Source organism: Anaerobacillus alkaliphilus (assembly GCF_004116265.1).
In the GTDB taxonomy this organism is placed as follows: domain Bacteria; phylum Bacillota; class Bacilli; order Bacillales; family Anaerobacillaceae; genus Anaerobacillus; species Anaerobacillus alkaliphilus.
The window spans coordinates 230,686-461,371 of record NZ_QOUX01000001.1 but is presented as its reverse complement, the minus strand read 5'-3'; the positions used below and the strand labels follow the sequence as shown (position 1 = coordinate 461,371).

Sequence of the window (230,686 nt, the reverse complement as noted above, 5' to 3'; positions counted from 1 at the left end):
GCAATTCATAATTATTGTAACTTCATTTCTAGCACTTTTTGCGTCACTTATCATGTACCTTTTTGTTACCGACGCCCCTACTATAGTGAAGCCCACTGTTTTTTCTTTTCACTTACTTAAGAAAGTTATTGCTAATAGACCAGTCATGCTAGCCAATTACGGATACTTCGGACATATGTGGGAGCTATATGCGATGTGGACGTGGTTACCTGCATTTCTAACCGCTAGCTTTCTTGCTTATTCGCCAGAAGCTACTCTTTGGTTCAGTGCCTTAGCTTCATTTCTAACAATCGGGGTGGCTGGAGCCATCGGTTCGGTGGTTGGAGGTTATGTTGCTGATAAAATAGGTCGCGCGCGACTTACAATCATATCATTAGCTGGCAGTAGTTTATGCGCTATTCTAATTGGTCTTACATTTGGAAAAATGATTTGGTTAACGTTTGGGGTTGCTTTTATTTGGGGAATGTTTGTCATCGCTGACTCTGCTCAGTTTTCCGCAGCTGTATCAGAGTTTGCCAATGTCGATTATGTAGGAACAGCATTAACCTTTCAAATGTGTATTGGTTTTGCGATTACGATTATTACCATCCAAGCACTGCCTTTTGTCCAGTCAATCGTTGGCTGGGAATGGGTATTTGCGTTTCTAAGCATTGGACCGATCTTAGGACTACTATCTATGGTCCAATTACGCCGTATTGAGATTAACTCAAATTTGAGTTAGTCTTATTTTCAACTTCGAATAAGAAAAACATAGGGAGTATCTTCCTATGTTTTCATTCCTATTATTTATCTGTTTGTTCTTGTTTCTTTTTCAAATACTCCGCACGTAATTTTTCAAGTTGCTGCTTTTTATCAATTTTGGCAGGCTTCTGTTTTTCATGAAACTTTCTCACAGCTACCTTACCTTTTGCATCCAATTGATATTTTCCCACTTTGTTCACCTACTTTTCTTGTCTTTAAAGAAAATCTATTCAACAAATATAATATACCTTATTTTACTGAAGTAAACCTAATTTCTTTATTAGTGTACTGCCTAAGTTTGCATATAACTCTTTTATCCTTAATTCCCAAAGATCTAATTTCACTAGCTTTAATACGTAAAACTCCTTATGAAAAGTATGCTGTTTTTTTAGACTTTTATAATAAAAGCAACACCAAAATTAAAGGTAAGGTCATGATGAGCTTTAAAAGAATACTGCCCCAAAAATGATCTACAAAAGAATACCTTGAAACAAAGCTATCAAAATTAACGTCTATGTTGAATTTAAGTAGTGAGTAATACATGATTCCATAAAAACTGATAACAATACCAAAGAGTTGGTATTATATTTCTAAAAGTTCTTCTAAGAAGGAAGCATATCTAAAAGTATAAGGAGAGTAGATAATGAAAAACATTGCTGACGTTGTTCATATAGGTGAGTTAATAGCTGTCTCTAAGGTTTTTCAGCTAAACCCATTTCAAATGATAACATTAATAGAACAAGGGCAAATGGAAGTATTCGAAACCAAGGAAGCTTTTTTAGAAAAATACGGTGAAAAGGAAACGTATGACGAATTAGAAGATTGGTGTGAGTTAAATGACGGGAAAATTTTTACGAAACCTAAGTAGAAATTCCCTTTACAACATCCCCCCGCCTAAAAGTATAAGAGAGGTCACGAAGACCTCCCTCTAACTATTGCTTTTTCTTAATAGGAACCCAAATTTCCGTTAATGTATCGGTAATTCCTTTTACAAATTCCGGAGCTTCTGCTAATTCATAACCAGATGTTGGGAACCACTCGGTATATACTCGCTCCCATGTAGTTAATAAAGCGTCTGGCATTTCTCCTGTTGCTTGAAAAACTGCCCATGTTTGAGAAGGAATTTCCAAAATTTCAAGTTCTTTCGGACATGGCTTAGTAGTAGCCGTAGCAATATAGTAATAAATGTCTCCATTCTCTTTTGTCACTGAAACATTTAGGATACCTGAAAATGAAGTATTATCGTATGGCTTAACAGCTTCTTCTATTTCTTCGATATGCTCCCACATCTTTGGATTAAAATCTTCTCCACTAGAAGCTACTGTTTCTTTTTTTCCAATTACGGTAAAAGCCTCTTTCTCAACGAATTTGTAATTCATTTCAACATCTCCTTTAATCGAAATATGGAAGGTCATCCGAGGATACGCTTTTAAAGGAACGTCTGAATTTTTCACTATACTAGGATTTACTCCATGTAATGCTTGAAATGCTCTTGAAAATGAATCTGGTGAATTGTAACCATACTTCATAGCTACATCAATCACTCTCATATCACTGTCTTTTAAATCAAAGGCAGCTAAGGTCAATCTTCTTCTACGCACATAGTCTGACAAGGTTATCCCCGCTATAAACGAAAACATTCGTTTAAAATGATGGTCAGAAAAATGTGTAATCTTTGCAACTTCTTTGTAATTAATATCTTCATCCAAATGATTTTCGATATAGTTTACTACTGCGTTCATATTTTCAAGCAAATCCATTAAAATAACCTCCCTTCGCTTTTAAGGATAACAAGATGAACATTTAACGTCCCGATATAATCCGTTCAGGTTTGTAGGATGTATATGAAAACTATTGCACTCCGTTATATTAAGTGAACATATTCACAAGAGATATATTTTAGTACCGTTTGAAAACCAAAAAGGACTGCTTATCGCAGCCCATTAATACAAGTATAATTACTACTTTATTAATTGTTCTATTTTAGTTCTCACACTATTCAATACGTTAGTACTACTTTGCCAAATCTTTTTCTGATAATTCCTTTTGAAAGTGTATAAACTTTGTTTGCTCTCACTGCTGATGTAACTTTAAGGGCACCTTCGTCTAAGTCTCTTTGTTCAATTACGACAGAATAATCAAGGTCCTTTAATTGTGATGTAATAGCAACAACAAGAATATCATCAGTCATCTGATATAATCATCGTTTGAAATGATGAGAACAGGACGCATATCCTCATGAATCATCTTAGCTTGCAACTTTAATTCTACGGAACGTTCCCCTTTTTCCATCATAAGTAAGTCATCAGATACTGTTTTATAATAATGGAAAAAAATCGGGACAATTCACTAAATCCTGAGGTTGATGTAGAAGCTAATCCAACTTCATAATACTTTGTTGCAATTCTATTATATAACAACTCACTAGATAATAAAATTTGTTGTGATAATAACTTCGCAGAATCCTGAATGTTTTCAGCGTCCCATACACGAAGTAATTCTTCCGAGCGTAAAGCCACAAGGCTAAACTCCCTCTCTACTGAAAGGAAATCCACATACTGTTGCTGGTTTAATAATGTTTTTGTTACATATAACTGATGTCCCAAAAACAACAAAGCAATTGTTAATAACAAGCAAATTCGTTTCCACATAAAATATCTATTCTCGCTAATCTGTTAGTGACCCAATTATATCACTAGTTAAAAGGGAGCATCGTTTCCAATTATAGGTATTTACTTTAACCAATAAAGTTGAATTTTTATGTATTTTGCCTCGTGAGCCCAGCACAGTAGCAATACTTTTTTAAACTATTGCGTTAGTTGAAGAAGAAATATTTACTTAATTACTATTTCCATTCGATGATGTATTCACTTGTATCTGATAATCCTTATCAAGGCTAATTTTTTTGTACAAAACCCCAAGACATACTCCTCCTATAAACCCCCCAAGATGCCCAAAGGTTGTAACTAACTGCTGAGTTACTAAAGAAAAAATAAATGTTAATATCCAGCTAGATAAAGTAAATTGAATAATTAATTTTTTATTGAATGTATTCTCTATTTTTCGGAAAATAACTTGGACTATATAAAATCCCAAAAGTCCAAATACAAAACCTGAAGCACCTACTCCTGAATTATTAGTAAAGAATAGTATAAACATGCCACCTAAGAGAATTGTTACAAGATAAAATGCAAAAAATTTTAGCGTACCTAGTGTTTTTTCAATAGTTGGAGAGAATACACCAATAAATAAAAGATTGATGAGGAAATGATATATTCCTAAATGCAAAAATGAATAGGAAATAAGCCGCCAATGTTCTCCAATGTAAAACTTAGATTGGCTAATACCACCCAAATCATATACTATGAACTGGTTACTCCACCCATCGAGAAAAATCCATACATATAGCATTACAATTGTATTTAACAGAATAATAGTTGTAGTTACAGGATAAAAAATTATAAACTCTTTAAGACTTTCTTTACGAATAAACATGATTTCCCTCTCTTTAATATAATTGTAAAAATTATAAAAGGAATTATATAGGTTTACTTTATAATTAAAGTATTCTGCTTCGTTAGCACCACAATGGAAGCAACAGTTTCTTGCACTATTGCTCATCGTTAATGCAATAAGAACCGAGCCTCTATTAGTGGTTTAACTAAACCTTATATTTATTTTCTGTAAACTAACTCAACTTGTCTATTCACTCTTTCTAAATCTCCGTATATTGCTTTTACTGACAATTCAGAGGATATTCCTTCATTACCTATCCCTTGCGAAAATAAATTATTAATATTTTGATTTGCAGATTTTAAAGAGGATATTAAGGCATTTATATCATTTTTATGAAAGGTTTGTCCTTCAACTATGTCACAAAGCAATTTTGAAATATTTAATAGGTAGTTTTCATAATATATTGAGAAGTTCATGTTATTAAAGGGCATTGCAGCTGCTATATTTGAACGTGCGTCAAGAATATTTATTCTTTCTGTTTCAATAGCCTGATTGAATAATAGCAACTCGTTTTCTGTGAGTAGTTCCCCATAAAGCTCTAATGTAGAAGAGATTGATTTAAGATTATTATTAAGATTACTAATGCTGTTGTAAAAGTAAATTTGACCAAATAGTTCTGAGCTTTCCAAATTACTTTTATTAAGAATTAATTGGTACATTAGGATTGCGTTAAGTAGTATTGAAATTACTAATAATATTTTAATTTGTTTTGTCATTTCTACCTCCTAAATTATTAAAGTATTCTGCTTCTTTACTTTAATTACACCATTTTACAAACTCTAATTGATTACAAATTTTTTAAGACTCCAACTTTCTTACCAAACACAATTTGTCTTTTTTCCGTCCCAATCAAAATCAAAACGGTCTAATTTACTATCCTAAGTACTACTTAAATATAGTAAAAGCATCGACAAACCCAAAAAAACGCATGTGATCTCATCCGAAAACTCATGCGTTTCAATGTAGTTCATGCTCTTTCAGACTTCACCGTAACCTTCTAATATTCAAAACGATCTTCAATCGGCGTAGTCGTTCCGTTCTTCCAGTCGTCTTTAATTATTGCATACCCAACAGAATCATACTCACGTCCGTTCTGCGGCCAGGCCTTTCGATGGTAAGCTTCCTTTACATAGCCACAGTGATAGAAAGTTTTCCTCATCGCATAATTATCTTGTCTCGTATGCCCTTCAATTCGCGTGATCTCTGGATAGTTCGTAAACACATAATTTGTTAGCCAGTTTACAGCCTCAGCTCCTAGGCCATGCCCACGATTTGCCTCTTTCAAACGAAGATCAAACAAACAAGTAGGATCCTCTAAATCAAATAAACGAATTAGGCCAATTTTTTTATCATCGAGTGTTATCCAAAACGTCTTACTTCCTCTTTCTGTGTAAACACCCTTTAGAAACCTCTCCCGTATTGATTCCTCAGTCGGGTTTTCATCCCCATGGAAGGGCCATCTCTCTTTCGTCAAAAATTCAACTAATTCATCTTGCATTTCATGACTAACTTCTAAAAACGATAACATAATAAACCATCCTTTAGGGTCTAATAATTACTTCAATTTCTCCTGCATCTTGTCCAGCTTGCATTACCGTTAAAATTTGCTCGGCAACAGTTTCAACGGCTAACCCAGTCGTTTTATTCGCTGCTGGCACACCACCAAAGTCGGTTTGTACTAACCCCGGCGAAACTGTACAGACTCGAATACCATACTTTTTGCCTTCTTTATTCATCGTTTTGGAAAGTCCTAGTAAACCCCATTTACTCGCACAATAGGCAGATGCTCTTTCTGTTGTGTTATAAGCTAGGTCAGAAGCGATATTGATGATTTGACCACCCTCATTTTCTTTCATAAGCTTATAAACCGATTGACTACAAAGAAATGCGCCTTTTAAGTTTGTATTCATTTGTAAATCCCAATCAGCTTCGGTCATTTCCTCTACAGGCTTCCAAACGCCAACTCCTGCATTATTGACCAAACAATCAATACGTCCGAATTTTTCAAAGACTGATTGAATAACATTAGACACTTGCTCACTAATGGATATATCACATTGATATGTAAATAAATCCCCAACTCCCGCAAAATCCGCTTCGAGGCTAGCAATCGATTGTTCACTCTTTGCTAGAACAATCGTTTTAGCGCCTTCATGTAATAAGAGTTTTACGAGGCCTTTTCCAATTCCTCGCGTTCCACCAGTGACAATGACTATTTGATTATTCATTTTCTATTCACTTCTCCCTTCACATGTAAGAGTACTTTTCCTTTGCTTAAGCGATTTTCAATTAAATCATGGGCCATTGCCGCTTCTTCAAGCGAAAAATGGTGTCCGATTTTTACATCTAATCTTCCTTCTGCTAGGTAAGTAAGTACTCGCTTCGCTACCTCGCCCAATAACTCAGGACGCTCCTTCCTAGTCGTACCAAAGCTAAATCCCATTACTGATCTGCAGCTTGAATGTAAATCACTTGTTTTAACCGTCCCCACTTCACCGCTAGAATTTCCAAAGTGAACTAAGCGTCCATAAGGAGCTAAACATTCCATGCTTTTTTCAGAAATACGTCCAGAGATCGAATCCAAAATAATATTCGCTCCACGTCCGCCAGTTATCTCGTTCACCACTACTGCAAAGTCTTCTTTTTCGTAACAGATCACGTGATCAGCACCAGCTCCTATTGCGAATGGAATTTTCTCCTCACTACCAACAGTCCCAATTACAGTTCCTGCACCTAATAATTTTGCAAGTTGGATTGCAGTTGTTCCTACTCCACCTGCTGCCGAATGAACCACGACAGTTTCGCCTTCTTCAATTCTAGCAACCTTAGCTAGCAATTGATATGACAAAAACGAGACAATTGGGCTAGCTGCAGCTATATCAAACGAAAGCTGATCTGGTATCACAAATGTTAGATTTTCGTTAGCAACTGTATATTCACAATATGATCCTGTTGCAGGAAAAGCTATTACACGCTGGCCAACCTTCAGCCCTTCTACTTCAGAACCAACTTCCTTTATCACACCAGCAACATCGATCCCTGGTACGAACGGAAACTTACCACCACCTTTTTTTCCGTAACGAGACTTAATATCAGCAAAGTTCACACTTGTCGTATGAACTTCAATTAACACTTGCTTTGGACCATAACCCGGAACTTCCATATTCACATATTTCATAACGTCAGTTGAGCCAAATTCTGTTACAACGATTGCTTTCACCGTTATCTCCTCCAATCTTTACCAAATACTATTCTACGCCTCCTTTTCTTTTCCCTCTAAAAAAGAAGCAACCACCTTTTAAGTAGTTGCTGTTGAAATTTATTTAGCTTTTTTCAAATAAGCAATTTCACATTTTAACTGTTCGTACTCTACAGGGCTTCCCGGAACCTTCCTTTGCTCCAATACAACCCATTGATTTTCTTCAAGCTTTAATTCAACCATTACATTTGTATTAGAAGTTTCTTTATAGAGAAAGTAAGCATGGTGAGGTCTAACAAATAATCTTGGAGTCCCCCTTGTACTCACATCCAAATTTTGAAATAGCTTGGCTAGTGACTGGTAGTGCGTATCGTCTTCACGACCACCATAAAGGAGGTGGGAAGCTTCCAAATCTCTAAATGTAAACCTATCGTAGGAAGTATCAATATCCAAGTTAAAACTAGAAATAATGTCTTCCATAATTCTTTGGTTAAATAATTCATCTCTGATTTTGCCTTGCTCAATACATTCAGAAGACAGTTCAAGACTTGTTTGTTCATTACTAAAAAACGTTGTTGCAGAAATCCCCATAAAAAACATCGAAATCACAATAACAAAAATCCTCAAAGCTTTCTTCACCCTCAAGTCTAATTTCTATTAGCTTCTACATTTTCTGGAAAATTATTCTTGGTTTTCTTCAACTCTTCTTATGTTTCAAAAATTCTTTAAATGGGTAAAGTTCTATCTTGTGATTGAAAAAGTAGGAATACCCGGAGAGAAAATTGTAAACAATGCTTTCTTAACTAACAATTAAAACCATTTTTCCCGCACCAAACCCCTATTGTTGTATAATAAAAATAGAACCATGCAAAAGGAGGTAAGATATGAATTTAGACCACCTAACACAAAGCATACTTGAATTAGCAAATAGATTAATCGGAACTAGGACATTTTTTGTCAGCATGATAGATAATGACAAATATACAATTTTAAAAGTAGTAAATAATAATGGCAGTAACATTGTTGAAGGACTAGAAACACCGTTTCATCAAACCCTTTGAAATGAACTTACCCGATTTAGTGGTCGTGAACCGCTAATTATCTATAATACTAAGTTAGATGAAAGAGTTAATACATTACCAGTCATTAAAGAGCTAAACATTGGATCACATATGGCCGTTCCCATCGTTTTATCCGATACAACAGTAATTGGAACACTTTGTGCAGCTGATCCAAAACCCTATACGTTTAGTGATACAGAGTTAGAAAGTTTAAAAATGCTTGCCAACATTTATACATTCATCGTTACTCAAACGAACGACTCACACTCAATACAAGAAGATACAATAAGGCAGCAATCAAAACTTATTATCAATGAACTAGCTGCTGACTTAGCCGACCAAGTTCGAAATCCTATGCAAACGGTCAAAGGCTTTATGCAATTTCTACTTGATGAACCAAAGTTTCATCAATATAAACAAGTAATCCTAACAGAATTCGAAAAGATGGAAGATAGTTTACATTCATTTTTACTAACGACAAAGCCTGCATACCCTCGAAAAGAAAAGCTATCATTAGCTAATCTATTAGTAGAAACGACTACTTCTCTAAAAGAGGATGCTGACAAAAATAAGGTTACTATTTCCTTAATAATAGATGCCTTACCTGAACTTAAAGCGGACAAGATCCAGATGAAGCGGGTATTTTCTAACTTTATCATGAATGGGATAGATGCATCTAAAGATGTGAATGGACAAGTGAAAGTCCACTGTTATACCGCTTCAGTAAACAAGATTTGTATTGCCATCTCAGATAATGGCAAAGGTATACCTTTAAACGAATTAAACAAAGTCGGAAAGCCATTATATACGTCAAAAGATGAAGGTTACGGCCTAGGGATTTCAATTGCCTCAGATATGATCAAGGCACATCAAGGCGAACTCTTCATTGAAACACATTCTTCAGGTACAACGATTTTTATTTATTTACCACTGGAACACAAGTAAAAAGCAAGACAACCAATGCCTTTAGTAGCAATGGTTGTCTTGCTTTTACTTTCTTATATTGTTGTATTCATGACGTAATACACTCATCATGTAATTATCATAGTATGTCCCATTAAATAATAACTCGCTACGCAAAACGCCTTCTTTGACAAATCCTAACTTTTCGTAGGATTTGATCGCGCGTGCGTTATATTCGTAGACATTGAGACCAATTCGGTATAAATTGAGAACCTCAAATCCATATTCTAGTACTAAATTAAGTGCTTCGGGACCAAGACCTTTCCCATAATGCTCTTCCTTATAAAGAGCAATTCGAACATTACCATTATTGTTTAGATGATCTAGTTCATTTAGAGCTAAGTCACCAATTGCTTCATCTGTCTCTTTTAAAGCGATCACAAAATCCAAGCGGGAACGATCATTTTTAAAACTTTCATACGCATTTTCGATTTTTTCCATCGATAAATACGTTTGCGTTCCTGTCAACTTACGAAACTCTGGATTAAGTAAGGCATCATGAATAGTTTGAAAATCTTCTTTCTTAAATGGGCGTAAGTAGATTCGTTCACTTTCTAAATATTTCTTTGTCATCAATCTCGTCTCCTTAAATCCATTCTAAAATCTCAATTCGGTTTCCAAACGGATCTGCTATGTATATTCGATTTGCACCTGGTAAGTTGTCATCCACAATAACTTCAACACCAGAAGCATCTAAATGTGCCTTAAGTGCTTCAATATTCTCTACTTGAAACGCAGGATGTGCTTTTTTCGCCGCTATAAACGGTTCTTCAATTCCGATATGAACTTGAGTATTACCAAAAGCAAACCAAACTCCACCACGCTTTTTAAGTTCTTCTGGTTTTTCTACTTCTACCATCCCAAGAATATCTCTAAAGAACCTTCTCGCTTGGTCTTCCGATCCCTTTGGTGCTGCCAATTGGATGTGATCAATTGTTTTCAGTGTAAAATTCATTGAAAAACCTCCTTTTCGGTCATCTTAACACGGATTGGTAGATTTTAATGCAGAAAGGCAGTTCAAAATATAGTTGCTTCAGCATTAACGTCCAACTGCTAATCCTCCTAAAAAAATGCATACAACCCTTCTTCAAAATAGGTGTACTCTGCATCGTTTATCATCTTTTTGCCGTACCCATCAAAGAATATTGCAATTTCTTTCTCGTCTTCAAATATCGAAGGCTTTGGACGTATGGCTAACGCAAGATCATATCTTGGATCTCCAAATGCACCACCACTCCAATCGATAATTCCGGCAATTACACCATCTTTTACAAGAACATTATCAATCGTGAAATCGCCATGAATAAGCGATTGTTCTATTTGCTTTGGTTTATTTTCCATTAAGAATTGTAATTGCTTCATCGTACCCTCTACTTGATAGTTTTCTAGATTGTACTGTGCTTGCCTTAACATCTCGTCAAGCCAATCGCCCTTTTGCAAAGGTTTTGGGCATGGTGTTGCGTGTAGGTTAGCAAGGGCTTGTCCAAACTGAGAAATGACTGAGTATTTATTCTTTAAGTTCTCTTCTCTAGCAAAATAACTTCTTAATGTTTCACCTTCAAGGAGTTCAAGCAATGCCCATACTTCTTCTCCCTCATCTTTCAGCATGTAAACCTTCGGAACAAAAAGATCTGTTTGCGCTAAAATTTCTAAAACCTCTACTTCCTTTCGTAACCATTCACAAAACTGTTTACCCTTTGTTCGCTTTAAAACAGCATGACGATCTTCGGATTTTAGGATGCAAACATCCGATGTATGTCCCTGTCTAGGATACTGAACGCTGTTAATCGTTCCAAGGAAGTTTTGGATCTCTGTTGGTATCTCATCAATGAGAATTGGTTTTATCGTCCTCACCTACTTTTTTAATTTTTTCATAGATAGGAAGACTGCTATCAACCCAGCTACTAGAATAAGGCCTCCAATATTTTCAGCTACCATCATTCTTAGTTCATTCACTGTTGCTCCCCCTTTGGCGTATAAACAATACAACCAATTTTTTCAGGGTGATCTTGAACGTATTCTTCTCCTGAGTACTTTCGAGTGATCCAATAAATCAGGACATCACCTAAAGCACCTAAAATCATAAAAATTCCAATAGCAGCCCAGTAACCACTTCCAGTCATAAATGCATAGATCGTTGGAAAAACCCCTAAAACGATTAACGGTAGCAAAACAGCTATCCGGTATCCCTTCAATTTCATCGGAACTTTACAATGTGCGTAAGGCATGAGTTGACTCCAAATAACCCCGAATTTAATATCTTTCCTTGAAGCATTTCCGAACAACATGTACCCAAAGGCATGGAGCAATTCATGAACAAAAATAAATCCGACACTCGATAACCCAACCTTGATAAAAAATAGGGAGCTAATATTACCAAACCCCCAGATTAACCAGTAGGCAAAGGCCAAAACAACCAACACTAAAAGCGACCATACAGTAACAATTGAATTTACTCTATCAGGCTCCATCGTTTCATCGATCTGCTGATACGTTTCTTCTAACAAGTTCGTATTCATCGTTCTTTCCTTTCGAATTACAAGAATTTCACCATATGCACTTCATCCAGATAGGTATTGCCAATTTTCATAGCATGACGATCATTCGCAAACACTTCAAATCCTAGAGACTGATATAGATGTCTTGCCGAGGTATTTTCCGTAACGACGGCTAAGTACAACTGTTCGACATCTTCTAATTCTTCTGCTTTTGTGATTGCTTGAGTCAATAATTGCTTACCTACTCCCTGCCCTCGCACAGACGGTGATACATACATGGCATAGATATTTGCCCGATGTTTAAACTTAAGCTTTGTTTCCTGAACTAGGGAGACAACACCAACAAGCTCACCGTTTATAAAAGCCCCATAATGAAATGAATATTCAGAACGAAATCTTTCTTCGTATAGTTCCACAGGGTTGTCTACTTCTTCTTCATATGTGGCTGCGAAAGCTTCTTGGTCTGTTTGAAGTGCCTCTAGCCTTAACCTTTTATACGCTTCTGCGTCCTTTTGAACTAATAATCTAATATCCATAAATACCTCCAGTTCTGTATACTAGCATATTATTCCAAATACAAACAAAAACACAAGAATTTTCACTTTTGGAAAATTCTTGTGCCATACTTTTTATTTCCAATCTTTAAAGGACTGAAGGAACTTTTCTTTCTTTTCCTGTAATAACGTTTTTCCTTCTTTTTTCGGTCGTTGCTTTTGCCACTCATAAAACGAAGCAAAACCAATCAGAGTCGCGCCGCCAATAATCAAATACATCCACCAAGGGAGGTTCCCCCAGAATGGTTTCGTCTGTAAAAAGACATTTATCAATAAGACGGCAATTCCTACAAAGAAATAAGATTTAATTCGGTAATGCATTCCTGCAATAATTGAAACTAATGCTAACCCACCAACGATAATGGCGTCATATATCGTATTACTTTCAAGCGCATCACCCAGAATAAATAATGTCACCAATACAAGAACAACGGCTTGAATGGTGTTCATTGTTTTCCCATGCCCAGCCCAAGCCTTTTTACTTAAAAAGATGGTTAGTGCAATAAATGGTAAAGCGATTAGTTCCGCCTCAATAATTGAAGGAACATCAAAATGATCAACAATCAGGTAATAAGGTATTAATCCTGAAAAAGCTGTAATCGTAATGACAACATTTCTTCCAACACTTCCTGGTACTCGACGAATTTGCATAAACAGTAGGTACACTAGGATAACTGGAGCAATGAGCTTCAACCATAGTGGATCGTTATAAAAAATATCAAGAGTTAACTGAAACAGAAACAATGGAGTCATAAACGTAAACCAATCAATTTGATACTTGTTTTCGGCAACTTTTTTGAACAACGACTTGTAAAGTACCGTTCCCAGTCCATGTAGGAGCAGAATTGACACTACCACTGCCATCATTCGCATAGGCTTCTCTAATAACCAGAAATACTCTATCACATAAACACTCGTTAAGAGTAGTGGAACAATAGACCCAATATCCCACTTTCGTTTAAAGAGTAAATAGATCATAAATGCTGATGTAAGCACTGTAGCCGTTAGGTTTACTAGATCATAACGATCAACAGCGACCAAGCTTAACAATGTGATAAAGCCGAGTGCAAAGAGGAATATATCCACTCGCTCTTTCCAATCATTACGACACATCGCCCAGATTACCGCCACTAACACTAGTGAAATGGTAAGACTCTGTTCAATTCCAATGTTCAACTGATAATAACTGATCCAAATGAGTACATTCAAAGAAAGTGAGCTTAGCGCAGCATATAAAAATGCGTTACTCATCCACTCTCTCTTAGACTGGTGCTGAAAAATACTATATCCATAGGCAAGGATCGGCAGTAGCATTCCTACCGGATGAAAGTCCGTAAGCAATACCAAACCTAATGATAAAACTCCGAAAACAACTAACAAGCCATGTGCCGTCCAAAAGAAATAAGGTTTTAAATCAGCTATTTTTCTTCCAACAAACTCATAAATTACTAAAAGCACAACCGGAATGAACAATAACCAAACAACGAAACTAGTATAATTCTGAAATAATTTAAATGGTTCAATTAACGTTAGCAAAAATGCAGCTATTCCTATGGCAACAAATGTCCAAAATTGTTTATTTTTCGACTGAGTAACGACTACTACATATAAGGCTATCCCGATCAAATAAAAAGCTGAACGGAGTAAAGGCATCATATCTGCTGCAATTGACCCCAATAACGCCAAGGTATATCCAATAACCGCTATCGTAAAGGTAGGCATAAATAATATCTTCTTCATTATAAAACCAATACCCAAGAGTAAGAGTGAAGCGAGGGCAAGGTGACCCATCACACCAACTTCATAGAAGTAGAAATGATCTCCAATACCAAAAACATGATAGAAAACATGTATTCCAAACAACCAGGAAATCGGCACTCCCCAAGCTGCTAGCTCCTTAAAATCTTTATTCGAGTGGGTCGTGTTAACGACTAGTAACACAAAGCCAAATACCACTAACAAGACAGCTAATTGTAAATAGTCTTCTTTGCCTGCTGAGAGTAGCAAAGTGACAAGCATAGTCGCTAGTGCAACATATAAACTAGAATGTTGAATGGATTGCAAGTACGCAAATCGATTTTTCACATAAAGAAACAGAAATAATGCAACAGCAACAACAAACATATAGGTTTCAAACAAATCAACGTTTAGTAACGGCGATAATACATTCCAAGATTGATAGCCTGTTGCAACTAAAAATATAGGAGCTAAATACTGAAATATTCTACGGTTCGTAATATGTGCCAAATAAATATAATTTACTGATATGACAAGGTAAGCGATCAATAATACAATTGATTTTTCATCAGCCCGAAGCACAAGTCCTTCAAAGCTAATATAAAGAAACGCTAATCCTGAGACAATCCCACTAGTAAATCTAAATACTTTCTTTAAAAACCCGTCAGGCACTCGGTCTTCTAATACAAGATAGACAATCCCAATCAAGGCAAATCCAAGATAATTTAGTGGTTGTAAGAATGAATGCTCTAACAACTGGTACATTCCATAGACAAACAATAGTGTAAACACATAATGAAACTCTTTTTTGTTATAAACAAAGACAATCGCCATGTACATAACGGCCGTAAGAAGAATGTTAACACTATAAAGTAAGTAGCTTTGGAAAAATGCCAGCATTAATAAAGTGCTAATAATTAAATTCAGCTGTGAAAATACTGGTAATTCACGAACAAACACATCATATTTTCTACTAGTCTTCAGATAATGATAGCCTACAAGTAATAACCCATTATAAATAATGATTCCTAGGTAAAATAAATCAATCGGAACTTGAACTGCTGCTAGGAAAAACCCTGTAAATACTGTTAATGTTGCAAAGGATAGCCAAACAAACAAGCGATTTTTGTTTTGGTTTGCAATCCATGTATACAACGGTAAACAAACAGCAGTAGCTAACAAGCCTAAAATGTACTTTCCTTCACCATAAAGTGAGAGCCATTCCCCAAACAGTTGGAAATATCCGATTCCCACAAAGGTCACTGGAATTAATAAACTAGCCAAAGTTAAAAAGGCAAACGAAGTTTTCTCGATTTTTAAGTACCTGTTTGAAACATAACTAATTCCAAAAAATAATAAAGAAACGCCACCAATAGATAATACTTTCATCAAATGGTTCATTTTTTCCCAACTACTTGTTGCGAGAACCATTCCACCAAGTAAAAGCAGAATTACCCCAGCTATTAACGACAAGCTAATGTTTCGTTCACGTACTTGCTCAGGCGATAGTTTCTTCGCTTCTTTTTTCAGTCTTAGCTGTTCTCTTCGCTCTTCTTCAATTCTTTTAGCTTCTTCTTGTCGCTTTTGACGAAGCTCAGCTAACCTAACTTCCTCCGCTTCTTCTTGCTCTACTAATGAAGCAAAATATTGATCATATGCCCCTGCAACTTTTTCATAATCGGTTTGATCAAGATACTGATGCTCATGAAGCTTTTCGAGCTCTTCTTTAAAAATCGTTTTTCGATTTTCATGTCTCATAAAAAATCTCCTTTAAAGGATGTGAAATAGAAAAAAAGTTATGATTTTAGTACCTGATCATAACTTTTTTCTTATTCTCTATATTAATGCTTTTTTCAAAAATTTCCAATGGTAAATTTTATGCTATTTTGCTAATGCTTACACGTCCAGAGAAAAACGTTGCACCGCCACCCATATCTGCGACTCGGTCTGGGGTTAAGGCATTAACCAGATTTTTTGTTCCTGGTAAGTCTGCCCATAAACCTTGAGAAACGAGCACTCCTTGAAGCACATTGTCTCCAACAGAAGCAACTAACTCACACTCACCTCGTTCATTCCAAACCTTCACCTTTTCGCCGTCCTCAATTCCCAATTCAAGGGCATCGGATTGGTTAATATGGATACGAGCTACTTTTTCTAACGAAATATGCTTTTCATTATTAGAGAAGGTAGAATTTAAGAAATTATGGTTTGGTGCCGGAATAAATAAAAATGGATGATCATTGTCTTTTACTAATGGGGTATACGTTGGAAGCCCTGGTAGACCTATTTTCTCTAACGCTTGTGAATAAAGCTCAATTTTTCCACTTGGTGTCTTCAACTTCTCTTCCATCAGTGATTTCCTATTTGCCTTCACATATTTGTTCTCTTTCAGAGAGTCGTAGGTGATTCCCTCTAACCAAGTACTTTCAGGAAAATCGAGTGCTTGTTTCACTAACTCTTCGTCACTATCAAATAAGCATTCTTCTTCAAATCCGAATTCTCTGGCAAGCATACGAAATACGTCTGTATTACTTTTACTTTCCCCATAAGCCTCAATCACAGGCTCTTGAATTTGCATGTAATGATGCCAGTAGGACGCAAAGAAATCGAGATTTTCAAAAGACGACGTTGCAGGTAAAACAATGTCAGCGTACATCGCTGTTTCCGTTAAAAATAGATCATGTACGACAAGAAATAAATCTTCACGTAGTAATCCTTCTCGTACTTTATTAGCCTCTGGTGTCACAAGCGCTGGATTGCAATTATAGACAAACATTGAACGAACCGGCTTTTCTAATTCTAGCAATGCTTTTCCAATTAAGTTCATGTTAATGACACGTGTTTGCTTATTTTCTAATAAATCAGGTCTCTCTAGTTGACTACTGTTATGAGCCAAAAATCCACCATTCCCCTTAATCGCTCCTCCCCCATGAACAAGCCATTGACCTGTTAAAGCTGGTAAGCAAGCAACAGTACGGACAATCATTCCCCCGTTGTCATGGTGCTGCATGCCGTTACCGATACGAATAAAAGCTGGTGACGTCGTCCCATACATTCTTGCTAACTCGTAAATATCCTCAACTGGAACACCAGTAATAGTAGAAACCGTGTCAGGATCATACTGTTTTACGTGCTCTCGCAGTTCAGCGTGACCAACTGTATACGTTTCTAGGAAACTTTCATTGACCAGGTTTTCAGCAAATAAGACATGCATAAGACCTAAAGCCAATGCACTATCAGTCCCAGGTAAAATTGGAATAAACCAATCAGCTAACCGGCCTGTTTGATTTTTGTGCACATCAATCACAACAATCTTTGCGCCTTTTTTTCTCGCTTTCTGAGCAATCGCCACTTGATGCATATTCGTACTAACTGCATTAACGCCCCAGAAAATAAATAGTTTTGTATCAATTGTTTCCTCTGGGTCTGTTCCAAAGCTACCGCCCATCGTATAACGATACCCCGTTGATCCCGCAGCTGAACAAATTGCGCGATCGAGTAAGCTAGCTCCTAAGCGATGAAAGAAGCGACGATCCAAACCTTCCGAATTTAATTTCCCCATGTTTCCATAAAAGCTGTACGGGAGGATCGACTCCGGACCTTCTGTCGCAATCAAGTCTGTCCAACGAGCATGGATCGTCTTAATTGCTTCTTCCCAGCTAATACGTTCAAACTTCCCTTCGCCTTTTGCGCCCACTCTTTTCATAGGAAACTCAAGTCGCTTCGGATCATAAAGACGATGCGTCATATGACGAACTTTATTACAAATATTCCCTTGTGTGACAGGGTGGTTTGGATCGCCTTCAATTTTCACAATTTTCCCGTCTTCTTTGTGGACTAGTAAGCCACATTGATCTGGACAGTCTAATGAGCATACCGATGGAAATACGCCACTTTTCTCATTTCGATAATCAATCATTGTACATCACCTAACCTGTTTTCTTATATTTCAACTTATCTTTCGTTTTCATTTCTAAATAACCTGTTCCGAGAAACACACCTATGACAATTAAAATAAATCCAATTACTTGAGCTAAAAGAATGGCCTCTTTCAAAAACAGAAACGCTCCTACTAATGTAAAAAACGGAACTAAATTATTAAATATCGCCGTTTCACCAGCTCCAATTTGTTGGATGGCTAAATTATAGAAGATATGCCCGAGTCCAGTCGCAATAATTGCTGAAAAGAAAAACACAACCCAAACCATACTTGGCTTTCCAACAATCGCGCTAACAACATTTCCTTCAAAAATAAAACTTGCGCTTGTCGTCATCAGAGATCCAATTAACAAAAGGATGGCAGTCAATTGGCGTGGTGATAATGTCACAGTGATTTTTCTGATAAGGATAAAGCTAAATGCCTGGGATACCATTGAGATGAAAATAAACAAATCACCTCTAGAAACTGCTCCGATACCCTCACCAATTTGTAATACAACCATTGCTACTCCCAAGAAGCCAAGGAAAATCCCGAAGAACCTCAACCATGTTGGACGTTCTCTTAAGAAGATCATCGTCATTATCACTGTAGTCAAAGGTATCAAACCAAGAATTAACCCACCATTTGTGGCTGTTGTACCAGCTAATCCTAGTGCTAAGAACGTATGGTGACCGAGCTGACCAAAAACCGCTGCCATAAGAGCTAATTTCCATTCACTTCTGGTCAATTTCCGGAGATCTCTCAAAAAATAAAGGACAATTAATGCAGCCAAGCCTGCGACAAAAATTCGTATTCCCTGCATCGCGATCGGAGGTAAATAGGTAACCATATATTTAATGGCGACAATATTTAATCCCCACGTAAACATGACAAACACTAGTAAACTATAAGTAAATAATTTAGACAGAAAAAAACCTTCTTTCTCGTAATTCAGAAAAAACAGAACCTAACCTAAAGAATAGAATAGCATAAAATAAAAGAACTCAAAATAGAAACAGCTTGGAAATATCCAAGCTGTTTTCCGTTCTTTATTTCACCTCAACTGTCCAATTGTATGGATCAGTCACTTTTCCTGTTTGGATCCCGGTTAAAGTATCGTATAGTTTCTGGGTTACTTCGCCGATTTGATGATCATTAATATGAAGCTTGCGTCCTTGCCATTCTAGTTCACCAATTGGTGAAATGACCGCAGCCGTTCCAGTACCAAAAACTTCTTCAAGTAATCCTTCATCATCATAACGAAAAATTTCTTCAATCGAAACCTTTCTTTCGACGACTGGTATCCCCCAAGAGCGGAGCATCTCGATCACTGACAATCTTGTAATTCCAGGCAAAATACTACCATTTAACTCTGGCGTAATGACCTCTCCGTTGATCTTAAAGAACACGTTACTAGAGCCAACCTCTTCTACATATTTTTTCTCATTGGCATCTAACCATAATACCTGAGAGTAACCTTCTTGTGCAGCCTTTGTTTGGGCATTAAATGTCGCACAATAGTTTCCGGCAGTTTTCGCCGCTCCTGTTCCACCACGAGCTGCTCGGGTATAGTGCTCTTCAACTTTAATACTGATTGGCTGTATTCCATTCTGGTAATATGAGCCTACTGGTGATAAAATGACAACCAATTTATATTCTTTAGAAGCAGCCAAGCCTAAGAATGCTTCTGTTGCAATAATAAACGGGCGAATATAGAGCGATGTACCAGGTGATGATGGTACCCAGTCTTGTTCCACAATCAGAAGTTGCTTTAAGTACTCTAGAACTTCAGCTTCATCAACAGCTGGCATACTAAGTCTTTCACAAGAAGCATTTAGCCTCTGAAAGTTTTTCTCTGGTCTAAATAATAAAATACGGTTGTCGTCTGTTCGATAAGCCTTCATTCCTTCAAACGCAGTTTGACCGTAATGAAATATGACTGCAGCTGGATCAAGTGTAATTGGTTCATACGGTGTAATTCGCGGATGAGTCCAACCAGTCGCTACCGAATAATCCATAACAAGCATATGATCAGTAAATGTCCTTCCAAAACCAAGGGTCTCGTCATTTGGTTTTGTTTTTAAGTATGATGCTTTTACAATTTCAACTACAGTCGCACTCATAAAAATAATCCCCTTTTTTAAGTTATCATAATCGCAAAAATTTTCTGTTAATTCATTGTAAGACTACTTCAGTTTTGACACAAGGGAAACTTTTGTATAATTTTAAAAATTTTCTGATATTTTTCCACTTTAAACCGTTACATAACTAAAATATTTTTCTGTCTATTATAAACGAAAAACCTTGAAGAAAATAGTACTTCTTCAAGGTTTTTTAAATATTTTTTTATGGACAAGCTTACATATTTAGTTCAAGGACAATTGGACAGTGATCGCTACCTAAGATTTCACAATGAATATCGGCATTGACTAAATGTTTTTTTAGGAGGTTTGAAACAACAAAGTAGTCAATTCTCCACCCAATATTCCGCTCTCTCACCTTACTCATATACGACCACCACGTGTAAACATCATCACGGTCTGGGTAAAAGTGACGAAACGAGTCAACAAAGCCTGTCTCAAGTAGCTGAGTCATCTTCCCTCGCTCTTCGTCTGTAAACCCTGAATTCCCTTGGTTTGACTTGGCATTTTTCAAATCGATTTCCATATGAGCTACATTTAAGTCACCACAGACAACGATTGGTTTCGTTTTCTCCAATCCTACTAGGTAATCACGGAAATCATCTTCCCATTGAAGGCGGTATGGTAACCTCGTTAAATCTCGTTTCGCATTTGGCGTATATACATTAATTAAGTAGAATTTTTCAAATTCTAACGTAATTACTCGTCCCTCTTGGTCATGTTCTTCTATCCCAATTCCATAACTAACACTCATTGGTTCTACTTTGGTAAAAATTGCGGTTCCTGAATACCCTTTTTTCTCTGCGTAATTCCAATATTGAAAATAGCCAGGTAAATCTAGCTCTATCTGACCCTCTTGTAATTTTGTTTCTTGTACAGAAAACATGTCTGGATCCATTTCATGAAAATAGTCTAAAAAACCCTTTTTCACACACGCCCTAAGGCCATTAACATTCCAAGAAATAAGTTTCATAGTTTTTGAGAAAGCTCCTTACTAAATAGATTTCACATTTTTTGATTATACTCTAAAGATGAGCTTTTCTAAAGTAAAAGCTGTTTTCGCAAAGTTTGTTGCTTTCGTAAAAATCCCAAAAGCCGGATTTTTACACAAAACACAAAGAATTCACCACTAATTTAGTAAGTATTGCTCTTTTCTAACATAATTTATTGGCTGATATCTTCATCTAGGGTATTTTTCCGAGTATTTAGGATAAAAAAGCACACTGTTTACGAAAAGAGCCAAAGTAAAAGCATTTAAAAGCAAACTCAGAACTATCTATGTTATCATGATAAGAAAAACAGAAAGGATGATGAACATGAGTCAAACATTTGAAGTTGGACAACTTGTGACAGGCATTTACAAAACAGGAAAATACATAGGCGAGATTACGATGATCAAAGAACCAAACTATGTGATGAGAGTACTTGCTGTCATTAATCACCCTACCCAAGGCGATTTACATAACCCAAAACAAGTCGAAGGTGTATTCTTCCATGAACGAAGAGCACTCGCTCACCGTGAACAAGTAAACATCCCAGCCGTCTACGTAAAGCCATTCGAAGGTGAAGTACCTACCTACGATGAGTCCTTACGAGCAGCATTAGATAAAGAATTTGCCGAACTAGAAGCCGATGGCTCCCCATTCGCCCTAAAATCAATTGAGACGCTAAGAGGATTAGAGAAAGACTACTTCAAGTAAGGTGCCTGGCACCCAAAATAGACATTAAAGATTAAAAGTCCACTTCAGGTGGACTTTTTTATTTAGCTGGGGTTATTTTCTACACACCTTGTAATTCTCATTATCATGTGGAACAATAATTGATGGATGAATTTAACATAGGAGCTGAAAAACATGAAAAAATGGGCGTTTGTATCTGATTTTGACGGAACAATTTCAAAAAAGGACTTTTACTGGTTAGTGATTGAAAAATATTTCCCTGAAGGTCAGGAATTATATCATAAATGGAAGCGTGCGGAGATGTTAGATATTGATTTCTTAAGTGAGGTTTTTGCTTCCATTCATCAAGAAGAAGAACAGATTATTGCTGATATCCTTTCTATCCCAATTGACGAACATGTCCCAAGTTTTATTAAGAAAGTCCAAGAAAATAACGGTGACTTTTATGTATTAAGCGCAGGTACTGATTATTATATTTACCACATCCTAAAAAAATACGGCATCGACAACGTTAAGGTATTTTCAAACGAAGGTCAGTACCGTGAAAAAAATGTCTACATGAACATTGATGAAACGCACCGTCATTTCTCAAAACGGTATGGAATTGATAAATCAAAGGTGATCCTAGAATTAAAAGAACAATACGAGCATGTCTATTTTGCCGGTGATAGTGAGCCTGATAGTCACCCGGCCGCTTATGCTGATATAACGTTTGCTAAGGATGCATTGCAGGACATTCTTAAGGAAAAAGCGATCCCGTGTGTAGCCGTCGAGACGTTTGAGGAAATTGAAGCTTACTTACGTTCTAAGGGAGTGCTTTTGTAAATGCTAACTCCTGTTACCTCAGTACCGATTCCAGCTATATTAGAAATTAACAAAGGGGTTCTCACTCACCTAGGTGATATCTTACAGAAATACAACTTTCAGAACGTTGTTATTTTATTTGACGACTTTACATTCGACACTTTTAAGGATGATGCTGAAAAATCTTTAGAAACCATTGAAGCTGATATGGTGATGTTGCCCACAAATCTTGATATTCAAGATTTGATTAAACTAGCATTCACCATGCCACGTTATGATGTTGTCATTGCCATGGGTGGAGGTTCCGTTATTGATTACGGGAAGTACATTGCCTACTCTAGAAGAAGTCCCTTCATAAGTATCCCTACATCCGCATCGAATGACGGCTTTGCAAGTTCTAACTGCTCGATCCATGTGGACGGTAAAAAAACAACGGTTCCTGCAAAAGTACCTTTTGGTATTATCGCTGATTTAGAAATTATTCAACATGCACCTACGCATTTGTTATTAGCTGGAATTGGCGATTTAATGAGCAACATCACCGCTCTATACGACTGGGAATTTGAAGAGAAGAATGGTGTAAGTCATGTGAATGCTTTTGCTGCCATGTTAAGTAAAAAGGCAGTCAATAGCTTTATCCGAACACCAATGGAAGATATTAAAAACCCGATTTTTCTAAAAGAACTAATAAGTTCAGCAACAATGGGTGGAATTGCTACTGCCATTAGCGGGAATAGTTCCCCGATTAGTGGCTCTGAACATCTGATTTCACATGCCCTAGATAAAACTGCGGCTAAACCAGTCATGCACGGTATTCAAGTCGGAGTAGCTACCTACATTATGGCTAATGTTCAAAACCACCGAGCGGATCGAATGAAGAAGGTCTTTGAGCGCACTGGATTTTTTGAATATGTCAAAAATCTTGGTTTACAAAAAAATGAGTACATCGAGGCAATTAAACTAGCACCAAGCATCAAACCAAATCGTTTTACATTTCTTCATGATCCCACTTACCAAGAAAAAGCAATCCAATTTGTTAAGGAAGATCAGCTACTACAGTCGATCTTACAATAGGCTAATTGCTTAACTTGCCGTTTATCGGGATAGCCGCCCACCCGAAAAAGCACTTGATACATAGTAATATATTGTACCAACCAAAAAGGGGGGTTACTTCATGTATCACTACGGCGCACCACAAGCTATGCCAATGCAAATGCCAACAGCAGGTCGTGGCACAGGCGGCTTTACGTTAATCGTTGTATTGTTTATCCTACTAGTTGTTGTAGGATCAGCTTATATTAAGTAACGAAACTTAAACCGCTAGGGGTTTCCCTAGCGGTTCTTTAATTTAGATTGCCGGCGAGCGTCTTCCCTCTAATTCTTCATGCCTTCTCGCTACCATTCTTGTAAACGTAAAATATTCGCCATCGTCAGCCGTTAGTAACTCAATGTCGCCATTTCTTTGCCAACGACCCGAGGCTTTTGCCGTCGTTTCCCATTTCAGCCACAATTCCCAACCTTCTGGCATTGTATCAGCAACTTCGATATCAACAACACCAGATCTTCTCCAAAGCTTTGACCACCATTTTGGCGAGTGGAACGTATACCATTCATTATCCCAATACGGTTCTAGCCTTTCAGGAATATCCTCTTCAAATTCTTTCTTTACACCCGGAACAACAATACCGATTTGCCCATTAGGTTTTACTAGTTTGGAAAATTTCAGCAAAAATGTCTCGTCTGTTCCATAATAGTGATATGAGTCAACACTAATAATTGCATCAAAAAACTCCTGGGCATATGGCAAGGCATGGGCTTCGGCGCGAATTGGAAAAACTAAATCATCTACTCCAGCTTCCTTAATTCGCTTCAAATTGTCAGTGGCACTAATCCAAAGGTCATTGGCCCACACTTGCACCCCAAACTCTTTGGCTAAAAAAATCGAGCTCATCGCTTTGCCACAGCCCATATCCAATACTTTCATACCTGGCTTTAAATCCATTTTTTCAACTAAAAATTCTGTTAGCCAGACTGAACTAGGTCCCATTTCATTTTCAATCATCCACTCAGGATCATAGTTAGCTGAGCGAGGAAACTGTTCCACCGTTAAGGCGGCTTTCAACTGGTCTTTTGTCATCATTATGATAACTCCCCCTAACCTACTATTTATATTAAAATTTTACCAGTTACTTCCTTAGCTAGCGATACATTCTTCAAACATTCATGATAATGCCACAAAAAACAAAAAACTAAGTGTAACCGGTTCTGCTTCCTATTACAAAACATCAACTTGCAAAGGAATATGCAAAACAAAACGTAATCCTTAAAGCAATTTATTAGGCTAGAGGGTTTAAAAAACATTAGAGATAGCAAGGGTATCTCCCCTTGCTATTTTGTTTATTCTTCGGATCGAAATATGCAAACCAACTTTGCTATCTCGCATCAATTTTTGTGTAGGTATTAGAATTCATATGCGGAGAATTTCCTCCTATTTTAATAAGGGGAGGTTAAAAAGCATATATAAGCGGAAATAGTCCTTTAACGGCTTCAAATAAGATTAAATCTAAAGATTTGGATAATATAGGAGAAAAAACTCCCCTTATTAATAATCATATATGGAATGCGGTACACTGGCTATTGTATCCCCGCATTTTAACTTCTAAATTGCATGACGAATCCCTCATATATAATGATCAAAACCCTTTATATCAACAAAAATAGACCTTCAAATTTCCATACAATTTGAAGGTCATTTTGCTTTACATTTTTAATGTTTGCGATAGTTAAAGGAACCCGTTACACTAACTGTAAGGCCTTTTTCAAAACTACTCACGATTAAACTCATCTGGATTTGGACCAACACGGCGATCCTCGTTCAATCCATCGATTAACGACATTTCCTCTGCGGTTAACTCAAAATCAAAAATATCTGCGTTTTCTTTTAAACGAACAGGATTTACTGACTTAGGAATTGTTACAACTTCATTTTGAAGGTCCCAACGCAAGATCACCTGCGCAACTGACTTCCCATATTTTTGACCAAGCTCGGCCAACACTGGCTCATCAAGTAACTGCCCCTGCATTAATGGCGACCATGCCTCAAGTTGAATTTGATTTTCTTTACAGAACTCATGCAACTCTTTTTGCGTAAGTCGCGGGTGATACTCGACCTGATTAACCATCGGCTTAATTTCACAATCGGCCATTAAATCTTTCAGATGAGGAACGTGAAAGTTACTTACTCCAATCGCACGCACTCTACCGTCTTTATAAAGCTTCTCAAGCGCTCTCCAAGTATCTTTGTATTTCCCTACTGCAGGCAATGGCCAGTGAACTAAATAAAGATCTAAATAATTCAACCCTAATTTTTTCATACTCTCATCAAATGCAGCTAATGTAGACTCATATCCTTGCTCTGAATTCCAAACTTTTGTCGTAATAAACAACTCTTCCCGAGCTACACCTGATTCTCTAACCGCTCGACCTACTCCTTCTTCATTTCCATAAATAGCAGCTGTATCAATACTGCGGTACCCTAATTCGATGGCTGCCTTAACAGAGCTAACAACCTCTTCCCCTTCTTTTGCTTTAAATACACCAAGGCCAAACCATGGCATTTCAACACCGTTATGTAATTTCGTTGTACTTTGTAAATTATTCAACACCGAACACTCTCCTCTATACTAGATTGCACCCATATTATAACAGAGCCCGATCCTGAAAAAAATTATTTCGCTTATCTAAAAATTATTGTAAAATGAGCAATAACAAATTTAATGGAGGGTACATAAATGAAAGAGCAAATTAATCTTGAAATTGAACAATTACGCGAAACATTTTATAAAATTAGTCAGTTTATTGGTGAAAATCCAGAGTTAGGACACGAGGAATTTAAGGCAGCAAAAATCCTTTCTGAGGAGCTTGTAAACCACGGTTTTCAAGTTAATATGGGCACATCAAACCTACCTACAGCATTTGATGCCCTATATGATAGTGGTTTGCCTGGTCCATCGATCGGCTTTATGGCAGAGTATGATGCTCTCCCTGAAATTGGACATGCTTGTGGGCACAACATAATTGGTACAATGGCAATCGCTGCTGGTATAGGCTTAAGTAAGGTTATCAAACATTGTGGTGGAAAAGTTTATGTCTACGGTACTCCTGCTGAAGAAACGCGCGGCGGAAAAGTAACGATGGCTGAGGAAGGGGTATTTAATCATTTAGACGTTGCCATGATGGTTCACCCTCTTTACCGCCATGAAAAAAGTGGCTCATCCCTTGCTATGGATGCGATTCAATTTGAATTTTTCGGGAAGCCTGCCCATGCAGCATCATCGCCTCACGAAGGAATTAATGCCTTAGATGCAGTGATCCAAACGTTTAACGGTATTAATGCTCTGAGACAGCATATTACTCCTGACGCTCGAATTCATGGGATTATTACAGAGGGCGGGAAAGCAGCAAATGTGGTGCCAGATTATGCAGTAGCTCAATTCTATGTACGGGCGCAGCACCGTAACTACCTTGATGAACTACTTGAAAAAGTAAAAAACTGTGCGAAAGCAGCAGCACTAGCAACAGGGGCTAAATTAGAAACGTCCTTCTATGAACTATCGTACGACGATTTAAACACCAATGAAGCTCTTTCCAATAACTTTACTGAAAACTTACTTGAACTTGGAATTTCTCTTGAAGAAATCCACGAAAAAGGAAGTGGTGGTTCGCTTGATATGGGGAATGTCAGTCATGTTGTTCCTTCCATCCATCCATATGTGCAAATTTGTAACGAGCCTTACGCTTGTCATACAAAGGAATTTAGAGAAGCTGCCATGAGTGATCAAGGCTTTGAGGGTCTAATGCTTGGCGCAAAATCAATGGCGTACACTGCCTATGATGTCATCACAAAACCTGGTCTTTTAGCCCAAATTAAACAAGAGTTTGAAGCAAATAGACGCTAATGTAAAAAACCTGCGCTCAACGCGAGCACAGGTTTTTTACTTCTTTTCTGGTATAAAAATTGTCGCTAACGATCTCTTGCGGCGTTCCCCATTCGGTTCGTTTCCTACATGTTTTTTAAATACATTCACGAGATCTTCTCGAAACTCTTGAAATTCTTCTGCATTTAGAAACAAATCAACTTTCCGATAACCAAACCCATCCTGAGCCATATCGATATCGTCACCTTCTAAATACTCTTCCACTCCTTGCAAAAGGTTTGCAAAATAAGTGATAAAGTATTTCATATGGTCATCCTTAGTAAGCTTGTTTGCCTCTTCGGCCGAAACATGTGCTACCTCATTGTTCAATGCGTAGGTTCTCTCTACAGTCCCTCTTACTTTTCGTTCCTCTTTGACGTAAATTACTTTACTTTCTGTTAGGATTTTTAACTGCCGATATAAGGTCGCCTGCGGAACTTCTGGAAGCCATTCCATTAGCTCTTGGACGATTAAGGGTCTTTTAATTAATGACTGGATAATCTTCATTCTAACTGGATGTAATATTACATCCGCTTTTGACATGGTCATTTATCAACCTCCAATTAGCACTCTCCTTATTGTACACTTTTTTTAACCAATTCGTAATGGTTAGCATAAGTTCAGGGTGAAGGGGTTCATTGCTTTGTGATTTGTAAAAACCTTTTATTTTTTGGATAGAGACCGTTTCCTTTTGCTCTCGCAAGATATGATTCATACCTTCAATCGCATGGACTTCAGACGGCCCTTTCACAAGCTTAGGCACCTCATAAACATTTTCTAATCTAGTTTGAACGTCTTTCGTACCATTAATCGCTAGTACAGGACAAGTAGTGTTTTTTAACACACCAAACAAATCGAAGTTATGGTGCTCACGAAACCATTTAGCCGGCATTTTCGCAATCAACTGAATACGGATCATGTCTTTATCGGTTTCTACCATTCGATTAAAGATCTTTTGAGCATTCTTCTCAGATTTCTCAACTACATTTAGCTTTTTTAGTAACCATCCTTTAAACCCTTTTTCCAGGTTAAATTCCTCGTACATCAATTCTCTCTGGTATTTCGTTGCGTTCTCAAGCGTATCAGCTGCTCCGCATAGTAGGATTAAGCCTGCAACTTGAGTTCTCTCATTCAAGGCCGTTGCTAACATGGTTCCCTCACTGTGACCTAATACATAAATATGTTCTTTATCTACATTTGGGTGACTGCGTAAGTACTCCAGTGCAGTTTGGGCATCATCAACCAAGTCCCACATCCCCGATTTATTCAAATCCCCTTCAGTCTCGCCAACCCCTCGTTTATCATAGCGAATAGTAATGACACCAGCTTTCGTTAATTCTTCGGCTATCATTTTATAGATGTTTAATTTAAATTTACCAACATTTCCATCTCGGTCACCAGGGCCTGTTCCCGCAATAAATAACACGGCAGGAGCTTGATCTTCGGTTGTTTCTGGAAATGAAATTGTTGCTCCTATCGTAACTTTCCCGCTAAGTTTAATATTTTCATCTTTTCTCTTCATCATAAATTACCTCCGGTTGGCAATTAGTTAATTATTATCATTCTCAATAATGATAATATTATACTTGCATGAATTTAGCAACTACGAGATTATGTAAAAAAAAGTAAGGCTCTCACCTAACATAGGTGAAAGCCCTGTCTACCACTTTAGCACTTACGGTCTCTGGATCCGATATTTACTTGTTGCTCTTGTAAAACCTTAATTTTAACTTCTACAACCATTTTTTCTTCTATTTTCGTAAATGTTCCCTCTTCAAAAGGTGCGTCAATACACTCGTGATTTTCATCATATACTCGACCCATTTTACGATCTAATGACTCATCATATTGAATGAAGCGACTTGAAAGGATTTCACAGTATGGCAATTGATTGTACTCTTCCCCACTATACTGATCATATTGTGATAAGTCAGCAGATAACAAGTGTTCTTTCGAAGAAAAGCCATCCGGTAAATCTGACTTCGTAAAGAACGTAAATTCACGGCTTTCTGGACCAAATTCAAACTTAGGCTTTCGAATATAATCTATTTCTGTTACGGCCTTAAATGGAACATCGATTGTTAAGGAACGGATATTTGAAACAACTGCATCCTTGGATCCATGTGTTGGTGTAGCATATTGAATATTCTTTCGAACAAAACCTGCAATAAATAGTTTGTTAGTTGGAAGTAAAAGACGACATTGAGTGATTTTTAAATTTTTCTTAATGTTCTTAATCTCTAGTACTGGTTCTGGAAAATCAATTTTTGGATTTAAATCTAGTTGTACTACTGTCTCAGCTAGAACGACCGGAACCTTTACTGTTGCTCTTGAGATTGCCTCAGGCTTCACTCCTCGATTTCCAACCTTCGGCGATAAAGCGTTTTTCCCTTTCATAGGTTTGTAACTTTCATAATTACTATCAGACATAAAAAAATGCACCTCCTTGGTATTTGTTATAGTTTATGTTACTACCTGCAATAGCGTATAGATGATAGTAATAGTTTTTAAGACTATTAATTAAAAAGGCTATCACCTTATGGAAGGTAATAGCCTTAATTGTTACCATTTTTTCTTTGAATCAACGTTTACCTGTTGTTTTTGTAAAACTTTTAGTTTCACTTCTACAACCATTTTTTCTTCTATTTTCGTAAATGTCCCTTCTTCAAACGGTGCATCAATACACTTACCATGTTGGTCGTACACTCGACCCATTTTACGATCTAGAGCCTCGTCGTACTGAATAAAGCGGCTAGAAAGTAATTCACACCATGGTAGTTCATTGAATTCTTCACCACTGTATTGATCAAATTGTGATAAATCAGCAGATAGTAAGTGCTCTTTAGAAGAGAAACCATCTGGTAACTCCGACTTCGTAAAGAACGTAAACTCACGGCTCTCTGGACCAAATTCGAATTTAGGCTTTCGAATATAATCGATCTCTGTTACTGCATTAAATGGAACGTCGATTGTTAATGAACGAATATCTGAAACGACTGAGTCTTTTGTTCCGTATTTCGGAGTTGCGTATTGAATATTTTTACGGACAAAACCTGCGATAAATAGTTTGTTAGTTGGTAATAATAGACGGCATTGCGTAATCTTTAAATTCTTTTTAATATTTTTAATTTCTAGAACTGGTTCTGGAAACTCAATCTTTGGATTTAAATCTAGTTGGACAACTGTTTCTGCTAATACTACGGGAACCTTAACTGTGGCTTTTCCTGAGATTGTATCAGGTTTAACTGGACGATTTCCTACTTTAGGTGAAAGAGCATTTTTAGTTTTCATAGGTTTATAGTTGAAATATGGCGGTGCTGGTTGCTCAGTGCCTTTATTACTTTGCTTTTTATCAGACATCTAACATGTCACCTCCTTAGTATTTGTTATATCCTATGTCACAAATACCAAGTCGTATAGATGAATTTAGTAGTTTATAAGTCTATTTATGAAAAACCTAGCATTTTCATCAGGAACAGTTGTCCATAATTCTATTAATACATAGGTAGTCCCCTATTATATTAGTACACCCAGCTAATGATATATTCCATATGTTCATTTGGTACTCGGACACCTGGGTTTGCTATGTTCCATTGACCTTGATTCCCAACTTCCGTGCAACTAAGTTCAAAATGACTCATAGCTATACCGATATCAATTAACTGCATGTCAAAGCCGAGCTTATTATAGTTTGGGGTATGATTTAGGTAAAAATGAAATTGCTTCGTTGTTTTACAAAACACAATCCTCCAAGGTTGCTTATTTGAAGCAGAAGGTCCAAGTCGAACCATCTCTAAGGGGATTTCAAACTCCGGTGCCTGCTGTGTCAAAAAGGGAGTCTCAAAGTCTTCATAAAAGAATAACTCCTCCCAACTCTTCTTATTATCTGCTTTTGTCACATAACGAAGTGTTTTATCAAATAGTCGTTGCTTTTCCTTAGCATAGCCAATCGGCGTAATACAAGGAATAAATTCATTATCACTTACGCCAATTTCTTTCGAAAAAGAATTTCGATTAAAGGTTCCTCCAATCCAGCAGGTCCCAATTCCGATCTCCGTTGCAAATAAGATTACTTTTTCAAATATGTATCCAAACTCCACTAAGTCCATTTTTGTATTCTCAATAATCCCCACTAAATAACCTTGATGGTTTTTAATAAACCCATATGTACCAAGCTTAATTCCTTTGTCAGAGACATTGTTTTTAATTTGAATTAATTCAACTCTACACTTTCTCCCTAATGGACCAACAAGATTTTCTTCATCGTCTATGTAGTCTTGCAACTGTAATAGGTGTTCATTAGAGATTTTATTTGTTTCAAATGTCCGAATCGATTTACGCTGCTTTATTGTATCTATGATCGTTGTCATAACCAAGCCCCCCTCAGTATGTATTATAACGGAAATCTAACACCATGCAGTTTCCTTATACTAAAAATTTATTTGGGTAGTGGTGACAAGCCGGAAATGGATTAACCTTTCTTTTTGAACAATAACATTCCAATTACTTACAACTTTATGCTCCATTACCTTTGTTGGAACGTCATTTTTTCCATTTACTTACAGTTTTGTGTTCCAATAATCCATATTGGAACACATTTTTTCAACTTGCTTACAGTTTTGTATTCAATTCAGCTCTAACCGAGCACCGATTTACCAGTTACTTCCATATCTGTATTCGATTCAGCTCTAACCGAGCACCGATTTACCAGTTACTTACATATCCGTATTCAATTCAGCTCAAACCGAGCACCAATTTACCAGTTACTTACATATCTGTGATCGATTCAGCTCTAACCGAGCACCGATTTACCAGTTACTTACATATTTGTATTCAATTCAGCTCAAACCGAGCACCAATTTACCAGTTACTTACATATTTGTATTCAATTCAGCTCAAACCGAGCACCGATTTACCAGTTACTTACATATTCGTATTCAATTCAACTCAAACCGAGCACAACCTTTCCAGTTACTTACATATCCGTGATCGATTCAGCTCGATTAGAAGTTTATTTTTCGTACGTCCTCCGTTCTACCCATTAGATCACGGATCTCCCAATCCACGCCCTAGCACCTAATCTGTTCAATAACCTCAAACGCCGCTCTTTCCCCTGACTGTACTGCACCTTCCATAAACAAGCGCCACTCTGTCGCTGTTTCGGTTCCTGCCCAATGGATGCAAGCTACCGGGTCTATTAAAGCTTTGCCATAGCTAGTTAGGACACCTGGTGCAAAATGAACACCATAGCCTCCCCGAGTCCATTCTTGCTCTGACCAGTTATGTAAATATACCTCTAACGGCTCCAGAGCTTCATTCCCTAAAAACGGTACTAATTCAGCTAAAATCTCATTAGCGTTGACCTCTGCCCTAGCACTATCTCCTGTAATTAGCACCGTTAACACCCCACGCCTTCCGTCTTTCGGGGAACTATCCGCGGTTTCATTTATAGGTCCTGTATCTGAATTAATAATGCCACTTAATCCTTTTTCGCGCCAAAAAGGTTTTTTGTAGATAATCACTGCTTTTATTACTGAAGGAAGACCCGATCGCTCGAGCAATTGTGCCCTTACGAATGGTAATGGAGGTTGATAATGAATTTTCGCTTGTAAATTAGGGGGAATAGCCACAATCACCCGTTTTCCCTTCCAACAACCACCGTTCATAGTTTTGACACTTGCTCCCCCTTCCTCATAGGTAATCCTAGTAACTGGCTGTCGATAGTAAATACGATCCTCAATTCGCTTAGCAATTTTATTCACAAGCATACCAACGCCATCTTTAATCCAAATGTCCTCAGAATTTCGAAACTTGTTAACTGAGCCGGCAGTTTTCACACACCACAGTAAATCTAGTGCTGAAACCTCATGAAGATTACAGCAAATCATTTCTTCAAGCAAATATTTATAAACACTTCCCGCACTAGCTGTATACGTATGATCTAGAAGAAATTGTTCCATCGTTATTTTATCAAGATCCTTGGCATGCTCACTTTCCCAAGGTTCCAAAGAATCCAAAGCCTTACTAACTTTATTTAACTTCACTGTAAACTGCAAAAAATCTAGGTAGCCGCTTGCTGATAAAGGAGGCAACTTCCCTTTCGTTACTCGGTCTCTAAACTTATAGATAGAATTGCCTTCCTTGTACGTTGAAACTGTTTTCAAACCAAACTGAGACAGCAGTTTCTTCATCCGAACATGCTCTTTTTCAATCCACTGAGCACCTAGATCAATCGTAATTCTGTCTTTTGTCTGTAAGCTATACACTCTTCCTCCAGGACGTTCGCTCGCCTCTAAGACTACAAAGGAGATGTTCCGCTTTTGTAATTCTAAAGCTGCCGCTAAGCCAGCGAGACCAGCCCCAATAATGACTACATCAACTTCATGAGCACTAGACAAAAGATCTCCCACTTTCATTAAAATGTACCTACCTATTATTAGTAAAACAGGGACTCTACATTCATTTTTCATAGGAAAAGGCACCTGCCTAATAGCAAGTGCCTCCTAAATTAAATTGTCCATTCATCATGGATTACCCCGACCAAGTACCAGGCACCGTCTAGTTCCTCAAACACTAAACGAAGACTTCTCCAATCCATTCCTGCAAATTCCGGATCGAATCCTGTAAAATGATATTCAACAACCGTTGCATCTGGATAGATTTCAGACGTGTTATCTAGTGTGTTCCCAGCTCCGAGCCTCTCATTCACAGCTTTTTCCTCGGCGTTCGCGTAATCCTCATCATATACAAATCGGTAAAAGTACTCTTGAAACGTCATTTCAATAGGGTAACCTGATCCATCAAATACGCCCCACTCGTAAACGGTGTCGTCTTCCATTAAAACTAAAATTTCATCAGCAGAAAATACTTGATCCGTATCAACATGAACATAGGCATAAGGTGAAAAACGAACACCTTTAGCAGGATGAACAAGGTTAGCAATCGTTTCCATATCTTGACTATCCATGGCAGCTACTAGTTCGTCTGCAACATGCTCAGGATCTGCAAAAGCTTGTTCAGCATCCGTATTTGTCTCCTCATTGCTGTCTGTTTCTGTACTTTCATCAGTCGTTTCAGTTTCATCTGGGGCTTCTTGCCCTATTTCTGAATTTGTATCATTCTCCTGCCCACCATTTGTTTCTTCTCCACAACCCACAAGTAAAACAATTGTGGCCATTAGTAAGAAAAATCGATACCATTTCATCCAATGAACCTCCTCTACTTAATGATTTAATTATTTATACCACATAAGAGGAAGACTTACTCGTTTAATTATTACCATTTAAAATCACTTTTACACGACCTACTTGTCCGTCCTGAAGTCGAACTTTAATGCCATGAGGGTGATTGGCAGAGTTTGTTAATATATCTTTGACAATTCCTCGCGTCGTTTTTCCACTCCGTTGGTCCTGCTTTAAGACGACCTCTACTTCAACACCTGGTTGGATATTGCTACGTATTTGTCCGTTCATACATTGTTCTCCTTATAGTATTTCGAAAGCTCCACAATCATTGCTCCCATTCGCTCAAGTTCTGGCGCTAAATACTTCTCAATTTTCTCTTCACGTAGTGCTTCTGCAGTTACCTTCCCTACAGCAACAGCCAGCACATTTTTTTTAAATGCTTCAACGATATCCTCTAGATACCCATGTTCTTTAGCATAATAAAAGAGCGAGCGAACTTGTATCGCAGTTGTAAAACATACAGCATCAACTTCTTTATCTACTAATTCCTGACAGAGTTTTTCAACTGTTTCAGCTTCAGGTGAAATATGCTGATAAGGGAGAATTTGCAAGACGCTGGCACCCTGATCTTCTAGAAATGTTATTAACCGTGGTGCTGGATCACCATGAAGCTGTACAGCTACTCTTTTCCCTTCAAAACTATACCCTTTAAGTGCTTTTATTAATCCATCTGTTGTCCCATCTTCATCTACAGCCATTGGCTTGATACCGATTTTCTTTAAGGCCCCAAATGTTTTATATCCCCTTGAAGCTACGTCTGCTTGGTTAATGATTTCTATGAACTGCTCCTGTATCCCAAGTTTTGCTGTAATCTCAAGCAATGTCTCAAGTCCGATCCCAGTTGTAAAAATCAACATATCAGCTTTTTCTGACACTAGCTCTTTCAGCACTGGCTCAACTTCCTTTTCCGCTAGAAAAACAGTTCCTTGTAATGAACGGATGACCGGAGTACCGCCCTGCTTTTCGATCAGAACACTCATTTCCTCTAATTTTCTTGACGCAGCTAATACTACCTTTTTACCTATAAGACTCATCTTCTAATCCCACCTTATCTTTTAAACCTTTGTAACTGATCTAACTTATTTTCACTAGACATGATTTCAACTTGCCTTTCCCCTAATAAATCAAAATGAGGAAAATCATAGCGATTATCTATGTATTTTGCTGGTATGTTATATTGTTTCCCCCAAGCGATTAGCTTTTCAAGATCTGCACAACCAACTTTTGTGACTGTCTTAACCTCAGGAAATCTGGGATCATACCAATAATGGGTGAGAAACGCTATCTCGCCTTCTTTTACTTTGTTCTTCCAGGTTACTAACTCATCCCGTTTTATTCCAAACGCCATACCCTTTTTCACCTCATACTGTATCGTACCATTTGAAAAATTCCAATTCCAGATTTATGTACCTAAAAAATACGCAAGAGCCTCTAAGCCCTTGCGTCTGCACACTTATTCAAACGTACCTTTCACGATGACTTCACCGTTTTTCACCATCTGTTTCCCTTTAGCAAACACGTGCCTGATTGCTAATTGATCTTTATCTAAAAGAAGTAAGTCAGCATCGTTCCCTTTTACTAATCGTCCTTTATGCTTTAATTGCAGTGCTGTTGCTGTATTCGAGGTGACAACTGGTATTACCTCTTCTAAAGGACATCCTTGATCACGAACGGTCGCCACAAACGTCTCATATAAGGTATACGTACTTGCAACACCTATCCCCATAAGCTTTCCATTTTGATCAAACACAGGTAAACTTCCATTTCCATCTGAAGAGAACGTCAGTTGGTTAAGATCACCACCGTTTTCCTTGTAGTAGCTAAACCATTCTCCTGTATCGTTATCAGCAGTCATATCAACAAAAGAGCCTTTGTTAGCAAGCGTAATTGCGTCATCGACCAGTTCTTTACTTCTTGTGATATGTGTACAATAAATCTTTGAAGCTGGGATCTCATAGTCTTCCATAATTTGATGCAAGAACTGCAAGCGTTGTTTCCCAGGTCCAATATGAAAATGAGTGACACCTGCTTTTCCACTTAGTAATCCACCAATTCTCGCTTCTGCTACCAGCTTCGCAATTTCGTGGACAGAAGGTTGAGCAGATCTTGAATCAGATATAGCAATTTCTCCTGCACCAATGATTTTATCGACGATGATAATATCATCTTTCACACAACAAGTGATTGTTGGAGTTGGTACATGGTAGTTACCAGTGTAAATAAACGTTGTGATCCCTTCTTCTTCTAGGCCACGAGCCTTTGCCAGTAGAGACGTCATATGTCTAGTGGTACCATCCGTTCCTAAACAACCCACGACTGTCGTAATACCAGATCGCACGATATCTGAGAGTTGAATTTCAGGAGTCCGTGTGGCAAATCCACCTTCCCCACCGCCCCCAATTAGGTGTACATGGGGATCAATCATTCCCGGCATCACGATACATCCTTCCGCGTCAATCACTTCTACATCTAAGTCTGTATTTAAAATGGCTTCATTCACTTCTCCAATTTTCGCAATCTTGTGATCGACGACTAGTACTGTCTGTTTTCCTAAATATTCAGGAGCGTAAACCTCTCCGTTTTTTATAAGTTTTATCATGTCCATTCACCATCCAATATAAGAAGTTCTCTACCTTCTGGGGTTATCTTTGTTCCAGCTCGACCTTTTCTTTTGCTAATAAACCCAAGCTCTTCAAGATACTGAAGTCGGTAGCGAATTTGTTGTTCTGTTAAAGAATAATTCAAGTGGGCTTCCGCTAGCTGAGATAGCTTTTTTCTTCCCACTAATTCTTTTTGTTGATTTAGTTCATAAATTTCATTCAATAAAAACAAATATTCTGTACGCTCACCATTTGTATCCCAATCTAACAAAATCTCTTTTAGCTTCTCTTGTTTCGTTTGACCATATTCCCTTTGACTATCCTGGACTGGAGCTACGATATCTACTTCAAAGAAATGATGGTTCGGTACATCAGTTAAGCGGATTTTCGTTCCATCGCAAACGGTGAGCATGTAATCAATTGTATTTTTCAATTCTCGGATATTTCCATTCCAAGAATACGATTGCAGTTGAAGCAACACTTCGTCTTCAATATAAATATGTTCTTTTCCGTTCATAATCATAAAATGACGGATGAGATAGGGCAAATCCTCAAGACGTTCTCGCAATGGTGGCAACCGCAAATACAAGGCTTTTAAGCGATGATAGAGATCCACTCTGAATTTACCGTTATGGATCATCTCTACAAAGTTACAATTGGTTGCAGCAATAATTCGCACGTCGATTGGAATAATTTTATTTCCACCAATTCTCATAATCTCTTTTTCTTGTAAAACACGAAGTAATCTCGCTTGAATTTTGGGAGAGATATCCCCTATTTCATCTAGAAAAATCGTTCCACCATTTGCTTGCTCAAACAAGCCTACTTTTCCACCTTTTTTTGCTCCAGTAAACGAGCCTTCCTCATAACCAAACAACTCTGCCTCTACTAAATCTTCTGGCAATGCGCTGAAATTGACTGCTAAGTAAGGTCCAACTCTTCGCTCGGATAACGAATGAATTGCACTTGCAAAAAGTTCTTTTCCGGTGCCTGACTCACCTTCTATTAACACCGTTAAGTTTGTTTTAGCTAATTTATTGGCAATTTGCTTTGCCTCTTGAATTTTTGTACTCTCACCAATAATATCATTCAACTTATATTTGGCAACATAACCTTGACTTACCATTTTTTGTTTTAATTTTTTCTCAATCTCAATTGTTTTTTTCGTATCTTTAAACGTACAAACAATCGAGTGATCCGTGATAATTTTAAAACGATTGACGACAACTTCGTAGTGCGTTGTTGATACCAACATATTATCCTCTATGTCACCATTAATAATAAAATATAGTAAATTCGTATCAGAAATAATATCATCTATTTTTCTACCAATGGCTGTTTCCCTAGAGATCGATAAAATTGACTCTAGATTTTCATTAAAAGCTGTAATCACACCTTGAGCATTGATCGCTAATATTCCATCATGAACACCATCAATGACTTTCTTAAGATGTGTGTTTAATAGCAGTGTTTCCTGGTTTGTTTTGATTAATTCTCTAGATAACTGGATGATTTTTTTCATATACTTCTCTGATAGACTTACCTCATGATCAAGCTCAAAAAAACGAAGTGCTTCTAATATCGTCGATAAATCTAGTAACCTAGGTCCAATATCAATGACCCTTTCTACCCATTCTGGTACGTACGCAATTTCTCCTGGAGTGATCGCAATAGTTACAGGACGTATTGGTGTTTCACCTGGCAGATGAGGAATGTAGTTTAAATGGTCGACCCCTAATTTTTCTAGAGAACTTATTGATTCATAAACCGTTGACTTCACATCGTTTACTAGTAATACATCCGTTCCTTCTGGAATTGATAAAAGTCTATCAATAAAGTTATAGTTAATAATTCGTTTGGCAACAATAATCGGCACGTCCCGAGAGACAACTTTAAATCCCGGTTCTTCTACTAATACCTCCGATGAAACGATAAGAACATCAGCCGTGATCAGGCCGCCAGTCCACTCATCAAGAGCATAACTATCAACTTGAACAATATCACCAATCGTTTCCTCTAATTGCTTACTTAAAGCTACTCTCGTCATTTCTGTTCCTGTAATCACTCCAACCCGTTTTCTGCTATACATGAACTGTCACTCTCTCATCTTTATATAAATGACAGGCTACTTGAACTCCTGAACAATTCTGTAACTCAGGTTTTATCTTATGGCACATGTCCATCACTTCAGGACAACGAGGAGCAAACGCACATCCTGGTGGAGGTGAGGCTGGATTCGGAACGTCTCCTTTTAGAATAATCCGTTCTTTTTTATGCAAAGGATCAGGGACCGGTACGGCAGAGAGCAAACTTTTCGTATAAGGATGACGTGGATTTTCATATAAGAGATCGACATCGCCCATTTCAACAATTTTCCCCAAGTACATCACACAGATCTTATCACAGAGCTGATAGACAACACTTAAATCATGGGAAATAAACAGATACGTTAAGCCAAACTCCTCCTGCAAGTCTTGAAGTAAATTGATAATTTGCGATTGAATCGAAACATCTAACGCCGAAACTGGTTCATCTAGGACAATGAGTTTTGGCTGTAAGATTAACGCTCTAGCAATCCCAATTCGTTGACGTTGCCCCCCAGAAAATTCATGGGGATAACGGTACATTTGGGTTTCGTTCAAACCGACTACATGCAAGATTTCCGATATCAATTTCTTACGTTTTTGTTTATCACGAACACCATGAGTCGTTAACGGTTCACTTAAGATTTCAAACACATTTAAGCGAGGATTAAGAGACGAATAAGGGTCTTGAAAAACCATTTGCATATCTTTGCGCATTTCCCGTAATTCTTTTGGACTTACTCCGATTAAGTTTTTGCCTTGAAAAATTACTTCTCCCTCTGTCGGGGTAGTTAGTTGCAACAGCGTCCGGCCCATTGTTGATTTCCCGCACCCTGATTCACCAACAATACCTACCGTCTCTCCTTCTGTAACTGAAAACGTAATTCCATCAACAGCTTTGACGTACTTTGTCTGGCGATTTAAAAGACCAGAGCGAATTGGAAAATGTTTCTTTAAGTTTCGGATCTCAAGTAATGGAGTATTCAAATTCTTTCGCCTCCTTTTCATAAAGCCAACAGCGACTCGTATGACCTTCTGTTATTTGTAGTAAAGGTGGGTCAGCTTCCCGACAAACCCCCATAACATATGGACAGCGATCAGCAAACTTACACCCAACTTTTATCGAACCAGGGGCTGGCACCTGACCTGGAATAGGTTTTAACCGTTTCTTTCTGTCCCCTAATTTAGGAATTGACTCTAGTAACCCTTTCGTATAAGGATGCTTCGGGTCTTTAAAAAGAGTTAATACATCCGCTTCTTCGACAATTTCACCAGAGTACATCACAATGACTCGATCACACATCTCTGCCACAACACCTAAGTCGTGCGTAATAAACATAATTGCTGTATTTGTTCGTTCCTTTAAATCTCTCATTAAATCTAAGATTTGCGCCTGAATGGTTACATCTAATGCTGTTGTAGGTTCATCTGCAATTAAGAGCCTCGGCTGGCAGGCAAGACCTATCGCAATCATCACTCTTTGCCTCATCCCGCCAGAAAGCTCATAAGCATAGCTATTGTAAATCTCCTCTGGCCTTGGGATCCCTACTAGTTTTAACATATTAATAGACTTTTCTTGGGCTTGTGCTTTTGAAATTTTATTATGAAGAAGAAGAACTTCATCAATTTGATCCCCAACTGTAATAACTGGATTTAGGGATGTCATAGGCTCTTGGAAAATCATCGATATTTCATTTCCTCGTAACCTTCGCATCTCCCTTTCTTTTTTAACTAAAATATTTTCACCCAAGTAAGTAATTTCTCCTCCAGCATAAATTCCCGGCGGAGTAGCGAGCAGCTTCATGATTGATAGAGCTGTTACACTTTTTCCACAACCTGACTCCCCTACAACGCCTAAGGTTTCGCCAGCTTTTATAAAAAAGGAGATGTTATTGACAACGGTGAATTCCTTGCCGTCCGTTCGGAAATTGATTTTTAAATTTTCTACGTTTAAGATCTTCTCTTCCATCCCTAACACTCCTATTCTTTTAGTTTTGGATCTAACGCGTCTCTAAGTCCATCACCAAGCAAGTTAAAGCTAAGGACTGTAATCACAATGGCTAAGCCTGGGAAAAACGTTGGATGGAATAAGTTACGACTATTATCTTTTGCTGAGCTAAGCATTGCCCCCCATTCAGGTGCTGTGATGTCACCACCGAGACCTAAAAAGCTTAGTGCTGCACCAATAAGAATGGCAGTTCCGACACGCATTGTTAAGTACACCATAACGACAGATAATGTCCCTGGAAAAATGTGACGCAAAATGATCGTATGATCTTTCACACCAATCGACTTGGCTGCCTCAACATACGTTTTTTCTTTTAATGCTAGCGTACTTGCTCGAACAATTCGTATAAAGATTGGTATCGTAAAGACGGCAACAGCAACAATGATATTTACTAATCCTGCACCAAGTAACGCGATGACGGCAATCGCTAGTAAAATTCCAGGAAACGCTAGTAAAATATCGGTAAATCTCGTTAACAAGGAGTCAACCCAGCGCCCGTAATAACCGGCTAGAAGACCGAGAATGGTTCCTACAAATGCACCAATTGCCACTGACACAAAGCCAATTAACAATGTTTGCTTTGTACCGTACATAATCCTACTAAGAATATCTCGGTTTTGATGGTCAGTTCCAAAAAGGTGTAAGCTAGATGGGGCTTGATGTTTGTAGATATCTGTTAGGGCAATGACAGAATCGCTAGGGATAATTGCCGTTACCACTGGTTGTGAGGATGTAAACTGTCCAACTGGAATGACTGCCGTCACGCCTGCCACAGAAATCTTGATCAACCCCTCACCCTCACTGAGAATGGTGACAAAACCATGCTCATCTACACTGGCAACATCCTCATGTAGTGACTGAAATTGAAGTACGCTATCTGGTTCAGTCGCAGGTCGACCAAATCCATCGTCCTTCGTCTCTGCCTCGCCTCCATACTCCTCTAGGAAACTATCGATCTGTTCCTTTGTTTCTAATGTTTTTCCATCACTAATGATAAGCTTTGGTTGTAATTGAATTCGTGCTCCAACGTTCATTTCCTCTTTTATAGGCTCTACAAAAATATAGGAAGGGAAAGGATCGTCTACTTCGTTTGACGAAACATCTGCTTTTACGATCGAACTTACTTCCCCACTCTTGATTGTGATGATTGTACTTCCTTGACGGTATGCACTAACCATCATTCCTGCTTCTGAAACCCTCGCAGCGGCAACCCGTTGATTTTCACTTTCAAACGAGAGTCGCTCAAGCTGGCTACCGTCAATGATTGTTCCATCGCTTAACAGGCCTTGTAGCCCGACACTCGAACTAGTTACACTTTCAATTTCAATCCCCTTTGCAGCATATTGCTCGGTTACAGGTCGTTGCGGATCATAAGGAGCAAACATAGGCCCTAAAAACCCGAATAAGAGAATAAGAATCACAACCCCCATTGAGACAACTGCTACTCGCTGCTTTAAAAATTTGGTTATAAACGCGCGAAAAGGAGAGTAATGGTTTTGCTGATGAGGAAACATGCTAACTCTCCTTTCTATTCATACCTTATTTGTGGATTTAAATAAGCATAGCTAATATCGACTAGTAAATTAACAATTAAAAATTGAACAGAGAATAATAGTATTAGTGCTTGTATGACTGGGTAATCACGACTCAGGATTGAGTCAATTAAGTAGGCACCAAGGCCAGGCCATGAAAACACCTGCTCAACTACAACTGCACCACCAATTAAAAAACCAAACTGGAGACCAGTCATCGTAACAACAGGAATTAACGCATTTTTTAAAACATGCCGTAACAAAATCGTTGTTTCTTTTTGCCCTTTTGCCCTCGCTGTTCGGACATAATCTTCTCGTAAAACTTCTAACACACTCGAACGAGTAAACCTGGCAATGATCGCCGCCACACCTAGTCCTAAGGTTAAAGAAGGTAAGATTAAATGTTTCAAAGTCCCGCTTCCACTTGTAGGTAACCATCCTAACTGCACAGCAAATAATTGCATGAGCATCAAGCCAAACCAAAATTCAGGGACACTTAACGCTGTAATTGAGGAAACCATTCCTAGACGGTCCCACACAGAGTTTCTTTTAACTGCGGATACGATTCCAATGAACATACCAATCACGATCGCCCAAAACATACTTAACAAGGTCAAAGTTAATGTATAACCGAACCTGCGCACAATCTCACTTGAAACATCCGATCTAGTACGATAAGAAGTACCGAAATCTGCTTTGGTCAATATATTGGACATATAGCGAAAATACTGCACTGGTAAAGGATCATTAAATCCTTCCCGTTCACGAAACTGTTCATAGGTTTGTTGGTCTATTTCCGCACCGTACATAATTCGAATTGGATCACCAGGTGTTAAATGAACAAATAGAAAGGCAATAATAGAAACGATTAGCAAAATTGGAAGCATGCCTACTAGCCTTCTCAGAATATATGAAAACATGAACTTCACCTCATTTCTTTATGAGAAGGTGACTACACCGGATTACTGTAGCCACCTATATTGTTTTACTCTTTCCAAGCACCCGTTAATACGACTGCACCAGTTGCTCTAACCGTAATGCCTTTTAACTCGTTTCTCTTAGCGATAATTGTGTCTGGTACATATAAGAACACCCAAGGAGCATCATCATAAATCACCTTTTGAGCCTCTGCATAAATTCGTAACGTCTCGTCAGGGTCTGGTGATTGTAATGCTTGGTTGAATAATTGATCTAAATCTTCATTAATATAGTAGCCAGCATTGTTATAGTTAGGTGGAATACGGTCAGACGCAAAGTTTGGTCGTAAGCCCCAATCCGCTTCTCCAGTTCCCGGAGACCATCTACCAATAAATAAATCGGTTCCATCACCGGCATCTAACATATCGAATAGAGTTCCAGTTTCATAAGCTTGAACATCTACGTTAATCCCAATCGCCCCTAACTGGATCGCTACATTTTCAGCAACAGTTAAGAATTCTGTCGAGTTACGTGTCCATAACACTGCATCAAAACCGCCTTCTTGACCAGCTTCAGCTAATAACTCCTTCGCTTTACCCTGATCATATTCATAGATCGGTTGCTGAGCATAACCATAGACAGCTGGAGCAATTGCAGAATCTAACACTTGCCCATACCCATCTAAAACTAAGGCAATTAACGAATCCTTATTAACCGCATGGTTCATCGCTTTTCTTACACGAACATCTTTGTATTTATCCAAACTTACATTCATACCGATGTAAAATGTCTCAGTAGACGAACCAGTAAAGACATCAATATTTGCATCTGCTTCTAACTCATCAGCGCTTAACGTTGGTAACGGGAAGACAATGTCAACCTCTCCTGTTTTAAGCATATTTACTCGTGTACTTGCCTCTACTACTGGCTTAAAAGTAATATTTTCAACTTTTGCTTTTCCATCCTCGTTCCAGTAGTTGTCAAATGGAACGACTTTTACATGAGCACTATCTCTCCACTCTAAAAATTTGAATGGACCAGTTCCAATTGGATTACGATCTGCATTATATTCCGGGTTATCAATTTTCTTATTAATTTCATCTACTGATTTAAATGCAGCAGCACTATGAGCTAGATAAGAAGCCATTGCAGAGTTTGCTTCTTTCGAACGAACAGTGACACTGTAATCATTATTTACAACAACCTCATCAATAAATGAGAAAAAGCTCGCACGTGCCATTCCATTATCGCGATTACGAACAAAGTCTAAATTTACTTTTACTACTTCGGCGTTAAAAGCTGTACCATCATGGAATGTTACCCCTTCTCTTAGCTGGAACGTTATTTCTGTCGCCTCTTCATTAAAAGAATACTCAGTAGCTAATACTTTCACTAAGTTCATATTCTCATCAAAAGCTAATAGTCCTTCTAACAAAACACTTTGAACGGTTGCTGAATTCGTATCAGTGGCGTTATGCGGATCCAATGAAGTCGGTTCTGCCTCAATCGCTACGACTAACGGTTTTAGCGTTGGCTCTTGTTGAACTGGTTCCTTGTTTTCTGTTACAGGTTCTTTCGTTTCCGTTGGTTCTTCTGTAGTTGCAGGCTTATCACTACTACATGCTCCTACGATAAGCAACAACACAAACATAATTGCGAAGCTAAATAAACGAACTGATTTCATTGTAATCTCCCCTTTTTAAAAAATGTATGACTTCACTTTTATATAAGCAAAAATCATGCCAATTTTAAATTTTCTGAAAAATGTTGTGATAGTGAGTTCTTTTCAATAAGGAGATTACCCAAATAAAAATAATGGTTATAAATGGGTGTAACTAAACACCCATTTATAACCATTATACATATAATTAGGAAATTGGATTAGCCATTTAATGTTTCGGACAAAACTGACCTTTATTTACACTTCTCAAAAAAATATGAATAATATACCAATAAGTCCACATACTAAGACGACTAATTTATGGAGTGGTGCAAATGAAACTTCTCGACCATTTTTTTGATTGGCATAAAGCAAATTACGATAAGAAAGTAGAAAAGATGAAGGAACAAGGTATTTGTCCAGATTGTCGTGGCAAAGGATATCACGCCACAGTAGCCAATGCCTACATTTATATGCCATCTTTTGACTATAAGTGTTATAATTGTAATGGGACCGGTTCGTACTCCGAATGGGAAAACCCTTCTCTATAAACTTTCATTGAAAATCTAAAAGAAGGGTGTTGAAAAAATGGCTAAAAAAACGTACGCAAACCAGTTACTGAAAATCGTTAGAAACGCAGAAAAAGCAATTTCCTTTGAAGACGCTGCTAAAAGCTTAAAAGCAGCTAATCCACAACTACATGATACTTCTAAGAATACTCTTGGTATTAAAAAAATTCTCGAACGTTTTGTTGAAAATGGTTTAGTAAGCAAAACAAAAGCTGGAACTTACAAATAAGACAGTAAAAACGCTCAGATTTGAGCGTTTTTTGTCTTTGTTGTCGAGTTTTTTCTATTAAATAGTAGTTTTGAATTTCCGATCACGGAAATGAAAAATGCCACAACTAACGTACTCGCAAGTTTGTTCATAACAAACAAAAAAGTAAATTCACTATAATTACCAAATAACAATACAAATACAAAGGTAGCCCCAAACCACTTGGATGAAAATAAATGCACCCATAGTTTTGTATCTCTGCCATCTTCAAGATGCACTTCTTTACGGAAGAGAAAAGGAGAAAAAATAATTGTCAATATGGCTACTGAAAAAACAATCGATAACACATCTACTTGCACTTTTCTTTTCCTCCCCCTTCCTTGTATAATTTACATATAATATACCATAATTCTCCACAAAATAAGATCTATATAATTGAGGTGTTTCCATGAACATTACCGAACCAGGTGCATTATTTCTAAAACAACTCATCCTAAAAAGAAAAAAGCCTGGATTTAGGATTGGCTACAATGAAAAAAGCACTTGAGGTTGTTCAAAATTTAAAATTACTCTGGATGAGTATCAAAATTGTGATAACTTAATTATAAAAGATGATATACAATTCTATTTTTACGACGATGTCCTACCCCATATTCAACGGTTGAAAATAGACTACCAAAACGGCCGCATACTGTTAATTGATCAACATTAAAAAACTGTCGACTTAAAGGATAAATTTGGAGAATGCGGAAGATCACTTGAAGATATTGTGTCGAGTTCGGTTGAGCAGAGGTCTCGGACTTACTCATGCGGACTCAAATGACCTTATTTCGCCTTTTTCTTCGCTTTTTGAAATTTCGCGGACTGAGAGGACGTTATTTGACCAGAAATCCCCGTTTTTTCGCTGTTATCTTGCAAATAGGGGCCCCTGTGACCGCGAAACTCTCATTTTGCCCTTTTTTTGCAAAATAACGTCCTCTCGGTCCGCTTCACTGCTTACAAAGGGCAGCCTAGACAGATGAACATGTTTTCTGTACCACAACACCCTGACCACACACAAAGAAAACACAAGCGACCTAGGAAAAAGGGAGCGCGCTTTTTCTTAGATTAGCCCCGACAAGCGACTTCCTGAGTAACCATCCTTGCAGCTTTGCGACGAGTAATCGCAGGAGAATGCGGAAGATCACGTGGAGATATTGTGTCGAGTTCGGTTGTGCAGAGGTCTCGGACTTACTCATGCGGACTCAAATGACCTTATTTCGCCTTTTTCTTCGCTTTTTGAAATTTCGCGGACTGAGAGGACGTTATTTGACCAGAAATCCCCGTTTTTCCGCTGTTATCTTGCAAATAGGAGCCCCTGTGACCGCGAAACTCTCATTTTGCCCTTTTTTTGCAAAATAACGTCCTCTCAGTCCGCTTCACTGCTTACAAAGGGCAGCCTAGATCAAGGAGTGCGGGTTTTCCCTTTTTCTCTGGTCAGGTTATTTGTCTCGAGGGGCTGGGTGTTGGATCTAAACAATTATTATGTTGAAATTATATGCTTTTCTATAATGTGAAAAAGGACGAAATCCTACGATTTTGTCCTTTTTCTTCTCTTTATGGTTTTAAAACGACCTTTAAACAATCATCTGTCCGGTTATTGAATTTCTCGTAACCTTCACTTGCTTTTTCTAACGGTAATGTATGAGTAATGATAGCGCTCGAATCAATATCACCTTTTACAATTAGGTCATAGATATGAGGCATAAAATGTCTTGCTGGAGCTTGTCCCATCTTGATATTAATATTTCTCGAAAAAAATGGCCCAAGTGGAAACATATTGTATAACCCACCATAAACACCAGTAATTTGTAATGTTCCGCATTTTTTAATTGCTTTTGTTGCAATTTGGATTGGTCCTAACGTACCACCTTGAAGCTTTAACTTCTGTTCAATAAATTCCAGAGGTGATTTTTTTCCGTCCATACCAACACAGTCAATGACCACTTCTGCCCCGCCATTTGTAACTTCTTTTAGTACTTCACCCATATCCTCGTGCTCTGTGAAGTCAAATACTTCAACATTATTAATTCTTTTCGCCTGCTCAAGTCGAAACGGTATATAATCAACAGCAATGACTCTTTTTGCCCCTTTTAGCCAAGCAAATTTTTGGGCATATATACCAACTGGACCGCACCCTAATACAATCACGGTATCGCCTTTCTTTACCCCTGCGTTCACAACGCTCCAATAGGCCGTTGGTAATACATCAGACAAAAATAGTAACTTCTCGTCTTCTAGTTCACAATTTTCAGGAACAACAAATGGGGTAAAGTTTCCAAAAGGTACTCGAAGATATTCAGCTTGACCTCCAGGATGATTTCCGAATTTTTCAGAATACCCAAAATACCCACCAGAGTCATAGTGCGGATTTGAATTATCGCACTGACTTTCAAGCTCATGTTCACAAAAGAAACATCTTCCACAACCTACGGTAAAAGGAATGACAACTCTGTCACCTTTTTTAACTGCTGTAACATTTGGACCAACCTCTTCAACAATCCCCATCGGTTCATGACCAATAACATAACCAATAGGTAATGGGAAGTTCCCTTGATATAAGTGTAAATCTGATCCACAAATAGCAGTGGAAGTAATTTTTACAATCACGTCTTCTTTATCTTGAAGCTTCGCATCTTCGACTTCTTTCACAGCAACTGAGTACTTTCCTTGATAAGTAACTGCCTTCATGTTGTCTCACCCTTTGCCAAATTAGATATTCATTTTAGTATTTCGCTTTTAAAAAGATATCATCCTTGGCTAATTTTCTTAAATTTCCCCATAAAAAAAGACTTAGGGATCCCTAAATCTTTTTATTGCTTTAATTTTCCAATCGCATTATTGGCCAAAAGGACAATTGTAGCGTCATCCATTGGTGGATTGTGTAAACCAGCCCGAACATCACGATAGTAGCGTTGCAACGGATTTTTCTCAGATAAACTCCGAGCACCAGTTACTCTCATCGCTAGGTCTACAACCTTTATGGCGTGATTAACCACCGATAGTTTTACTGCACCTAACTCTCCACCCATTGTTTGTCTTGTCTCATCATCGCTTTCATCCCATTTAGTTGCAACAGAATAAAGAAAGTGTTGACTTTGCTGGATATACAGTTCCATTTCCCCAATTTTTTGTTTCACATAAGGTAGATCTACAATCGTCCCCTCAATACTATTTGGGGAATAGCTGCTAGCAAACGTAATTGCTTCTTCTTGAGCGGCCCGAGCAATTCCTAAATAACAAGCTGGAATATGCAATAACCATCCAGCAACTTGCTTTTTCCCTGGAACAACGTATTCGACTAGATTTTCAAGCGGTGCTTCTGCTTCTTCAAGAACTAAATCATGACTCCCTGTGCCACGCATCGCAACAGAGTCCCATGTCTCGTTAATCGATAATCCTCTCGTTCCTTTTGGAAGTAAAAAGTTGCCGATCTCCTCAGTACCTTGGATCGAAGCACTCACCACAAAATAATCCAGTACAGGAGACATCGTCGTAAATGTTTTCGTACCTGATATGACCCATTTATCGTTTTCTTTTCTAGCTTTTGTTTCCGGTCTTCCACCTCTAGTTGGGCTTCCTGTACCACTTTCTGAAGCAGCATTATTTAATAAAGCTTCGTTTTGAAGAACATCTTCACAAAATGTTTGAAACATCTTAGCATCCCATGTTCGTTTTTCCCCTAGATGTTTCACAATTCCCATATGCCAGCCAATAGATAAGGCGGTTGAACCATCTGCTTTTGCTATCTCTTCCTGGAGTTGAACAAATTCTAGAAGTGATATATCAAGACCACCAAACTGAGCTGGTACTGTAAGAGTATGGTAGCCGATTGCTTTCAAGTCTTGAATATTTTCTACCGGAAATGTTACTTCTTTATCATGCTCCCAAGCTCGGTCAGCAAAAGGCTTTACCTTTTCTTTTAACAGATTAAGTCGCTCTGTTTTTGTCTTTAATTTAAATAATTTCAAGAACTCATCCCCTTCAAGAGAAATCCAAAGAGGACAACTAATAAGTTATCCTCATTTACTTATATTTTATATCCTAACTTATCGGTTACTCAAGAGATAACAATTTATTTCGTAAAAGTACATTTTCCTAAGCATACTATTCTTAAAACAATTCCAAGAGGTCAGAAAAACGATGGATCACGTAATCAAATTCATCCACTTCTCCAAAGCCATAACTTGCATAGACAAAAGGAATACCCGCAAACCTTGCTCCAGTTAAATCCCCTTTTGTGTCACCAACATAGATCGGTTGTTTTAACTGATTTCTTTCGATGATCAATTTAATGTTCTCACCTTTTGTTAGACCAGTTCTTCCTGGATGTTCATAATCAATAAAATATTTTTCTAATTGATGTGATTTATAGAAAGCTTCTATATAGCCATTTTGACAGTTACTTACGATAAATAGCTTGTATTTTTGGGCTAGTACGGTTAAAACTCTCTCAACATCTGGATATACAACAGCTCCATGATCGCCTAAATATGGACACTCTACTTCATGACATTCCGTTAGAATTTCGTCCTGTTGTTCCTCCGATAATTGCGGAAACAACTTCTGGCCAATCTCTTTACTTTGCAAGCCCATACAACTAGCTAATTGTTCTTTCGTAATTTCAGGCAAATCCCCGTGTTTTTTTAAGACTTCGTTCCATATCGTTAAAACTTGTTCACTTGAGTCCCATAATGTTCCGTCTAAATCAAAAATGATACTATCCACAACTAACACCTCTTACTTATTTTTATACCATTTTGGAATGGTTTGCTTAAAATCGTCATGGTCTGCTAACACATCTAGCGAGTATCCCAATAACGTTTCAAACTGCTCTTGGCTCATTCTTAGTCCCCAAACAATAGCTGAAACAATATGCATCGCACTATATAACGAATATAGTTCCCAAAAAACTTCGCTTATTCCTTCTTCTGAATGATATCCCTCTAAAACACCTCTTGAAAATTCAACACTTATTCGTTTCGAGAAAAAGCCTATTTTTGTTAAATCATGAAGCGGGTCACCCCAGTCCATTCTTTGAAAATCAATAATTCCTGAAAAAACCTTGTTATGTATGAGTAAGTTAGATGGGTGAAAATCATCATGCTGAAATGTATTGGGGCGATTTCTCATTAAATGCTCATGTTGTTTTATGTATGTAGCCAACAATTCTTTCAAACGATCATCTACAGGTACAGTCTGTAGCTCCTCCAAATAGTTATCACTTTTCTTCTTTTTTTGTGTAAACCAATCAATCGTACTTTCAGGAGCATGTAGTTGATGTAACTTCTTTAGTTCTTTCCCTGCGAGAAAGCCAGCCTCGTACTGTTCGTCACCACTCAATTGTGGCAAAACACTTTCGGCATCGTCACCTGGTAGAAACTCTAGGATCATATAACTGAACTCGTTGTCTGCTAAATGGCCAAACTCGTATGTCTTAGGTACAAATTGAGAATAGTTACTTAATGTTTGAATACAGTTGAATTCTTCTTTCCTTTTTTCTTCTTCACCTTGAGGAAATATTCTTACTAAATACTGTCCGTTTACTACATATTTTTTATCATGAGAGAAGCCTTTCGTAATCTCATTAATTTCAGTACTAGATGTAATAATGTCACTTGAAATTTTCGTATACAATCAGGATACCTCCGTTTCTCTTAATCTCATTTTCATAGTATCTATGCTTAATTTTACAGATGCTAAGAAAAAAATGATCGCCAGTGCGCACATCATAATCGAAGTACCTACACCAACATTTTCCAGACCACGGACATCGTACCACCAATCTACTAGAAATATACTTGCCGAGAAATACAAAATAATCGCTGGTAGCTTATATTTTGTAAAAGCATGAAAAAAATCAGCAGCACAAATAATTCCTACTAAAATCATTCCTTTCAATGCCATTTCTTTATTAAATGCAAAAATTATCTCAAGTTCCTCAAAACCAAAGGAATTAAAGTCCCGTTGATATGTAAGATAAAAAGAAAAAAATGTTATTCCATATCCAAGAAACCTCGACCATTTCGCTAAATTATCCTTCATACTTCGCCCACCTTTCATCCACATTTTAACAATAACACAAAAAAGTCTCACTTCCCATGATTTTGAAAGTGAGACTTCGATCCTATTTTGCGGCTAACACCTTGATAAATTCCCTCATATAGTCTGGAAGATCTGGTGGACGGCGACTTGAGACTAAGTGACCATCTACAACAACTGCTTCATTTAGCCAAGTTGCACCCGCATTCATCATATCATCCTTTATTCCAGGCGTGCTTGTAACCGTCTTCCCTTTTAAGATACCTGCAGAGATTAATACCCAACCAGCATGACAAATTTGTCCAATGGGCTTTTTCTCATGGTCCATTTCCCTTGTCATATGAAGAACTTCTTCATAGCGACGTAACTTATCTGGAGACCATCCTCCTGGAACTAATAAAGCATCATAATCATCAGGGTTAATGTCACGGAAAGCTAAATCGCTTTCAATAGGAACTCCATACTTTCCTACATACTTTACATTAGCCTCTTCACCGACGATATGTACTTCGGCCCCTTCTTCCCGTAGGCGTAAAACTGGGTACCATAACTCTAAATCTTCAAAATCATCACTAACAATTTGTATAACCTTTTTCCCTTGTAAAAGCACATTGCTCACCTCTTCTTTTTTGTCTATTTATTATTACCCAGAAAATTTTATCATTAAGCGTAAAAAAGTGGAACACTAACAAATGGAGGTGAAGTCATGAAACCATTCATTTTTCATCCAGGCGAACATATTGACAGAAATCTTTTTCTATCTTTTGAACATTTAATGGCCCTATATATATTTGGCGGCTTTGTTATCTTGCTATTCCTTTTTCGTCATCATCCTTTCATGAGACAAGTTCGCTGGATTTTGTTTGCGACACTAGTTATTTCCGAAATCGGTATCGTTACTTGGAGCATCTTAACGGGACTTTGGGATATACAATACAATCTACCATTACATTTATGTACGATAAGCTTGGTTACAAGCTCGTTTATGCTTGCAACTAATTCATATAAAGTATTTGAAATTATTTATTTCTTTGGAGTCGGAGGAGCATTTCAAGCCATAATTACCCCTGAACTTTTTTACACGTTTCCGCACTTCCGTTTTTTCCATTACTTTATTGCTCATTTTGCAATTATCTTAGCAATTTTTTATATGATATGGGTTTGTAACTATACGGTCAAATTCCGCTCGGCATTCAAAGCCTTTTTAGTCCTAAACTGTATAGCTGCAGTGGCAATCACTGTTAATCACCTCACAGGTGCCAATTATATGTTTTTAGCGAGAAAACCTGTGACACCTAGCATTCTTGATTGGCTTGGACCCTATCCCTGGTATATCTTATCTCTAGAGCTCCTTGCAATCATTCTGTTTTTGTTACTTTGTGTCCCATTTTATTTAAGACAAAGACAGTGAACCCAGTTTAGACCCTTACGATTTTACTATGTAAGCAGCGTAATGGTCTCTTCTCATTAGGTCATTCACTTCACTTTCTTCTGACTTATAATTTCTTTTCAAAAAATGTAAGAGATAGTTGTTCATTTATTTTGACTTCTTTAATACTATCAAAGCCATTTTTTCTATAAAAATTAACTGCAGGAGTATTTTTAGAGCCTGTCGCTACTTTTATTATTTTTCTTGCAAAGTTATTGATTACAAAATCCAATAGTGACTGTGCAAATCCTTTTCTAAAGTGTTTTGGATGTACGATTAACCTATGTATATCAACTTCATCATTTTCTACTTTTATAGATATTGCTCCACAAAGTTCATGATCTTCATAATACCCAAAGAAAGTTTCTCCGCAATCTTGCAAAGAATGAACTGTGTCTTTTAAAGGTGGTATATCATCTGAACCAATTATTTCTGCCTCTACCCTATACGATGGTATTTGAATGTTTAATACAGCTTCAGCGTTATTTTTATTACTAATGTCGATTTTCTTAATCAACGGAGCCCTCCATTCATAGCTAATCAGCGATATAGATTTGATTTTTTATTCAAGTATTGCACCTTAGTTGAAAAAATCTTTTAGATAGATTCCCAAGTCATGCCCCGCTGAATACATAGTTTTACAAAACTGAACAGCCACGTCTATAAAAATGTTTATTCCGAAGATTACTGCATAGGCTGTCGCTATTATTAGTAGTAGTCTCAAATGAACACCTCCATTATCTAAACATCAAAAGTTGCAATATTCACTTGTTTACCTATCCTGCCTTGTTTAGATAATAAGTGACTGTTCCTATTTAGCATTTTTTATTCACAGTTCACTAAACTGCCTCAAACACCGTAACAGAAACGAGGATTATTAAACTATTGCAGATTTCAATTAAAATCATAGGATGTTATATACGGTTTTTTAAATATGTTCATTGGTATTTTGTATTCAACGGTAACTTTATCGTTGATATTGAAATTCTCATGATCTTTTCCAAAATACCTAATTTCAACTTCTTTATTATTAATTAAGAATACATAACGGTAATGTTCTGGAATAATAATTGAGCTGTTCATTGAGGTTTTTCTTGTATTTGTTTCTACATAATATTTATCTATAATTCCCATTTGCTCAATTTTAGTTCTTTCTCCTACCCCTGTCACGTCAATGACTATTAAAATAACAAGCAGAACTAATTTTCCGTAGAACTTTTTCTTATTGTATCTTTGTTTATCTAAATTCACCTTCCACCTACCTACCATGTCTGGAACTAATGGATTCCTTGCTTCACTTTATTATTCAATATGAAAAGGTATTAATGTTGCTGTCCCTTTACTTTCCTTCAACAAGTACAAGACTAAAACCTTAAACCTGTTATCGCTCTCTTTAAAAAGTCAATTAACAATTTTTTCTAAAACTTTTTCTGTACCTATATTAACATGCAAAAACAACAAGGCGGATATTATCCCTAATATTAGATAAGGGACAGGTTCTAAAGATGCAATAGAATTCCCTGGCAGGACTAAAACGCCCATAATTACTAAACCTCCCGTTGCATAGCAAACAAGTTTTAAAAGGTAATTAATGATTTGGTTTGCGATAGATAGTTTGTTATATATGAAATCTACGAACATAGAAAATGTAACTCCACCAAACAGAAATACAGGTAAAGAGTAAAGTAAATACACTTGAAGCAATCCAGAAAATGACCAATAACCAATTCCTTCTTGCTGTTGAGGTAATGGGGTATAGTTCATGTATGATAGAATTAGTGATAGTATTATGGCAGAAATAAATGCTGTTATTAGCTTTGAAAATATGTCCATTTCAACACCCTTTCATTATTAAGTCATTTAACTCTGCAAAATTAACCTTCATCAAGTTTTCCACTATGATAATACAACTCTAATTTTAACATATATTCCCACTTATTAAATAAAAAAAGCAGAAGGGTAATCAGTACCTCTGCTTTTCTGATGCAAATTTTATTCGATATATTTTTGCATTTTTATAAATTTATCATTCTGTATTCTTTTTATTCAGTGCCATCCTTATTTGAACGAAGGTGAAGATTTCTTCTAATTCACTTTCGGAAAACGCGTGATCACGTTGCGCGTAGACATTTTGCTCTTGAACTTTGGAAGAAAAAATTGCTTTTATTCCTGCAATATTAATTTTTTGATCAATGTAGGATTTTATTTCTAGTAATCGTTCAATATCATTGAGAGAAAAGATCCGTTGATTGCCTTTATTTCTTAGAGGTTGAATTAAATCCTGGTCCTCATAGTAACGGATTTGTCGAGCCGATAAGTTGGTCATTTCCACTACATTACTAATCGGGAAAATTGCTAAATGCTGAGGAATTTTATTTACCAAGCCACCTCCACCCCTTAATTAGAAAATTATTTTTGTGAGGCTAAATACGTGTAAACATCCCTTAGATGATGAAAGCCCTTCTCTTGAACAAGTTGAGCACTTTCAACCCAAAGCTTTGCCGTAGCAATGGCATCATGTAAGGCATGATGCCTATGTTCAATGGTAATTCCAAGGTAATGGCACCATTCATCTAAAGTAACCATACTTGTCATCGGTTCAACAATTTTCGTTAAAAACGATGTATCAATGACTCGATGCTCAAAGCGAGTCTTTAATACAGACCATGTCACGTGTTGCATAAAGTTTCGTTCATGATTGGCATGATGGGCTATCAGTGGGTCACTTTTAACATATTGAAAGAAATCAGTGAGAACCTTAGACATACTTGGAGCCAGTTCAAGATCTTTTTTTGTAATACCTGTCAATGCTGTGATTTCTTCTGATGGTCCTATTTCACTATAAACCAATGAATAAAAGAACTCTTCCTCGATAACCCGACCTTCGCGTATTTTCACTGCACCTATTGAAAGAATTTGGTCACCTTTATGTGGGTAGAAACCCGTTGTTTCGATATCAAAAACAACTAAATTTAATTTTGCGAATGGTAACTCAAGGACATCCTGTTTTTTTATTTCCCGTTGCAACTGTCTAAGGAAGGCTACATTACTTGGGTCATTTTGATTTGCTATTGATGAATATGAGTTTCCTCCTAATTTCCCTGGTATTTGCCTTAAGAATTGCATCATTTGGTTCATGTTCACGGTGAACACCTACGGTCAATGATTTCTTTCGTTTCCTTAAATAACTGACGTCCTTTTTTCATGATTTCTTTGAGTCCATCTTTTTCTCTTGCTGACATTGCGTTGACAGGTAATAAATGAACCTTTTTATAACTAACCGCATCTTTTTGAAAATACAAACGATAATTAAGCAACTTTAAGAAATATGACTGGTAGACTTTAATTGTTTCATAGCCCTCAGGTAGTTTTTGAAACCGCTCGAGAGTCGATGCCTCAGGAATTTTTTCAATTAAAGCTAAAAGGCGAAGTGAATTTACATAAGGAAAGAAGATTGTCTGTTTTAAATTAATTGTTCCAGCCTCTTCTCCTTTCTCCTCACTAAGGATTTGTCCGAATATCCCTATCCCTTTCTTTACAAAACCTACATTTTCATACAAGCGTTTGTAAAGAACAGGGTTTTCATCTAGTTTAGAGAAAGCAAATGTTTTTAAAGCTAATAATAGCTTATCCTCACCCGCTAACACGCGCGAATCAAAAAATGTAGAAAAGTACCTTAAAGACTCCCAATCTGCTTCATCAAACCATTGCGCGATTTGTGTTGTCCAGTCTGCACTTGACTTACACCAATAAGGATTCGAGGCCATGACATTCCCATCACAAGGTTCGTACCCAGCTAAGGCAAAACCTCTTGTAATTTCTTTACCCATTCTTATGAAGTAAGAGTGGAAGTGATCAGGGCCATCATAGATAATTCCATGATCCTGATCACTCCAAACTGATTGCTCATGTCTAGCTGCACTTCCCATGACAAAGAAAGCAAAGTGAGTAGGGGGTTTCCCCAACTCACTTTCTACTTTTGTAAGAGCAATTTGTATAATTTCTTTCATGATGATTTCGTGGAATTCGTTTAATTTTTGATGGTCCCATGATACTGATGGTAACTTCTTCTCAAGAAATTCCTTCACTTGTTCATAAGTTTTCAAGGAAATCATTCCCCTCAAAGGTTGCTAGCTTCTAAGCACCTTGCTTTTTGTCTGGCATGCTTTCAGGATAACCGTAGCTTCCATGTTCACTTAAGTCAAGACCAATGATCTCTTCTTCCTCAGTAACACGGATACCACCCATTGTTTTATCCATTACTTTTAAGATAATAAAGGAAACAACGAAAGCGAATAATCCACAAGCAACTACACCCATCGTTTGAACCCCTAATTGACCAAGTCCACCACCGTAGAACAATCCAGCTGCCCCACCGTTTAATTCTGCTAATTCAGGTGTTGCGAAAAAACCAGTTGAAAGTGTTCCCCATACCCCTGCAACACCGTGAACAGAAAGAGCAAAGATTGGATCATCAATACGAGCTTTATCAAATAACTTCATGCTAAAGTAAACGATTAGACCACCAATAATACCAATTAGTACGGCTGCCCACGGAGCAACAAACGCACATGATGCCGTAATTGCTACTAGCCCTGCTAAAGCACCATTTAAAGTTGTAGGAATATCTGCTTTACCAGAAACAGCCCAAACAATGAACATCGCAGCAATCGCACCAGCCGCAGCTGCAAGCTGTGTATTTAAAGCAACGTAACCGAAGAATGCATCATCGACGCCTAATGTACTACCAGCGTTAAATCCAAACCAACCTACCCAAAGAACTAAGACACCTAATGCTGTATAAACTTGGTTATGACCTGCTAAATCATTTGCTGAACCATCTTTATTGAATTTCCCAATACGAGGCTTTAAGATGATCGTTGCAGCCAATGCTGCCATCGCACCAGTTAAATGAACGACTGTTGAACCTGCAAAATCTTGTTTGCCGTGATCAGCTAACCAACCACCGCCCCAAATCCAATGAGCTACAACTGGATAAACAATTGCGGAAAAAAGTACTGCAAACACTACGTAAGCAGATAACTTTCCGCGTTCTGCAAATCCACCAAACGCTATTGTTAAAGCAATCGCAGCAAACGCTAATTGGAACATGAAGTCAACTGAACCGGCTAAGCCATCTACAACACTTGTAAAGTCTCCATAGAAAAAGTCCGACAAACCGATAAATGCGTTTCCTTCACCGTAAATAAAACCATACCCTACTGCCCAGAAAACAAGAGAAGCAACACCAACTGTAAAAATTGTTTTGCCGGCAATGTGACCCGCATTTTTCATTCTTGTTGACCCTGCTTCTAATAAGATAAATCCACCTTGCATTAGTAAAACCAACGTAAAACAAATAATAATCCACACGTTATTCATTAAATAAATCGGATCCATTCCCAACACTCCTTTTGTTTTTTCGAGTTAACTTTTGGCTAACATCGGTTGTTAAGTATGATTATACTTTTCTGAATTTTCACAACAACATATTTGGGAACTTATCTAACATAGTACTTTTTTAATATAATTTTGTAAGCGTTTTAGCTGTTGTGTTGTCAATGTTTTGAAAAAATCAAATATTCTTCCCTTATTGGAGTGTTGGAAATAGTACCATCGTTTACCTAATGATTGTCCTCTACTAATCTGTTAGTCTAGTATACGAGCTAGCAAAAAAAATAATAGATTTTAAGCGGAGGTATACAATGCGTAAACTAATTATGACTTTGACACTAGCGACAACTTTATTTTTTGTCGGTAACACCCAAACTGAGGCTTCAACCGTCCACTCAGTTAAAAGTGGAGACACTTTATGGTTAATTGCTAATCATTATGGAGTTCCTGTTAACTCTATTAAAACAGCAAACAACAAAGCGGGAGATATGATCTTCGTCGGTGAACGTTTAACTATTCCTTCTTCTGTTACAGCTGCAGAAAAGCGACTAATGGCTCAATTAGTGACAGCAGAAGCAAAAGGTGAACCATATGCAGGCCAAGTAGCCGTTGCAACAGTAATCTTAAACCGCGTAGATAGCTCGCTGTTTCCAAACACGATCTCGAGTGTTATCTATCAAACTGGTCAATTCACTCCTGTTCGTACAGGCACGATAAACCAAACTCCTACAGCTTCAGCGATCCGTGCTGTAGACGAAGCGATTGCTTTCCGTGGGCAAGGTAGAGGTTCACTATTCTTCTATAACCCAGCCATTGCTACTAACCATTGGAATGCAACAAGACAACACACTGTAACAATTGGGAATCATGTATTTGCTAAATAACAAATTAAGGCTGGGTAGCAATGACGCTACTCCAGCCTTTTTATTTTGGATGAATTTTCACTCCATGGAACTTCCCACCTCTTGTTCCGACGACGAGCATGTCGTTAAAAACAGCAGGAGAAGATTCAATATTTGAACCAAGATTTATCTGATGGATGATTGCTCCTGAGATAGCGTCAATAAAGTGTAAATTCCCGACCGAGTCAGCTTGGATAATATAAGTATACCCTTCTTCAGTCTTTACATTCACGGGAGAAGACCAAGCGTAATGAGGCATTTCCCAACGCCAAACCTCTTCACCCGTATCCTTATTTAGTGCTACCATTAATCCTGAGTACCTTTGTTTATATCTAGCAACTGCATAGATCACCAATTGATCAATAATGACCGGTGTTGCCAATACACCACCATTCACACCATCATAGAAAAATGCAGGATACTCTACATCCCAAACTACATCACCAGTTAAACCATTAATTTTGCGAATATGAGCATTGCCATCTTTTCCAACAATATCTACTTCCGTCGAAGTATAAATAAATGGCTGTTTACCTTCCAGATCTATTACTATCGTCGAGTCTGTATCATCTATTGGGGCTAAAGCAAAATAGGGCTCCATTGTCATTAGGTCTAATGCCTGAACGCTACCACCATTATCCGAAAAAAAAGCTAGGTTACGATACACTGCTACTGAGTTTTCAATCCCTTGATAATAGTTTTCTTGAATTTTGTACCGATATTTCATTGGACGAGGGTCTACAGATATTGTACGTTTATCTATATCAAATTTTGTATGTAATTTTGTCTTATAAAAAATTCCGTTTTCTCCACCACTAACTAATGTATCTGTTAACCGATTAATTAAAGGCGAACCATCAAAAGCACCCCAATCACGGTAGGCAAAGGGGTCTTCTCCTTTTTGAAAATACAGCTCCGTACTATCAATTAAACTAAATATTCTTTGGCCAAATGGAGATTTTTGCGGAATCCCATCGCCAACATAAAGAAGTGGGTAGCCCCTAGGATCAATTGCAACACTTCCCTTTATTGGATTTCCAATGCGGATAGGGTCTCTTGTTTTTTCCCCTGTTTCTAGTTCAAAAAAATACACGCTCCCATCTAATGATCCATATATAACCTCCACAAACTCTTCTTTTTCCTTAAACTTCTCAAAAACATTCATGATCTTTTTCACTTCTGGTTCCCACTTCACAATACTTGGTTGCCCTGTCCATCCCGACCCTCCGCCCCACCTTGGACTTGTTTGAGTTTGAAAATTCCAGACTGACTCTAATTCATATGAGACACCAGACCCAATCGTTCCATAGGAAGGCGACGTTCGGTAATGGTTTCCGCGAAAAGTTAAAACTCCCTCAATTTCTGTATATATCTCTGGAAAAGATTGAGCTTCTTCGTCTGTATACTCAAGATCCCGTTCTCCAACGACTTCTAATTCAAAATCGATGATAGAGAGATCACCCTTTACTACTTCGATGATAGAACGATTATCGCCAAACATTTTACTTTTATGAATAAGCTGTTGTTCCCTCGCAATTGTTGCTACATCAGTAGGGTTATAGATGGTTACGGATGAACACCCTTGGATAAGTAACGTCAAACATACCCCATATTTTATATATCTTTTCAACAAACACACCGCCCAATTATTTTCTAAGCCACAGATTATATGTATGGTGGCCAAGACAGAAAAATAATTGGGTAAGAAAAATTTATTAGGACCCTATATATGGTTGTTGACATAGCAATTAACTTTATGTTATTATAAATAATTTTACAATTACAACAACATATGTTATAATTAAATGATAATGTTCAGGAGGTGACCTTATGTTTTCAATAGGTGACAAGATTTTCTACCCAATGCATGGCGCTGGTATCATTGAAGCCATAGAGGAAAAGGAAGTCTTAGGAGAAAAACGGCTTTACTATATTATGAGTTTATCTGTTGGAAAAATGCAGGTAATGATACCTACTGAAAAAACATCTAAACTAGGAATTAGAGAAGTTGTTAACTCAAGTGTCTTAGAAAAAGTATTTCATCTTCTTTCAAGTGATGTCGATTCTAATCAACCAGTTCATCCTAACCAGAGGTATCGCCATAATATGGATAAAATGAAAACTGGAGATATTTATGAAGGTGCACAAGTTATTCGCGACCTAAGTCGTAGTAGCAAAAAGAAACCACTTGGAACAAGCGATAAAATGATGTTAAACAACGCTAGAAATATCCTTATCAGTGAACTTGTTCTCGTTCAGAACATGGAAGAAAACCAAGCAACTGATTATATAAATACCGTCATTAATCAATAACTGCCTATACAACAAATTCGAGCATGGGGTAAAGACCCTATGCTCTTTTACTTAGGCTATTTTCGCATAGTTTGTTGCTTTCGGAAAAATCCCAAAAGCCGGATTTTTACACAAAATACTAAGAATTCACAACTAAGTTAGTTAGTATTGCTCTTTTCTTACATAATTTGTTGGCTGATATCTTCATCTAGGCGATTATTTTAGGGTAAAAAAGCCACAGTTTTTTTGTGCGACGAGTAACCGCAGGAGCAAGGTTTACGAAAAGAGCCTTTATTTATTAAAACCACCAAGCATTGCAAAAAAGTTTCTTAGAAAGTTATAAAATAGCTTTTCTGTTGGTAATAGCTCTCGTTCTTTAGGAATAATGACTCCTACAGATCTAGTCACCTCAGGTTCGGTCACCCGTACCTTGACTGTTGAACGTGGGTGGTTATCAATAAGGGTAATTTCAGGTACTAATGTTACTCCCAATCCTGCTGATACTAAGCCCTTTATTGCATCAATATCATGCCCTTCAAAAGATATGGTTGGCTGAAACCCATTTTGTTTACAAGCACTGATAACAATTTCACGTAAAATAAATCCAGTTGGAAAAAGGACAAACTGATCTTCTCTAAGATCGCTAAGTGAAATCGACCGATTTTCTGCTAGTGGGTGATTCGAAGGCAGTAACGCTACAAGCTTTTCTTGAAACAAGACCTCACTCTTCAGCTTTTTCGATTCCTTTGGAACTGGTCCAAGTACCGCTATATCAATTTCCCCATTGATTACTGCATCTGTTAAATAATGATATGTGCCCTGGATTAGTTTGAATTTCACCAATGGGAACTCTTCACGAAAAGCCGAAATAACTGTTGGTAACGTATAATTCGCTAGACTGCTAGGAAAACCAATTCTAATTGTCCCACATTTTGGATCTAAGAATTCCTCTACCTCCCGTTTGGCATTTTCAATCACTTGCATTGCTTCCTTCATATGTTCTAAGAAAACTCTTCCTATTGGAGTTAACTTTACATTTCGTCCTTCACGGATAAATAGTTCCACTCCCAACTCTTGTTCTAAATTATATATTTGCCGACTTACTGCAGATTGAGCGATATGCATGTTATTCGCAGCATCTGTCACATGCTCTCTTTTGGCAACTTCAATAAAATATTGTATCTGTCTTAATTCCATTATTGTTAATCCCCCTACATCCAATCTCATTCCGGCATTAATTATATCTAATTTACGTATTGGTTTAGATTATTTTATCCATGTATGATTATACATAACGGAATGTCAGATAATCTATCAATGACCTTGTTAATTATCGGAATTTTTTTATAAATCTATCATACCAAATTTGGTTAATAAAAAGGGGAGTTAATTTATGCCTACAGTTCAAGAGATTCAAAAAGAACACTTAAACAATGCAGCACAGTATGTAAATGACGTCTTTGAAAAAGTAAAGCTTAGAAATCAAGGAGAGTCAGAATTTCACCAAGCTGTAAAAGAAGTATTTGATTCCTTAATTCCGATACTTGCTCAAGACCCTAAATATATTCAACAAAATATCCTCGAGCGTCTCGTAGAGCCTGAGCGTGTCATTTCTTTTCGAGTTCCGTGGGTGGACGATAAGGGGATCGTTCAAGTAAATCGTGGATTCCGAGTACAGTACAATAGTGCAATAGGACCTTACAAAGGTGGTTTACGGTTTCATCCTTCTGTAAATGCTAGCATCATTAAATTTCTAGGCTTTGAGCAAATCTTCAAAAACTCCCTTACTGGTCAACCAATTGGTGGCGGTAAAGGTGGAGCTGATTTTGACCCTAAAGGGAAATCCGATCAAGAAATTATGCGTTTTTGCCAAAGCTTTATGACTGAACTTGCCAAATATATCGATCCCGATACGGATGTTCCTGCTGGTGATATTGGTGTTGGGGCAAGGGAAATTGGCTACCTGTTTGGACAATACAAACGGATTCGAGGCGGCTACCCTGCTGGTGTGTTAACAGGTAAAGGGTTAGGATACGGAGGTAGTTTAGCTAGAACAGAAGCAACTGGATACGGTACTGTCTACTTTGTACAGGAGATGTTAAAAGACAAAGGTGATAGCTTTGAAGGAAAAAAAGTTATTATCTCTGGTTCTGGTAACGTATCAATCTATGCGATTGAAAAAGCACAAGAGCTTGGAGCAACGGTAGTCGCTTGTAGTGATTCCAACGGATATATCTATGATGAACGAGGAATTAACCTTGCGACAGTTAAACAGATCAAAGAAATCGACCGAAAACGAATTAGTGAGTATCTAACCTATCATCCTGAAGCTGAATACCATGAAGGTTGCTCGAACATTTGGTTAATCCCTTGTGACATTGCCCTACCATGTGCGACTCAAAATGAAATTGACGAAACCTCTGCCAAGTTATTAGTGGCCAATGGAGTAAAAGCAATTGGGGAAGGGGCAAATATGCCTTCTACTCTTGAAGCGATGGATATTTTTCTTGCAAACGGGGTACTATTTGGACCTGCTAAAGCAGCAAATGCAGGCGGGGTAGCTGTGTCAGCATTAGAAATGTCACAAAATAGCATGAGACTTTCTTGGACGTTTGAAGAAGTTGATGCAAAACTACATGAAATCATGAAAAACATTTATCGAAGCAGTGTTGCTGCTGCCGAACAGTATGGTAAATCCGGAAACTTAGTTGTCGGTTCAAATATTGCAGGCTTCAAAAAAGTTGCCGACGCGATGATTGCTCATGGGGTAATTTAGTTACAACACATGAACAGTGAGTAAAAATAGATAACTATACAAGCATCTACTGTACAATTAACCATAAAAGGGAAACTAATTAGCAAAATTAGTTTCCCCTTTTCTATGAGTTATTTAATTCAGATTTCCATTTCATTAACGATGAATAATGATCATCAACAATCTTTCCAATTACGGAAGATCATTTTCTTGAATAGTATCGTTGTACTGTGTAGTAAATGGATCTGTTGTTTTTCGTTCAACTTGATTTAGTTTGAGTGTAATAATTCACAATCACACGTAAAGAAAAACAGATAATAATTAAATCTTATCTGTTTTACCTGTTTTTTATCCCGTTTACTCTTTGGAGAAATCAATTATCCTTATTGGGTTACTAGAATTATCTTCATAGATGGCATATCTTCCTGGAGGTATATCAATTGGTTCCTTAACAAAATGAAGCTTTTTTTTATTTTCTTCAAAAAATTCATCTACACTATCTACTAAAAAAACTCCACCTGCTGATAAACCATCTTCATCATCTTCAATCATAAGTTGAATGTCTGTATTCGGTAACTTTAAAGCCACAGTATGATTACCTTCTCTCCAAGCCTCTTCAAATCCAAGGTTTTCCCGATAAAAAGTAACAGATTCCTTTATGTTATTAACAGGGTGATACAGAAAAACTAACTTCATAATTATTCCTCCTTCGATTAAGCATAATTTATTTATGTAATACGTAATTAAGTTATGTTAAGCGTAATCTATTTACGTATGGTTGTCAATATGATAAAATAACCTTTATGAAAGAATGGATACCAATACCAGGAACTGTTAAAGAAAAGTTGATTAAAGTAGCATTAGAAGAGTTCAGTCTTAATGGGTTTAAGAGTGTTAATATTACAAAATTAGCTGAGAAAGCTAATACAACTACTGGTGCAGTTTATCATCACTTTGGCTCCAAATATAGCCTGTATGAAGTTATTAGAACTGATATGGAGCAAAGAATTATTGATAGAATGGAGGGAGCAGCATCTTTGTTTGACCAGCCAAATAAAAGGTTGGAGGCTGCGCTGATAACCGCATTAGATTTTGCTGTAAAATCGAAAATTTGCAGATTATTGAGTGAAGATATAGCTGATTATAAAAATGACCAAGTTAAAAAATTTATTTACGAGTTTGGTAAAGACATCCCTTTACCTTTAGAAATCGTAATTTACTCATCATGGCGTTACATACTTAAAGCAATATCTGAAGATGAAATAACTTATGAACAAGGAAAAGATTTACTTAAATGGCTATTAAAAAGGGAACTCAATTGAGTTCCCAATTCATTCTAAAGAAATAAATGTTTTCTCTCCCATTTGTTGAAAAAAGACTACCGCAATTATTCAGCATATGTACTCTCGTTAAAAAGTACTTTTACTCATAACTTCAGTAAAGTTTTCCTCATATATATCAATCTTGCCATCCATTAGTATAATAATCTATAATGATTTACTAATTTCCCATAATCGTTTTAATACGTTCTCTTTCTTCGTTCTTATTTAAATATTCAAAGAAACCAAGACGATTTCCCCAAGGGTCTGTAAATGTAGCCCATTTTACAGGAACCTCTTCTCTCGAAAAGATTTCAAACCTATCAATGTTTAATTCTTCAATAAGGCGTTCCCTTTCACCTTCTATGTCTGTTACCCCAAAACGTATAGGACCACTTGCTTCAGAAGAGGTCCCCTCGGCAACTTGCAGCCAACAACCAGGTATTACTTCCCATTCAGCAAAACCTTCGTGTGGGATAAAATCTGGTTGTCTATTAAATAAAGTTTGATACCACATTTGTCCTTCTTGAATGTTCTTAACACGAACTTGATTTGTCATTTCAAATATCACACAAATCCCCCCAATGTGAGCTACTCATTATGATTTTTAATTTGGATAGTTAACTTTCCTTATTATGCTCGTTAGTGTAAGTGAAAAAAATTCACAAAATAACTAACTTCCTCACTTAGATAATACCAGAAAATAACAAATAAGGTGTAGAAGAGTTGTCCAACTATTCTCCTCTATGCTAAGATAGTTTGTTGCGCAGTATCTAGTCTACTACGAATTATTAGAGTTAATCTGGTCTTTTTGCAGAAGTCCGATCTTATATAGAATTAATCATTTTTTTAAACCTTTCAGAAAGATTGCAGTGGCAAACAGTCTGTCATTCACTCGAACTCTTTTCTCGTTTGGTGGTAAAAGCTCTGTCAGAATTGTTATATTGCAATGGCTTAATCAACTTTCCAAAATTCTTACTTCTAGTAGTCTAGTAAGATAAAAATTATCCACTTGAATAGTTGATAGCTAGATTTCTAACTAATCTTTAACCAAACGACATGCACCCAGCTTCTTTATTTACTGTCCCAATCCTTCGACAATAAGCTAAAGGTAACCAAGTCTTCGTAATGGCCATAAAGCCATTGACCTTCCCTCTTGATCCCCTCTCTAACAAACCCTAGTCTATCGGGAATAGCCATACTCTTGTGATTATTTCTAGCACACTGAATTTTTACTCTATTGAGATTTAATGTTCTGAAAAGGTAGGTCAACAATGACGCCAAAGATCTTGTAATAACACCGTTCCCTTGAGCTTCTTCAGATAGAAAGTAGCCAATACTCGTGGAACTATTCTTCCAATCAATATAATGAAGTCCTATCATACCAACTAATTTACCATTATACCTAATTCCTGCATCAAAACCGTTGTTATCCGCGTAGTTTTTAATCCAAATGGGGATGATAGGTTCAAAATCTTCCGCAGACTTTCTCTTATCAACCCATAACAACCATTTTCTAAGATGTTCTCGATTTGTATCAATGAGTTCAAATAATTCATTCTTATGATGTTGCTGTAGAAGTTCAATTGATATTTCATTATCTACTTTAAATGAAAACAATCATTTTCACCCTCTCATTTAATCTTCAAAATTATACCATAATTTGTATATTCTCTACTATCTAAATCCATAGGAAAAGACCAAATCTTAAAAATTTGGTCTTCAAGTAATTATTATTAACGAGCTTTTATAAACATCTGTACCCATGCGCCGTGATAAAATCCAACACCAATGGAATCGTATTGAGCGTTTAAAATATTGGCACGGTGCCCCTGTGAATTCATCCAAGAATTCATAACTGCCTCTGGAGTTTTTTGTCCCTTAGCAATGTTCTCTCCTGCTGTTTGATAGCTAATTCCAAAAGTTCTTAGCATATCAAAAGGAGAACCGTAGTTAGGACTGTTATGTGAGAAATAATTAGATTTAATCATATCCTCAGCTTTCTTATGTGCAACATTCTTTAAGTCTGCTCTATGTGTAAGTGGACTCAAACCGCGGTTTCTTCTTTCCTGATTAACCAATCGCACAACTTGATCTTCAAATGTACTTGAATGCTCGGCCGATGGTTTTAATCGGATGACTTCACCAACATGCATATTTGTAGGCACAATCTCAGGGTTTAATCTCATTAACTCACGGTAATCAAGTCCATACCTTTGCGCAATGAACCAAAATGTATCTCCACGTGATACTTTGTAATGCTCAAAAGGTGGTTCTTTAAAAAATTGAATGTTTTGAGCATGAGATACTACAGGAAGACAGAACGTAAATAGTAACACAGCAATAAAAATTCGTTTTATCATTGGAAATCCCTCCTTCATTTTTTTGAAGAAAAAAGTTTTTCTTCCAATAATAGTTTGACTCGTTTATACATAACTATGCTAGAAATATTTTGCAACTATTTCTTTCCAAGTCTAAACATGGCGACTACCGGAAAATGATCTGATGCATCACTCTTATGAACATTGACATTAGTTACCGTAAAATGATGACTGTGGAAAATATAATCGATTTGCCAGTCTTTTTTATAAAATGTCTGTAGTGGAATACCTTCATTACTTTTTTGTAGATAATTAGTCCAAATTTCATACTCCATCATACTAGGTGTTGAGTTTAAGTCACCAGTTAAAAAAACGGGTTTATTAACTCCTTCGATGAACTGATGGATACGGTGAATAGCTTTTAGACGTTCAGCTTTATCCAAGCCTAAATGTGTATTGATCACATAAATCTCTTCCGAATTTGGTAAAAGTATTTTCCCAATAATCGCAGACCGATTTTCACGGCTAGTGATAAACGGGATGATTTCCGAATCGATAATAGGAAACCGAGATAAAATGACATTCCCATAATAAAAGCCTGGATACGCAAGTGAAGGAAAATAAAGTACGTTCATATCTAGGTCCCTGGCAATCTGTCGTACTTGATCATAAAAATTAGAACGAATGCTATACCGCTCAACTTCTTGTAACGAAATAATATCAGCATTTACATCTTTCAGAGTGGCAATTACTCGGTTCAGATTTACTTGCCCATCAAGTCCCTTGCCATATCGGATATTATACGTAACAACAGTTAACTCACCATTAAAGTGATGCTCACCTAGAGTTTGCCAAGTATAAATTGCTTTCAATTTTTCATGAAAATATGTACTTGCACTAATAACCAAGATAACGACAATAATGATCCCCAAGAACCGTTTCCCCATGTAAAATTCCCCTATTCAAATTATTCTCTATTTTCATTATACTAGAATAGTCCGAATAATCAGTATGTAATTCTTTCCAGTTTTTATTTTGAATAGCTTCTAATTCTTGATACACTAAAATAAAACGATAAGGGGATGTATGCCCTTGATGATCCTAGCAATCATTACTTGTCTATTTTGGCTAATCGTTCTGATTGATGCTTTCCTTGGAATGCGTAAACTTGAAAGCCTAACAAATGTATCAGAAGACCTAGGAGGTAACACCCCACTGGTTTCCATTATTATTGCGGCAAAAAACGAAGCAAAGGATATTAAAAAAAGTGTTCAATCTCAACTCAAGCAAACGTATCAAAATATTGAATGGATTATCGTAAATGATCGTTCCAGTGATGGTACCGGGAAACTGATAGAAGAATTGGTCCAAGAAGACCATCGAGTACGTTCCATCCACATTCATGAGCTCCCTAGTGGTTGGCTCGGAAAAAACCATGCATTATATCAAGGCTACCTAGTTTCAAAAGGAGATATACTCCTTTTTACAGACGGTGATGTCTATTTTGAAAAGGATACTGTAGTAAAATCATTGTCCTACTTAACCAAAAATAACATTGACCATTTAACACTAACCCCAGATATGGACGTAAAACCATTTTGGGCAAAAGCGTTTGTTACCTTTTTTCTATTTGGATTTTCCTATTTTAAGAGACCTTGGCGAGCAAATGATGATCAGAGCCCTGTTGCGATAGGAATAGGTGCTTATAATATGGTAACAAAAGAAGCCTACGAGGCTGTTGGTACACATAAGAGCATTTCAATGCGTCCTGATGATGATTTAATGCTTGGAGTAAGTATTAAAAAGATTGGCAGAAAACAACGAATTGTCAGAGGTCAATCGCATCTACAAGTTGAATGGTATTCTTCCTTAAAAGAAGCAATCATCGGGTTAGAAAAAAATACATTCGCTGGTCTTTACTATAACTACTTTATGGTCATCTTTGCACTCAGTGGTATTTTCATTTCCCAGGTTTGGCCGTACCTCGCGCTCTTTTATACAGAAGGAGTAACTCGTACTCTGTATGGAATTTCAATTTTACTATTGTTCTTAGTTTACCGAGAGACGGCTAACGTCATGGCAAAAGGAGCGGTACGTTATTTTCTCGTTTTTCCAATCTCTGCGGTTATCTTCATGTATTGTATAGCTAGAGCAACAATCCTAACTAGCTTCCGTGGGGGTATTCAGTGGCGAGGAACGTTTTATTCAATGAAAGAGCTTAAGAAAAAACCATAGGGCCTCCTATGGTTTTCTACTAAATTCTCCGTCATTAGTTAACAATTCCTCTAATAGCTCTCTTCTCTCTTCCACTGACTGACTTCTTGTCAGTTCATAAAAAATAGGTTCTAAAAGGTTTCTCTGTATCCTATAACGGGTTTTCGGTTCTGTAATCCTCTCTTGGATGATCGACCTAGCATCGGCTAAAAAGTCAAGATACCATTCATACGAGTCATCAAATTGTGTATAAAGTTGTTCTACTATTTTTTTTGAAAGGCCGGGACTCGCTCCACTAGTTGAAACTGAAATCTCTAACTTTCCCCTTCGAAAAGTTGACGGTACGAAGAAATTACTTAAAGCTGGGTTATCTACTACATTTATTAGTTGAGTTTGATTGCAAGCCTCATATACCTGTTGGTTAACCTCTCTAGAATTCGTCGCTGCAATAATTATGAATGCGTTTGTCAGATCATCTTTAGAAAAGTTCTTATTCTTCCAAGTTAGCTTTCCTTCTGAAACAAAGGTGGATATCAAGTCAGTAATTTCTGGGCTTATTAATGTAATAATTGCACCAGTTTCTAAGAGTTTTCTCAGTTTTCTCTCGGCAATAACACCTCCGCCGACTATAACGATTTTCTGACTTCTTAATTTAAGGGTAATCGGATAGCTTTTCAGATTTTACACCCCTTCGTTATTTCGTTGGTAATCTTTACACTTAGAAATCCAATTTTCAACCAAACGTAGCGAGGATGCGAAGTGAATGTGGGTGTAACCTGCAACTAGATTGCTTGTCATAAACCCTTCCTGCACTGATCCACCTAGGCCTCTCGTTTGATAGGCAGACGAGACTGGCTTATTTGAGTGGTACGTAGAATAATGAAATTCGTGTCCTCTCGCTTCATTTTCTTCTAAAAATAAGAAATTTCCGCTTTCTCCTTTAATCTCTCGATAGCCTATTGCCACTAAATGCTTTTGCATTCGAACATAGCCTGGTATGACTCCGACCATTTCATATGAAATTCCATCTGTCGTTTCAATACCTTCAGTTAAGTACATAAAGCCCCCACATTCTGCCACTGTCGGTAACCCATTGTTTATTGCCTCTAGCAACGATTGTTTTACCTCAACTTGTGCTGACAGCTCGTCTGCAAATTCTTCTGGAAATCCTCCACCTATGTATAGTCCGTCGACTCCTTCAGGCAACCGTTCTCCTTGTAATGGAGAAAAGTACAACAACTTCGCACCTTTTTCTTCAAGTATTTCTAAATTTTCAGGATAGTAAAAGTTAAACGCTTGATCTTTCGCAACGGCTATTTGAACAGTTTGTTCTTCCTTTTTTGTAAAAATTGAAGGGAACGCCTCAAGCTGTTCAGCTTTTGATAGATCAATTAGCACTTCTAAATCAATCGTTTCCGAAACTAAGTTTGCTAAGCTACGAAAAAATTCCGTAAGCTCCCCACGTTCAATTGAAGGGATCAACCCTAAATGTCGTTCTGGCAACTCAATATTTAGTTCTTTCTTCAAGTAACCTACCACTGGTATCTCACACTCTTGTTCAATCGCTGTCTTAATAAGCTGATAATGCCCCTCGCTTCCAACTTGGTTGGCAATCACCCCAACAATTGTTGCACCCCCACTAAGAGTCTGAAACCCTTTGACGATAGCTGCTGCACTCCGAGCCATACTATAGCAGTCGACAACAAGGATAACAGGACTTTTTGTCATCATGCTAATTTCAGCAGTGCTCCCAACATTCGAACGTGGATCTTTACCGTCAAGGAACCCCATAACTCCTTCTATTATACTAATATCAGCTTCTTCGCTTCCTCGCAGAAAAATTTCTTTCACTTTTTCCTCATCTAACATCCAACTATCCAAATTCCGGGATGGTCTTCCTGTAACAGCTGTGTGATAGGAAGGATCAATGTAATCTGGCCCACATTTAAAGCCTTGTACAACCAATCCTTTACTCTTTAAGGCTGCCATTAGCCCAATCGTTAACGTTGTCTTCCCTACACCACTTCCAGTACCGGCAATAACTAATCTATTCTGACTCAACAGTGACACCACTCTTCTCTAAAAAGTTATATGGGAGCTCATTTACGAGCCGTCCTTTTCTACCCGTTGTCGTTGTTGCCTTAGTTAAGGAGTTTAAAATCGCTTCTTCTGTCACTTCTGTAACAGCTTGGAAAAGTTCGTTCATAACCGTTGTTTCTTCCCGAATTTGTTGAATGACTTCCTGTTGCTGATCTGAAAAATGGCTAACAGTTTTTGCCGTTGAAAAGGCAATCACGATATCACCACTGCCATGACTTGCGTGACTTCCCGTTCTTCCTAAGCCAATCGTGGCACGCTTCGCTAGTCTCTTTAATTGTCGTTCACCTAATGGTGCATCGGTAGCCAAGACTATCATGATCGAACCGTCCGTAAGGTAGTCCGGCTCTTCAGTTCGATCTGAGTATTGCCAATAACGAAAATCCTCTCGTTTGCCAAAGTTACTTAGAACAAGGCAACCAACCGTATACGAAGCACCTTCATTCGTTACTACCCTTGATGAAGCACCAATTCCACCTTTGTAACCAAAGCATACCATTCCGGTTCCTGCCCCTACAGCACCTTCTTTTGCCTGATCTTCACTAGCACTCTCAATAGCTTTAACCGCATCTTCTGGTGTTACAGGGAATAATCGAATTGAATTTAAGTAGCTATCATTGCATTCTCCAACCACAATATTGATTGTTCCTGTGGTGTCACCAATCTCTGGATTGTTCTTAAGCATATACTGCAATGTACCTTGAGTAACAGCTGGTACCCCAAATGTATTTGTGAGCATAATTGGCGATTCGAGTAGGCCTAATTCTTCGACTTGAACTAACCCCGTCGTTTTACCGAACCCATTAATGACATAACTTGTAGCGATTACCTTTTCACGAAATAAATTACCACCGTGAGGCAAAACTGCGGTGACGCCAGTACGAACTACTTCTCCGTCCAAGAGCTCTTTCATTAGCGTCAGATGACCTACTCGAACACCCTTTACATCGGTAATACAATTTTTCTCTCCTGGTGGAAGCTTTCCAATCTGAATACCTAAATCTCGTAGTTTCTTTCGGTCCATTATAAACCTCCTACTATCATATCAACATGGGGAATCCCATCTTCTAAATAGGTTTCCGAAATAGGCGAGAAACCAAATGAGCCATAGAACTCTCGTAAATGATCTTGTGCCTGAATTTTAATTTGTTGTTCTTGAAGCTCTTCTTCGACAAATGTAATCGCATTTCTCATTAATTCTGATGCCAACCCTTGACGACGATATTCCTCTTTTACAATTACTCGTCCTATCGACACTTGTTGATACTTTAAGCCCTTAGGTAAAATTCTACAATATGCTCTGATCTCACCTTCTTTTTCATAAAACAGGTGAAAAGAGCCTTGGTCTAAATCATCAAGTTCAGGGTAAGGACAGTTTTGTTCCACAACAAATATATTAATTCGTTCTCTTACAATGTTGTATAGTTGCTCTTTTGTTAATTCTTCATATGTTTTGATCTTCCAGGTCATATTCCTTCTCCTTTAATGGCGTAAAAACAGCCTCCAGCGGGAGGCTGTTTACATCGCATCATTTTTTAAGTGTCCATGATAAAGTTCATAGTAAAAGTTTTTCTCTTTAAGTAGCGATTGGTGTGTCCCTTTTTCGATCATTTTCCCTTCATGTAGAACAATTATTTGATCAGCTTGCTGGATCGTATTTAAACGATGAGCAATGACAAAACTAGTCCGCCCTTCCATTAATCTTGCAAGGGCTTCTTGAATTTTAATTTCGGTAATGGTGTCAATGCTACTCGTTGCTTCGTCTAAAATTAATATTTTCGGACGTGAAAGAATTGCTCTAGCAATTGAAAGCAATTGTTTCTGTCCTTGGCTGATACCGCCACCATCCTGAGATAATACTGTATCATAGCCTTTTGGAAGTTTCATAATAAAGGAATGAGCATTGGCCTGTTTTGCCGCCTCCATCACAGCTTCATCACTTGCATGTAAATCTCCATAGCGGATGTTTTCGAGAATGCTGCCTTCGAATAAAAATGGATCCTGGAGCACAAATCCTAAGTGTTGTCTCAGACTTTTACGACTAACCGTTGATATATCCTGTCCGTCGATAGTAATTGACCCTGCTACAGGATCATAAAAACGACTTAGCAAATTGATGACTGTCGTCTTCCCTGCTCCAGTTGGCCCAACAAGAGCAACAGTTTCACCAGCCTTAGCTTGAAACGAGATATCGGTAATTGTTTGACCTTCGTGATTGTAAGAGAACGACACATGATCGAATTCTACATTTCCCGTTACATCTTCAAGCTCGGCTAAATCTGTTTTAACCTCTTCTTTTTCTTCGTCCATGACCTCGAAAACACGTTCTGCACCTGCAACTGCCGAAAGAAGTGTGTTGTATTGATTGGCGAGGTCATTTAATGGCCGAGTAAATTGCCTTGAATATTGGGTAAACGTAACGATAATACCAATTGAGACTAAGTCATTAAGAGCAAGTATTCCACCTGCTAAGGCGATAATTGCAAAGCTTAAATTGTTTAGTACGTTCATTAGCTTTGGAATAAAGCCTGAATAGGCTTGTGCCCAGTAGCCCGATTTCCTCAGCTGCTCGTTCCGTTCTAGAAATTGTTCAGTCATTCTTTCTTCCTGGGAGAATGTTTTTACAACACTCTGACCAGAAATCGTTTCTTCAATAAATCCATTCATTGAACCTAAATTACGTTGTTGTTCACGAAAATATTTTTTCGTCCTCGCAGTAATCCATTTCATTCCATAATAAAGTAACGGTATGATCGTTAGGGTTATTAAGGTTAAAAGCGGACTAAGATAAATCATAAAAGCGACTGTCCCAATAAGCGTCAGAAGACTAGAAAAAATCTGTATAACCGAACTATTTAAGGTACGGCTGACATTTTCCATATCATTTGTTAATCTACTCATTAGCTCACCGTGTTGCTTTCGATCAAAGTAACTAATTGGCAAACGGTGTAAATGGCTAAACAAATGTTCCCGCATTTTGTAAACGGTCGTTTGAGCGATACTAATCATGTAGTAGTTATGTAACCAAATGGCTACAGAATTCACCAGATAAACAATCGCTAAAAACACTAAGAGCCTAAAAAATCCGTCACTATTTCTTGGGATGATATATTCATCAATCGCATAACCAATCAAATATGGTCCAAGTAAAGATAGAGCAACACTAATAAAAACCAACACCAAAACGAAAGTAAGTAGTGCTTTTTTTTCAGCTAGGTAACTCCAGATCCGTATAACCGTACCTGTGATATCTCTACTTTTTTTTGGCGGCTGCTTACTGTTTGTCTTTGTTTGTTTAGCCATGACTTGCCACCTCCTCTAACTGCTGTGAGTCGTAGATCTTCTGATACAACTCACTTGTTTGCAGTAGCTTATCATGTTCTCCTTCAGCAACAATACGGCCATCCTCAAGCAATAAGATTTTATCAGCAGCCATTACTGTACTTATTTTTTGTGTAATGATAAGGGTCGTACACGAGAGGTCACGAATCGCTTCTAAAATCTTCTGCTCCGTTTGTAAGTCTAACGCACTCGTACTATCATCTAACAATAAAATTTTCGGTTTGCGAATTAATGCTCTTGCAATGGATACCCGCTGTTTCTGACCACCTGAAAGATTTACACCTTTTTGACCAATGATTGTCTCATATTGATTTGGTAGTTTGACAATGGTTTCATGTATCTGTGCTGCCTTTGCCGCTTCTATTATTTCTTCCATAGAAGCACCTTCCTTGCCCCAGCAAATATTTTCACGGACTGTCCCTGTAAAAAGACGGGCTTCTTGTGGAACAAAACCAATGTTATTTCGTAATGAAGTTAATTTAAATTTTCTTATATCCTCGCCGTCTAGCGTAACAGTCCCTTTTGACACATCGTAAAGTCGAGGAATTAGTTGAAACAACGATGTTTTTCCTGAACCAGTAGCACCAAGAAGAGCCACAGTTTCTCCAGATCTCGCTTCAAAGCTTATATTCATTAGTACATTTTCTTTCGTATCAGGATATTGGAAAGATACATCATCAAACCTTACGTGTCCTCTTATTAACTCCTCTTGTAAAGACGATCCAGCACCATCAACTAAATCTACATCAGCCTCTAGTACTTCAACTATCCTAGTAGAAGACGCCTTTGCTCGAGCAAGATTCATTAATAGAAATGAAAAGACCGAAAAAGCAAACATAATTCTTGTCGCATAATTAACTAGTGCCACTATTTCTCCGATATTTGCATTATTCGCCGTTACTTGAAAGCTTCCAAACCATAAAATCACTAATATGCTAATATTCATTACTAATAAAAGGACTGGCATTGTTAATTCAATAAGCCTTAGAGCTTTTATCGTTTGATCTTTCAGTTCAGTACTTGATTTTGCAAATCGATTTTGTTCATGGGATTTTCTTAGAAACGCTTTTATTAATCTCATCCCTGACAAGTTTTCACGCATAACACTATTCACAGAGTCTAATTTGTCTTGGACAATCCGAAATAGAGTTACCCCTCTCCCCATCAACCAGACCATAAACAGAAACATTAAAGGCATTGTGACAACTAATATTAACGCCAACTGCCAATTTACAATTAACGCCATAACCACTCCACCAATAACGAGTAAAGGTGCTCTAGCCATAATTCGTAAGCCCATAAAAACTAACCCTTGAAGCTGTGTAACATCATTCGTTAATCTCGTGATTAACGAAGAGGTCGGAAATCGATTAAGATTTGCAAAGGAAAACGACTGTACTTTATCAAACAAGCTTTTCCTTACGTCATACCCAAATCCTTGACTTACGTGTGCAGCATAAAATGAATTAATAATTCCAGCAGCAAATCCTACAAAGGACAATCCCAACATAATACCGCCCCATGTAAGAACGACAGATAAATCATTTTTTAGAATTCCATCATCGATAATTTTTGCCATTAATAGCGGATGCCAAAGCTCTACAAACAATTCCACAAGCATTAAAAATAATGCGATATATATTGGCTTTTTATAAGATTTTAAAAACGAAAATACCTTTAACATGAATTCCCCCAGAAACTGTAATTTCTATGTTTAACTGATCTTATTAGTTTAAATCCAATGAACAAAATATTCAAACAATAAACCCTGCAGTTATTGGAAAAGAAAAAGCCCCCGAATCGGGAGCTTGCCAATTATGACGGGTCAAAGCCTTCCATAACATCCATGTTATTTTCAATTAACTCTATAATCGCGCCCGCTTCTTCTTTGCTAAAAATAAAGTTTGTTTCATCTTCAATCATTTCATCGTCTTCTGTATAAATACGATTAACTCTATGAAGAATTCCGTCGCCAGTTTCTTTCACTACGCCAAATTTATAGGTTACTTCCACTTCATCTAAGTATGAGTAGGCCAATACTTCAGGCGTTGTCCATTCCACATCAACGATTACATCATATTCTCCGCCATCAGTATATACTTGTTCTTCATCATCTATGTCATCATCATCATCATAGATATCTTCATCGTCTTCATCATAGATATCTTCGTCATCTTCCTCAATATCTTCAAGTTCATTGTCCATAAAGTTATGGAACGTTTCATGAACCGCATCCAGGATTTCTTCAATATCAGGAAGAATTTGCCGAAATGTTTCACCTGTTGTTAAATCGAATTCTTCCATGTAAAACTCTTCGTTATGCGGATCAAAGAATAAAGTACTAAAAACCTCACGATCTTCATCCTCAAATTCTACAAAGAATTCAATTTTTGGGTGTTTAGCAGCTCTGTCAATACGCATATGTCCTAATTCATCATAATCTTCGCAAATCGACTCTAAGTTGTCTTGCATCTCGCTACAAACTCGATCAAACCATTCTAATGACATAATAACATCCCACCCTTTCAATATTGATACATAGTTATTATGTCTATCTACCACAAACTTCAGCAATCCATATTTACCCATTTACGCAAAAGTGGCTCGTCCAAACCTCGACGAGCCACTCCTAAAATTCAATTGAACGATAGTCAAACGGGTCAATTTTCTTTAACAACGACAATTCTTTTTCTGTCGGTGCATTTGTATACTTTATTTCATCATAGGATAACTCAAAGCCAGTATTGGCTTTAACCTCTTCTAATGAAGAAGTTGGTTGGATCCTATCTAAATGAAGCTTTCCTGCTTTGTACTGAAAAATACAAAGTGGGGTAACGATCTTCCATAAGTTCCCTCGGGTAGTGATGAAATCTACATTTTCAACGAACGTTCGTTTATCATGTTTAGTTCGCCAAATGATTGCTTTTTTGGCTGTTGGGATTAACACCGCACTTCCTGCACCACCAGGCAATCGGACTTTTGGCTTTTGATAGCTTCCAACGACAGATGCATTAATATTGCCATGAAGATCAAACTGTATTCCACTTAAGAAAGCCACATCTAACCTTCCACGCATCGACAAATCAAAGACTTCCTCTAAAGGGAAATATGACTCTGCTCCTGAAAAAAGGTCCGCACCAGCCGATGAGTACGACGCTTGAGTAACTGAGGAAGGGTTTACACCGCCTGGGATATTTAAGTGCACTAAATTAGGCGCATGTAATCTTTTTGCCAACATCATTGCGATCATTGGTAAATGGGAAGAAACACCATGAAAAACCGTTTCACCATCATTTAGTAAGTTCGCAATCGCGCATGTCATCATATCACTCGCTCGATATTGCTGGTTTACCATAGCTTTGTACCCCCAGAGTAATCTTTTTTCTCATAACTTTGGAGGTAGGAGATTAGTTCATCTTTGTTTTTTTGAGCCATAAATGACTGCAACGACCGATCATCAACCTCATATTTTTGGTAACATGAAGTAGGTGCCGCCCCCTGTGGAGTTTTTACTACTGCTGAAACTAAAAATCCTGGAATATCGATTTGGTCTTTTAAAAGCTTCATTCTGCTTTCTGGTACAATTTGTTCAGTCGTAATGATTACTTGTTTAGCAGCACGACTAATGAGTACATCTTCAAATTTAGGGCCGACAATCCTTGCATTTCCCTGTTGATCACATTCTTGAACATGAATAAAAGCTACATCAGGGACAATTGCTTTCACTAAAGTCACCGGCGTCCCACTAAACGGGTCTTCCACTACAACAAAGTAATCATTCTCTAGAAGTAGGTCACCTGCATTTAAACCATGAACAGGCATAAATGGGACATTCATCGTTGCCGCACGTAAAGAGCAGATAACTGTATAACAAGCATGCTCATTTGCTCTTACATTCCCTTGCTCCACTGCTTTTCGGTAATGTGTGGCTAACCCATACTTAGACTCATAACTAACAAAACCAGCATCTACCGTTTCAACACAATCCATTGCACATAAAAGATCAATATCATGTGCCCCCGCGGTTTTTACCAGCTTAAGCAGTTTCTTTTCCTGTCTAATTATCTCCCTAACAGCTGCCATTGGCGCACGATGAAGTACATTACCACCAATCGCAATTGTATCCCCATCGTTGACTAAACTGACTGCGTCCTTTAATGACATAACCTTACTCAAACATACACCACCCTTGAAAAGCAATGTAGAATTATGAATGTAAAATGTAGAATTGGTGTGGGTATCTCTTCGAAGCCAAGCCAACCCCACAACCTATTACATTTTTCATTCCTTATTAATTCTACATCTTGCATTTTACATTCTGCATTTCAATTCATAACTCATAATTCATAATTGTTTTTTTTTACATTCTACATTTTGCATTCTACATTCTACATTTCAATTCATAATTCATAATTCATAATTGTTTTTTTTACATTCTACATTTTGCATTCTACATTCTACATTTCAATTCATAATTCATAATTCATAATTCATAATTCATAATTCAAAATTGTCTTTTCATTTAACCGCATTACAAGCAATATGAATCGCATCCCATACTCCAGCAAACGGGGGCGCATAGCATAAATCGGTCATCCCTAATTCATCTGCAGGCATATTATTATGAATAGCTACTGCAAATACATCTATCCGAAGGACAACACCCTTCTCACCGATGGCTTGAGCTCCTAAAATCCGTTTTGTTCGCTTTTCACAAATTAGTTTGATCCAAATCGGTGTTTGATTTGGGTAGTAGCCTGGATGATCAGCACTCCGGACCGTAACTGTTGTATAATCAATGGCAAAATCTTTCGCATCTTGTTCAGACATGCCCGTTCTTCCTAATTCAAGATTAAAAATTTTAATTGCAGCACTTCCAAGTGTTCCAATATACTTTTCGCGACCACCGGCTAGGTTCGTACCTGCAATTCTTCCGCACTTATTTGCATTTGTCCCTAAAGGAATAAAGCGATTTTCTTCCATAACCTTGTGATAGACCTGTGCACAATCCCCAGCTGCATAGATATCAGCATGGTTCGTACGCATTTCGCGATCAATGATAATGGCTCCATTTTCTGCAAGGGCTATTCCAGATCCCTCAAGGAATTTCGTTGCAGGTTTAACCCCGATTGAGAGAAGCACCAGATCAGCAGGATAAGTTCCACGATCCGTTTTTACTTTTTCGACACTAGTAGTTCCAATAAATGACTCAACTTTTTCCCCCAATGTTAACGCAACACCTTGTTTTCTCAGCTCTTCCTCAGCTAAATCAGTAATTTCTTGATCAAAGGTTTGCAGGATACGAGTACCTAACTCGATCACTCGAACTCGCTTTCCTAAACGTACCATTGCTTCAGCAACTTCGATCCCAATATATCCGCCACCTACTATGACAACATCTTGGATTTCCTTCTTTTCTGACACTTGTTTTAAGAGAATACCGTCTTCCAATGTTTTCAAAACATGAATATTCGCTAAGTCTTTCCCAGGGAAGGGTGGAACAACAGGTATCGTACCAGTGGCAATCATTAACTGATCATATGAGTCGAGAAAGTAATTTCCCTTGTCTAAGTCTTTGACCATCACTTGCTTTTTCTCTGGAACTACTTTGACAATTTCATGGCGCACATGAATAGTCATCCCCTGCGCTTCAAATTGTTCTTTTGTTCTAGCAATCATTTTCGTGTAGTCATCATTCTCACCAGAGACATAGTACGGTAACCCACAAGCTCCATAAGACAAAAAGGTTCCTTTTTCATAAACGACAACTTCGGCATCACTATTTATTCGCTTTAATTTAGAGGCAGCGGACATTCCTGCCGCTACCCCACCAATAACAATTAATTTCATAATTTCTTGCTCCTACGGTCTATTTGTATCACTTGCACATAATTCTGTAAGAATGAACGGTTCTTTTTCAACATGTTCAACCTCCTACTCTACCCTTTTATATGGTCGGTTCGTGATCTAATATCCCAACAACAATCGCATCAATTGGTGCATGTTTCGTTAAAGCGTGTTGTACTGCTTCTCCTGTGGAAACAAGTACATACTCACCCTCACCGGCTCCAATGTTATCTGCGGCTACAAAAAAATCGGCTGAACCATAACAAGGTTGAATAACGAGTAACTTATAACCTTGTAGCTCCTCATACTTTCTTGTAGAAACAACTCTATTTATTACCTTGCCTATAATCATCTTAGCAAACCCTCCATCTAATCGGGAATGATTTGCAACTGTTCATTTCCGCTCAGTCCAAATGCATTGGCATCATCAGTATCAATGTGCATATCAAGTGCATAATTATGTCGGACACGAATCGTTACTTCTCCCATAAGTCCACCTTTACCCCCAGGAACCTTTACAGAGACCTTTTGTTTATCCCTAACCCCAAATTCCATCGCGTCTTGAGGTGTCATGTGAATATGACGATCGGCAATGATACAGCCTTCCTGTAATTGAATGGTTCCCTTCGGTCCAATAATCGTAATTGGTGCAGAACCAGTGAGATTCCCTGAGCTTCTAACCGGAGGTTCTAACCCTAGTTTTCTGGCATCACTACTGGCTACCTCTACTTGAGTTGCCTCGCGGAGTGGTGATAATACGCGAACATTTTCTATTTTACCCTTTGGTCCCTGAATCGTAACCTTTTCATTACATGCCCACTGTCCAGGCTGAGAAATATCCTTATGTTTTGTCAATTGATAACCTTTGCCAAAAAGAGCATCGAGATGATCTCTTTGAAGGTGAATGTGCCTAGCGGAAATGCTGACAGGGACATAGCTCTTTTGTTGTTTCGTAGATACCGTGACATTTTGTTCCTTTAGCTCAGTAACTACTAACCTAGTAATCTCTTCAAGGAGGGCGTTCTTATCAATCACTTTGTTTCACCAATTATTTTAAAGCTGGTAACAATTTTGCCACATCAGCATGCGGTCTTGGGATTACGTGAACAGCCACAAGTTCACCCACTCGGCTAGCTGCTTCTGCACCTACTTCTGTTGCTGCTTTCACTGCGCCTACTTCTCCTTGAACAATCACTGATACCAACCCTGAACCGATTTTTTCGCTACCAACGATTTCTACGTTTGCTGCTTTTAACATTGCATCTGCTGCCTCAATTGCTGCTGTTAAACCTTTTGTTTCGATAATTCCGATTGATTGACTCATTTTATTTTCCTCCTAGGATTTTACGTATTTTTGTTTTTTGGTTTATAAATTTGGTAATAATTTAGCTACATCGCTGTGTGGTCTTGGGATTACATGAACGGCAACTACTTCACCAATGCGCCCCGCTGCTTCTGCACCTACTTCTGTTGCTGCTTTCACTGCCCCAACGTCGCCCTTAACAATCACAGAAACTAAACCTGAGCCGATTTTTTCACTGCCAACGATTTCTACGTTTGCTGCTTTTAACATCGCATCAGCTGCTTCAATCGCTGCTGTTAAACCTTTTGTTTCGATAATTCCAATTGATTCGTTCATAATTTATAAGTCCTCCTTAGATGTGTTTACATTTGTTTTTTTTCGACGGCTTTTTACAACCGCCGGAAGTTCTACCTCTTTAGGAGCAGGTAGGATATATTTTAAAATTTCAGGATGAGGATTCGAAATAGCAATTGCCTTTTTTAGTGGATTATTTTCTTTATCCTGACAAACCTGTTTGGCAATGGCTACTGCTTCATTTACATCCGAAACGCTTCCACCAACAATGAGTGAGACGAGCATCCCACCTAAATAATTCTCACTTGTTAAAAGCTGGACGTTTGTTCCTTTACATATTTGATCTAAAATTTCAACGGCAACAGGATAATATTGCGTCTCGATCACTCCAATGGACTCAATTCTCTCCATGCTTGACCACCTTTTCTTCTTGAGCAGTTAATTTTTCCAACCCATTATACGGCCTCGCAATGACTCTTGAAGCGATGAACTGTCCGTAACTTTGAACTACTTCTTCTCCTACTGCTATTGCATACTGGACAGAAGCTAGTTCTCCTTGGATAAAAATTGTGATCACTCCCGAACCTATTTGTTCAACTCTAGTAACTTCAACAAAGGCAGATTTGACCATTTTATCAATACAAACGAATGTTGTACCCATTCCTCTTACTTCAAGCATTCCTAATGAAAGACCCATTTTCAACCCTCCTACTATTTCGGACGAACTTTCCCACTTTTCAACAACTTCTCTAAGCCGCTAAAACCTGAGGGAATGAAATGAGTAGAAACGTCTTCTTCAGCAATATGACGACAAGCTTCAAGTCGAGCAACTTCTAGGGCAACCTTCACATCAGAGATCGAGCCTGTAAATTTAACTTGAATGACAACCGGAATAGGTGCTGCATCTCCAGTGCTTGGATTATTACTATCAATTCCTTGAATGGTAATGGTAGCGGCTTTACAAGCTTTATCCATGGCAGCAAGCGCCACACTATATCCCTGTACTTCTAAAAATCCGATGGCTTCGGTCATTTCTTCACCTCGGCTAAAACATTTCGTCTTTGTCGTGTAAATGTCTTGGCAGAAGTGATCCCTTCCCCAGTAGGACCCGCAATCGTCATCGTCGCATGACCCTCACCGCCAAAGCCAACTCCAGCTAATGATGAAGCATTCTTTACGAAAATGGTCGTATCGATCGCACTAGCAAACTTTGCTAGGTTGTCTAGATTTTTTGAGTGCATTATGGCAGTATGGCGGTTTCCATGCTCCGCTGTTACAGCTAGTTGAATGGCTTCGTCTAAATCTTTCACTCTAACGATTGGAAGTATTGGCATCATTTGTTCTAGTTGTACAAAGGGATGCTCTGCTTCAACTTCGCAGATTACTAGTTTTACATTGGCCGGAGCGGTTACTCCAATTTGTGATAAAATTGCTTTCGCATCTTTACCTATCCAGTTCTTATTAACATGATACTTCCGCTTAGGGTTTAGGCTACAGCCTCTTGCCTCTTCTTGATGATTTTCCTCTAATGTAAGGCTCATAATCTTATCTAATTGGTAGCGATCAAGCATATAAGCACCTTGATTAAGCAATTGAAAAATAAGATCATCGGCTACTCGATCAATCACAAAGACTTCTTTCTCTGCAATACAGAGGAGATTATTATCAAATGAAGCCCCTAAAATAATTGACTTTGCGGCATTTTCCATATCAGCAGTTTCATCTACAATCACAGGGGGATTCCCTGCACCTGCCCCGATTGCCTTTTTCCCTGACTTAAGCAATGTTCGAACAAGACCAGGACCACCTGTACCAACTAATAACTTTACCTTAGGACTTTCCATTATTGGATTTAGTGTTTCTAAGGTTGGATCTTTGACCATCGTAACTAAATTCAGTGGTCCACCAGCAGCCTTGATCGCCTTATTAATCAGGGTGACTACATAGGCGCAGGCCTTCTTTGAAGAAGGATGAACATTAAAAACAACGGCATTTCCACCAGCTAGCATACTAATACTATTGTTAATAACCGTTTCAGTTGGGTTCGTTACTGGTGTAACGGCACCAATTAATCCAAACGGTGCGTGCTCTACAATCGTCAAGCCGTCGTCTCCAGTAAACGCTTCTGCTTTTAAAATATCAACTCCAGGTGTTTTTAAAGCTGCCAGCTCATGTTTTAAAATTTTATCTTGATAGTTTCCGAGCTTCGTTTCTTCTAAAACAAGCTTTGCTAATGTCTCTTTTTCCGCAACAATACTTTGACGAACCGCGTTAATCAACCGCTCGCGATCCTGTAGTTTATAGTCTTTTACGTAGTTTACTTGTGCCTGAAAGCCTGCATCAATTGCCTGTTCCATGCTATCGAACACCCCATATGCTTCAGTGACAGCATTTTTCACGGCATAGTGAGAGGTTACACTTAATTTTATCGGTGATGCTACTATCGGTTTTGGAGCAGGCTCTGAACAAGGCACCCGTTTTTTTACGGCAAATTGTAAGGCTGCTTTCATTGCCTGTGACTCATTTTTCTCAATCACTTCACAAATTTCTTGTGGCTTTTGTACAGCCTTTTTGACGGCAAATTGGGCTGCTGCCATCATTGGAGCTTTCTCCTTACCGGTAGAAGGTTTCACTTCCAACGCAGATTCTACATTGCGCATCACAGCTTCAATAATCTTTTGAATGTCATTTTCGTCGAGGTGAATGCTCAATTGTTACCCTCTTTTCATTTCAGTTTCTTTAAGATTTCTGCAGTAACTTTCCGTACTACTTCTTCGATCAGTTGTTCTTTGCTAGTATCTGTTTGGTTTGGCTGTTCCTCACAAGGCGGAACCCCACCACTATGAATTCCCATCTTTGTTCGTATTTCAATAAGGTCAGAAACTTGCGAACAACTTAGCTCATTAGCTTTGTTGATAATATTGGTTGAATACATTGACATCAATGCGTAATGCTCCAATGACTCCATTCGATAATACGCTTCAATAATGTCTCTTCCCCAAGTTAATGCGCCGTGATTCGCAAGCAAGACTGCATTATGATCTTTACAGTATGGCGCAATTGAATCGGGAACTTCCTCTGTTCCTGGTGTAGCATATTTGGCTACAGGAACTCTCCCTAATAAAACAACTGCTTCCGGAGAAATTGGTTTTTCCAAACTAATCCCAGCAATTGCGTAAGAGGTTGCCACAGGAGGGTGGGCATGTACAACGGCATTTACTTCAGGGTTTTCTTTATAAACCCTTAAATGCATTTTCACCTCTGAGGAAGGCTTTAGTTTACCAGCTAAAATCTTCCCTGATAGATCCATTTTCACCATCATGTCAGGTGTCATAAATCCTTTACTGACCCCAGTTGGCGTCGTCCAAATCGTATTTGGTCCCACTTTCACGGAAATGTTCCCGTCATTAGCAGCAACAAAATTTTTATTGTACACTCGTTTTCCGATTTCACAGATTAACTTTTTCGCCTCGAAATCAGAGTAGTATTTCGTCTTCTCTACCATAAGTACAGCTCCTTAACCAACTATTTCTTCGTAGCTTTCGATAACCGAGCTAAGCTATCACTAAAAGGTGGGTATGCAATACCATTCTCTGTCACAATGGCCGTTATAAGCTCATGATCCGTTACGTCAAAAGCAGGATTATATGTTTTAACTCCCTCTGGAGCCATAGATTCGCTATACCACTTGGTTGTAATTTCCTCTGAAGGACGTAATTCAATATGGATGTCCGCTCCTGTGTGACAATCTAAATCAACAGTTGAAAACGGCGCACAAACATAAAACGGGATATTATAATGCTTGGCTAAAATCGCTACACCAGATGTTCCTATTTTATTAGCAGCATCCCCATTAGCGGCAACACGATCACAACCAACCAAAACAGCTTGTACCTTTCCTTCTTTCATGACAATTGACGCCATATTATCACAGATTAACGTGACATCAACTCCTGCTTCTTTTAACTCCCAAGCAGTGAGGCGCGCTCCTTGTAACAGTGGTCGTGTTTCATCAGCAAAAACTGTAAAGTCATATCCTTGTACTTGCCCCAAGTAAATAGGCGCTAAGGCAGTACCGTATTTGGCTGTAGCAATCGTACCTGCATTACAATGGGTTAATAAGCCCATTCCTGGCTTTAATAATGACAACGCATATTCGCCAATCGCTTCACAAACCTTTTCATCTTCTGCACGGATGAGCTCTGCTTCTTCTTTTAAGGCAGTCTTTATCTCAGTAACTGACTTATCTGCCTCTTGATGAAGTCTTCCTTCCATGCGGTTTAATGCCCAAAACAAATTTACTGCCGTAGGTCTAGAAGAGGCTAGATACTCTTTTGCTTTTTTAAAATCTTCCAAAAGTTCTTCATACGTAGAAGCTACAGATTGTTTTGTCCCTAGATATACACCATATGCAGCAGCAATTCCAATTGCAGGTGCGCCACGCACTTTTAGGTGATAGATTGCATCCCATATGTCTTTCAGCTCTTTAAGTTCTAAATATTCCTTCCTGTTAGGAAGTACTGTCTGATCTAATAAAATTAGTGCATCTTTTTCATCATCAAGTCTAACTGACTGAATGACTGCAACTGGATTTGTCACAAATACTCACTCCTAAAATAGTTGTTCAAACTCTCGGATTACCTTTACGTAATCTTCCCCAGTTTTTACCCATTCTCTCTCAAGGATCAACATCTTTCCAACCGACAAGCAAATTTTCTCAGCCGCTGCCCTTTTGTCTTGATCTTGAATGGATGTTATATCTTTTACGTGGGCTATTCCAATAATTCTTCTGCAAAGCTCTAATCCAGTAACCGCAGCCGTATTATCTAGTACTTTACCTATATAGTATTCTTTAAATCCTGGATAACTCGCTACAGGATCTAATGCTTTTTCATCCCAAGCAACCATAAACTTATCCTTATAAAGGTCGATAGTATCAACAATTGTATCTTCTAGGTATGACATATAGTCAACCTTTTTCGCCTCATCATCAATCGTTGCTCTTGCATGAACATATGCAAAAATTAAATTAGCAATAACATTTCCAACGTCATATCCAATTGGTCCATAAAAGGCAAACTCAGGGTCAATGATTTTTGTCGAGTCTTCTTTAATAAAGATAGAGCCAGTGTGTAAATCACCGTGTAATAAACTCTGAGCATTCGTCATAAACTCGAGCTTTAATTTTGCTGTTTCCAACGCCAACTCTGGATCTCCCCAGATGTTTTCTTGTATAAACTCTTTTGTAGCTTCAAATACATCATTTCTTGGATGGTCAATAAACGGCTCAGTAAATACTAGATCTTCTGTAATTTCACAAAGCTCCGGGTTAATGAATTGCTTGACTAATTCCTTCTTTTCTTTATGGTCCATGACTACATCTGATGTTAACAAAAGAGTATTTACCAGAAATGTCGTGATATGGTCCGCAAACAAAGGAAACTTCTTATATTGTAACAACGCAGTTCTCATAATCTCATGATCAGATAAATCCTCCATTGCACAACAGTTCATAATCGGATCGTAATGAAACATCATCGGAACAAATCCAGGCGCTAGCTTGTGTTGTAAACTTAGTATTTCACTTTCAATACGATTTCGATCAGGAGACAACTTAAACTCATCAGAAATTCGAGCTACCGGTCCTGCTTGTTTAACAATTAGTGACTTACCAGTCTTTGTATCTATGATTCTAAAAACATAATTTAAATTCCCATCGCCAATTTCTTTACATGTAAGCTCTGCGTCATCAGGAAAAAAAGATAATCGTGTCTTCACATAGTCTAGTGCATCTGCCTCGACCATCGTAAAATATGTAGTAGTAAAATCTCTCATGAATTTCCCTCCTAAAATCTCCGTATTATCTACTTATATTCCAATAGTTTCCTCAAATAATATTTTTGTGATTATTGGCATAATTCTTTCTATAAGAATATCTACATTATATGTATTGTTACTAGATTTGTACATGTTTTTTCTTTCTATTCTTACATTTCAAAATAAATAAAATAGTATATGAATAATATAGTATTTGATTTCAAACCCCTTATCAAGCTTTTTTACTTTAACGTGGTAATAAATGTATCTAATAAAAGCTTAAGGCAGGGTGACAAGTAACCCTAGCTTAAGCTTTTTCCTATGGCTGATATTCCAATAGAAATTTCTATTAAACAATCCTTTTGCCTAACGGCGCAAACGAGACAAATGCTAACTTAAAGTGAGCAAGCCCAAATGGAATACCAATAATCGTAATACAACTTGCAATACCTGCTGCTAAATGGGAAATAAACAACCAAAATCCTGCTAGAATAATCCACAAAAAGTTTGCTAACCCAGTTCCAAAAATTCGTTTCCCACCTAACGTTCTCACATCTACTAATTGTCTTCCAAACGGAAAAGCAGCAAAGCTAGCAATTGTAAAGGCTGCTTTCGCAAATGGAATTCCGATAATTGTTATTGCCATTAATAATCCGAACAAAAACCACAAAACACAAGCAACAAGCCCTCCACCAAAAATGAACCACAATAAATTTCCAATGAAAGCCATCCTGATCCCTCCTATCCTTTTATCGTATGAAACTTTTCATTTACTTGATTATCAACAACACCCATTTTTCCTACTATGAATAAGATAATATAAATCAGGTAAGGGGGTGGTAAAAGTGAAACAAAATCCTTTTTTCAATAAACGGTTGGCTCTATACTTACTCGATATGTGTAACTTAACCTATGAACAATACTCTCACAACGGTCACTTTAAAGTTCCGTATGGAGTTCGACTTGTTAAACCCTTTAAAGCTAAGGCGTTTGACAAAGAGGAGTGGTTTGGGTTTATTTTAGAGACATGGGATACAGTGATTATTGCTTTTCGTGGTACCCAGTCAGATCCAGATTGGATTGCTGACGCAGAAGCATTCCAGGACTCTTTTCCTTTTTCACCAGAATGCGGTTTGGTACACCATGGATTTCTATCAATTTATGCCTCATGTCGAGAAGAAATATTCAAAACGTACTCAAAAATATCACCCTTTAAGAAGCTCTTCATTACTGGTCATAGCCTCGGAGCAGCATTAGCTACATTACATGCTTTGGATGTTACGAAAAACAGTAGGTTCAAACAAGTGATACATTATAATTTTGCAAGCCCGCGGGTTGGTAATAAACAATTTGCCCAGCAATATACGAAAAGTGTTCAGAACAGTCTTCGCTTTGTCAATACAAATGACATCATCCCAATACTCCCTCCACAAAAGCTTCAATGCCCATTTACCAACCGGTATTGGTACTATCAACATGTACCGAAACAGGTGAACTTCTCCATTCAAACCGGTTCAATTGCTAATAACCATGCCCTTGTCACCTATAAGAAAGGGATTGAAAAACTAGAATAGATGGGGTCAGACCTACCAACAAAAAACGAACCGAGCTTAATCATTTCTAGCGCCCGGTTCGTTCTATCTAATTTTTCTCTAAGCATAAGTAACAATTCATATCCCCAAACGATAACTTAAAATAGAGAGCTTGATTTGTTGAAGGAAGGTCGTCAACTAACGTCTGAACTTTAAGATCCATGTCAAAGCCTTTATCAACTTCGTTAACAATAAAAATACCATTATGCAGGTTTAAGAACTCTAAAACAGCAGAAATGCATAGTTCATCAACTTCTGTTAATACCTCTTCCGCAAAAATCGAGGCAACTTTTATAAAATCCCGTTCTTGAAACACTAAATATGTATCTAAACTGTATTCCCCAACAATTTTCTGATAGGCTCTTAGCTGGTACTCAGCAGGCACCTCTTTTACTACTTCAATAAATGTTTTTTCTCTTAAGTGTCGTTCAATATTTTTTACTAACAGAATGATATACTCCTCTATAGAAGTATTGGTTAACTCCAAACTGTTAGAGACAATTCTCTCAACATTATCACTAGTTAATTCCTGTAACTCTTCATTCGATAAACCATTTTCGTTTTTATAGGTAAATAAATGACGGCTGATTTGTTCCATCGTCAATATATTTTTATCAAGTAAGATTTGGCTTAATAATAAATAACTTGTTTTTTGCCCTGTTAACAATTCTTCTAATTTATCAATGGTTAGGTAACCTTTTTCAATTGCGATTTCTCCAAATCTTTTGTCGGTAGCCATTTGAGCTTGATTAACTTCCTCAATCTGACTTAGAGACATAAAGCCTTTATTTAGTGCTAGGATTCCTAGCTTTACATGGCTATTTTTTTCTTCTTGGAAAACTTCATTAAGTTGTTCGCTTGTGATAATTCCTTTGTTCAATAAGAAATTACCAAAATATTTACTAAACATGTGTAGATTACTCCCCTTTCACTCTTTCTAAAATCGTTCTAAGCACGTTGATGTCCACTGGTTTTTGCATGAAATCAAAAACACCTAACTTAACTGCTTCTTTGACATGTTTTGAGGTACCTACAGATGTTACCATAACTACATTGATATCTTTTGTTTTCTCATTACTTTTCAGTTCTTCTAGAGCTTCAATTCCCGTTTTATTCGGCATCACAATATCTAAAAATAGAACATCAATATCGCTAGTTTCTTTTAGTTTTTCTACTATATCAGAGCCATCTGTGGCTTCAATTACTACACTCATTCCAAGTTCTTCGAGGCTCCCCTTCAATTTCTTTCTAACCAACATTGAATCGTCACATACAGCAACTCTTAAACTATTCATGATGTCCCTCCACAATTTTTATTTGCAATGATCAGATACTCATAAATCACTTTGTACTTAACAGTAATTATCTACTTTATTATTTCTATACAAATCCCTTTTTTCCTTCACAAAAATATAAGTTTAGACAAGATTTACGATTTTCTACGGTGCTAATATTACAAATTATGTCTTACGCAGTCATTAATAGCACGAAACTGAATATAGACTATAAAGTGGACACGATATGGAGAGACTTGTAACACAAGTTTACAGAGCGGAGCGTGTCACTATGCGTAGATCTTACGATCAGGAATTTAAAGAGTATATTGCAAAGTTAGTAGTAGATGAGGGGAAAAAAGCTACAGATGTCGGTAGAGAAATGGATATCTCCCCTAAAACAATTTCACGATGGGTAAAAGATTACCGAAATAAGATTAAAATGAGTCAAGAGGGTTTAAGTTACATTACACCAAGTGAGTTTAAGAAACGTGAGAAAGAACTACTAGATCAAATTAATGAGCTAAAGGAGGAAAATGAAATCATAAAAAAGGCGGCGCGCATCTTCATGCAAAGCCAGAAATAGTGTTTCAGTTCATTTATGAACAACGAAATGAGTTTCGGGTTGTGAAGATGTGCTCTGTCTTAAAAGTGTCAAAAAGTGGTTATTACAAGTGGTTAAAAAAAGGCAATAAGGTTACTAAGGAAAAGAAACAAAAGGAAAAGATAAAGGCGAAAATATCTAATCTTTTCTATAAAAATAGGGAAGTTTTCGGCAGTCCAAGAATTACTAGAGAGCTCCATAAACTCGGCTATACTGTATCTGAGAAAACAGTTGGGAGATATATGAAAGAAATGGGGCTTCGGGCAATTCCGGAACAACGGTTTGTCGTTACTACCGACTCAAATCACAGTAATCCTATTTATCCTAATCTACTGAACCGTGAATTTTACCCAGAGCAGCCAGATCGTGTTTGGGTAACAGATATTACTTATATATGGACAATGGAAGGATGGCTATATTTAGCCACTGTCATGGACTTATACTCACGTAAGATTGTTGGATGGAGTACAGATAAAACTATGACCAAGGAGCTACCTTTAAAAGCTCTCGCCAGAGCAATTAATTCAAGAAAACCATCAGAAAATTTGATCCATCACTCAGATCGAGGTTCTCAGTATACATCAAAAGAGTACATCTCATGTCTAGAAGAATATAACATTCAGATCAGTATGAGCCGTAAAGGAAACTGTTATGACAACGCATGTATGGAGTCTTTTTTTGCGACCTTAAAGAAGGAATTAATCTACCGACGTAAGTATAGTACTCGCGAGGAAGCTACAAGGGATATCTGGGATTATATTATGAGCTTTTACAACGAAAGAAGAAGCCATTCAACAATAGGTTATGTATCACCAAATGAGTATGAAAGAAAGGTTTGTAAAGGCCCTAAACAAACTAGAGGAAACCAAGCAGCTTAAGGTGGTGCACAATATTGAGCGACTTTACTTGGAGAGGCGGGTATGTTAGCCTTTTTTGGCAAGCCACATGGAGTTATTACCAGGTGGCTTCGTGGTTTGGAAAACATACCCGCAGAGGCTCAAAGTCAAGTCGCGGCGGAATGAACAAATCTCTTCTTTGGGACTCACATGCATTTGTTTGAATATTAAGATAGATTAAATCTCACAAGGAATTCAAATTTAGCTATAAAACATAAGCAACCACAATTAAAATTCTCTCTTAAAATCGTCCACTTTCTTGACAGAAGTCCAAAACAGCTTCTAAAGTTGCAAATCCGCAGAAATCTTCTAATATTTCCCCTGACTATTATAAATACTTAACATATCACATCTTAAGGAGCTTATTTTATGCCTGAATTACCTGAAATGGAAACATACAAACAATTTTTAAATATGAAAATGAAAGGAAAGCCTATAACAAACATTGTTATTAATCGAGAAAAATCAATTAACGTCCCTGTGGCATTATATACAAACGAAGTTACTAATACCACTGTTTTAGAAATCCAACGAAGAGCCAAACACCTTATCTTTCGACTTAGTTCTGGAAAAAACTTAGTTCTCCATTTGATGCTTGGTGGTTGGATGTTTTTTGGAAATGAGGATGATAGTCCCGATCGGACCAAGCAAATCATTCTTTCGACTCCCACTGGTGATTTATATTTCATAGGACTTCGTCTCGGTTATCTCCATTTACTAGATGACAAGCAATTACATGAGGAATTTGCAAAGCTAGGTCCTGAACCACTTGATGCAGAACTATCACAAGAGGCTTTTTTGGATCTTGTAAAAAATCGACGTGGCATGCTAAAAACAACGTTAGTAAATCAATCGTTTATCGCGGGCATTGGTAACTGCTACTCGGATGAGATTTGTTTTGTTGCAAAAATTAAACCGACAAGGAAGTTAAACGAACTAACTGAACAGGAAAAGACAAACTTATACATTGGAATGAAAAAAGCACTACTCAGAGGAATTGAGCAAGGTGGCTATATGGATGATCCATTTTTTAAAGGAGATACGTTAACAGGAAGTTACCAAACTCTTGTATATGATAGAGAAGGTAAGCCTTGCTTACAGTGTGGTACAAACATCGTTTTAGAAATTATTTCTTCTAAAAAAACTTTTTATTGTCCAAACTGTCAGCATTGATCGGAGATGAAACGGATGTATATTGGAAGTCATGTTAGTATCAGGAACGGTTATGAGCAAGCGGCAAAGAAAGCTTTTTCCATTGGAGCAACAGCATTTCAGTACTTTCCGAAAAACCCACGTAGTCTAACAGTAAAAGATTTTAGTCAGCAATCAGCACAAGGCTGCGCAAACTTCTGTAAGGAAAAATCAATCGTTTCTATCGCCCACACTCCTTACCCAACAAAATTAATCCCTGAAGCTGGTGAGAGTGAAGCTCAAATTGTCGCCTCTCTTCTTAATGACCTAGAGATTGCTGAAGCCTGCAGATCTATTGGAATTGTCGTTCATTTCGGGACAATGAAGGGCGAGCCAACTCTTGATGGCTATAGAAAAATGATCACGATATTAAATGAAGTACTTAACAGTTGGCATGGAAAGTCGTTATTATTAATTGAAAATAATGCTGGCGCAGGAACAAATATGGGCATTACCTTAGAAGAAATGGTACAAGTCCGTAAATTAACAAGCAATCCTGAAAAAATTGGCTTTTGCTTCGATACTTGTCATGCGTTTGCAAGTGGTTTATGGACCGGAGAAAATTGGGATGAGGTTGCTCAAAAAGGTAGAGAGCTAGGTTACTTTGAACACTTAAAGGCCGTTCACCTTAACAACTCTAAATACCCATCAGGTAAACGAAAAGATCGACATGCCAACTTGAAAGACGGCCATATTTCCCAAGAACAGTTGGAAAGCTTCTTAACATCAGATGTCATAAAAGGAATTCCGTTAATATTAGAAACACCAGACGACGAAAAGTACACCCATCAAGAGGAAATACAACTAGTTAAGAACTGGATTATGTAGTCTACCATAATTTCACACAAAAAAGACAAGCCTTTCGCTAAATTTTCACGTGACGATAGGACTATTTCTAGCTATAATAAAAGAAAGTGATAATCATTTTCAATTAACCTCGTGAGGTGATACATAGATGGATAAAGTGTATTTTTGTCGTGAAAATGACTTTAAAACAAAAAAAGTCTATAAAAAGTTAAAAGCACTGGATTTAGATATAAAAATCAAGCGAAAAGGGTGCATGGGCGAATGCAAAACTTGTAAACATTGCCCGTTTTCAATTGTAAATGGTAAAGTAATTGCTTGTGATACAGCAAAAGAGTTATATAAAAAAGTTTATAAGAAAGTCAATTAGGAACTTTTATCTCAGCTTCTTGCGAGGTTTCTATTACGAAAAAAAAACGTCAGTCACTTTATTCCCAGTGACTGACGTTTTTATCATTAATTGACTAATAACTGTGCTTGTTGCAAATAAAATTTTCGTGTTTTTCTTGGCAAAAATCGTCTAATTTCAATTTCGCTAAATCCCGCTAAGAGTCGTTTTTCATCAACGATAATTGGGCTACGTAAGAAGCAAGGATTTTCACTAACAACTTTAAACAGTTTTTGAATAGAAAGCGTTTCTAAATCAAGACCTAATTTTTTAAATATTTGCGACCTTGTAGAAATAATTTCATCTACCCCATCCTCCGTCTTCCCTACCATTGTTTTAATTTCAGCAACTGAAGGTCTGTGTGTTAACATATTACGTTCAACAAATTCAATATTATGCTCTTTCAACCATGCTTTTGCCTTTCTTGATGACGAACACCCTGGAGTTGTATAAATCGTTATCATTAAACATTTCTCCTCTCTATTCTTTTGCTATTTTGCTTGCCATCGGTAACGTAATTGAGAATGTTGTACCGTTCCCTACTTCACTTTCAACATCAATTCTTGCTCCGTGTAAATCAATAATATGTTTTACAATTGATAACCCAATACCGGTTCCAACTTTTTGACTTCGGGCTTTATCTACCTTAAAAAACCGATCCCAGATGTGGCTAAGTTCTTCTCGCGGAATACCTGGGCCTTGATCTTCAATAGAAATAGAAACTTCTCTACCGATACCCAGTACCCTCACTGTCACAATTCCTTTTTGTGGAGAGAAGTGAACGGCATTTTCAATTAGATTTCCTAGTACTTGGTCAAATCGATCCTTATCAGCAAATACGTATAAGTCATCATCCTGATTGGATTGGATTTCAATTTCTAGCTTTTGTTTCGTTAATTGTGGTTCAAGTTTCGCCATTAATTTACGGATTTGCTCTGAAATATTATAATTTTGTGGTTGTATAGAAACTTGTCCAGCCTCTATTCTGGCGATGTCTAATAAATCGTTTACTAGCTTGATCAGCCTCTCCGTTTCATCTTTCATTAAATGCAGATACCGCTTTTGATCCTGTTGAGGAATCGTCCCATCTAACATAGCCCCTACAAAACCATTAATTGATGTTAAAGGCGAACGCATATCATGAGAAACATTAGCGACAAACTCTTTTCTCATATTATCTAAACTAGCTAATTCACTTGCCATATGATTTAACGTTTCACCTAATTGTCCTATTTCATCATCTCCAGCAACTTTTACTTTTCGATCAAAATTGCCTCGAGCATATTCCATTGCAACAACATTCATAGTTTGTAATGGTGCTGAGAGTTTTTTTGATACTAGAAATAAGAAACAAGTGGCTACGATTGTAGTAATAAGACCTGCCAACATAAACATACCTTTAATACTTTTGGCTACTGAGTCATAGCCATGTAGTGCAATCACTAATACTTTTTCCTGAAATTCAACCAATGTATTACTCTCTATTGGTGAAACCATCAAGAATATCCTATGCCCCTTTTCATTCACGAACTCATTGACTGGGTTCCCACTAAGAGCTTGTTCAATAAACTCCTGCTCGATATGAAGTGGCTCCTCTGAATCAGAAAACAAATGCAATAACTCACCATTTTCTCCATAAAGGTAAATATTTTTATGGCTATTATCATTATTAAAACCGAGCGTAGAAATAATCGCTTCCTTATTTTGCCCTTCTTCATAGGCTAATTGAAGTGTTCTCTCTACTTGCTCATGTTGTGCATGCAGGGTACTTAGGAAATCTCCCTTCAAATCTTGTTGGAACAAGACATACAAGACAGTACTAAAAATTAGAAAGGCAGCAATTGAACTTAGTACATAGGTACTAAATAACTTTGTAAAGATACTTGATCGAATCCTCATGGATTGGTCACCTCAAACTTATAGCCAATTCCACGTAATGTTTTTAGCTCCCAGTTCGGGTTATCCTTCCCTAATTTTTCCCTTATCCTTTTAATATGAACATCTACAGTTCTGGGATCACCCTCAAAATCATATCCCCAAATTTGGTCCAGCAACTGCTGGCGTGTAAATACACGGTTCGTATGATTAGCCAAGTAATAGAGTAACTCAATCTCTTTTGGAGGCATCGTGATTTGTTCGTCTTGACTCTCAATTTTATATTGTTTCATATCAATGATTAACCCCGAAAATGAAAGCACGTCTTGCTCCCCATTGAAAATGTTATATCTTCTTAGGACAGCTTTCATTCTTGCTAAAAGCTCTTTTGGATCAAAGGGCTTTACAACGTAATCATCCGCTCCAAGATCTAGTCCCTTAATCTTGTCGTAACTTTCTCCTTTTCCAGTTAGCATAATAATGGGTATTTGTGACTCGTGTCTGATTTCTTGACAAACCTCCCAGCCACTTAAACCTGGCAACATAATATCTAGCACGACTAAATCAGGGGAAAATTCAAAGAAAGCATCTACACCTTTTAAACCGTCATTAGCATGTGTTACATCATAACCAGCCTTTTCACCATATAATCTAATTAATTCACAGATATTCGGATCGTCATCAATGACTAATAATCTTAGTTGTTTCATATGCAAAACTCCTTTTATTGCGGAAGGTTAACCTCTCATCAGTCCACTATTAGTTTTGCTTCATTCTGGTTATTTACTATGATGAATAAAGTTTAACATCCTAATATGAACTAAATATGAACAAGCTATGAATTTCCTGAGATTTTTACTCAGCCAAATTCTTTACAGTAGTAGGAGACTTCCTCCTAAATTTTCTTATCATCAAAAACGTAATAATCACAGCGATTAAGATCACTAAAAGAAAAGTTGGATCCCCTTTTAAAATTCCAAATGGAACCGCTGACAACACAAAGAAATAGACCAGATTTCCCAATCCTGTAGCTAATAAGAAGTCTTTATACTTAATTGTAGTCACACCACAACCTATATTTACTAAGCTCGTAGGAAAAAACGGGAAAATCCTAGCCAATAGTACATACGTAAACCCGTTTTGTTCTACTTTTCCCTTTAGCGTTACACTCACTTTATTTAGTAGATTACTTTTGAATACATACCGGACTACTATAAAAACAAGTGAAGCAGCTACTATACTAGAACCCCAGCTCCATAGCAAACCGTAAAAAAAGCCGTAAGACAAAACATTTATTGTAAGAATTAGTATCAGTGGTATAAAGCTTATAATATTTTGAACCATCATTAACACAAGTGTAATTCCTAATAATGGAAGAGGCTGATCACTAACTGATGCTAAAAAAGCTTCAACATCTCCAGAAAGTAGTATTTGGATGGTTGTTGTATTAACTAAAAGGATACTAGTAATTGTTATGAAACTTATTGAAATAACTAATTTTATCCAGAATTTAATGATACATCACCTCTTCCTAAGTTGCATCATAACAGATGAATATGAACTGAGTGTGAACAAGGAATCTTTTGGTTAAAAAAATGTGTTCGGGAAAACTCTAATCATATCGTCTTTATTGGAGGGCACTATGAAACAAATAAATCAATCAACTACTTTTTTATTGCTACTTATTAAATGGATTGTTTCCGGAACAGTAATCGGTCTAGTTGTTGGTTCAACTACAGCTTTACTCTTAACAACGAATGACTTTTTAGGCGAAACAAGACAAGCCCATCCTGGACTTATTTATTTCCTACCACTTGGTGGTGTACTAATCGGTTATTTGTATCAAGTACATGGCAAAGCCTCTGCAAAAGGAAATAATCTTATCCTTGATCAAATCCATGGAAAAGGGAAAATTGATCGTCGAATCGGCCCATTGGTTTATATAGGGACTTTTATTACCGTATTGTTTGGCGGTTCGACAGGTAGAGAAGGAGCTGCCATTCAAATGGGTGGTAGCGTTGCGGAGTCCGTCAATCGATTATTTAAAGTGAGCCCATTAGATACAAACCTTTTAATTATGGCTGGAATTAGTAGCGGTTTTGGAGCAGCTTTCGGAGCACCAATTACAGGAGCTGTGTTTGGTATGGAGATGGCCTCATTAGGTAGGTTACGTTATGAAGCAATTGTTCCATGTATTACTGCTAGCTTTGTTGGTCATCTAACAACTAGTCAAACATGGGGTGTTGAGCACGAACATTTTATCATTAAACAAGTTCCAGAGCTTACTACGGCCACCTTTATAAAATTTTTCATTGTTTGTATTCTGTTTAGTGTTATCAGTATATTATATTGTCAGCTACGACATTATCTTCAGATGTTTTCTGAAAAACATTTAAAATCTCATATGCTACGAGGTTTTGTAGGTGGAGTTATTATCGTTGCCTTAATGTTAATTGTAGGTTCATATGAATATAACGGTCGTGGTCTTGAAATGATTGAGCAATCATTTACAGGAGAGGTTCCTCCGTTTGCCTTTTTGGCTAAATTAATTTTTACAGCTGTAACCATGGGATTTGGATTTGTAGGAGGTGAGGCAATTCCGTTATTCTTTGTTGGGTCGACGTTAGGAAACACTCTATCGACAATCGTAGGATTACCAACTTCCTTCCTTGCCGCAATTGGGTTAATTGCTGTTTTTTGCGGCGGCGCTAACACTCCAATAGCCTCCTTTTTATTAGCAATGGAAATGTTCGACGGAGAAGGGCTTGAGTATTTTTTTCTCGCATGTATCATTAGCTATATCTTTTCAGGTCATCACGGACTTTGGCCATCACAAAAAGTATACGATCCAAAAAGTCGCTTACAAAACTTTCCTACTGGGAAAACAATCGCAACGATAGCAAAACAATTGGAAAAAGGAACAGACCAAAAAGATCAATAATAAAAGATAGCGAAGGACTTTGTAATTTCTAAGTCCCTTCGCTATCTTTTAAGCCATAACACGTTAACTACCGCTATTAACAGAAGAACTTCCTTTTCTATTCTTAATAAATAAGATCCCTAGCATGATTAACGGAATAACAAATTGAAAAGGTAAATGGATATATAGAGGTACAATATTTAGCCCAATAAATAAATGCTGAGGTAAATCATCTGCTATAATCACGGTGGTAACTAATACAGAAGTACACAGTAAGAAAATAATAAAGTTCCTTTGGAAAAATGGAAATGTATGACGAAAGGTTTCTGTACTAGCCCACAAAAATATACAAACCTTAACAAACCCAACAAAAAAGAAGGCAAATACAGAAAGAAATTCTATGTGCTGAATAACTCCACCTATTTCTATCATTTCGATGGCCTTAACAAGTGGAAATGTGTATAGAGTCGAGACTTTTGCTCCTAAGATAGCGATAATAATTTCCGAGAATACAATTAGAATTAGGCCACTTACTGCTATTGGAATCCAACCGAATTTCATTAGCTTTTGATAGTTATTTACTAGTGGCAAAAGAAGGAGAAAAACGACTATTTCCCCATAAGGAAAAGTAATCCACCGATCGATATTTTTCAGTTCTAAGGAGTCGAGATCTATTAGAGGTCTAACGTTTTCTATATAAATGACGTCCGATAAAAAAGAGAATATGATAATTAAGATTAGTAATAAAAACGTAAAAAGAGTCAATATTTGAGATGTTCTCGAAATCGCTTCCAAGCCCAAATACAAGGCATATCCGATAATCGCTACAAATACGATTGAAATTACCATCTGTTCAATTTCATAAAATAACGTCTGCCGGATAAAGAATGAGAAATCTTTTACAACTCTGCTTCCTATGTAGAGAAAGTAAAGGGAATAAAGCAGCAATACCGTCCTCCCAATAAACCTTCCAAAAACAAACTCGAGTAAAATGTGAAACTCCTTCCAGGAACCGTATTTCAATAAATAAAGGTAAAAGTAGAAAAGACCCACTCCAAATACCATTGATAGTAAGTTGACTAGCCACGCATTTTCCTCTGTATCTAAATTCAAACCAACAACAATCGAGCTACCAAGTAAAAAAAGAATAAGAAGTGTATAAAATTCGTTACTCGCTATTTTTACTTTCATTCTTTCCCATCCTAACTTGCTACTTTAATTTTGTCGCGTCCCCGGATTCACTAATGTCTACTTTCACCTTTACGTCAACTTCTACGTTTGGATAAATATCTTCCCACGTTTTTTCTATTTTTCTCCAATCTGAGGGTTTACTTAAATACATCGCTTTCCCAAACCCAATAAAATCGACATGATGAGACTGACTAAGTTTTATTAAATCAGAGATATGAGCCTCGATTAAATTACCAAAATGTGTTTCAAACCTTTGTAAATCTGGATGTTTAAAACCTATTTCACATGAAGATTCTTGAATTCTCCCTGCTACTGTTACATCTACCTTAAACCTTGGTATACCATTTTCTAGTTTGTGATTAATCTTTGTCTTGGAACTATCTAGCCTCATCGCTACAAACCCGTTACCATCTGGGCAGTTGGATTCAAGAAAAGTCATCCTTAAATGATTTGTTACTAATAGCAACGTTTTACTTTCTTCCAAATTTAAAAAATCGACAATTTTATCTCTATGAAAAAAAGCCATTCCTTCAATCTTTATTTTCGTTTCCGGATCAAAAGTCTCAATATTTTCTTTTTTAAAACCCTGTTTAAAATTTCCCTCGATAGTGATATATGGCACGATATTATTAACAACTGGGTAATTTAACAAATAATTTTTAACTCTATTTGGATAGATTCTCGTAGCAAAACCAGCCTCTTTTTGAATATTAGTAAGCATCTCATGGATCCTTTGAGCAGATACTTGTTGAACTGGAGTAAAGATATTTAAAATAGCGTTAGCTGCATCGCCTTTAGTAACAAAAAAGGAAATATTAGATGCAACATTTGGCTCAATGATTAGATAATCAATAACCTCATTAATCCCTTTTGATCGGGCAAGTTCCTCACTAACAATAAAAATCTCAGTGTCATCTAAAAAAATATTTCTTGAAATAACAGTATTTATCTTCTTCATTGCTTCCGTTATTGTTCTACCACTCTCTTTATAATTAATATAGCCAAGAGTCTGTCCCGCATCTTTTTGTAATCTCTTCGGATTTATTACTTGTAACGTAACAGCATATAAATCTTCCTCTAAATCGATACCCACTGCCGAAACAATGGAAAGGTTTTTTATTAAGGAATCCTCAACATTTTTTCCTACCAAAAACGAAGATAGTATAATTAAAGTATAAATCGTTATGTGCAACCAAGATCTTTTTTTCATAGATGTTTTATCCTTTTACTCCTTTTTCATAGGCTCTTCTTTCGTAAACTTCTTTTTACTTGTGATAATGAATTCCATTGGTGTTCTAAAAATTGCATCTTTTTGATCTTTCAAATTAAACGGAGCAACCGGGGATAAGTACGGTACACCAAAAGATCTTAGTGCACTTAAATGCAAGATAAGGACAACAATCCCGATCATGACCCCATAAAGACCTAATAAGGAAGCAAGGAAGATAAATCGAAACGTCAATATTCTATACACGACAGTTAAGCTAAATACCGGCACACTACTTGACATAATATAGGAAGCAGCTAAAACCACTAAGGTAGTAGGCTGTACAAGTTGTGCTTCTACTGCCTGTTGCCCTAAGGTAATTGAAGCAAAAATCGTAACTGTCAGAACAACACCCTGAGGAAGCCTCAAGGAACTTTCAACAATAATGATAATAAGCCAAAAGAATACAATAATCTCAACAACGGTGGGAAACGGCACCACCTCTCTCTGTGCAACAAAACCAATTAAGATACTAGTTGGTAGTAAGCCAGGTTGGTAAACTGTAAATGAGATGTAGAGAGCAGGTAGCAATATTGATAGAAAGAAAAAAAACATCCTCGCTAATCTTCTACTTTGAAAATTTCTAGCTAATGAATAATAATCATCAGGCGATTGAAAGAGTTGGATAAATATAATTGGAAGCACCGTTACAAATGGGGTACCGTCTACTACGATGGCAATTTTCCCTTCTAATATTTCAGCACTAACTAAATCAGGTCGATCGGTAGTTAGTGTCAGTGGAAACATTGACGTTGTTTCATTTGTTAGATTTTCTTCCAAAAAACTAGAGTCCAATACGACAGGGATATCGATTTCTTGTAACTTACTTTTTAATAGCTTAAGCATATCTTGATCTACACTATTTTCTAGATATACCAACGAGAATGAAGTATTAATATTTGGATTTTCATTACTCTCTATTCTAAGTTTACAGTCCCTAATCGATTTTCGTATTAAAGACAAATTAAAAGTCAATGACTCGTTAAACCCTATATCAGGACCTCGAGGAGTCCTTTGTGCCTTAGGTTCAGGAGCCGCTCTTTCTGGCCATTTTACGGTATCTAGCGCTAGGGCTACATTCTCTTTATCGACAACTAAAATACTCTTACCTTGAATAAGCTCTTGTATGACTCCGTCTATCGAGTCAATTTCTTTTGCACGGATTGTTTGTACCACTCTTAACTTTATTAATTCCATCAAGTTACTTTGGTCATGAAGGCTTGTTGAAATAAGGGGTTTAATAATTTGTTCTTCTACTTTCTCATTTTCGGTAACTCCGTCCATATAGATGATAGCTGCCAGTTTTTCTGTGTTACCAATAATGAGTTTTCGTATTAAGATATCATTGCTATTTCCTAAACCTTTTAAAATCTTGTTTAGATTTCGATCAAGAGATGAGATTAATTCACCCTTCATATGAGACCCCTTTTAAGAGAAGTAGATATTTTTATATTTTGTTATAAACAGGAAGTTTATGCCAACATTGACAAAAATAAATAAGTCTGCCAACTATTGTTGACAGACTTTCCTTTCATGACTTACATTTTCGTCCATTTCATTTGAGCCTTTGAAAGTAAACCTAACCAATAGGAAAGCTTTCGTCTTTCGTTCCTTGCTTCAATTGCAGCTGCAGATTGGCGGTAGCTTTGAACGAAATCCTGAAACAATTCTTCTCGTTCCTCTACTTTCTTTTGGAGAAACAGTTTTTCTTCTTGGTCTCTTTGAATTTCCTTTTTTAATTTATTTATCTGTTGGTATGTCATTTGATAAGTATCTACCACTTCATGCGTATAGGTTTGAATCATTCCTTGTGTAATTCCATTTCCCTTTGCAATTTCTTTTTTCACTTCCTGCGTTAGTTCTTCTTTTACTTCCTTAATAAACTCTCCCTTAAATTGATCCATTGAAGCAGAGATCGTTTGAACAGCTTGTACAGTCTCATTTTGCAACTCAACAATATCAGCATACTTTAAATCGTATTCTGATTGGATTTGCTCAGGAATATCTCGATTTTCACCATCATTGGAATCTAAGATAAACATAAGCATTTCGTCACTTAAATTTTTATCTTTCATTAGCTTTATCTTTCTTAAAACTAAAAGTTCTGCTTCACCATATATTCTTGATCCGGATTTCGTCCGTTGCACTTGAAAAAAACGCTCAAATACTTGCTCCCAAGATTTCAAACTACCAACTGGTATTTTAAGTTGTTTTGAGACATCTTTAATTGTATACATTTCACACACCCTCTTCATTTTTGTCAAAGTTTATCCGATACTTACTTATTAAATATGAAGCTACTGTTATTCCTTCTACCTGACAAAACTTCTAAAAAGAAGTGGCGTTTCGCCAAATTATGAATAGCGAAAGTGCCACAAAAAAGAAAAAAGCCTCATACGAGACTTTTTAAACAACACTGTTAGATTTTTCATACTCAGACTTCAACAAAGAGAATACAACCGTGTCATGATACCTAGTACCATCAAAATCCGTTTGTCGTAATTGTCCTTCCTTTTTAAAGCCAAACTTCTGTAACAATTTTTCTGATCCTTTATTTTCAGCAAAGATGTCTCCGACAATTCGGTTAAGTCCTAGAATATCAAACCCATATGGCAGGATCACCTCTAGTATCTCACTCATAACCCCTCGTTTTTGATAGTCTTCCCGAATAACAACTCCCATTTCTGTCTTCTTATGCCAAAAGTTAAACTTATGGAAGCGGAACATTCCGATAACGTCCCCTGAAATCTTATCAACAATCACCCAAGGAATTTCCTTTGACTCTTGAAAGTTAGTTAGACTCACCTTTATATTTTTAGTGAGCTCATCGACAGATTGGACGGGATGAGGAGTGATATACCTCATCGTTTGCTGATCACTCATAAAGACAAACATACTTTCAGCATCATCAATGCTCATTCCTCTTAATAAATAATTTGGGGTTTCCAACTCTGGTATAGCTGTAAGGCCATTTTCAATCATACTTCAACCGCCTCTCTAAAAACCCCTTCTCTTTTCGTAAGTTTTTCATAAAGCTCTTCTAACGTACCATGATCATCAATCGGATAAACTGGCTCGCCACGGTCAATCACATGACCTTCGACAAGAAACGTTTTCATCCCAATTTTTGAAGCAGCTAGATCCTCTTGTTTATCATTTCCGATCATAATGCAGTCTGTGGGGTCAATCTCTAATCTATTGCAAATAGCTTGGTAATACTGCGTATGTGGTTTCGTATATGTACTATTTTCATAGACGGTTACAACCTCAAACGGCATGTCCGCAATTCCTGCCCATCTTAGACGTTCGTAAATAGCTACCTTTGGAAACACAGGATTAGTTGCTAGCGCTACCCGGTATCCTTGTTCAAGAGCCTTCTCTACGACTTTTTTAGCTAGTGGAGTAGGTGATGTCAAATGAGAAAGAGTAGGGAAAATTTCAGAGTAAAATTCGTCTAGAGTTGGCCATATGTCTTCTTTGTTTAACTTAACTAACTTTAGAAATGTTTCTTCAAACACTTGTTCATTTGTTTTTTCTTCTTCTAAGTTACGCATCATTGCTTCTGTCCCAGCCCAAAGTGCTTTTATAAATTCTTGTGGATCAATAATAGAAGCTACTCTCGGCGCTAAATGCCCCAAATAATTTTTAATAAACGCTTCCGTATCCATCGGAAGCAAGGTCCCATCTAAATCAAATAATATAACCTTAGCCATATTTATAACCCCTTACTGTAAAATAGTGTTCATCTACTATCCTACCAAATTTTTACCAACAAACAAAAAATTTGTCCTTATAAAGTAAAAACTAGGGATAATCTCCCTAGTTTTTCGTCACTACTTCAAGCTGAGATCCTAAAAACTTAGCAAGCTCAAGCATACCAAACTGCTTGGCTTTAGCCTCCGCCTCTGGATTGTAGTTGGTATTTGTATTCACATCATACGTAAAAATTTGACCTTGTTTGTTCCGAATAAATTCAATACCAGCAACGTCAATCTTGTTATTCTGTAAGAACTGTTCATATTTTTTAATAATAGGATCATTGAAATTTGTATCAATCTCAAATTTCGGCTTTTTCTCCTGCTCTTCACCTACCGGACAAAATAAATCACCTATTTGACAAGCATCTGCAGGACATAATTGAAAGCCATCAGTGGTATTTACATTGACCGCATACAAGAATTTTCCACCAATAAATTCACATCTCGTAATCACTGGTTCAGGAGCTTCAATGTATTGTTGGATCAGAGTAATCCCATCTACAGGTTCATCAAATTGATCACTAAATACATAAGATTTTAACCCTTCAATACTAGCAAACAATTGGACACCTAACCCTTTTCCTGCCCGATTGTGCTTCGTAATAAATTTCTGCCCAGCAAATCCTTTTGCCGCTTCCATTAATTGCTCTTTCCCTACAGCTGCAATCGTTTTTGGAGTTTCAATTCCCTCTAGATTTAAAGCCATGTACTGGTTTACTTTGCTAAGTTCTAATTGAAGAGCACGGCTCCCATTAAAAACTGTTCGGCCATTCCGTTCTAACCAAGCCAGTACTGCTCCTGTGAATTCTGGGGCATAGCGATGGCCACGAGTATGAGACGAAGCACTCATTCGATTGTAAAATACACCTTGTGGAGGCGCTAGACTTAAATCAATCGCTCCTTTGGATAAGTGCCATTCCTCGTAAGGAAGGTCTAGTTCTTCTAATCTTTTTATTAAGTGATTTGTCCATTCATTATTTTCATGAATGATATGTATTTTCCCCATTGAAATTTCTCCCTTATGTAGAAAAGGAATAAAAGCTATTCCTTTTAATTCTTTAATTTATATTTATACCGTTTCCATTGAAAGTATAGAAAACAACCAACGCAAAATCCAAGTAATGCGATAGTCGCTGCAAGTGTGACCATTCCTACAAAAATCCACGCTATCCAGCTAGCTGTCAAAAAATGAATGGCAACCGCAATAGTTAGTAATATTCCTGCAATCGTCTGATTAAATTTCTGCAATTCAGCCGCTTCGGTTTTACCACTTCTATTTTCAGAGAAAAATCGTTTAGCAACGTAAAACGCTAGATTTCCCTTTGGCCCTAACAATAACGGTACTGCAACAAAAAGAAAGGCCGCAACTAATAGCCAGCTATTTTGTAACAAGATTGAACTAAAAGTAAGGATTACTAAAATCACTTGATTTGATTTTACATAGGTAATTGGAATTTCCTTCATCGATGACTCACCTCTATCTCATATTAATTATATTGATTTTATCGGATTTATCTTAAAACTTCAACTAATTAGTTTTAACTAAGAAGTTGCGTATTCTTCCAACTTTTAGTATAATTTTTAACTGTTGTTTATCAGCTCTTATTTAGAACATCTTTTCTGTCGATGCATATGAATACTATGAAACCACCTCCCCACTTAAAGGAGTACCATTACAATAAGGAAGGAGCATAAAGTATGTCATTTAAATCTGCGTTTTTAGCTGAACGCGAGACAAAAAATGAAGAAGAACTAAAAGAAGAAATTGAAGACCTTGAGTTTCAACTGTTTCGAATGCAAGATAACCTAAAGGAAATAGCAAAAAAGTGGCAAGTCATTGGAATTGAACAAACAAAGGATAGCAATTGGGTGATTGTTTATACATCTGATGACGGGGACACTTGTAAAATTATGTTAAACGATTGCGAAAGTGCCTTTCGTGGAAATTGGGATTTCTCTATTCAAGCCTCCTATGAAGACGAGCACACAATCCACATCGGTGACATCAAAGGCCCAGAAAACAAAGGATACGGTTCGATTTGTATGCACTATTTAAAAGAGCTTGCTAAAGACCAAAACATTCAATATATCACTGGCGACATTGTAAAACGCGACTGGGATCACAAAGATCGGCTCGTTCACTTTTATCAAAAGCATGACTTTAAAGTGAACATAGATAAAGAAACTAAATCCGGTGAGATTGAATGGCGTCTTCCCTAAGAGAAACACTCTTAAAACGAACATATTCTTATTATTTTAGAGAATATACTTGATTTAGTTGCTTTATTTATCAATGTATGATAAATTAGTTAGTATTGCTTATGAAACTTAAAGTTTATTAGATTTTTATTTCCACGTAAATAAATTACATTATATATAGATCAGAAATCGTTTACGAGTAAAATCATCTGGCATCTTTTAAACACTTAACCGCCTTATTATAAATGGCACGGCCAAGGAGCCGTAATGATAAAAGAGAGGTAGGGCTTTTGTTTTTTAGGGTTTAAAAAGTACAGAGAGACATTATCGCGGCAAGAATTTTAAGAGTACGAAATCATAAGAATATCAAAAACGAGCTTGGATCTAATCCAACCTCGTTTTTTTATTACTTCTTACTTCACAACAATATAGCCAATCATTGGGCCATTTTGATCAAATGTTTCGTGGGCTGTGCAGACAATTCGATATATTCCAGTCTTATCAAAACGAACGTTCACACGTGTTTCTTCCCCTTTTTTGACATTCCCTTTCACATCAGTACCTTCAATGTAAAATGGATGCTCTTTTCCTTTTACACCATAGAAACTTAAAGTAACGTCTTTCCCTTTTGGCACAAAAACAGTCCCGGGATCCCAGCGATATACCTCAATTTCTTTGCCATCCTCAGTTTCTGTTTCAAATTCCGTCGTAATAATATGGATGACTAATTCATCTTCTTTCGCAGAAACCTCTTCTATTTCTAGAAATTGAATTCCCATTATAAAACATGCAATTATTATCAACAATAATTTTTTCATCTCTAATCACCTCGAGGAAAGTTTGTGCAAATTTTTCTAAAATATACAAGGATTAGAGTAGGACATCTAATTCATAACCTTTGTCTCGTAGTGCTGTAAGAACTTGTTCAACATGCTGACGATCTGTCGTTTCTAATGATAAAACTAATTTTGCATACCCTGGGAAAATTTTTTCGCCAATATGCTCAAGTGAGATCGATAAAATATTACCACCTAGCTCTGAAATAATTCCTAACACATCTTGAAGATGTCCTGGCTTGTCTTTTAAAATCGTTGTAAAATGGACAAACCTTCCAGCCTCAACCATACCATGTTCAATTATTCGTGAGATAAAATTCACATCTACATTTCCACCACTTAAGATCGCAACAACTTTCTTGTTTTGGATAGGTATTTTTTTATATAACAAAGCCGCTAGTGAACTAGCTCCTGAACCTTCCACGAGGAGTTTATTACGCTCAAGGATCATTAGCATTGTCCGTGAAATTTCCATTTCATCCACACAGTAAATTTCATCGACATATTCACGAATGATATCGAAATTCTTTATTCCTGGTTTCCGAACAGCAATGCCATCAGCCATTGTCGGCATCGCCTCAATTTCTATTGGCGCTTCCTGTTGTAAGGAGTGTTTCATACTAGGACATGCTAATGATTGAACTCCATACACTTTAATGTTTGGGTTAAGAGACTTAGCGGCTAAGGCTACTCCAGCAATTAAGCCTCCTCCACCAACAGGACAAATCACAGCATCAACAGTAGGTAGTTGTTCTAGAAGCTCAATTCCAATCGTTCCTTGGCCGGCAATAACCGCTTCGTCATCAAAAGGGTGGATAAATGTCGCTCCCGTCTTGCGCTGTAACTGAATCGCAAAATGGAGTGCCTCATCAAATGAGCTTCCTTTCAAGATAACTTCAGCACCGTAGCGTTTTGTAGCCTCGACCTTACTTAACGGTGCACCTTTAGGCATAACAATCGTACAAGGAATTTTCAACATTTTTGCAGAATAAGCAACACCTTGAGCATGGTTTCCTGCAGATGCTGCAATTACCCCTCGTGCAAGCTCTAGTTCACTTAAAGAAAGTAGTTTATTACACGAGCCTCTCACTTTGAAAGACCCTGTTTTTTGTAGATTTTCCAGTTTTAAAAAAACTTCGTTGTTTGATAGTTCACTAAACGTACTTGAATGATCAAGTGGTGTTTCATGAACAATACTCCTTATTTTTTCCCGAGCATTTTCTATATCAAGCAAAGTTACCGACACTAAATCCTCTCCTTGTCTATCTTGTTGTTACCCATATTCTTCACAAACCAACTAGGTTTATTCAATGAAAAGAGCTTGGATATCTCCAAGCTCTCCATTACTATTTTTTCGTTTTATCCTTACAATATTTATTCCACTTGGGAATAAACCCTTCTTCTGCTAATTTTTGATAACGTTTATCCAACTTCTTAACCATTTTTTCACCTGTTTCCTCAGAGACCACTCCAAATTCAACATACTTACTAATTAGTAGTTTTTTCTGGTCAAACATTGTTTTGGTTAATGCCTCTAACTCGCTTTTTTTAGCATCAGTTAAATTTACTTCATTAATCTCTTCACAATCCATATGTGCAGATGCACTAGTAACTGAACCTAAACACACTAACGCAATAACCGTCAAACTAAGTAATAGTTTTCTCATTTTTACCACTCCTTCTTCATTTTCCTATGTATGTTTTGCAATATGAGGTAGTTTTATCCAAAGGCTCATTTTGCGAAAACAGCCTATCCATAAAAAAAAGGGGTCTACCGATATCGGTAGACCCTTCGCTTCTATTCTAAAAATCGTTTTCTTATTTCTGGAGACGGAAGCGTACAAGCCGTCTTTTTTCCAAACCATTTATATCGATTTCGAGCGATGAAATCATAAAAAATGTTACGAACCAGTGAAGGAACAATCAAAAATATTGATAACGCCTTCCAGAAGCCTGATAGTTTTCTACAAATTCTCAAAGCTGCGGTAGACTTTAGATAGTATTGACCACCTTCAATTAAAACAAGACTCTCTATCTGTTTTGGTACACCATATTCAGCGACTAACTTTTGGCCAATCTCGCTTTGTAACGAAGCAAATTGAAAGTAGCCCTTTTGATCTCGCTCAATGATAAATTGAACACTGCTATTACAAAAGTTGCAAACACCATCAAATAAAACAACGGCCTTATAAGCTACTGTCATCAACCCCGTTAAGCCATGCTTCAATGTCATCAATCACTGATTTCACACAACCATCCTTAAATGGTGAGATTAAGTTTGCAACACTGACTAGTTCTGTAAACGACTGACTACCACCTTGTTTACATAGCGTAATGTAGTCTGCCCAAGCTCCCTCTTTATCCTCGTTCGCACGCTTCCAGAATTGGAATGCACAAATTTGCGCAAGCGTATAATCAATATAATAGAACGGACTGTTAAAGATGTGACCTTGTTGGTGCCAGAAACCACCACGCTCTAAATAATCATTTTCGTCATAGTTACGGTGTGGCAAGTACTTTTTCTCGATCTCTCTCCAACCAAGTTTACGTTCAGCAGGTGTTAAATCTGGGTTTTCATACACAAAATGTTGGAATTCATCTACACTTACGCCATAAGGGATAAATAACAATCCATCGCTTAAATGATTAAACTTGTATTTATCTGTATCTTCTTTAAAGAATAATTCCATCCAAGGCCAAGCAAAAAATTCCATACTCATCGAATGAATTTCACAAGCTTCATGAGTCGGGAATTGATACTCTGGTACAGCAAAACTACGGCTTAAATAGACTTGGAACGCATGACCAACCTCATGAGTTAACACATCAATGTCTCCACTAGTCCCATTGAAGTTGGCAAAAATAAATGGAGACTTATACTTCTCAATATACGTACAATAACCGCCGCCAGCTTTCCCCTTTTTACTAACAAGATCTAGTAATTCCTTTTCACGCATAAACGTAAAGAATTCATCTGTTTCCTTTGATAATTCTTGATACATTTTTTCACCATTAGCTATAATCCACTCAGGATCACCTTTAGGCGTGGCATTTCCTGTCTCAAACGCAAACCTGTCATCGTAGTATTTCAACTCTTCTACACCAATTCTAGCTCGCTGCTTTTCTTTTAATTGCGTAGCAACTGGAACAATGAAATCTTGAACTTGTTTTCTGAAGTTTGCTACCATTTCGCCGTTATAGTCAATTCGGTTCATTCGCGCATATCCAAGTTCAACGAAGTTTTCAAAGCCAAGCTTACGAGCTATTTTTGTTCTTACTTTCACTAATTGGTCATAGATTTCATCAATTTTTTCTTCATTTTCCTTAAAGAAGTCGTATTTGGCTTCCATTGCTTTTTTTCTCATGTCTCGATCCGTTGAAAGTTGGAATGGGACTAGCTGAGGTAGGTTTCTTTCCTCACCTTCAAACGTAATTTTGGCAGAAGCTATTAATTTTGTATATTCACTTGAAAGCTTATTTTCGAGCTGTAAGTCCTCGACGATTTCTGGAGAAAATGTTTTTTGTGAAAGTTCAGCTAATGCAAATAACTGTTTTCCCCATTTTCCTTCTAATTCTGCTCGAAAGTTTGATTTCGTCAGTGCTTCATAATAGCGATTGACAAAGCCTTGATATAAAGGATCTACTTCATCAAAATAATCTTGTTCTCCTTTATAAAACTCATCGTTCGTATCAATCGTATGCCTGATATAAACAATCTGCATCATTGACTCAAATTCATTTCGTAACTGATTAATCTCAGCCATAATTCCATCTTGAGTCTCAACAGAATCAGCACTTGTAAATTTTTTAAGTAACTCATTAAATTGAGCTTCCATTTCATTCATCTCTGGTCTAACATATTGGTATTGTTGAAATTCCATAAACCTCTTCCTCTCTATGTAACATACATTATTATATTTCTCCTCACTTCAATAAAATACCTCTCTTACAGAAGCGAATCAAAAATACTTTCTACTCTTACTTGTATCATATTATCAATACTTATTCTAGTGGATTAGCAATCTCTAAAATGGTCGAAAGGTAGGATCTGTAAATTTTAACTATTATGGTACAATATTGTAAGTGCATAGCAATTTGTAAAAGGAGGACTTATGATCTCGAACAATAAATATCCTAAAATTCTTATAGGACTTATCATTATTAGTTTATTCATTAATTATTTTAGTTTTTCAAAGATTGGTCAGTTGCAAGAACGCTTAGAATACATGGAAAATTCAATTCGCTGGAATACTGACAGTACCAGGTCTTCAATATATGATTTGAGTCATCAATTAAATGAGCAAAAGGAATTAGCAAAGTGGATCATAAACGAAGAATTTGTGCCGAATTACGAAGAGTCCACAGAAGAAGCTATTCACCTATACATGACCTGGGCCTTTAGGGAAATAGAAACAAACGCAAATGTCTCGTTATTTTACCGTCAAAAAAATAGCGATGATTGGATTGAAGTCGAAGCTCTTCATCACTCCGGCACAAACTATCGTGTCCCTATCGTTTTATCCCCATTCTACAATTATGAATACCAAATTGTAGCTGAAAAAAGTATAGTAAAATCTGGCGAAATTACAGAAATTCCACCAAGAATGTATAAACCAATGCCAATGATGTCCAATGGTTACGGATATAGCTCTGACCATAATGGAAATATGACAGACTTCTCATCTAATATCGCATTTTCTGAACCACCTTTATTTGATTTCTACAAGATGAAACACGGCTTTATTGAAGCTTATGACGGTGACACTGTCATCCGGAAACAACCGTTTGAATTAGAATATCCTGATGTTGAAACTGAATTTCAACAGTGGGTTGCCAATATCGAACTAAACGGGAAAACAGTTACGTCCATTCGTTTAGTCGTCGAGTACCATAACGGAACGATTCACGAAGGTGAAATATGGCCTAACGATACGTATCATAACTTTAATTAGTTCAATAGCTGCTACCTCATTTGATTGAGTAGCAGCTTTTTTTAAGCACCTAATATTTTCTATTAAGCTTTAACAGACGTAAAATAGTAAATCGTGTTATAATAGCAAAGTAATTTTAATATAAAAGTGAGGTATTAATTACCCGTGCTATACTACCGTGAATATATCATTAGTGACGAAAAACCTTGGGTAACTTTTATCCATGGTGCTGGAGGAAACTCTAATACATTTTTTAAACAAATTAAAGAGTTTCGCAAACATTTTAATATTCTCCTTATCGACCTTCGTGGACATGGTAAATCCAAGCGTTCCCGTTGGCAAAAAGGCGACTCTTTCGTACAAATTTCGGAAGATGTCATCGAGGTATTAGATCATCTAAAAATTAAAGAAACACACTTTATTGGCGTTTCTCTAGGTACCATAGTTGTTCAAACGATTGCTCAAAAGCATCCACAGCGGATCAGCTCGATGATCCTTGGTGGAGCAGTTATTAAACTTGATATACGTACTAACTTCTTACTGACTGTAGGAAACTTAGGGAAATATTTTGTACCTTACATGTGGCTTTACCGTCTTTTTGCATTTATCATTATGCCACGTACAGCACATGTTGAATCGAGAAATGCATTTGTAGACCAAGCAAAGAAAATGTGTCAGAAAGAATTTATCCGTTGGTTTTCAGTTACCAGAACGATTAATCCATTTTTAAGGAAGCTTCAGCGAGATTTCTTTAACATCCCAACCTTGTTTGTTATGGGGGAAGAAGACTACTTATTCTTACCACCTGTAAAAGACCTTGTTGAGCAAAATGAGCAGTTAGCGTTAGAGTGCATTGAAAACTCTGGTCATGTCTGCAACATTGATCAACCAGACAAATTTAATGCGGCATCCATTAAATTTATCTACCAACAGTATCAATTAAAAGAAGTTTTATAGTAAACTACTAATTAGTTTTTAGATTTTTCTATAGCTAAAAAAGGACTTTGTCATCTGTGACAAGTGTCCTTTTCTATTTTTTATAGAAATTAGGAGATGAAACCATGGATTTTGACATTCAATACTTGTCGTTTTCAATCATAAACATTGAAGGTAGTGGCGAACAAGCGAACAAATCATATAAACAGATTGCTACACTTGACGAATATAAGTATAGCGAGAGTACGTTAAAACCATTTCTAGATGGCGAGTTCATGAGAATTACAAAGCGTAAAGTAGAACGCCACCCGAAGTCAGAACAGGTTCCCACGAAAATTGGGCGGTTTCTTGTTGAACCTGGTTATGATTTAGCCTCTAACCCAAACTATAACTTATTTAACCGAATTCGTAGTGCTACTCAAATCGATGATTTTTCAAAAGCTTGTAGAGAATTAATTCAAACCTACACGGACACAACAGCAGTCCGAGGTGGTGTCTTAATCATTGCTACAGCAAAACTTAATAAATATTTTGATGAGCCATTTGTCTTTGTCATGAAATGCGATTTCGAACAAAAAGTAGCCTCTATATCAGACGAAAAAACATTAATCAACAATGTTGAGATGGCGATAACAACAAAAAACATGAAGTCGATCCAGTACCCTTATATGCCTGAAGAGGGAATGCTAGAATTAGGTGAATTAAAAATACACCAAGCGTCTCACTCTCGTTACTTCGAAGATTTCTTAAAGGGTGTTACCTACGAGAAATCAATGCCTGAAATTGTGAAGGCTCAGGTGGTTGACTTAATGTACGAAGAAATTGACAATGTGTTTACAGAGCCTTCTGAAGAACGAGTTCAAGCTGAAACAGATTTAGAAGTTTGGGCAACGAGTCCGAAACGAGAACTACAAGAAAAATGGACCGAAGAACAAGTCATGGAAGCAACAACTCGAATTGTAGAGCATGCACCTGAAATTGAACTAAAGTTAAAATTAGATCATATGTCAGTCAAAGGTCTTCTATCAGACTTTGGCGATTCCATTCATATCGCCAAGGTGAATGGCAAGTATGTGGTCCTCCTTGAAGGAGATATGTTTCAATTTGAAAAAAATGTATCACCCGTGGAGTTCTTAAAGCCAGCAGATCTGCATGAGATTGTCGAAAAACTATCTAACAGGTAATCCATACAGATAAAAGTACACAGTTCATTTTGATATGACTGTGTACTTTTTTATTACTCTTCTACTTTCCCATCCCTTATTGAGTGCCTATCGACGATGTACCCTTTTCTTCGATACATATCTAGTACCCATTGACGGTCATCAACAGGCTGCATAAACACTCTACCTTCCTTATCAATGATCGCGTATTCTTTTCTTTTTTTTCTAAACAATTTCACAGTATCCTCTCCCTACTCTTCTTTCAGCAAAGGTTAGTTACTCCAAACTCTAGTAATAGTCCCTATAGTAAAAGATATTCGGGAGAGACAAGTTCATGAACTTATTTCTACAATAAAAATGTAGGATGTTTGTAGTTCATACAACCATCCTACATTTTTTAATGAATGATTTCGGCTAATTCTCCTTTAATCACTTTCACTAAATCAGCTACTGCTAATTCGACTTGCAAACCGATTTTTCCACCACTAACAATAATTGAAGGTAAATTCTCAGCACTTTGATCAATGACCGTACGAAAGAGTTTCTTCATTCCGATAGGAGAACAGCCTCCTCGAATATAGCCTGTTAAATTGAGAATTTCTTTTACTGGAATCATCTCAATTTTTTTCTCCCCTACAGCCTTTGCACCCTTTTTAAAATCTAACTCTTTTTCCACAGGAATGATAAACACATAATATTGTTTGCTAGTCCCTTGGGCCACTAATGTTTTATAAACCAACTCAACATCTTTGTTTATTTTATTGGCAACCGAAACACCGTCTATTTTTCCATCTTCACTTTCATATGTATAGGTGTCATACTGTATCTTTTCCTTATCTAGCATCCGCATTGCATTCGTTTTTTTCTCTTTGGCCATATTTTCCACCTCAAAGTAATTATAAACCTATTTGGAAAAAGAAAGAAAGGATGACTACAACAGTCACCCTTCTACAGATATTTTTTTAAACCTCTTTTCCAACACTTTTGACCAATCTGACCACTCCCCTTGAGGAGTTTTTTCCCATAAATGATGGACAATACCTAATCGAGTGTCAAGTAAGTCCACTAAATGTAAGGCAAATGCTTCAGGAATTGATGGTTCTACTGGACTGCCATATTCACCCTTGCCATGGTGACTTAAGATTAAATGTTCCAGAAGTTCAACTTCACTAGAATGAACATCGATGTTTAACCTACGAGCTGTCTCTCTAATATCATGAGCCATTGTAACGATATGCCCAATAAACTTTGATTTATCGGTAACCTTTGTAACGATACCTTTTTCTAATTTATAATCTTTTATTTTCGCTAAATCATGCAAAATGGCACCACTGATAAGGAGATCGCGATTTAACATCTGCGGGTACAATCCAATCACTGTCTCACAGAGTCTAACGGTATTAGCAGTATGCCATAATAAACCACCATAGCCCTGGTGTGCATGAAGAGAGGCAGGATATTGAACAAGAAACGGTCGATAGAGCTTATAAATTTCACTGACAACTCTTTGTAAGGTCTCGTTTTGAATACTAGTTATCGTTTCGTCTACTTCTCGAAACGTCTCTTCAACCTTTATCGGAGCGGATGGTAAAAACTCAGAGATTGAAACAGGTGTTTCTTCATCCGGAAACACCATGTAAAACACCTTTAAATCAACGTTTTGTTGAAATTGTCTAGCTATTCCTTTAATGAGTACTACCTGGGGAAGCTCTTTATGCAGAATATCATAAAGCTGGTAATCTTTTTCTGTTAAATCCCATTTTCGTGCCCTGATTTCTCCTGAAGCATCTGCTAGTGTCATTTCAAAATAGGTGCCGTTTTTGCCAAGCTTGGTTTGTAGACTAGTGAGCAAAAAGTGTTCTTTAATTGTTTCATTCACTGCTAGACTTTGAATTACTTTCCGCAACGTCCTTCCTCCTCACATTCTCATTACTACAATGTATGAAAAGGGATTTAAGCCTATGATTTTTTAATGTGAAAATAAGACAATATCTACATCCCCTCCTGAGAGCTTCGCTACTTCTTCAATGATTAATAACCCAGTTTTCAGATTCATACCTTCATCCTCAAACAAAAATGAGTTATTAGTTGCATATTCATACGCCTCAGCTTCTCGAATTGTACTTTTATCAAAATAGGTAATGTCCTTGCCATATTCAAACTTCGTAGCATAAGGTTTTAAATAACCAAACTGTTGAATATATTCAACAGCTTTTAGTCGTTTACATGCATAAGGAAATTTAAATTTCGCAAGAAAAAGCTTATTCTCATCCGCATCTTCCACTAGTACATTGAAATCATGTTTTGGTACAAGATTCGTAGCTTTATAGGTAGCTTTGTTTCGATAATGGTGAAACTCTTTGATCCCAAGCATGTGAAGAATATTAAGTGTTTCAATCATCTTTGTACTCGTATTTAGCCAAACTTCATTTAACGAATCGTCTCTCAGGATAAAAGTATACCTAAGTTTTCTTACTAGCTGTCGAAAAGAATTCTTCATACTAGCCTCATATTCTTTTCGACTATAGAAAACCCTTCGATGAGAGGTTCCACTTTTTTCAATCACTTCAATGTAAGGAGTTTGTTCGATGTAATGAAGCTCAAACTCACGAATATCAGAGATAAACGGCAGGATTGATTTTACATATTCTTCGACCTGCTCAGGATCTTCACTGTAATATGCAAAACGGTTCACTGTTCTCCCCCCTAACATTCCTTTGATTTAAAATATGCATTTAGTAAAGGATAGAGAACATCAGGATACAATTGTACGAACTGCTAATAAACAGGACACTTTGAACACAAAGGTTTCGTCACCATTATTAAATTTTAAAGAATTGATTTAAAAGGAAGTTCAATGAAAGTTCAAATCTTTTGTACTATTAAGCTATTGTCACTATAATAAAGGCAAGAGCTTTACATGCACTTAAAACAAAGTGAGGTTATTACAATGATAAAAACAATTGATTTACCAACTAAAGCAGAAAGACATAAACGCTTTGGCTCAGTTCCACCTATTAAAGGATCAAAACCAACTGATAAAGAAAAAATGCCAGACTTACAGAATACACCAAATGATTTTCTATTCGCGATAAATTCAGTTGGGATCTGCAACGTAAAGCACCCAGTAATTGTTCACTCAGAACTTGAGCCAAAAGTACAAACAACAATTGCTACCTTTGCCTTAACAACAAGTCTTAACCAAATGTCAAAAGGTATTAACATGAGTCGCTTAACAGAGCTCCTTCAACAGTATCATGAAGAAGGTTTCGTTTTATCGTTTGATCACTTGCAACGCTTTACGAAGGAACTGGCGGAGAAAATGGAACAAACATCTGCAACATTAGAAGTTACTTTCCCATGGTTTTTTGAGCGTAAAAGCCCTGCATTAGATAAAGTTGGTTTGATGCACGCAGACGCAAAAATGAAAGTTACCTACAATAGTGATGTCGATCAATATACGTACGAAACGGGATTAACAGGCGCAGTTACAACACTATGTCCATGTTCAAAAGAAATTAGTGAGTATAGTGCCCATAATCAACGAGGCTATGTTCGGATTGAGACTGTTCTCTATTCGGATAGTGTATGCGATAAAGATTGGAAAAAAGCTTTACTTGATGCAGCTGAAACAAATGCAAGTGCTAAGCTGCACCCAATCTTAAAGCGTCCAGATGAAAAGTTAGTAACCGAAAATGCCTATGAAAACCCAAGGTTTGTAGAGGATATGGTACGCCTTGTTGCTGCTGATCTTTATGAAAATCCATTGGTGAAAGCATTTACTGTAGAATGTCGTAATGAAGAATCCATCCATGTTCATGATGCAATTGCCACAATTACTTACGAAAAAGAATAAAAAACGAGTAGAGGGTATCCTCTACTCGTTTTTTAGCTTGTTTTTAACTTGAAAGATGTTCTGCAACTTTCCATTAAGTTATCAATAATTGTTTGTACTGGTAGAATTTCTTTAATTTCACTCACTCTTGCTCCTGCAAATACAATTCCATTTTCCACATTGCCTTTTACGGCTTGAACGAGTGAATCAAGCGTACAAAATTGATAATTGCATTGTTTTAAGCAAGAATGACATTTTTCAATTTTTATTTTTTCAAGATTGTTTACTCTTTCAACAAAACTATTTTTGATCGCTCTCCCTTGAAGGCCAACCGTCGTTTTTACCAAAACTGTTTCTCCTTCTTGGCAATCAAGATATTTTTGCTTATAGGAGTCTGGCGCATCGCACTCGACACTTGCAACAAATCGAGTTCCCATTTGCACACCTGACGCACCCATTTGAATGGCCTTAGCGATATCCTCACCTGTCATAATCCCACCTGCCGCGATCACTGGAATGTCAACGGCCGCAACAACTTCTGGTAAAATCTCAAATAGCGGACGATCTGTACCTAAGTGCCCACCAGCTTCAAAACCTTCTACAACAACAGCAGCAGCTCCAAGCTTTTGCGATATTTTAGCAAGCTTGCCCGAAGAAACAATCGAAATAACTGGAACTCCGTACTCTCTTCCCCATTGATACATATCACGAGAAATACCGGCTCCAGAAATAATAAAATCTACCTTTTCTTCCATTGCTGCTTTAATCGTGTTGGCAAAGTCTGTCATTGCAAACAAGACGTTTACACCAATATAGCCAACGCCTTTTGTAAGTTCGCGCGCTCTTCTGATTTGTGCTCGCATCTCTTCAATTGGAATACCTGTTCCTGAAATAATACCAATTCCCCCTGCATTAGCAACAGCAGAAGCTAAACCACTTAAAGAAATAGCTACTCCCATTCCTCCCTGCATGATTGGTACCTTCGGTGTCATATGAGCAATTTTCAACTGTGGAATGTTCAATTAAGCTCCCCCTCAAAACAATTTGTCATTTACAACATGGGATATTTTTCCTCTTTATTGTTACCTAGTAACATTTTCTCTATTCCCGTTGTCATGAGAGTATCGTATCAACAATGTGAACTTTTAGACAAGTTACATTTGTCACCTGGTATTGGTAATTGGTCATACTATTTTGTTTTGTTCACTTAATTTTTAAAAATAGATTTTTTCTATACTTTTTCGGGAACTTAGGGATGAAGGCGTTTCTACCTGTGTTTTATTTTTCATTTATTAGGAGAGTTATGTAACTAAGGGGAGGCTTGCTCACCGTTTTTTACAGTTATTAGGAAAATTGTGTAACTTAGATCTTTCTTGCTTACCCTATTTTACAGGTACTAGGAGAATTGTGTAACTAAGGTCAGTCTTGCTTACCCTATTTTACAAGTATTAGGAGAATTTTGTAACTAAGAACTTTCTTGCTCACCGTATTTTACAGTTACTAGGAGAATTGTGTAACTAAGATCTTTCTTGCTTACCCTATTTTACAGATGTTAGGAGAATTTTGTAACTTAGATCCTGCTTGCTTACCATATTTTACAGATGTTAGGAGAATTGTGTAACTAAGATCTTTCTTGCTTACCGTATTTTACAGTTACTAGGAAAATTGCGTAACTAAGGTCAGTCTTGCTTACCCTTTTTTACAATTACTAGGAGAATTGTGTAACTAAGATCAGTCTTGCTTACCCTTTTTTACAGTTACTAGGAGAATTGTGTAACTAAGATCAGTCTCGCTGCCCCTTTTTTACAGTTACTAGGAGAATTGTGTAACTAAAATCAGTCTTGCTTACCCTTTTTTACAGTTACTAGGAGAATTGTGTAACTAAGATCAGTCTTGCTGCCCCTTTTTTACAGTTACTAGGAGAATTGTGTAACTAAGATCTTTCTTGCTTACCGTATTTTACAGTTACTAGGAGAATCGTGTAACTAAGATCAGTCTCGCCGCCCGTTTTTTACAGTTACTAGGAGAATCGTGTAACTAAGATCATTCTTGCTTCTATTCTGGGAAATATGATACCAAACAAAAAAAACAATTGCTTCTCGTTATCGAAGCAATTGCAAACTAACCTAACTACTACTAGCCCTCAAAAGGTTTATTCTTTTTCTTTCTTTTAACGTAAAATACGAAGATTACCACAACAGCCAATACTGGAACAAATATCGGACTCAATCCAACTGCTACAACTACTAGGAACGAAAAGAACGATAGTAATCCATTAATACTATCAATAAATAAGCTCTTTGCTTTCACCCAGGTATTTAAATTTTCACTCGCTTGGATTGAAGCAACATTAACTTTTCTTTCTGTTAAAGAAATTGAAACCGTTGAATAGTCAACGTTGTTCTTGAGATAATTCATTCGTCCCATTACCTGCTCAATTTCTTCTTGAACTTTCGCTAGGTCGCTTGAAATCTTTAACAAATCTTCAGTTTTCGTAGCCTTTTCCATAAAACTAATAAGTCTTTCTTCTACGACACGTTTTGAACGTAAGCGAGACTCTAAGTCGACAAACTCTTCCGTTACGTCATTCCCACTAACATGACGATCATTAACCTTTACACTTTCAGACTCGACTTCATTAATGAAACTATGAAATGATTTCTGTGGGACCTTTACAGTTAAATGACCGTTAATCCGGTCTTCGCCACTATAATAGATGGAAGACTCAACGACGTACCCACCGAGTGTAGCCACTTTTTCTTGAATGATTGCTTCAACCTTATGATAATCTTTAATTTCTAACGAAAGATTAGCATTGTAAATCACCATCCGGTCTGTCACATTAAGGCTTTTCGTATTGCTTGTTTCTTGTGACGAACCACCGTATCCTTGCTCCATTTTTGGTTCCGCGTCCATAACCGCACGATCCGAACTTTCCATAGAGGAATTCCCGGCACTACAAGCTACAAGAAACATTACTATTAAAAAATAAAGACAAAACAACCTTCGACTCATCTCGACCACCCTTTTATCCTTTTTATGTTAGACGCTTATTAACAGCAAAAAGTTTCAAAAAAAGACTTACCAAATTGGTAAGCCTTATTGTTGTTTAAACGGATTTCTCCATTCCATTAAAACCCCAAAGTTATGCGATTCTTCGTCTGCCAAGTAATTCTCAACTAGAGTGACAGGCGTTCTTCCACACATTAGTAAAAAAGAAATCACCGGATCTCGAACTTCCCCACTCAAAACTTTCTGTAGGTACTCTTCAGGCGTCATTTCAGAAGCTAGTTTGTGATACCCTGGCATTCTCCCTCCACCTAACAAGCGTTCAAGTCCTTTATGAACAACCACATCGTACATCGAATCCATTAATACTTTCCCTAATTTATGATTCCGATACGAAGGCCGAATGCAAATATCGACCACATACAACGTATTTCCGTTTGGCTCGTGATTTCGAATATAACCGTTATCCGTGATTTCCTCCCACGTATGCTTGGGGTGCTTCGGATCAAACGGTACGAGGAGCCCTGTCATAGAGCCTGCGATTTCTCCTTCTACTTCTAAACAAAGAGCACCTTCAGGAAAAAGTGTCACATGGTTCGTTAGTTGCTCTTCATTCCACCATAGCTCAGAAGGAAACGGAGGTGGAAAGCTTTCACGTTGGATTTGAATGAGCTCTTCAAAATCACTTTTTTGATAGTTTCGTACGATGACCTTTAATGGCTTCCCTTCGTGAAAGTGAAAAATTTCCTTGCGATACACCGACGAACACTCCTTATCCATTCCTAAGTAGGTTATCTTTGTTTGTTAGTTGTTCCCAATCAGGATAAAGATCACTCCTACGGTCGCGCCATGTTGTTACGGATCCCGCTTCACGAACTTCATATAGTAAGGATAAATCTAAGTCCCCTGTAATAATCATATCGTTATTAATGTCACCTTCAATGAGAATTCCTCGTTGTGGAAATGGAACATCATTAGGTGTAATAATGGCCGCTTGGCCGTAATTCATTCTCATAAAGTCAACAGTTGGTAATGAACCAACAGTACCAGTGGTTACTACATACACTTGGTTTTCAATCGTTCTTGCGTGGCAAGAATAACGAACACGGTGAAATCCGTGAGAGTCATCTGTACAAGATGGACAGAAAATCACATCAGCCCCCATAGCTTTTGCCATCCGGACAATCTCAGGAAACTCAATGTCATAACAAGTTAAAACGGCAACTCTTCCTTTATCTGTGTCAAACACTTGTAAACCATCACCGCCGTGTATATTCCACTCATCTACTTCAGTTGGTGTGATATGAAGCTTTGGTTGCCCAACAATCCTTCCATCTGGGTAAAACATGTGAGCAACATTATAAAGTTTTCCCTCTTGTTCAATTACATGGGTGCCGCCAATAATATGCATTCCATGTTGCTTTGCTAACGTACTAAAAATCTGGTGATAAGCAAGCGTAAATTGGGGTAAATCTTGAATTGTTGGAGTTTCGTCTCCTTCTCCCTTTATAGACATCAGTTGTGTCGTAATAAACTCAGGAAAAAGAACAAAGTCTGATTTAAATTCTGCTGCAGTCTTCACATAGTGAGTCACCTGGTCCTCAAACTCTTGAAAACTAGAAATTGTGTGTAAATGATATTGAACAGCTGAAACGCGCAGCTTCATATCAAAACCCCCTTTTAAACCGAATTATTCGTATTTGTCGCCCTATGAAAAAAAGACAACAAAACGATCATAACATATATCCTTTATGCTGTTCGTAAATTTGCTTAAAAAAATACAAGAAAAAAATGGGCCAACTTCCTTCTGGAAATTGACCCACTTCACTTAACACAATGGCTGTATATTGACCTTTAATCCTTCTAAGAATGATTTATCCTTAAGTAGGCGGTGAAACTCTAACTCTTCAAAAATTTCCGTTACTCTAGCCTCATCAATTGATCGAATACATTTTTGTATCTCAATCTCGACAGGTACTTCACAATGTATTTCTGCTAACTTACGTGAAAGATGAAGCATGTCCAACTCAGTTTCAATTTTTGTCCGGATACCTTTAGAAAGCTTCGGTAAATTCTCTAAAATACCTTCAATTGATCCATATTCCTTTAAAAGTTTAATCGCAGTCTTCTCGCCAATTCCCTTAACACCAGGAAAATTATCGCTTGTATCACCCATTAATCCCTTTAAATCAATAAACTGGGCAGGTGTTAATTCTTTTTCTTCAAGAAGCTTTTCCAACGTGTAAACTTCGTAGTTGGACATTCCTTTTTTCATAATAATGGAATGAGTATTTTCGTTTATTAACTGCAAACTATCGTGATCACCTGTAAGAATTTGAATTTGCATCTCTTGGCTATACTTTTTCGCTAGCGTTCCAATACAATCATCTGCTTCAAATCCCTCAATCCCAATATTAGGGATATCAAAGTATTCTACCACTCTTTTTACTAAGTCAAATTGTGGAATTAATTCATCAGGAGCCTCGCCTCGGTTAGCTTTATAAGCTGGATAAAGTTCATTTCGAAACGTCCGTGCCCCCATATCCCAACAACATAAAACATGCGTTGGTTGAAATGTACGAATTGCATCTTGCATATATTTAACAAAGCCGTATATGGCATTTGTCGGTATTCCTTTACTTGTTTTCATAATGTAGCCGCTATATGAAGTAGCATAGTAGCCTCTAAATAAAAGTGCCATGCCATCAATAATCATCAATGAGTCTTTCGTGTTCATTGTGTTCCCAACTCCTTCACTCGTTTGGTTTAGTTAAAACACGTAACTACTATCATAACAAAAAGTTGTCCAAAATCATAGTTTTCATCTAAAATTCTATCTTTTTTATTCAAAGATTTGTCATAAAATGTTAAGATATATTTAGACTATCTAAATAAGAGGGGATCTTATGGCCGCAGAACCAAAACAGCTAGTAAATGCTTTACCCGAGCAAAAAACGATGTATAACATTCTTTTAATTATTGGCTTCGTTCATTTACTAAACGATGCCATTCAATCCGTTGTCCCGGCAATGTTTCCAATCTTACAGCAATCGATGGGACTAACGTTTACTCAACTTGGCCTTATTGCTTTTGCTCTTAATTTAACTTCATCATTAATCCAGCCTGTCGTAGGCTACTATACTGACAAAAAACCCTCACCTTATGCCCTACCAATCGGCCTTTGCTTTACGTTTTTCGGAGTGCTTGGGCTAGCCTTTGCTCCGTCTTTCTGGTTAGTTGTTCTTTCCGTTATCTTTATTGGGTTAGGTTCAGCTACATTTCACCCTGAAGGTTCGCGGGTAGCCTATATGGCTGCTGGGGCAAAGCGTGGTACCGCGCAATCAATCTATCAAGTTGGTGGAAATGCAGGTCAAGCGTTAGCACCTTTAATTACAGTATTAATTATTGTGCCATTCGGCCAATTCGGTGCAATATGGTTTACATTATTAGCTGCCCTTGCAATTGGACTACTAGTCTATATTGCAAAATGGTATTCGCAACAAGTTACTATGTTGGCCAAGAAGAAGGTTTTCCAAAAGAAAAAAACGCAAAACAATCCAGAAACAAAGAGAATTGTCGTGTTTGCGATTACCTTATTAGTATTTCTCGTGTTTGCCCGTTCTTGGTTCCATGCTGGAATTTCAAATTTTTACGTGTTTTACATGATGGAGAAATTTACGATTACTGTTGACCAGGCACTTATTTACATTTTTGTCTTTTTAGCTGCAGGAGCATTTGGTACATTTGCAGGTGGACCGTTAGCAGACCGTTATGGAAAACGAAATATCTTAATGCTTTCTATGTTAGGGTCTGCTCCTTTAGCTCTGCTTTTGCCACATGTTGGGCCAATCTTTACTTACGTGCTGATGGGGACCATCGGTTTTATTATCTTATCAAGCTTCTCGGTATCTGTGGTTTACGCTCAAGAACTTGTCCCTGGAAAAATCGGCATGGTTTCAGGATTAATCGTTGGTTTAGCGTTTGGTATGGGAGCGATCGGCTCAGTTGCTTTAGGAGCAATTGCTGACTGGATTGGACTATCTAATACAATGTTATTTGTTGTCGCATTGCCATTACTAGGGCTATTAACCTTCTTCTTACCAACTGACCAGAAGTTACGAGAAATTAATGAGTAATACTTGAAAAGCTCGCCAAAAGGTGGGCTTTCTTTATAAAAATTTGAACATTCTAAGAATTGAGTTTTTTTATGTTGACTATTTCACAATTACTTTTACTATCTGTTTAATCTAATAAAAGCAAGCGATGAGTACTATGGATCAAACTATAGTAGGAGCAGCTTCTGGAGAGTTCGCATGATGCGGCGCCGAAGGATTCACTATCTCAGGCAAAAGGACAGAAGAGTAACTACTACTATATGTACGTTATTCTATTGCCTACTGAGATTGGAAACATTTCCAATCTTTTTTTATTTCATAAAAATAATCGAGGTGATAATGGTGGAGAAAAAACGTGCAGTGGTAAGTGTAATTGGGAAAGATCAAGTTGGAATTATTGCCAAAGTGACAAGTGTCTTAGCAAAAAATCAGGTGAACATCCTAGATATTAGTCAAACGATCCTCCAAGACTTTTTTACAATGATGATGTTAGTCGATGTATCTGATCTAGAGAGCCTAGAGCATCTACAAGAGCAATTTGAACCAATTAATCTAGAAATGGGCTTAAAGATTAACATACAGCTCGAAGACTTATTCAAAGCGATGCATCGAGTCTAAAAGGAGGGGTCAGACAAATGAATATTGCACTAGCAGAAATGCAAGAAACCATTCGAATGGTACAAATGGAGAGCCTTGATATACGAACAGTAACGATGGGAATTAATCTTCACGATTGCGCTGACTCAAATTTTTCAAACCTTAATCAGCGAGTCTACGATAAAATAACTACCTACGCAAAAGAGTTAAAGTCGGTAGCAGAAACGGTAGAAAAAGAATATGGAATACCAATTATCAATAAACGAATATCAATCACACCTATTGCTGAAATTTTAGGTAATGCGACCAAACAAGAAGCTATTGAACTGGCCAAAACATTAGATAAAGCAGCTAAAGTTTTAGGAGTAGACTTCATTGGTGGATACTCGGCCCTAGTACATAAAGGGATTTCTAAAGGAGATCAAACTCTCCTTGATGCACTTCCAGAAGCTTTAAGTGTAACTGACCGAGTATGTTCTTCTATATCAGTGGCAACGACTCGAACTGGCATTAATATGGATGCAGTGAGACAGCTTGGTATCATTTTAAAGGATGCAGCCGAGCGTACAAAGGAACAAAATGGTCTCGCTTGTGCAAAGCTTGTTGTCTTTTGCAACCCAGTAGAAGACAATCCATTTATGGCTGGAGCATTTCACGGGTCAGGTGAAGGGGAAGTCGTTCTTAATGTAGGTGTGAGTGGCCCTGGTGTGGTACTAAATGCACTTAGAAGATATCCTGACGCTGATCTCGGTAAGGTCTCAGAAATTATTAAGAAAACAGCCTTTAAAATAACTCGTGCTGGGGAGCTCATCGGTCGTGTTGTGGCTGAGCGTTTGAATATTCCGTTTGGAATTATGGATCTGTCGTTAGCACCAACAAATGCAATGAATGATAGTGTTGCTGAAATCCTTGAAGAAATTGGTTTAGAACGTGTCGGAACACACGGAACGATTGCCGCCCTTGCACTCATGAATGATGCAGTTAAAAAAGGTGGTGCGATGGCAAGCTCCTATGTCGGTGGTTTAAGTGGCGCATTTATCCCAGTGAGTGAAGATAACGGTATGATTAAAGGAATTGTAGATGGCGCTCTTACCCTTTCGAAACTAGAGGCTATGACATGTGTTTGTTCAGTGGGGCTTGATATGATTGCTGTCACTGGAGACGTGTCAGCTGCTACCCTTTCAGCAATGATTGCTGACGAGGCTGCTATTGGAATGATTAACAAAAAAACAACCGCTGTTCGTGTTATCCCCGTGCCCGGAAAAAAAGAAGGCGAAATGGTCGAATTTGGCGGTCTGTTAGGTCGTGCACCCGTCATGGGTGTCAATCCTTTCTCGTCTGACAAATTGATTGCACGTGGCGGACGTATTCCTGCTCCATTACAAGCCTTAATAAATTAAGAGAAGGTGAGGGGGTTCTCCCCCTCACCTTCTCCTATTGTTAGAGCCAAAATCTTGGCTTATCATATTTTGTATATATTTCATCCTCGAGTTCTCTTGTTATCGCTCTATTCGGATCATACTCCGGTCCATTTTTTATCGTCTCTTTCGTTAAGTCTACTCGAACGATTTGCTCTTGCCAGCTAACATATGAGATCCATTCAGGATCAACCAAGACGTGTTTACCTACCCACCAATTTTGTGTATCAACTACTAAATACCTTACCTTCCAAGTTTCATCACAGACAACAAAGTTCTCAACATGACCGATTCTCCCATCAGTTGCCTCAATATGATAACCTTCTATGTCAAGAAAACTTCGTAGCGTACTTTCGTGTTCGTAGTTTTCCGTAACTACATCTTCTATTTCTTGATTGCCTACTGATTCATGAGCCGCTTTTTCAGCCAAATACCAATAGGGGCGCAAACCATAATAATGAACAAAGCTTGCTTCGTATGCTCTTGTCGGTAATTTAGTTTCGAGTGCTGGACTGGACTTTATTGTTTCCCTTGTAAGAAAAAGGAAGAGATTTCCATTTACCAAATCTAATTCAGCAATAGTCATTGGCGAGATCAATACTTTTTTACCAGGTAACCATTTCATCGTATCAACAACGAGATATCGTATAGTCCACTCTTTATCATCTAGTAAAAAATCATGAACCGTACCAATAGGACCATCGACTGCGATTATATCAAACTTTTTCAACTCTTTAATGTTGTGTAACAATTATAACACTCCTTTAAAATGTTGACTTTATGAAATCTTTTTCGCTAACTCATCTAACTCTTTTTTAAAATCCTGTTGAAAATTCTCTATTTCACCTTTAACTGCATCACCAATTTCTTTTCCAGACTTCATTTCTTCTTTCATTAGACGTTTCACGAGAGTTCTTATTTCGTTTGTGTCAATCTCTTCTTTTTCACGGAGTTCTTCGAGCGCTGCTTTTGCTTCACTCACAATATGATTAGCTTCATCGATTACCGTTTCTGAGAGATTTGAAGAACGATCATCTAAAATCGTTGTAAACGAATCAATTCGATCCTTTAACAAATCTGATACTTCTTCTGCCTTCATTTTTCCATACTCAAACTGATCATTGATCTCACTACGTAACTCAGGTCCACTCTTTGGTGTCGTAAGCACTGCAACAGCGGCACCAACTGCACTCCCAATAAGTGTTCCAACAATTATTCCTTTTTGATTATCCATGAATACCACTCCTTGTGTAGTTTTTTGTTTTTTTATAATTAGTTAATGACCATTACAAGAAAACAAATGCCCCCTTTAATGCTGTCTTATTTATGAAATACCCTCCTCACAATGAGTTAAACACCTTTTTTCTGTTTGGAAAGAGTTGCTATTTTGCATAAAAGCAATTTAGAGAACAAATAATGAAATAGTACAGAGTAACATAAGGGAGGCGAATTCGTTGTTACAAAAGGATCAAATCGACAGTTATTTAACAAGAGCCCAAGAAACGATTGACAGTGCTCATAAAGAGCTACTAGATGTAAAATTAATTCAACAGAATGATCCAACTGAATACCCTTTTCTGATGAATCAACTGATGGAATTGGACTCAGAAATAAATGATTTATTAGCAACCGCATCACCTGAGCAGCGTGCTCAATTAGAAGAAGCGCAACATCAGATAAGAGAAACGAAAACAATTATGGTACGTGGAATTTAAAAAGTCGAGGACGATTAAATCGTCCTCGACTTTTTTAATGAGAGTAAAGCTCTCCTTCATGCTGTTCAAGATCTAGTTGGTAAGGCGCAACATCACCTTGTTCTTTTGCATAGAGTTTCAGTTCAATCACGTTTTCCTTTAAAAACTGGACATATATTTCATCCCTTACTAACCATGCAGAATAGTTACGTTTTATATAGTTTTCAGCTTCTTGAAATGATACAAACTCTTCCTCGACAGGAGATCCATTGCGTTCAACAGTCCACTCATCTTCGTCAGAAGGGTACACAAAGAATTGATCGTCATCCCGATTTTCATATAGTGAACCGTGAATAGACTCCTTTAAGTTATATTGATTTCTAAAAGCATCTGCTCTCATAGGATCAATTTTAAAAGGCTCTGCTACAAAGTACTCATATGCTTCTGGCGTTAATGAACAACCAGATGCCTTTGCATGTCCACCACCGCCATAATTTCCAGCAATTTCAGAAACATCAATATATTCATGAATCGTTCGCAAACTCATTCTCTTGCCACCAACACTGACAATTGCTATGTAATCTAGGTGAGCGTTATCCTTGCCTAATTCATTGCCAAGTTCTGAATGATACGATTCGGCATGGACAATACCGACACAATAATCATCTATAAACGTTTGGACTAGCTCGCGCTTCTTTTTGCGAACATATCGTTGAATTTTTTCCTCTTCTAACGCTAGCATTTTTTCTTCAAATTCATCAAATGCAAACGCCTCATTTTTCTTTAATCTCTCTACCATTCGTTCCTCAAATTCATCAATAGAAAGCATAAAAAATAAATCATTCAAACGTTTTGCCGTTACATTTTCATTTTGGTCCCATTCCCAAGTGTCATACTGACGCACAAGTTCCACAAACTCTTCAATAGAATTTGTAGGTGTAATGAGACCCTCATTTTTAAGATGTTCGTAAAAAAGACTAGTAGCTGAAGCTAAACGACCATCGTCATAATCTACCTGTACACTCGCCCAGCTGTAATTGTTAAAATGAAGAGCACTTTTGTGATGGTCAATTAAATTAACCTTTCCGCCACTCTTTACGTATTTATCTAGGCCTTTTTCATTGTCTTCACTGACTGATAAATCTGTAATGAAAAGTTGATCTTCTTTTCTAGGCTTTTCTAAAAACCTCGAAACCTGAAAGTCTAACCCCATGACCGAGTTGTAACGAATTTCGACATTCCCATCAAAAGCTAGCTTAGCGACAATTCCACAGCCAACCCCGTCTAAATCATTATGTGTATATAACCGATACATGTTTGCACACCCCTATTTTTGCCGTAATTACAAATTTAGTATGTACAATAAGAATGAAAATAAGCGTGGAAGACCCACGCCATTAATTAATAAATGCTCGTTTCGTTGCTTTACTGTAAGTAACATCAAATTTTAAGCCTTCAGCAATTGCTCGCAAAGGAACATAGACTTTTCCGTTAATCAATTGCACTTTATCATTCAAAGCCACTCTCTCATTGCCTACACTAATGAAATCAGATCCGACAGTGAAGGTTATAACCTCCTGATCAAGCTTCACAACCGCACTCTGTGTCGCACCCTGCCAAGCTACTGTAGCACCTAAACTCTCCGCATATTCCCTAATAGGGACAAACGTACTTCCATTAGAAATCACAGGATCAAAGGGAGTTACTAGCTCCTTACCTTTCACGTAAATGGTGATCTCTTTCTCACTAGGTGGTGCCTCATGATAAACACCCCATAACAGCTCTGAAATCACTTTCGCCATGACATCGTACCCTTTTTGATTTGGGTGAATATCAGCTCTTAAAATATGTGTGTAAGAAATTTCTCTATTAATAAAACTTTTTGCCACGGGCGCCAAGATTAGCTCATAACCATCTTTTTTATATTGAGCAGAAATCCCTTCTAGAACCTTGGTAAATTGTGTACTTAGTAACGTTAATTTCTTATACATGTCTTGATTAACTCGAGGAAAAGGATTGTACTGGTCAGCAATAACAACCGTTACTTCTGGATTTAATCTATAAATAACATTTAATGTTTCTTTTATGTTTTCTTGATAAACAGAGATCTTTTCATCTAAAAAAATTTGTACCTCTTGTTCATTTAAATCACGTATGTCTATATACGTTCTTGCACCGAAGTCGTTACCACCGATGGTAATTGTAATTAAGTCAGCTTTTACAATATCTGCTTTTAAACTATTTGTTGACTTCAACAATTGATCAATCCTTGGATCTCGCAATGTTTCTTGAATATCAGCTTTCGCCGCTGCGCTCCCCTGATCCATAGTCACAAGAATGTTCTTTAACCCTGTACTCGTTAATCCATTTACTCCATAGTTTTTCACGTTTGTCTTTCCATAAAAAAGCGCTTGTTCATAGACACGATCAACAAAGCCAAACACAGGGGCATTTGCATCCCAGTACTGCTGTGGTTCTAGTCCCACAGTTAGCGAATCTCCTAAAGCAACATAATGAAAAGACGTATTTTTCGCTCCTGCTTGGTTACTAAAGATGAGCCCAAATACTAAGGTGAAAACGATGGCCATCCATGTCGATTTTATGATTGATCTCATTAAAGAGCCTCCTTGCATATAGTTAAACCTACCTACATACTATTCTTGAAAACTCTTTAAATTCCTGCATCCATGTGAAAAAATACCATTATTTGTAGTGTAAATAAATTAGAAATACCTGTCGATAAAATAAATAGGTGATAATATATGAGACATATTGGAGTAAGGACATCATTATTTTTAAGTTTTATTTTGTTACTCGTAGCCATTGTATACATAGATTTCGGTAAAAATTTCATATTTTTACTTTTAATCAACCAAATCGCATTTTTAACCGTTGGGATCATGTATGACCAAACGAAGTTAATGGCAGAGCGTGACCATCTAACAAACTTATACAATCGAGTGTTTATCTCGCAAAAACTTCCAAAGCTACTAAAACAAAAAAACAATCTTTCAATTTGCATTGTTGATATTGACTCATTTAAATACATCAATGATACTCACGGTCATCTGATGGGTGACGACGTGATTAAGAGAATTGCTTATGTGCTAAATTCAGAAACACGTAAAACAGATATCGTTGTGCGTTGGGGTGGCGATGAATTTATTATTATTGCTCCTAATCTTACGGACGAAGTTCTTGTCTCATTAAACGAGCGTATTAATGATAGACTGAAAGAGATTTCTGGGCAATATAAGTTCTCGATAAGTGTTTCGATGGGATTTGCAACTTGTAGCAAAGGTAAAGATATCGAAGCGATAATTCAATTAGCAGATGAGAACATGTATAGTCGCAAGCGAGAAAAACAAAATCGCTTAAACCCACAATTCAACTAAGAAGCACCCTTTAACATTAGGGGTGCTTCTTTTTTAGTGAACATATTCTGCTTGAAACGAGTTTCCTCCCGCATGAACAGAAAGTAAGGTGTTTGAATATCCAACTAAACGATTTACTAATTCATCAGAGATCGCGTAAACTAACGGATAAACTTTTGGATCAAATAATCTAGGATCATCAAAAATAATCGTTGTATTAATAAAAATATCGCGATTTCCGATGAGATCATAATGAATAATGGCTTTACCTACTGCGCCTGTTGTTTCAGGGTCATAATAGCTCGGTAGAAATACATACCACTCTTCGGCTGTATGTGAGCGAAAATTCTTAGTAAAGGTCATTCCTGAGAGTTCCTGTGAAATCTTCTCATCTAGTTCTGGGTTTCTTAGGTTGGATATGTTTTTTTTCATCGAAAGACTCCTAGTCAGTTTTTTACTATTCCTGTCCACTTCAGATGTGTATAATACGTTATGACTACATACTAAGGAGGTTCTTTTATGTCTGATATTTCAGTGCCAGCTCAAAAGCAGCTAGAAGCCTATAATAATCGTGATCTAGAAACATTTATGGAGTGCTATTCAGAGAATTGCTTTGTTGAAGACGGCGCAGGCAATGTACTTATGGAAAATAAAGAAGCAATGCGAAAACGATATGATCTACTTTTTCAGGAAAGCCCTAATCTTCATTGTCGCTTAGTTTCTAGAATTGTATTAGAAAATTATGTCCTAGACGAAGAACGAGTAACAGGTTCAAGAGGATCTACAGAAGAGCGTCACGTTGTCGCAGTTTACAAAATTGAAAACGGGTTAATTACGCATGTAAGGTTCCTAAATTAACACTTTTCCCCCAAAAAAGAAACGAGCACGAAATGAATCGTGCTCGTCTTTATTATTTCTTCAGTTTCGCTAGTGCCTCAGCAAAAGGATTGTTAAAAGGTACATCATCTTCTTTATTCTGTTGCTTTAAATACTTAGAGACATCCTTTTTGGAAACTTTCGATTGCTTCTCTTTATTTCTACGCTCCGTAAAAGTAGAGAGCTTTTCTCTGTGTCCGCACTTACAAACGAACATTTGCCCCTCACCTTCACCACGTAGCTCTAACTTTTTCTTACAGTTCGGACATCTCGCATTGGTTGTTTGCGAAATCGTTTTCCTATGGCCACATTCACGGTCTTGGCAAACATGCATTTTTCCGCGCTTGCCATTCACTTCTAACATCAACTTCCCACATTCCGGACATTTGCTTCCTGTTAGATTATCATGCTTAAATTTCTCATTGCTCATTTTTATTTCATTCACAACAAGCTTAGCATAGCTTTTCATTTCGTTAATAAACACATCTTTACTGAGCTGTCCTTTAGAGATAGCTTCAAGCTTTTGCTCCCACTCAGCTGTTAAGGCAGGTGATTTCAAATCTTCAGGAGCAAGCTCTAAAAGCTGCTTTCCTTTTGAGGTAACAAAAATATCTTTACCTCTTTTTTCTAATAAAAAGGTATTAAAGAGTTTTTCAATAATGTCTGCTCGAGTTGCTACCGTTCCAAGTCCACCCGTTTTTCCTAATGTTTTCGCGAGTTCCTTATCATTAGTTGCCATGTATTTCGCAGGGTTTTCCATCGCAGTTAATAACGTCGCTTCATTAAATGGCGCTGGTGGTTTTGTTTGGCCTTTTGTTTGAGTGATCGAAAGTAAGTTCAACGTGTCACCTTTTGAAATAACAGGCAACTGTTGATCTTTGACATCATCCTCTTCTTCATCTGAAAATTGATTTTCGTAAACTTCCTTCCAACCCATTGATTGAACAATTTTTCCACTTGCGATAAACACTTCCGAACCAACTTTTGCTTTCAATTTCGTTTGCTCGTATAAAAATGGCTCTGATAAAACCGCTAAAAATCGTTTTACAACTAGATCATAGATTTTACGCTCTTTTTCCGTAAATTTCGCCAGGTTTACAAACTCTTCTGTAGGCAAAATGGCATGGTGATCTGAGACTTTACTGTTATCAACGAAGGATTTATTTGCTTTAATCCCAGATTTTAATATTTTCGCAGCTATTTTTGCATAAGGGCCGATACCGCTAGCCTTCACACGATCTTTGAGTGTCTCTACAATATCCGTAGAAATAAAACGAGAGTCCGTTCTCGGATAGGTTAACACCTTGTGCTGCTCATATAACTTTTGCATAATCGACAATGTTTCTTTGGCAGAGAAACCAAAAGCCTTGTTCGCATCTCTTTGCAATTCAGTCAAATCATATAATTGCGGTGCATAACTTTTCTTAGCCGTTTTCTCCACGTCAACGACTTGTGCACTCTTTTGATTTTGGAGGAGTTTGATTAGCTCATCACTTTTCTGTTTATCAAACGTTTTAATGTCATTGGTTTTCTGATCCTGCCAGGTGAGTTTCAGCTTATCCTTGGTTTGCGCAGTAATACCATAGAATTCTCTTGGTTGGAACTTTTTGATTTCCTCTTCGCGCGAGGCAATAATTGCGATCGTTGGTGTTTGGACACGGCCGCAAGACAACTGTGCATTAAACTTTGTCGTTAATGCTCTTGTTGCATTAATTCCCACAAACCAGTCTGCTTCTGACCTTGCGACAGCGGAATGATATAAATTTTCATATTGCTTTCCACTTTTCAATTGTTTAAAGCCGTCTTTAATCGCTTTGTCAGTGACTGAAGAAATCCAGAGACGTTTCAGTGGCTTTTTCACATTTGCTTTTTCAATTATCCATCTTGCTACTAATTCTCCTTCGCGACCGGCATCAGTTGCGATAATGACCTCGTTGACGTCTTTTCTTACTAGCTGACTCTTAACCGCTTGAAACTGCTTCCCTGTTTGCTTAATCACAACGAGCTTTAATTCATTCGGTAGCATCGGTAAATCTTCTAATTTCCACGCTTTATATTTTTCATCATAAACTTCTGGATCTGCTAAGGTTACTAAATGTCCAAGTGCCCAAGTAACAATATACTCATTACCTTCTAGGAATCCATTGCCTTTTTTCGGGCAATTCAAGACTCTAGCAATATCCCGGGCAACTGATGGCTTTTCACACAAAACTACTTTTTTCATAAAAACATCCTTTCCAACTTCACTATCCATTACTATATCACATTGTACTGGGCGAGGCACTTAGCAACAAAAGAAAACACCCGCAAGACGCGGGTGTCATTCCTATAATGGGTCAGGTGTTAAACCCTCTTCTTTAATTTGTTGATTCGTTTTCATCTGGTCCATTTCTTTGCCCAGCTTTTTGGTATCTTCAAAATTGGTCGTCATTGAGTTTTCTTTTTCGCTTTGCTTATGCTTCTTTTTTGATAGCGGATTTTCAATTTGCTTTTTATCCTTCTCATCGTCAATGGTTCCACCACCAAGACCCTCATTGATCATTTAATCAATTTGTTCTTTTTCAGTTTTCATATGGATCAACCTCCCAGGATGAGTATAAGGTTTCTTTACCCCTAGTTTTGGACAGGTAAACATAAAAGACCAACACTGTGTAAACAATGTTGATCTTCCTAAATTATTTCAGAGCTTTAAACGGCCACCAGTTCTTGTCACCAAATAACTGAACCATGACCGGGATGAATAACGGTAACATGAAAAACGCATACAACAACAGCCCTACCAATACAAGAGTCGCTATTTGCATTAGTGACATGACGCCAGAAGGCATCATTGCTCCAAACGTTCCCGCTAGAATGATCGCAGCTGATAAAATGACCGTCCCAATTTGCCCCATTGCACTAACTAACGCTTCCTTTAACGGCATATCTCTCATATTTTCGGTAAAGCGCCCCATTAAAAAGATTGAGTAGTCGACTCCAAGGGCCATTAACATCACGAATCCAAAGAACGGTACCGCCCAGCTAAGCCCCGCATGACCTAAAAGATCAATATAAATAATCTCAGTAAATGAAATAGCCGCGATATAGGTAATAATTAATGACGCCATTATGTATAATGGCATGATTAGTGAACGAAGTAATATCACTAGTACAATAAAAATCCCTGATAGCATAACAATCGCGGTTCGATTAAAGTCTTCATCTGAAATCGTTTTTAAATCACGGTTTACACTCGTTAAACCACCAATAGAAAAGCGATTTTCTTCAAGGGGTGTTCCTTTTAAAGCGATTTGCATTCGTTCCTCAATCACGTTAACAACCTCAATGGCTTCATTACTATATGGGTAAACATCGAGAATCACATCAAATTTGGCAACTAAGTGATTTGGGGTCGTATAAGTTTCCCAAAGTTGGTCTAAATCGCCATTATCAAACAATGTCTGCGGAACGAAAAAGCCTGATAACGGATTTGCTTTTTGATTAGCAATTTCTTCAAAAAGATCTTGAACTTCCGCTAACCCTTCTTCAATCTCTTCAATACCGTCAGCAATTTCTTCTAAGCCTTCAGCTAGTTCAGCAAACGCTTCTTCAATTTCACCAAAAGCCCCACCTATTTCGTCTTGCCCAGTACGAAGGTCACCAATACCTGAAGCTATTTCACCTGTTGCAGTGGCAATTTGTTGCTGTCCTGCACCGATTTCTGTTAGACCACCTTGAATTTCTGTGATCCCTCCACCTACTTGAGCTAGACCGTCTGCTAGACTAGTAATGGCAAACGCTAATTCCGGCGGTAACGTACTGCCCTCAGTTAATTGCAGCATTTGATTTGCAATTCCTGAGATACTACCATTCAATTGAGCTAAACCTGCTACTGACTGTTGTGTACCAGAGCTAACTTTCTCCATTTCTTCCTGGATTTGCTCTGCTCCTTCTTGTAACTCTCGTGTTCCATCAACAAGTTTCCCAACATCTTGCTGAGCAGTTCTCATATCACTTTGCCCGTCTGTTAATTCTGTAGCTATCTCTAACAAAGCTTCTCTTATTTCTTCTAAGCCGTCACTAATTTCATATAGCCCATCATTCACTTCCCCTAACAGATAAGGGAGTGTAAACTCCTCCATCCGTTCACCTTTAGGTCGAGTCGCACTGCGAACTTCTTTGACTCCATCAATCTTTACTAACTCTTGAGTGACAAGTTCAATGTAAGGCATCCATTCTTGGTTACTCCACTCTTCGTCGTTTTCTAATACGACACTTACAGGAAACGCTTGACCTTCACTAAACTTCTCTGAGATAATTTCAAAAGCCATGACCGAGTCGTATTCATTACCAATTTCATTTAATGTGTCCATCGATGTGGCACCACGATGAAACAATAGTGCAGGTATTAGTAATAATGCTAATACAACAATCGTCCAGCCAGGTTTGTAGACTGAAAAACGACCTAGTTTATTCCATATCCAGCTTTTACTTGAGGTTAACTTCCCTCTTGCTGGCCAAAATAATTTTTCCCCTAATAATAGCATCGCGGTCGGAACCCAAACCCAAAGACCAATAATTAGAACGACAATACCTACAGCCACACTTACCGCTGATCGATATAGATCAAAGTCGGCAAACCCAATTGCAAAAAATCCAATAAAGCCAGTTAAAGCGCTATAGAAAACAGTTGCTCCAACAGCTTTGTATGTAGTAACCATTGCGTCTACACGATTTTTCCCTAAAATTAATTCTTCCTTAAAACGTGTTAAAAGTAGGATACAGTAATCAGTCCCAATCCCAAACAAAACAGCAACGATAAATATTTGCGTAAAATTCGAGACAGGAAAATTCATATATTCAATCAAATACGCAACAATCGGTACGCTTACTAAGTAGGAAGCACCAACGGTAATCAGCGGCACAAGTGGAGCAGCTAACGAGCGAAACACAAACAGTAATATACCTAGAACAAATATGACGGTAATGATCTCAGTTTTTGCTAAGCCCTCTTCTGAACTAATGATGACATCCTCTGCTATCACTGCTGAACCTGTTAAATAAGAGCTAACGCCTTCCACTTGCGTTGCTTTTTCAATTTCAGGCCTAACATATGTTACCTCCGTGACACCCATTTTCATCATCAGGACCACTAACATAGTGGTTCCATCCTCACTTACTAGTAAATCTTTTTGCTCATCACTATCGAATGGAGTAATTACTTGTTGCACTTTTGCCGTTCCTAAGTCAGTACCAATCTGTGAAATTTTTTCCTTAATCTGTTGATACTGTTCCTCGTTTAAACCATTCTCATGATGATAAACGACTAGAACCGCTTCTCCTGTAACGCCACCATGTTCTTCTAGCATTTCTGCCTTTATTTTCGAAGGAAAGCCCTCCGGTACAGAAATCTGTCCTTTTTCACGGACTAACTGTTCCATGTTTGGAGCATGTAAGTGAAGAATAACTCCAATGACTATCCATAAAATTGGCAAAAGATAGATCCAGCGATAATTTCGCATCATCTTGTATGTTCCTCTTTTCTCATATTAGTCAAATAGATAGACATTATCAGAATAGTCTGCTCCTATCTATAGTTTATCCACTAACAGTTTATACTTTGAACTAATTTCCAGTAAAGACAAAAAAATATTTTCGATTCGCGAAATTTCTCCATTTACTATTTTCCTTTCTGTCGTTAAAATGTGTGTAGGAAACTTGAAGAAGTGAGGGCTAAGCATGGGTAAAATTAAATTGGATCAACATGGAATTGGGTTTGTTTCTGCTCTCTGGGCTTATATCTTTTGGGGACTACTACCCCTTTATTGGAAGCTAGTTGCTCATGTGCCAGCAGATGTCGTCCTTGCTCACCGAATAATTTGGTCACTAATTTTTGTAAGTGGTATTTTGGTTCTTTTAAGGAAAGTACCAACATTCGTAACTGAGTTTAAAACAATGCTCGCCAATAAAAAGCAACTACTTTTCATTACAATGGCTGCAGGTTTTATTAGCTTTAATTGGTTCACTTATATTTGGGCCGTAAATAATGGACATTTAGTAGAAGCAAGTCTAGGATACTATATTAATCCACTCGTTAGCGTTGTATTTGGAATGATATTTTTTAAGGAAATTCTAACTAAATGGCAAACATTATCTTTTCTCTTAGCAACGGCTGGAGTAGTGATACTAGCAATCTATACAGGCGGAGTACCTTTTATTTCATTAACTTTAGCTATTAGTTTTGCTTTTTACGGAGTGTTAAAGAAGAAAGTAGAGGTCGGAGCGTTAACAGGTCTTGCGGTAGAAACGATGATTGTCACACCGGTAGCTCTTATTTATTTAACGATGATCTACTCATCAATTACTGAAGCCTTCTATCTGAACTCTTTATCAACCTTATGGCTTCTTGCTGGAGGCGGAGCTGCTACAGCGATACCACTGTTGTTATTCGCTATCGGCGCAAGAAGAATACCATTAGCTACCATCGGATTTTTGCAGTTCTTAGCACCAACGATTACTTTAATTATCGGTATTTTTCTTTTCAATGAGCCGTTCGGAGGAATTCATTTACTAGCATTTTCATTTATCTGGGTCGCACTAGCCATCTATACATTCTCAAAAACAAAGCTCTTTAGACGGTTACAAACCATTCAAATGGAAAAACGCCCCGCAAGTTAAGTTCGTATGTTAGAGGCTAAGCTGATAAGCTTAGTCTTTTTTTATTGTCAATTTCCACTTTAAAGATTTCTTCATTGTAAATTCTCCATTTTGCATTTTACATTCTACATTCTACATTCATAATTCTACATTCTTCATTCATAATCCATAATTCCCATTTCAATTTGGGCCCACCAATCACTCACCCAATTACCTTTACTACAATAAATTGTCTAGGTAAGGAGGAGTTTACATGACCCAACTATTTGACACTGATACAATCGAGTCAATGCGAACTTCTATGCAAACTTGGCAAAATGACGCATATGATTCTTTTGCAAAAAAGATGAGTGATAAAGAGCACCTATTTCCTTGTATTCCAGCAACCCAAGGATTTCGTCTCAATCATTTTCGTTTCGCTTTTATCTTAGACCCTAGAGAAGAAAAAGCAGTAGAAGAGTTAGCTACTTTGTTAAAAGAATATAGCGAAACTTCAAGAGACACAGGGAACTTTTCTTCATTAATAGTTCTATTTGAAACACCTCTTGACCTAATACAAGAGTACTCAGTAGAAGATTATGAAGCTTTATTTTGGTCGCTGTTAAATCGGGTAAGTGAACTAGATGAAATACAATGGCCAGACCATATCCCTACGGAAGCAGACAATAACATTTGGGAATTCTGCTTTCATGGGCAGCAATACTTCGTCTATTGCGGAACACCTGCTCATAAACAGCGCGAGAGCAGACGAACTGATGTCTTTACATTAGCTATTACTCCGCGTTGGGTGTTAGATGAATTCAATCGTTCTCCAGAGTTAAGCCAGAAGATAAAAGATAACATTCGAACAAGACTTGAGGCGTACGATTCCGCTCCCGCCCACCCAGAACTAAAAAAATATGGGCAAGACGACAATTATGAATGGAAACAATATTTTCTCCGGGATGATGAAACTGCTCTATCAGAGTGCCCATTTCATAAACTTTGGAAAAATAACAATGAAAAAGCTTGAGATTTCTCCCAAGCTTTTTTACTCTTTATAGTACTCTCTTCTCCGACACCGCTTCGCACACCATTTCATACATAGCTTCAACACCATGTTTTGAAGCCTCAAAACTAAACGTCTGTTCCATTGAAATTCCGAGACTATCTGCTTCTCTTGCAACGTCGATATTAGCTCCTAGAAAGATAAACTCCCAGCTATACTTCTCTTGTTGGTGTCTGATTAACTCTTTTACTTTTTTATAAGTGAATTCACGACTAGCATTTTCCTGTCCATCAGTTGTAATAACAAAAATCACCTTACCAGGCTCTTTTGTCTTGGCTAATCGATGCCCTACCTCTAGTATCGTTTTTCCTACTGCATCAAGGAGAGCAGTCGAGCCTCTAACAAAATAGTTATCATTAGTTAACCTCACTTCTTCAGCATTGACACCATTCCATAAAATTTCATACTGATCATCAAAGAGAACCGTTGTCACCATCGTTTCACCAGCTAACTGTCTTTGTTTGTTAATAAATGCATTAAATCCGCCAATTGTGTCTTCTTCAAGACCCTCCATTGACCCACTGCGATCAAGTAAAAAAATAATTTCCGTTACATTTTTATTCATTTCCCTCTCATCCTTTCATATTGTTCATGTTATAATCTTAGCTAAGTTCGGACTTGATTTGGTCGCTACACAAGCGACAATTATGGAGGTGCTACCTATGCTTAATCAAGCATTTTTCTTAGAGCTACAGGAGTATGTTGAAAGGCACTTACACTTATATATAGCTGATTCACTAGAAGAGGAGATTTGCTTCTTGCAAGACATTCTCCATAACGAACTTGAAAACTTCGTGAAAGCCAACCGAAAACCGTCATTTGCACAGGTACTATTTCGTTTTATTGATCTAAAGGGATACACAGATGCGTCTCTTTATAAAAAGGCAGGTATTGACCGCCGTCACTTTTCTAAAATTCGTTCAAACCCTTCCTACCGTGTCAACAAAAGCACTGCAGTAGCCCTCGCATTTGCTCTTGAACTAACAAAAAAAGAAACCGACAAACTGTTAAGTTCTGCTGGTTTCTCCTTGTCTGATAACGACATTTTCGATTTAGTGATTCAATTTTGTCTTGAGAAAAAAACGTATAACATCAATGAAGTAAACGTAGCTTTAGATTATTTTAGCCTGAAACCGTTAGGGAACGCACTAGAATAAGAACCATTAAATCCCACCATTCATAGTTTATCGCATGGAGGGATTTACATGTTTGATCAAGTGACGAATGTTTTAAAAAAAGCAATCCAACTACCTAAACACGGGATTGATTTACTTGCCGATACCTATGAGTCAAATAAATATGAAAAAAGTAGTACGAAACGTTGGAACAAGCTTTCATTTTCAGAAATTACTCTACAAGATTTGCAAAGGAAGCTAGCTGATAACAAACAAGTTCCCACTCCTTTAACTCAGGCAAATCGTGCTCTTGTAAAGGAAATTGAAACAAAAACACATAAGCTTAATCGGAACAATGTTACTAGAACGAAAGCTTACCTTGACTTTTATCAAAAGCATCCAGAAATCCATTGGGCATTTCTCGCTCACCTCGTCTCGAGAAATGGCGGCTGGAATATGACAGATTTAAAAGGGAGCATGCTACCGAAAATCATTTCTAGTACTTCTTGCAACGACTTTTTCTCTTTCCTAGAACGAGCCAACGCATTAATTTTTCATGATGCCTATCCGCAATTGTTATTATATGAGGCTAGCAAACAGAAAGGCAGAAACCTATTTTATCTTCTGCCCAAATTTCATGTTTCAACATTTATGAGAACGTTTTGGGACTATTTTTTAGAAAGACAAGACAGTCAACTTCTCACCGTGGCCTTAATCATTAATGAACAAAATTACATTGAAAAAAGAGTCATTCACCACCCAGACTATAAAGAAAAAGTGCTTGATAATATTCTATTTAAATTACAGGAGCTACTACAATTTACGTACGTGCTGTTTCCTTACCAAGTAAAGCCAAAGAAAACTCGTCTAGCAGGCACGACTGTCTCTGATTTCGCGAATGTAAATCAGAGGGTTGAAATTGGAAAAAAATTATATTGTACTCTATTTGGTTATGAAAATTTAGGTAACGACATCTATCAGTTTGCTTCAACTGTTCCCCATACCGCATCTAGAAGCGATTACTGGCCAGAAATGTTTACTAAGGACAGTAGCACTACTTTACAAACTGTTAGCATTTCCTGCAAACCTACAAAACCAATTGTCTATAGTCCAACCTTAGATCAGGCCTGGAAAGATGTTGATTATAGCTTTACAGACAGACATGACTGGTTTGAACGAAATGACCAGTTTCTTCACTACTTTAAGGAGATTACAACTCCACCTTCTTTTGACTTATCCCGTCAGTATTGTCAGGATATCAACAAAATGCTTGCTGCAAGTACAGCGGCAGAAATGATAAAACCCTAACCACTTTCCTTTATTTCCTACCCCTACTTTGCTATTGTAAGTAATGGAAAGGACGTGGGAATATGAATATTTTAATGATAGGTGCTGGGAGAATGGCAGAAGCGATTATCTCAGGATTAATGAAACAAAATAATAACTTACGCTTAACGGTCGCAAATCAAACTGATGATGTGAAGCGACTAGAGCTTGCCAAAAAATATAATATCAACGAGACAAGCGACTGGCGAACAGCTGTTGAACAAAGTGATATTATTATATCTGCTGCTCCTCCAAGTGCACATGAAGGGTTATTTCAAGAGCTTTCTCCTTTAATAAATAAACAGTTGGTCATTACAGTTGCTGCGGGAATTGATACCACTTTTATGCAAGGCCATCTACCAGAAGGAACTCCAGTGTGCTGGATTATGCCAAATACTGCGGCACAGTTGCAAGCATCTATCTCAACTTTTGTTTGTGGGCATTATGTCACTAATGAACATCGTCAAATTATTGAAATGATCTTAGCAGCTATCGGTGACTACGAGGAATTAACAGAAGAGCAAGTTCATGACTTAACAGCCGTTACTGGTAGTGCACCTGCTTTTCTGTACCTTTTTTGCGAGGCTCTAGAAAAAGCCGCAGTAAGTTACGGAATTAGTCAGGAACAAGCTCGTAAACTTGTAACGAAGATGGTTGCAGGTTCTGCACAGATGTTGGAAGCAGGCTACCCACCTAGCGATTTACGCGAGCAAGTAACGACTCCAGGCGGTTCAACAGCTGCAGGAGTTAGTGTATTAAACGAAGGCAATTTCACTGAACTGATTGGCGCTGCCGTAAAAGCGACAAACGAGCATGCGCGCGGGCGGAAGAACTGAATTAATTATGAATTGGCAATTATGAATTATGAATTGGTGCAAGCTTTATAGGGTATATTTTTAATTTCAGAGAAAGGGACTACCTCAATAGAGCTAGTCCCTTTACCTTTACTTCTTCAAATACGCAATCCCATCAGGATGCACACCTACATCAATCGTACCCTCTTCTTTTAACGTACTCATATTAATAATTGATACGTCATTCGTTTTGTTATTAGCGACATAGGCAAACGAGCCATCTTCATTAAATACCGTTCCACCTGGCCAAACCCCAACACGGATACGTTTTACTTCCCATGGGCGAACGTTTCCTTTTAGCTCGTGCTCTGTTTCAATAATCGATAAATCTCCACTTTCACGGTTTGGTATAAGAGCATATTTTCCGTCTGGAGAAAAGACGATCCGAATCGGTACAGCGCCAATACGACGTTTATGCTCAACCTCAAGTGTCTTTACATTAATAACAAACAACGTATTGTCATGCTGGTTTGCTACATAGAGGTATTTTCCGTTTGGATGAACAGCAACCCCCTCTGGCCCCTGTCCTACTGGAAAATGATTAACGATCTCTTCTTTTTCCACATCCACAACTGTCATATTGTGACTGCCGATGTTTGGTACGTATACCGTTTTTCCATCAGGAGAAAACGAAATCATGTGAGATAACTTTTGATATGTAGGAAATACTTTTTCAATTTCATCAGTGTCAGCATCGATAATAAATACTTTTTCACTGTATGTAGATGCCATATAAACTTTTTTTCCATCTGGAGTTACACCAAGCCCATGCGGAAAATTAAAATCTGGATGCTCTAAGCGCTTTTGGATTTCAAATGTTTCATTATTAATGATGTTAATTTTATTTCCTAAAGAACATGTAACATACGTTTTCTTCCCATCAGGTGTGACAACAACCTCATGTGGGTTAAAATCTGTTTCAATCGTCTTTTCAACCTTATTCGTTGCTAAGTCTACAAAAGAAATCGTATCCTCATCTTTGTTTAGTACAATTAAATATTCTCTCAAAGAAAACACCACCTATATTTTATTTCGTAAAACTAAATATGTAGCAACTATAACAAAATTGATGTATTTTGGAAACTTTTTTGTCCTCTCTCTATTTATCTGTTATAATTTGAAGGATATTGACTTGATGGAGGAATAATAATAGATGATTACTGTTTCAAATGTTAGTTTACGTTATGGAGATCGCAAATTATTCGAGGATGTAAATATAAAGTTTACACCTGGAAATTGCTACGGTTTAATTGGAGCAAACGGTGCTGGAAAATCGACATTTTTAAAAATATTATCTGGGGAAATTGAATCGCAAACAGGCGATGTTCATATGGGACCTGGTCAGCGTTTAGCTGTATTAAAGCAGAACCACTATGAATTCGAAGATGTGGACGTAATGACAGTTGTGATTATGGGCCATGCCAGACTTTACCAGGTAATGCAAGAAAAAGATGCGATTTATATGAAAGCTGACTTCACTGATGAGGACGGAATGAAAGCAGCTGAGCTTGAAGGTGAATTTGCTGAAATGAACGGTTGGGAAGCAGAGTCTGAAGCTGCGATCCTTTTAAAAGGCCTTGGTATCGGTGAAGATTTACACAACAAGAAAATGGCAGACTTATCCGGTGGAGAAAAGGTAAAAGTGTTACTTGCACAAGCCTTATTCGGTAAGCCTGATGTTCTATTACTTGATGAGCCTACAAACCATTTAGACATTAAAGCAATTCAATGGTTAGAGGAGTTTTTAATTAACTTTGAAAATACGGTTATCGTTGTATCCCATGACCGTCACTTCTTAAACAAAGTTTGTACGCACATTGCTGACTTAGATTTTAGCAAAATTCAAATTTATGTTGGTAACTATGATTTCTGGTATGAGTCTAGCCAATTGGCTTCAAGAATGGCTAACGATGCCAACAAAAAGAAAGAAGAAAAAATCAAAGAGCTTCAAAACTTTATCGCTCGTTTTAGTGCAAATGCATCAAAATCGAAGCAAGCAACGTCTCGTAAGAAATTATTAGACAAAATCTCATTAGATGATATTCGCCCATCATCTCGTCGTTATCCGTTTGTTGGTTTTACACCTGAACGTGAAATCGGAAACGATCTTCTTCGTGTTGACGGCTTAACAAAAACAATTGATGGTGAAAAAGTGTTAGACAATGTTTCATTCGTGATGAATAAAGGTGACAAAATTGCCTTAGTTGGTCCAAACGAACTTGCAAAAACGACACTTTTTAAAATCTTAATGGGTGAAATGGAAGCTGATAGCGGCTCATTTAAATGGGGTGTAACGACATCTCAATCCTATTTTCCAAAAGATAACTCAAAATTCTTTGAAGGCTGCGACCTTAACCTAGTTGATTGGTTACGTCAGTTCTCACCTCAAGATGATTCAGAAAGCTTCTTACGTGGTTTCTTAGGAAGAATGCTCTTCTCTGGTGAAGAAGTATTGAAAAAAGCAAGTGTCCTTTCTGGTGGAGAAAAAGTTCGTTGTATGCTTTCAAAAATGATGTTAAGTGGCTCTAACGTATTGCTATTAGATGAGCCTACAAACCACTTAGACTTAGAGTCAATTACAGCTGTCAATAATGGTTTAATTGCTTTTAAAGGTTCAATGATGTTTGCATCACATGACCATCAGTTTATTCAAACGATTGCTAATCGCATTATGGATTTTACTCCGAACGGATTAGTTGACAAACAAATGACTTATGATGAGTATCTTGAAACAGTGAAAAAGTAATTAGCTTAGAAATCACTCTTTGTGAGTGATTTCTTTTGTTTGTGTTAGGAAATTAAGTTGTTTCATACGAACAGTTGTATTTTTCCTTTGAAATGATCTGGCATCTCGTTTATAATCTATAAAGTATGCGTAAATAGACATAAAAAATTCGGGGAATTTCCCTATATATAAAGGGTGAGATCATGAGTATCTTAACAGTGAAAAATTTAAGCCATGGCTTTGGTGATCGAGCTATTTTCAATGACGTATCTTTTCGTCTTTTAAAAGGTGAGCATATCGGATTAATCGGGGCTAACGGTGAAGGTAAATCTACCTTTATGAACATCATTACTGGTAAACTTCAGCCTGATGAAGGAAAGGTTGAATGGTCAAAAAACGTTCGTGTTGGTTACCTTGATCAACACTCTGTATTAGCGCGTGGCATGACGATGCGTGACGTTTTAAAAACTGCGTTTAAATATCTATTTGACCTTGAAACACAAATGAATGAAATATGTGATAAAATGGCGGATGCCTCTCCTGAGGAATTAGAAAAATTACTTGATGACATGGGTACGATCCAAGACATTCTAACAAACAATGATTTTTATATTATTGATGCAAAGATTGAAGAGATCGCTCGTGGACTTGGACTTGATGATATTGGTCTTGAAAAAGACGTGACTGATCTAAGTGGTGGCCAAAGAACGAAGGTTCTACTTGCAAAACTACTTTTAGAAAAACCAGATATCTTACTTTTGGATGAGCCTACCAACTATCTAGACGAGCAGCACATTGAATGGTTAAAACGCTATCTGTTAGACTATGACAATGCGTTTATTCTAATCTCACATGATATCCCGTTCTTAAACAGTGTCATCAACTTAATCTATCATATGGAAAATCAAGAGTTAAATCGATATGTCGGTGATTATGACCACTTTATGAGTGTTTATGAGATGAAGAAGTCTCAGCTAGAATCTGCCTTCAAGCGTCAACAACAAGAAATCTCTGAGCTAAAAGATTTCGTTGCGCGTAACAAGGCCCGTGTCTCAACTCGTAATATGGCGATGTCTCGTCAAAAGAAACTTGATAAGATGGATGTTATTGAGTTAGCAAAAGAGAAACCAAAACCTGAGTTTCGCTTTAAGCCGGCACGTACAACAAGCAAACTAATTTTTGAGACAAAAGAACTTGTGATTGGTTATGATAGCCCATTATCAAAACCTCTGAACTTACGAATGGAACGTGGCCAAAAGATTGCCCTTGTAGGTGCAAACGGAATTGGTAAGACGACATTACTTCGTAGCATTCTTGGTGAGATAAATCCGATCAACGGTAACGTTGAAAAAGGTGAATACCAACATATAGGTTATTTTGAACAAGAAGTAAAAAAAGATAACGGCAATACGTGTATTGATGAAGTTTGGAATGAGTTCCCTTCTCTTACTCAGTACGAAGTTCGCTCTGCCCTTGCAAAATGTGGGTTAACAACGAAACATATCGAAAGTAAAATCGTTGTGTTAAGTGGAGGAGAAAAAGCAAAAGTTCGTCTGTGTAAGCTTATTAACAGAGAAACGAATATTCTTGTTTTAGATGAGCCTACTAACCACTTAGACGTTGATGCAAAAGCTGAGTTAAAAGCAGCATTGAAAGATTATAAAGGAAGTATCCTGATTATCTGTCACGAACCAGAATTTTATCAAGACGTAGTTACCGATGTATGGAACTGTGAGTCTTGGACAACGAAACTTGTATAAAACGAGCTTATCAGCTCGTTTTTTTCTTTCTTCACTTGTTAAACATTTCACAAAATGTTCATACTGTTTTTTCCAGTATCGTGGTATACTATAGTCAAGAAAGGAGGAACAAAACAAACAGATCATTATCACCCTAAGTGACTCAATCATTCCAAGTTGGTTTCCCAGAAACCGCTTACGCGTAATGATTTGAGTAGTAAAAGATATACTGTATGGTTCGTAAGTTCCGATGTAGATGCTTCAAGTAATGTTGATTAACATTTAGTTCTGGTGAAACTAAGTAATAAAATCGCTAAAGCGCTACGGTTGATATTTTGAATACGCTAGTGAAAGTCTTAGTACAAGACATTTAACAATTATTGTTTTATGTACTATGGAACGGGACTATCGTTAACTAAATCCGGAAAGGAATACAAGATATCCAGTAAATTTTTAATTAACAAGCATGACCTAAAATTGATTTAGGGAAAACAACTACATCATATTCCTTGCTCTTTCTAAAAGCTTTGCAAGCAAATGTTGTGTTTCTCTCAAATATGATGGATGGTATGGTTGGGTCACTTAGGATGATAATCCCCTCAAAAGTTGAGGGGATTTTTTCATTTTCCCAATATCTTTCCTACAATAACCGTTAGTCCCCAGCATAGTTGTTTCTCCTCGTTATAGAACTTCTGCAGGGTTATCGCTCCTTTAGAAAAAGGCACCCTTAACTCCAGACCTTGATCGCGAAGATACATATAAAGCTCCTCTTTTGACTTATTTTCCAATCCTTCCATTTGAAAGAAGTAGGTGATAAACGAATACTCTCCATCTTTCCAGTGTTGAACCTGTACGTTTCGACCATCATGTAGTGTTACTTTCTCTTTATTAAAAATCTTAGATTTACCTTTTACTGAAATAAACAAGGTACGTCTTTTCCTCATCTAACCACCCCGTGAAAACGTCCATTATTATTGAAACTATGACGAAAACTACCTTATTATCACCCACTAAAAAAAATAAGCATAAACTGCCAGTCTTTTATGAACCATAACAATAAGACATGCCATAAAGGAGGAATTACTTGTGAGGCTCGAAGAAATCATTCAGGTAATCATGTTAACACAAGACGCTAACAAAATAGGCTGGGATTTTAAAATAGAAAACAATACATTAAAAGCAATTGATCGTAATTTTGAAGAAGATGATGTAGTATTTAAAAACGAAAACCAATTATTAGAATGGCTAGAAGATCAATTTGATGCGGAAACATAAACGAGTAGGATCAACTCAATGATCCTACTCGTTTACGGCAGTGTCTCTAATACTTTTTCGATTGGTACTGCAAGGCCTACTGACTTACCACCATATTCAGTTGTTCGCCGTTTGGCATAAACGACAGCTACTACTTCACCATTCATATTAATCACTGGGCTACCACTATTACCACGATAAATTGGCGCTGAAATGACCGTTACATCTGTCGTATCAAGAATGGCACCCTCGTTTGCAATTTGCGTCCAAGTTAACGGATTCCCAATGACATAAATGTTTTCGTTCTTCATTCCACCTTGGTCACTTAGCGGCAAATAAGGCAAATTACTTCCCTCTACCTGTAAAAATGCAATATCAATATCCGGATAACTACTGATAACCTTACCTTCAAATAGATCGCCTTGATAAAAGCCCACCATAATTTTTTCCTGATCCTGGATAACATGATGATTAGTAACAATTAACCCGTCCGCTGAAATAGCAAATCCAGTTCCTCTTGAACGTTCTCCTTGGACCGTTACAACCGCCTGCTTATACTGTTTTACATCATCTTGTTGTGAAAGACGGTAGGACGTTTGCAAGAAGCTTATCGCATCAATACTAAACGTACTAAAGAAAACACCAACTACTTGAAAAACTAACATGACAGCAATGACTATAGAAATAACCTTGACCCATCTTTTTCTATTATTATCTTTTGGTGTCTGTTCTTCCTCATCAATCGTTTCAAACTTGAAATCCTCAGGTGAAGGTTCCCAATCCGGATCCACTAGTTCATCATCTAAATCGTCTTTATGCTCCTTCATTTTCTCCTCCATAACGTAACAATATAGATTTATTATAACCTATTTAGGAAAAGTGGTCATTTATCTGAAGAGGCTAAAACGTCAAAAAGGACTGAAAAGATTTTCAGTCCTTTTTCCTATCCAAGCGGATTCGTTAAACCCATTTCCCCGACCGATTCCGTTACAGGATCCGTCATTGTGTCCATGGAACGTTCTCTCATCATAGCTAATGCTAAACCAAATCCTAAGCCCAAGACTACATAAAAGCTACGATTTCTGCGCTGTCTGTTATAATCCATGACCATGTAAAACGCTTGTTTTATGAGCTGACGTACGATCCAATCCATTGAAATACCTCCAAATACCTATTTTGATCTCATTATTAGGATAGGTATCTTTCATGAATTGATCCTTGGTTTTCACTGGGAATTGAGAAAGGTCATTTGATCTCTCGAGCCAATAACATCCTCGAATTAACTCCATCGCACCTTTGCGACGAGTAACCGCAGGAGCAGTTGGCGCCTGGAGCTAGACAAAAAAAAGAGGAGGAACCCCTCCCCTAAGTCTTGCTATTACAGAATGTCTAAGCGAGCAATTAATGCTACTAGTAACTGAAGCAATAGTTGGATATTAACTGCAACTTGAGTGTCCGTTGTTGTTACATCAACATTTTTAGAGTTTTCAATAATCGTTTTTTGCTTCGTAATTTGCTTAATTTTTGAAGCCTGTAACAACTCTTGCGTAATCTTTTCTGCCTTTGTGCTGTCAGCAATTGAGATCGAAATGATAATTGCAATGACAGCTTGTAAAGAAGCTTGTAATGATACAGCGGCTTTTGTATCCGTTGTGCTCACCGTAACATCGCAAGAGTCTTTTATTAGAATATATTCTTCTGATAATTGGAATGTTTTGTTTACTTGTTCTGCTGCTTGAGTATCATCTTCTTCTTTTGGTGGGCACATTGGGTGCGGTTTGCAATCTAACGCTGACCATTTTGAAGATTTTCCTTTAGTTGAACGATAAACGTCTTGGTTCATAATTATACCTCCTTTTGTTTTTACACTGTTACTATATGATAGGTAGAAGGTATATGAATGGACAAATTCATCAGGATATTCGTACATTTCTTAGATGAATGCTCTTATTTTGCGAAATAGGCTTGAACAAAAAACTTTATTTAACAAAAAAAAGACCTCTTTACGAGGCCTTATCGCTTTGGTCGATTAAAAAATGTTTTTGCAGCTTTCACATCATTATTTGATGAGAATGTAGATGGATTTTTCACGACATTTTCTTGAACTGGTTCGCTCATTTCATGTGTCACATTATTTTGAGCAAAATCGTTTTCTGTTTTTACTTTATTTGCATTCTCAATGAACTTTTCTACATCTGTTTTGATATTTTGAACAATCTCTGAAATTCTCTTTTTTTCTACATCATCAAGTTCTGGCTTTTCATCAAGAACACCGTGCTTTTTTAAAACTCTATCTACTACGAGCTCCATTATCTTTTGTTGGTTTAAATCTTGTTCCATTGTCTGTAGCTCCCCTTTATCGTTAAATTGCGTACAAGTCACAATACTAGCTTATGATTTATTGGATGAATGGTGTTAGGCATTCGTATACATATCGAGAATTCATACGTTATGTACATGAAAAAAGAGTGATGAGATCTCATCACTCCTATGCAAGTTATTTAATTAATTGACCTCTTGTAACACCCAATTGGTTTGTTGCTTTTAATGACTTCCAGATACTAGTACCAGTACGCTTTCCTTGAAGAGCTTCACGGTACAATGAAAGTACTTCGGTAACTTTTTCTCCCGTTTCCTCTAAAAATTCAACTCGATAGTGGCTAACGCCAAGCTCTAAGAAATTAGAGATATACTCAGCACCAGATTGCTCGATCGCATTGAAAACCGTATTTCGACAACCTACATCAACTCTCACAGGATGAGAAAAACCAACACGGTCTTCTAAGGAAATACGATGTTCTTCACAAGGACGACCACAGTTTGTATAGTCTGTGCCTTCACTCAAGAACGTACAGTACACGCAGTGCTCTGTATGATACATAGGCAGATGTTGATGAATAACAACTTCTATATCTTGAGCCGGTGCTTCGCCTAAGAGATCTACCATCTGTTGAATATTTAAATCGTACGATGGTGTAATTCTATCTAGGCCACGCTCTAAAAACATTTCTACTGCTTTATGGTTAGCAACATTTAGAGAAAAATCACCAATTAGTGGAATATCTAGCTTTTGCTCAAGATAATAATGAACAGCTCCTAAGCTTCGGACTAGGATTGCATCAGGTTTCGCACGTAAAATTTGGTTCAGCACTCCTTGTTCCCCAGGCATATGAATTCTCGGAGTTGCTAATGCAATCGGTTTAGCATATTTTCTAGCTACTTCTACCGCTTGTGGATAGTCTTTGGTAAATTCAAAATCAGCGTAAATATAATCAACATCTGTTTTACAAGAAGCCTCAATTTGCTCTAATGAACGGCATAAAGAAATAAGCTTTGTTGGAACGTTTCCTTTTGCAAGTTGCTTCTTTTTCGCAGTCAACTCAGTATTTACTGTGTATTTTCTTGGCTCCTGCCTCTTATTGACAAGCAGTTCTACCGCTTCACGGCGAATACTATTTAATTCTTTAACAGGAACAATAACATCACCACTTACATGTAACTCAACATGAGCTAATTCATAGATCGTCCCACCAAGGCGCCCAAACTGCTCTGCTAAATACTCGCTAGTTAGCGGACGCTTTTGTGCTTCCTCTAAGTCAATGCTCGATTGCACGGTTACTGAAAGACCAGCTTCCTCGTCAAACCACTGAGTAACTAATGGTTTACCGACTTTCCCTGTAACGGTAACTTTTAATGGGAATGAACGATATGCTAACTCCGTTTCAAACGTTTTTTGGAGACGGCGTTCTAGCTCTTGGTCACTGGTTTTCCAAATTTTATCACCTACGTGAACTTTCGTTAAGTTTACATCGTGTCTACCTGCAACAATCTCAATAAGTCCTTCTTGTGCTTCACCCTCTAGTTTGCTGCCTTGTTTACGAATGTCGTAAACACGACCACCTTCTTCTTTTAAATCTGGGCGTCCAGCATCAAATACGATTCCATCCCCTCTTTTAAGAGGAGCTTGAATGTCACAAAGCACACCATCTTTAAGAACTTTTTTAACTGTTCCTAGCAGTACACCACGACTTTTTGGATAGGTACCATCTAATAATGTTTTATGATTCGTCCCTTTTAAAAACCCGTACGTAAAGCCACGACTAAAGCTTTGCTCAAGCTCTCGTAGGTCTTCTTTCGAAATTTCGTAGTCTCTACCAGCAAGATACTCATCAATTGCTTTTCGATATTTGCTAACTACGTTTGCTACGTACTCTGGTGACTTCATACGGCCTTCAATTTTAAACGAATAAACTCCTGCTTCAATCAATTCTGGAACTAACTCAATCGCAGCAAGGTCCTTTGGTGATAGAACGTACGCAATATTGCCCATTTCTTTTCGTTCGCCATCCACTATTAAATCGTAAGGAAGACGACAAGCCTGCGCGCACTCACCGCGGTTGGCCGAACGACCTCCCCACATTTCAGAAGTTAAACATTGCCCAGAGTATGATACACAAAGAGCACCATGAACGAAAACCTCTAATGGAACCTTTGTTTTATCTGAGATCGTCTTGATTTGCTTTAAGTTGTTTTCTCTTCCTAGTACAACAACTTCTATATCAAACGGCTTTAAAAATTCTACAGCTTCTGCAGACGTCACTGTCATTTGCGTAGATCCATGAATAGGGAAATCCGGAGACATTTCACGAATGATTTCAACTAAACCCATATCTTGTACAATAAGAGCATCAACCCCAGCATCAATACATGCACGTACCAATTTTCTCGCATCATGTAACTCGTTTTCAAACACTAATATATTAAAAGTAACATAGCCTCTCACATTATATTTATGCAAATAAGCCATAATTGTTGGTAATTCATCCATTTGAAAGTTTTTAGCACGAACACGCGCATTAAACTTTTCAACACCAAAGAATACTGCGTCTGCTCCATTGGCAACTGCCGCACGGAGACACTCCCAGTTTCCTACTGGTGCTAGCAATTCAACCTTATTTTTTGTTATACGCTTCAAGGTTTCTCTTCCTTTCCTGATCTCTATCAATCAACCTTACCTATTGTAAACTATTTATACTATTTTTGCATTGGAAAGTTAAGAAACTTCCTCGAAAAACAGACGTCAGTTCCCTTTTTAGAAACTGACAGCCATAAATTACGCATAATGTCTAATAAGTTTTGGTAAGATCTCCTCAACAGTTGGAAAGCTATACCCAAATCGTTCAGCCTTTTCCACATTTTCAGAAAAATAAGTAGGAAACACGTATGGAGTAGCAGCTTCTTGATTATCTGTTAGTACTGCTTTTTTCCCGACAATTTCTTCAATCATTTCAATAAAGTTTTTAAACGAAATATCGTCTTTTGAACCTATATTAATAGGTCCAACAAAGTCACTGTTCCCAATCCAAAATAGGAAATGACCAGCATCGTCAGAAGTTACAAAGTCTAAAGCATTCTCTGGTTCTGGGATATACATTTCTTCTCCGTTTTTAACTTTATCAACATAAAACTGTAGACGCTTAGAAAAATCGTCTTCTCCAACAACAAAGGTTGGTCTCACCGCAACGACAGGAAAATCTGCCTTTTGATAATAGACAGCTTCCGCCTCACGCTTCGCTTGCTGATAACCCGACAAGCCTTTATAATAACTGCGGTCAAATAGCTCTCCAATCTTAAAGCTGTATGGATCAAATTGCTCTTCACGTAAGTCTCTACCACCCTCGTACACGGCAGATGTTGAAGTAAAAATGAAGCGTCCAACTTTGCCTGCTAGAACCTCCGTGATGTCTAAAGCTTCTTGTGGCGAATAGCAGCTTTGATCATATACGATATCCCAATTTTGTTCGGCTAGTCCAAGTAACGATTTACGGTCGCTACGATCAATTGTTATTCGTTTGACCTGATTTCCAAAACCATCCTCAGTTCGCCCACGGGTAGCGATTGTAACCTCAATTCCAGCATTTAATAAATGACTTACTAACTTTTTCCCAAAAAACATTGTTCCACCTAAAACCAAAGCGTTTTTCAATTATGTCGCTTCCCTTCTCTATATGTACTCTACCTATTACTTTACTAATTAACTTGTAACATTGTCTAATACTAATTTTACAAGACTCTTTTCGTAAACATTGCTCCTGCGGTTACTCGTCGCACAAAAAAACTGTGGCTTTTTTATCCTAAAATAAACGGAAAAATACCCTAGATGAAGATATCAGCCAATAAATTATGTAAGAAAAGAGCAGTACTTACTAAATTAGTAGTAAACTCTTAGTAATTTGTGTAATAATCCGGCTTTTTGGATTTTTACGAAAGCAACAAACTTTGCGAAAACAGCCTTTTACATAAACACTACTGTTCATCATCAATGGGAAGAATGTACCGATAAGGCACTGGTGATGTTAATACCGTAGATGTATTGATGTTGCCATATGGAATTAAGCGATCAATTAATAGCCTCATACTATTCATATTTGAAACCGCAGCTTTAATAATATAACTAACCTCGCCTGTTACCCGATGACATTCAATCACTTCCTGTTCTAGTTTTATCATTTCTTCAAATTCATGAAGAGAAACTTTTAAACCACTTACCTGAATAATAAGTAGGATGTCTCTGCCTACGGCAGATAAAGAAATTCTCGCTGTGTATTCTTTCACTACACCTCTTTCCTGCAACCGATGAAGACGTTCAGTGACACTTGGCCGACTTAAGGCAAGTTCAGTGGATAGCTCACTAATGGTCATTCTTGCATTCTTTTGTAAAAGCTCAATTAATTTCGTATCGATCTGATCCATGGCAACCCCCTATTTTCCATATTGCATGTGAACTGTGTCGAATAAATTCAAAATAGTAATCAAATTCCCATAATACCTTCAATATGATATGTAAATTTCTCTTTTTATATCTTACCATTATAGTATACAAAATAGATAAAATTACAGATTAGAAACGGGAGAAATTTTCAATGCTAAAAAAATTATTATTGATCTTCTTAGGTTGTGCGATTACAAGTTTCGGAGTTATCCTTTTGCAGCACTCAAATGTTGTTACAGGAGGTACCGCAGGACTTTCATTAAGTGCCTCTTACCTTTTTGGACTTCCATTTGCAGTTCTCTTCTTTATTATTAACCTACCATTTTATATATTCTCAGTTCTTCGTATGGGATGGAAGTTTACGTTATCAACAGTTTTTGCCGTTACGACCCTTTCTGTTATGACGGGGGTTGACCAATGGTTACCTCACTTTACCTTGCCAATGTGGTTTGGTGCTATTGCAGGTGGATTCGTGATCGGGATTGGTCTTTCTTTATTATTCATAAACGGTGCGTCTTTAGGTGGTTTCAATATTTTAGCTCTATTTCTTCAGAAACGATACGGCTCTAACCCAGGTAAAACAACGTTGATTTTTGATGCTGTAGTTGTTTTAACTAGTATAGTAACAATAGGTTTTGTTAGAGGGCTTTTTTCTATCATCTCAATTGCCGTTACAGCTAAAGTAATTAGTTATTTTAAAAATCAAATCTCTTCGCAACAGAAAGCCGACGAAAAAGAGAAGCAAGTCAGCGCTACACCTACTAGAAAACAAGTGCCAATACCAAGCTAGTATAAAAGAAACAAGGCGTAGAGAAACATTATCTCTACGCCTTGTCTGTTTAGTTCTTACTCTACTTCATATCCTGCTTCTTTCCACGCACTTGTTCCACCTTCAATAAATGAAACATCGGAGAAACCCATTTGATGCAGAAGGTAAGATCCTAATGCAGCTTGTCCTCCAGCACCACAAGTAATAATGACTGTTTGATTACGATCTGCTAAACGTGGTTCACGTAAATGCTCTGGAAGTTCAAGATCAGCTCGAATTGGCAGCATCCCTAAAGAGATGTTCAAACTGCTTGGAATTAACCCACAAGCACCTGCCGCTTCTTTTTCTTGTACATCAATTACCAGTGTGTTTGGATTTCCTTGCATTTTCTCACGAGCCTCTGCAGAACTAATCGCAGAAACATGCTCACGTGCTTGAGCAACCATTTGTTTAAATGTTATTGCCATGTTAATACCCTCCTTTATAAAATTTATAAAACTATCGCTGAATTTATATTCACGATAGATTTTACCCTCAAACAGTCAAATTAAAACTACTAGCATTTAAAATCCTCTTCTCTGCTAATAGGTTTAGTTCTTGTCCATTTTGCCTTCCTTTGAATAATGTAAATATTGTTAGAGATACTAAAAATAACTTTTTTAGATGAAAGGAGTTTTATCATGACTAGTTATCGTTGTCCCTCTTGCAAAGCAAGAAGCCGCTTCAACATTATCGATCAGGTTGTTACTGCGGTAAAAATGGATACAGCAACTGGAGCTTACACTCCTATCGAAAACCTTGAGCCTTATCATTTACGGTATACAGGACCTAACAAGAGAGTTCAATGTGCTAGCTGTGGTCTTGTAGAAGACGAGACTCGCTTTGTAAAGGCTGCACAACTTTAATCTGTATTTCGATTTTTCGTTTAAATTATCCTTCTTTTCTATTCATTTTTAAAAGCCGCTACCTGCTGGGCGGCTTTTTATTCTATTCGAACTCCTAGATAGATAAACGATTTTTTTCTTGCTACATACGATAGTCAAATATTGAAAGGAATTTAAACAATGAATTACTTAGCGATTGGTGACTCATTGAAAAGTGGTTATCAGGAATTAGTGATAAAATCAACTTGTGCTCTCTACTTATAAACGTTAGTAGAGAGCACAACAAACTACATTTCTCTTCTTAATGCCGATAAAACGTTAATATTTGTGGCTTTAATTGCTGGTCGTAAGCCAGATAGAATTGCTACGCCGATACTAATTGATGCAGCAATAATTACTAATGATAGTGGAATATGAGAAAATGTAAACTCTACTGGTCCTCTTGTATCTACCACAGCCTCTAAAATTAAAGGAATAATGACATTAGCTGCCCAACTAATTCCATAGGAAATGACCACACCAATCATAGAACCCAGTACCCCAATAATTGCACATTCCATTAAAAACATCTTTCGAATAAACGACGGGCTACCGCCAATGGCCTTCATAATTCCAATATCCTGTGTCCGTTCTGTCACTGCCATCGTCATTGTATTAAATATACCAATAGAGGCAATAAGTACGGTTATCGTCCCGACAAAGATTAGTCCTGCTTTTAAGACAGAAAAAAATAAGTTCATTCCCTTTAACTCGTCTGATATTGAGTACACATAATATCCTTGCTCTTTTAATGACTTGCTTATGTCCTCGACATGATTAATACTCGAAGCAAACACTCGTACTTGATCAAATGGATTATGCTTTCTCATTTCTAGTTCTTCTTCTGTGAGGATTGCCGTAAACAATTGGTCTCTAAATTCATTGCTTATATAAACAACTCGATCTTCCACCCAGTCTCTTGTTGGTGCTTTGCTAATCCCAGAGATAACAAACTGTACTTGTTCTTGGAAAACTCCTTCTTCATTGTTAATTAATACTGTTAATGTTTTTCCGATAAGTTCTCCATCAAATCCAGTTGGAAGTTCTCCTTCCCCCTTTTCATAGAATAATTGCTGTTGTGCTCGTTCCGCTTCCGTTAATAATCCTTTTGCAAAATGGTAACCAACAATCACCTCGTTTTTATCCGTAGGAATTTTCCCTGCTTCTAATTCTAAATTTGCCCGTTCCTCTTCTACCATGTCTGTTAACAATGCTTCTACATTTGCTGATCTTCCGTCTAAGGTTATATCTAGTCCTGAATACAAACGAACCCTGCCGACAACAGCATTGACGTTATCTTCTTCCCTTAATTTATGGATATCTTCTTCTTTCATAGGTTCATAATGACCATTAACTTCCCTCCCATTAACCTGAATTTCTGTGAGCAATTGATATTTGGTCATTTCTTCAGTCGTACTCTTGTGAACTCCGAATCCCACTGAAGCCAACACAATTAAGAATGCACAACCCATCGTTGTAGCCAAAATCGTCATAAACACTCGTACTTTATTTTTCTTCATGTTTCTACGAATATAATGAAGTTGGTCACTGAGCCTCAACGAAAACACCTCCGTTCATATGTAAAACCCCATCATGCAATTGAAAACTCCGCTTAGAGATTTCAGCAACGTTTTCGTCGTGAGTAATAATAAAAAAGGTTATGCCTTTCTCTTTGTTTAACTTTTTAATAAGTTTTAATATATCCCTTTCTGTTTCAGAGTCCAAGCTTCCTGTAGGTTCATCAGCTAATATTATGGATGGGTTGGTTATTAATGCTCTTGCTATACTTACTCGTTGCTGTTGCCCACCTGACAATTCATTTGGAAAATGACTTCCATGGTCTTCTAATCCTACCTCTTTTAACATTTGATTTACTAAATCGCTGCGTTTTTTAGGGGCAATCCCTTTTAACGTTAATGGTAGTTCTACATTTTCAAAGGTTGTTAGACTAGGGATCAACTGAAAACTCTGAAAAATAAATCCCAAATTTTCTAAGCGAAACTTCGCCCACTCGGTTTCATTAAAGCTTGTCACATCCGTACCATTTATCATGATTTGCCCAGACGAAGCACCTAAATAACCTGAGAGTATATTTAGTAAAGTTGATTTCCCAGAGCCACTTCGCCCAACGATTGTCGCAATTTCCCCTTTTTTTATGTTGAATGAAACGTTTTTTAATACAGCCATTTCTTTTTCTTCATGTTTCTTCCCAATAAAAAAAGAGTGGCTTAGATTTTTTATTGTTAACATTTTTACTTCTCCTCCATTCACTGTGTAACATCTGTACTATTTAAGATAGTACACTTAATACACAGTTATCATAACTGGTTTTCAAAATAATGTCAATAAAAAAAGGCTGTTTTCGCAAAGTTTGTTGCTTTCGTAAAAATCCCAAAAGCCGGATTTTTACACAAATTACTAAGAATTTACTACTAATTTAGTAAGTAATGCTCTTTTCTTACATAATTTATTGGCTGATATCTTCATCTAGGGTATTTTTCCGTTTATTTTAGGATAAAAAAGCCACAGTTTTTTTGTGCGACGAGTAACCGCAGGAGCAATGTTTACGAAAAGAGCCTAAAAAAAAGAAACAGCACGCAGCTATTTCCTCATTTGTATTGTTCTATCATTTTTGACTCTATTACGTGAGTTCCTTCTTCGTTTTTTAGCGAGAGATTTAGCATTGCACTGGCTACTGAAGATGCTTCATTTGGCTTAAACCTTTGTAAAGGACCTTTAAATAAATAGGGGATGACTTTTGTTACTTTTTGACCGAGATCTTCGCCAAACCTTGCTTCATTTCTGTCACCTAACAATAAGGACGGCCTTATAATGTAAAGCACTGGAATAGATAGCTCTTGAATAGCAGCTTCTACATTTCCCTTTACTTGGTTATAAAAGAAACGCGAATGCTGGTTAGCCCCCATTGCCGTCACAATAAAAAATTGATTAACCTTTTTTTCTTTGGCTAATTTCGCTACTTGTAATGGATAATCAAAATCTACCTTTACAAACTGCTCTTTGGTTTTAGCCTGTTTCATTGTTGTTCCAAGCGTGCAAAATACAGTATCAACTGCAAAGATGTCTTGATGTTGTGCTAATTCATCAAAGTTAATTACGTGTTGTTCAAGTTTATCGTGAATTATTTCCAGTGGTCTACGAGTTACCGTAACAACCCTTCCATAATCCCCACTCTGTAATAGACGATCTAATAGATGACCACCGACTAACCCCGTAGCTCCGATAATTAATACTGACTTCATTTACAACCCCCTCCAGCAATGACGAAAAATAAGGTGGTAAAAACCACCTTATCCTTCAAAATACTCTTTGTAATAAGCTCCTACTTTTCCTGTGTTATCAATAACAAAGATAAATTCCTCTGTCTCGTTTTTCACTTCATACATCTTTCCTTCAGTTAATGCAGAGCTTACTGTATATTTCTTGGCATTTGTATGTACGCATTTAACTGTTTTAATCGTTGGGCTATTCTGCCATTTGGTATGAATCATGTAACTCACTCCTACTTTATATGATTATTTATCTTATCATAAACGAAAAACAATTAACATAGTGGTGATGATTGCCAAGAAAACCTTATTTCTGTATGATGATATGGTTATACTAGAATTTATAAATGATCGTATTTTTAGAAAAAACGGAGTTGAGAACGTGGCAAAAGTGATTTTAAACAAACAGCGCCGAAAGCGTTTAGAAGAAGGCCATCCTTGGATCTATCAAAATGAGGTAGCTACCATCATAGGATCCTATGAGCCAGGTGATATCGTTGAAGTCTACAACCACCAGAAGTTGTTATTAGGTAAAGGTTACATAAACCCAAAATCACAAATGATCGTACGTCTTTTAACGTACCATGATGAAGAAATAAATGAACAGTTTTTTATTGAGAAAATTCGTAAGGCATGGCAGCATCGCCAGCGCTTTATACCTGAGGCTCGTTCATGTCGAGCTATTTACGGTGAAGCAGATTTCCTGCCAGGATTAGTTGTAGATAAATACGAGGACGTCTTGGTTGTGCAAATTGTTTCACTAGGAATAGAAGTTCGTAAAGATTGGATCTTAAAAGGACTTCTAGAGGTGTTTGATCCAAAAGCCATTTATTTACGAAACGATGTATATGTTCGTGAGTTAGAAGGTTTAGAGCAAGGAAAAGGATTTTGGTGGGGCGAGTCTCCTACTGAAATTGAAATAGAAGAGAACGGTGTAAAATACATCGTCGACATTGAAGGCGGACAGAAAACTGGCTTTTTCTTTGATCAAAGAGAAAATCGCGCAGCAATTAAGCCTTTAATTTCACCAGATGCGACAGTTTTAGATTGCTTTACACACACTGGGTCATTTATGTTAAACGCTTATTTATACGGGGCAAAGCATGTGACGGCAGTTGATATTTCCGAACATGCCATCAACACAGCTAGAAGAAATGCCGAGTTAAACGATTTTAATGAAAACATTGATTTCGTTGTTGCTAATGCTTTTGACTACTTAAGAGAAGCTGTTAGAGACGGGAAAAAGTGGGATGTAGTAATTATTGACCCACCTGCCTTTGCCAAATCTCGTAACGCTGTTGAAAAAGCCTATCACGGTTATAAGGACGTCAACTTGAGTGGATTAAAGCTTGTAAAAGAAGGTGGCTATTTCGTAACAGCCAGCTGCTCTTACCATGTTCATCCTGATATGTTTATCCAAATGGTTCAAGATGCTGCCTTTGATGCCCAGAAGATTTTGCGTAAAATCCATTGGAGCGGAGCTGGAGTTGACCATCCTAGACTACTTGGTGCTGATGAAGGGGATTATTTAAAATACGCTATTTATGAAGTTACATCTAGAAAATAGACATAGTAACAGGCGGTTACAAAACCGTCTGTTTTTTTCTTTTCAGCTACGAGTTTGGCTATGTATGTTAAACTAGAAGTAAAACAATTCACCTTATGGAGGGATAGTATATGTCTAGAGACTGGTTAGGCGATTTAATTAACAAAGACGTACCTTTAAAAGGAATGGGAAAGCCCCTATCACGTGAGGTGTTAGAAGGAGACGTACTTGATAGAACTGTAAAAAACGCAGGCTATCGCCCTGGTTGGGTAGGTCTTCAACAACAAATTCGTGATCGATTGGCTAAAGTATTACCTTTGTTAGAAAACCGTGCTCTACATAACGAAAAAATCACCCAAGAAGTTGAAGAAATAAATATCCTTGTGAAAAAATATAATTCTAGTTGCCCTCCTCCTATGCAAAAAATGCTTATCTCTATTGACGATATTCCTAACCAGATGAAACGTTGGGAATAAAATGAAGACTGCTTACATTTCACCTAAGCAGTCTCTTTTTCATAAGGCTGTGTTCGCATAAATTGTTGTTTTTTAAATTAGGCTCTTTTCGTAAACATTGTGGCTTTTTCCCCCTAAAACAATCGAAAAAATACCCTATATGGAAATATCATCCAATAAATTATGTAAGAAAAGAGCACTACTTACTAAATTAGTTGTGAATTCTAAGTATTTTGTGTAAAAATCCGGTTTTTGGGATTTTTACGAAAGCAACAAACTTTGCGAAAACAGCCTTAAATTAAGCAATATACCCATTGCACAAGGTTCCGCGGGGCATCTTTTCTAACCTAAAAGCTTAGTAACTAACAAAACACTTATTCAAAACGAAGCATTTTGTAGTAATAGCCACAAAGTTTACGAAAAGAGCCTTTCATATACATCGATTTCTAAACCTTGGTTAATAAAAGAATAGATTAACTCATATCCTTTTATCTCTAAAAAGTGCTTTCCAGTGAGATTATTTTTTACGAGACCACTTCGGATCTTCTTAATATCAAGCTGTTTTTCAAATAATTCGTATGACTGACTTCCGAAACCAAACCCCTGATAATCCCTATGAATGATAAATTCATTTAACCACGGACATTGATCCTTGGGATGCATTGGGAGGTAGTTTATTGTTCCAATATACGTATCATCAAGCTTAATGAATAAGCTTTTTGTATGTTCATTGATGAACTCCTGTTTTACTTCTTCTAGTGTTATCGCTTCTTTTCCATGCCGCAAAAGATTATACTCTGGATTAGAATTTACCATTTCCATTACGATGTATAACGTTTCATCTGTCGCTTGTTCAAATGAGATAGACTCCATTATTTATTACACCATTCTAGTCTAGAAAATACTTGTTAAAAAAATCATCGCTAACAACCCAAAGACAAATGAATAGGTAGCACTCAAGGCGTGCCCATCACCGTGACTTTCTGGTATGATTTCCTTGTATACGATATAAAGCATTGAACCTGCCGCAAACGCTAACCCAAGTGGCACAATCCCTGAAACATATGCCGTCAGGAAAAAGCCTATAATGGCTGTCACAATTTCTACCGCACCTGTTAACGTAGCTAGAATAAATGCTTTTCATTTGCTTACTTGCTGTTGAACTAAAAACAATGCAATTAAAAGGCCTTCTGGTGCATTTTGCAGACCTATCGCAATTGCAATCACTGGACCAAGCCCTTCTACACCACTTCCGTAACTGACACCAACCGAAAGTCCTTCTGGAAGGTTATGTAGAGTAATTGCAGCAATAATTAAAATTGACTTTTGATCAAAATTTATCTTCTGCTTATTATGACCTAGATCTATATGGGGGATCGTTCGCTCTAACAACGTTAAGACGAGAACACCCAGTAAAACTCCTATGGACATAATTAAGATATTTGACATTTCAAGAGCTTCTGGTATTAATTCAAATGTTGCAGCCGCAACCATAACTCCTGCCGTAAATGCTAATAAAATATCACGCCACCGATGTGTTGCTTTTTGAAAAAATAAGACAGGTAAAGCACCGATACCGGTCGCTAAAGCGGAAAGGATACTAGCAACTAAAAATTCTCCCATATTGCCTCCATAAGATTGAAGATTTACTTCATATAATATTTTATACTTGTTATTTTGTCTATATATACTTATTTTTATTGAATAAAAGAAAATATTGACATCATTCTTTTGCATCTTTATAATCAAGAGTAACTAAATATTGACCGTGTAATAAATACATGAACGGTTGTGAAAGATTAGCCTTAGATTAATGCTACGTAAAATGGCAGTGGTACAAGGACAATCTCTGCTCTCAAACCTATTCATTGATTTACATTTAACCGGTATATTCCCGTCTTTACGTACGTTCGGAATATACTTTTTATTTTTTATATTGTATATTTATGTACTTACTCTATGAAAAAAGGGGGAATATAGATGGAAAAGGCTACTTTTCAAAAAAAGGGACAACTCGAAGCAGAAATAAGTAAAACCATTACACAATGGGAAAAGGAATACCTTGGTCGAGGACCTCTTCAAGTAAAAACAGATATTCTACGTAATTTGATCATTGTTCACTTAAAAGGGATTTTGACCCCTGCTGAACAAGAACTGACTAAGACTGAAACAGGACTTCTTTCTATAAAAAAAATTCGTGCTGATCTAATTGAAACAGGAAACCAACAATTAAAGGACATGATTCATTCTATCACAGGCGAAACAGTAGAAAGCTTTCACACTGACATTAGTACTAGAAATGGTGAACGGATCATTATCTTCATTTTAAAGGAAAACTTAGATAAAAAATTAGCTGATTAAATTAGGTTGCTATCGTAATCACTAGAAGTGAGTACGCCAGAGGCCAACGAGGAAAACACTCTTCGTTGGCCTCTTTTTATTACTTAAGGAGGAATTAGCATGTTCGATATGATTTTACAAAACTTGTTATCACCAGCGATCCTTTTTTTCATCTTAGGAATTATCGCTGCCATTGTTAGCACTGATTTTCATTTACCAAAAGGATTAGGTGAAGGATTAAGTATATATCTATTAATCGCTATTGGCTTAAAGGGAGGCATTGAGCTATCAAACTATTCATTAGCGACCGTAACGAAACCGATTATGGGAACGATATTGTTAGGGACACTTATTCCACTTGTCACGTTCTATGTACTTCGGAATTTCCTCAAAATGGATGTAAAAAACGCTATCGGTTTAGCTGCAACATACGGTTCAGTTAGTATCGTGACTTACGGAGCAGCGATCACATTTTTAGATAACCTAGCTATTTCGTATGAGAGCTTCATGAACGCCATGGTGGTTGTGATGGAAATTCCAGGCATACTTGTTGCCCTTCTTTTGCTAGGGATCATTGAGAAGAAACAATCTTCACCAACAACTCATTCGCCCTCACTAAGAAATGTGGGCTTTGTCGCACAAAATCCATTTTCATTTATTAATGTAGACGTGCTGAAGGAAAGCTTTTTCGGAAAGAGTATTTTATTACTTGTAGGAAGCTTGTTCATCGGCCTAATCGTTGGGCAGAACGGGTTACCAATTATCAAACCACTGTTTATTGACTTATATCAAAGCGTTTTAATATTGTTCCTATTAAATATGGGATTAATGGCAGGAAAACGTTTAGCAGTCGTTCGTCGACACGGCCTCAAGCTACTAGCCTTCGCAATGGTTATGCCAATTTTTTATGGAGCTATAGGAGCGGCAGTTGGTGTACTCGTAGGATTATCATTAGGTGGAGCAACACTTATGGGGGTGCTTGCCGCAAGTGCTTCTTATATTGCCGCACCCGCAGCCCTGCGCACATCTGTCCCAGAAGCAGATCCATCCATTTATTTAGGCTTGGCTTTAGGGATTACCTTTCCATTAAATTTAACGCTAGGTATCCCTCTTTACTACACAATAGCTAGCTGGTTTTTCTAATAAGGTTGCCCTTAGATGGGTAACTTTTTTTGATACTAGGAATTGATAGAATAGTGCCTTGAATTGATAGAATAGCAGTGGCAAATGATCGAATAACTTATTCATATGATTGAATAATCTTCTCAAATGATAGAATAGCGCTCAATTGATCGAATAACAGCACCATATGATAGAATAATCACTCCAATTGATAGAATAACCTACTCAAATGATTGAATTAACCTTCAACTAAATAAAATAAGCTAATGTTCATAATAAAAGGGCCGTGCAAACGCACTGCCCCTCCCCTCAGTTAAAAGAATTTCTTCTTTCCTTGCTCTTCTTTTAGAATTTCCACTGCTTCTCTAAACCTTAACGAGTGAACGATCTCTCTTTCTCTTAAAAACCGTAAACTATCGTTTATATCTGGGTCATCAGATAAATCTATTAACCATTGATACGTTGCCCGAGCTTTTTCTTCAGCTGCAATGTCTTCGTATAAATCCGCAATTGGATCTCCTTTCGCTTGAATATAGGTTGCTGTCCAAGGATCACCGGCTGCATTTTGATAAAACAGGGCTTTATCGTGATTCGCATAATGATCACCTAGTCCTGCCGCCTTCATTTGTTCTGGAGTTGCGTCTTTTGTTAGTTTATAAATCATCGTTGCGATCATTTCTAGGTGAGCAAACTCTTCCGTACCTATATCAGTTAATAGTCCAACTACTTTATCAGGGATTGTATAGCGTTGGTTTAAGTATCGAAGAGCTGCAGCTAGCTCTCCATCTGCGCCCCCGTATTGTTCTATTAAAAATTTAGCCAGCATCGGATTACACTGACTTACCTTTACAGGATACTGTAGCTTCTTCTCATATATCCACATCTTTCATCCCCTCCTTACCTATATTTGCCATGGCCATGGTCCGTCGTTCCAGTTCCAAGGGTAACCACTGTAGCTATTCCCATATTGCTGTAACGGGCCATAGATTTGTTCAACCTGGTGCCTCAATTGCTGTCTTACCTGGGCATATTGGTTAAACTGTTGTATTGCTTCCTGGTCATTAGGATGGGTATCTAAATATAAAGTTAACTCTACTAACACAAAGTCTACTGCTTGGAGTTCCTGCATGAGTGGATAAAATTCTTTTGGAAGCTGTTTATGCATCACTCATCTTCCTCCTGCCTTTGATGTGGTTTATAAGGACTATAGTACGGGTCGTAAAGCGCTGGCCATAATGTTCCGGCGCATAGTGCTTCCCTAGGTGAAAACTGCGGTAGCCCATAGGGTTGAAAAGCCATATACAAATGTGGTGGTGTTTCGTATGACTTAACCTTCTGTGGTGGACACGGATCAAATGGACTGACATAAGGGGTGTAACATTTTCTTGGTGTGTAATTTTGCATGTAGTCGTTCCTCCCTTTACCCATTTTTTACACCAATAGTACTTATGATAAAAGAAAGAATTTTAGAACATAAAAAAACTAAGGCTCTAAAATGGCCTTAGCTAGATTTCATGATTTATAATTGTGCTTACTAAGTTTACAACAGTTTCATCTGCACCAATGGATTGACACATACTAAAGCGTTCATCGTTCAGCTTCCGTACAAAAACCTCCATTTGTGTTAAAAGCACACCTTTAAAAAGTAAATATGGTAAGACATAAATGTTCTCATAACTAGATTCGTGCGCTTGTCGGATTGAGTCCTCAAATGAAGTATGCCCACCTACTAGGTAGCTCGTTCTCACATGAGATGTATGAAGTCTTTCCCTCAACAGTTCTCCAACTTTTTCGAAGTCATTAATAGCAGATTCGTCATTACTACCTCTTCCTACTAAAATGACCAGGGAATTCTGTTGATTTATATAATTTTTTTCACTTAAACGCTTTTCCAAAATGGAGATAAGCACCTCTTGAATACCTAGCGGCTTTTCCATCGTAAAGGTTACATCTGGAAATAAGACTTTCCCTTTATCAATCTCATTTGGAATATCAACTTTTGCATGCCCAGCAGTAAAGAGTAATAGTGGAAAAACGATAATTTCGGTTGCTCCCTTTTCTACGCAAACCTTTATCTCATCTAAAATAGATGGATCAGCTAGCTCGAGGAACGCATAACGAAACAATGGTGCCTTGCAGCTAGCTCCTACCGCATTTGCAAATTGAATAAATTGTTCATTTGAACGCTTACTACGACTACCATGACCAACAAATAATACCGCTCTCATGAAATCTCCCCTCAGTTAAATTATAGCTATTTCAACATTTTGTAAAAGTAATTGAGGAAGATCTACTTCACTAAAATTCTTTTCAAAATTAGTCACAGGGATTTGATAATGAATGGCTGCTTGATTAGCTTCTTCAGTTAAACAGATCACTTGGCACTGCTCCATTAGTGCAAAAGGATCATTCCCGTCTTTCGGGACTTGTTCGATAAAAGCTTTTACAGAACTTACGTCAGAAAAAATAACTGTGTTAAATCCGTTTTCTTCAACCATTCGCTTAAAAGCTACTGAAACAGGTTCGTGATTTTTCATGAGATGTGTAGCTAAATAATCCCCTTGATACAATTCTTCATCTTGCACCGTACCAACCGTCAACTGATGTGTAAAAGATAAAGATTTTTCAGCGAATAATCCTCGTTGTTTCAAAAGACGACCAATTTCTTCACATGTATAGTATAGGCTTGCTTTTAGCAAACGTATATCAATTTTCAATGCTTGGAGGCCTTCAAAAAATAACGAGACACTCTCTTTAGTAGTAAAGAGTATATCTTCATAGGTAACTACCTTACGCAGAGTATCCTGTTCTAGCATCTGTACCAAGTACTGTCTTGGGTAAGCAAGCACTTCCGCACCACTATTTTTTAGAGTTGCTACTTGTTCGCTTGAAGCATTTGGGAAAATAATTTTTCTCCTAAACAACGGCTTATCTTCAAACCACTTTAACTGTTTACGAAGAGCCACAATATTCCCTACGAGTGTAATAGCTGGATTGCTGATGTTATGTCTCTCAACTTCCCCAACAATTGTATCCAATGTTCCTTCAACTACTTTCTGCTGACTAGTCGTTCCCCATTGAATAACAGCTACCTTCGTATCCGACGCTTTCCCATTTTGTACTAAGTTATCACAAATGTACGGAAGATTTTTCACCCCCATATAAAAAGCAATCGTATCACTGCCTTGAGCAAGTGCTTGCCAATTAATGAGTGGTTTTCCTTCCGAAGATTTATCATGACCAGTAATGACAGTAAAACTTGTGCCATATTCCCTATGTGTAACTGGAATGCCTGCATACGCCGCAGCTGCAATCCCTGACGTTATTCCAGGAACAATTTCATAACCAATGTTCTCTTGCTTAAGAGCTAGCGCTTCTTCGCCAACTCTACCAAAAACTCCAGGATCGCCGCCTTTTAACCGCACGACAAGCTTACCTTCCTTCGCTTTTTCAACTAAAAGCTCATTAATGTTTTCTTGTCTTACAATATGACGGTCTGGTAACTTGCCACAATAAATTAATTCAGTATTTGCGTCTACCTCTTGCAACAGCAAAGGGTTAACTAAGCGGTCATAGAGAACAACTTCTGCTTGTCTTAATGCTTCAAGGCCTTTCACAGTAATAAGCTTTTCATCCCCTGGCCCCGCTCCAACGAGATATACAAATCCTTTTTTAGTCATGGCACGTCACCTCCGCTTTTTTAATAGACTGTTTTCGCAAAGTTTGTTGCTTTCGTAAAAATCCCAAAAGCCGGATTTTTACACAAAATACTAAGAATTCATAACTAATTTAGTAAGTATTGCTCTTTTCTTACGAAATTTATTAGCTGATATCTTAATCAGGGTACTTTTCCAATTATTTTAGGGTGAAAAGCAACAATTTTTTTGTGCGACGAGTAACCGCAGGAGCAATGTTTACGAAAAGAGCCTTTTCATAAGAGTAAAGGTACTCTTTCGTAGTTATTTCACTACGAAAGCAGTACCTTTGTTACTAATTTTTTTACGTTCCGTTAGAACAATTTCCTTTATCTCAGGTAACTTTAAGAAGCTTGCTTCGACTTCGATTTCGGCTCGTTTAAATGCTTGTTCATCATTCTCCGCTGCCACAACAACGGTAATTTCATTAAATTCTGTAATAAGCACCTTAAAGTGGTATAAATTCATTTATTAAGCCTCCACTAGGATTTTGTCTAATTCTCCTTGAAGAGTTTCTACTCCTACACGTTGAACAAAATTGTAGAAGTCCTCACCAACTACTTTTTCTTCTTTAAAGAATGCAAATAAATTCTTTAATACAGACTCTAAATCTTCTGCTTTCACACGACCTTTTAATTTTTCGTTAAATTGAGCATGATCTTTTTCTAGTGTTCCACCAACATAAATTTCAAATGCTTCTACCATGCCTGCTTCTTTTGTTTTCATTAGAACACCTTGTAACCCAACGTCTGCAATCTGACGCTGACCACACGAATTCGGACAACCAACCATGTGAATACGAACTGGTACATCTAGTTGAATATGTTCGTCTAGGTACTCAGCAAGTCTACGTGTTTTTTCTTTTGTTTCAACCAACGCCAAATTACAGTACTCAATTCCTGTACACGATACAGAATATCCAATAAAGCTATTTGGCTGAATTGTAATTTTCTCAAAAACAGGCTCCGCTAAAAGCTCTTCTACTTTGTCATTTGGAACGTTCGGAATAACAACATTCTGTGAGTTACATGTTCTAATTTCACCGTTACCATATCTTTTTGCTACATCAGCAAGTTGTAATAGTTGCTCAGAATCCATACGTCCAACAGGAACGTTAAATCCAGCATAGCTCAAGCCTTCTTGTTTCTGTGGATGAACTCCGTAAAAATAACCAGCGTTCCAGTTTTCAATTTTATCTTCACCTTTTGTAGGTAGTTCTTTTCCGTATACTTCAATTAGTTTTTCACGGAATTTATCTTTACCCCAATCAGCTACTAAGAATTTTAGACGTGCACGATGACGCTTTTCGCGATATCCGTAATCACGGTAGACAGTTGTAATAGCAATCGCTACATCTTTCACATCTTCTGGGAGAACAAATACATCTAACTCTTCAGCTAAATATGGCTTTGCAGAAAGTCCACCACCTACTTTAACGTGGAAACCAATTTTCTCTTCGCCATCTATTACTTTTGCCGCTGGAGTAAATGCTAAACAGTTAATAAGGTCATGTCCTGCATTCTGTGTGTTAGAAGAAATCGACATTTTAAACTTACGTGGTAAGTTTGAGAAATCACTGTTTCTTTGGAAGAAGTGATACACATCATTCACAATTTCTCTCGTATCCATTAGTTCATTACGGTCAATACCTGCTAAGGGATTCCCAACAATCGTTCTTGGGATATCACCACAGGCACCAATTGATGAAAGCCCAACTTCACCAAGACGTCTATAGATATCTGGAAGTTGTTCGATTGTTAACCAGTGATACTGAATTGCTTGACGAGTCGTAATATCAATGACATCTCGACCATAATCTTTCCCGATATTAGCCAAGGCTATCGCTTGCTCGTTCGTAATAATTCCTGTTGGAATATTAACACGCATCATAAAATACCCAGCTTCTTTTGGCTTTTGCAAGTAAAGTCCAGCCCATTTAAAATGTCCCCAATCTTCTTGAGGAATCGAAGCAAAACCTTCTTTTGCATAACGATCTATATCATTTAGTATGTCTAAACCATCTTTTTTTAACTTATGAATTTCCTCTTTACTTAACTTCTCATCATTTGCCCAAACCTTTTCGTATGCCATACTGCGCCTCCTAAACTATGAACCTACTATTCTTGCATAACTTCTATTTTAAACGATGTTTCTCATTCTTTTCAATCTGAATGACTTTCCCATCTTGAATAATTAACGTAATTGAACCAAATTTTATATCTTTTAGCATTTCTTGTAATTTAGAAAAGACTTGCTCTAACTCTTGCTTATCATTAGTAGCCACACCAACTCCTCCTTCATCCTAGACAGTACCGATAAAAACCAGTCTATTTTAATTCCTAGTTTTTTTATATGATTACATGATATTTTAAGTCTCTATCGAGCGAAAGTCAAGAACAAAGCGCAAGCGCCCGGGTTAGCCCCGACAAGCAAATGTTCTGACAAGCAACATCTGGAATAATCCTCTTTGCAAGCTTTGCGACGAGTAATCGCAGGAGCAAGTAAGTGCGGTTTTTCACTTTTTATCTAAGAAAAAGTGAACTGCCCTTTTTCCTTGGCAGGTTATTTGACCTCGAGGGGCTGAAAAGCTGCTCCTGTGCCACTACGTTTGCTCGTCGCAAGGCAGCTAAGAAGTAATTCAAGCAGTAGCCTCGCTGTAGCTAGACTATAAAAAACAAAAGGAGTACGAATTTTTCTCGCACTCCTTCTTGCCTCTAATTTTACAAACTTTGAATGAACTTTTCGAAACGATTACAGCCTTCTTCTAATATTTCCATACTGTAGGCATAAGACAACCGAAGGTAACCCTCACCATAAGTCGAAAACGCAGAACCTGGTACACAAGCTACTTTTCCTTCTTGTAAAAGTCTTGTCGCAAACTCATTAGAACTTAAGCCAAACTTTTCAATGGAAGGAAATAAGTAAAACGCCCCTTCAGGTTTGACAACCTCAATTCCCATAGCTAGTAAACGTTCGTAAACGTAATCTCGACGCTTTTCGTATTCAGCCCGCATTGGTAGTGCGTCATCTATCCCTTCTGTTAAAGCCTGAACAGCAGCCCATTGCGAGATAGCACTTGCGCAGCTTACATTGTATTGGTGAACTTTCAACATATGTTTCGTAATGTTTTCAGGTGCAAATACAAAACCGATTCGCCAACCAGTCATCGAATGGGACTTGGATAATCCATTAATAATAATCGTTTTTTCTTTCATACCCTGAAAAACTGCAATTGAACAATGCTTTTGACCGTAAACTAACTCACTATATATTTCATCAGAGATGACAAATATCTGACGGTCTTCTAAAACGGCTGCAATTTCAGCTAATTCTGCTTCGGTTAAAATGCACCCAGTTGGGTTTGACGGATAAGGCAGCATCACACATCTTGTTTTATCTGTAAGCAAACTTTCAATTTGTTTTGCAGTTATTTTAAAGCCAGTGTCGCGGGTGTCCGCATATATGGGAATTCCACCGCACATTTTAATAATTGGTTCATAGGCTGGATACACAGGTCCAGGCAGTATTACTTCTGAACCTTCCTCTAATATTGTCCGGAAGGCAATATCAATCCCCTGACTTGCACCAATTGTCGTAATTACCTCTGTTTTCGGATTGTAATCTAGGTTATATTTCGTATGAACAAAATTCGTGGCTGCCAGGCAAAGTTCATCTAACCCCGCATTTTTCGTATAGCCTGTCTTATTTAGAGAAATAGCTTCTTTCCCGGCATCTTTAATATGCTCAGGGGTTGGAAAATCTGGCTGACCAATCGTAAGTTGAATGGCATCGGGAAATTGTGCAACCATATTAAAGAATTGACGAATCCCAGAGATTTGGATATTTTTCACTTGCGAATTAATTAAGTGCTCCATGGATTTCTTCCTTTCATATACGTTCTAAATGTATGTATTAACAGTATTTTAGCAAAAAACGTTCATAAAAAGGAATTATTTTCATTTAGTTCATCTCTAATTCTTAATACCGCCAACTCTTTCTTCTTTGCTTCAAACATTAGATCGACATCCCTATCTCCTAACAGCTCAATAAAATCATCAAAATCTTCTTTTAAAATATAGTCATGGTGGGAAGTATCTGTTTTTGAGTTTCGTCCCGAACTGATATGCATCTTTGGCAATCGTTTATTTTGCCACGATGATACAACCTGTGTTAATAAGTCATCAATACTAGCCTCTTCATAAGGGTTGCAGCGATGGTGGTGAATATCAAAGCAAACCGGAACGCCAACTTCTTCATAAATAGACAAAACATCTTGTACATGAAAGGATTTATCGTCATTTTCTAAAATTAACATTTCTTTAATCCCAGGAGACAACCTCTTATAATTTTCAATAAACCTCTTTTTCGCCTCATCTTTATTTCCGTATACACCACCAACATGAATGACCATGTCTGTGCCACCCATCAGATCTATAAATTTGTAATGGTATTCCAAGTCGCGAAAAGCGTTAGACACTACACTTTCGTTGGGAGAATTAATAATTGTATACTGACCAGGATGTACCGATAATCTCATCTGATGCTTTTCTTTATATTCCTTTATCTCAGCTGTTAAAGCTAAAACATCCTCGTCTTTCCACCAATCCCACGTTAAAATCTCATGACTCCCAAACGGGACAATATCACTAGTTACCCGAAAAAAGTCAATCTGATTTTCCTGATTCCACTTCAAGATATTTATGACATTCTGTAAATTTTCTAGTGTTAATTCTTTTACTCTTTTCATGCCTTCTATTTCAACCGTTTTCATTCGGCATGTTCTCATTTTTAAAGCAAGAGATACATTTAGACATGCGTAGCCTAGTTTCATACCATCACCCACAGTTATAATATTTTAGGGAAAATAAAACACTATCTCCCCCGATCCTTTTCTGATATAATTCCGTTCATATGACAATTAGAAAGAAGCGGTATAATGAAACAAACCCTTACACTTAAAGAAAAAACAAAACAATTTCTCTATATATTAGTACCAATCTTAATTACTCAATTCGCACTCTTTTCGATGAACTTCTTTGACACTACCATGAGTGGTCATGTTAGTTCAAATGATTTAGCAGGTGTTGCGATAGGTTCTAGTCTATGGGTTCCCATTTTTACCGGACTATCAGGGATACTGATGGCCATTACGCCAATTGTTGCTCAACACATTGGGGCAGGAAATAAAAAAGTTGTCCCATTTACAGTCGTCCAAGGAATCTACTTATCTATTGTTTTAGCCATAGTAGTGATCATCCTTGGTGTGTTATTTTTAGACCCAATCTTAACATTTATGAATTTAGATCTTCCTGTACAAATCATAGCAAAAAATTACTTATTAGCGTTAGCTTTTGGGATTTTCCCGTTATTTTGCTATACGATCTTGCGCTCATTTATTGATGCCTTAGGTCATACTAGGGTTACCATGATTATTACGTTATTATCTTTGCCAATTAATATCTTCTTTAACTACATTTTGATCTTTGGAAAGCTAGGTTTCCCACAATTAGGTGGGGTCGGAGCTGGTATCGCATCCTCAATTACTTATTGGTGTATTTTTGGTTTATCGGTGTTTTTTATCCACCGTATTACCCCTTTCACAGAATATAATATCTTCAGAAATTGGTTTAAAGTCTCTCTTCAAGCATGGAGGGAAATTTTAAAAATTGGTGTCCCAAGTGGGTTGGCTGTGTTTTGTGAAACCAGTATATTTGCAGCTGTTACACTTTTAATGAGTAAGTACAGCACAATTACGATCGCTGCTCACCAAGCTGCTATTAACTTTGCATCATTCTTATATATGCTGCCACTAAGTATATCGATGGCCTTAACGATTACGATTGGCTTTGAGGTAGGCGCTAAGCGTTATAAAGATGCAAAAAGCTATAGCTATTTAGGAATTAGTCTAGGAGCTTTACTTGGAATTGTCTGTTCTGCTATCTTACTTGTATTTAACAAACATATTGGTATGCTTTATACAAACGAACCGGCTGTGTTAGAGTTAATCTCACAATTTTTAATCTTTGCGATCTTTTTTCAAATGTCTGATGCAATTGGTGCACCACTTCAAGGCGCACTTAGAGGGTATAAGGATGTAAATGTAACATTTCTCCTTGCCGTTCTATCATTCTGGGTAATTGGTTTACCACTGGGATATACCCTAGCAACTCTTACTGAGTTAAATGCTTTTGGCTATTGGATTGGCTTGATCATGGGACTCGCAACAGGAGCCATCTTCTTATTCATTCGTTTGCGTGTGATCCAAAAGAGATACATGAAGCCAGTCTCTCATTTAGAAATGAAAATACCTTCTTAACACAGGGATAACTTCCTTGTGTTTTTTATTGTAAAAACAGTTTTATCTGGTGGTCTCTTGATAAATGAGAAATACCGCAATCGCATATGCCTCTAGTACGTCCCTTACCCTCTCAAACCCCTCTGGACGTGAAACAACGGTTTGTTGGAGATCGCTTTGAAAGCCTTTCTCTTCTCTAAAAACATCTTTCAAAAAAGTAACAGTTTTACCTAACCCGTGTTGGCCTGATTGCATGATCTCGTAAAAGGATATAAAACCATGCATGACGCCTTCGTAATGCAGGTGCTGAACAGGAACACCAGCTTCTGCCAGCCGGACCCCGTATAACTCTCCTTCATCCCGCAATGGATCAAACTCTGCAGTGATGATTAATGTAGGAGGTAAACCCTCTAAGTTTTCAGCATTTAAAGGGGATGTGTAAGGACTTAGCCACATCTCTTCCATTGGAGTATATAATTCTCTAGCCCGATACATGACATTACGTGATAATAAGTAATATCCACTGTCATAGAGAATACGCGACTGTAAAGGCATGTCTTGGAATGTTGTTAACGGATAGAGTAACGCTTGTCCAACTAGCTCAGGTCCTCCTAAATCCCTCGACATCAAGGCTACCGCTGTTGCTAGATTGCCGCCGGCACTATCCCCGACGACAGCCATTCGGTTTGGATTACCATTATATTTTTCTACATTTGCCTCGGCCCACAGTAAGGCATGATAACTATCGTCAACTGCGGTTGGAAACGCGTGAACTGGAGCTAGACGATAGCTTACAGCAATAACGACACTGTCAGTCCGAACCGCTAGGGCCCTAATGACATTATCATGTGTTTCTAAATTTCCATAGCCTTCCATAAAAGCCCCACCATGATAATATAAAATGACTGGATGGGGGCCATCACTCTTTGGATAATAAATTCGAACAGGAATTTCCTCTTCTTCAGCAATAGTGATTACTATATCCTCTCGAGCAAATGTTGCTGGCCTAGGTTGTGTTAAGAATTTGGGTGGCTTCATATCTGTTGTAATTAGGTTATTATTGACTGCATGGAGAATAACGGCAGTCTTTACTGGCAGTCTTCCTTCATCTCGAATTGACCAATAATGGACAGAAACAATTACATAACTCGTAAATATCAGTACTAAAGCTGCAATTATGGATACTATCTTTTTAAAAATTTTCAAAACTGACGCCTCCTTCCAATAAATAGTTTCCCTATGTATTCTCAAAAAACACCAAAACAATGACAATAACAAAAACAACGAGTTGGTTACATCAACCAGACTCGTTGTTTTCTAATGATTTATAACAGAACCACCAATCTAAACAATGATGGTTACCTAACTTTGCATCCTCCAACCTTTTTTGAACACTATAAAAGTTACTAGGAGGTGGAACCATTACTTGAGAACCAAGGTACTCATTATTCGGCCAATTGGCTGGTGTCGCCACTTTATGTTCTGTAGCGGCTTGAAGTGCATGTATGACCCTAATTAGTTCATCGCTATTTCTGCCTACCTCTGGTGGGTAGTGCATCATAAGCCGAATACGTCCCTTGGGGTCAATAATAAAAACAGTGCGAACAGTTAACGGACCAACTGTTGGGGAAATCATCCCTAACCTTTTCGCTAGTTGACCTAATTCATCTGCAATAATCGGGAATTCAATTGTTACATGGAAATGATCACGAATCCATTCAATCCATTTCATATGAGAAAACACACCATCGATAGACAAGCCTATCAATTCTGTATTTAGAGCTTTAAATTCGTCGCTTTTTCTTTGGATCTCGATAAATTCGGTTGTGCAAACAGGCGTGAAATCTCCTGGATGTGAAAACAGTACAAACCACTTCCCTTCATAATCATTAGGAAGTTTCTTTTTCCCTAAGGTTGTTCTTACTTCCACTTCCGGAAATCTTTCTCCAATTAAGGGAAGGCAGTTTTCCTTTTCGTTCATCTCCCACAACTCCTCTCAGTCACAACTATGATATGCGCCTATAACGAGAGGGGTGAATTGAAAAACGTTTCCTCTACACCCCTCTTTTGGTAAGATACTAATAGAGGTTGAATACCTTTAAAATACATACGTAAGGGAGCAATGATTGTGAGTACATTTGAACAAAACTTAGAAAAATATGCTGATATTGCAGTACGAGTTGGTATTAACATTCAACAAGGACAAACATTAGTAATTAACGCACCGACGAACAACATGGAATTTGTCCGTCTAGTAGCTAAAAAAGCTTATGAAGCTGGAGCAAAAGATGTCGTCATTGAGTGGAATGATGAAGAACTTACGCTATTAAAGTATACGTTAGCCCCTGACGAAGCTTTCTTGGAGTTCCCGGCGTGGAAAGCAAAAGGGTTTGAAGAATTGGCTGAAAACGGTGCCGCATTTATGAGTATTGTTGCAGCAAACCCAGACCTACTAAAAGGGGTCGATCCTGAAAGAATTTCAAATGCCAATAAAGCTAGAGGAGTAGCACTTGAAAAATATCGCAACTATGTTCAAGCTGATAAAGTCAGCTGGTGCGTCATTGCGGCTCCATCTAAAGAGTGGGCCCAGAAGGTGTTTCCAAATACAACAGAAGAAGAAAGCATGGCAAAACTATGGGAAGCTATCTTAATGGCTACACGTGCAGACTTAGAAGACCCAGTCGCAGCATGGCGTGAACATAATAGTAAACTTTTAAATAAAGTTGAGTACTTAAATGAGAAGAAGTATGCAAAGCTACACTACCAGGCTCCTGGAACCGATTTAACAATTGAACTTCCTGAAAAGCACCTATGGGTTGGTGGCGGTGGCAATAACGAAAATGGGGTTAACTTTGTCGCGAACATGCCTACTGAAGAAGTATTTACGCTTCCAAAAAGAGATGGTGTCCATGGAGTTGTACAAAGTACGAAACCATTAAACTATAGTGGCAACGTGATCAATAACTTTAGCATAACCTTTGAAAACGGAAGAATTGTTGATTTTACAGCAGAAGAAGGCTATGAAACATTAAAACGTTTAGTCGAAACAGATGAGGGTTCTCATTACTTAGGAGAAGTAGCACTTGTTCCTCATGACTCTCCTATTTCAAACTCGAACATTATTTTTTATAATACCTTGTTCGATGAAAATGCCTCAAGCCATTTAGCAATTGGAAATGCATACTCTTTTAACCTTGAAGGCGGGAAGACAATGTCCAAGGAAGAGCTTGAGCAGCACTGTGTAAACACAAGTATCACTCACGTTGACTTCATGATCGGTTCAAGTGAAATGAACATAGACGGTGTTACCAAAGACGGCGAACGTGAGCCTTTATTTAGAAATGGAAACTGGGCGTTTTAATAGAATAAATCATTTGTAGTAGTTCCTTATTCATGGTAAAATAGTAATAATTTGATAAAGGCAAACTAGTACGAAAGTCTAGGACGCAAAGCCATAGGTCTAATGTTTTTTAAAACTATGATAGCTAGGTTACCGAATGATGTTGGAAATGATTGTGCTCAACATAAGACTTATTCGGCACGAATAAGTCTTATGTTTTTTTATTGAGGTGATATTATGACTACATCAATTGATAAAAAAGAGAAAATCGTTATGACAATCCTGGCTGTACTCCAAAGCAATCTATATTTTTGGGTTGTCTTGTACTTTTGGGGAACGAGCAACGGGTCGTGGCTTTTAGGTCTTTTTATATTCCTTTCTATCTTCAACCTAGTCACAATTAAGTACATAAAACGGTATCCATTCATCATTCATATGACACAGCTGTTAGTTGCTTTCTTCATTATTTACTTTTCTGGTAACGTAGAAAGTCCGTTTTACCCGATGTATTATTTACCGGTAATCTCGTCGGTTGCTATCCTAGCTCAGTCATTTTATAATCGGTCTTTGTTTATTTTAGCACTGTCTGCATCCATACTAACGTTCGTTAACATTTATTCAATGTCTACTGTTACCTTTTTACAAATGATTCAAGGCGGAGTTTATTCACTTACCTACTTTGCCTTAGGGTACAGTGTTCTCTTTTATCAGGAACGTTTAAAAGAAACCATTGGAAATTCTAAAATAGATTATCTTACAGAGGTTTTAAATCGTAATGGAGGAGAAGCTGCCCTTTTAGAGGAAATTACCAAAGCAAAACAAGGTTCTCTCCCTTTATCTATTGCTTTTTGTGATCTAGATAATTTTAAGCAATTGAACGATCGTTACGGTCACTTATCCGGTGATATGATCTTAAAGACAACGGCCTCAATTATAAAAGAAACAATACCTAAAGACTCCTATGTAGTACGCTGGGGTGGAGAAGAATTTCTGCTAATCCTAAAAGGGATACCCAAGGATAATGCTTTTGAAATATTTGAACATATTCGTACTAAGATTGAATTACATTCGTTTAATGTCAAAGGCAGCACCCTGTCCATTACGATAAGCGGAGGAATTGTTGAAGCTAGCGAATATAATTATGAATTAGTTGAAATCCTTAGCGAGGCAGATCAATTATTGTACAAAGCAAAAGACTTGGGACGCAACAAAATTTTTTCTAACTAAAAGGCTGTTTTTGCAAAGTTAGTTGCTTTCGTAAAAATCCCAAATGCCGGAATTTTACACAAAATACTAAGAATGCACAATTAATTAAGTCAGTATTGCTCTTTTCTTACATAATTAATTGGCTGATATCTTCACCTTTTAGGGTAAAAAAGCAAAAATGTTTACGAAAAGAGCCAACTAAAAAGAAAGGAGTTAGAGAATAGATAAAAATCCTTCTCTAACTCCTTTCTTTTCTTCATGGGGAACGGCTAGGAGTGCGGCTGGAATTGAACCAGCTAAATACTAGGCAAGCTAGTTGCTCTACCGTTGAGCTACGCACTCATGAAACAATTATAGCTTTTACAGAAAGATAAAAACTTATACACGAGTTATTGTCTTACAACATAAAACGAGCCTGGGCCGCCCCAAGCTCGCATTTTATATGGGAGTGCTCTACTCTCCAGAACGACGAGGAAACTCTTTCAGCTTTTCATCATAATTGTCAATCTCACCATCAATCGTACCTTCCACATACATATCACTTACTTGTTCATGAGTAATGGCTAGGCCCTTATCTACATCTTTATTACTATGATAATCTGAAGGATCATATGAATTTTCTGCAACTTGTGCACTTACACTTTTATTATCCTTTTTTCCCATTACAAACACACCTCCTTTTTCGTAGTATGCCCGCCTTTGTTTCTCCTATCTAAAAATTAAGCTTGCAAAACCAATTAACAAAATCATACAATTACAATAAATAACATTTAGAAAGGAAGCTAATCAGTGAAGGTAGCCATTTTTGATTTTGACGGTACATTATTTCCAGAAGAGACGTTTCCATTAATGATGAAGCATTTGAAAAAACAGCACAGTGGCAGATATCGCCGCTTCCTCTCGAAAATCCTGCCAGTGTATGTAGCATACAAGTGCAAACTTTATCCTGAACAAAAAATGAAGGAATATTCCATGAGATCTTATATCTCATCTTTCGGTCAATCATCTAAAAATGAAATTCACCATTTCTTCTCTTTATTAGGTGGGGAAATGAGTCAAAAATTAAGTGAAACTGTTTTACAACGATTAGAACAACATAGTAAAGATGGATACTATATTATGTTAGTATCAGGTGCCTTTGAGCCATTACTCCACTCGGTGACAAAAGAAGTTCACTTTGATTGTATTATTGGGACAAGCATACCTTTTAGAAACATGGAAATAGATAAACATGCTCCTGTTATCCATATCCATGGTCAAAGAAAAACTGAGAACATTATTGCCCAGCTAGTAAATGATGATGTGGATTGGGAAAATAGTTACGCGTATGGCGATAGCTTTTCGGATTTAAATGTGTTAGAACTTGTTGGTAACCCAGTAGCTGTAAAACCTGACTCTAAATTATTAGAAGTAGCTCAAAACAGAAAATGGGAAATACTCTCATAATTAGCCTTTGCCTCCTCTCATGAAAAAATAGTCTATGACAAAAGCTAAAATTGTTACACAGGAAGGAGGTCACTGAAAACATGGAATTTATTATTAAGGCTAAAGATGGTGCGATCCCTTGTTTAGTTACTATCGACGAAGATAACGGAAAATATATGTTACGAAACTCCGATACGAGTGGCGAGGTTTTTCAAAATAAAGAGCAGTTAATTCAATGGATTGAAAGTGAATGGTACCCTGAATTTTTTGAAGATGAAGATGCATACTCACAATTACTAACGATGATTAGGGGTAATTTTGACGAAATCTAAAAGAAAAGGTAGTACTTTTCATCATGCGTAGGCATTAGAGAAGTGCTACCTTTTTTTAAAAAGCTGTTTTCGCAAAGTTTGTTTCTTCGTAAAAATCCAAAAAGCCGGATTTTTACACAAATTACTAAGAATTTACCACTAATTTAGTAAGTACAGCTCTTTTCTTACATAATTTATTGGCTGACTTCCTCATCTAGAGTATTTTTCCGATTATTTTAGGATAAAAAAGCCACAGTTTTTTGTGCGACGAGTAACCGCAGGAGCAATGTTTTTTTTGTGCGACGAGTAACCGCAGGAGCAATGTTTACGAAAAGAGCCTCTTTAAAAACGGTAAGTCCAGAATTGTTCTTCAGTTAACCAATTTCTTAAGTTAACTTTTTGATTGCTGCTTTGTTTGAAGATAGCTTCTGTTTGCGAACGGTGCGCTTTAATGGCAGCTATTTTTGTATCCATCGTTTCGCTGACGTCTTTCACTACATCTGGCTTTCCAAGAACTCTTTCCCGTTCTTTTGTAATTGCCATACAATGGACGGTAGGACGCTCAGCTACTGGTAGCTGACGAACAGCCTCTACTGTTGCATGGCCTGTTGCATCGTGGTCAGGATGCACCCCATGTCCAGGGTAATGTGTAATAATTAATGATGGTTTAATCTCGTTAATAATCTCTTTAATTGAGGCAATAACCTTATCTTCATCTTCAAATTCAACCGTCTTGTCTCTGTATCCAAGCATGCGTAAATCGTTTATGCCTAAAATAGCACATGCATCTGCAAGCTCTTCTTTTCTTAATAAAGGAAGGGTTTCACGATTTGCAAATGGCGGCGTGCCCATATTCCGCCCCATTTCCCCTAATGTTAAACAAGCGTATGTTACCGGGATCCCGGATTGTGTATATTCAGCAATTGTACCACCCGGACCAAATGATTCATCGTCTGGGTGAGGAAATACAACTAGAACATGATTTTCTTTCATTGTCTATCCCTTCTTTCCCTCTACTAGTTAAATGGTTTTTCGCTCAATTGTAATGAAATCGCTATTCTACCTTCACTATCATGTCCAGCGAGCAGAATCTGACCGTCTGACGTAACTTCCCAATCAGTCAGCCCTTGAGCATAAACCCAGCCATCCTCTAGCTTAAGTCCTACACGGTAAGGGTGACTCCCTGTGATTTTGCCGTGTGAAAACTGAATTTTTCCGTTGCGAATAAATGCACTAACCGTCATCATCCCTTCGTTACGATGCGCCGCATAAGCTCCGTTGGTCGTTTCTAAATGTAAGTATATTGGCTTATCTTTAAAGTTATTTAATAATTCTTCAACTTGATCAACAATGATAGGCTTCATTCATTTTATCCTCCTACAAAATACTTTCTTGCATTTTACCATATGTTCGCCATAACTACTCAAAATCCGCTTCTATCTAAGTAAGATAACCCTAATCTATCGTTAGAACATATTTTTGGATTAATCCCTTGGTTTCCCATACTGCCTAACTTATTTTTTCATATTGGTCTTTTAAAATCCCATAGTAAGAAACGTCCTCATACTGTTCCCACTTAAGGACATGTTGTGGAAACGTACCTTCATATAATAGACCAGACTTTTTCATTACCTCTATCGAAGCTTTATTTTTTGTCATTACACACGCCCAAACACGATTTAGTTGAAGTTGATGAAATGCAAATTCAATGATTCTTATTGTAGCCTCTGTCGCATAACCGTTGTGCCAATAAGGTTTCCCTATCCAATAGGCAATTTCGCCTCGTTTATGATTTAAAGCGACGGTTAAGGTGATGCAGCCAACTAATTCCGTTGTCTCTTTTAAGATAATCGCAAACGAATAACTATTACCTTTTTTCAATCTATCTTTACAACTGGCGATCCAATGAGTAGCATAACCTGCCGGGTATGGGTATGGAATATGTAGTGTCGTCCGAGCCAATTCAATATTACTGGTTAATGTCTGTACCGCAGGAGCATCTTTTTCCTCGAACGGACGTAACACTAGTCTGTCTGTCTCAAACATAAACATACGATCCCCACCTTTAAGTTTAGTAAAAAATTCAGAAAAAAAAGCATATGATAATAAGATAGTACCTTAATCTGGATATGGTAACAACAAAATCCATGGTAATATTGCTACCAATCTTTACTGTATTTTTGGCAAGAAGTAACTATTGCCTCCGCCACAAATCTATATTAATATATAAATATAAGAAAACGGTTCTACAACATCCTGCGATGAGCGTGACTTAAGATGTCTCAAACCGATGCATTGTTAAAGGGAATTCACATAGTTATTCGGACAACAAGCCAAGTAAGCTAATTGGAAGTTGGAACAATAACCGAGGATACCCACCTGCTTGAGAGCGGGTATTGAGACACTAGGAGTTACGTCAGAGCGGGACACCATACATAACTTAGTAAAGCCTGCATTCGACTGAATGCAGGCTTTTATTAATCTCTAGCACTAAACATATGTCTCTGATGTTACTCTTCAAAATTGCCTTTCTGTTGTAACAATGATTTTGTATTCTGCGTTTGCTCTTTCTGTTCTCTTTTTGCTTCACGAATTACCATACGAATTGTTTTTCTGATACGCTTCCTTTTTGCCATGAATAACAACACTCCATTTTCGTTAGATTTGTTTCCATGATTTGTTTGAATAGTCAGAAAAATAACACTATATACTATTCCCTGAAAGAATAGTATAGGAAATCTTATGTATAGCTACTGTTGAATATGACAATACACATGTAAAAGGACAGTATCGATACTGTCCTTTCTTTTACTCATTCATCTATTTAAAAAGCTCTAAGTATTGACCAAGCCCTTTTTCACTAAGCTGCTCTTTTGATATGAAATCTAAACTTGCTGAATTGATACAATAGCGGAGATTAGTTGGCGGTGGCCCGTCATTAAACACATGACCTAAATGTGAGTCAGAGCTTTTTGTGCGCACTTCAGTTCGAATCATAAAATGACTTAAATCACTTTTTTCAACGATGAGATCTTCTGAAAGTGGTTTGGTGAAACTTGGCCAACCACAACCCGAGTCAAACTTATCCGTCGATGAAAATAGGGGTTCGCCGTTGATAATATCTACGTAAATACCTTCTTCCTTTTTATTCCAATACTCATTTTGAAACGGTGGTTCTGTCCCATTTCGCTGTGTAACTTCATATTGCATTGGCGTTAATCGCTTTTTTAACTCTTCACTCATTATTCTCGTCCTCCCAATGTGTCTTAATAAACCCGACTCGGCCTGAGCCAACACTATATAACGAATAATGAGCCGGGTTTTTCTTATAATAATCTTGATGGTAGTCTTCACCAACATAGAACGTACTTGCAGGAAGAATTGCTGTTACAATTGGCTTTGTAAATCTTCCGCTTTCCTCGAGTTGTTTCTTAGAGTGTTCTGCTTTCTCCTCTTGTTCTTTGCTATGGTAAAAGATAGCTGTTTGATACGACTGGCCTCTATCTCCAAATTGACCGCCTGGATCAGTTGGATCAATTTGTTTCCAAAACACATCTAGTAACTTTTCATAAGGATACAGTTCAGGATCAAATGTAATTTGAACTGCTTCATAATGTCCCGTGTTTTCTTGACATACTTCTTTATATGTTGGCTTTTCCGTATGACCACCTGTATAACCGACAGTTACACTATGGATTCCTTCTTGTTCGTGGAACGGCTTCACCATGCACCAAAAACATCCTCCAGCAAATGTTGCTTTTTCTATAGGCATACTAACACCCCTTTAATTTAAACTATTTACATTATAGCAATTGTTCCCAACACATTCCTAAACAATGCTCAAAATTGTGGAAGTAGGAAGAAAAGTTGGTGAACTTTTTGCTGTAGATACAACGAAAGTCCAGTTATTGACTAATAATATTACAGTGGACGTTTAATCCATGATAGCCAAAAAATACGAAATTAGTGGAATATATGGCCGCCATATAAAAAAGAGGGTGTCCCTGCTTTTGGACACCCTCTTACACCTAATTACATAGATACCGTATCTCCATAATACTTAACAACACTACCAGATTGAGTAGAAGCTACTTCAAATCGGGCATCAATACGTTCTTTTAATTCCGGAACGTGAGAGATCACTCCTACAAGTCGCCCAGTACTTTGAATGTCAATTAATGTTTCAATGGCGTTCTCTAAAGACTCTGGATCTAATGTTCCGAAGCCTTCATCAATAAACATTGTTTCCATTGAAACTCCACCTGAGTAGCTCTGAACAATATCTGCTAAACCTAATGCTAAGGATAGAGATGCTTTAAAACTCTCTCCACCAGATAATGTTTTTACATGGCGAGAACCGCCTGTATATTGGTCAAATGCTAATAACTCTAACCCACTCTGGGCATTACCTTTTGAACGTTCCGTTTTTCTTTGCAGCTGATAACGTCCATTTGTCATTCGATTTAATCTAGCGTTTGCGGCTTTAATGATGTCATCTAAAAACGATGCCAATACAAATCGTTCAAATGTAATCCGATAAGTATTTTTCCCGGCTGCAATATCAGCTAGTTCCCCAACCGTTTTGTATTCTTCCTCAACAGAAGCCATTTGCTTGTTTATGCTTTCTATTGTTTCATAAATATTCGTGTTGGTCTGTACTTTATGGTAGAGAATATTTCGTTGCTCCTGCAATTCAGAGATTTCACCAAGGACTGCTTGTAATTTATTGTTTAATGTCTCTAAGTCAGGCTTTTCGATGTTGGTTAAACGGACCACTAAATCGTTATAACGATCCGTGACAGATCGCAATTCCTCACGATATGACTGTACCTTTTCTGCTAATCTTTTGACTTCAATCTCCGGTAGCTTTCCTTCACTATAATCGATGATCGAACTAAATCCTAACTCCTGAAGTTTGTCTTGAAACGTTTGCTGCAATTCTTTTTGGCGTTCTTTTAATTCAGTAACCACTTTTTGCAGGGACGAAAGCGATCCTTCTACTGAAGCGATTTTCCGCGTTGTCTCAGCCACTGCTGTTTGAGCCTCTTGGTACGCTGTTTCGAGCTTCTTCAAACGTTGTTGTTGACTAGCTACCTGATGTCTATATTCATTTTCGTTACGTAGTTCTTCCGGGAGCGTATCAATTAAACGCTTGTATTCACCACGTTTTTCGATATAGGACGTATAGAGGCTTTCATGTTCATCCGTGCATTTTGTTAGTAGTTCCTTCACTTTTTGAGCTTGTGACACGAGTAGTTGAATTTGCTCATCCACCTTTAGAGCAGAACCAATTTTCTCTTCCAATTGTTTTAACTCCTGGTTTAACTGCTGACACTTGTCTTCATAATGCTCCTGTAGTTCTTCAAGAGAAGCTGATCGTAATGGTTGTGGAAGATTTTCACTTACCTCATCCGCTAGTTTTATGACTTGGTCCATTTGTGTTTCAAATTTAGATTTTGCCTCATAATAAAGCGAGTCAATTTTTTGTTTCTCTAGTTCTACTTCCTTCACCACTTGCCTTGCTTCCTTAATTTGTGCTTCTGTTGGCATATCACCGTGAATTGTCGCTTTGTTCGGATGATCCGTCGCTCCACACACAGGACATGGGTGATCGTCCCCGAGGTGTTGTGCTAACAGTCCTGCTTGACCTTTATTCCACGAGTCTAGCAAACTTTCGAGTGCTGCATTTTTCTCTGTCATAGTTTCTTCTAGCTCATCACGATCATCTTCTGTATTGGAAAATTGATTTTCTAGCGTAATTAATTGTTTTTTATTGGTTAGTAAAAGGGTAACTCTTTCTAACATTCGCTCTTCAGATGAGATCTGAACAGCGACCTCAGCTTTCTTTAGCTTCGCTTCGTTGATCACTTCTTTTTCCTTACCTAAGCTTTCCTGTTGTTCTTCAACCTTTGTTAACTGGCTCTCATACTTGCCTTTATTTTCCTTTAACGTTTCTAAAGAAGCATGTAATCGTTTGACGTCTTGTTCAATCGTCAAAAATGACAAGATATCTTTTTCCAAAAGCTGCAAACGACCAATTTCCTGACGGTAAGCTTCCCTAACGCTTGCATTCTCTTCTTCCTCTTGTAAGCGACCTTGTTTTTCTTTTAACAACGTAGTTAAGCTTTCAATGAGGTTTTGAGCATTTTGTAGCTCTTGTTCTTTCGTAACGACTTGACGGGCTGCCTCTATGCTCCGTTCTTCATGTTGAAATAAAATAGCCGCTTTTTCAGCTAACTGAATAGCCTCTACTATCTTCTGAAAGTCGGGCTGTCTAGCTTCTAACTTTTGTTTTAACTCTAGTAGTTGATCCTTTAGCTCCATTTGCTCTAGTAGCGAGTTGCCATGGTGAATTTCTGTTTCAATCAGCTTCCGTAACTCCTCTTTACTAGTAATCGTACTAGCAAAATTCGTAAGGCTACCTTGATCTTCCTCAATAACCATTTTTAGCTCTTGTAGTAAATCTTTTATATTCACATGCTCGCTTTGTAATAACTCTCCAAGCTTCTCGTTACCCTGTGATTGAATTCGGTCAATATAACTTTTGCGTTCAAGCATACTTCGCTCTACTTGCTTTCGTAAATGTGCTGCGCTTTCTCTAAGCTTATCTTCAATCCCTTTATAGTGTTCAGTATGAAATAGCTTCTGAAGAATTTTTTCTTTATCTTTACTCTCAGAAACTAACAGCTTTCGAAACTCTCCTTGAGGAATCATCATAATCTGGCGGAATTGATGGCAATCAATTTTCATGATTTCGTCCACTTTTTCATCGACTTCACGAACATTCGATGCTAATAACTGATTTTCATCTTCCTTCAGCTCATATAACTCAGCCTTTGAGTTAATCGTAGTCGTTCCCTCACCGCGAGATTTTCTTTTTTCTTGTTGTGGACTTCGAATGATTAAATATCGTTTTCCTCGAAGCTCGAATACAAGCGATACCTCTGTCAGAGTATCGTCTTGAGTGAATTGGCTGCGAAGGTCTGCACCACTCCGATCGTCACCACTTGCTTTTCCATAGATCGCAAAGCTAATTCCATCAAAGATTGTCGTTTTCCCAGCGCCTGTAGGTCCTGATACGACAAACATTGTCTTTTCGCCTAATTTCGTAAAATCTACTTCTTGCTTTGTAGCATAAGGACCAAATGCTTGCATCGTTAATTTTAAAGGTCTCATTTACAAGTTACCCCCTTGTTCCCTTCGACAGCCTCAATAACTTTTGTTAAGACTTCTTGTTTTTCCTGGTTAAACTCATTCGTTGTCATTTCATTATAGAAGCTAGTGAATAGATCAAGCGTGCCTTTTTGTTTGCTTGCATCAATGTGATACAATTTATCTTTTTTGGCATCTTGTTGTTCGACTTTTCGTTCTAAATGAAGGACATTAGGATAAACCGTACGCAATTTGCCGATCGGATCGATAAGTGCTCCTTCGTCTAGTAACCTAATTTTTAGATAGTCTTCTACATTTTGAGATAGATAGAAATTACTATCTAGTAGCTCTTCAATATGCCCTTCAATAATTCTCATATCATATTTTGGAGTCAGACTCTTGTAAGCAACTGAAATCGAACCTTTATCATCAATTGTTACAATAGAAACAGACTTTTCTTGTTTCGCTTCCGAGAACGAGTATTTCATTAACGATCCTGAATAATAAACTGTCGGATGGTTAATCGCACTTGGACTATGAAGATGACCTAAAGCTGTATAGTGAAACGGCGAAAATACCTCTGCACCAATGACCTCAGACCCACCTACCGATAAACTTCTCTCAGAATCAGATTGCATACCACCTAAGACAAAGGCATGTCCGATCATTACGTTTGGATCATTCGGATTAAGAGATTGTTCCATTAACTGAACCATTCGTTTCATCGCATCTTCATGATTAAAAATCGATGCATCATCAAGCAAATAACGAATTGTACTAGGTTCTGCATATGGCATTAAGTAAAAATTTACTCCATTTATTTGAACTGGGGAAAAGTGTTTTGTTGGTTTACCTTCAATAAATAAATTACTCTTACGGAAAAGTTGATTTCCGAAGTGAATACGTTCGCCACTATCGTGGTTCCCTGATATGGCTAAGACAGGTATATTTAGCTCAGTGGTAATTGTATAGAAGACATCATGCAAAACCTCAACTGCCGCTGTAGGTGGTACAGAACGGTCGTATAAGTCACCTGCAATGACAACCGCATCTGGTTTTTCTTCAGCAACGAGCTGCACAAATTGTTCTAACATATGCTTTTGATCTTCTGTCATATGAATTCCATGGACAAGCTTGCCTAAATGCCAATCTGCTGTATGAATAAACTTCACAATAATCCCCCTCATACTTTTTTCTTATTACATTCTACCATGAACAAAAACAAGTCGCCCGACATACCTCTAAAAAAATAACCCCATTGCTAGAATAATGGGGTCTTACCTATAATCCCTGCCTTTTCCTGAGTCACTAATTTCAACGAGACGTTCAGGGTATGGGTCAAAATAGGTTTGTTTTAATAAGTAGTCATTATCAAATCGCAGTGCCCATGATTTTAATAAGCTAACGACGCTACTTAATGGCACTTTTTTCTTTTTGTACTTATCAATCATCGTAATAAAGAATTCTTTTTCTTTACTAGACAATTCTTTGGAAAAAAATCCAAACAGATGTTGACTCACACTAATGTTTGATGTGTATTTCGGAAGTTTCTGAAACAGGTTATAAAGCTCTTTTTCATATTCTTCGAAAATTTCTTGAAGTGATTTCCGCTCATGGTTGCCAACGATGTGACCCATTTTTTTCAAAGTCGTGGGCTGATACGCCATAAATAGATATTTATTACTTGCATGGTATTCAACTAGGTCTGCTATGAGACCTTGTTTTTTCAGCTTTTTAAAAGCAGCGATTGTAAATAGCTTTGTAAAAAAATGTTCTCGTATTGTCCAGTTTTTTAACCGACCTTCATCTTCAACCGCTAAATAACCAAATCTTTCTTGAACCTGTTTCCCAAATAATCCACTGCTCGAGCGAACGATCGGTGATTTTTCAGCTTTGGCATATACTTTCACATCGTTCATTCCACAACTAGGAGAACGATTTTTTAAGATAAATCCGTCAATTTCCCCTACTTCAGCTAGAAATTGTTCAGAAAAACGAACCATCTTTTCCGTCAAATCTTGCTTTTTTGCAGGCTGATAAAGTGCATCTTCTCCGTTGTTGTCGATGATCCGAATGACGTCCCTAGGCACTCCTAACCCAATTTCTACCTCTGGGCAAACCGGGATAAAATCGACAAATGGCAATAAATTATGTACCGTTTGGTCACGGATAATCTCACCGTCGTAACGACACTCTTGAAATTCTAAACATTTGCTTACGACTACCTTTGGTTTTACAAATTCTCGCATGGTTTCCCCCACTTGTTTAAGGTTTCCTATTTTGAACAAATAAGTATTATAATAATAACACTACACATATCAACATTATGTCCTTTAGGAGTTCATTCTATGAAAAAGATCAAGATTACAACAGAGAAGCTTTGGGCTAAAAATAAATACGATGTCATGGCCAAAGGTTATCAGCATTATTCGCATGTTAAAACCTTATTTAAACAGACAACGTCTACTGAGGATTATCTTAAAATTTACTTATATATTAAAGCTACTAGAGAAAATCCTTATACAACGAAAGGAATGATCAATACATTAGAACATCTTTGGGGCTATTTTAAAAAGACTGCCTCAACAGATGAGAAACAACTGTTTTTTACCTTATTAGCAAAGGTCAAGGATATTACTCAAACCGAATTTGATGAGCCTCCGTTAGAAATTAACGAAACACTCAGCTATCTTATTCAGCTTTTAGAGAGATATGATCAACCTTATTTAAAAAACTCTACGATCCTTTATTCAGAGTTACTTTGGAATGAAGTAACCTTGAAAAAAGAGACATATCACCTAACCGAAAATCATTATGTAGAAGAGTAACTACTTTGTTTTTTCGAGTTTTGAGTTAATCTCGTCAAGAAGTTTAATAATTTCAGAAAAGCCAATGACGAATATTCCACTTACTACCGAACTAATAAAAAACATCACTCCAGTAAAATCGGTCATCATTAAATAAATACCGACAACGCCACCCACTATGATTGTTAATACACCGATGATAAAAAGTGTTTTTGCAATTTTATTTTTCAACTGAATTCCTCCTCTAGATAGAAAAAGACTGTAGATGTTTTTTCGTCTACAGTCTTTTTGTGAGAGTGTTTATTAGGATTTTTGAAAAGCGACTACATTCGCTTCTTTGTCATAGTGCCAAGCACCGGGAATATTTAAGTGGTTCGTTGCAACTTCAGTATGTAGCATTGCTATCCCGCGATCAATTCCTTTTGGTACATTTGTTTCTTCACTAGGATTGGTAATCCTTAACGTGATCGTTTCCCCATCCTCGCCGACAACAAAATGTATGGATTGACGATTATAAGCAGAAGGTGACAAGCTAGCAGATTTAACGACTGAACCTACCCAGTCCGGCCATTGTTCTTGGGCTAAACCTTCGGAAATATCCTCGACGGATTTCCTTTTGTGATAATCACCCACCTGGTTCATCATCTTTTCGGTTAGGCTTAAATTCTTTCTAGCATAACCGATTGGAATAACTGCAACTACTCTTTCATTTTCGTTAATTCCAACCTCTTCTGCCGCTATAACTTTATTAAAGTAGCCCCCAACCCAGCACGAGGAGAGCCCATGCAAGGTTGCTTCTAACACACATGCTTGCCCAATAAACCCGGCCTTTTCATAATTAAAGTTTTCATCTGTATCAATAACTAACGCTAAGTAGGCAGGAGCACCAGTAATTTTTCCGTACGGACCAACTGCACCAACAAAGACAGCATCTGGAGCTTTTTCAACAAAAACTACTTTTACCCCAGTGTAGCGTTGATTTAATTCAACGATCATGTCTGTTAATACTTCTTTACTATCAGATTCAATTTGTTTTGTTACATACGTTCTTCTTGAGCGACGGATTTGAATTGCTTTAAACCATTTTTCAAAGCGTAAAACCATCTTTACACCACCTTGCTTCATCACATTCCCATTACTATTATAGCATAGTTAAAATCAATGAAAATGAGTAGTAAGAAAAATTTTACCAAGCAAGGAATTAGCGCGGTATAAACCTCAAAAAGTTCTGATGAGCAAAACCTGCCACTTGGTCTTCACTATAGTGTTTTAACAATTCGTTTGTTAATTGTTGATACTTTGATGCATCCTCTAACCCTTCAACAAACTGAGAAATCCCATCAAAATCAGAACCTAAGCAAATCTGTGTTTCACCACCAAGTGAACAGAAGTGTTCAATATGTCTGATGATATCAGTAATAGAAGCTGTTCCCGTTTCAGTTAAAAACGGAGGGTTAAAAACGATGCCAACAAGCCCATGATTTTCAAACATAGCTTTTGCTTGTTCATCAGATAAATTCCTACGATGGTTACACAGTGTAATTGAATTTGAATGTGTCGCAATCGGATAGTCAGCTAACTCCATCACATCCCAAAATCCTTTCACACTCAAGTGCGAAACATCGGTCAAAACTTTACGCTCGTTATTTAGCCTAACAACCTCTTTCCCAAAGTCTGTTAAACCAGCACCACGGCTTTCGCCAACACCATCAGCAACTAAATTCGCATTATTCCAAGTTAAACCGAGTGATTTTACCCCTAAGTCATAAAAGTGCATGAGCTTATTTAGATCATTTCCAAAAGCATCTGCACCCTCAAGAGTTAAGACAGCGCCAATTTCACCTTCTTCTAACAGATCAAAATCCGCCCAATTCACAATTTTCTTGATCTGTTGGTGCTTACCAACGACCTCGCTATGAAATAGGTCAATCTGCTCTAAGGCAAGCTGATATTTTTGATCAAAAGGGCTGTCAGGATCGATAAAAATGGCATACAGTTGACCTTTTACTCCACCTTGTTGCAAACGTTGAAAATTTGTTTCGATTTCTGGACTGTCGGTATACGACCGGTTTTTGTCTTCCCAAAGCTTTAATAAAGCGTCACAATGTGTATCAATAATTTTCATACGTCTCCCACTCTCCCCTAGTTTCCTGATAAGTTGTGATGTGTTAGTCTCTTAATGAATAGTTTTGATAACCCTCTTTTACATTTGTCTTTGTAATTTCGGTACTAGTTGTGCAAATTCCTCTTTAGAAATGCTGAAATATTATTGCTAACAATAAAATCACCCTAGAGTTGGGTGATTTTAATTTCAACTATTCTTTAGGAGCCACCATTTTTGCAGGATCGACAATTTTATCATATTGCTCTTCTGTTAAAAATCCAGTCTGAATAGCTGCTTCCTTTAATGTGATTCCTTCTTCATGCGCCTTTTTCGCGATTTTTGCTGCTTTTTCATAGCCAATATGAGGATTAAGTGCCGTAACAAGCATAAGTGAATTTGTTACATGCTGTTCAATTACCTGCAGATTTGCTTCTATACCAACGGCACATTTGTCATTAAATGATTGTACGGCATCAGCTAATAGTGTTGTTGATTGAATAAAGTTATAAATAATGACTGGCTTAAAGACATTTAATTCAAAGTTTCCTTGACTTGCTGCAAAAGAGATTGCAGCATCATTCCCCATGACTTGAACAGCAACCATCGTTAACGCTTCACTTTGAGTTGGATTGACCTTTCCAGGCATGATCGAACTACCTGGCTCATTGGCTGGAATCGAAATTTCTCCAATACCAGAACGTGGACCACTGGCCAACCAGCGGACATCATTGGCTATTTTCATTAGGTCAGCTGCTAACGCTTTTAATGATCCATGAAGATAGACAAGTTCATCATGACTTGTAAGTGCATGAAACTTATTTTTGGCAGTAACAAACGTTTTTCCGGTAATTTGACTAATTTCTTCCGCAACTAGACGGCCAAAATCAGGATGAGCATTAATCCCTGTTCCAACAGCTGTTCCACCGATGGCTAGTTCACGTATATGTTCAACACTTTCTTTTACCATATGTTCAGTTTTCTCTATCATTCTCAGCCAGCCACTAATTTCTTGACCTAGAGTAAGTGGCGTAGCGTCCTGTAAATGAGTGCGACCTATTTTAATGATGTCTTGAAATTGCGATACCTTCTCATGTAATGTTGTTTTAAAATTTGAAACACTCTTTAGTAATTCATCCTCAACTTTTACTAACGCAGCAATGTGCATAGCTGTTGGAAATGTATCATTTGAGCTTTGCGATTTGTTGACATCATCATTAGGATGAATGACCGTAGAGCTGTTTTTTTGAGCTAAATACTCGTTTGCTTTAAAAGCAATTACCTCATTGACATTCATATTTGATTGTGTGCCACTTCCTGTTTGCCATACAACTAAAGGAAAATGATCAAAGCTTTTCGAACTTCTAATCTCATCAATCGCCTGAACAATGGCTTTTGCCTTTTCACTTGGTAAATTTCCTAATCTTTCGTTACTTATAGCCGCTGCTTTCTTCAAAATTAAAAATGCATCTATGACTTCATTTGGCATTTTTTCTATTCCAATTTTAAAGTTTTGACGACTCCGCTCCGTTTGCGCCCCCCACCAGCGATCTGCTGGAACCTTTACTTCTCCTAATGTATCTTTCTCGACTCGATAAGACAAAATAAAGACCCTCCTAACATAAATTCACCTCAAGGTGATAACCGTTATTAAAGTTCCCTTAACACTTCAAACATAACCATCGCTATATCCATTGATAAAACAAAATATGCGATCACTGCAATTAAAGCTACCCCTATTAGTATCCTTACGAGTTTACTTATTACTTTTATGAATAAAAATATTCCAAGGATGATTAGTAAAATCATTGTCCAATCCATAAATAACCTCCATTTTTTACTAAATTTTTTACGACATGTATTATGGAAAACGGTCCAAAATAAAGAAGGTCAGATCATAACATGAGATGAAGGGAGGCGTTAGAAATGAAACAAAAATGGTTGTTCGGTTTTCTTGCTTTATCCACCATTTTCGTCTTCACTGCTTATTTTATCGGTATAAATCATTCTGCTTCACAATTAAAGTCAGCGAGTGAACGTATAAGCACGCTAGAAGAAAAACTAAAGATCCATTCTCTCGAACTAGAACAAGAGCTGAAAGCACAAAAAGATCATGAGATCACCCTACATAAAGAACAGGTGGATCAACTCAAGGAAAAGATCGAAAAATTAGAAACTGAACTCCAGGAATTGAGACAAAAAGCTCAAACACATCAAGAAAAAAAAGTATTTTTAACATTTGATGACGGACCCTCACCATTAACAAATCAAGTCCTTGACATTCTAAATCAGAAGAACGTCAAAGCTACTTTCTTTACAATAGGTCAAATGATGGAGCAATACCCCGACATTGTAAAGAAAACCTACGAAAATGGCCATATGGTTCTTACACATTCATATTCTCACAAATATTCAATTTATTCCAGCTTTGATACGTTTTATCAAGATTACGAAAAGGTAGAAAATGCTTATCAAACGATCCTAGGTTTTAAAGCACCTCCTATCTTTCGCTTTCCCGGTGGTTCGTCTAATCAAAGCTCATATAAATATGGCGGCAAACAGTTTATGACCAATTTAACTACCGATTTAAGGAATCGAGGATTTAGCTATATAGATTGGAATGTCATTTCAGGAGACGCCACCTCCATTTCGAAACAACCAAACAAAATGCTAGAACAAGTAAAACAGGGTTCTACTGATAACAATTTTGTTGTTGCATTGTTTCACGATATCAATCCCAACAAAGCAACCGTAGAAATACTTCCAGAAGTTATTGATTACTACGAAAAAAACGGTTATACGTTCCGGACATTTCGCGATATAACAGAAGAAGAAATAGAAGAAATGAAAAAGCGGGGGATTATAAATAAACACATTGTTCATTCATAAAAGACACGAGTCAGCATAAGGCTGACTCTTTTTTTAAAAGAAAATCCTGCAAATTTCTCTAAAACCTCTCAATATATTCGAAATAAACCACTTCTCGTTCCATAATTAACCAAATTCGTGTAATTTCCACTCATAAATTGTAAGAAAATGTCTGAAGTTAAAAAATTCTAAACAAATAAAAATGCCTGTTTACATGCTAAGATAACTGTAGAAAACGAAAATACATGTTTGTCAGGAGGACGCCTATGATCGTTAAAATGCTTATTGAAAAATATATCCTAGATAAAAACGATAAACCCGTCAATGTAAACCAACTATTAGATTATGCCACTCTCTGTTATGTAAATAACCAGTTAACTATTTGGCAATATAAATCGTTAGTGAAAGAATTAATGCTTAGAGGAGCCACAAAACCAGAGTTTTACTTCGAGGAATTAACACCTGAACTAACTCTACAGTAATAAGTATTACTTATCTCCTTTAACCCCGCGCTGCTCTAAACCAATCTTTATGCTAGTTATTAATTTTCTTGCAAAAAACCTAACAACCGGTTACATTTGAGCATTTGGACTTTAACGATTTTAAGCGTTACGTTGCAAAAACATTCAAAAAGCGTTTCTCATTTTGAGAAACGCTTTTGTTTTAGTTTTTAATATTGAACTGACAATGTATCATTTCCATTTACAGTATATTTCGTGCCGTGAATGATAACAGGTGTTGTTGCTGCAGTCTCATTCGTAATACTTATTGTATCTGCCGTAACCTTAATGTTTAACAATGCGTCTCTAAATACCACTTTAAACGAGAACGAATTCCACTCACCAGGGATAAATGGATTTAAGATTAGTTGATCATTTCGTACTTTTAATCCACCAAACCCTTGAACAACACTCATCCAAGTTCCAGCCATACTTGTCGTATGACATCCATCCTCTGTATCGTTATTATAATTATCTAAATCAAGACGAGCTGTTCGTAAGTACATTTCGTATGCTTTGTCTTTATAACCTAATTCACAAGCTAAAATAGAGTGAACACACGGAGATAAAGAAGATTCATGAACGGTCATTGGCTCATAGAAGTCAAAGTTCTTTTTCTTCGTTTCCATATCAAACTCATCGTTTAAGAAATAAATTCCTTGTAACACGTCTGCCTGCTTAATGAAGCAAGAACGAAGGATACGATCCCACGACCATTTTTGGTTTAATGGTAAATGTTTTGAATCTAAATCTTTTACAGCAATCAATTCTTTATCTAAGAAACCATCTTGCTGTAAGAATACACCCAGTTCTTCATCGTATGGATAGTACATTTTCTCAATTATATCCACCCACTTAGAAGTTTCTTCGTCCGTGAAGGTAAGTTTACTTTGAAGTTCGTCATACCTTGCTTTATCTGTATCCTTCAAGTAATCCATCGCAGATAATGTGTATTCTAATGTCCAAGAAGCAATACGATTTGTATACCAGTTGTTATTTACGTTATTTTCATATTCGTTTGGCCCAGTAACACCTAACATCATGTATTGATCTTTGGCTGGTACATAGTTGACACGTTGCGCCCAAAACCTTGAAATACCCACTAATACATCTAGTCCGTATTCACCTAGGTAAGACTTATCCCCTGTGTAGTTCACATAGTTATAAATCCCGTAAGCAATTGCCCCATTACGGTGAATTTCTTCAAACGTAATTTCCCACTCATTGTGAGATTCTTCTCCGTTCATTGTTACCATCGGATAAAGAGCAGCTCCATCAGTAAATCCTAACTTCTCTGCATTTTCGATCGCTTTTTGTAGGTGTTTGTAGCGATAAACAAGTAAATTTCTTGAGATCTTTGGATCTGCAGTACTTAAGTAGAACGGTAAGCAATATGCTTCAGTGTCCCAGTATGTACTACCACCGTATTTCTCTCCAGTAAATCCTTTTGGCCCAATATTTAAACGATCATCTTCACCAGTGTACGTTTGATTCAGCTGGAAGATATTAAAGCGAATACCTTGTTGAGCTGAAACATCACCTTCAATGACGATGTCACTTTCTTTCCACTTTTCTCCCCATGCCTCTGCCTGTTCAACTAGCATCTTCTCAAAGCCTTTTGCTAAAGCACCTTGAAGTCTGTCCATTGCAACAGTAGATAGAGTAGATGCTTCGTGATCGCGAGAAGTTACGTTAGCAGCAAATTTATAAATAACCGTTTCTTTTCCTTTAACAAGGGAATGTGCAAACGTATGTGCAACATATTTTTCCTTTTCACTTACTTCTGGTGAAAACGCCACTTTTAGACCATCGTGAACAAGTTCTGTCTTCATAGTTGAGCAAAGAACATACTCCGTCTTTTTCGTTATTACTGTTACTGACGCAGTATTTGTTGTTACTTCTTTCGTTACTTCGTCCCAGAACTTTTCATCATAGTTAGCATCTTTATTTTTCACATCGGCATCTAAGTATGATGTAACTTTCAATTCACCGTCAAAGTTTACTGGTGTAATGGAATAGCGAATTGCTCCGATTTCTTTGTCAACGATACTGACAAAGCGTTTCGCATTGATTTGAACTTCTTTTCCACCTGGAAGGCTAGCAATAAATGATCGCTCTAGAAAGCCTTCCTTCATATTTAAAGTACGGACAAACTCTCGAACTGGGACTTTCGCTAGATCTAAGTTTTCACCGTCGATTTCTAGCTTTAATCCAATCCAATTCGTCGAGTTTAATACTTTCGCAAAATATTCCGGATAGCCGTTTTTCCACCAACCTACCCGCGTTTTATCAGGGTAATAAACACCAGCCATATAACTGCCTTGAAGTGATTTTCCTGTGTAATCCTCTTCAAAGTTAGCTCTTTGCCCCATATGACCATTTCCGATACTGAAAATACTTTCAGAGACTTCATGGTTTTCTGGGTCAAACCCTTCTTCAATAATTGACCACTCGTCAAACTTTAAATATTGTTTCATAATTTCTTCCTTCCCCTTCTAGTAATCTCTTAATAAGGCAACCGTTTGCGCATTTAGTGTTAAAATAAAGGCTAGTTACTTTGCTAACCTGTCTAATGTCATTTCTGCCAATGACTGTACCACATCGTTTGCTCTGTGGAGAGTTTCCTTTGACCCAACTCCAATGACATACATCCCAGCACTTATTGCTGCTTCCACTCCTGATACCGCATCTTCAAAAACAACGCATTCACTCGGTTCAACGTTTAATGCCTTTGCCCCTAGTAAAAACACTTCCGGGTCAGGTTTTGCCTTTGAAATATCTGTACCATCAATGATTGCATCAAACATGTGGAGTAATCCGATTTTTTCTAAAATCATTTTCGCATTTTTACTCGCAGACCCTAGTGATATTTTAATGTCTGCTTCTTTAAGTAACGTCAAGAACTCTGTTGTTCCGGGTAATATTTCGCTCTTATCCATATGTGTAATTAACTCAACGTACCAATCATTTTTTTTATTAGCTAACTCTTCTTTCTTGGTGTCTTCTAATTCAACTCCGCCAATCTCAAGTAAAATATTGAGTGAGTCCATCCGACTAACACCTTTTAGCCTTTCATTATCTTCCTCACTAAAGTCAAATCCTAATTCACGAGCAAGTCTTTGCCAAGCTAAATAATGAAATTTTGCCGTGTCAACAATGACACCATCTAAATCAAATATGCAAGCTTTAATTGGAGTCAAAATGATCCCCCTTTACATTGTATATATATATAACCAACTATATTTTACTCTACTGTATTTGAAAAAGAAAGCGGTATCTCAGAAAATTTTTCTTTCTGTAACAATATTCCCTTTTTTATCTATAATTATCTATAAACGGCCAAAAAGGCTTAAGCACATTTGCCTAAGCCTTTGTTTTTAATGAAGATTTACCTTTAACCGTTCATTCAATTTTTGTGATTTTGAATAACTCGATATCAAGATTTTTTCTGGAAGCTGGGATTTATCTATCTCTTTGCCTGGAAAATTCAGTGAAATGATTTGTTTCGTAGAAATATATTGTATTTCAAATGGGTTTTGGATCTCTACCAGCTCTTCATAGGTATGATATTTATTTCCTTCTCCATCAATCCAAATTCCTTCCGAATAATATCCATAGCCAAAATTATGTGTTTGACTATCATGATCAAAGTTCATATGGAAATGGTCATAGCTACGATCTAAATCGAATTCTTCTAGTAAAGTAATTGTCGTCGGGTTGCCTATGTCTATATTATCAATTGTTACAATATTATCTAAGAACTGAAATTCCATCGGAAGCTTGTCATAGTTTATCGTTATTTCTTTGTCATAATCATAGGTACTATGAATTCGATCTATCGCAAGCTCGAGTTCTTTCGGTTTTAGGTAAAAAATAGACTCAACTGGAAATATCCGATCCCAATCCCCGTTTCTGTAGTCATTGTGGGAACGATGGTCGAAAAATGGTAGATATTTCTTTCCATTCGCTTCAACTGACATATAGATATCGTGATATTCATATCTCCCATTTTTTTCGAAATCAAACTTATAAGCCAATAGAGTTACCGTAGGAGATACAACTAGATGAGAGAAATAAACATCCTTATCCTTTACTTGGATCGTTCGATCAATATCTACAACCATAGATTCATATTTTGTAATTGGGAATTCTAATAACCATTCCCCGTTAATTTGACGGTGATCATTGGAGTCGTGGGTGCCGAACCAGTCTAGTCCTTTTGCATATTGTTCAACTGTATGAAAGCGGAGCGTTATCCGTTCGCTTTCCCCTTTAAGTGGTGGTAAGAATAACATCCCCTCACTTGTTTGATCTTCATCTAAAACTCTATAAAAGCTTTTTGGTCGCCCGTAAGGTGACCAGAATTCTGAAAAAACCGTTTGTTCAAGTACTTCCACTGCATTTGCATGATAAATATCCATATTGTAATGGTATTGATCTTCCAGATCACGTACTTGGTAATAGACAATGGTTTGTGTTTCATCTGCCGCAACATGTGTAACGGTAATTTCAATTCCTTGATCTACAGCACTGACAAAGACACTCTCGCCATATGCTACCTGTTCTGTCGTCCACACTTTCCACTTATGTTGTATTTCAGCAACGCCTACGCTACTAACAAAAAGGATCATAATGAAAAAGAGGCTCGCAGTGATTGTGAAGATTTGTTGTTTTCTTTTTCGTTTGTTTAATTGGGCGTCTGTTAACGGTCTATTTCCTTCTAAAAAAAAGCTTGAAGGCGATAGCGTACGATTAATTTTTTCAAATTGATCGATAATTGCCAGTAATTTTTCTAGGGCTTGACTATATTGTTGATCTTCTACGATCAACTGATTTATTCTTTTATATTCTGTAAAATCCAAAAGACCTTGATGATAGTTTAATAGCTTTTGAACAGGTACGTCAGCATCTCCTAGTAATCTCTGAAAACCTGAGATTATACTTTCTTCGACACTTTCTTCTGTCTGGGAGAGATAGGATGCTGTTTCACTCAAAGTCAAACCTAATACATAACAAAAATACAAAGATTGAACGGATGACGGCGACAAATCACGCCAAAGGTCTTCTTGTAATTTTGTAGCACGTCCACTTTTGCTCATACATTCTTTGACAAATTTTTGTTTAAACTCTTCCTCTAAAAAATCTGTCGTGTCCTGGTACAGTTTCATTATTTTATGTACAACGTCTTCTAACGCTTCTTCTTGATCAATAAATACATATCCAAGCTTATACAATTGAAGTTTATTTGTTCTAACCCATTCGCTCATTAGATCATGGTTGTGACTCACAAAAAATTTCGCTCCTTTTCCTTCACTTTATTCATTTTAATTAATAAAAAGGAAATAATATGGAATATCATAACACAAGTGAGGTGCAAAAATCTTGAATATTGAAAAAAATGATTTGGAAAATAATAACAAACCTAGCAAGAAAGCAAACGAAACAGAGGTGAAAATTAAATACGACGTCATCACTCCTGAAGAACTAGATCCAAAACCTAAAGACTTTGATGAAATCGAATATTAGGAAATAAGCGACAAAAATTGTCGGAACAAAGTACAAATTGGCGATTTGTTGGAATTTTAGAAGAATAGTGACTAGTTTTAGCGAACCTGTTTAATTTTTATAGATTTTGTTGAATAATGGTAAAAGAAAAAGAACACAGCAGATTTAAGGAGTGACCAGATCAGATGTTACACAATGTCATTGAAAAAAAGCGTATGCAAATGATTTATTTAGCCAGTATTACAGGAATGACGTCGAAAAAGACGGTCAAGTGTAGTCAAGAATTGGACGAGCTACTTAATTTAGTTCAAATCCTAAATCATTAATCATCAAATTTGCTGTGTTTAATCGTTCTTCTTAAAGCTTTTAATAAATTGTATTATTATTCAAATAATACATGAATTGTACGAACAGGCAAAACCATTGAAAAGTGGTGACGCAAAGCTATAGGGGCTTCATTGATTACAATATGCCAGCCAGTTCCCGAAACGAAACAAGAACATGAAAAAGTTTTTCATGGTTATTATAAAAAAGCAAAAGAAGCATTTGGCACAAAAGTAGCTACTAGGACAGAAAAAAGGCTGATAAACTCAGCCTTTTTTTCATGCTTTACTAATTTCGAAGTTCCTGCAATGCTTTCACAACATTTATTTCGCCAAAGCCGTAATAAGGATCAAACCCTGCTGGACCGATGTCATTAGCAGTTGAGCGAATAATCTCTGCTACTTCGACATTTGAGAGCTCTGGGTTAATCGAACGTATTAACCCAGCCAACCCAGCTACATGTGGTGCCGCCATTGACGTTCCAGACATCATAACATAAGAATTGTCTAAAAACGTACTTGGGATATGTTCTCCAGGTGCCGTGACATCAATATGCCTTCCATAGTTTGAAAAAATGGCTTTGTGTCGCTTGCTGTCTACAGCTGACACCGCAATTACTTCATCATAAGCAGCTGGAAACATCGGTGTTTCAACATTGTCATTTCCGGAAGCTGCAATTAGCACTACATCATTTCTAAAGGCGTAACGAATCGCGTCATGCATAATTCTCGAATTATACGTATCGCCTAAACTCATATTGATTACTTTTGCGCCATTATCCGTTGCCCAACGAATTCCATTGGCTACTTCAAAAGCAGTTCCTTCCGCTTTTTCATTCAACACTTTCACCGGCATCAATGGATTATGCCACGAAACACCCGCTATCCCTAATACGTTATTTGTAGCGGCAGCCGCAATCCCCGCAACATGAGTACCATGACCATGTTCATCATAAAATTCCCCATCATCCTTAAACGCGTTGTACCCCATTAAAATTCGGTCCTGTAAATCCTCATGATTAGGGTCAACACCACTGTCTAAGATGGCAATTGGAACATCTTCTCCACCACCGGTTATATTCCAGCCGATTTCCGCAAAAATTTGTGATAAGTTCCATTGATATTGCTCATAAAACTCATCATTCGGTACAAGATCCCCTTGTCTACGTACAAATGGAACTTGTGCCTGTTTCGTTACGATATAATTAGGCTCAACTGTGTCAACTTCTTCTAATAAGCTTAATTCATAGACCATCTGATCCGTCGGCCGTGTTTCATCACGGACAACATAATAAGGTCCACCGTTTTTCACTAAAGTTAAAGGCGAATGTTCAATCCATTGCCTCCCATTAACACCTTCTGCAAAACTAATGATCACTTCATGTTCAATATAATGTGGATCGGCGTCTACTGCATTAGGGTCAGATTGGACCACAATATTCCAGCCGAGTTCAGGAACTTGTTGCTTTGCTCCATATCGGTGAATACCTTCTCCTTCAAACTCCAATTCCGTATCTTTTCCTCCAATGAAGAGATTGCCATTCGCATCTACTACATGGGCTAAATCACGAACATATTTCTTCACAAACGATAAATCCACTTCACCGATAACTTTTTTACCATTCTCGAGATTACATCCAACAAGCATATACTCGTTGCCATTCTTCGTATAAGGATCAGAGCTATCTAAACCATCAATGGAATTGGTTAGCTTCTCTAGATCTTGTTGATGAAGTTCACCAGCAATGCTCTCAAACTTCTCACCATTCACTACGGCAAACGCTTCAAAATGATGATGCTTAATTAATTCCTCCTGGAATTTCTCAACAAACTCCTCATTGGATAAATCCCTTTCACTCCAGCGTAAAAGTTGGTTTCTTAGCTGATCAATGAACATCGACGTAGTAATTGCCAAATCCTCTGCCATTACTTGGTCTAATGCTTGCTGTTGCATCATTGACATTTGACTCTGTCCTCGGTACTGATCTGCCTGATGGGAATTCGTATACCAGATCCCAATAATCCCAAGTAAAACGATACTAAATACTGTCGCTAAACGACGCATAATAAGACCTCCTCACATTTCTCATTATGGTTAGGATGTACTTTACTAAAAAAAAAATGTAGAAAATAGAATGCGTTGATTTCACCTTTGCATCCCATTTCCTACATTTTCCTTTATTACTTTTAAATCTTCATTCGTTATTCATCATTCATCTTTTAATCATTCTAAATTTTACATTCTACATTCTACATTTTACATTCTACATTAATTCACACAAGCCAATCCTTCAGCTTTTATATCCCTCAATCTTCCTGCGCCAATTCCATTGATTTTTGTTAGCTCATCAACACTTTTAAATGGTCGTAATTGAACTAACTGCTGGGCCCGTTCAGGACCAATATGCGTAATTTGTTCTAATTGTTCCAATGAAGCCGTATTTATATCAATACATGTTCCGGATGGCGCTGCAGTCGGCGGTGGTGATGTTTCTACTTTTTCCGGCTGTTTTTCTTCTTGTTTTGTTTTCATGTTTGCATTAATTTCATACGTTTTCCCATCAGTAGTAATAATAATTGTCCCATTTTGAATTGTTCCGTAAACTGGGATGTTCATTGTATTCAAACGGTCAATCACCTCTCGATGAGGATGTCCATAGGAATTGTCTAACCCCGCTGAATAAATCGCAACCTCAGGGGCTACCGCCTCTAAAAACCGCTTTATATTAGAGGTGCTAGAACCATGATGACCGAGTTGAAAAATTTGTGCTTGGATTGGTTCCTTCCTTGATAGCATTGCTTCCTCTGTTTGCTTTTCAGCGTCACCAGTAAAAAGAAGCGAAACCTCACCGTACCTTGAAACAAGGCTTATACTTCCTTCATGGAAATCACCTGTTAGGTTAACCGGGTTCACTACAGTAATCTGAAGTGAGCCTATGTCAAATCGCTCACCAGCTCGCGGTTCGTAGTAATCAACCTCATGCTCGATAATCGCATTTAAAACTCGTTCAAACGTTTGTGTTGTATGACTATCACCGGACATCCAGACCTCCTTTACCGGAAAAGCATTAATTACTTTATCCATTTGACCAATATGATCGGCATGAGGATGTGTTCCCACTAGTAAGTCAATCGTCTCAACTCCTACAGAACGTAAGTATGGGACGACATCCTCCCGATCATGACGTCCCGCGTCAATTAAAATCGTAAAATCTGGTCCTTGAAGAAGTGTTGCATCTCCTTGACCGACATCGATGAAATGAATGATGGCTTCACCTGTGATTACTGGGGCTGGTGAAGTCTCTTCAGATGCTGGAGCTTCTTCAGGCTCTACTACTTCTTCATTTGGTTCATAAACCTCTTCTTTTGTCTCTGTTTGTTCTGTAGGTAGGTCTAGTGGCTGATCAGTACAACCGAGAAGAACGGTAGAAAGTAGTAGAAATGAGACGATAGCTTTTTTTCTAACTACTAATAGAAGTGGTAACAAAAATAATAGTACAATGAAATATGACATGTTAATCCTCTCCTTTTCAAAAGGCTGTTTTCGCAAAGTTTGTTGCTTTCGTAAAAATCCCAAAAACCGGATTTTTACACAAATTACTAAGAATTTACTACTAATTTAGTAAGTAATGCTCTTTTCTTACATAATTTATTGGCTGATATCTTCATCTAGGGTATTCTTCCGATTAGTTTAGGATAAAAAATCCACAATGTTTTACGAAAAGAGCCTTTCCAAAAAACACAGCTTTTTTTAGGATACCAAAAAAATAGCAACTATAGTAGCAAAAAAGACTCACACCGTCTAGACTATCACTTCGACACGATATAGACATAGTTCTTCAAATAAATGGTAAACAAAAGAAGTTTTCAACAATTTCTTGCATAATTTTAACACTTTTTACATAGACTATTTCGAACATCGTAATTACTACTTTAAAACTATGAAAAACTGTCGATTATATAGGCAGTAATACCCACTAAATCCGATTGACAGTTACATATTTGTCAAATGATAATTGGATATAACTTACAGATTTCTACAAAACATATCTAGTATAACCTTTATACTACAAGAGAAGTAATACGAAATGATTATAAAATTATCTAAATTTTTCTTAATTTTCAAACAAAGGCAAACCTATTGAAAAATAGGGACGCAAAGTCACAGGTCTAAAGTTATAGTTAATTATGATGGCTGGGCTGCTTGAGATACTGAAAAGTATTTTAGGAGGGAACGTTAATTGGAATTTCGTTTAGTTGAAGGTCTGGATCAGGAATGGGTAGAACTAATTCAAGAAGCAATGGTTATGGGAATAAGTACGGATGAAATTTTGGATTTTTTATTAAAGAATAAAAGTTGATCCGCTAGTTCTATGTTTCCAGAAATATTCACACGATGATGAGAGATAGTTTCCTAAGATACATAAATCTTTAGTATAAGTGGATCGAAAGTATACCTAGCATCCTTTCTATTAAAGAGCCCCTATACGTTACTATTTACAGAGCAATCAAAAAACTGTTATAATTCCCCTAACGAGATAGGTTTGAGAGAGGAAACGATAACAGATGATTGGTGAACGCCTAAAAAAATATCGCCTAAAAAAAGGCATGTCATTAACCGAACTAGCAGATGCTGCAGGAGTAGCAAAATCTTATATAAGCTCAATTGAAAGAAATATACAATCAAATCCTTCAATTCAATTTCTTGAAAAGGTTTCAACTGTACTCGGCGTCAGCTTGGAAACCCTGTTAAACGAAAAAAACGAAGATGTTAAAGACGAGGATCTTGATGCTGCTTGGTTACAGTTAGTAAAAGAAGCTATGGATTCAGGTGTTAGTAAAGAACAGTTTCGTGAATTCTTAGAATTCAATAAATGGCGAAAAAATAACAACTAAAATAAAACATCCCATCTTCTAGCTTATGATGGGATGTTCTTCTTTTAGCGGCGGTTTATTTAATCCTTCAATTAAGTCAACTAGCTGGACATCTAATGCTTTCGAAATCTTTTCAATAACAGCTATGCTAGGGTTATTTTGCAAACCCCTTTCTATATAGCTAATATATGATTTAGATACACCTGATAAGTCAGAAAGCTGGTCTATTGACATTCTTTTCTTTTTTCTAAGTTCTCGAATACTCTCACCATTCATTTATTCAACTCCCTTTTATGGTTATTCATAATCACAGCATACAAAACAGGAAATTACTTACTAGATAATTAGTTCTCTATAAAGAATTATAATCTAAATCAAAGCATAAGTAAACAAATTATGTTCTTTATTAAGAAGTTTAATGACTTCTTGCTACTAATTAGCAAGAACCCCTATAGATCTAACTATTAGGGGCTCTTCCTAGACTTTCTAAATCCCTCTCAACTTCGTCAAAATCATCTTCTGCTCCACCGAAGCTATTAATCTACGAGTATAATTAATGGTATCTGGGTTTACGCTAATACTATCAATTCCGGCATTCACTAGGAATTCTGTAAACTCAGGGTAAAGTGACGGTCCTTGCCCACAAATCGAAACGGATTTGCCATGTTTGTGTGCTGCTTCAATTAGCATTTTGATCGCTGCTTTTACAGAAGGACTGCGTTCATCAAAATAGCCCATGCTGTTTAAAATTCCTGAGTCACGGTCTGCTCCCATAATTAACTGAGTAAGATCATTACTTCCGATACTAAAGCCATCAACTAGTTGTGCAAACTCCTCTGCTGCAAAAATTACCGATGGAACTTCAGCCATAATCCAAATTTTAAACTCGCTGTTTTGTACTAATCCTTCTTCTGCCATGATTTGTTTTACTTTCACAACTTCCCAAGGCGTGCGTACGAACGGTAGCATTACCCATACATTTGTTAATCCGTATTCTTCTCTTACCTTCTTGATTGCCTTACATTCTAATCGGAACCCTGCTTCGTATTGTGGAGAGATATAACGAGACACACCACGCCAGCCAATCATTGGGTTGGCTTCAATTGGTTCAACCTCTTCTCCACCTTCTAAACCACGGAACTCATTTGATCGGAAGTCACTTAAACGAACAACGACTGGTCTTGGATATAGCACCTCAGCAGCTGTTGTAATCGCATCCGCCATTTTATTGACGAAATACTCTTGTTGACCGGTCTTAACTAAATACATGGGGTGAGCCCCGACAATGTTGGAGAAAATAAACTCCGTTCTCATTAGACCAATTCCGTCAAAAGGAAGGTTTTTATACTTGTGAATCATCTCTGACTCGCCCAAATTCATATAGACCTTCGTTCCTGTAATTGGTGCTAGTTGAGCAAGAAGCGCTTCATTGATTGCAGCTTGAGCTGAGGCAGTTTCTGGTTTCTTTTCACTGACCATCTTGCCGCTATAAACCACACCTCTTGTTGCATCTACTGTGACTTCCATGCCTTCCTCAAGGATTTCAGTCGCTGTATTAGAGCCTACGATACAAGGAATTCCTAATTCTCTTGAAACGATTGCTGCATGGCACGTTCGACCGCCTTCATCTGTCACAACAGCTGCGGCACGCTTTAACGCTGGGATCATATCCGGGTTTGTCATGACAGTTACAAGAATGTCACCTTTTTGAACCCGGCTAATTTCGGTAATATCCTTTATTCTTCTGACGACTCCACTTGCCATACCTGGAGACGCAGCTAATCCTTTTACTAATGGACGACGTTCAACTATCACTTCTGTTGTTTCTCCTTCCACTTCTTTTAACGTTGTAATTGGACGTGCTTGTAAAATATAGAGCTCTTTCGTATCAGCATCAAGAGCCCATTCAATATCTTGTGGTGTTTGATAGATTTCCTCAATCTTTAAGCTACTTTTGCATAAATATTTTATTTCATCATCTAGTAGGCATTGCGCTGTTACGTGATCATAGCCTAAGTAGTCTTTGACAGCTACTTCAACTGTTCCGACTTTTTCTTTATGTTTGACAACAATCACATTTTTTGTAGCAATATGCTTTTCTGTGATGGTTAAGGTTTGTTTGTCGACTAAGTATTCGTCTGGCGTAACCGTACCTGATACAACTGCTTCCCCTAATCCCCAGCTTGCATTGATCATCATTTCATTTCGATTGTTTGTCACGGGGTTAGCAGTAAATAACACACCTGATTTCTCGCTATCAACCATTTTTTGAACAACAGTACTTAACGAAACATCAAAATGACTAAATCCTTGGTTTTCCCGGTAATAGATTGCTCTTGCTGTCCAAAGAGATGCCCAGCATCTTTTTACATGCTTAATGACCTCATTAACACCTTCAATTTCAAGGTATGTGTCTTGTTGACCAGCAAACGATGCTTCTGGTAAATCTTCAGCTGTTGCCGAACTTCGAACTGCCACTCGTGGTGATTCATGTCCTACTTCCTTACTAAACTGTGAATATGCTTCACGAATTTCAATTTCAATCGTTTCTAACATATCAGTCTTCTCAATTAAGTTTCGAATTTGTTGAGATTTAATTTGTAATTCTGCTGTGTTGTCAGTTTCAATTTCACTTATAATTCTGTGAATTTTTTTATCTATTTCACGTTCCAAAATAAAATCACTGTAGGCAGTTGCCGTTACGCAGAAACCTGGTGGGACATTTACACCGTTTTGAGTTAGCTCACCTAAATTGGCACCTTTCCCTCCCACTAATGGAATATCGTTTTTCCCAATTTCCTTAAACCAGCGAATGTATTGAAATGATGACAAATGAATTCTCCCCTTTGAGTTGTTTATTCTTAATTAGTATATCACATTAAGTTTATAATGTTATACTTATTTTTATTTTAACGAAAATTACGTTACAATATCTAAATATATAAGATATTCATTCCTGTTTTTTTGTATAAATAGATAAAAACAACCCAAGTCTCACAATAAGTGAGTACTTGGGTTGTTTATAAGTTTATAATCTTGATTGTTTCATATCATTTGTTTTTTCATTGCGTATGTTTTGTTCAAACTTTTCTAAAAGCTCTTCTGCCAATTGCTTTTCTTTACTGGAACTCCAAAAGCTTCTTTTTTGTTTGGCAAGCATTTGAATTAGAAACTTTTTCTCTTTTAACGTCAGGAGCATCAGAAACCTTCCTTTCGTAATTGTTAAAGAAAGTTTACCAAAATCTAAAGAATTTGTCTTGTAAGCTAGCTTTCTAAAAATTTTTCACTCTTTTTAGTGTATGTTCGTCTTCGAAAGCGGTGACCTCTTTTTCTTTTAAAGAAAAATATAGAACGAATAAAGCGACAACAAACAATGACGCTGAAAAATAAAACACAGATGAAATTCCGAAATAGCCTGCCAGAACTCCCCCCATAACTGGACCTATGACATTGCCTAAAAATCGGAAGCTTTGATTGTAGCCTAATACCTCTCCTTGCACGGATAATGGCGCTAATTGTCTTATATAGGCGGTCATACAAGGAATTAATCCACCAACTTGAATTCCATATAAAAATCGTAAAAAGACAAGTTGCCAAATGTTTGTCACAAAGGCTTGTGGAATGAAACAAACAACCGCTAAGATGAGGCAAATGATTAATACCTTATCATGACCGATTCGGTCCCCTAAATTTCCCCAGCTTCTCGTCGCTACTAAATTCCCTAAACCCGTAATAGAAAAGGCTAACCCGGCCATAAAAGCGAGATTTACGGTTGTCGTTAGTTCGTCTACGTATAACGCCAATAATGGTTGAATGCTAAAGTTTGCTGTTTGAATAAAAAATGAAATCAACATGACAGCTAGTAGTAACCTACTTTTAAAAATAAGCCGAAGAACTTCTTTTCGACTATAGGTCTTTTTACTAGCATTTTTCTCGTTAACTACGATTTCCTTAATTCCAATGGCAACAATCAGTGTAGCCAAAGCGATCGCTGAAGAAGTTAAAATAAAGGTATATTGAAAGCCAACTGTATCTACCAAACTACCACCAATTAATGGCCCAAATAATCCACCAGAAACAGTTCCAGTCTGTACGGTTGCCAGTACTTTTCCCGCGTGTTTTTTATCTGTTTGTGCAGATATCAAGGCAATTGATGTTGGTATAAAGCCTGTAACTACACCCATAAACAAGCGCAGGATGAATAATTCTGTTACAGAAGAAGCATAACCCATAAAAAATATGCTTAGTGCAATCCCGAATCCCGTAATCAGCAATATTTTTTTTCGACCATGCTTATCACCAAATCTTCCCCATAATGGCGATATTAAAAAAGCAGTTAAAAAGGTAATCCCAAACACAAAACCTGACCATTTCTGAATGTAGGCACTTGAATAATCCCCAAATGTAGAAATGTACAACGACAAAAAAGGCAAAATCATCGTCGCACTAGCAGCAACTAAAAAGTTAGCCACCCACATAATGAGTAAATTTCTACTTTGCACTTTAATTGTTAACACCTTCTTATCTCAATTAATGTTTCGAGTAACTAAATATATTATACACGAAATAATTTGAAAAATGTAGCAAAAACAATTTAAGTAATAATTGTATTCCAATTTACAAATACTAGAAAATGTTAGTTATTTTCACCAGAACGGAGACGATCTTTTGTGAACGTGAACCATAACCCTAAATTAACTTCCGCAGAATATGCTACTTTATGGAATACATACATAGCAGATTCCCTGGCTATCTCTGTGTTGAAGCACTTTTTAGCAACAAACGAAACTCCTGAAATTACAACCATCCTTGAATATTCCATTTCAATTTCAGAAACTCATTTAAAAGAAGTAACAAAGATTTTTAATGAAGAACAGATTCCACTGCCTATTGGGTTTGGGGAGCAAGATCTAAATAGTAACGCGGCTAAGCTTTGGTCAGACACTTTTTATTTGCGCTACATTGAATATATGGCAAAAGCAGGATTAGGTGTTTATGCTCTATCGATGGCGTTAGCAACGAGGAAAGACATTCGTTCGTTTTATCAGAGCTGTCTTGAACAAACAACTCAATTATTCAATATGTTTACAGACACTGCTTTGGAGAAAGGAGTATATGTTCGAACTCCATTTATGACCTATAATGAATCTTCTGAGTTCATAGAGGATACTTCATTTTTAGGAAATTACTTTGAAGGGAAACGAGCGTTACTTGCAATGGAGATTTCTCATTTAGGAAGAAATATTGAGGTAAATAATGTTGGTAAAACGTTACTACTTGGCTTTAGTCAAGTGACCAAATCACCTAAAATCCAACACTACTTTTTAAACGGATTAGCTATTTCAAAAAAGCATGTTCAAGTATTTTTAGAATTGTTACAAGAAAACGATTCCTCCTATCCTTCAACATGGGATGGAGAAATAACTAACTCAATTGAAGCACCTTTTTCAGAAAGATTGATGCTATTCCACACGACGATGCTAGGTTCAGTTGGCATGACAAACTATGGTGCAGCTCTAAGTACAAGTATGAGAAAAGATATTGGAACCGCCTTTATGAGACTTCTCTTAGAAACCGCGGAACTAGCAGACGATGGTGCGAAATTACTCATAAAACATGGGTGGTTAGAAAAACCTCCACAAAGTATTAATCGGCAAGAATTAAGAGATAAAAAATGAGTTCGTAACAAAAAGTGAAGCTACATGAACTTAGCTTCACTTTTCTCACAATTGCTTACCACACTTAAAACAATACCTATGTTCAGGATTGTTTTTCGCTCGACAAAATTCACATCTATCCCCCGATTTTTCAGCCCCAGTTGACAGCATTTCACGAATGATAAAATAAAGGCTACTAAGAGCAATTCCAAAGCCACCAATCATTATCAGAATTGCTAAGGGAAACTGAGTAGGTATTGAAATAAATTGCTGAAAATAAGGATTTTCAGTAAAGAACAGTGAACCGTAGCCAATCATTAATGCACCAATAACTGTTGTAACGATTAAGAATTTATGTAATCTTATGTCTTGATCACCAGAGGCTTTTGTTGAAGAGGTTTGCACACCTTGCTCTCTTTTTGCTTTTTTTGCACTACTAAGTAAAAAAACGATCATCGTAGCAATTGCCACTGATAAAACCAAATAAATGATTGATCTAGAAATCAAACTTATAAAAGCAAAAAAAAGCACGACTACGAGCATTCGATAAGCTTTCTTTGTATCCATTACTGCACCCCACAAAAATATCACATGTCTATTCTTCTTATTCTATCAAATTGTTTCCTAAAAAAATAGAGCTAGAGGCATCGCCCATAGCTCTGTTGTTTTCTTATTGATGCTTCGCTAAAAATTCAAGCATCGTTTCGTATACTTTTATCTCATTATGTTTCTTTGAGAATCCGTGACCTTCATCGTCTAATACTAGGTACTCAACGTCTACACCGTTTTTCTCTAAAGCTGCAACAATTTGGTCTGATTCTTCTTTTACGACACGTGGATCATTCGCGCCTTGGATAACTAGCATTGGATTTGTCATTGTATCTAGGTAGGTAATCGGTGAATCTTTCTCAAGTCTTTCTTTATCCTCTACCGCATCTCCTAACCAACGCTTCATCATGGGCTTCCAATGCTCTGGTACAGAGTTAAGGAAGGTAAACAAATTACTAACGCCGAAAATATCAACCGTTGCCTTAAATAAATCTGCATGTCTACCGGCAAGTAACAATGCCATATAGCCACCGTAACTACCACCTACTACAAACAATTTCTCCGGACTAGATGCCTTTTGATCGAACAACCATTGAATCCCATGTACACAATCTAGACGAGGACCTTCTCCCCAATCTCCTTCCACAAGTTTTACGAAGGATGAACCATAACCTGTGCTCCCTCTAAAGTTTGGTGCGAAGATCGAATACCCACGATTTAGAAAGCATTGGAACATCGCACGGAACGATTTACGTTCTGCAGCTTGTGGACCACCATGTGGCCAAAAGATGGTGTAGCCATTTGCTAGCTCTGGTTTCGCCTTGAAATATAGAGCTTCAATTTCCAGTCCATCAAAGGAAGGATACGTAACGACATCTGGTTCAACCATTTGTTCTGAAGTAATCCCAAGGACGTGGTTGGTGGTAATTTGTTCCCAATGTTCTCCTTGGACTAAACGGAAAATATTAAACGGAATTGTAGCACTTCTTCCTAGCACATAAACAGTGCCACTCTCAGCCACTGTTAATTGCTCAATCACGTCTGTAGGGGCTTCTAGCTTCGTTACTTCTTCAGTATCAAGAGAGTAAGAGTAAAGTTGATCTGTAACGCCTTTCTCAGTCACAAAGAAAAAGCTTTTAAACGTTTTATTCCACTTTAAATTCTTCACAGATTCTGACGGTATTTTTTTCACAGGAAGAAATTCTCCGCTAACTAGGTTATATGACGCAATATACGAAAACTCTTCACCAAAGTTTGTGACAAAATAAATAGTGTTTTCATCTGTATATACTGGATTCGTAACAGTGTGAACTTCTTCTTTTGTTGGAGTCAGCAATCGTTTTTCACCATTAACTACAACGTAACCTAGCGAATATGTGTTAGCAAGGGAACTTATTGTTACATAACTACTTTCATCTGGAGCAAGGGCTGCCATGTAAGTTGGAGCACCTTCCCCTTTATCAACTAAAACATCTTCATTGCTAGTAATGTCATAACGATGAAGATTTAGAAATTGCGGATTTCCTTTACTCGTCATATAGTAAACTCTTTCACCGTCTTTTGACGAATCGGCATAGAAGAATTTATCCGTTTTTTCACCAGTAATAAGCGGTTGTGGCTTTCCACCTTCGAATGGCAGGGCATAGATTTGATAGTTTTCATCACCATCATGATCAAACCCAGCTAATACATAGCGATTGTCACCGTCTATTTTAATAAAGTTGCATTGTTGATCTACTTGCGCAAAAAGATACGGAAATTGATTAGGAAAATCAATCGCCCATAAATTCTGTTTACCATTGATGTTACTGCTAAAGATTAACTTCTTTTCATCTTTACTAATCGCAAAAGTTGTAATGGCATATGTACGAAAAAATTGATCCACATCTGGCTTAGGAAATTGAATCATAATAGAAATACCTCCTTTTGTTTTTCAAAGTGTCAGAGTAGTAGCACCACTGCTCTCTTTTTCAAATGTAACACATTTATTCGAATTGCGAAATAATTAGCCATGGAGCCAGTTTTGTAACTGTGCGTGAATTTGTTTTGCATCATTGTAGCCTAATTGATAAAGATCATGTAGTTTTTGTTTGTCTCGTTCAATCCGACCTACTTGTAATGGTTGAGTAGGTCTCAGTACAAAGGTATTTCCCTTCATTTCTTCTTCCTCAATATATTGCAGTGTCTCATTATATAGGTTGTGACGTGTATTCATTTTTTCGATTAAGTTTGGATAACGTTTTTTATATGGTCGATGAAGGAGCGATGTAAAGCGCTCTCTTTGCTTTCTGTACCCTAAATTCCTTGTTAAAATAACCACGTTCTTAGAATTACCTTCTTCAACTGATTTTTTGATCGGGATCGGATCGCTTATCCCACCGTCTAAGAGGTTTAACCCTTTATAAGAGACCATCGGTGCCATTAGCGGTAACGAACTAGATGCTCTTAGAACTGTAGAAACGTCTCGTAAACAATTTTTTTTTTCAAAGTACACAGGATCACCAGTGTCACAATTCGTTGTCCCAATCAAAAATGTCTCTGGCACTTCTTCAAACGTCTGATAATCAAACGGGACTAGTTTATTCGGAATTTCATCGAAGATAAAATCCATCCCAAAAAGCCCTTTTCTCTTTAGTAGATTTTTATAGGATATGTAGTTTGGGTGATTCACTAAATCAACGGTAACCTGATAATTACGACCTCTTTGTCTCGATACATAAGAAGCCCCATTACATGCACCTGCAGAAACACCGATGACATATGGAAAAAATAATTGGTGTTCGCTAAAAAATTCGAGAACACCGCCAGTATACACACCACGCATACCGCCACCTTCCAAGACTAACCCTACATTTTTCACAAAAATTTCCTCATTTCTATTGCCAAGTGTGATTTATGTCCTTTTTTTAATTATGGACTTTGCTACAATTATAGTATAAACACTGCTAAGAAACTACCAATTCACATACAAATATGGAAGTTTCTACATTGTTAGTAAACTCGGGGAGGAGTTTTTGAGTATGGGGAACACTCAAGAAGTTAAAATGATTTGCAGCTATTGCGGCACAGGTTGTAGTCTAGTTGCCGAAATAGAAGACAATCGAATTGTCAAAGTTAGGGGAGACAAAGAAGGTTCTGTTAACAAAGGGCAAACATGTATTAAAGGGTCGTTTGCTTACAATTATGTTCATGCTGATGATCGTCTTAAAACGCCATTACTTCGAAAAGAGGGAAGACTACAGCCGGTATCTTGGCAAGAGGCACTGAAGTTTATTGCTGAAAAGCTTACAACTATTAAACAAACATTTGGAGCAGAAAGCATGTCAATATTTGCATGTGCACGGGCAACAAATGAAACCAATTATGTCACACAAAAATTTGCTCGGGCTGTGCTTGGGATGAATAATATAGACGGATGTAATCGAACGTGACACGCTCCTAGCGTTGCCGGTCTGGCAACTGTGTTTGGTGGCTCAGGTGCACCAACAAACCGTTTTGAGGATTTTGACCAAGCAAAGGTACTTCTTCTCATCGGTTCAAATACGACAGAAGCACATCCAATTGTCGCAAATCGAATTAAAAAAGCAGTAAAAGCAGGATTACGTTTATTTGTGATTGATCCAAGAAAAATTGATATGGTTAAATCTGCTGAAAAACATTTACAGCTCAAGGTAGGAAGTGATATCGCCCTACTAAACGCAATGATTCATGTCATCATTAAGGAAGAATTGTATGATACGGAATATATCGCAAGAGTCTCAGAAGGCTTTGAAGAGCTTAAGGATAAAGTTGAACGATATACTCCTGAGTATGCTGCTGAAATTACACGAGTCCCTGCTGAAGATATTCGTGAAGTCGCTCGCGCCTACGCTCAGGCTGGCCAAGGAATGATCGCCTACACGTTAGGTATTACTGAACATCACTTTGGCGTAAATAATGTGTTAGATATTGCCAACATTGCTCTTTTAACAGGAAATATTGGGAAAGAAGGCACCGGGATTTTACCGCTTCGTGGCCAAAATAACGTACAAGGTGCTGGTGATATGGGTTGTTTACCTAACCAGTTCGTTGGTGGTTTAAAAGTGGGGAACGAAGAGCACCGCAAACTTTTTGAAGATGCTTGGGGAGTTAGCTTGCCTCGACATAACGGACATACGCAAACAGCGATGTTAGAAAAAATGTCCGAAGGGAAAATGAAGGCATTATATATTATTGGAGAAAATCCAATTATGGCAGATGTAAATATGCATCACACGACGGCCGCTATCAAAAACGTTGATCTATTAATTGTTCAGGATCTCTTCCTTCATGAAACAGCAAAAATTGCTGACGTCGTCTTACCCGCACGTTCATGGGCTGAGGTGGATGGAACCTATATCAACGCTGACCGTCGTGTCCAACGAACACGAAAAGGAATTGAAGCTCACCTAAACACCAAAGAAGATTGGCAAATCCTTTGTGAATTAGCTCAACTCATGGGCTACAACATGGACTATAGTTCTAGTGAGGAAATCTGGAATGAAGTAAGAACTCTAGTGCCTGAAATGTTTGGTGGTATGAGCTACGAACGATTTGATCGTGAAGGCGGCCTTCATTATCCATGCCCTACCATCGATCATCCTGGTACGTTTGTCCTTCATGAGAGATTTCATCAAGGAATAGAGCTAAAGGAAAAATCAAAGTTTGTCCCTGTTGATTTCTGCCTTCCTGCAGAACCAACATGTCCAGACTATCCTTTCACACTCACAACTGGTAGACGTCTTGAACAATATAATACCCATTCACAGACAAGATATTACCCAGCGAATATAAAATTAAAACAAACCGAAGAAACAGTTGATATGCACGAAGAGGATGCTTGTGCGCTTACTATTGAAGATGGTGAATACGTATTTGTTGAATCGCGACGTGGCAAAGTAAAAGTGAAAGCAAAGGTTTGTAAGAAGATGCAACGAGGCGATGTTTTCATGAGTTTCCATTGGGCAGAAGTTCCTACAAATGCTCTTACCCTCGATGAATTTGACCCTATATCAGGCACAGCCGAATATAAGGCTTGCGCAGTCAAGGTGTATAAAATCTAACAAAGAAAGGACAGCCGGCGCTGTCCTTTCTTTGTTCGTATTTAGCTCGCTTTTTGCATTGTCATTGCTTTCTGAGCTTTAATACGTTGTATGTCTTTCATCATTAAGAATGAAGTGAATAATGCAATCGCTAGGAACGCAACAAAGATATAAAAGGTTGCATCATAACTATTTGTTGTTTCACGAATGTACGCTACCAATAACGGACCCATTACCCCAGCCATTGACCATGACGTTAAGATTAATCCGTGAATAGCACCAAGCTGTTTTGTCCCAAATAAATCACCAATGAATGCTGGTAATGCTGCAAATCCTCCGCCGTAAATTGTTAAAACTAAAAATATCAACACTTGGAAAACAAGCACATTTGTTATGTTAGGCAAGATTAAGAACGCAACTAATTGAATACTAAAGAAAATGGCGTAAATTCTATGTCTTCCAATAAAGTCTGACGCACTTGACCAAGCTATTCGGCCAGCTCCATTAAATAGCCCCATTAATGCCACCATACTTGCTGCAGCTACAGTAGTCATTCCTACTTTTTCTTGAGCCATTGGAGAGGCTACAGAAATTAACATTAAACCTGTTGAAATATTAATAAACATCATCACCCATAACAACCAAAAGCGCTTGGTTTTAGCTGCTTCTTTCGCTGTTAACTGTGCTAAGTCTTGTGTACCCTTAATATCATATTTTCCACCACTTACAGTCCCAGGTTCCATTCCTTTTGGCACCCATCCTTCTGGTGGTTTGGCAATATAGGATGCCCCCAGAAACATTAGGATAAAGTAAGCAACACCGAGAGTAAAGAATGTGTTTGATACACCGATCGTAACAATTAATCGTTCTGCGATTGGCGCCGTAATTAAAGCTCCTGCTCCAAAACCGAGTACAGCCATACCTGTTGCTAAACCTCGGCGATCAGGGAACCACTTTACTAAGGTAGAAACAGGTGAGATATACCCTAATCCTAGACCCATACCTCCTAATACCCCGAAAGTAAGATAAAATAATAGTAGGGATTCCATTAACACAGCCAAACCGGACCCTAAAATCCCCGAAGTAAACAAAGTTGCCGCTAGCAAAGCTGATTTCCTAGGACCTTGCTTTTCAACAAATTGACCAAACGCTGCTGCAGACATTCCTAAAAAGAAGATTGCAATTGTAAAAGCTAACGATACTTCGGTCTTTTGCCAGCCTAATGTTTCTAATGGCTTTACGTATACACTATACGCATAAGCTGATCCAATAGATAAGTGGATTGCCACTGCTGATAATGCGATTAACCAGCGATTTTTCATCATGTATTTCCCCTCTACGATATGATAACTAATGCTTCTTATTCGTCAGATGACCCGACGTTCAAAATCATTTTATATGTATACTTTAGCGGTAAAATTAGGTTTTGAAAATAAGATTTAGCAGGTTTTCATAAATTGTTAATGACTTTATGAATTTTATGTTCACATTTTCACATACGATTGCAATATTTTTCCTCTTACACAGTTGAGCTCTCTTCGATGAAACATTTTATCCAGTTAGCTAGCAAATACCGTGTGATTACCCTTTAATTTATCTTTTTTGGTTAGTATTACATTTCATATAATCTCTCGTAAGGGTAAGGATATTGTGTAAGGAGGGATTAAGATGCCAAATACAAATAAATTACTAGTACCTGGTATTGAACAAGCATTAGATCAAATGAAATACGAAATTGCCTCAGAGTTTGGAGTAAGATTAAATGCCGATGATACATCCCGTTCTAATGGTTCTGTAGGCGGAGAGATCACTAAGCGTCTTGTTCAGATGGCTGAACAACAGCTTAACGGTCAATAAGCCTATGACTCGGTATACTCAAACAAAACGCAAACATTTTCATAACGCAGCTTCTAAAAATAACATGACACCAACTGAAAGTGTTTATAACGAAGAAATTGCGGATGAAAATGTAGACATTGCAAAGGCTAAAAAAGACAATAAGCGCGTACCAAGAGGATAATACGAAAGAGGTGACAATAATACTGTCACCTCTTGTTACGTTTACTCAGCGTAATACATTAATGCCAAAGCACCTGGTCCGGTGTGAGTACTAATAATTGGTGTTGTGTCAACAATGTCAATCGCTTGGAAGCCTGTTGCTTCAGATAATGCTTTTTTGAGATCATTGGCTAACTCTAATGCATCTGCTTGGGCAATTCCAATTGCTTTAATGGTTTTATTAGCTGTTTCAGTTTCTAATTGTTTTGTTAGGAATTTAATTAATTGTACATATGTTCGAACCTTCGATACTGGAGTATAGACCCCGTCTGCAAGTGAAGCAATTGGTTTAATTTTTAATAGTGATCCTAGTAATGCTTTTCCTCTACCAATCCTTCCACCTTTTGCTAAGTATTCTAATGTATCGACCATAATATACAGCGATGAGTTTTCTCTTATCTTAGTTAGTTGTTCCGTAATTTCTGTTACAGTCTTACCAGCTTGAGCCAGTTTTGCTGCTTCAACAACTTGGAATCCAAGAGCACGGGAGATGAATTTCGAATCCACAACAGTTACTTTAGAGCTAGACATTTGCGCACCGCTTTGGGCCGAACCAAATGTACCACTCATCCCACTTGTTAGATGTATCGAAATAATCTCACTACCATCTGCCCCAAGACGGTCATAAGCTTCAGCAAACACACCAGCAGAAGGTTGTGATGTTCTAGGAATTTCTTTGGACTCTTTTAGCAATGATATGTATTCTTTTGCTGATACGTCTACACCATCAATATAGGACTTACCATCTACAGTAATGGTTAGAGGCACAACTTCTACACCTAACGCTTCTAAATCTTCTTTTGGAACATCAACTGTAGAATCGTTACGATTTTAACCTTACTCACATAAGCACCCCATTCTAATAGATTATTACATATTCTAGTAGTCTATATAATTATTTCTATCATACTAAAAAAAAATATCGAATGGAATTATTTACGTCTATCTTCTCCCGCGGACAAAAAAAAGAATCAGAGCAAAAAACGCGAGAGTTCCTTTGCTCTGATCCCTTATGTACTACTCTATTCCGCTTTCTTTAATGGCGTGCTCCCAACTAGGAAAGTAATGAAGGGCGCTTCGCATCAATTCTGGATGTGTTTTTTTTATCTTTTTCTTCGCTAAGGCTTCACCACTTGTATGTAATTGGTTAATTGAACTTATTACTTGATCAACACTCATATCCATTTCCATCTATACCACTCCTCCTTTCTTTGTTAATATTTCCATTTTTTCCAAAACTCAAAGAAGTATACAAACGAATAACCGAAAAAATGTAAAAATAAAGATAAAACTACACGAATGGTAGCGACTATGTTAAAATAACGTTTGTCTATTGTTGTAGAACGAGGAGGAAAAACGTTGAAACAAGTACCATTTATCGCTGTCGAAGGACCAATTGGCGTTGGTAAATCTTCTCTTGCAAGGGAAATTTCCAATTACTATCAATACACGCTACTTAATGAAATTGTTGAAGAAAATCCTTTTTTAGGGAACTTCTATAAAGACATTGACGAGTGGAGCTTTCAAACAGAAATGTTCTTCTTATGTAATCGGTATAAACAATTAGAAGATATTAAAAAATACCATTTAGCACAAGGCCAACCAGCGGTAGCCGATTATCATATTTTTAAAAATCAAATTTTCGCTGAGCGAACCTTACAAAGTCAACAGTATGAGAAATATAAAAAGATCTATTATATACTTACAGAAAATATGCCTGAGCCAAACTTAATCATTTATTTAAGAGCTAGTTTAGATACATTATTAGAACGTATCTCACTTAGAGGAAGAGATATTGAGAAAAACATAGATCCTGCTTATTTATTTCAACTCTCATCTGACTACGACAAGTTTATGGAAAAGTTTAGTAAGGATCACCCGAATGTCCCTGTGATAACGTTTGATGGTGATAAGATAGACTTCGTTAAAAATAAACAGCACCTAAAAACAATCTTTTCTGAAATAGATCAACATCTTTGTGTAAGTAACTAATTTATGGGAGTTGGAATACATGATTGAGACAACAATCAAAAACAATGCGTTAATCACACTAGCGGGTACAGTTGGTGTTGGTAAGTCAACATTAACTAGGAATCTAGCAAATGCTCTAGATTTTAAAGCATCCTTTGAAAAAGTAGATGGAAACCCTTATTTAGAGGACTATTATGCGAATTTTAAAAAGTGGTCCTTCCATCTACAAATCTACTTTTTAGCAGAAAGATTTAAACAACAGAAGGCGATGTTTGAAAGTGGCTACGGTTATGTTCAAGACCGCAGTATTTATGAAGATGTAGGCATCTTTGCAAAACTACAATACGATCAAGGAAATATGAGTGACCGTGATTTTGAAACCTACAGTTCACTTTTCGAAGCGATGACACTATCACCATACTTCCCTAAACCAGATGTGTTAATCTACTTGGACGGCTCTCTTGAAAAAATCTTAGAACGTGTGCATAGACGTGGCCGAAAAATGGAAACAGACACACCAGTAAAATTCTGGGAAGATCTATATGAACGCTACCAAAACTGGATTAATGAATTTACAATTTGCCCAATCCTAAGGTTAGATATTGAAACATACGACAGTCATGACCCTGAGTCAATTGCTGATATTATCAAAAAAATCGAGCACATGACAGCTAAAGAAGTAGTTCTTAAATAATTACAAGAAGAGGGTGCCCTAGGGACACCCTCTTTGTTATCTCGTAATCGACAATGCCAATTTAATATGAAAGTAGCTAATTTCTTCTGGTAATGCTTCTTTTAAAGGTTTTAACTTCTCGCCGCCTAGCTCTAAACGTTTTTCATGAATAAGTTCTTCAAATTCTTGAGGTAAAATTCTATTCCAATCTAACTCCAACCCTTCGATCGCTCCTTGGAGAAGGTGTTGCTCAATTGTCGTTTCTTTTAACTCTCTTTCGATTGAGATTTCATGAATGTTTTTTCCTTCTTTAAAAAGCTGTATCGTCATTAAATAACTAGGATCTTCATCTTTTTTCTTCATGACAGCCTCCTCTACCGTCTCCGTTGGTAGCAGCTGATTTTCTTCTTTAAATTGAAGGATGGCTTGAAGAAAGTTTTCTCCATACTTCGCAAACTTCATTTCCCCTACTCCTTTAACTTGAAGCATATCAGCCTTAGATTGAGGATAGAATTTGCACATTTCCTTTAAGGTCACATCTGAAAAGATGATATATGGTGGGAGTTTTTCTCTTTCAGCTAATTCTCTCCGAACCTGCCGAAGTATTTCAAATAATTCGGAGTGAACAGGCTCTTCTTTTTTCACTGGTTTAATTTTCTGTAGAACCTTCTCGCCATGCTTTAAGACAGATAGTGCATTTTCGGTTAATTTAACTGTGGGGTATTGACCCGTAGTTAGAGCTAAGTAGCCTTCAGCTATAAATAATTGGGTCATTTCACTAATTTCTTTTTCAGTTTTGTCTTTCATGATACCGTAGGTTGTTAATTGATCTAGCCCTAATTCTTTAATCCGCTTGTTATTCGAACCTCTTAACACCTGAGCAATTAAGGTAACGCCGAAACGTTCCTTCATTCTAACAACACACGAAAAGATTTTTAAAGCTTCTGTTGTGACATCAATCTCTGCCAAATCAGATTTGCAGTTTGAGCACTTCCCACATTCACTCGAGCTTTCATCACCAAAATAATTCACAATAAAAGTTTGCAAGCACTTGGTTGTATGGCAATAATCAACCATCGCTTGTAACTTGCTATACTCGTGTTCTTTACGGTCATCATACGAAGTGGACTGTTCAATTAAATATTTTTGTGTTTGTACATCTTTACTTGAGAATAATAATACACATTCACTATTTTCTCCATCTCGCCCAGCTCGTCCCGCTTCCTGATAGTATCCCTCCATACTTTTAGGTAACTGATAGTGAAGAACGTAACGGACATTTGACTTATCAATTCCCATACCAAATGCGTTTGTGGCAATGATAATTTTTTCATCGTCAAAAATAAATCGTTCCTGGTGATCATTTCGGATTGCTTCAGACATTCCTCCATGGTATGTTACCGTTTTGATACCATTTTTTTCTAGAAACCCGTGTAATTCTTCCACATCTTTTCTAGTAGCTGTATAAATAATGCCACTTTCACCTTTAAAATTATGAATAAAATCTAAGATATATTTTCGTTTATTTCCTGTCTTCACGACTGAAAAAGCCAAATTTTCTCTTTCATAACCAGAAACAAAGTCTTGGGGAGAATGTAACAACAGGCCTTTTTTTATATCTTCTGCCACTGTTTTCGTAG

Annotated in this window: 240 protein-coding genes, 1 tRNA gene, 1 other RNA gene, 4 pseudogenes and 4 riboswitches (2 of these 250 running past the window's edge); of the genes and pseudogenes, 68 read left to right on the top strand and 178 right to left on the bottom strand. The window is 37.3% G+C overall.

Annotated elements, in window-relative coordinates:
- Positions 1-721: the 3' portion of an MFS transporter gene (locus DS745_RS02410; RefSeq protein ID WP_129076606.1), read on the top strand. It extends 479 nt beyond the left edge of the window; the window shows 721 of its 1,200 coding nt (coding positions 480-1,200); the start codon falls outside the window, past its left edge; it ends in the stop codon at positions 719-721.
- A 61-nt stretch (positions 722-782) separates the two neighbouring features.
- On the opposite strand, the gene DS745_RS24840 is transcribed toward DS745_RS02410, so the two are convergent.
- Positions 783-932: a hypothetical protein gene (locus tag DS745_RS24840; protein ID WP_196121176.1), complete on the bottom strand. Its 150-nt coding sequence runs from the start codon at positions 930-932 to the stop codon at positions 783-785.
- Between the two features lie 452 nt (positions 933-1,384).
- Here DS745_RS24840 and DS745_RS02405 point away from each other — a divergent pair, with 452 nt between their 5' ends.
- On the top strand, positions 1,385-1,609 hold the full coding sequence (locus DS745_RS02405; protein WP_129076605.1) for a hypothetical protein: 225 nt from the start codon (positions 1,385-1,387) through the stop codon (positions 1,607-1,609).
- 64 nt (positions 1,610-1,673) lie between these two features.
- On the opposite strand, the gene DS745_RS02400 is transcribed toward DS745_RS02405, so the two are convergent.
- From DS745_RS02400 to DS745_RS02360, 9 genes are all read right to left on the bottom strand, one after another.
- Positions 1,674-2,501 (bottom strand): AraC family transcriptional regulator, encoded by an 828-nt coding sequence (locus tag DS745_RS02400; RefSeq protein WP_129076604.1) that lies wholly within the window; start codon positions 2,499-2,501, stop codon positions 1,674-1,676.
- 239 nt (positions 2,502-2,740) lie between these two features.
- On the bottom strand, positions 2,741-2,932 hold the full coding sequence (locus DS745_RS02395; RefSeq protein WP_129076603.1) for a type II toxin-antitoxin system PemK/MazF family toxin: 192 nt from the start codon (positions 2,930-2,932) through the stop codon (positions 2,741-2,743).
- 100 nt (positions 2,933-3,032) lie between these two features.
- Positions 3,033-3,392 (bottom strand): hypothetical protein, encoded by a 360-nt coding sequence (locus DS745_RS02390; protein WP_129076602.1) that lies wholly within the window; start codon positions 3,390-3,392, stop codon positions 3,033-3,035.
- 187 nt (positions 3,393-3,579) lie between these two features.
- Complete coding sequence (locus tag DS745_RS02385; RefSeq protein ID WP_161568148.1) at positions 3,580-4,236, bottom strand: rhomboid family intramembrane serine protease; 657 nt, start codon at positions 4,234-4,236, stop codon at positions 3,580-3,582.
- A 179-nt stretch (positions 4,237-4,415) separates the two neighbouring features.
- A complete protein-coding gene (locus DS745_RS02380; protein WP_129076600.1) occupies positions 4,416-4,973 on the bottom strand; it encodes a hypothetical protein in 558 nt (185 codons plus the stop codon).
- 281 nt (positions 4,974-5,254) lie between these two features.
- A complete protein-coding gene (locus DS745_RS02375) occupies positions 5,255-5,785 on the bottom strand; it encodes a GNAT family N-acetyltransferase (RefSeq protein ID WP_129076599.1) in 531 nt (176 codons plus the stop codon).
- A 13-nt stretch (positions 5,786-5,798) separates the two neighbouring features.
- Positions 5,799-6,485 (bottom strand): SDR family oxidoreductase, encoded by a 687-nt coding sequence (locus DS745_RS02370; RefSeq protein WP_129076598.1) that lies wholly within the window; start codon positions 6,483-6,485, stop codon positions 5,799-5,801.
- Positions 6,482-7,477 carry a quinone oxidoreductase family protein gene (locus tag DS745_RS02365; RefSeq protein ID WP_129076597.1) on the bottom strand — a complete coding sequence of 332 codons (996 nt, stop codon included), beginning with the start codon at positions 7,475-7,477 and terminating at the stop codon, positions 6,482-6,484. Before DS745_RS02365 ends, DS745_RS02370 begins: the two co-directional genes overlap by 4 nt.
- 99 nt (positions 7,478-7,576) lie before the next feature.
- Positions 7,577-8,083 carry a hypothetical protein gene (locus DS745_RS02360; RefSeq protein WP_241657691.1) on the bottom strand — a complete coding sequence of 169 codons (507 nt, stop codon included), beginning with the start codon at positions 8,081-8,083 and terminating at the stop codon, positions 7,577-7,579.
- Positions 8,084-8,340: 257 nt separating this feature from the next.
- On the opposite strand from DS745_RS02360, the gene DS745_RS24440 reads away from it, so the two are divergent.
- From DS745_RS24440 to DS745_RS25445, 3 genes and pseudogenes are all read left to right on the top strand, one after another.
- Positions 8,341-8,517, top strand: coding sequence for a hypothetical protein (locus DS745_RS24440; protein ID WP_161568147.1), 177 nt, complete (start codon positions 8,341-8,343; stop codon positions 8,515-8,517).
- A 27-nt stretch (positions 8,518-8,544) separates the two neighbouring features.
- Positions 8,545-8,748 (top strand): annotated as a pseudogene (locus DS745_RS25340) (GAF domain-containing protein); the annotation flags it as partial.
- Complete coding sequence (locus DS745_RS25445) at positions 8,734-9,462, top strand: ATP-binding protein (protein WP_338324514.1); 729 nt, start codon at positions 8,734-8,736, stop codon at positions 9,460-9,462. The pseudogene DS745_RS25340 and the gene DS745_RS25445, both read left to right, overlap by 15 nt.
- A gap of 45 nt (positions 9,463-9,507) precedes the next feature.
- Here the strand turns inward: DS745_RS25445 and DS745_RS02350 are convergent, their stop codons facing one another.
- The 10 genes from DS745_RS02350 to DS745_RS02305 all read right to left on the bottom strand — a co-directional run bounded on the left by DS745_RS02350 (position 9,508) and on the right by DS745_RS02305 (position 21,302).
- Complete coding sequence (locus DS745_RS02350; RefSeq protein WP_129076595.1) at positions 9,508-10,053, bottom strand: GNAT family N-acetyltransferase; 546 nt, start codon at positions 10,051-10,053, stop codon at positions 9,508-9,510.
- A 13-nt stretch (positions 10,054-10,066) separates the two neighbouring features.
- A complete protein-coding gene (locus DS745_RS02345) occupies positions 10,067-10,435 on the bottom strand; it encodes a VOC family protein (RefSeq protein ID WP_129076594.1) in 369 nt (122 codons plus the stop codon).
- A 107-nt stretch (positions 10,436-10,542) separates the two neighbouring features.
- On the bottom strand, positions 10,543-11,334 hold the full coding sequence (locus tag DS745_RS02340; protein ID WP_338324508.1) for a phosphotransferase family protein: 792 nt from the start codon (positions 11,332-11,334) through the stop codon (positions 10,543-10,545).
- A 98-nt stretch (positions 11,335-11,432) separates the two neighbouring features.
- Positions 11,433-11,999 (bottom strand): DUF3267 domain-containing protein, encoded by a 567-nt coding sequence (locus DS745_RS02335; protein WP_129076593.1) that lies wholly within the window; start codon positions 11,997-11,999, stop codon positions 11,433-11,435.
- 17 nt (positions 12,000-12,016) lie between these two features.
- Positions 12,017-12,514, bottom strand: a complete 498-nt coding sequence (locus tag DS745_RS02330; RefSeq protein WP_129076592.1) for a GNAT family N-acetyltransferase — start codon at positions 12,512-12,514, stop codon at positions 12,017-12,019.
- A 93-nt stretch (positions 12,515-12,607) separates the two neighbouring features.
- Positions 12,608-16,027 (bottom strand): MAP7 domain-containing protein, encoded by a 3,420-nt coding sequence (locus DS745_RS02325; RefSeq protein ID WP_129076591.1) that lies wholly within the window; start codon positions 16,025-16,027, stop codon positions 12,608-12,610.
- Positions 16,028-16,145: 118 nt separating this feature from the next.
- Positions 16,146-18,188, bottom strand: coding sequence for a molybdopterin oxidoreductase family protein (locus DS745_RS02320; protein ID WP_129076590.1), 2,043 nt, complete (start codon positions 18,186-18,188; stop codon positions 16,146-16,148).
- A 10-nt stretch (positions 18,189-18,198) separates the two neighbouring features.
- A complete protein-coding gene (locus DS745_RS02315; RefSeq protein WP_129076589.1) occupies positions 18,199-19,116 on the bottom strand; it encodes a DMT family transporter in 918 nt (305 codons plus the stop codon).
- Positions 19,117-19,237: 121 nt separating this feature from the next.
- A complete protein-coding gene (locus DS745_RS02310) occupies positions 19,238-20,311 on the bottom strand; it encodes a branched-chain amino acid aminotransferase (protein WP_129076588.1) in 1,074 nt (357 codons plus the stop codon).
- Positions 20,312-20,546: 235 nt separating this feature from the next.
- Positions 20,547-21,302 carry an exodeoxyribonuclease III gene (locus tag DS745_RS02305; RefSeq protein ID WP_129076587.1) on the bottom strand — a complete coding sequence of 252 codons (756 nt, stop codon included), beginning with the start codon at positions 21,300-21,302 and terminating at the stop codon, positions 20,547-20,549.
- 343 nt (positions 21,303-21,645) lie between these two features.
- On the opposite strand from DS745_RS02305, the gene kapB reads away from it, so the two are divergent.
- From kapB to DS745_RS02285, 4 genes are all read left to right on the top strand, one after another.
- Positions 21,646-22,029: a kinase-associated lipoprotein KapB gene (gene kapB, locus DS745_RS02300; protein WP_129076586.1), complete on the top strand. Its 384-nt coding sequence runs from the start codon at positions 21,646-21,648 to the stop codon at positions 22,027-22,029.
- 153 nt (positions 22,030-22,182) lie between these two features.
- Complete coding sequence (locus DS745_RS02295; protein ID WP_129076585.1) at positions 22,183-22,833, top strand: MtnX-like HAD-IB family phosphatase; 651 nt, start codon at positions 22,183-22,185, stop codon at positions 22,831-22,833.
- Complete coding sequence (locus DS745_RS02290; RefSeq protein WP_129076584.1) at positions 22,834-23,886, top strand: iron-containing alcohol dehydrogenase family protein; 1,053 nt, start codon at positions 22,834-22,836, stop codon at positions 23,884-23,886.
- Between the two features lie 100 nt (positions 23,887-23,986).
- Positions 23,987-24,118, top strand: a complete 132-nt coding sequence (locus tag DS745_RS02285; RefSeq protein ID WP_338324507.1) for a YjcZ family sporulation protein — start codon at positions 23,987-23,989, stop codon at positions 24,116-24,118.
- Between the two features lie 42 nt (positions 24,119-24,160).
- Here the strand turns inward: DS745_RS02285 and DS745_RS02280 are convergent, their stop codons facing one another.
- Together DS745_RS02280 and DS745_RS02275 are read right to left on the bottom strand one after the other, a co-directional pair.
- Positions 24,161-24,952 carry an SAM-dependent methyltransferase gene (locus tag DS745_RS02280; protein ID WP_206662905.1) on the bottom strand — a complete coding sequence of 264 codons (792 nt, stop codon included), beginning with the start codon at positions 24,950-24,952 and terminating at the stop codon, positions 24,161-24,163.
- Positions 24,953-25,637: 685 nt separating this feature from the next.
- The gene (locus DS745_RS02275; RefSeq protein WP_129077008.1) at positions 25,638-26,429 is read right to left on the bottom strand and encodes an aldo/keto reductase; all 792 of its coding nucleotides are present in this window, start codon (positions 26,427-26,429) and stop codon (positions 25,638-25,640) included.
- A gap of 174 nt (positions 26,430-26,603) precedes the next feature.
- Between DS745_RS02275 and DS745_RS02270 the strand changes: the two genes are divergently transcribed.
- Positions 26,604-27,770: a M20 family metallopeptidase gene (locus tag DS745_RS02270; protein WP_129076582.1), complete on the top strand. Its 1,167-nt coding sequence runs from the start codon at positions 26,604-26,606 to the stop codon at positions 27,768-27,770.
- A gap of 36 nt (positions 27,771-27,806) precedes the next feature.
- On the opposite strand, the gene DS745_RS02265 is transcribed toward DS745_RS02270, so the two are convergent.
- From DS745_RS02265 to DS745_RS02185, 17 genes are all read right to left on the bottom strand, one after another.
- On the bottom strand, positions 27,807-28,337 hold the full coding sequence (locus tag DS745_RS02265) for a helix-turn-helix domain-containing protein (RefSeq protein ID WP_129076581.1): 531 nt from the start codon (positions 28,335-28,337) through the stop codon (positions 27,807-27,809).
- Entirely contained in the window at positions 28,297-29,313 is a 1,017-nt protein-coding gene (locus tag DS745_RS02260; RefSeq protein ID WP_129076580.1) for an alpha/beta hydrolase family protein, read from the bottom strand. The genes DS745_RS02265 and DS745_RS02260 overlap by 41 nt, the downstream gene beginning before the upstream one ends.
- Before the next feature lie 143 nt (positions 29,314-29,456).
- The gene (locus DS745_RS02255; RefSeq protein ID WP_129076579.1) at positions 29,457-30,218 is read right to left on the bottom strand and encodes a CsxC family protein; all 762 of its coding nucleotides are present in this window, start codon (positions 30,216-30,218) and stop codon (positions 29,457-29,459) included.
- Between the two features lie 132 nt (positions 30,219-30,350).
- The gene (locus tag DS745_RS02250; protein ID WP_129076578.1) at positions 30,351-31,148 is read right to left on the bottom strand and encodes a CsxC family protein; all 798 of its coding nucleotides are present in this window, start codon (positions 31,146-31,148) and stop codon (positions 30,351-30,353) included.
- 161 nt (positions 31,149-31,309) lie between these two features.
- On the bottom strand, positions 31,310-32,158 hold the full coding sequence (locus DS745_RS02245; protein ID WP_129076577.1) for a nitroreductase family protein: 849 nt from the start codon (positions 32,156-32,158) through the stop codon (positions 31,310-31,312).
- 699 nt (positions 32,159-32,857) lie between these two features.
- Entirely contained in the window at positions 32,858-34,186 is a 1,329-nt protein-coding gene (locus DS745_RS02240) for a flavin monoamine oxidase family protein (protein ID WP_206662904.1), read from the bottom strand.
- Between the two features lie 110 nt (positions 34,187-34,296).
- Positions 34,297-34,992: a hypothetical protein gene (locus tag DS745_RS02235; protein ID WP_129076575.1), complete on the bottom strand. Its 696-nt coding sequence runs from the start codon at positions 34,990-34,992 to the stop codon at positions 34,297-34,299.
- Between the two features lie 64 nt (positions 34,993-35,056).
- A complete protein-coding gene (locus DS745_RS02230; RefSeq protein ID WP_129076574.1) occupies positions 35,057-35,260 on the bottom strand; it encodes a YwbE family protein in 204 nt (67 codons plus the stop codon).
- The gene (locus DS745_RS02225) at positions 35,257-36,066 is read right to left on the bottom strand and encodes a uroporphyrinogen-III synthase (RefSeq protein ID WP_129076573.1); all 810 of its coding nucleotides are present in this window, start codon (positions 36,064-36,066) and stop codon (positions 35,257-35,259) included. Before DS745_RS02225 ends, DS745_RS02230 begins: the two co-directional genes overlap by 4 nt.
- A 14-nt stretch (positions 36,067-36,080) precedes the next feature.
- Positions 36,081-36,380 carry a hypothetical protein gene (locus DS745_RS02220; protein WP_129076572.1) on the bottom strand — a complete coding sequence of 100 codons (300 nt, stop codon included), beginning with the start codon at positions 36,378-36,380 and terminating at the stop codon, positions 36,081-36,083.
- A 105-nt stretch (positions 36,381-36,485) separates the two neighbouring features.
- Positions 36,486-37,631, bottom strand: a complete 1,146-nt coding sequence (gene iadA, locus DS745_RS02215) for a beta-aspartyl-peptidase (RefSeq protein ID WP_129076571.1) — start codon at positions 37,629-37,631, stop codon at positions 36,486-36,488.
- Complete coding sequence (locus tag DS745_RS02210; RefSeq protein WP_129076570.1) at positions 37,628-39,721, bottom strand: sigma-54 interaction domain-containing protein; 2,094 nt, start codon at positions 39,719-39,721, stop codon at positions 37,628-37,630. Before DS745_RS02210 ends, iadA begins: the two co-directional genes overlap by 4 nt.
- Positions 39,714-40,703 carry an ABC transporter ATP-binding protein gene (locus DS745_RS02205; protein ID WP_129076569.1) on the bottom strand — a complete coding sequence of 330 codons (990 nt, stop codon included), beginning with the start codon at positions 40,701-40,703 and terminating at the stop codon, positions 39,714-39,716. The genes DS745_RS02210 and DS745_RS02205 overlap by 8 nt, the downstream gene beginning before the upstream one ends.
- On the bottom strand, positions 40,684-41,685 hold the full coding sequence (locus DS745_RS02200) for an ABC transporter ATP-binding protein (protein ID WP_129076568.1): 1,002 nt from the start codon (positions 41,683-41,685) through the stop codon (positions 40,684-40,686). The genes DS745_RS02205 and DS745_RS02200 overlap by 20 nt, the downstream gene beginning before the upstream one ends.
- 11 nt (positions 41,686-41,696) lie before the next feature.
- Positions 41,697-43,238, bottom strand: coding sequence for an ABC transporter permease (locus DS745_RS02195; protein WP_129076567.1), 1,542 nt, complete (start codon positions 43,236-43,238; stop codon positions 41,697-41,699).
- A gap of 14 nt (positions 43,239-43,252) precedes the next feature.
- A complete protein-coding gene (gene nikB, locus DS745_RS02190) occupies positions 43,253-44,176 on the bottom strand; it encodes a nickel ABC transporter permease (protein WP_129076566.1) in 924 nt (307 codons plus the stop codon).
- A 65-nt stretch (positions 44,177-44,241) separates the two neighbouring features.
- Entirely contained in the window at positions 44,242-45,858 is a 1,617-nt protein-coding gene (locus tag DS745_RS02185) for a glutathione ABC transporter substrate-binding protein (protein ID WP_129076565.1), read from the bottom strand.
- A gap of 311 nt (positions 45,859-46,169) precedes the next feature.
- Between DS745_RS02185 and DS745_RS02180 the strand changes: the two genes are divergently transcribed.
- The gene (locus DS745_RS02180) at positions 46,170-46,385 is read left to right on the top strand and encodes a methionine aminopeptidase (protein WP_129076564.1); all 216 of its coding nucleotides are present in this window, start codon (positions 46,170-46,172) and stop codon (positions 46,383-46,385) included.
- Positions 46,386-46,422: 37 nt separating this feature from the next.
- On the top strand, positions 46,423-46,632 hold the full coding sequence (locus tag DS745_RS02175; RefSeq protein WP_129076563.1) for a hypothetical protein: 210 nt from the start codon (positions 46,423-46,425) through the stop codon (positions 46,630-46,632).
- Between the two features lie 14 nt (positions 46,633-46,646).
- On the opposite strand, the gene DS745_RS02170 is transcribed toward DS745_RS02175, so the two are convergent.
- The 7 genes from DS745_RS02170 to DS745_RS02135 all read right to left on the bottom strand — a co-directional run bounded on the left by DS745_RS02170 (position 46,647) and on the right by DS745_RS02135 (position 53,302).
- Positions 46,647-46,970: a hypothetical protein gene (locus DS745_RS02170; protein WP_129076562.1), complete on the bottom strand. Its 324-nt coding sequence runs from the start codon at positions 46,968-46,970 to the stop codon at positions 46,647-46,649.
- 1,237 nt (positions 46,971-48,207) lie between these two features.
- Entirely contained in the window at positions 48,208-49,341 is a 1,134-nt protein-coding gene (locus DS745_RS02160; RefSeq protein ID WP_129076560.1) for a zinc-dependent alcohol dehydrogenase, read from the bottom strand.
- Positions 49,342-49,463: 122 nt separating this feature from the next.
- Positions 49,464-50,621: an acyl-CoA dehydrogenase family protein gene (locus DS745_RS02155; RefSeq protein ID WP_129076559.1), complete on the bottom strand. Its 1,158-nt coding sequence runs from the start codon at positions 50,619-50,621 to the stop codon at positions 49,464-49,466.
- A gap of 142 nt (positions 50,622-50,763) precedes the next feature.
- A complete protein-coding gene (locus tag DS745_RS02150; protein ID WP_129076558.1) occupies positions 50,764-51,378 on the bottom strand; it encodes an HAD family hydrolase in 615 nt (204 codons plus the stop codon).
- Between the two features lie 12 nt (positions 51,379-51,390).
- Positions 51,391-52,287 (bottom strand): aminoglycoside phosphotransferase family protein, encoded by an 897-nt coding sequence (locus DS745_RS02145; RefSeq protein ID WP_241657689.1) that lies wholly within the window; start codon positions 52,285-52,287, stop codon positions 51,391-51,393.
- Positions 52,288-52,695 carry a hypothetical protein gene (locus tag DS745_RS02140; protein WP_129076557.1) on the bottom strand — a complete coding sequence of 136 codons (408 nt, stop codon included), beginning with the start codon at positions 52,693-52,695 and terminating at the stop codon, positions 52,288-52,290.
- A gap of 82 nt (positions 52,696-52,777) precedes the next feature.
- A complete protein-coding gene (locus DS745_RS02135) occupies positions 52,778-53,302 on the bottom strand; it encodes a type 1 glutamine amidotransferase domain-containing protein (RefSeq protein WP_129076556.1) in 525 nt (174 codons plus the stop codon).
- Between the two features lie 96 nt (positions 53,303-53,398).
- Between DS745_RS02135 and DS745_RS02130 the strand changes: the two genes are divergently transcribed.
- A complete protein-coding gene (locus tag DS745_RS02130) occupies positions 53,399-54,103 on the top strand; it encodes a YwaF family protein (RefSeq protein ID WP_129076555.1) in 705 nt (234 codons plus the stop codon).
- 85 nt (positions 54,104-54,188) lie between these two features.
- Here DS745_RS02130 and DS745_RS02125 read toward each other — a convergent pair whose 3' ends face one another.
- From DS745_RS02125 to DS745_RS02095, 7 genes are all read right to left on the bottom strand, one after another.
- Positions 54,189-54,638, bottom strand: a complete 450-nt coding sequence (locus DS745_RS02125) for a GNAT family N-acetyltransferase (protein ID WP_129076554.1) — start codon at positions 54,636-54,638, stop codon at positions 54,189-54,191.
- Between the two features lie 377 nt (positions 54,639-55,015).
- Positions 55,016-55,372 carry a hypothetical protein gene (locus tag DS745_RS02120; RefSeq protein ID WP_129076553.1) on the bottom strand — a complete coding sequence of 119 codons (357 nt, stop codon included), beginning with the start codon at positions 55,370-55,372 and terminating at the stop codon, positions 55,016-55,018.
- A gap of 150 nt (positions 55,373-55,522) precedes the next feature.
- A complete protein-coding gene (locus DS745_RS02115; RefSeq protein ID WP_129076552.1) occupies positions 55,523-55,954 on the bottom strand; it encodes a hypothetical protein in 432 nt (143 codons plus the stop codon).
- A 193-nt stretch (positions 55,955-56,147) separates the two neighbouring features.
- The gene (locus tag DS745_RS25330; protein WP_129076551.1) at positions 56,148-56,504 is read right to left on the bottom strand and encodes a MerR family transcriptional regulator; all 357 of its coding nucleotides are present in this window, start codon (positions 56,502-56,504) and stop codon (positions 56,148-56,150) included.
- A gap of 26 nt (positions 56,505-56,530) precedes the next feature.
- Complete coding sequence (locus DS745_RS02105; RefSeq protein ID WP_129076550.1) at positions 56,531-57,259, bottom strand: exonuclease domain-containing protein; 729 nt, start codon at positions 57,257-57,259, stop codon at positions 56,531-56,533.
- 2 nt (positions 57,260-57,261) lie between these two features.
- Positions 57,262-58,227: a DUF294 nucleotidyltransferase-like domain-containing protein gene (locus DS745_RS02100; RefSeq protein ID WP_129076549.1), complete on the bottom strand. Its 966-nt coding sequence runs from the start codon at positions 58,225-58,227 to the stop codon at positions 57,262-57,264.
- Between the two features lie 31 nt (positions 58,228-58,258).
- A complete protein-coding gene (locus tag DS745_RS02095; RefSeq protein WP_129076548.1) occupies positions 58,259-59,521 on the bottom strand; it encodes an ammonium transporter in 1,263 nt (420 codons plus the stop codon).
- A gap of 305 nt (positions 59,522-59,826) precedes the next feature.
- Between DS745_RS02095 and DS745_RS02090 the strand changes: the two genes are divergently transcribed.
- Entirely contained in the window at positions 59,827-60,399 is a 573-nt protein-coding gene (locus tag DS745_RS02090) for a cell wall hydrolase (RefSeq protein WP_129076547.1), read from the top strand.
- 40 nt (positions 60,400-60,439) lie between these two features.
- On the opposite strand, the gene DS745_RS02085 is transcribed toward DS745_RS02090, so the two are convergent.
- A complete protein-coding gene (locus DS745_RS02085) occupies positions 60,440-62,047 on the bottom strand; it encodes an outer membrane protein assembly factor BamB family protein (RefSeq protein ID WP_129076546.1) in 1,608 nt (535 codons plus the stop codon).
- 200 nt (positions 62,048-62,247) lie between these two features.
- On the opposite strand from DS745_RS02085, the gene DS745_RS02080 reads away from it, so the two are divergent.
- Positions 62,248-62,730, top strand: a complete 483-nt coding sequence (locus DS745_RS02080) for a CarD family transcriptional regulator (protein ID WP_129076545.1) — start codon at positions 62,248-62,250, stop codon at positions 62,728-62,730.
- 270 nt (positions 62,731-63,000) lie between these two features.
- Here the strand turns inward: DS745_RS02080 and gltC are convergent, their stop codons facing one another.
- Entirely contained in the window at positions 63,001-63,906 is a 906-nt protein-coding gene (gene gltC / locus DS745_RS02075; protein ID WP_129076544.1) for a glutamate biosynthesis transcriptional regulator GltC, read from the bottom strand.
- A 196-nt stretch (positions 63,907-64,102) separates the two neighbouring features.
- Here gltC and gdhA point away from each other — a divergent pair, with 196 nt between their 5' ends.
- Entirely contained in the window at positions 64,103-65,485 is a 1,383-nt protein-coding gene (gdhA, locus tag DS745_RS02070) for an NADP-specific glutamate dehydrogenase (protein ID WP_129076543.1), read from the top strand.
- Positions 65,486-65,821: 336 nt separating this feature from the next.
- On the opposite strand, the gene DS745_RS02065 is transcribed toward gdhA, so the two are convergent.
- Positions 65,822-66,160 (bottom strand): VOC family protein, encoded by a 339-nt coding sequence (locus DS745_RS02065; RefSeq protein WP_129076542.1) that lies wholly within the window; start codon positions 66,158-66,160, stop codon positions 65,822-65,824.
- A 107-nt stretch (positions 66,161-66,267) separates the two neighbouring features.
- Here DS745_RS02065 and DS745_RS02060 point away from each other — a divergent pair, with 107 nt between their 5' ends.
- Complete coding sequence (locus DS745_RS02060; protein WP_129076541.1) at positions 66,268-66,786, top strand: TetR/AcrR family transcriptional regulator; 519 nt, start codon at positions 66,268-66,270, stop codon at positions 66,784-66,786.
- A gap of 178 nt (positions 66,787-66,964) precedes the next feature.
- Here DS745_RS02060 and DS745_RS02055 read toward each other — a convergent pair whose 3' ends face one another.
- The 4 genes from DS745_RS02055 to DS745_RS02040 all read right to left on the bottom strand — a co-directional run bounded on the left by DS745_RS02055 (position 66,965) and on the right by DS745_RS02040 (position 70,051).
- A complete protein-coding gene (locus tag DS745_RS02055; protein WP_129076540.1) occupies positions 66,965-67,354 on the bottom strand; it encodes a VOC family protein in 390 nt (129 codons plus the stop codon).
- 503 nt (positions 67,355-67,857) lie between these two features.
- A complete protein-coding gene (locus tag DS745_RS02050) occupies positions 67,858-68,403 on the bottom strand; it encodes a GNAT family N-acetyltransferase (RefSeq protein WP_129076539.1) in 546 nt (181 codons plus the stop codon).
- Positions 68,404-68,519: 116 nt separating this feature from the next.
- Positions 68,520-69,146, bottom strand: coding sequence for a CAP domain-containing protein (locus DS745_RS02045; protein WP_129076538.1), 627 nt, complete (start codon positions 69,144-69,146; stop codon positions 68,520-68,522).
- Between the two features lie 95 nt (positions 69,147-69,241).
- A complete protein-coding gene (locus DS745_RS02040; RefSeq protein ID WP_129076537.1) occupies positions 69,242-70,051 on the bottom strand; it encodes an endonuclease/exonuclease/phosphatase family protein in 810 nt (269 codons plus the stop codon).
- Between the two features lie 148 nt (positions 70,052-70,199).
- Between DS745_RS02040 and DS745_RS02035 the strand changes: the two genes are divergently transcribed.
- On the top strand, positions 70,200-71,339 hold the full coding sequence (locus DS745_RS02035; RefSeq protein WP_129077005.1) for a glycosyltransferase family 2 protein: 1,140 nt from the start codon (positions 70,200-70,202) through the stop codon (positions 71,337-71,339).
- A 6-nt stretch (positions 71,340-71,345) separates the two neighbouring features.
- Here DS745_RS02035 and DS745_RS02030 read toward each other — a convergent pair whose 3' ends face one another.
- The 22 genes from DS745_RS02030 to DS745_RS01925 form a co-directional block, all read right to left on the bottom strand.
- A complete protein-coding gene (locus DS745_RS02030; RefSeq protein WP_277750897.1) occupies positions 71,346-71,981 on the bottom strand; it encodes a precorrin-2 dehydrogenase/sirohydrochlorin ferrochelatase family protein in 636 nt (211 codons plus the stop codon).
- An 18-nt stretch (positions 71,982-71,999) separates the two neighbouring features.
- Positions 72,000-73,379: a cobyrinic acid a,c-diamide synthase CobB gene (locus DS745_RS02025; protein WP_129076535.1), complete on the bottom strand. Its 1,380-nt coding sequence runs from the start codon at positions 73,377-73,379 to the stop codon at positions 72,000-72,002.
- Positions 73,366-74,439, bottom strand: coding sequence for a DmpA family aminopeptidase (locus DS745_RS02020; RefSeq protein ID WP_129076534.1), 1,074 nt, complete (start codon positions 74,437-74,439; stop codon positions 73,366-73,368). Before DS745_RS02020 ends, DS745_RS02025 begins: the two co-directional genes overlap by 14 nt.
- Positions 74,439-74,885, bottom strand: a complete 447-nt coding sequence (locus DS745_RS02015) for a GNAT family N-acetyltransferase (RefSeq protein ID WP_129076533.1) — start codon at positions 74,883-74,885, stop codon at positions 74,439-74,441. The genes DS745_RS02020 and DS745_RS02015 overlap by 1 nt, the downstream gene beginning before the upstream one ends.
- Positions 74,886-74,933: 48 nt before the next feature.
- Positions 74,934-76,718: an ABC transporter ATP-binding protein gene (locus DS745_RS02010; protein ID WP_129076532.1), complete on the bottom strand. Its 1,785-nt coding sequence runs from the start codon at positions 76,716-76,718 to the stop codon at positions 74,934-74,936.
- The gene (locus DS745_RS02005; RefSeq protein WP_129076531.1) at positions 76,711-78,441 is read right to left on the bottom strand and encodes an ABC transporter ATP-binding protein; all 1,731 of its coding nucleotides are present in this window, start codon (positions 78,439-78,441) and stop codon (positions 76,711-76,713) included. Before DS745_RS02005 ends, DS745_RS02010 begins: the two co-directional genes overlap by 8 nt.
- Before the next feature lie 131 nt (positions 78,442-78,572).
- Positions 78,573-79,265: a hypothetical protein gene (locus DS745_RS02000; protein ID WP_129076530.1), complete on the bottom strand. Its 693-nt coding sequence runs from the start codon at positions 79,263-79,265 to the stop codon at positions 78,573-78,575.
- 121 nt (positions 79,266-79,386) lie between these two features.
- A complete protein-coding gene (locus DS745_RS01995) occupies positions 79,387-80,112 on the bottom strand; it encodes a CoA-transferase subunit beta (RefSeq protein WP_129076529.1) in 726 nt (241 codons plus the stop codon).
- Positions 80,106-80,933 carry a CoA transferase subunit A gene (locus tag DS745_RS01990; RefSeq protein WP_129076528.1) on the bottom strand — a complete coding sequence of 276 codons (828 nt, stop codon included), beginning with the start codon at positions 80,931-80,933 and terminating at the stop codon, positions 80,106-80,108. The genes DS745_RS01995 and DS745_RS01990 overlap by 7 nt, the downstream gene beginning before the upstream one ends.
- Positions 80,934-81,275: 342 nt before the next feature.
- Entirely contained in the window at positions 81,276-82,607 is a 1,332-nt protein-coding gene (locus DS745_RS01985; protein ID WP_129076527.1) for a CoA-disulfide reductase, read from the bottom strand.
- A gap of 97 nt (positions 82,608-82,704) precedes the next feature.
- Positions 82,705-82,956, bottom strand: coding sequence for a EutN/CcmL family microcompartment protein (locus DS745_RS01980; RefSeq protein WP_129076526.1), 252 nt, complete (start codon positions 82,954-82,956; stop codon positions 82,705-82,707).
- 17 nt (positions 82,957-82,973) lie between these two features.
- Complete coding sequence (pduL, locus tag DS745_RS01975; protein WP_421721800.1) at positions 82,974-83,636, bottom strand: phosphate propanoyltransferase; 663 nt, start codon at positions 83,634-83,636, stop codon at positions 82,974-82,976.
- Positions 83,637-83,652: 16 nt separating this feature from the next.
- Positions 83,653-83,928, bottom strand: coding sequence for a BMC domain-containing protein (locus tag DS745_RS01970; RefSeq protein WP_129076524.1), 276 nt, complete (start codon positions 83,926-83,928; stop codon positions 83,653-83,655).
- Between the two features lie 42 nt (positions 83,929-83,970).
- On the bottom strand, positions 83,971-84,243 hold the full coding sequence (locus DS745_RS01965) for a BMC domain-containing protein (protein ID WP_153188166.1): 273 nt from the start codon (positions 84,241-84,243) through the stop codon (positions 83,971-83,973).
- Between the two features lie 3 nt (positions 84,244-84,246).
- Positions 84,247-84,612, bottom strand: a complete 366-nt coding sequence (locus DS745_RS01960; RefSeq protein WP_129076522.1) for a BMC domain-containing protein — start codon at positions 84,610-84,612, stop codon at positions 84,247-84,249.
- Complete coding sequence (locus tag DS745_RS01955) at positions 84,599-84,898, bottom strand: BMC domain-containing protein (protein WP_129076521.1); 300 nt, start codon at positions 84,896-84,898, stop codon at positions 84,599-84,601. Before DS745_RS01955 ends, DS745_RS01960 begins: the two co-directional genes overlap by 14 nt.
- A 14-nt stretch (positions 84,899-84,912) precedes the next feature.
- Positions 84,913-85,233 (bottom strand): BMC domain-containing protein, encoded by a 321-nt coding sequence (locus tag DS745_RS01950; protein WP_129076520.1) that lies wholly within the window; start codon positions 85,231-85,233, stop codon positions 84,913-84,915.
- Positions 85,230-86,912 (bottom strand): aldehyde dehydrogenase family protein, encoded by a 1,683-nt coding sequence (locus DS745_RS01945; protein ID WP_241657688.1) that lies wholly within the window; start codon positions 86,910-86,912, stop codon positions 85,230-85,232. Before DS745_RS01945 ends, DS745_RS01950 begins: the two co-directional genes overlap by 4 nt.
- Positions 86,913-86,926: 14 nt before the next feature.
- Entirely contained in the window at positions 86,927-87,706 is a 780-nt protein-coding gene (locus tag DS745_RS01940; protein ID WP_129076519.1) for a class II aldolase/adducin family protein, read from the bottom strand.
- 20 nt (positions 87,707-87,726) lie between these two features.
- On the bottom strand, positions 87,727-88,800 hold the full coding sequence (mtnA, locus tag DS745_RS01935) for an S-methyl-5-thioribose-1-phosphate isomerase (RefSeq protein WP_129076518.1): 1,074 nt from the start codon (positions 88,798-88,800) through the stop codon (positions 87,727-87,729).
- A gap of 12 nt (positions 88,801-88,812) precedes the next feature.
- Complete coding sequence (gene mtnK, locus DS745_RS01930; RefSeq protein WP_129076517.1) at positions 88,813-90,036, bottom strand: S-methyl-5-thioribose kinase; 1,224 nt, start codon at positions 90,034-90,036, stop codon at positions 88,813-88,815.
- A gap of 331 nt (positions 90,037-90,367) precedes the next feature.
- Positions 90,368-90,748: a YccF domain-containing protein gene (locus tag DS745_RS01925; protein ID WP_129076516.1), complete on the bottom strand. Its 381-nt coding sequence runs from the start codon at positions 90,746-90,748 to the stop codon at positions 90,368-90,370.
- Positions 90,749-90,863: 115 nt separating this feature from the next.
- Here DS745_RS01925 and DS745_RS01920 point away from each other — a divergent pair, with 115 nt between their 5' ends.
- Positions 90,864-91,592 (top strand): lipase family protein, encoded by a 729-nt coding sequence (locus DS745_RS01920; RefSeq protein WP_129076515.1) that lies wholly within the window; start codon positions 90,864-90,866, stop codon positions 91,590-91,592.
- A gap of 67 nt (positions 91,593-91,659) precedes the next feature.
- Here the strand turns inward: DS745_RS01920 and DS745_RS01915 are convergent, their stop codons facing one another.
- Positions 91,660-92,520, bottom strand: a complete 861-nt coding sequence (locus DS745_RS01915) for a cyclic di-GMP-binding domain-containing protein, MshE-related (protein ID WP_129076514.1) — start codon at positions 92,518-92,520, stop codon at positions 91,660-91,662.
- A gap of 7 nt (positions 92,521-92,527) precedes the next feature.
- On the bottom strand, positions 92,528-92,905 hold the full coding sequence (locus DS745_RS01910; protein WP_129076513.1) for a response regulator: 378 nt from the start codon (positions 92,903-92,905) through the stop codon (positions 92,528-92,530).
- A 271-nt stretch (positions 92,906-93,176) separates the two neighbouring features.
- Between DS745_RS01910 and DS745_RS01900 the strand changes: the two are divergent.
- The 4 genes and pseudogenes from DS745_RS01900 to DS745_RS01885 all read left to right on the top strand — a co-directional run bounded on the left by DS745_RS01900 (position 93,177) and on the right by DS745_RS01885 (position 96,749).
- A pseudogene (locus DS745_RS01900) lies at positions 93,177-94,366 on the top strand (IS3 family transposase).
- 387 nt (positions 94,367-94,753) lie between these two features.
- The gene (locus DS745_RS01895) at positions 94,754-95,557 is read left to right on the top strand and encodes an Fpg/Nei family DNA glycosylase (RefSeq protein ID WP_129076510.1); all 804 of its coding nucleotides are present in this window, start codon (positions 94,754-94,756) and stop codon (positions 95,555-95,557) included.
- Between the two features lie 15 nt (positions 95,558-95,572).
- Positions 95,573-96,403 carry a deoxyribonuclease IV gene (locus tag DS745_RS01890; protein WP_129076509.1) on the top strand — a complete coding sequence of 277 codons (831 nt, stop codon included), beginning with the start codon at positions 95,573-95,575 and terminating at the stop codon, positions 96,401-96,403.
- A gap of 127 nt (positions 96,404-96,530) precedes the next feature.
- Positions 96,531-96,749, top strand: a complete 219-nt coding sequence (locus DS745_RS01885; protein WP_129076508.1) for a DUF1450 domain-containing protein — start codon at positions 96,531-96,533, stop codon at positions 96,747-96,749.
- An 86-nt stretch (positions 96,750-96,835) separates the two neighbouring features.
- Here DS745_RS01885 and spx read toward each other — a convergent pair whose 3' ends face one another.
- From spx to DS745_RS01865, 4 genes are all read right to left on the bottom strand, one after another.
- Positions 96,836-97,231, bottom strand: a complete 396-nt coding sequence (spx, locus tag DS745_RS01880) for a transcriptional regulator Spx (RefSeq protein ID WP_129076507.1) — start codon at positions 97,229-97,231, stop codon at positions 96,836-96,838.
- A 16-nt stretch (positions 97,232-97,247) separates the two neighbouring features.
- Positions 97,248-98,666, bottom strand: coding sequence for a HAMP domain-containing sensor histidine kinase (locus tag DS745_RS01875; RefSeq protein WP_129076506.1), 1,419 nt, complete (start codon positions 98,664-98,666; stop codon positions 97,248-97,250).
- A complete protein-coding gene (locus tag DS745_RS01870) occupies positions 98,663-99,352 on the bottom strand; it encodes a response regulator transcription factor (RefSeq protein WP_129076505.1) in 690 nt (229 codons plus the stop codon). The genes DS745_RS01875 and DS745_RS01870 overlap by 4 nt, the downstream gene beginning before the upstream one ends.
- Positions 99,353-99,497: 145 nt before the next feature.
- Positions 99,498-99,989, bottom strand: a complete 492-nt coding sequence (locus tag DS745_RS01865; protein ID WP_241657714.1) for a TVP38/TMEM64 family protein — start codon at positions 99,987-99,989, stop codon at positions 99,498-99,500.
- A gap of 295 nt (positions 99,990-100,284) precedes the next feature.
- On the opposite strand from DS745_RS01865, the gene DS745_RS01860 reads away from it, so the two are divergent.
- Positions 100,285-101,583, top strand: a complete 1,299-nt coding sequence (locus DS745_RS01860; protein ID WP_129076503.1) for a voltage-gated chloride channel family protein — start codon at positions 100,285-100,287, stop codon at positions 101,581-101,583.
- A gap of 63 nt (positions 101,584-101,646) precedes the next feature.
- On the opposite strand, the gene DS745_RS01855 is transcribed toward DS745_RS01860, so the two are convergent.
- The 8 genes from DS745_RS01855 to DS745_RS01820 all read right to left on the bottom strand — a co-directional run bounded on the left by DS745_RS01855 (position 101,647) and on the right by DS745_RS01820 (position 109,242).
- Positions 101,647-102,753 (bottom strand): GerAB/ArcD/ProY family transporter, encoded by a 1,107-nt coding sequence (locus tag DS745_RS01855; protein WP_129076502.1) that lies wholly within the window; start codon positions 102,751-102,753, stop codon positions 101,647-101,649.
- Positions 102,754-102,772: 19 nt separating this feature from the next.
- Positions 102,773-103,963: a Ger(x)C family spore germination protein gene (locus tag DS745_RS01850; protein ID WP_129076501.1), complete on the bottom strand. Its 1,191-nt coding sequence runs from the start codon at positions 103,961-103,963 to the stop codon at positions 102,773-102,775.
- A 15-nt stretch (positions 103,964-103,978) separates the two neighbouring features.
- Positions 103,979-105,436, bottom strand: a complete 1,458-nt coding sequence (locus tag DS745_RS01845; RefSeq protein WP_129076500.1) for a spore germination protein — start codon at positions 105,434-105,436, stop codon at positions 103,979-103,981.
- A gap of 122 nt (positions 105,437-105,558) precedes the next feature.
- Positions 105,559-106,257 carry a MerR family transcriptional regulator gene (locus DS745_RS01840; protein WP_161568145.1) on the bottom strand — a complete coding sequence of 233 codons (699 nt, stop codon included), beginning with the start codon at positions 106,255-106,257 and terminating at the stop codon, positions 105,559-105,561.
- Between the two features lie 169 nt (positions 106,258-106,426).
- The gene (locus DS745_RS01835) at positions 106,427-107,002 is read right to left on the bottom strand and encodes a GNAT family N-acetyltransferase (RefSeq protein ID WP_129076498.1); all 576 of its coding nucleotides are present in this window, start codon (positions 107,000-107,002) and stop codon (positions 106,427-106,429) included.
- Entirely contained in the window at positions 106,999-107,733 is a 735-nt protein-coding gene (locus DS745_RS01830; RefSeq protein ID WP_129076497.1) for an HAD family hydrolase, read from the bottom strand. Before DS745_RS01830 ends, DS745_RS01835 begins: the two co-directional genes overlap by 4 nt.
- 106 nt (positions 107,734-107,839) lie before the next feature.
- Positions 107,840-108,784, bottom strand: coding sequence for an ATP-grasp domain-containing protein (locus DS745_RS01825; protein ID WP_129076496.1), 945 nt, complete (start codon positions 108,782-108,784; stop codon positions 107,840-107,842).
- A gap of 44 nt (positions 108,785-108,828) precedes the next feature.
- Positions 108,829-109,242, bottom strand: a complete 414-nt coding sequence (locus tag DS745_RS01820; RefSeq protein ID WP_129076495.1) for a DUF4395 domain-containing protein — start codon at positions 109,240-109,242, stop codon at positions 108,829-108,831.
- A 234-nt stretch (positions 109,243-109,476) separates the two neighbouring features.
- Here DS745_RS01820 and DS745_RS01815 point away from each other — a divergent pair, with 234 nt between their 5' ends.
- Entirely contained in the window at positions 109,477-109,998 is a 522-nt protein-coding gene (locus DS745_RS01815) for a GNAT family N-acetyltransferase (protein ID WP_129076494.1), read from the top strand.
- A 392-nt stretch (positions 109,999-110,390) separates the two neighbouring features.
- Here the strand turns inward: DS745_RS01815 and DS745_RS01810 are convergent, their stop codons facing one another.
- From DS745_RS01810 to DS745_RS01790, 5 genes are all read right to left on the bottom strand, one after another.
- Complete coding sequence (locus DS745_RS01810; protein ID WP_129076493.1) at positions 110,391-110,795, bottom strand: cupredoxin domain-containing protein; 405 nt, start codon at positions 110,793-110,795, stop codon at positions 110,391-110,393.
- 52 nt (positions 110,796-110,847) lie between these two features.
- The gene (ilvA, locus tag DS745_RS01805) at positions 110,848-112,059 is read right to left on the bottom strand and encodes a threonine ammonia-lyase (RefSeq protein ID WP_129076492.1); all 1,212 of its coding nucleotides are present in this window, start codon (positions 112,057-112,059) and stop codon (positions 110,848-110,850) included.
- A gap of 100 nt (positions 112,060-112,159) precedes the next feature.
- Entirely contained in the window at positions 112,160-112,480 is a 321-nt protein-coding gene (locus tag DS745_RS01800) for a DUF2680 domain-containing protein (RefSeq protein ID WP_129076491.1), read from the bottom strand.
- A 131-nt stretch (positions 112,481-112,611) separates the two neighbouring features.
- Complete coding sequence (locus DS745_RS01795; RefSeq protein WP_129076490.1) at positions 112,612-113,016, bottom strand: thiol-disulfide oxidoreductase DCC family protein; 405 nt, start codon at positions 113,014-113,016, stop codon at positions 112,612-112,614.
- Positions 113,000-114,694, bottom strand: a complete 1,695-nt coding sequence (locus DS745_RS01790; protein WP_129076489.1) for a M3 family oligoendopeptidase — start codon at positions 114,692-114,694, stop codon at positions 113,000-113,002. The genes DS745_RS01795 and DS745_RS01790 overlap by 17 nt, the downstream gene beginning before the upstream one ends.
- 231 nt (positions 114,695-114,925) lie before the next feature.
- Here DS745_RS01790 and DS745_RS01785 point away from each other — a divergent pair, with 231 nt between their 5' ends.
- The 3 genes from DS745_RS01785 (at position 114,926) to DS745_RS01775 (ending at position 117,864) form a co-directional block, all read left to right on the top strand.
- Positions 114,926-115,765: a hypothetical protein gene (locus DS745_RS01785; protein WP_129076488.1), complete on the top strand. Its 840-nt coding sequence runs from the start codon at positions 114,926-114,928 to the stop codon at positions 115,763-115,765.
- A gap of 144 nt (positions 115,766-115,909) precedes the next feature.
- Positions 115,910-116,701: an alpha/beta fold hydrolase gene (locus tag DS745_RS01780; RefSeq protein ID WP_129076487.1), complete on the top strand. Its 792-nt coding sequence runs from the start codon at positions 115,910-115,912 to the stop codon at positions 116,699-116,701.
- A gap of 104 nt (positions 116,702-116,805) precedes the next feature.
- On the top strand, positions 116,806-117,864 hold the full coding sequence (locus DS745_RS01775) for a DUF3900 domain-containing protein (protein ID WP_129076486.1): 1,059 nt from the start codon (positions 116,806-116,808) through the stop codon (positions 117,862-117,864).
- A gap of 53 nt (positions 117,865-117,917) precedes the next feature.
- Here DS745_RS01775 and DS745_RS24430 read toward each other — a convergent pair whose 3' ends face one another.
- The 4 genes from DS745_RS24430 to DS745_RS01760 all read right to left on the bottom strand — a co-directional run bounded on the left by DS745_RS24430 (position 117,918) and on the right by DS745_RS01760 (position 120,538).
- Positions 117,918-118,082, bottom strand: coding sequence for a hypothetical protein (locus DS745_RS24430; protein WP_161568144.1), 165 nt, complete (start codon positions 118,080-118,082; stop codon positions 117,918-117,920).
- Between the two features lie 158 nt (positions 118,083-118,240).
- Positions 118,241-118,720, bottom strand: a complete 480-nt coding sequence (ybaK, locus tag DS745_RS01770) for a Cys-tRNA(Pro) deacylase (protein WP_129076485.1) — start codon at positions 118,718-118,720, stop codon at positions 118,241-118,243.
- A 63-nt stretch (positions 118,721-118,783) separates the two neighbouring features.
- Positions 118,784-119,749, bottom strand: a complete 966-nt coding sequence (locus DS745_RS01765; RefSeq protein ID WP_129076484.1) for a 3'-5' exoribonuclease YhaM family protein — start codon at positions 119,747-119,749, stop codon at positions 118,784-118,786.
- 63 nt (positions 119,750-119,812) lie between these two features.
- Positions 119,813-120,538: a hypothetical protein gene (locus DS745_RS01760; protein ID WP_129076483.1), complete on the bottom strand. Its 726-nt coding sequence runs from the start codon at positions 120,536-120,538 to the stop codon at positions 119,813-119,815.
- Between the two features lie 255 nt (positions 120,539-120,793).
- Here DS745_RS01760 and folE2 point away from each other — a divergent pair, with 255 nt between their 5' ends.
- Complete coding sequence (gene folE2 / locus DS745_RS01755; protein WP_129076482.1) at positions 120,794-121,699, top strand: GTP cyclohydrolase FolE2; 906 nt, start codon at positions 120,794-120,796, stop codon at positions 121,697-121,699.
- A gap of 32 nt (positions 121,700-121,731) precedes the next feature.
- Here folE2 and DS745_RS01750 read toward each other — a convergent pair whose 3' ends face one another.
- From DS745_RS01750 to DS745_RS01730, 5 genes are all read right to left on the bottom strand, one after another.
- Positions 121,732-122,670 (bottom strand): NAD(P)H-dependent flavin oxidoreductase, encoded by a 939-nt coding sequence (locus DS745_RS01750; RefSeq protein ID WP_196121188.1) that lies wholly within the window; start codon positions 122,668-122,670, stop codon positions 121,732-121,734.
- Positions 122,671-123,814: 1,144 nt separating this feature from the next.
- Complete coding sequence (locus tag DS745_RS01745; RefSeq protein ID WP_161568143.1) at positions 123,815-124,618, bottom strand: DUF4349 domain-containing protein; 804 nt, start codon at positions 124,616-124,618, stop codon at positions 123,815-123,817.
- Between the two features lie 159 nt (positions 124,619-124,777).
- Positions 124,778-125,446, bottom strand: a complete 669-nt coding sequence (locus DS745_RS01740; protein ID WP_129076479.1) for a GNAT family N-acetyltransferase — start codon at positions 125,444-125,446, stop codon at positions 124,778-124,780.
- Between the two features lie 13 nt (positions 125,447-125,459).
- Positions 125,460-126,353, bottom strand: coding sequence for a carbon-nitrogen hydrolase family protein (locus DS745_RS01735; protein ID WP_129076478.1), 894 nt, complete (start codon positions 126,351-126,353; stop codon positions 125,460-125,462).
- A 162-nt stretch (positions 126,354-126,515) separates the two neighbouring features.
- A complete protein-coding gene (locus DS745_RS01730; protein ID WP_129076477.1) occupies positions 126,516-127,424 on the bottom strand; it encodes a 5'-3' exonuclease in 909 nt (302 codons plus the stop codon).
- Between the two features lie 169 nt (positions 127,425-127,593).
- On the opposite strand from DS745_RS01730, the gene DS745_RS01725 reads away from it, so the two are divergent.
- The 3 genes from DS745_RS01725 to DS745_RS01715 all read left to right on the top strand — a co-directional run bounded on the left by DS745_RS01725 (position 127,594) and on the right by DS745_RS01715 (position 130,799).
- Complete coding sequence (locus DS745_RS01725) at positions 127,594-128,823, top strand: MFS transporter (protein WP_129076476.1); 1,230 nt, start codon at positions 127,594-127,596, stop codon at positions 128,821-128,823.
- 154 nt (positions 128,824-128,977) lie between these two features.
- Positions 128,978-129,054, top strand: a riboswitch (glycine riboswitch).
- Between the two features lie 90 nt (positions 129,055-129,144).
- Positions 129,145-129,420, top strand: a complete 276-nt coding sequence (locus tag DS745_RS01720) for an ACT domain-containing protein (RefSeq protein ID WP_129077001.1) — start codon at positions 129,145-129,147, stop codon at positions 129,418-129,420.
- A 17-nt stretch (positions 129,421-129,437) separates the two neighbouring features.
- Complete coding sequence (locus DS745_RS01715; RefSeq protein ID WP_129076475.1) at positions 129,438-130,799, top strand: PFL family protein; 1,362 nt, start codon at positions 129,438-129,440, stop codon at positions 130,797-130,799.
- Between the two features lie 40 nt (positions 130,800-130,839).
- On the opposite strand, the gene DS745_RS01710 is transcribed toward DS745_RS01715, so the two are convergent.
- Together DS745_RS01710 and DS745_RS01705 are read right to left on the bottom strand one after the other, a co-directional pair.
- Positions 130,840-131,568, bottom strand: a complete 729-nt coding sequence (locus tag DS745_RS01710) for a PRC-barrel domain-containing protein (RefSeq protein WP_129076474.1) — start codon at positions 131,566-131,568, stop codon at positions 130,840-130,842.
- A 27-nt stretch (positions 131,569-131,595) separates the two neighbouring features.
- Entirely contained in the window at positions 131,596-132,051 is a 456-nt protein-coding gene (locus DS745_RS01705; protein WP_129076473.1) for a YtxH domain-containing protein, read from the bottom strand.
- A 220-nt stretch (positions 132,052-132,271) separates the two neighbouring features.
- Between DS745_RS01705 and DS745_RS01700 the strand changes: the two genes are divergently transcribed.
- The gene (locus DS745_RS01700) at positions 132,272-132,532 is read left to right on the top strand and encodes a DUF2524 family protein (protein WP_161568142.1); all 261 of its coding nucleotides are present in this window, start codon (positions 132,272-132,274) and stop codon (positions 132,530-132,532) included.
- A 34-nt stretch (positions 132,533-132,566) separates the two neighbouring features.
- On the opposite strand, the gene DS745_RS01695 is transcribed toward DS745_RS01700, so the two are convergent.
- Together DS745_RS01695 and DS745_RS01690 are read right to left on the bottom strand one after the other, a co-directional pair.
- Positions 132,567-133,826, bottom strand: a complete 1,260-nt coding sequence (locus DS745_RS01695) for a DHH family phosphoesterase (protein ID WP_277750893.1) — start codon at positions 133,824-133,826, stop codon at positions 132,567-132,569.
- Positions 133,827-133,908: 82 nt separating this feature from the next.
- Positions 133,909-135,126, bottom strand: a complete 1,218-nt coding sequence (locus tag DS745_RS01690; protein ID WP_161568141.1) for a stalk domain-containing protein — start codon at positions 135,124-135,126, stop codon at positions 133,909-133,911.
- 147 nt (positions 135,127-135,273) lie between these two features.
- On the opposite strand from DS745_RS01690, the gene DS745_RS01685 reads away from it, so the two are divergent.
- Positions 135,274-135,906: a GGDEF domain-containing protein gene (locus DS745_RS01685; protein ID WP_129076470.1), complete on the top strand. Its 633-nt coding sequence runs from the start codon at positions 135,274-135,276 to the stop codon at positions 135,904-135,906.
- A 33-nt stretch (positions 135,907-135,939) separates the two neighbouring features.
- Here DS745_RS01685 and DS745_RS01680 read toward each other — a convergent pair whose 3' ends face one another.
- Positions 135,940-136,317, bottom strand: a complete 378-nt coding sequence (locus tag DS745_RS01680) for a hypothetical protein (RefSeq protein WP_129076469.1) — start codon at positions 136,315-136,317, stop codon at positions 135,940-135,942.
- Between the two features lie 87 nt (positions 136,318-136,404).
- On the opposite strand from DS745_RS01680, the gene DS745_RS01675 reads away from it, so the two are divergent.
- Positions 136,405-136,743 carry a nuclear transport factor 2 family protein gene (locus DS745_RS01675; RefSeq protein WP_129076468.1) on the top strand — a complete coding sequence of 113 codons (339 nt, stop codon included), beginning with the start codon at positions 136,405-136,407 and terminating at the stop codon, positions 136,741-136,743.
- A gap of 52 nt (positions 136,744-136,795) precedes the next feature.
- On the opposite strand, the gene DS745_RS01670 is transcribed toward DS745_RS01675, so the two are convergent.
- From DS745_RS01670 to DS745_RS01660, 3 genes are all read right to left on the bottom strand, one after another.
- Positions 136,796-138,985, bottom strand: coding sequence for a DNA topoisomerase III (locus tag DS745_RS01670; protein ID WP_129076467.1), 2,190 nt, complete (start codon positions 138,983-138,985; stop codon positions 136,796-136,798).
- Positions 138,986-139,087: 102 nt separating this feature from the next.
- Positions 139,088-139,303 (bottom strand): hypothetical protein, encoded by a 216-nt coding sequence (locus DS745_RS01665; protein WP_129076466.1) that lies wholly within the window; start codon positions 139,301-139,303, stop codon positions 139,088-139,090.
- Positions 139,304-139,436: 133 nt separating this feature from the next.
- A complete protein-coding gene (locus DS745_RS01660; protein ID WP_129076465.1) occupies positions 139,437-142,265 on the bottom strand; it encodes an MMPL family transporter in 2,829 nt (942 codons plus the stop codon).
- Between the two features lie 214 nt (positions 142,266-142,479).
- On the opposite strand from DS745_RS01660, the gene rarD reads away from it, so the two are divergent.
- Positions 142,480-143,418, top strand: a complete 939-nt coding sequence (gene rarD / locus DS745_RS01655; protein ID WP_129076464.1) for an EamA family transporter RarD — start codon at positions 142,480-142,482, stop codon at positions 143,416-143,418.
- 232 nt (positions 143,419-143,650) lie between these two features.
- A complete protein-coding gene (locus DS745_RS01650) occupies positions 143,651-144,409 on the top strand; it encodes a YqcI/YcgG family protein (RefSeq protein ID WP_129076463.1) in 759 nt (252 codons plus the stop codon).
- A gap of 25 nt (positions 144,410-144,434) precedes the next feature.
- Here DS745_RS01650 and DS745_RS01645 read toward each other — a convergent pair whose 3' ends face one another.
- Positions 144,435-145,010, bottom strand: coding sequence for a vWA domain-containing protein (locus tag DS745_RS01645; RefSeq protein ID WP_129076462.1), 576 nt, complete (start codon positions 145,008-145,010; stop codon positions 144,435-144,437).
- 97 nt (positions 145,011-145,107) lie between these two features.
- On the opposite strand from DS745_RS01645, the gene DS745_RS01640 reads away from it, so the two are divergent.
- The 3 genes from DS745_RS01640 to proC all read left to right on the top strand — a co-directional run bounded on the left by DS745_RS01640 (position 145,108) and on the right by proC (position 147,722).
- A complete protein-coding gene (locus DS745_RS01640) occupies positions 145,108-145,602 on the top strand; it encodes a helix-turn-helix transcriptional regulator (RefSeq protein WP_129076461.1) in 495 nt (164 codons plus the stop codon).
- A 48-nt stretch (positions 145,603-145,650) separates the two neighbouring features.
- Complete coding sequence (locus DS745_RS01635; protein ID WP_129076460.1) at positions 145,651-146,868, top strand: DUF2515 domain-containing protein; 1,218 nt, start codon at positions 145,651-145,653, stop codon at positions 146,866-146,868.
- Positions 146,869-146,930: 62 nt separating this feature from the next.
- Positions 146,931-147,722: a pyrroline-5-carboxylate reductase gene (gene proC, locus DS745_RS01630; protein ID WP_129076459.1), complete on the top strand. Its 792-nt coding sequence runs from the start codon at positions 146,931-146,933 to the stop codon at positions 147,720-147,722.
- A gap of 108 nt (positions 147,723-147,830) precedes the next feature.
- Here the strand turns inward: proC and DS745_RS01625 are convergent, their stop codons facing one another.
- Entirely contained in the window at positions 147,831-148,748 is a 918-nt protein-coding gene (locus DS745_RS01625) for a YncE family protein (RefSeq protein WP_129076458.1), read from the bottom strand.
- Positions 148,749-148,893: 145 nt separating this feature from the next.
- On the opposite strand from DS745_RS01625, the gene DS745_RS01620 reads away from it, so the two are divergent.
- Both DS745_RS01620 and DS745_RS01615 read left to right on the top strand, forming a co-directional pair.
- Positions 148,894-150,486, top strand: a complete 1,593-nt coding sequence (locus DS745_RS01620; RefSeq protein ID WP_129076457.1) for an ABC-F family ATP-binding cassette domain-containing protein — start codon at positions 148,894-148,896, stop codon at positions 150,484-150,486.
- 182 nt (positions 150,487-150,668) lie between these two features.
- Complete coding sequence (locus tag DS745_RS01615; RefSeq protein WP_129076456.1) at positions 150,669-152,225, top strand: ABC-F family ATP-binding cassette domain-containing protein; 1,557 nt, start codon at positions 150,669-150,671, stop codon at positions 152,223-152,225.
- Between the two features lie 599 nt (positions 152,226-152,824).
- Here DS745_RS01615 and DS745_RS01610 read toward each other — a convergent pair.
- Complete coding sequence (locus DS745_RS01610; protein WP_129076455.1) at positions 152,825-153,148, bottom strand: hypothetical protein; 324 nt, start codon at positions 153,146-153,148, stop codon at positions 152,825-152,827.
- Positions 153,149-153,290: 142 nt separating this feature from the next.
- On the opposite strand from DS745_RS01610, the gene DS745_RS01605 reads away from it, so the two are divergent.
- Positions 153,291-153,479 (top strand): hypothetical protein, encoded by a 189-nt coding sequence (locus DS745_RS01605; protein ID WP_129076454.1) that lies wholly within the window; start codon positions 153,291-153,293, stop codon positions 153,477-153,479.
- 32 nt (positions 153,480-153,511) lie between these two features.
- Here the strand turns inward: DS745_RS01605 and DS745_RS01600 are convergent, their stop codons facing one another.
- The 7 genes from DS745_RS01600 to DS745_RS01570 all read right to left on the bottom strand — a co-directional run bounded on the left by DS745_RS01600 (position 153,512) and on the right by DS745_RS01570 (position 160,211).
- A complete protein-coding gene (locus DS745_RS01600) occupies positions 153,512-154,285 on the bottom strand; it encodes a S1C family serine protease (RefSeq protein WP_161568140.1) in 774 nt (257 codons plus the stop codon).
- A 116-nt stretch (positions 154,286-154,401) separates the two neighbouring features.
- Positions 154,402-154,611, bottom strand: coding sequence for a hypothetical protein (locus DS745_RS01595; protein ID WP_129076452.1), 210 nt, complete (start codon positions 154,609-154,611; stop codon positions 154,402-154,404).
- A gap of 225 nt (positions 154,612-154,836) precedes the next feature.
- Complete coding sequence (locus DS745_RS01590; protein ID WP_129076451.1) at positions 154,837-155,301, bottom strand: spore coat protein; 465 nt, start codon at positions 155,299-155,301, stop codon at positions 154,837-154,839.
- A 170-nt stretch (positions 155,302-155,471) separates the two neighbouring features.
- Entirely contained in the window at positions 155,472-155,798 is a 327-nt protein-coding gene (locus tag DS745_RS01585; protein WP_129076450.1) for a hypothetical protein, read from the bottom strand.
- Between the two features lie 157 nt (positions 155,799-155,955).
- On the bottom strand, positions 155,956-158,433 hold the full coding sequence (locus tag DS745_RS01580; protein ID WP_129076449.1) for a U32 family peptidase: 2,478 nt from the start codon (positions 158,431-158,433) through the stop codon (positions 155,956-155,958).
- A gap of 138 nt (positions 158,434-158,571) precedes the next feature.
- Positions 158,572-159,444, bottom strand: a complete 873-nt coding sequence (locus tag DS745_RS01575; protein ID WP_129076448.1) for an NAD-dependent epimerase/dehydratase family protein — start codon at positions 159,442-159,444, stop codon at positions 158,572-158,574.
- A 320-nt stretch (positions 159,445-159,764) separates the two neighbouring features.
- Positions 159,765-160,211: an Lrp/AsnC family transcriptional regulator gene (locus tag DS745_RS01570; RefSeq protein WP_129076447.1), complete on the bottom strand. Its 447-nt coding sequence runs from the start codon at positions 160,209-160,211 to the stop codon at positions 159,765-159,767.
- A gap of 170 nt (positions 160,212-160,381) precedes the next feature.
- Here DS745_RS01570 and DS745_RS01565 point away from each other — a divergent pair, with 170 nt between their 5' ends.
- On the top strand, positions 160,382-161,020 hold the full coding sequence (locus DS745_RS01565; protein ID WP_129076446.1) for a YitT family protein: 639 nt from the start codon (positions 160,382-160,384) through the stop codon (positions 161,018-161,020).
- Between the two features lie 56 nt (positions 161,021-161,076).
- On the opposite strand, the gene DS745_RS01560 is transcribed toward DS745_RS01565, so the two are convergent.
- On the bottom strand, positions 161,077-161,466 hold the full coding sequence (locus DS745_RS01560) for a rhodanese-like domain-containing protein (RefSeq protein ID WP_129076445.1): 390 nt from the start codon (positions 161,464-161,466) through the stop codon (positions 161,077-161,079).
- A 213-nt stretch (positions 161,467-161,679) separates the two neighbouring features.
- On the opposite strand from DS745_RS01560, the gene DS745_RS01555 reads away from it, so the two are divergent.
- Positions 161,680-161,904 (top strand): DNA alkylation repair protein, encoded by a 225-nt coding sequence (locus DS745_RS01555; protein WP_129076444.1) that lies wholly within the window; start codon positions 161,680-161,682, stop codon positions 161,902-161,904.
- A 266-nt stretch (positions 161,905-162,170) separates the two neighbouring features.
- Here DS745_RS01555 and DS745_RS01550 read toward each other — a convergent pair whose 3' ends face one another.
- From DS745_RS01550 to DS745_RS01535, 4 genes are all read right to left on the bottom strand, one after another.
- Positions 162,171-163,490 (bottom strand): ABC transporter permease, encoded by a 1,320-nt coding sequence (locus tag DS745_RS01550; protein ID WP_241657687.1) that lies wholly within the window; start codon positions 163,488-163,490, stop codon positions 162,171-162,173.
- A complete protein-coding gene (locus DS745_RS01545; RefSeq protein WP_129076442.1) occupies positions 163,468-164,172 on the bottom strand; it encodes an ABC transporter ATP-binding protein in 705 nt (234 codons plus the stop codon). The genes DS745_RS01550 and DS745_RS01545 overlap by 23 nt, the downstream gene beginning before the upstream one ends.
- A 359-nt stretch (positions 164,173-164,531) precedes the next feature.
- Complete coding sequence (locus DS745_RS01540) at positions 164,532-165,185, bottom strand: oxidoreductase (RefSeq protein ID WP_129076441.1); 654 nt, start codon at positions 165,183-165,185, stop codon at positions 164,532-164,534.
- Between the two features lie 48 nt (positions 165,186-165,233).
- Complete coding sequence (locus tag DS745_RS01535; protein ID WP_129076440.1) at positions 165,234-165,434, bottom strand: DUF6501 family protein; 201 nt, start codon at positions 165,432-165,434, stop codon at positions 165,234-165,236.
- A gap of 160 nt (positions 165,435-165,594) precedes the next feature.
- Here DS745_RS01535 and DS745_RS01530 point away from each other — a divergent pair, with 160 nt between their 5' ends.
- Both DS745_RS01530 and DS745_RS01525 read left to right on the top strand, forming a co-directional pair.
- Positions 165,595-166,779, top strand: coding sequence for a class I SAM-dependent rRNA methyltransferase (locus DS745_RS01530; protein ID WP_129076439.1), 1,185 nt, complete (start codon positions 165,595-165,597; stop codon positions 166,777-166,779).
- Positions 166,780-166,889: 110 nt separating this feature from the next.
- On the top strand, positions 166,890-167,234 hold the full coding sequence (locus DS745_RS01525; RefSeq protein ID WP_129076438.1) for a DnaJ family domain-containing protein: 345 nt from the start codon (positions 166,890-166,892) through the stop codon (positions 167,232-167,234).
- Positions 167,235-167,627: 393 nt separating this feature from the next.
- Here DS745_RS01525 and DS745_RS01520 read toward each other — a convergent pair whose 3' ends face one another.
- Together DS745_RS01520 and DS745_RS01515 are read right to left on the bottom strand one after the other, a co-directional pair.
- A complete protein-coding gene (locus DS745_RS01520; protein ID WP_129076437.1) occupies positions 167,628-168,086 on the bottom strand; it encodes a GNAT family N-acetyltransferase in 459 nt (152 codons plus the stop codon).
- Between the two features lie 21 nt (positions 168,087-168,107).
- Positions 168,108-168,836 (bottom strand): annotated as a pseudogene (locus DS745_RS01515) (ZIP family metal transporter).
- A 357-nt stretch (positions 168,837-169,193) separates the two neighbouring features.
- On the opposite strand from DS745_RS01515, the gene DS745_RS01510 reads away from it, so the two are divergent.
- Both DS745_RS01510 and DS745_RS01505 read left to right on the top strand, forming a co-directional pair.
- Positions 169,194-169,574: a Na-translocating system protein MpsC family protein gene (locus DS745_RS01510; RefSeq protein ID WP_129076436.1), complete on the top strand. Its 381-nt coding sequence runs from the start codon at positions 169,194-169,196 to the stop codon at positions 169,572-169,574.
- Positions 169,575-169,673: 99 nt separating this feature from the next.
- Positions 169,674-170,696, top strand: a complete 1,023-nt coding sequence (locus DS745_RS01505; RefSeq protein WP_129076435.1) for a sodium-dependent bicarbonate transport family permease — start codon at positions 169,674-169,676, stop codon at positions 170,694-170,696.
- A 292-nt stretch (positions 170,697-170,988) separates the two neighbouring features.
- On the opposite strand, the gene DS745_RS01500 is transcribed toward DS745_RS01505, so the two are convergent.
- The 10 genes from DS745_RS01500 to uvsE all read right to left on the bottom strand — a co-directional run bounded on the left by DS745_RS01500 (position 170,989) and on the right by uvsE (position 179,201).
- Positions 170,989-171,558, bottom strand: a complete 570-nt coding sequence (locus DS745_RS01500; protein WP_129076434.1) for a manganese catalase family protein — start codon at positions 171,556-171,558, stop codon at positions 170,989-170,991.
- An 18-nt stretch (positions 171,559-171,576) separates the two neighbouring features.
- Positions 171,577-171,840 (bottom strand): spore coat protein CotJB, encoded by a 264-nt coding sequence (locus DS745_RS01495; protein WP_129077000.1) that lies wholly within the window; start codon positions 171,838-171,840, stop codon positions 171,577-171,579.
- Positions 171,840-172,079: a spore coat associated protein CotJA gene (locus DS745_RS01490; RefSeq protein ID WP_129076433.1), complete on the bottom strand. Its 240-nt coding sequence runs from the start codon at positions 172,077-172,079 to the stop codon at positions 171,840-171,842. The genes DS745_RS01495 and DS745_RS01490 overlap by 1 nt, the downstream gene beginning before the upstream one ends.
- A gap of 101 nt (positions 172,080-172,180) precedes the next feature.
- Positions 172,181-172,903, bottom strand: coding sequence for a sirohydrochlorin chelatase (locus DS745_RS01485; RefSeq protein ID WP_129076432.1), 723 nt, complete (start codon positions 172,901-172,903; stop codon positions 172,181-172,183).
- A gap of 15 nt (positions 172,904-172,918) precedes the next feature.
- Complete coding sequence (gene cobA, locus DS745_RS01480; RefSeq protein WP_129076431.1) at positions 172,919-174,355, bottom strand: uroporphyrinogen-III C-methyltransferase; 1,437 nt, start codon at positions 174,353-174,355, stop codon at positions 172,919-172,921.
- A 279-nt stretch (positions 174,356-174,634) separates the two neighbouring features.
- Entirely contained in the window at positions 174,635-174,838 is a 204-nt protein-coding gene (locus tag DS745_RS01475) for a DUF3906 family protein (protein WP_129076430.1), read from the bottom strand.
- A 3-nt stretch (positions 174,839-174,841) separates the two neighbouring features.
- On the bottom strand, positions 174,842-176,461 hold the full coding sequence (locus tag DS745_RS01470; RefSeq protein WP_129076429.1) for a nitrite/sulfite reductase: 1,620 nt from the start codon (positions 176,459-176,461) through the stop codon (positions 174,842-174,844).
- A gap of 43 nt (positions 176,462-176,504) precedes the next feature.
- Positions 176,505-176,654, bottom strand: a complete 150-nt coding sequence (locus tag DS745_RS25070) for a YezD family protein (protein ID WP_241657686.1) — start codon at positions 176,652-176,654, stop codon at positions 176,505-176,507.
- 436 nt (positions 176,655-177,090) lie between these two features.
- Positions 177,091-178,245: an aminotransferase A gene (locus DS745_RS01460; protein WP_129076428.1), complete on the bottom strand. Its 1,155-nt coding sequence runs from the start codon at positions 178,243-178,245 to the stop codon at positions 177,091-177,093.
- A 62-nt stretch (positions 178,246-178,307) separates the two neighbouring features.
- The gene (gene uvsE / locus DS745_RS01455; RefSeq protein WP_129076427.1) at positions 178,308-179,201 is read right to left on the bottom strand and encodes a UV DNA damage repair endonuclease UvsE; all 894 of its coding nucleotides are present in this window, start codon (positions 179,199-179,201) and stop codon (positions 178,308-178,310) included.
- Between the two features lie 105 nt (positions 179,202-179,306).
- Between uvsE and DS745_RS01450 the strand changes: the two genes are divergently transcribed.
- Entirely contained in the window at positions 179,307-180,686 is a 1,380-nt protein-coding gene (locus tag DS745_RS01450) for an MATE family efflux transporter (RefSeq protein ID WP_129076426.1), read from the top strand.
- Between the two features lie 42 nt (positions 180,687-180,728).
- On the opposite strand, the gene DS745_RS01445 is transcribed toward DS745_RS01450, so the two are convergent.
- Complete coding sequence (locus tag DS745_RS01445) at positions 180,729-181,871, bottom strand: alpha/beta hydrolase (RefSeq protein ID WP_129076425.1); 1,143 nt, start codon at positions 181,869-181,871, stop codon at positions 180,729-180,731.
- 91 nt (positions 181,872-181,962) lie between these two features.
- Positions 181,963-182,646, bottom strand: coding sequence for a peroxiredoxin (locus tag DS745_RS01440; protein WP_129076424.1), 684 nt, complete (start codon positions 182,644-182,646; stop codon positions 181,963-181,965).
- Positions 182,647-182,793: 147 nt separating this feature from the next.
- Between DS745_RS01440 and DS745_RS01435 the strand changes: the two genes are divergently transcribed.
- Positions 182,794-184,026, top strand: coding sequence for an aminopeptidase (locus tag DS745_RS01435; RefSeq protein WP_241657685.1), 1,233 nt, complete (start codon positions 182,794-182,796; stop codon positions 184,024-184,026).
- Between the two features lie 49 nt (positions 184,027-184,075).
- Positions 184,076-184,163: riboswitch (cyclic di-GMP riboswitch) on the top strand.
- A gap of 79 nt (positions 184,164-184,242) precedes the next feature.
- Positions 184,243-185,232 carry a GGDEF domain-containing protein gene (locus DS745_RS01430; RefSeq protein WP_129076422.1) on the top strand — a complete coding sequence of 330 codons (990 nt, stop codon included), beginning with the start codon at positions 184,243-184,245 and terminating at the stop codon, positions 185,230-185,232.
- A gap of 251 nt (positions 185,233-185,483) precedes the next feature.
- Here the strand turns inward: DS745_RS01430 and DS745_RS01425 are convergent.
- Positions 185,484-185,553 (bottom strand) — tRNA-Gln (locus tag DS745_RS01425).
- A gap of 111 nt (positions 185,554-185,664) precedes the next feature.
- On the bottom strand, positions 185,665-185,874 hold the full coding sequence (locus tag DS745_RS01420) for a YozQ family protein (protein WP_129076421.1): 210 nt from the start codon (positions 185,872-185,874) through the stop codon (positions 185,665-185,667).
- Between the two features lie 126 nt (positions 185,875-186,000).
- On the opposite strand from DS745_RS01420, the gene DS745_RS01415 reads away from it, so the two are divergent.
- Complete coding sequence (locus DS745_RS01415) at positions 186,001-186,657, top strand: HAD family hydrolase (protein ID WP_129076420.1); 657 nt, start codon at positions 186,001-186,003, stop codon at positions 186,655-186,657.
- Between the two features lie 80 nt (positions 186,658-186,737).
- On the top strand, positions 186,738-186,968 hold the full coding sequence (locus DS745_RS01410) for a hypothetical protein (RefSeq protein ID WP_129076419.1): 231 nt from the start codon (positions 186,738-186,740) through the stop codon (positions 186,966-186,968).
- A 321-nt stretch (positions 186,969-187,289) separates the two neighbouring features.
- On the opposite strand, the gene bshB2 is transcribed toward DS745_RS01410, so the two are convergent.
- The 3 genes from bshB2 to DS745_RS01395 all read right to left on the bottom strand — a co-directional run bounded on the left by bshB2 (position 187,290) and on the right by DS745_RS01395 (position 188,999).
- The gene (gene bshB2, locus DS745_RS01405; protein ID WP_129076418.1) at positions 187,290-187,940 is read right to left on the bottom strand and encodes a bacillithiol biosynthesis deacetylase BshB2; all 651 of its coding nucleotides are present in this window, start codon (positions 187,938-187,940) and stop codon (positions 187,290-187,292) included.
- A 23-nt stretch (positions 187,941-187,963) separates the two neighbouring features.
- On the bottom strand, positions 187,964-188,311 hold the full coding sequence (locus DS745_RS01400) for a YojF family protein (protein WP_129076417.1): 348 nt from the start codon (positions 188,309-188,311) through the stop codon (positions 187,964-187,966).
- 145 nt (positions 188,312-188,456) lie between these two features.
- Entirely contained in the window at positions 188,457-188,999 is a 543-nt protein-coding gene (locus DS745_RS01395) for a GNAT family N-acetyltransferase (protein WP_241657684.1), read from the bottom strand.
- A gap of 198 nt (positions 189,000-189,197) precedes the next feature.
- Between DS745_RS01395 and ssrS the strand changes: the two genes are divergently transcribed.
- Positions 189,198-189,379, top strand: a non-coding RNA gene (ssrS, locus tag DS745_RS01390) — 6S RNA.
- A gap of 78 nt (positions 189,380-189,457) precedes the next feature.
- On the opposite strand, the gene DS745_RS25325 is transcribed toward ssrS, so the two are convergent.
- From DS745_RS25325 to DS745_RS01365, 5 genes and pseudogenes are all read right to left on the bottom strand, one after another.
- Positions 189,458-189,583, bottom strand: a complete 126-nt coding sequence (locus tag DS745_RS25325) for a hypothetical protein (protein WP_277750892.1) — start codon at positions 189,581-189,583, stop codon at positions 189,458-189,460.
- A 184-nt stretch (positions 189,584-189,767) separates the two neighbouring features.
- Positions 189,768-190,719 (bottom strand): annotated as a pseudogene (gene msrB, locus DS745_RS25065) (peptide-methionine (R)-S-oxide reductase MsrB).
- Positions 190,720-190,979: 260 nt separating this feature from the next.
- On the bottom strand, positions 190,980-194,123 hold the full coding sequence (locus DS745_RS01375; protein ID WP_129076414.1) for an AAA family ATPase: 3,144 nt from the start codon (positions 194,121-194,123) through the stop codon (positions 190,980-190,982).
- On the bottom strand, positions 194,120-195,271 hold the full coding sequence (locus tag DS745_RS01370; RefSeq protein ID WP_129076413.1) for an exonuclease SbcCD subunit D: 1,152 nt from the start codon (positions 195,269-195,271) through the stop codon (positions 194,120-194,122). Before DS745_RS01370 ends, DS745_RS01375 begins: the two co-directional genes overlap by 4 nt.
- 105 nt (positions 195,272-195,376) lie before the next feature.
- The gene (locus DS745_RS01365; protein ID WP_129076412.1) at positions 195,377-196,348 is read right to left on the bottom strand and encodes a YbgA family protein; all 972 of its coding nucleotides are present in this window, start codon (positions 196,346-196,348) and stop codon (positions 195,377-195,379) included.
- Between the two features lie 99 nt (positions 196,349-196,447).
- Between DS745_RS01365 and DS745_RS01360 the strand changes: the two genes are divergently transcribed.
- The gene (locus DS745_RS01360) at positions 196,448-196,927 is read left to right on the top strand and encodes a DUF1722 domain-containing protein (protein WP_129076411.1); all 480 of its coding nucleotides are present in this window, start codon (positions 196,448-196,450) and stop codon (positions 196,925-196,927) included.
- On the opposite strand, the gene DS745_RS01355 is transcribed toward DS745_RS01360, so the two are convergent.
- The 5 genes from DS745_RS01355 to DS745_RS24425 all read right to left on the bottom strand — a co-directional run bounded on the left by DS745_RS01355 (position 196,928) and on the right by DS745_RS24425 (position 200,828).
- Positions 196,928-197,137, bottom strand: coding sequence for a hypothetical protein (locus DS745_RS01355; protein WP_129076410.1), 210 nt, complete (start codon positions 197,135-197,137; stop codon positions 196,928-196,930). It lies immediately after the preceding gene.
- A gap of 72 nt (positions 197,138-197,209) precedes the next feature.
- The gene (locus DS745_RS01350) at positions 197,210-198,010 is read right to left on the bottom strand and encodes a nitroreductase family protein (protein ID WP_161568139.1); all 801 of its coding nucleotides are present in this window, start codon (positions 198,008-198,010) and stop codon (positions 197,210-197,212) included.
- 97 nt (positions 198,011-198,107) lie between these two features.
- Positions 198,108-199,031 (bottom strand): dipeptidase, encoded by a 924-nt coding sequence (locus DS745_RS01345; protein WP_129076408.1) that lies wholly within the window; start codon positions 199,029-199,031, stop codon positions 198,108-198,110.
- Positions 199,032-199,221: 190 nt separating this feature from the next.
- Positions 199,222-200,610 carry a class II fumarate hydratase gene (gene fumC, locus DS745_RS01340; protein WP_129076407.1) on the bottom strand — a complete coding sequence of 463 codons (1,389 nt, stop codon included), beginning with the start codon at positions 200,608-200,610 and terminating at the stop codon, positions 199,222-199,224.
- Positions 200,611-200,657: 47 nt separating this feature from the next.
- Complete coding sequence (locus DS745_RS24425) at positions 200,658-200,828, bottom strand: hypothetical protein (protein ID WP_161568138.1); 171 nt, start codon at positions 200,826-200,828, stop codon at positions 200,658-200,660.
- A gap of 105 nt (positions 200,829-200,933) precedes the next feature.
- On the opposite strand from DS745_RS24425, the gene DS745_RS01335 reads away from it, so the two are divergent.
- Positions 200,934-201,896: a polysaccharide deacetylase family protein gene (locus DS745_RS01335; protein ID WP_129076406.1), complete on the top strand. Its 963-nt coding sequence runs from the start codon at positions 200,934-200,936 to the stop codon at positions 201,894-201,896.
- Positions 201,897-202,141: 245 nt separating this feature from the next.
- Positions 202,142-202,357, top strand: coding sequence for a YppF family protein (gene yppF / locus DS745_RS01330; protein ID WP_129076405.1), 216 nt, complete (start codon positions 202,142-202,144; stop codon positions 202,355-202,357).
- Positions 202,358-202,545: 188 nt separating this feature from the next.
- Here the strand turns inward: yppF and DS745_RS01325 are convergent, their stop codons facing one another.
- The 3 genes from DS745_RS01325 to DS745_RS01315 all read right to left on the bottom strand — a co-directional run bounded on the left by DS745_RS01325 (position 202,546) and on the right by DS745_RS01315 (position 207,663).
- Positions 202,546-204,852 carry a glycoside hydrolase family 65 protein gene (locus DS745_RS01325; RefSeq protein ID WP_129076404.1) on the bottom strand — a complete coding sequence of 769 codons (2,307 nt, stop codon included), beginning with the start codon at positions 204,850-204,852 and terminating at the stop codon, positions 202,546-202,548.
- Between the two features lie 75 nt (positions 204,853-204,927).
- Positions 204,928-205,575: a beta-phosphoglucomutase gene (gene pgmB, locus DS745_RS01320; protein WP_129076403.1), complete on the bottom strand. Its 648-nt coding sequence runs from the start codon at positions 205,573-205,575 to the stop codon at positions 204,928-204,930.
- 177 nt (positions 205,576-205,752) lie between these two features.
- Positions 205,753-207,663, bottom strand: coding sequence for a DUF4179 domain-containing protein (locus DS745_RS01315; protein ID WP_129076402.1), 1,911 nt, complete (start codon positions 207,661-207,663; stop codon positions 205,753-205,755).
- Positions 207,664-207,757: 94 nt separating this feature from the next.
- On the opposite strand from DS745_RS01315, the gene DS745_RS24420 reads away from it, so the two are divergent.
- Both DS745_RS24420 and DS745_RS01310 read left to right on the top strand, forming a co-directional pair.
- Complete coding sequence (locus DS745_RS24420) at positions 207,758-207,901, top strand: hypothetical protein (protein ID WP_161568137.1); 144 nt, start codon at positions 207,758-207,760, stop codon at positions 207,899-207,901.
- A 164-nt stretch (positions 207,902-208,065) separates the two neighbouring features.
- Positions 208,066-208,206, top strand: coding sequence for an aspartyl-phosphate phosphatase Spo0E family protein (locus DS745_RS01310; protein WP_129076401.1), 141 nt, complete (start codon positions 208,066-208,068; stop codon positions 208,204-208,206).
- 77 nt (positions 208,207-208,283) lie between these two features.
- Positions 208,284-208,368: riboswitch (cyclic di-GMP riboswitch) on the top strand.
- Positions 208,369-208,492: 124 nt separating this feature from the next.
- On the opposite strand, the gene DS745_RS01305 is transcribed toward DS745_RS01310, so the two are convergent.
- On the bottom strand, positions 208,493-210,268 hold the full coding sequence (locus DS745_RS01305; protein ID WP_129076400.1) for a S8 family peptidase: 1,776 nt from the start codon (positions 210,266-210,268) through the stop codon (positions 208,493-208,495).
- Between the two features lie 204 nt (positions 210,269-210,472).
- Positions 210,473-211,717 carry an MBL fold metallo-hydrolase gene (locus tag DS745_RS01300; protein ID WP_129076399.1) on the bottom strand — a complete coding sequence of 415 codons (1,245 nt, stop codon included), beginning with the start codon at positions 211,715-211,717 and terminating at the stop codon, positions 210,473-210,475.
- A gap of 607 nt (positions 211,718-212,324) precedes the next feature.
- Positions 212,325-212,411, top strand: a riboswitch (cyclic di-GMP riboswitch).
- Positions 212,412-212,444: 33 nt separating this feature from the next.
- Between DS745_RS01300 and DS745_RS01295 the strand changes: the two genes are divergently transcribed.
- Together DS745_RS01295 and DS745_RS01290 are read left to right on the top strand one after the other, a co-directional pair.
- Positions 212,445-212,564, top strand: coding sequence for an anti-repressor SinI family protein (locus DS745_RS01295; RefSeq protein WP_129076398.1), 120 nt, complete (start codon positions 212,445-212,447; stop codon positions 212,562-212,564).
- A 205-nt stretch (positions 212,565-212,769) separates the two neighbouring features.
- Positions 212,770-213,099, top strand: coding sequence for a helix-turn-helix domain-containing protein (locus DS745_RS01290; RefSeq protein WP_129076397.1), 330 nt, complete (start codon positions 212,770-212,772; stop codon positions 213,097-213,099).
- Positions 213,100-213,117: 18 nt separating this feature from the next.
- On the opposite strand, the gene DS745_RS01285 is transcribed toward DS745_RS01290, so the two are convergent.
- The 4 genes from DS745_RS01285 to DS745_RS01275 all read right to left on the bottom strand — a co-directional run bounded on the left by DS745_RS01285 (position 213,118) and on the right by DS745_RS01275 (position 217,586).
- Positions 213,118-213,354, bottom strand: a complete 237-nt coding sequence (locus tag DS745_RS01285) for a helix-turn-helix domain-containing protein (RefSeq protein WP_129076396.1) — start codon at positions 213,352-213,354, stop codon at positions 213,118-213,120.
- A 210-nt stretch (positions 213,355-213,564) separates the two neighbouring features.
- Positions 213,565-215,910, bottom strand: a complete 2,346-nt coding sequence (ppsA, locus tag DS745_RS01280; RefSeq protein WP_129076395.1) for a phosphoenolpyruvate synthase — start codon at positions 215,908-215,910, stop codon at positions 213,565-213,567.
- Between the two features lie 196 nt (positions 215,911-216,106).
- Complete coding sequence (locus tag DS745_RS24415; protein ID WP_161568136.1) at positions 216,107-216,277, bottom strand: hypothetical protein; 171 nt, start codon at positions 216,275-216,277, stop codon at positions 216,107-216,109.
- Between the two features lie 73 nt (positions 216,278-216,350).
- On the bottom strand, positions 216,351-217,586 hold the full coding sequence (locus DS745_RS01275) for an MFS transporter (RefSeq protein WP_241657713.1): 1,236 nt from the start codon (positions 217,584-217,586) through the stop codon (positions 216,351-216,353).
- Positions 217,587-217,748: 162 nt separating this feature from the next.
- Between DS745_RS01275 and DS745_RS01270 the strand changes: the two genes are divergently transcribed.
- Positions 217,749-218,756, top strand: a complete 1,008-nt coding sequence (locus DS745_RS01270) for a DUF3231 family protein (RefSeq protein ID WP_129076394.1) — start codon at positions 217,749-217,751, stop codon at positions 218,754-218,756.
- A 45-nt stretch (positions 218,757-218,801) separates the two neighbouring features.
- On the opposite strand, the gene DS745_RS01265 is transcribed toward DS745_RS01270, so the two are convergent.
- The 3 genes from DS745_RS01265 to DS745_RS01255 all read right to left on the bottom strand — a co-directional run bounded on the left by DS745_RS01265 (position 218,802) and on the right by DS745_RS01255 (position 222,144).
- Positions 218,802-219,302 carry a zinc ribbon domain-containing protein gene (locus DS745_RS01265; RefSeq protein ID WP_129076393.1) on the bottom strand — a complete coding sequence of 167 codons (501 nt, stop codon included), beginning with the start codon at positions 219,300-219,302 and terminating at the stop codon, positions 218,802-218,804.
- Between the two features lie 103 nt (positions 219,303-219,405).
- Positions 219,406-221,193 carry a S9 family peptidase gene (locus DS745_RS01260; RefSeq protein WP_129076392.1) on the bottom strand — a complete coding sequence of 596 codons (1,788 nt, stop codon included), beginning with the start codon at positions 221,191-221,193 and terminating at the stop codon, positions 219,406-219,408.
- Positions 221,194-221,289: 96 nt separating this feature from the next.
- Entirely contained in the window at positions 221,290-222,144 is an 855-nt protein-coding gene (locus tag DS745_RS01255) for a patatin-like phospholipase family protein (RefSeq protein WP_129076391.1), read from the bottom strand.
- 160 nt (positions 222,145-222,304) lie between these two features.
- Here DS745_RS01255 and fdhF point away from each other — a divergent pair, with 160 nt between their 5' ends.
- A complete protein-coding gene (gene fdhF, locus DS745_RS01245) occupies positions 222,305-224,365 on the top strand; it encodes a formate dehydrogenase subunit alpha (RefSeq protein WP_338324504.1) in 2,061 nt (686 codons plus the stop codon).
- 41 nt (positions 224,366-224,406) lie between these two features.
- On the opposite strand, the gene DS745_RS01240 is transcribed toward fdhF, so the two are convergent.
- On the bottom strand, positions 224,407-225,669 hold the full coding sequence (locus DS745_RS01240) for an L-lactate MFS transporter (RefSeq protein WP_129076388.1): 1,263 nt from the start codon (positions 225,667-225,669) through the stop codon (positions 224,407-224,409).
- Positions 225,670-226,012: 343 nt separating this feature from the next.
- On the opposite strand from DS745_RS01240, the gene DS745_RS01235 reads away from it, so the two are divergent.
- Positions 226,013-226,201 (top strand): alpha/beta-type small acid-soluble spore protein, encoded by a 189-nt coding sequence (locus DS745_RS01235; RefSeq protein WP_129076387.1) that lies wholly within the window; start codon positions 226,013-226,015, stop codon positions 226,199-226,201.
- 4 nt (positions 226,202-226,205) lie between these two features.
- On the top strand, positions 226,206-226,364 hold the full coding sequence (locus DS745_RS24835) for a hypothetical protein (protein WP_196121171.1): 159 nt from the start codon (positions 226,206-226,208) through the stop codon (positions 226,362-226,364).
- A gap of 41 nt (positions 226,365-226,405) precedes the next feature.
- Here the strand turns inward: DS745_RS24835 and DS745_RS01230 are convergent, their stop codons facing one another.
- Together DS745_RS01230 and DS745_RS24830 are read right to left on the bottom strand one after the other, a co-directional pair.
- Positions 226,406-227,170, bottom strand: a complete 765-nt coding sequence (locus DS745_RS01230) for a DegV family protein (RefSeq protein WP_421721797.1) — start codon at positions 227,168-227,170, stop codon at positions 226,406-226,408.
- Positions 227,171-227,419: 249 nt separating this feature from the next.
- Positions 227,420-227,593 carry a hypothetical protein gene (locus DS745_RS24830; protein ID WP_196121170.1) on the bottom strand — a complete coding sequence of 58 codons (174 nt, stop codon included), beginning with the start codon at positions 227,591-227,593 and terminating at the stop codon, positions 227,420-227,422.
- A 168-nt stretch (positions 227,594-227,761) separates the two neighbouring features.
- Here DS745_RS24830 and DS745_RS01225 point away from each other — a divergent pair, with 168 nt between their 5' ends.
- Both DS745_RS01225 and DS745_RS01220 read left to right on the top strand, forming a co-directional pair.
- Positions 227,762-228,394, top strand: a complete 633-nt coding sequence (locus DS745_RS01225; RefSeq protein ID WP_129076386.1) for a deoxynucleoside kinase — start codon at positions 227,762-227,764, stop codon at positions 228,392-228,394.
- 19 nt (positions 228,395-228,413) lie between these two features.
- Positions 228,414-229,067 (top strand): deoxynucleoside kinase, encoded by a 654-nt coding sequence (locus tag DS745_RS01220; protein ID WP_129076385.1) that lies wholly within the window; start codon positions 228,414-228,416, stop codon positions 229,065-229,067.
- Between the two features lie 36 nt (positions 229,068-229,103).
- Here DS745_RS01220 and recQ read toward each other — a convergent pair whose 3' ends face one another.
- A protein-coding gene (gene recQ / locus DS745_RS01215; RefSeq protein WP_129076384.1) for a DNA helicase RecQ crosses the window boundary here: on the bottom strand, positions 229,104-230,686 show its 3' portion. 547 nt of this gene lie beyond the right edge of the window; only the last 1,583 of its 2,130 coding nucleotides appear in the window; the start codon falls outside the window, past its right edge; it ends in the stop codon at positions 229,104-229,106.

Coding starts and splice junctions, on each gene's coding strand:
- DS745_RS02230 (WP_129076574.1), bottom strand. CDS start 35,260: ATGAACGGACAAATACGTAGCAATATCCAACCAGGTGTTGAAGTAGAG.
- DS745_RS01790 (WP_129076489.1), bottom strand. CDS start 114,694: ATGGAATTTCAACAATACCAATATGTTAGACCAGAGATGAATGAAATG.
- DS745_RS01635 (WP_129076460.1), top strand. CDS start 145,651: ATGTTTGATCAAGTGACGAATGTTTTAAAAAAAGCAATCCAACTACCT.
- ybaK (WP_129076485.1), bottom strand. CDS start 118,720: ATGGCCAAAGAGAAAAAAACGAATGCAATGCGGATGCTAGATAAGGAA.
- DS745_RS02235 (WP_129076575.1), bottom strand. CDS start 34,992: ATGAAATGGTATCGATTTTTCTTACTAATGGCCACAATTGTTTTACTT.
- DS745_RS02065 (WP_129076542.1), bottom strand. CDS start 66,160: ATGAAGTTAGTTTTTCTGTATCACCCTGTTAATAACATAAAGGAATCT.
- DS745_RS01705 (WP_129076473.1), bottom strand. CDS start 132,051: ATGGATAATCAAAAAGGAATAATTGTTGGAACACTTATTGGGAGTGCA.
- DS745_RS02210 (WP_129076570.1), bottom strand. CDS start 39,721: ATGTATAGCAGAAAACGGGTTGGAGTGATTACAGGAACAGAAATGACG.
- DS745_RS24425 (WP_161568138.1), bottom strand. CDS start 200,828: ATGGATTGGACAATGATTTTACTAATCATCCTTGGAATATTTTTATTC.
- DS745_RS02375 (WP_129076599.1), bottom strand. CDS start 5,785: ATGTTATCGTTTTTAGAAGTTAGTCATGAAATGCAAGATGAATTAGTT.
- DS745_RS02395 (WP_129076603.1), bottom strand. CDS start 2,932: ATGACTGATGATATTCTTGTTGTTGCTATTACATCACAATTAAAGGAC.
- yppF (WP_129076405.1), top strand. CDS start 202,142: ATGATCGTTAAAATGCTTATTGAAAAATATATCCTAGATAAAAACGAT.
- DS745_RS02010 (WP_129076532.1), bottom strand. CDS start 76,718: ATGGCTAAACAAACAAAGACAAACAGTAAGCAGCCGCCAAAAAAAAGT.
- DS745_RS01940 (WP_129076519.1), bottom strand. CDS start 87,706: ATGGTAGAGAAGACGAAATACTACTCTGATTTCGAGGCGAAAAAGTTA.
- DS745_RS01345 (WP_129076408.1), bottom strand. CDS start 199,031: ATGAAAATTATTGATACACATTGTGACGCTTTATTAAAGCTTTGGGAA.
- DS745_RS02275 (WP_129077008.1), bottom strand. CDS start 26,429: ATGCCATGGTTTGGCCTTGGTGTATTTAAAGCAAAAGAAGGGGAAGAG.
- DS745_RS01310 (WP_129076401.1), top strand. CDS start 208,066: ATGTTACACAATGTCATTGAAAAAAAGCGTATGCAAATGATTTATTTA.
- DS745_RS24415 (WP_161568136.1), bottom strand. CDS start 216,277: ATGCTCCTGACGTTAAAAGAGAAAAAGTTTCTAATTCAAATGCTTGCC.
- DS745_RS01235 (WP_129076387.1), top strand. CDS start 226,013: ATGCCAAATACAAATAAATTACTAGTACCTGGTATTGAACAAGCATTA.
- kapB (WP_129076586.1), top strand. CDS start 21,646: ATGAGTCAAACATTTGAAGTTGGACAACTTGTGACAGGCATTTACAAA.
- DS745_RS02000 (WP_129076530.1), bottom strand. CDS start 79,265: ATGTCATTAGAATGGTTTGATCGAGTTTGTAGCGAGATGCAAGACAAC.
- folE2 (WP_129076482.1), top strand. CDS start 120,794: ATGATAAAAACAATTGATTTACCAACTAAAGCAGAAAGACATAAACGC.
- DS745_RS01775 (WP_129076486.1), top strand. CDS start 116,806: ATGGATTTTGACATTCAATACTTGTCGTTTTCAATCATAAACATTGAA.
- DS745_RS01685 (WP_129076470.1), top strand. CDS start 135,274: ATGAGACATATTGGAGTAAGGACATCATTATTTTTAAGTTTTATTTTG.
- DS745_RS01585 (WP_129076450.1), bottom strand. CDS start 155,798: ATGGAACAAGATTTAAACCAACAAAAGATAATGGAGCTCGTAGTAGAT.
- DS745_RS01360 (WP_129076411.1), top strand. CDS start 196,448: ATGAAAAAGATCAAGATTACAACAGAGAAGCTTTGGGCTAAAAATAAA.
- DS745_RS24440 (WP_161568147.1), top strand. CDS start 8,341: ATGAATTTAGACCACCTAACACAAAGCATACTTGAATTAGCAAATAGA.
- DS745_RS02295 (WP_129076585.1), top strand. CDS start 22,183: ATGAAAAAATGGGCGTTTGTATCTGATTTTGACGGAACAATTTCAAAA.
- DS745_RS01735 (WP_129076478.1), bottom strand. CDS start 126,353: ATGAAGCTGCGCGTTTCAGCTGTTCAATATCATTTACACACAATTTCT.
- DS745_RS01855 (WP_129076502.1), bottom strand. CDS start 102,753: ATGAAAGTAAAAATAGCGAGTAACGAATTTTATACACTTCTTATTCTT.
- DS745_RS24830 (WP_196121170.1), bottom strand. CDS start 227,593: ATGGAAATGGATATGAGTGTTGATCAAGTAATAAGTTCAATTAACCAA.
- DS745_RS01375 (WP_129076414.1), bottom strand. CDS start 194,123: ATGAGACCTTTAAAATTAACGATGCAAGCATTTGGTCCTTATGCTACA.
- DS745_RS01890 (WP_129076509.1), top strand. CDS start 95,573: ATGTATATTGGAAGTCATGTTAGTATCAGGAACGGTTATGAGCAAGCG.
- DS745_RS01595 (WP_129076452.1), bottom strand. CDS start 154,611: ATGGATTGGATCGTACGTCAGCTCATAAAACAAGCGTTTTACATGGTC.
- DS745_RS01220 (WP_129076385.1), top strand. CDS start 228,414: ATGATTGAGACAACAATCAAAAACAATGCGTTAATCACACTAGCGGGT.
- DS745_RS01265 (WP_129076393.1), bottom strand. CDS start 219,302: ATGGATACAAAGAAAGCTTATCGAATGCTCGTAGTCGTGCTTTTTTTT.
- DS745_RS02390 (WP_129076602.1), bottom strand. CDS start 3,392: ATGTGGAAACGAATTTGCTTGTTATTAACAATTGCTTTGTTGTTTTTG.
- DS745_RS01510 (WP_129076436.1), top strand. CDS start 169,194: ATGGAAAAGGCTACTTTTCAAAAAAAGGGACAACTCGAAGCAGAAATA.
- DS745_RS01600 (WP_161568140.1), bottom strand. CDS start 154,285: ATGAAGGAGCATAAAGACGATTTAGATGATGAACTAGTGGATCCGGAT.
- DS745_RS02080 (WP_129076545.1), top strand. CDS start 62,248: ATGTTTTCAATAGGTGACAAGATTTTCTACCCAATGCATGGCGCTGGT.
- DS745_RS01645 (WP_129076462.1), bottom strand. CDS start 145,010: ATGAATAAAAATGTAACGGAAATTATTTTTTTACTTGATCGCAGTGGG.
- DS745_RS01965 (WP_153188166.1), bottom strand. CDS start 84,243: ATGAACGAATCAATTGGAATTATCGAAACAAAAGGTTTAACAGCAGCG.
- DS745_RS01885 (WP_129076508.1), top strand. CDS start 96,531: ATGGATAAAGTGTATTTTTGTCGTGAAAATGACTTTAAAACAAAAAAA.
- DS745_RS01535 (WP_129076440.1), bottom strand. CDS start 165,434: ATGATTCATACCAAATGGCAGAATAGCCCAACGATTAAAACAGTTAAA.
- DS745_RS01815 (WP_129076494.1), top strand. CDS start 109,477: ATGTCATTTAAATCTGCGTTTTTAGCTGAACGCGAGACAAAAAATGAA.
- cobA (WP_129076431.1), bottom strand. CDS start 174,355: ATGACTAAAAAAGGATTTGTATATCTCGTTGGAGCGGGGCCAGGGGAT.
- DS745_RS02310 (WP_129076588.1), bottom strand. CDS start 20,311: ATGAGTGCGACTGTAGTTGAAATTGTAAAAGCATCATACTTAAAAACA.
- mtnK (WP_129076517.1), bottom strand. CDS start 90,036: ATGAGAGATTTTACTACTACATATTTTACGATGGTCGAGGCAGATGCA.
- DS745_RS01610 (WP_129076455.1), bottom strand. CDS start 153,148: ATGAGGAAAAGACGTACCTTGTTTATTTCAGTAAAAGGTAAATCTAAG.
- DS745_RS01800 (WP_129076491.1), bottom strand. CDS start 112,480: ATGAGAAAACTATTACTTAGTTTGACGGTTATTGCGTTAGTGTGTTTA.
- gltC (WP_129076544.1), bottom strand. CDS start 63,906: ATGGAATTAAGACAGATACAATATTTTATTGAAGTTGCCAAAAGAGAG.
- DS745_RS01785 (WP_129076488.1), top strand. CDS start 114,926: ATGATCTCGAACAATAAATATCCTAAAATTCTTATAGGACTTATCATT.
- DS745_RS02035 (WP_129077005.1), top strand. CDS start 70,200: ATGATCCTAGCAATCATTACTTGTCTATTTTGGCTAATCGTTCTGATT.
- DS745_RS01260 (WP_129076392.1), bottom strand. CDS start 221,193: ATGATTCAATTTCCTAAGCCAGATGTGGATCAATTTTTTCGTACATAT.
- DS745_RS01745 (WP_161568143.1), bottom strand. CDS start 124,618: ATGGAAAGTTCGGATCGTGCGGTTATGGACGCGGAACCAAAAATGGAG.
- DS745_RS01540 (WP_129076441.1), bottom strand. CDS start 165,185: ATGAAGTCAGTATTAATTATCGGAGCTACGGGGTTAGTCGGTGGTCAT.
- DS745_RS01335 (WP_129076406.1), top strand. CDS start 200,934: ATGAAACAAAAATGGTTGTTCGGTTTTCTTGCTTTATCCACCATTTTC.
- DS745_RS02015 (WP_129076533.1), bottom strand. CDS start 74,885: ATGACCTGGAAGATCAAAACATATGAAGAATTAACAAAAGAGCAACTA.
- DS745_RS01305 (WP_129076400.1), bottom strand. CDS start 210,268: ATGCGTCGTTTAGCGACAGTATTTAGTATCGTTTTACTTGGGATTATT.
- DS745_RS01560 (WP_129076445.1), bottom strand. CDS start 161,466: ATGGCAATAACATTTAAACAAATGGTTGCTCAAGCACGTGAGCATGTT.
- DS745_RS01400 (WP_129076417.1), bottom strand. CDS start 188,311: ATGAAGCCTATCATTGTTGATCAAGTTGAAGAATTATTAAATAACTTT.
- DS745_RS01395 (WP_241657684.1), bottom strand. CDS start 188,999: ATGTTTATGTTTGAGACAGACAGACTAGTGTTACGTCCGTTCGAGGAA.
- DS745_RS01570 (WP_129076447.1), bottom strand. CDS start 160,211: ATGGATCAGATCGATACGAAATTAATTGAGCTTTTACAAAAGAATGCA.
- iadA (WP_129076571.1), bottom strand. CDS start 37,631: ATGATAAAACTTATAAAAAACGGAGAGGTTTACGCTCCTGAATATTTA.
- DS745_RS02400 (WP_129076604.1), bottom strand. CDS start 2,501: ATGGATTTGCTTGAAAATATGAACGCAGTAGTAAACTATATCGAAAAT.
- proC (WP_129076459.1), top strand. CDS start 146,931: ATGAATATTTTAATGATAGGTGCTGGGAGAATGGCAGAAGCGATTATC.
- DS745_RS02265 (WP_129076581.1), bottom strand. CDS start 28,337: ATGACCATGTCAAAAGCGGATGTAATATTACATCCAGTTAGAATGAAG.
- DS745_RS01860 (WP_129076503.1), top strand. CDS start 100,285: ATGAAACAAATAAATCAATCAACTACTTTTTTATTGCTACTTATTAAA.
- DS745_RS02330 (WP_129076592.1), bottom strand. CDS start 12,514: ATGGATATTAGATTATTAGTTCAAAAGGACGCAGAAGCGTATAAAAGG.
- DS745_RS01525 (WP_129076438.1), top strand. CDS start 166,890: ATGTCTAGAGACTGGTTAGGCGATTTAATTAACAAAGACGTACCTTTA.
- DS745_RS01495 (WP_129077000.1), bottom strand. CDS start 171,840: ATGCATAAACAGCTTCCAAAAGAATTTTATCCACTCATGCAGGAACTC.
- DS745_RS02185 (WP_129076565.1), bottom strand. CDS start 45,858: ATGAAATCAGTTCGTTTATTTAGCTTCGCAATTATGTTTGTGTTGTTG.
- DS745_RS01750 (WP_196121188.1), bottom strand. CDS start 122,670: ATGACACCGAAGGTACCAATCATGCAGGGAGGAATGGGAGTAGCTATT.
- DS745_RS01325 (WP_129076404.1), bottom strand. CDS start 204,852: ATGAAACAATATTTAAAGTTTGACGAGTGGTCAATTATTGAAGAAGGG.
- DS745_RS01825 (WP_129076496.1), bottom strand. CDS start 108,784: ATGGGGAAAATACATATCATTCATGAAAATAATGAATGGACAAATCAC.
- DS745_RS02285 (WP_338324507.1), top strand. CDS start 23,987: ATGTATCACTACGGCGCACCACAAGCTATGCCAATGCAAATGCCAACA.
- DS745_RS01695 (WP_277750893.1), bottom strand. CDS start 133,826: ATGTATCGGTTATATACACATAATGATTTAGACGGGGTTGGCTGTGGA.
- DS745_RS01675 (WP_129076468.1), top strand. CDS start 136,405: ATGTCTGATATTTCAGTGCCAGCTCAAAAGCAGCTAGAAGCCTATAAT.
- DS745_RS01865 (WP_241657714.1), bottom strand. CDS start 99,989: ATGATGGTTCAAAATATTATAAGCTTTATACCACTGATACTAATTCTT.
- DS745_RS02090 (WP_129076547.1), top strand. CDS start 59,827: ATGCGTAAACTAATTATGACTTTGACACTAGCGACAACTTTATTTTTT.
- DS745_RS01835 (WP_129076498.1), bottom strand. CDS start 107,002: ATGATTGAAAATGGCCTTACAGCTATACCAGAGTTGGAAACCCCAAAT.
- DS745_RS02320 (WP_129076590.1), bottom strand. CDS start 18,188: ATGATTGATTATCGAAATGAGAAAAGTGGCGTATTTCCATCGGTATGC.
- DS745_RS02020 (WP_129076534.1), bottom strand. CDS start 74,439: ATGGACCGAAAGAAACTACGAGATTTAGGTATTCAGATTGGAAAGCTT.
- DS745_RS01460 (WP_129076428.1), bottom strand. CDS start 178,245: ATGGAGCACTTAATTAATTCGCAAGTGAAAAATATCCAAATCTCTGGG.
- DS745_RS01960 (WP_129076522.1), bottom strand. CDS start 84,612: ATGGAGAGAATTGAGTCCATTGGAGTGATCGAGACGCAATATTATCCT.
- DS745_RS01640 (WP_129076461.1), top strand. CDS start 145,108: ATGCTTAATCAAGCATTTTTCTTAGAGCTACAGGAGTATGTTGAAAGG.
- DS745_RS01290 (WP_129076397.1), top strand. CDS start 212,770: ATGATTGGTGAACGCCTAAAAAAATATCGCCTAAAAAAAGGCATGTCA.
- DS745_RS01620 (WP_129076457.1), top strand. CDS start 148,894: ATGATTACTGTTTCAAATGTTAGTTTACGTTATGGAGATCGCAAATTA.
- DS745_RS01475 (WP_129076430.1), bottom strand. CDS start 174,838: ATGAATTTATACCACTTTAAGGTGCTTATTACAGAATTTAATGAAATT.
- DS745_RS02370 (WP_129076598.1), bottom strand. CDS start 6,485: ATGAATAATCAAATAGTCATTGTCACTGGTGGAACGCGAGGAATTGGA.
- DS745_RS01955 (WP_129076521.1), bottom strand. CDS start 84,898: ATGGGTCTTTCATTAGGAATGCTTGAAGTAAGAGGAATGGGTACAACA.
- DS745_RS01995 (WP_129076529.1), bottom strand. CDS start 80,112: ATGGTAAACCAGCAATATCGAGCGAGTGATATGATGACATGCGCGATT.
- uvsE (WP_129076427.1), bottom strand. CDS start 179,201: ATGAAACTAGGCTACGCATGTCTAAATGTATCTCTTGCTTTAAAAATG.
- DS745_RS01970 (WP_129076524.1), bottom strand. CDS start 83,928: ATGAGTCAATCAATCGGAATTATCGAAACAAAAGGTTTAACAGCAGCA.
- DS745_RS02255 (WP_129076579.1), bottom strand. CDS start 30,218: ATGTCTGATAGTAATTATGAAAGTTACAAACCTATGAAAGGGAAAAAC.
- gdhA (WP_129076543.1), top strand. CDS start 64,103: ATGCCTACAGTTCAAGAGATTCAAAAAGAACACTTAAACAATGCAGCA.
- DS745_RS01615 (WP_129076456.1), top strand. CDS start 150,669: ATGAGTATCTTAACAGTGAAAAATTTAAGCCATGGCTTTGGTGATCGA.
- DS745_RS01830 (WP_129076497.1), bottom strand. CDS start 107,733: ATGGCTAAGGTTATATTATTTGATTTAGATGGGACCTTGCTTCCGATG.
- DS745_RS02160 (WP_129076560.1), bottom strand. CDS start 49,341: ATGAAGGCAGTTACTTATCAAGGAAAGTACTCAGTTGCTGTGAAAGAA.
- DS745_RS01505 (WP_129076435.1), top strand. CDS start 169,674: ATGTTCGATATGATTTTACAAAACTTGTTATCACCAGCGATCCTTTTT.
- DS745_RS02325 (WP_129076591.1), bottom strand. CDS start 16,027: ATGAGACATGAAAATCGAAAAACGATTTTTAAAGAAGAGCTCGAAAAG.
- DS745_RS02175 (WP_129076563.1), top strand. CDS start 46,423: ATGGCTAAAAAAACGTACGCAAACCAGTTACTGAAAATCGTTAGAAAC.
- DS745_RS02045 (WP_129076538.1), bottom strand. CDS start 69,146: ATGATAAAACGAATTTTTATTGCTGTGTTACTATTTACGTTCTGTCTT.
- DS745_RS01520 (WP_129076437.1), bottom strand. CDS start 168,086: ATGGAGTCTATCTCATTTGAACAAGCGACAGATGAAACGTTATACATC.
- DS745_RS01365 (WP_129076412.1), bottom strand. CDS start 196,348: ATGCGAGAATTTGTAAAACCAAAGGTAGTCGTAAGCAAATGTTTAGAA.
- DS745_RS01240 (WP_129076388.1), bottom strand. CDS start 225,669: ATGATGAAAAATCGCTGGTTAATCGCATTATCAGCAGTGGCAATCCAC.
- DS745_RS01650 (WP_129076463.1), top strand. CDS start 143,651: ATGACCCAACTATTTGACACTGATACAATCGAGTCAATGCGAACTTCT.
- DS745_RS01795 (WP_129076490.1), bottom strand. CDS start 113,016: ATGACAGTAGCTTATAAGGCCGTTGTTTTATTTGATGGTGTTTGCAAC.
- DS745_RS02180 (WP_129076564.1), top strand. CDS start 46,170: ATGAAACTTCTCGACCATTTTTTTGATTGGCATAAAGCAAATTACGAT.
- DS745_RS01980 (WP_129076526.1), bottom strand. CDS start 82,956: ATGATTATAGGCAAGGTAATAAATAGAGTTGTTTCTACAAGAAAGTAT.
- DS745_RS02225 (WP_129076573.1), bottom strand. CDS start 36,066: ATGAGTCTTATAGGTAAAAAGGTAGTATTAGCTGCGTCAAGAAAATTA.
- DS745_RS25445 (WP_338324514.1), top strand. CDS start 8,734: ATGCTTGCCAACATTTATACATTCATCGTTACTCAAACGAACGACTCA.
- DS745_RS02280 (WP_206662905.1), bottom strand. CDS start 24,952: ATGATGACAAAAGACCAGTTGAAAGCCGCCTTAACGGTGGAACAGTTT.
- DS745_RS01660 (WP_129076465.1), bottom strand. CDS start 142,265: ATGATGCGAAATTATCGCTGGATCTATCTTTTGCCAATTTTATGGATA.
- DS745_RS01895 (WP_129076510.1), top strand. CDS start 94,754: ATGCCTGAATTACCTGAAATGGAAACATACAAACAATTTTTAAATATG.
- DS745_RS02405 (WP_129076605.1), top strand. CDS start 1,385: ATGAAAAACATTGCTGACGTTGTTCATATAGGTGAGTTAATAGCTGTC.
- DS745_RS02385 (WP_161568148.1), bottom strand. CDS start 4,236: ATGTTTATTCGTAAAGAAAGTCTTAAAGAGTTTATAATTTTTTATCCT.
- DS745_RS01730 (WP_129076477.1), bottom strand. CDS start 127,424: ATGAACACGAAAGACTCATTGATGATTATTGATGGCATGGCACTTTTA.
- DS745_RS02005 (WP_129076531.1), bottom strand. CDS start 78,441: ATGTTAAAGGTATTTTCGTTTTTAAAATCTTATAAAAAGCCAATATAT.
- DS745_RS02290 (WP_129076584.1), top strand. CDS start 22,834: ATGCTAACTCCTGTTACCTCAGTACCGATTCCAGCTATATTAGAAATT.
- DS745_RS01485 (WP_129076432.1), bottom strand. CDS start 172,903: ATGAGAGCGGTATTATTTGTTGGTCATGGTAGTCGTAGTAAGCGTTCA.
- DS745_RS01875 (WP_129076506.1), bottom strand. CDS start 98,666: ATGAGGATTCGATCAAGTATCTTTACAAAGTTATTTAGTACCTATGTA.
- DS745_RS01850 (WP_129076501.1), bottom strand. CDS start 103,963: ATGAAAAAAAGATCTTGGTTGCACATAACGATTTATACTTTAATTATA.
- DS745_RS01810 (WP_129076493.1), bottom strand. CDS start 110,795: ATGAAAAAATTATTGTTGATAATAATTGCATGTTTTATAATGGGAATT.
- DS745_RS02250 (WP_129076578.1), bottom strand. CDS start 31,148: ATGTCTGATAAAAAGCAAAGTAATAAAGGCACTGAGCAACCAGCACCG.
- DS745_RS02260 (WP_129076580.1), bottom strand. CDS start 29,313: ATGATGAAGAGAAAAGATGAAAATATTAAACTTAGCGGGAAAGTTACG.
- DS745_RS02345 (WP_129076594.1), bottom strand. CDS start 10,435: ATGAATTTTACACTGAAAACAATTGATCACATCCAATTGGCAGCACCA.
- DS745_RS02140 (WP_129076557.1), bottom strand. CDS start 52,695: ATGAAGGATAATTTAGCGAAATGGTCGAGGTTTCTTGGATATGGAATA.
- DS745_RS02130 (WP_129076555.1), top strand. CDS start 53,399: ATGAAACCATTCATTTTTCATCCAGGCGAACATATTGACAGAAATCTT.
- DS745_RS01450 (WP_129076426.1), top strand. CDS start 179,307: ATGAAACAAACCCTTACACTTAAAGAAAAAACAAAACAATTTCTCTAT.
- DS745_RS02220 (WP_129076572.1), bottom strand. CDS start 36,380: ATGGCGTTTGGAATAAAACGGGATGAGTTAGTAACCTGGAAGAACAAA.
- DS745_RS02335 (WP_129076593.1), bottom strand. CDS start 11,999: ATGAATACGAACTTGTTAGAAGAAACGTATCAGCAGATCGATGAAACG.
- DS745_RS02115 (WP_129076552.1), bottom strand. CDS start 55,954: ATGGACATATTTTCAAAGCTAATAACAGCATTTATTTCTGCCATAATA.
- DS745_RS01925 (WP_129076516.1), bottom strand. CDS start 90,748: ATGGCTTTCATTGGAAATTTATTGTGGTTCATTTTTGGTGGAGGGCTT.
- DS745_RS01845 (WP_129076500.1), bottom strand. CDS start 105,436: ATGAAGGGTGAATTAATCTCATCTCTTGATCGAAATCTAAACAAGATT.
- DS745_RS01555 (WP_129076444.1), top strand. CDS start 161,680: ATGACTAGTTATCGTTGTCCCTCTTGCAAAGCAAGAAGCCGCTTCAAC.
- DS745_RS02380 (WP_129076600.1), bottom strand. CDS start 4,973: ATGACAAAACAAATTAAAATATTATTAGTAATTTCAATACTACTTAAC.
- spx (WP_129076507.1), bottom strand. CDS start 97,231: ATGATAACGATTTATACAACTCCAGGGTGTTCGTCATCAAGAAAGGCA.
- DS745_RS01470 (WP_129076429.1), bottom strand. CDS start 176,461: ATGGCATACGAAAAGGTTTGGGCAAATGATGAGAAGTTAAGTAAAGAG.
- DS745_RS01715 (WP_129076475.1), top strand. CDS start 129,438: ATGAATATTGCACTAGCAGAAATGCAAGAAACCATTCGAATGGTACAA.
- DS745_RS02040 (WP_129076537.1), bottom strand. CDS start 70,051: ATGGGGAAACGGTTCTTGGGGATCATTATTGTCGTTATCTTGGTTATT.
- DS745_RS01725 (WP_129076476.1), top strand. CDS start 127,594: ATGGCCGCAGAACCAAAACAGCTAGTAAATGCTTTACCCGAGCAAAAA.
- DS745_RS02270 (WP_129076582.1), top strand. CDS start 26,604: ATGAAAGAGCAAATTAATCTTGAAATTGAACAATTACGCGAAACATTT.
- DS745_RS02245 (WP_129076577.1), bottom strand. CDS start 32,158: ATGACAACGATCATAGATACAATAAAGCAGCGTAAATCGATTCGGACA.
- DS745_RS01565 (WP_129076446.1), top strand. CDS start 160,382: ATGCTAAAAAAATTATTATTGATCTTCTTAGGTTGTGCGATTACAAGT.
- DS745_RS01985 (WP_129076527.1), bottom strand. CDS start 82,607: ATGAAATTAATTGTTATTGGTGGGGTAGCGGCAGGAATGTCCGCTGCC.
- DS745_RS02105 (WP_129076550.1), bottom strand. CDS start 57,259: ATGAACCAAATGATGCAATTCTTAAGGCAAATACCAGGGAAATTAGGA.
- DS745_RS01490 (WP_129076433.1), bottom strand. CDS start 172,079: ATGCAAAATTACACACCAAGAAAATGTTACACCCCTTATGTCAGTCCA.
- rarD (WP_129076464.1), top strand. CDS start 142,480: ATGGGTAAAATTAAATTGGATCAACATGGAATTGGGTTTGTTTCTGCT.
- DS745_RS01910 (WP_129076513.1), bottom strand. CDS start 92,905: ATGAATAGTTTAAGAGTTGCTGTATGTGACGATTCAATGTTGGTTAGA.
- DS745_RS01820 (WP_129076495.1), bottom strand. CDS start 109,242: ATGAAGGAAATTCCAATTACCTATGTAAAATCAAATCAAGTGATTTTA.
- DS745_RS01680 (WP_129076469.1), bottom strand. CDS start 136,317: ATGAAAAAAAACATATCCAACCTAAGAAACCCAGAACTAGATGAGAAG.
- DS745_RS02200 (WP_129076568.1), bottom strand. CDS start 41,685: ATGGAAGAGAAGATCTTAAACGTAGAAAATTTAAAAATCAATTTCCGA.
- DS745_RS01950 (WP_129076520.1), bottom strand. CDS start 85,233: ATGACCGAAGCCATCGGATTTTTAGAAGTACAGGGATATAGTGTGGCG.
- DS745_RS01440 (WP_129076424.1), bottom strand. CDS start 182,646: ATGAACGAAAAGGAAAACTGCCTTCCCTTAATTGGAGAAAGATTTCCG.
- DS745_RS01690 (WP_161568141.1), bottom strand. CDS start 135,126: ATGAGATCAATCATAAAATCGACATGGATGGCCATCGTTTTCACCTTA.
- DS745_RS25325 (WP_277750892.1), bottom strand. CDS start 189,583: ATGGCAAAAAGGAAGCGTATCAGAAAAACAATTCGTATGGTAATTCGT.
- DS745_RS02095 (WP_129076548.1), bottom strand. CDS start 59,521: ATGGATCCGATTTATTTAATGAATAACGTGTGGATTATTATTTGTTTT.
- DS745_RS01350 (WP_161568139.1), bottom strand. CDS start 198,010: ATGGTTTTACGCTTTGAAAAATGGTTTAAAGCAATTCAAATCCGTCGC.
- bshB2 (WP_129076418.1), bottom strand. CDS start 187,940: ATGAAAGAAAATCATGTTCTAGTTGTATTTCCTCACCCAGACGATGAA.
- DS745_RS02060 (WP_129076541.1), top strand. CDS start 66,268: ATGAAAGAATGGATACCAATACCAGGAACTGTTAAAGAAAAGTTGATT.
- DS745_RS01870 (WP_129076505.1), bottom strand. CDS start 99,352: ATGAAACAACTAAGATTATTAGTCATTGATGACGATCCGAATATCTGT.
- DS745_RS01430 (WP_129076422.1), top strand. CDS start 184,243: ATGACTACATCAATTGATAAAAAAGAGAAAATCGTTATGACAATCCTG.
- DS745_RS01665 (WP_129076466.1), bottom strand. CDS start 139,303: ATGATCAATGAGGGTCTTGGTGGTGGAACCATTGACGATGAGAAGGAT.
- DS745_RS01410 (WP_129076419.1), top strand. CDS start 186,738: ATGGAATTTATTATTAAGGCTAAAGATGGTGCGATCCCTTGTTTAGTT.
- DS745_RS01300 (WP_129076399.1), bottom strand. CDS start 211,717: ATGTCATATTTCATTGTACTATTATTTTTGTTACCACTTCTATTAGTA.
- DS745_RS01840 (WP_161568145.1), bottom strand. CDS start 106,257: ATGTATACAATTAAAGATGTCTCAAAACAACTTAAAATACCAGTTGGT.
- DS745_RS01915 (WP_129076514.1), bottom strand. CDS start 92,520: ATGTTTAGTAAATATTTTGGTAATTTCTTATTGAACAAAGGAATTATC.
- DS745_RS01285 (WP_129076396.1), bottom strand. CDS start 213,354: ATGAATGGTGAGAGTATTCGAGAACTTAGAAAAAAGAAAAGAATGTCA.
- DS745_RS01420 (WP_129076421.1), bottom strand. CDS start 185,874: ATGGGAAAAAAGGATAATAAAAGTGTAAGTGCACAAGTTGCAGAAAAT.
- DS745_RS01545 (WP_129076442.1), bottom strand. CDS start 164,172: ATGTTAACAATAAAAAATCTAAGCCACTCTTTTTTTATTGGGAAGAAA.
- DS745_RS02195 (WP_129076567.1), bottom strand. CDS start 43,238: ATGTTTCCTCATCAGCAAAACCATTACTCTCCTTTTCGCGCGTTTATA.
- DS745_RS01590 (WP_129076451.1), bottom strand. CDS start 155,301: ATGAACCAAGACGTTTATCGTTCAACTAAAGGAAAATCTTCAAAATGG.
- DS745_RS02305 (WP_129076587.1), bottom strand. CDS start 21,302: ATGAAACTTATTTCTTGGAATGTTAATGGCCTTAGGGCGTGTGTGAAA.
- DS745_RS01670 (WP_129076467.1), bottom strand. CDS start 138,985: ATGAAAAAAGTAGTTTTGTGTGAAAAGCCATCAGTTGCCCGGGATATT.
- DS745_RS24835 (WP_196121171.1), top strand. CDS start 226,206: ATGACTCGGTATACTCAAACAAAACGCAAACATTTTCATAACGCAGCT.
- nikB (WP_129076566.1), bottom strand. CDS start 44,176: ATGTTTTCATATATTCTGAGAAGGCTAGTAGGCATGCTTCCAATTTTG.
- DS745_RS01500 (WP_129076434.1), bottom strand. CDS start 171,558: ATGTGGATATATGAGAAGAAGCTACAGTATCCTGTAAAGGTAAGTCAG.
- DS745_RS02350 (WP_129076595.1), bottom strand. CDS start 10,053: ATGACAAAGAAATATTTAGAAAGTGAACGAATCTACTTACGCCCATTT.